Here is a 230,686-nt window from a genome sequence, read left to right on the forward strand (position 1 = left end):
TTGTCAAAAATATCGTCAAATAATAAAAGAGGTAATTCGCCACTTTGCTCCTTGATAAACTCAAATTGAGCAAGCTTTAAAGCAATTAAAAAGGATTTTTGCTGTCCTTGGGAGCCAAACTTTTTAATTGGATAACCTTCAATTTCAAATGATAAATCATCTTTATGAATTCCAGTACTGGTATATTGTAGTGCCCTGTCTTTACTAATGTTTTGATTGAATAATGTTCTTAAATCTGCTCTAAAAAGTTGACTTTGATAAATCAATTGAACGCTTTCTGCTTCTGTAGAAATAATAGCGTAATATTTCTGAAAAATAGGAATAAATTGATCTAAGAAGTGTTTTCTTTTTTCAAAAATAACTTTCCCTAAAGGCTCTAGTTGATCATCGTAAACAGCTAAATTGTCTTTGTCAAAAGTTTGATTTAAAGCGAAATATTTAAGTAATGCATTGCGTTGAGCGATTAATTTTTGATATTGGATAAGCTCATTTAAGTACTTGTTGTCTAAAGTTGAGATTACGCTATCAATAAATTTTCTTCTAGTTTCGCTACCTTCAATAATTAAATCGGTGTCGGAAGGAGAAATAATTACCAGAGGAATAAAACCGATATGCTCAGAAAGCTTCTCGTAGATTTTATTATTTCTTTTTATTATTTTCTTTTGCCCACGTTTTAAACTACAGGAAATTTTTTCTTCATGATCTTTTTTGTTGAAAATTGCATCAATTAAAAAGAAATCTTCATCATGTTTGATATTTTGTGATGCTAATGGGTTGAAATAGCTCTTTCCATAGGCTAAATGATAAATAGCATCTAGAATATTTGTTTTACCAATTCCGTTTTTACCTACGAAACAATTGATTTTGTTGTCAAAATCGAAAGTTTGAGAGGTTATGTTTTTATAATTAAGTAAGGTTAAATGCTGTAGAAACACTATATATAAAGGCTTTTGGTTAAAAATCTATGCAAAAATACTATGAAAAAACAGAAAATAATTATAATTTGTTTTTTATTTATTTTCAGGGTGATAATGTAGATAAAATAAGAATATAGTAATATTTTAAAATATTTCTTGTGTCTGTTTCAATAAAAATTATATTTTTGCAACTTTAATAAACTTATTATAAATGGCAACATATAACAAAAGAGGTTATAAAGCACCCAAACCTAAAGACGTTTTAGATAACGAGAATGAATTTGAAGAAGTATTAGAATCTGGAGAAAGTACTACGGAAGAAGTATTTAATACACTAGATGCAACCGCTTCAAAAACTGAAGAATGGGTAGCTAAAAATCAAAAGTTAATTTTAGGAGTTGTTGGTGCTATCGCTTTGACGACTATTGGGTATTTACTTTACAATAAATTTGCTGTAGAGCCTAAAGAAGAGAAAGCATTAAATGATATCTATCAAGCTCAAGTTTATTTTAATGATGCTTTAGCAAATACAGAAAACCCAGATTCATTATTTAACTTAGCGCTTAAAGGTGGTGAAGGTAAATTAGGATTAATTGGTGTAATAGAAGAATATTCTGGTACAAAATCTGGAAATGTAGCAAATTATTATGCTGGTATGGCATATTTACATATTAAAGATTTTAAAAATGCTGAAAAATATTTATCAAGCTACAAAGCTGATGATGCAATTACAAAAGCAGAAGCATTAGGAGCGTTAGGAGATGCCTATTCAGAATTGAATAAAGTGGATGAAGCTATCAATAATTATAAGAAAGCAGCTGAAGCTGATGAAAATGATTATACTACTCCAAGATTTTTAATGAAAGCAGCTCAATTGTGTTATTTAAATAACAAGAAAGCTGATGCAAATGCATTATTTGTAAAAATTAAAGAAAAATACGAAACGTCTAGAGAAGCTCAAAATATTGATGCTTTAATTACTATGACAGAATAAGCTACTATGGCTACAGAAAATAAAAATTTATCACAGTACGATAAAAACACAATCCCAAATGCGAAAGATTTTCGATTTGGGATTGTTGTTTCAGAGTGGAATGATACAGTAACAAACGGTTTGTTTGAAGGGGCAAAAGCAGCTTTATTAGACTGCGGAACACTTCCTGAAAATATTATTCGTTGGGATGTTCCTGGAAGTTTTGAACTTGTTTTTGGTTCAAAAAGAATGATAGAAACACAAAAAGTTGATTGTGTAATAGCAATTGGTTGTGTAGTGAAAGGCGAAACAATGCATTTTGAATTTGTATGCGATGGAACAACACAGGGAATTAAGGATTTGAATGTAAAATATGATGTTCCTACAATCTTTTGTTTGTTAACCGATAATACGATGCAACAATCTATTGATAGAAGTGGAGGAAAGCATGGAAATAAAGGAACAGAAGCTGCTATAGCTGCTATAAAAATGGTAGCGCTAAATAAAAAGAGTTAAAGATTAACTGTTTTATAGAATGAGAAACACATTTAACAAAGTTTTGTTAAATGTGTTTCTCATTCTATGTATTTTTAAGTATTTTTGGTGTTATAAAAAGTTAAAACTTGTTGTATAAACCAAAAAATAGAACCTTTAATTATAATCCTCGATTTTCAAATGAAAATCATGCTGATACCAATGATGATTCTTCATCAAAAAAAGATTTTATTCCAAAGCGGAAAGGTATACATAAACAAAATAGAAAAGTAAAAACTACTCAATCAATTAGTACATTAATACTATTGTTGGTATTATTATTGATAGGTATGTTTGTATTGAATTCCTATATTGAATAATTAAAACAGATGTATTATGGGGCTTATCGGAAAGAGAAAAAATAAGAAATATAATTATCAACCACGTTATTTTGATAATAACGGAGAAGGGAGTCCTTTTGAAATTAAGCATAAGTTTGATGAATATAGAGTAACTGTAGGTTCTGATAAAGGATTAAAAGTTAAATTTGTAAAAGCTTTAAACGATTTTAAGTATAATCAAAATAGAGAAGCGAATAGACGAATTTTGATTATTATAGGTGTTTTGTTACTTGTTTTTTTATTCATAATAGACTTTGACTTATCTATTTTCAAAAAGAAATAAATGTCCAGTATAATACAGTTATTACCTGACCATGTTGCGAACCAAATTGCGGCTGGTGAGGTTGTTCAAAGACCTGCTTCAGTTGTAAAAGAATTGCTTGAAAATGCTATCGATGCGAGAGCAAATGATATTAAATTGATTGTTAAAGATGCAGGTAAAACATTAATTCAAGTAATCGATAATGGTGTTGGAATGAGTGTGACCGATGCACGTATGTGTTTCGAACGTCATGCTACTTCAAAGATTCGTTTAGCGGAAGATTTATTCGAATTAAGTACAAAAGGCTTTCGTGGAGAAGCTTTGGCTTCTATAGCAGCTATTGCGCATGTAGAATTAAAAACGAAACAAGATCAAGAAGAATTAGGACATCACATTATTATTGAGGGAAGTAAATTCGTTTCGCAAGAAGTTGCGGTTTTGCCAAAAGGAACCTCTTTCTTAGTAAAAAATTTATTTTTTAATATTCCAGCCCGAAGAAACTTCTTGAAATCGGAAACTGTTGAAATGCGTCATATTTTTGATGAATTTCAACGTGTAGCATTAGCACATCCAAATATTTATTTTACGTTGATTCATAATGGAAGTGAAACGTATAATTTGCCTTCATCAAACTATAGACAAAGAATTGTAAATCTACTTGGTGGGAAAACGAATGAAAAGTTAGTACCGGTAACAGAGGATACAGAAATTGTTAAAATTAGTGGCTTTGTTGGGAAACCAGAATATGCTAAGAAAAGTAGAAGTGAACAATTTTTCTTTGTGAATGATCGCTTCATTAAAAGTGGTTATTTGCATCATGCAATTATGAATGCTTTTGATGGTTTGTTAAAAGAAGGTAATCAACCTAGCTATTTTCTGTATTTAGAAGTACCTCCACACACTATAGATATTAATATTCATCCAACTAAAACAGAAATTAAGTTTGATGATGAACAAGCATTGTATGCTATTTTACGTTCTGCTGTTAAACATAGTTTAGGGCAGTTCAATGTGGCTCCTGTTCTTGATTTTGAACGGGATCCTAATTTAGATACGCCCTACGAATATAAAAACAAAGATTCCCATTCACCAACCATACAGGTTAATGCGAATTATAATCCTTTTGCTGATGAAAAGCCAGTTAAAAGTGGAGGAAATTCCTATGCGTCAAGTGGAAATTATACTAAAAAAGAAACAGCAAACTCTTGGGAAAGTTTATATGTAGATTTACGAAAAGATACTGCTGAGGTTGAAAGTATTTCATTCGAAAGTGAAGAAGTTACGGGATCTTTTTTTGAAAGTAAAGAGGTAGAAACGACAACGTCAAGAACCTATCAAATACATAAAAAATATATTGTTAGTTCTATTAAATCGGGAATGCTAGTAATCGATCAAAACAAAGCACATCAGCGTATTTTATATGAACAATATTTAATTAATATAACAGTAAAACATGCTTCAAGTCAGCAGTTATTGTTTCCGTTAGAGTTATATTTTTCAAGAGAAGAAATTCTCTTCATAAAAGAATTACAACCTTCTTTAGAAAATACAGGATTTGTTTTTGATGAAATAAAGGAGGATAGTATTCAAATTGGAGGTATTCCAGTTTCTATTCAGGAAAGTGAAGTGAGTATTTTATTGGAAGAGTTGATAAACGGATTGCAAAACGATATTCCGGAAACGACTTTTTCATTAAATGACGGAATAGCAAAAACGATGGCGAAAAGTTTAGCTGTTAAAACAGGAAGTTATTTAACAGAAATGGAACAAGAGAATTTAGTAAACGGATTATTTGCCTGTAAAGATCCAAATGTTTCACCATTTAATAAACCTACCTTTATCACTATTAGTGTTGAAGATTTAGATAAAAAATTTGCATTATGATTAAAATGACAGACATGGTAAAGCACTTGCTTATCATTAATATTATATTTTTTGTTGTAAGTATTGTGTTACCTAACTCAAATGACTTATTGGTTATGCATTATATTGAAAGTGATAAATTTCAACTTTGGCAACCTTTAACAAGTATGTTTATGCATGCTGGTCCAATGCATATTTTCTTTAATATGTTTGCTTTGGTTTCTTTTGGTAGTGCATTAGAGCAAATGTGGGGAAGTAATAAGTTTTTGTTTTTTTATATTTCATGTGGTTTTGGAGCAACTTTATTACATGTTGGAATTGATTATTTTGAAGTTCATAATATACTAGGTTCTATTTCTCATTTAAATTTAACTTCGAGTGAGATTCATACATTATTAAATTTAGATTATTCATCTTTGTTTGATGCTGATGGTGTGATGAAAAATGGAGAGGTTAAGACAATACTCGATAGAGTTAATGCTAATCAAGAAGACTTTAATTATATTTTAGAGGCTTTTTCAAAAACTAGATCTGTGCTATTAGGAGCTTCAGGAGCTATTTATGGTTTGTTAGTAGCTTTTGCTTTTTTGTATCCAAACGCTGCACTTGGTATTATGTTTATTCCAATTCCTATTAAAGCAAAATATTTTGTACCAGGTGTGTTAGCGATAGATTTGTTTTTAGGATTGAAAGGGAATGCTCTTTTTGGTAATGGAGGTACAGGAATAGCTCACTTTGCACATTTAGGTGGTGCTTTAGTCGGTTTTTTAATGATGTGGTTTTGGAAAAAAAATCAATTTGATAAGAACCGTTGGGACAGAAAATAATATTTATTATTAACGCTGTAATTTGTAACAAGTTTCGATAATGTAGACCAATAGAAGGATAGAAATGCCACATTGATACTAAAAAAAAATATTATGAATATTATTGAAGACATAAAACAGCAATATAAAACTGGAGGTATTGTTCAAAAAATAATTTTTTTGAACATAGCTGTGTTCTTGCTTTCAATTATTTTTTTCTATTCTTTTCAAGGAAAATCTTTTGAGTATCCTTTATGGTTAGGCTTATTTTCAGATACAAAACAGTTAATTTTCAGGCCTTGGACATTAGTTTCCTATATGTTTCTTCATGGTGGTTTTTTTCATTTGCTTTTTAATTTGATGGTACTTCATTTCTCAGGAAAGCTATTCTTAAGTTATTTTACAGGAAAACAATTTTTAGGAGTATATCTTTTAGGTGGTGTTTTCTCTGGGTTGATTTATTTGTTTGCTTTTTATTTGTTAGGAGATTATTCAGTACTAGTTGGGGCAAGTGCAGCCATTATGTCAATTCTTATTGCAGTGTCTGTTTATGCACCTTATATGTTGCTTCGTATGCCGTTAATTGGAACGGTGAAGTTATGGCAAGTAGCTGGAGTAATTGTTCTATTAGATTTAATTCAAGTTCCTTTGAATAATACTGGAGGACATATATCGCATTTAAGTGGCGCTTTGTTTGGTTTCATATTTGTAAAATCATTGCAAAGAGGAATTGATTTATCGAAAGGAATTTCTAAAATTCAAGATTTTTTTGAAGGTTTATTAAAACCTAAAGTGAAGACACCATTTAAAAAAGTGCATAAAAACACTACAAATTCAAATACAACAACTACTTTTACAAGCCAAACAAGTGAGATTAATCAGAAAAGAATAGACGATATTCTAGATAAGATTAGCAAAACAGGCTACGATAGTTTGTCTAAAGAAGAGAAAGAATTTTTATTTAAAGTAGGAAACAGTTGAGAGAAGAATCATTATTTAGTAGGTTATTGTTTTTTGTTAATAAGGTTTTGGCCTTGTTAACTTTCCTTGCTTATATACTGCCATTTCTTGCTCCTAAACTTTTTCCTTTTTTAAGTGTCTTGACTTTATTGTTGCCAATGTTTCTGATATTTAATTTTATATTTTTTATCATTTGGTTATTACAATTAAAACGAAAAGCATTATTATCTGGATTTGTATTGTTAATAGGTATAACCTTTATTAGTAAATTATATCGCTTTTCAGATACTAATTTGGAAGTAGAATCGGAAGACTTTACCTTGATGAGTTATAATGTGCGTTTGTTTAATAAATACGAATGGTTGCCAAATAAGAAAGTGCCTAGTGATATATCTGATGTAATTCAAAACTATAATCCCGATATATTATGCCTTCAAGAGTATACTCCAAATGAAGAGGTTCGGTTAAGGAATTTTAGATTTAAAAATGTTGAAGTTGAAGGCGATAAAAATAAATACGGGCAAGCTATTTTTTCTAAATATGAAATCATTAATAGAGGAAAAATAGATTTTCCAGATTCTAATAATAATGTAATTTTTGCAGATATCGTAAAGTTTAAAGATACCATTAGAGTGTATAGTATGCATTTACAATCGGTTAAGATTAGTACAGATATTCATGAGAAGCTAAATGAAAGCAAATCAAAATTTATCTTTAAAAGAATAAGCGAAGCATTCAAACAACAACAAATGCAATCGGAATTAATCAAAGAGCATTATTTGGGATGTGCTTATCCTAAAATTATTTGTGGAGACATGAATAATAGTGCTTTTTCCTATGTGTATAGAAATATAAAAGGAGAAATGAGTGATGCTTTTGAAGAATCTGGATTAGGCTTTGGAAAGTCTTATAATTTTAAATATTACCCTGCACGAATTGATTATGTTTTTGCTGAAAAAACTTTTGAAATAAAAGAGTTTATTACAAATAATCAGGTGAAATTAAGCGATCATTTTCCAGTAATAACCAGGCTAAAGATTAAAGAAAAGAAAGAAGACAAAAAATAAATATATTTATAATTTTTGCTTCAATAGATAATCTTTTGCATATCTACCTTCGTTAAAAAGTAAATCTAAAATGCTCAAATTTGGAATAAAACCAAATTTGTCATCAAAAACCTGAGTATAACTTTCATTTATAAAAGTGTCCTTTTTACCATTTACTAAAGGTCTAAAGTCAGCATAGTCGTTAGATTCCTGAAAGTATTCTTCGGTCTTAGAAAAAGGCAATTCAATCCCTAAACATTCATTGATAATTTCAAATATCTCAAAATTCAAATCCATCATATAAGTATGTTTCTTTTCGAAAACAGGTTGAAGGTCATGTTCAAAGAATTCAAAAAAAGGAGATGTTCTGTATGCTGTTTCAAGAGACTTAAAGTGATTTTTTTGCCAATCAAAAGTTGTGTCTAGTTTAACGTCTTTATATTTTTGATGTTTTGCATTGCTTCTGTTTACAGGAATGTTTAATAACTGCGCACCATTTGGCCCGTAAATATACATTCGATTACGATTTGTTTGCTTCTGAAAATTATCTTCCACTTCAAAAGTTATTGTTTCTGCTTGAAGCATAGCAGCATATTGACTTATTGAAGGAAAATAGGTAGGGTGTAATATGATATTCATCTTATAGTGTTAAACTGTAAAATTGTTTAGTTGTTTTTTGTAAGAATGTATTTTCTTAAAGCATTTAATTTGTTAGATATACTTTCAATTTTCTTTCTGCATATTATATAATCTTCTTCTGAAAGATAATTTAATTCAAAAGATAAAATGAGCTGATTTAACACTTCCATTGTTGAACTAAATGATATAGAAATAAAGTGCGCTTTGTCTTTATCAGATATCCTTGAAGTGCCTTCTGCAATATTTGAACAAATAGAAACCGTTGCTCTTCTTAATTGACTTATTAATCCAAACTTTTCTTCTTCAGGAAATTTTTGAGTTAAAGTATAAATTAAAACAGTTAAACTTTTAGATTCAATCCAAATATCTAGTTTTTCAAATGAAAATATATATATATGAAGCTGTTAATTTAAGAATATAAACAAATCAACAATTAAACATTTTCTTTTGCTTTTTTCTTTTTCTTCCAAAAGTGTTCTCCTACAAAATATAATGCCAAAAGGACTAAGAAATATTTAAAAAAGGATTGTGGCTGACCTGTTCCGCTTACAGTTGTAAATAGTCTATCCCAACGAATTCTCCAGTTTTTAATACCATCATTAATTCCGTCAATACTCATCCAAATGAAAATAGGCTTACCTACAATATGGTCTTCTGGTGTAAATCCAAAATAACGCGCATCTAATGAATTATGACGATTGTCTCCCATCATCCAATAGTAGTTTTGTTTAAAAGTATAAGAAGTAGCTACTTGACCGTTAATTCTTATTTCGTCTCCAGTAACCATCAATTCGTTACCTTCATATTCACCAATAATTTTTTTGTAGAATGGTAAATTAGTACGATCTAATTTTACTGTTTTTCCAGCTTCAGGAATATAAATTGGCCCCATGTTGTCACTATTCCAATTGCGATTTGGAGAAGGAGTACCGTCTTTAAAATCTGGGAAAATTCCGTCTTCGTTTGTATGTTTTACATAACGTTCAATCGATTGAACTCTTGAATCCGATTTCATTTTCGCTGCTTTATCGAAAGTTAAATTTCCGAAAAAGTGATTTTTAGTTATTTTTAAATTTAACTGATTATACATGTCCTGTGTTATACTTCCAGTAATAACAGATACGATAGAATCTCTTTCAAATTCTTCTATACCAGCACTTTTTATTAGAAGTTCTTTCACTTCTGGTCTGTCCCACACTTTGTTTTCTATTTCAAACAAATTAGTGCTTTCTGTAATTTGATAGTCTTTAATAAAACTATCAGAAACTTCTTCTTTGGTTTTAATAATATAAAAATACTGTGGCTTTGCTCTTTCTGGTAAAATTGATTCTTTACCATTAATATGCACTATTCCATCAATAATTTGTAAAGTATCTCCAGCAATAGCAGTACACCTTTTTACATAGTTTGTTTTCTTGTCAATAGGTTTGTCATAACGTTTGTCTGCTGCTTTATACATGTGATATAGTGTATCTGCTGGCCAGTTAAAAACGACAATATCATTTCTTTCAATATCTTGAATTGCAGGAAGTCTGAAATAAGGTAATTGTGGAAAAGTAGTATACGATTTTACATGAGCAATAGGAATTGTATCATGAACCATTGGAGCAGCAACCGTTGTCATTGGAGTTCTTGCACCATAATGAAACTTACTCACAAAAAGGAAATCACCAATTAAAAGTGACTTTTCTAATGATGAAGTAGGAATGGTGTAAGGTTGAATGAAATAAGTGTGAACAAACGTTGCAACCACAATTGCAAACGCTAACGAACCAACAGTATCCATTGCTTTGGTTGGAGCCTTAAGGTCACGCTTTTCAAAATAAGTAACATCTTGAGTATAGTTTACATATAGGATATAAAACCCTAAGGTAAAAACACCTAAAAACATATCAGAAGTAGACTTTTTTCCAAAAGTTCGTAATGTTTCAATCCAAATAATTGGAAATAGAAATAAATTGATAATCGGAATAAAAAGCAATAGCGTCCACCAGGTCGGACGGTTAATGATTTTCATTAAAACAATTGCATTATATATAGGTATAAATGCTTCATGTGCTTTTCTTCCAGCTTTAACGTATAATTTCCAAGTTCCCAAACCATGAATAACTTGTACTAATAAGATAAATAATAACCAACCTGTTACTGACATATTTGTTTTTTTTAGAATAAAGAAAATAGAGTAAAGAAAATAGACTCAATTTAGTCCATTTTGAAATGACATCGTCATTCTCTGAAATTCTTCAATTTTGTTGTCTATTTTATTAAATGTTTCTTCTGTTATATGTTTTCTGTGCTTTGCGACAAGCAATTGTGTTGTTAATTCAAATGAAGATCCTAAAGAATAATCTATAAAATTACTAAAAGATTTATTAGTTCTAGCAGACCCTTCTGCAATATTGCTAGGAATAGATACAGAGCAACGACTAATTTGAGAACTTAAATCATATCTTTCGTGTTTTGGAAAATCAGATAAGATATCAGAAATGTCATTAGCTATCTCAATTCCTAACTGCCAAATTTTAAGATTCTTGTAATTATGTCTTTTATTAGCACTCATTATTAACTACATCTATATCCTCTTCTCTCTATTCTTTGTTCTCTATTCTTTGTTCTTTGTATTCTAAATCCCTAAAACATCTTTCATTGTGTAAACCCCTTTTTTTCCATGCAACCATTCGGTAGCCACAACAGCACCTAATGCAAAACCTTCTCTAGTATGCGCAGTGTGTTTAATTTCAATTTGATCTACTTCGCTATCATAGAAAACACTATGAGTTCCGGGTATATTTTCAATACGCTTTGCATCAATGAGTATATTGTCGGAGTCCTTTTTTTCTAATGACCAATTTTTGTAATCCGTATGTTTAATAATTCCGTTTGCTAAAGAAATGGCAGTTCCACTTGGAGCATCAAGCTTTTGAGTGTGATGAATTTCTTCCATAGAAACGTTATACTGTTTCAAGTTATGCATCATTTTGGCTAAATATTCATTCAGTTCAAAAAACACATTTACCCCTAAACTAAAATTAGAACCATAAATAAAACTTCCATTTTTTTCATTACACAGCGCTATAATAGTATCGTAGTCTTCTAGCCAGCCAGTAGTTCCAGAAATAACAGGAACCCCTTTTTCAAAACATGTAGAAATATTTAAAACAGCACTAGACGGAACGCTAAAATCTATAGCTACGTCTGCGTGTTCCAATCCTTCAAAACTATCGTTACTTCCTTTTTTTAATACGATTTCATGACCTCTTTCTAAAGCTATTCTTTCAATAACTTTACCCATTTTTCCGTATCCTAAGAGTGCGATTTTCATTTAGTATTAGTATGAATTATATAATTATGTTAGCTAAAAATATGTTAAAAAATATAGGTAAGTCTAATTCCAGTTTTGAATTTAAAATCCGTTTCATTTTGATACAGTTCTGGGCGAATAGATAAGTTTTCGTTCACATTAAACTGCATTAAATGGGCATCAACATTAGCATCGATAATATTTAAAATATAAATTGCTCCAGTAATTAACGCAGACAAATCACGGTTACGTTGGTGAAACTTTTGTCCACGAATTAAACCGTCATTAGTTAGATTACCATAAATTGGATGGTCTCCCATTTTAGAAGTACCATCCAATCTCTTTTTATATTCGTCTCTAAAGGCGTGATATTTTTTATTATTCCATGAGTAGTAATACAAACCAGCTCCTAAACCAGCATATACAACAGGTATTTTCCAATACTTTTTGTTGTAGGCCTGACCTAAACCAGGTAGAATTGCAGAATAAAAAGCCGCTTTAGCAGGAGCCAAAGGGTTTATAGTATTTTTCACAGTGTCTTTTACAACTATAGAAATTTCTTCCTGAGCAGTAGCATTATAACTTATAAATAAGCTAAAAAAGAATAGTGTTACAAACTTTTTCACTAGTTATTAATCAATTTCAAAATACGATTAAAGTCTTCTTCAGAATGAAAAGGAATAGTAATTTTCCCTTTACCATTTGTTGCTACTTTTACATCTACTTTAGTACCAAAGAAATTAGTGAATACCTTTTTCTCAACTTCATCAATATCGAAATTACTATCTTTCGTTTTCACAGTTGATGGTTTCAAGCTATCTTGATACTTCTTAACCAAAGCTTCTGTTTCTCTAACAGAAAGGCTAAGCGTTACCACTTTATGGTAAATGTCTGACTGAACATCTTGATCTTCAATAGAAATTAAAGCCCTACCATGTCCCATAGATATAAAACCATCACGCATACCTGTTTGGATAATCGGATCTAGTTTTAAAAGACGTAAGTAATTCGTAATCGTAGAACGTTTTTTACCAACACGATCACTCAATTCCTCTTGTGTTAGGCTAATTTCGTCAATTAACCTTTGGTAAGACATTGCAACCTCAATTGGATCTAAATCATGACGTTGAATATTTTCAACCAAAGCCATCACTAAAGATTCGTTGTCGTTTGCAATTCTAATATAAGCAGGGATAGTTTCTAAACCAGCCAACTTAGAAGCACGAAGTCTACGTTCTCCAGAAATTAATTGGAACTTATTAAACTCTAACTTTCTAACTGTAATAGGTTGAATTACACCTAATTCTTTAATAGAAGTGGCTAATTCTCGTAACGTTTCCTCATTGAAATTACTTCTCGGTTGAAACGGGTTTATATCAATTGCATCTAATTCAAGCTCAATAATACTACCAACAACTTTTTCAGCCCCTTTGTCTTCAACCGATTTGATATCGTTCGTCGGGTCTTTTAATAAAGCGGATAATCCTCTTCCTAATGCTTGTTTTTTCACTGCTTTCGCCATTTTCTACTTATTTTTCTTTATAATTTCTTCCGCTAAGTTAATATAGTTCATTGCTCCCTTACTAGTAGCGTCATAATTAATAATACTTTCACCAAAACTAGGAGCTTCACTCAACTTAATATTTCTCTGAATCACAGTTTCAAAAACCATGTCGTTAAAGTGTTTTTGCACTTCTTCCACCACTTGGTTCGATAAACGTAAACGAGAATCATACATAGTTAATAGTAAACCTTCAATATCTAATTCTGAATTATGAATTTTCTGAACACTTTTAATAGTATTCAATAGTTTTCCAAGTCCCTCTAGCGCAAAATACTCACATTGAATAGGAATTACCACACTGTCAGCAGCCGTTAAAGCGTTTAACGTTAGTAAACCTAAAGAAGGAGCACAGTCTATAAGGATATAATCATATTTGTCTTTAACAGATTCTAATGCTTGCTTCAGCATGTATTCGCGATTTTCCTTATCAACTAGTTCAATTTCAATTGCAACTAAGTCAATATGTGCAGGAATAACCCATACATTTGGAGCAGTACATGTCATGGTAGCCTCTTCTGGAGTGTTACTATGTTCTAGAATTTGATACGTACCTATTTCCACAGTTTCAATGTCGATACCTAAGCCCGAACTAGCATTCGCTTGCGGATCGGCATCTATTAAAAGTACCTTTTTTTCTAAAACACCTAACGCAGCTGCAAGATTAACTGAAGTCGTTGTTTTTCCTACACCACCTTTTTGGTTGGCAATTGCTATGATTTTACCCATTTGACTATAAAAAATTTTTGAGTGGTAAAAATACAATTATTTATCGTTTTTTCAACTCTATTTTGTTAACAATACATTAAAGTCTTCCATTCCCTTATTTTACACAACGAGCTATACCTTTTTCTTTTTTTAGAAGCAAGAAAAATCTGCTAAAAACAAAAAAAGTCCTGCTTTCGCCTTTATCTTTTCTCTAAAAAAAGGAGAAAAGGATATCGGCTCTATCAGGGCTATTCATTGAAAATAATTCTTTAGGAAGAAATACTATGTTATTCTTTTTTGTAGAACTAATCTCTTTTAGGAGAATTCTTTTTATCTCTTTTTTCAGCTTTTTTCTCTTTAGCTGTCTTTAAAGGTTCTTTCTTCTCTGTCTTTTTTGCGTCTTGACTTTTTGCCATAATTTCTAAGTTTTAAGTAAAGGTAATTTAAAATAATTCAGAATTTAGTAAAAACTAAGATATTCTTCTACATTTGTATCTTAAATCTTTATATATGAATACTTCAAGACTTGCATTTTTTTTTCTATTAAGCTCACTGTTTGCATTTGCTCAAAAGAAAAAAAAGGCAGATTTAATAGTAACCAATGCTAAAGTTTACACCGTAAACAATACATTCGAAATTGCAGAAGCTCTTGTTGTAGATGAAGGTAAAATTGTAGCTGTTGGTACTACAAAAGAAATAGAGCAACAATTCTATTCCAACACTAAAATTAGTGCAGAAAACCAATTTGTTTACCCTGGGTTTTATGATGCTCACGCACATTTCTACGGTTACGGAATGATGCTTCAAAAAGTAAATCTAAAAGCAACAAAAAGTTTCGACGAAGTGCTAGAAAAAGTAGTTGCTTTTCAAGAACAAAAACAATTAAATTTTATAGAAGGAAGAGGTTGGGATCAAAACGATTGGGAAAACACAGACTTCCCTTCAAGAGAAAAACTAGACGAACTGTTTCCTGATATACCCGTAGTATTAACCAGAATCGATGGTCATGCTATGTTAGTGAATGGAAAAGCACTCGAGTTAGCGGGCATAACAACAATAAGTACCATTGAAGGAGGACAAATAGAAGTTAAAAACGGAAAAGTGACAGGGATTTTGGTCGATAATGCAATGGAATTGGTAAAAGCAACCATACCCAATCCAAGTCAGTCCATAAAAATACAAGCACTAAAAGAGGCACAAGCAGAAATGTTCAAACATGGCATCACTACAATTAATGAAGCTGGTTTAGAACGCGAAACGATCGAGCTAATAGACAATCTGCAACAAAAAGGAGAACTCGACATTAATATTTATGCCATGGTTATGGCTTCCAAAGTAAATATAGATTATTACACGCAATTAGGCATCTATAAAACCGATAAACTAAATGTTCGTTCTTTTAAATTTATGGGCGATGGAGCCTTAGGTTCTCGTGGCGGATGTTTGCACCAACCCTATTCCGATAAACCAAAACAATTTGGAGCGCTACTTTCACCCATTAGAGAAATAACACGCATGGCAGAACAAATTGCCGCTTCAGAATATCAAATGAATACCCATGCTATTGGCGATTCTACCAATACTGTTTTGTTGAAAATATACAAAGACGTTTTAGAGGGCAAGCCGAATAGAAGATGGAAAATTGAACACGCACAAATTATGCGCGAGCAAGACTTCGATTATTTTACTTTAGGAATTATACCTTCCATTCAGCCAACACACGCTACTTCCGATATGTATTGGGCAACAGATAGAGTAGGAGAAGAACGTATTAAAAATGCCTATGCCTACAAAAAAATGTTAGACAAAGCAGGTTTGATAGCCTTAGGAACCGATTTTCCTATAGAAGAAGTAAATCCAATGTATACGTTCTATGCAGCGGTAGCTCGAAAAGACTTACACAATTATCCAGAAAACGGATTCCAAATGGAGAATGCTTTAACAAGAGAAGAAACCCTAAAGGGAATGACTATTTGGGCAGCCTATTCCGACTTTGAAGAAAATGAAAAAGGAAGCCTTGAAGTAGGAAAATGGGCCGATTTTACCATTTTCTCAGAAGACCTAATGACAATAGATATTGAGAAAGTACCTTATGTTTTGCCAACAGAAGTTTATATAAAAGGAAAGAAAGTAAAATAACCTGTTGGGTGTAATTAGTTTTTAATGCGTTTTTTGTTAGTCTGAGTAATTTTCGAGAAGTATTTCTTTTCAGTACACGAGTTCTCGATACATTTTTAACTCCGTTACGCTACGTTAAAAAACATTCGAACAGACGTAACCTAGAACTAAATCTTTCTTAACTTTTCCGCTGCGGCTATCAACGTTTCATCAGTTTTAGCAAAACAAAAACGAAGCATTTGTTTGTCGATTGCATCTTTGTAAAACACCGAAATAGGAATGGAAGCTACACCATGCGTTGTGATTAATTCTTTCGCAAAATCCATATCGTTTTTCGTACTAATTTGTTTGTAATTTACTACTTGAAAATATGTTCCCTCACAAGGTAATAATTCAAAACGACTGTCTTTTAGTAGGTTTTGAAACAAATCACGTTTGCGTACATACATGTTGGCAACTGCTGCAAAATCAACTACATCTAAGTATTCCGAAATGACGTGTTGCGAAAAACTATTCACACTAAAGACTAAAAATTGATGCACTTTTTTAATCTCGTTCATGATTTTTTCTGGAGCAATTAAATAGCCAACTTTCCAACCCGTAACATGTAGCGACTTTCCAAAAGAAGAGGCAATAATCGTCTTGTCTATCAATTTCGGACGTGAATTAGCCGAAATATGAGCATGTGCAAACGAAATGTATTCATATACTTCATCACTCAACAATACAACCTGAGGATGTTTGTCTAGCAAACTTTCCAAAGCATCAAATTCGCTTTCCGTCCAAATTCTACCTGTTGGATTGTGCGGATTGTTTAGTATGATTAGTTTTGTTTTGGCTGTAATTCCAGCTTCAATCCTATTAAAATTAGGAGAATAATCATCATTTAAAGAAATGCGAACGGGTTTTCCACCCGCTACTAAAACCGAAGGTTCATAACTATCATAACTAGGGTCTAAAATAATCACTTCATCACCCTGATTCACCAAAGTGTTAATCACCGTATAGATACCTTGTGTGGCACCAGCAGTAATTAAAAGTTCGCTAGCCGTATTCACTTTTCGTTGGTAGTTTTTCGCAGTCAGAGCCGCAATTTTCTCCAACAACGAAGGCAAACCAGCCATAGGTGTATATTGGTGTACATTTTCACGAAGCAAACGTTCCGAAATTTGTAATAAACGTTCGTCTACAGGAAAATTAGGAAATCCTTGCGATAAATTAATCGCTCCATGTGCATTCGCTAATTGCGACATTACAGAGAATATACTTGTGGGTATGTTAGGTAGTTTTGACATAGCACGAAAATAATAAAAAAAGAGTAAAAAGAAGTAATGCTTTTAAATGTTTTGCTATTCTTTTAAATAGTATAATACCATTTATCACTTGAATTTACTGGAATAAAACGCCCTTTTTTCCTCGCTATTTCAATATAAAATAAAAACGTAGCGATGCTATGCTTTGATTTTCTATTTTATATGTAGATAATTATTTGTTTTTAATTGGTCATATGGAATCGCATATCTTCATTGGTGTTTGCAAGTAAACGCTTTGCTAATGGCGATTTCATATCAAGAAAAAAAATCATCATTTTCTTTTACAGTAAATTCAAATCACAAATGGTATAATTGTGGCATTTTTTTTGTAGTGATACAGTAACCTTCCATTTTATACTCCTGTGACAAAACGCATTTTATTTTTTAATTTGTCACAAAAAGTGTGACATTTCTCATTTAGAATTAAAAATGTCACACTTTTTGTGACATCTTTTTTTGAGCGATAAAATTGTCACAAGGTTTTAACGATGCTTTACCATTCAAAACAGACAAGAAAAGATAGGGGAATTAATAGCTGTACATGCATTCTATAATTGCGTCATCACAGAGAAAATGCTTGTGGGTGATATGCGTAGTTTTTACATAGCACTAAAATTATGAAAAAAGATAGAAAAGAATAATGCTTTAAATGGATATGTCTTTTTGTAATATTTGTTTTTTCACAGTAATCATTTTTTCTAATGTTAAGTGTGGAATATTTTTATAAATTTAGAAAAAAATAAAAAATGGTTAATGTTACTTGTGCAGTTATATTAATAAATGGAAAAATTTTAGTTACCCAAAGAAGTGAAAAAATGAAATTGCCATTAAAGTGGGAGTTTCCTGGAGGTAAGTTAGAAGAAGATGAAAGTGAAATTGATTGTATTAAAAGAGAAATAATAGAAGAAATTAATATTGAAATTGAAATTTCAGAAAAGCTATCAAATAGTGTACATGATTATGGAGATTTTAAAATTAATTTAATTCCATTTATAGCAAATTATGTTTCTGGTGAAATAAAATTAGCTGAACATAAAGATTACAAGTTGTTGGATAAGTCCGAATTATTAAATTTAGAGTGGGCAGAAGCAGATTTACCTATTGTATATGAATTTTTAAAATCAGATTATGTATCAAGGAATATATGAAGAATTAGTTACTAAACTAATAAATATAAAATTAAGTGAATTAAATAAAAACACTTTTCAAATAAAAACATCTTCAATTGATAAGTCTGAAGCAGCTGAATTGTTATCTAGACATATAGGTAAAGTAATAAAATTTGCTTTAGAGAATTTGCCAAAGAATAAAGACATAGATTTTGTCGAAAACCAAATAAATATTTCAAATAAAATAATTCACTTGTTAAAGGAAGAGTTGAAAAATGAAGATTTTGAAAATGATTTAATTGAAACAGAAGGAAAGATTTTAAAAGCTGTATTTACAAAAGTTGATACTCATTTCAAGGATTTAGATCTTCATCTTAGAGAAATTACTCCTTACACAAGGCTGGTTCATAGTGAACTTTTTACTGGAGGAAATACTGGAACAACATTAGAAAGTGAATTAAGGAAAGAAATTTTATCTTCTAATAAAATCGACCTGTTAGTTTCTTTTATAAAATGGAAAGGAATTAGAATTTTAGAAAAAGAGTTGAGAGATTTTACAAGTAGAGGAGGAAAACTAAGAGTCATAACAACTACTTATGTTGGAGCGACTGATGCCAAAGCGATAGATTTATTGTCTTCTTTAGAGAATACAGAAATTAAGATTTCTTATAATACGAGTAATGAAAGATTACATGCAAAAGCATATCTGTTTCAGAGAAATACTGGATTTCATACTGGTTATATTGGCTCTTCAAATTTTTCTCGTTCAGCTTTAACTGATGGGTTGGAGTGGAATTTAAAAATCACTACCAAAGAGGTAGGGCATATAATTGATAAATTCAAAAAAACATTTGAAGCTTATTGGCAAAATCCAGAATTTGAATTATATGAAATAAATAAGCACCAAAAAAAATTAATAAAATCATTAAAAGAAGGTAAGTTCTCAAAAGAATATGTTCCAAATACTTTTCACTTTGATATAAAACCTTATCATTATCAAGAAGAAGTAATTGAAAAGTTGGAAGTTGAAAGAAATATTCATAATAGATATAAAAATCTATTGGTTGCTGCAACAGGAACTGGTAAAACAGTAATTTCTGCTTTTGACTTTAAGAAGTTTAAAACTATTAACAAATCATCAAAATTACTTTTCGTTGCGCATAGGAAAGAAATTTTACAACAAGCCTTATCTACATTTCAAGGTGTTTTGAAGGATAATAATTTTGGAGAATTATGGGTAGACGGTATAGAACCTAACACTAACGAATATCTATTTGCTTCTGTCCAAACTTTAAATAAAAGATTAAAAAACATTAATTTATCGCCAGATTATTTTGATTTCATTATAATTGATGAAGTTCATCATATCGAAGCAAATACATATCGCCCAATATTAGAATATTTTACACCAAAAATATTACTTGGATTAACTGCAACACCAGAAAGAATGGACGGAGCGGATATCTTAAAAGATTTTAGTAATCGTATTGCTGCTGAAATTAGACTTCCAGAAGCTTTAAATAAAAAATTATTATGTCCTTTTCAATATTTTGGAATTACTGATAGTATTGACTTAACAAATATAAAGTGGGAAAGAGGAAAATATGTTTCAAGTGAATTAACAAATTTGTATACTAAAAATGATAGACGTGTAAGTGAGATAATTTCAAATCTCGAAAAATATGTAAATGATACTAAAGATGTAAGAACGATAGGGTTTTGTGTTACTGTTGAACATGCAAAATTTATGGCAGAAAAGTTTATTTTGGCAGGTTTTAAAGCTGCTTTTTTAACAAGTGAAAATTCAAAGGATAGAGCACTACTAAGAAAGCAATTAAAAGACAAAGAAATCAATTATTTATTTGTTGTAGATATTTTTAATGAAGGAGTTGATATTCCTGAAATTGACACTGTTTTGTTTTTACGGCCAACAGAAAGTTTGACAGTTTTTCTTCAACAATTAGGACGTGGATTGCGATTAGCTGAAGGCAAAGATTGTTTAACCGTATTAGATTTTGTTGGTAATGCTCGTCCAGAATATGATTTTGAGAACAAGTTTAGAGCTTTAATTGGTAAAACAACTACTTCTGTTTACAAAGAAGTGGAAGATGGTTTTCCGCATTTGCCCTTAGGTTGTTCAATTATTTTAGAAAAAAAGGCAAAGGAAACAATTTTGTTAAATATTAAAAACGCAACTTCACTAAATGTTAATCAACTGATAAATAAAATTATAAATTTTAAACATCAAACGAGTTTACAATTAACCTTAAAGAATTTTATTGAGATAAATAATATTTCATTAGAAACTATTTATAAAAAGGATTGTTGGTCAAGATTATGCCAAAGAGCTCAAATAACAGATGATTTTGATTCCGTAAATGAAAAACGGATTTATTCTGCAATAAGTAAAAAATGGCTATCAACTAATTCTTTAACGTATTTTGAATTCATTTTAAATCTTGCAAAAAAAGAGTTCAATATTAAGATAACTGATTTTTCAGAAAATGAAAAATTAATGTTGTTAATGCTACATTATGATATTTGGCAAAATGCTCTAGGTTTTGAATCCTTAGAAGAGAGTATTAATCAAATAGGTAAAAATAAAACACTAGTTAAGGAGATAATTGAGGTTTTAGAAATTTTAATTGATAGAATAGATTTTAAAGAAATTGATATTGACCTTCCTTATCAACAACCTTTAAAGCTTCATTCAAGATACACACGTGACCAGATATTAGTAGCTTTTAGATTTAGTACATTTAAAAAGAAGTCATCTAGTAGAGAAGGAGTTGCTGAAAATGTAGATTTAAATACTGAAATTTTATTTATAAACTTAATAAAATCTGAAGAAGATTTTTCTCCAACAACGATGTATGATGATTATGCTATTAGCGAAACATTATTTCATTGGCAAAGTCAAAATTCTTCAAGACCAGAAGTAGGAAGAGGGTTGTCATATATTAAACATCAAGAAAAAGGTAAAAAAATATTACTATTTGTCAGAGAAAGAGCAAAAGATGAAAAAGGCAATACGATGGGATATGTTTTTATTGGTGAATCTAAATTCATAGAATACGAAGGAGCTAAACCAATGAGTATAAAATGGGAACTTAATGAACCATTACCACATTATTTATGGAAAGAATCTGCAAAAATGTCGATAGGGTAAATTTTAACCAAAAAAAAAACAAACCCGTCCCAACCTTTTCATTAAAAATATACTCTATATCTTTATAACCTCTGTTTAAAAAGACGATACGATGAAAAAAGTGATCCTGTTTCTCCTGTTTATAAGCCAATTTGTTGTGGGGCAAAATCCGCAACTCACAGTAAAAGACAAAGACTCCTCCTTAGTGCGATTGAGCCAACTGAAAGTAAATGTAAAAGTAGTAGGCAATATTGCTTATACCACAACCGAGATGCATTTCTTTAATGCAGCTACTCGCGATATGGAAGCCGAATTGCTGTTTCCATTGCCAGAAGGCGTTTCGGTGTCTCGTTATGCAATTGATATTAACGGAAAAATGAGAGAAGCTGTTCCGGTGAATAAAAACAAAGGAAAACAAGTTTTTGAAGCCATCGAACATAGAAGAGTAGATCCAGGGCTTTTAGAAAGAGTAGAAGGAAACAACTTTAAAACCCGTATTTATCCTATTTTACCCAATAAAGAACGCATTGTAATTATTGGGTACGAACAAGAATTGACGCGTTATGATGCTTCCTTTTTAGGCTATCAAATGGTGAGTGCCTATACTAAGAAAATAGACCATTTCGAATTGGAAGTTTCAGTCGTTGGGTCAAATGAAAAACCAATTATTACCAATGATGGTAAAGAAATTACAATAGAGAAATTCAATACCATTTATCAAGCAAAAATTCAACAAAAGAATTATTTGCCCAATGATAAATTGTTGGTAAAAATTCCAATTACTTCGGCTATTCCAACAGTAATTGCGCAAGCCAATGACAATCAGTATTATTTCTATGCCAATATGAATTTGGAAACTGAGAAGAAAGCAAAAGCGCTACCAAAATCAATCGGTTTGCTTTGGGATGTGTCGTTGAGTAGTGCTAAGCGCGATACAAAAAAAGAATTGGAACTATTGGATGCCTATTTTAAAAAATTAGGCAACGTTGCCGTGAGTTTGTATTTCGTAGGTTTTACTTTCGATAAAAAAGCCGATTTTATGATTACCAATGGAGATTGGTCGGCTTTACGAAGTGTTTTAGAAAAAGTGATGTATGATGGTGGGACTCGTTTTTCGGAAATTAGTTTTCCTAAAAATGACGAAATACTATTTTTTACCGATGGTTTGTCTACGTTGAGTGACGCTACTTTACCCGAAACCAAACAAGCGGTGTACACGATTACTTCTTCCGTTACGGCTGATTATGCTTTTCTGAATTACAATGCGATGAAAACGGGTGGAACTTTTGTAAACTTGAACCAAATAAAGAAAGAGGAAGCTTTAGACCGATTATTATATAAGAATTTGTTGTTTTTTGGCGTGAAAAACAATCCTACATTGGTAGAAACCTATCCAATGATCGGTACATCTGTAACCGATAATTTTAGTGTTTCGGGTATCTCGTTATTACCTTCTAATGAAATTACACTTTTATTGGGTTACGATGCCAACAACCTTACAGAAAAGAAAATCCAGTTAGACGTCAAAAATCAAGCTATAGCAGAAATTAGTGTGGAGAAACTTTGGGCACAGAAAAAGATAGCCAATTTGGAGATTCAATATGAAAAAAATGCAGAAGCAATTGAAACCATGGGTAAGAAATATGGCATCATTACTCCAAATACGTCTTTAATTGTATTAGAAGATATTAACGATTATATTTTATATGATATTATTCCACCAGCAGAATTAAGAGAAGCGTTCGACAAAATAAAAAAGAACCAATTAGCAGAAAGAGAAGCCACAAAAAAGAGCAATTGGAACAATATAGACAGTTATTTTAATGGCTTGTCTACTTGGTGGAAAAAAGATATTAAATATGTGAAGCCGAAATATGAGAAACCTATAAGTGTAAAAAGAGAAACAAACGCAGCGATCATGAATGAAATTGAAGAAGAAGATTCAGGTTTACAGGAAGTGGTAGTTACTGGGTATAGAACTCAAAGAAGAGAAAGTGTAACACAATCTTCAACTACTGTTGTTCCTCCTTCAGTAATTAGTGTAGATAATGATAATTTAGAAATTTCCGAAGAGAATGATAAATCGTATAAAGAAAATAACATTGAAAACGCTTTATCAGGACAAGTTGCTGGAGTAGCTGTAAATCAAGAACAAGCTACTGATGGAGTTTCTAACAATTCACAAAGCCAAAGAACAGTAAAAACAAGCAGTTGGAATCCAGATCGAGTTTATTTAAAAGCCTTAGATAAAGTCGCTAAAGAAGAAAAATATCCATTGTATTTGCAATTGCGAGAAGTAAACAAAAACAATCCAAGTTTTTATTTCGATGTTGCCAATCATTTCTACGAAGCAGGAGACAGAGCCAATGCATTGCTAGTGTTGAGTACCATTGCCGAATTGGATTTAGAAAATCATCAATTATACAAATCCTTATTGTATTTATTGCGTCAGTGGGAAGCGAACGAAATGGCATTGCATGTTGCGAAAAAAATTGTGACGTGGAGAGCACACGAACCCCAATCGCATAGAGATTTAGCACTGACTTTAGAAGATAACAAACAGTATCAAGAAGCTTTTGATGCTTTAGTAACCGCATTGGAAACCAATTATTACGGCGAAATGAGTGGTGTTTATCAAGGTATTGAAGATATTATTTTAATGGACATCAACCGAATGATTGCTACGCATAAAAAAATAAATACAGGAAAGTTAGAAAAAAAATACACAGAACATATACCTGTTGATGTGCGTATCATTTTGAATTGGAATCAAATGGACACCGATATCGATTTGCATATTATAGAGCCAACAGGAGAAGAGTGTTATTATTCACATACCAGTACAGAAATTGGCGCTCGATTTTCTAAAGATTTCACAAGAGGTTACGGACCAGAGCAGTATTTATTACGCAATGCGATAAAAGGGAAATACATTATAAAAACCAATTTTTTTGGAGAAACAAAATTAACCGAAAGCGGACCAGCAACGGTAATGGTTGAGATCTACATCAAAAGAAAGAACGGTAAAATAGAACGCACTTTGCAAACTATTCAATTAGGAAAAGTAAAAGAAAATCAGAATTTGGCAGAGATTGAAATAGAGTAATATTTTTTAGGAGCACAAAAAGAGTGCTTCGGTAGAAAAGTAGTCCTGCTATCCGTTCTATCTTTAATTGCGAGGCACGAAGCAATCTGTAACGGATTACTTCGTGCCTCGCCATTAAAGGATGCCACTACTATCAGGGCTAAAATAGGATTTTTTAAATTTTAGACACCATTATTTTAATTGTCAAGTTCGTCAGTTCGATTTTTTTAATGAAATAAAAAAGTATCGAGAACTCGTGTACTGAAAATAAATACTCCTATATAGCACTCCGTCAGTTCCCCTCCTTTGGAGGGGTGTCCGAAGGACGGGGTGGTAAATATTCCTCCCATCAATTATTAGTTATCGTACCGCGTTTTTTAACGTAGAGCAACGGAGTTAAAAAGTATCGAGAACTCCTGTACTGAAAAGAAATACTTCTATTATAGTACTCCGTCAGTTCCCCTCCTTTGGAGGGGTGTCCGAAGGACGGGGTGGTAAATATTTCTCCCATCAATTCTTAGTTATCGCACCGCGTTTTTTAACGTAGAGCAACTGAGTTAAAAGTATCGAGAACTTTTCTAGTAAAAATATAAAGTTGTAGCAAAAACACATTTTTAAAAAAATGCTACAAAAACCGTAGCAAAAATGAAATTTCACAAAATTGCTACATAAAAAGAAGTGATAAATTTATCCATTAATTAACAGTTGCTCAATTGCGAGAATCCTTATAATAACTACTTTTGTGCTTCAAATTTTAAAAATACCATTTTGAAAAAGATATTCGTTTTTGTAGTTGCACTTTGCAGTGTTTTTTCAGTAACAGCACAAGACAAGTTACATACATTACATTTTGAAAAAAATGCCGATTTTAAGTCCTTTTTTAGAGCATCAAGTAATTTTTACCCAATTGTAAGCGCACATCGTGGTGGGCCAACAGTGGGGTTTCCTGAAAACTGTACCGCTACTTTTGAAAACACCATCAAATACAATCCAGCAGTGATTGAAACCGATATCGCTTTAACCAAAGATTCGGTTTTAGTAATGATGCACGATAATACACTAGACAGAACCACAACAGGTACCGGAAATATTAATGAATATACCTATAAAGAATTGCAAGCGTTGTTTTTAGAAGACAGTGAAGGCAATCGTACTGCTTATAAAATTGAAACCTTAGATGAGGTGTTGCAATGGGGAAAAGGGAAAGTGGTGTATACTTTAGATGTGAAACGCGGTGTGCCTTTCAAAATGATTGTAGATGCCGTAAGACGCAATAAAGCAGAAAACTATTCCATTATTATTACCTATAATGCAAACCAAGCAGCTGAGGTAGCTACTTTAGCACCCGATATGCTACTTTCGGTTTCAGCAAGAGGTAAAGAAGATGTGGAACGTATGGAAAATTTGGGTGTAAAAGCCGAGAATATGGTCGCTTTCGTTGGAACTTCTTTCCCAAAACCAGAAGTCATGGACTACATGAAATCGAAAGGAATTACTTGTATTTCGGGAACAATGGGTAACTTAGATAAAAGTGCTATTGCCAATGGAGATAAAGTATATCTAGACCTTGTAAAAGCAGGGGTTATGATTATTTCAAGCGATAGACCCGCTGAAGTAGCAAAACAAATGGAAATTTATATCAAAGAGAATAAGTTAAAAAGTGAGTTTGTTAAGTAATAATATACCTGACAGGTTTTTGGAACCTGTCAAGTCTGTTTTATAAAAAAGTTTCATTTTCAAAAGAATGAGATTCGGATGTATTTCTTTGATGTATAAATTTAAAATTAGCTACATCATTAAAAATAGAGACAACTTCATTACGTTTTAATTTTGTAGGTTTTTCAGATAAGCAAGAGGTATACGAACTCCAAGGATATTCTATAGGATCATGGCAAACAGAATGATGAACAGAATTATTGTATACAATTACATTTTGAAAATAAGTTTCAAAGCATATCTGTTTTCTTTGAAATGGTCTTTCAAACAAAGCACCATGACGATTGTATTTTTTATTCAATGCTTTAGTATAAGCATTGAATAAATTAGAGAAAGATTGTGAGGGTAAAATAATTTTGTCTGAATTGATTTCAGCGATTTCTTTAATTCGTGCTAAGAAATGGAAGTGATTTTTCATTAAACACCAAGCAAAAGTTTCTGCAATTGGTTCTATATGAGTCTCGAAAAGTTTAAGAAAATGTTCGTAATTGTCTTTTTCTTTAAAGAGCGTACTACTGTTTATTCCACGATTGTAAATAGGGTAATAATTACCACGTTCTAAGGCTTGTATCATTTTAATTTTGGCTTATATATAATAACAGATATAAGAAAATTAATGATATTGCTTAAACAATTAAACCTGACAGGTTTCAAAACCTGTCAGGTTTAATTGTTTTAATCCTCCAACAACACCTCTAAAATCGTAATCGCGGCTTCACTAATTTTAGTTCCAGGGCCAAAAACGGCAACAGCACCACAATCAAATAAATATTGATAATCTTGTGCAGGAATTACACCACCCACAATAACCATAATATCTTCTCGACCGTATTTTTTCAATTCAGCAATTACTTGAGGAACTAAGGTTTTATGTCCGGCTGCTAATGAAGAAACACCAAGAATGTGAACGTCATTTTCAACGGCTTGTTTGGCTGCTTCTACTGGCGTTTGAAATAACGGACCAATATCTACATCAAACCCTACATCGGCATAACCCGTTGCTACTACTTTGGCACCACGATCGTGACCGTCTTGTCCCATTTTGGCAATCATTATACGAGGACGACGTCCGTCTTTCTTTGCGAAAGCATCGGCTAATTGTTTTGCTTTTTCAAAACTTGCGTCATTTTTTATTTCTTTACTATACACACCACTAAAACTTCTAATTTGTGCTTTATATCTTCCGAATACTTCTTCCAAAGCATCGCTAATTTCTCCTAAAGTTGCTCTTTCTCTAGCCGCTTCAACAGCTAAAGATAATAAATTTCCTTCTCCTGTTTTAGCACATTCGGTTAATTTGGCTAAAGCAGTTTTGACTTTCTCCGTATTTCTTTCTGCTTTAATCTTTGCTAATAATTCTAATTGTTGCTTACGCACCATTTCATTATCCACATCTAAAATATGTAACGGATCTTCTTTTTCTAGTCTGTATTTGTTAACTCCAACAATAATATCTTGTCCGCTATCAATACGTGCTTGTTTTCTGGCAGCTGCTTCTTCAATACGTAGTTTAGGAATTCCAGCTTCAATTGCTTTGGTCATTCCTCCTAAAGATTCTACTTCTTCCATTAATGCCCAAGCTTTTTCAGCAATTTCGGCAGTTAAGCTTTCCACATAATAACTTCCTGCCCAAGGATCAACCGTTTTACAAATCTTAGTTTCCTCTTGTAAGAAAATCTGCGTGTTACGAGCAATTCGAGCAGAGAAATCGGTTGGTAAAGCGATAGCTTCATCCAAAGCATTAGTATGTAATGATTGTGTGCCTCCGAAAGCTGCTGCAGAAGCTTCAATGGCTGTTCTGGCAACATTGTTAAAAGGATCTTGCTCGGTTAAACTCCAACCAGAAGTTTGACAATGCGTTCGTAAGGCTAACGATTTGTCGCTTTTAGGATTGAATTGTTTTACTAATTTTGCCCACAACATTCTTCCAGCTCTCATTTTGGCAATTTCCATGAAATGGTTCATTCCAATGGCCCAAAAGAAAGACAATCGAGGAGCAAAAGTGTCAATATCCATACCCGCAGCTAAGCCAGTACGAATGTATTCTAATCCGTCAGCTAAAGTATATGCTAATTCAATATCGGCTGTAGCACCCGCTTCTTGCATGTGGTAACCAGAAATAGAAATAGAATTGAATTTCGGCATATTATTACTGGTATATTCAAAAATATCAGCAATAATTTTCATAGAAGGAGTAGGAGGATAGATGTAAGTATTTCTAACCATGAACTCTTTCAAAATATCGTTTTGAATGGTTCCAGAAAGTAGTTTTGCATCAACACCTTGTTCTTCGGCAGCTACGATATAAAAAGCCATAATGGGTAAAACCGCTCCGTTCATGGTCATAGAAACCGACATTTCTCCTAAAGGAATTTGGTCGAACAATACTTTCATGTCTTCCACCGAATCGATCGCTACACCAGCTTTTCCAACATCGCCAACCACACGCTCATGATCGGAATCGTAACCTCTATGTGTTGCCAAATCGAAAGCAACAGATAGTCCTTTTTGTCCAGCGGCTAAATTTCTTCTGTAAAAAGCGTTACTTTCTTCTGCGGTAGAAAAACCAGCATATTGACGCACTGTCCATGGACGACGCACATACATGGTGCCATATGGACCACGAAGATTTGGTGCGAAGCCAGCTCCAAAATCGAGATGTTCTAGGTTTTCTATGTCTTTCTTGGTATACGTTTGCTTTAGTTCAATATTTTCAGCGGTTAGGAAAGTTTCTGTTTCAGAAACAGCTAACGTTGGATTATCTAACTGTATGTGTTGTATGTTTTTTCTCAAAATTATTTCTTTTAGAATAAATTTAATTTACTATCTCTTGAGGAATGGTATATTGCTTTTATTATTATTGTATTTCCTTCTATGGAAAAATGTATTAGATGTGGGAAAGTTTTTAAAACTATAATTCGATTTTCATCATAACGTAACTGAAAATTTAATGGGTTATTTTTTAACAGGTTTAAACTTTCTTTAAATGAGATGTAAAAACGTTTTGATAATTTTGGATTTATGTTTTTATACCAATTAAAAGTTTCTCTAAAATCAGACTTTGCTTCTTCAAGTATGATTACCTTATATCTCATTTTCTATTTCATTTAAAAAACCATCTATATCTGTAGCGCTTGATGGGTTTTTTAAGTATTTTTCTGTTCGCTCTCTAACTTCATTTATTTGCCATTGAGGAATAGTATAGTCCTTTCTACTTGAAGATAAAATAATTACTTCTACTTCTTCAGCATTAAAATCATCTGGCAAAACAATGTTTACTTGATGGTTTTTTACCTTAACAAATTGTCTTATTGCTTCCATGTTTTTCTTTTTGCGAAAGTTACAAAATTTATACTATAATTTAAATCCTTATTTTTTCTATATAAGGATCACAATCTATTTGAACAGGTGTTTCTAAATTGAATAAAACGCTTTTCTTATTGTAACTAATAAAATAGACGTGTTTGTAAATTTTCATCTCTATTTTTGGAGATTTTACTTCATAAATAGCCTTGAAAATTTTTAGATTTTTATTTCCTTTAAATTGAGATTCTAATAATTCATATTGTATATATGGTCGACTATTACTCTTGATGGTCTTATCTATAATAGCTAATAGGTACTTAGCATCTGTATTACTGAATTTGATATATTTTTCAGGCATTATATTTGCGATGCTGCCCGATTCGAAATGTTCGAAAAAGTATATTTTTCTTCCAGTATTTTTAATAAAATCGACTCTTTGTTTTTCTGTATTTATTAGAAAGGTGTCTTTTAATTTTTCAATATACTCTAGGTAGTCTTTCGTTGAAATATAGTTGAATTCTTCGGGTAGAAAAACTTTAATTTTTTCCGATTTTAAGGTATGGTATTTACCAATTAGCTCTTTTTTTTCTGCTACTAAATTTTCTGCTGTTTTTTCAATAACTTGTTGGCAAGCAGAAAAAAAGAATAGAATTAGTAGCAGATAGGAGTGTTTTTTTATCATTTATTCTTGCGCTAATCGTTCTTGTTCTATTTTTTCGGCTAATCGTCTTTGGATAATAGGTGTGATTAACGTTTTTCTTGAATTTGTTTTAACGAAAGGAAACAATTCTAAATCGTTTTTCATTTTGTCATTTTTGTTAGGGTATTTGTTTGTTCCTAATAAAATTTCTTTTCCAGAATCGAATAGTTCTTGTTCTTTTTCAGCACTTTCTTTAATTTTTCGTTGAATAGTGCCTTCAATTAATTGTGTAACCAAGCCTCCGTTTAATTCAATGTCTTTGAAAAGGGCTAATGCTTTTTCGGCTAATTGTTCGGTTAATGATTCAATATAGTAAGCTCCATCTGCTGGATTGTTTACTTTGTCAAAATAACTTTCGTTTTTTAGAACTAATAGTTGATTTCTTGAAATTCGATCTCCAAATTCATTGTCTTTATGATACAAGGCGTCATAAGGTAAGTTCGCAATTGTATTTGCTCCACCTAAGATAGCACTCATACATTCGGTTGTGGTACGAAGCATGTTTACGTTATAATCGTATAGTGTTTTGTTTCGTTTTGTAGGAGTTGCTATAATATGGCAATCGAAAGTATGGTTGTATTCTTTTGCTAACGTATTAAAAAGTAGACGTAGTGCTCTTAGTTTTGCAATTTCGAAGAAATAGTTGGTTCCAACAGCAACTTCAATCGTGATTGGTTTATTAATGGATGAAAACCTATTGAAATATTCATTAACATGGGCAAGTGTATACGCTAATTGTTGAATACTATTTGCACCTGCATTTTGATAGATGTTGGATTTTATATTTAAAACGGGAACTGTACTATTTGAAATTGCTTGATCTAATTTTTTAAAATCTTTTTCTTGATTTTCAAACCAATTTCCGTCTTTTATTAAGCGTCCTATTGGATCGATTTGAACAATAATATTGGCTTTTTTTGAAGCAGCAAATTCGTTTGTTCTTTTTATGAAATCAACAGAAAGGAAGCTTAAATTGAAGTAATATATTATATTTTCTAGTGGAAGATTCTTCATTAAATCTTCGATGTTAACTTCTTCAGATTCTATTGTGAATCGAATGCATTCTGCACCTCTGTTGATAGTGTCTAACGCTTTGTGGTTAGATTTTGTAACATCATAGGTGAATATGTTTTGAGCAATTTTAAATTGGCTGACTTCTGTTTTTACTGTTGTGTTTTTTTTAAACTCATCTTTATGATAAAATGGTTTTACTTTTATTCCTTCAAGACTTTCCCAAATTAAGGTGTCATTATAATCGGCTCCTTTGAGTTCTACTTGTATTTTTTGTTTCCATTCTTTAGAGGAAACGGTATCGAATTCTTGAAATAAATTTTTATTTGCCATTATCTGTTTTTATTAATGGTTTAAAAAGGCTCTAGTAGTTTGTTTTTTAGCTCTGATGGAAGCGCAAGCTACCATGTAGTGCGAACAGCAGGAAAAAGGTTTAAAGAGAGAAATATAGTTTAGTTTCTATTAATTTTAGAAATCGGTTTGCTCTTCTTTAGGTTTGTCTATCTCTTTTTCAAATTCTATTATATAAACATCTTCTTTTTCTCTTTTCATATAATATTTTTCGCGAGCATATTTTTCTATTTGATTGCTGTTTTTTAATTTTTTAATTTTAATACTATCGTTTCTTTTTTCCCTTTTGTAATAATCTCTATTGTCTTCTAACTCTTTAATTTTTTTGTTTAAAACACGTTGTTCAATATAGGAATAATTATCTAGGAATAACATCCATACTATAAAGAATATTAATACCAAAAGGTATTTGTTTCCTATTGATTTTAGGAATTTGAAACGGGATAATATGTTTTTAAATGTATTCAAATTATCGGATGCGTTGTTTAATTACAGCTCTAACCACATCTATGGCTACAGTATTATAGCGATCATTTGGAATAATAATGTCGGCATAGGTTTTTGTAGGTTCGATAAATTGTTGGTGCATTGGTTTTAACGTATTTTGGTATCTGTGTAATACTTCTTCCATATCGCGACCACGTTCTGCAATATCTCTTTTTAATCGTCGGATTAATCTCTCGTCAGAATCGGCATGAACAAAAACTTTAATATCGAACATTTCTCTTAGTTCAGGATTGGTTAAGATTAAAATTCCCTCAACAATCATCACTTTTCTAGGGTGTGTTATAATTGTATCGTCGGTTCTGTCGTGTGTAACAAAAGAGTAAACAGGTTGTTCTATTGTTTTTCCTTCTTTTAAATCTTTTAAATGAGCAACTAATAAGTCGAAATCGATAGCTCTTGGATGATCGAAATTTATTTTCGTACGTTCATCATAACTAAGATGATGCGTTTCTTTGTAATATGAATCTTGTGATATAATTCCAACCTCGGTAGCAGGTAATTCATTCATGATTTGATGTACTACGGTTGTTTTTCCACTCCCAGTTCCTCCAGCAATTCCAATAACTAACATTTTCAATCTAATTTTTATTTGGCAAATTTAAGTATTTGATTTTAATTTTGAGTCTTTAATTTTAATGCTGTTTTTTTTATTTTTTATTTGCAGGAGTCAATTTTAATATTATCTTTGCACTCTCGTTACGGGGTGTAGCGTAGCCCGGTCATCGCGCCTGCTTTGGGAGCAGGAGGTCGCAGGTTCGAATCCTGCCACCCCGACAAAAATCTTCTTGGAAACAAGGAGATTTTTTTTATGCCTATAAAGTTTTAAATAGTACAAGTATTTCGTTTCAATAGCCTATATTCTCCTTGTTTTTTAAAATCCCGAATGGAAGTGCCAACATAACGCTTAAAGGTTTTAGATAAATGACTTACATCTGTAAACCCTAAATCATCTGCAATTTCTGTTAAAGTAAAATCAGAGTTTAGTAGTCTAATTTCGACTAATTTTAATTTAGCTTTAATTATATATTCTCGTAATGGTAGGTTAATTTGTTTTCTAAAAAACTCACTAACATAGGTTGGTGACATTGAAAAGGTGTTGGCTAGGTTGTCAATTTTTAAAAGCTCTGGTCTGTGGATGTTTTCATTAATATAAGTTAGCATCTTAGTTATGCGTTCGTCGGTGTTATTTTGAGCTAATTCAAAGAAGTTTCCTTTTTTAATGTTCCTAATGAGTATTTCTAAAATACTAGCCATTAAACTTACAATTAATGTAATAGATTCGTTATTGTTCTTTTGAGATTCTTGTAATATAATGCTTGTAAGCTTGTCTAAATGTTGTCGATCAACATCATTTTTAATGATGTCTCCTGGTAATTGATTGTAATTGGATAATATGTAGGCCGATTCTTTGAACCATTCATTACGATCTATAGCCATTCTGTTTGTAGTTTTAAAAATTGCATCTGTAAATTTTAAAAAGACAAATTGTGTAGGCTTTTTTATGTTGAAAGAGTGGCATTTTAAAGGTGGTAATAAAAAAACGCTTCCTTTATTATAAAAATTTTGATTATAATTGATGCACTGTGTTCCTTCTCCTTCTTTGATTAAAACCAATTCAAAGAAATTGTTTTTTACTGGTCGTTGTTTCCATTCCGATAATTCTATTTCTTGTATTTCAAAAGGTTTGTAGGCTTCTAATACTTGCATTTTTTACTTATTTGGAACAAAAATAGTGTTTTTTAAGCCTTTTTTGTACATGTTATTGTAGTAAAACCTTTTAAAATACAATAATGTCCTTTTTTTATACTTTAAATGATTTAGCTTAAGAATTACTTTTGTTTAAGAATAAAATTATGAAAGTAAAATTTTAAAAAAAATAAAAAATGACTAACTCAACTATTTTAAAACAAGACATTATCAAAGCATTCCAATCAAGACATGCTACAAAAGAATTTGATGCAACAAAAAAAGTTTCTGCTGAGAACATGAATTTCATCTTGGAAACAGCTCATTTATCACCAAGTTCATTTGGTTTTGAACCTTGGCATTTTGTAGTAGTTCAAGATGCTGCCTTAAGAGAACTGTTAAAACCTGTGGCTTGGGGAGCACCTTTAAAATTAGATACGGCAAGTCATTTTGTTTTAGGCTTAGCAATGAAAGCACCTATGGTAAAACATGATGCAGAATATATTATGCATATGATGAAAGAGGTAAAGCAATTGCCTGAAGACGTAATTGAAATGTATTCTAAACTTTACAGAGAGTTTCAAGAACGTGATTTTGATTTGGATACAGATAAAAAATTATTCGATTGGGCTTCAAAACAAACCTATATTGCTTTAGGAAACATGATGACTTCAGCAGCTTTAATCGGAATTGATTCTTGTCCGATAGAAGGATTTCATCAAGAAAAGGCAGAAGCTTTATTGCAAGAAAAATTCGGAATCGATACTAATAAATATGGCTTAGCTTATATGGTTGCTTTTGGTTATAGAAAAGAGGAGCCAGTTCGCACAAAATCTAGAAGAAATATTGAGGATGTAGTTTCTTGGAAATAATAATGAATTATAGGATGCAAAAAATAGTTTCAACAATTATATTAGGAGTAATTTTAGTCGCTTGTAAAAAAGAAGAAGTAAAGATTAATCCAATGGAATCAGACAAAGAAATTGTTATTAAAAATGATATAGATTCCAATTCTGAAGTGCAACATTTCAATTTTGATCGTTTAAAAATAGATACTATTTCTGAAGGAATAACAAGGAAATGGTTTCATGGTGAAAAAGGACAAATGACTATTTTTAATCTTAAAAAAGGAGCTCATATTCCGTGGCATAAACATCCAAATGAACAGATAACTTATATCATGTCAGGTAAAGTTAGAATCAAAACGATTATTGACGGTAAAGAAACTTTTGCAGAAGTTGTAGCAGGAGAAGTGATCGTTTTTCCAGAAAATGTACCTCATGAATTTTGGGCATTAGAAGAAACAGTCGATTTAGATGTGCATGTTCCTGTACGACAAGATTGGTTATCAGATGAATTACCTGATTATTTAAAGAAAAGTAAATAAAATGAAAAAATATATTTTTAAAGTTTTTATAATTTTAGGTGTATTACAAGTTAATGCTCAAGAAACAAAAGCAGAAGTTTTTGCAACGGTAGATCAAGCAGTTGGTAATATTACATTTACAGATGCTGGAGATTTAGTATATAGTCATCACCCTTTTTTTAGTCCAATAAAAAGGGTAATGTTTATGGATGTTAAAACTAAAGAAGTAAAACCATTTCCGAATGAAGCTTGGAACACACCAAGAACTACCGATGATAATTATTTAAGCAATGTTTTAGGAATTCGCAATGATGAAAACGGTATTGTTTGGATGTTAGATATGGGGCAAAGAAACCCAATAACTCCTAAAATTGTAGGTTGGAATACTAAAGCCAATCAATTAGAACGTATTTATTATTTGCCTAATGCAGTTGTTCCAAAGACAGCACAGCCTAATGATATGGTTGTCGATACAAAACACGGTTATTTTATTATTGCGGATGAAGGAATTGGAAACGGTGGAGATGGAAGTAAAGCAGCTTTTATTTTAGTGGATATGAAAACTGGAAAAGCGAGACGTATTCTTGAGGGAACTCGAACAACTTTACCAGAAAATAAACCAACAATAATTAAAGGGAAACATTTAGCAGTAAATGGAGAAGATTTGTTAGTAGGAAATGATGGTATTACGGCTGATGTTAATTTCGAGTGGATCTATTATGGTCCATTAAACGGAGCAAAAATGTATCGTATTAAAACGGAAGATTTACTGAATGAGAGTTTAAATGAAGAAATACTAGATACTAAAATAGAAACGTATTCGGAAAAACCTAATAATGGTGGTTTGAGTATTGATAAAGCAGGGAATTTGTATTTAACAGTTTTAGAAACAAATAGTGTTGCTGTTGTTTTGGCAAAAGATAAAAGTGTACATGTTATTGTTGAAAATGAAAATATGATTTGGCCAGATGGAGTGAGTTATAATCATGTAGATGGATATATGTATGTTTCTGCTGCGCAAGTAAATAAAGGTGCTGTTTTTAATGACGGTAAAGATCAATCTATAAAACCATTTTATATTTTTAGGTTTAAACCAATAGTAGAAGGAGTTTCTTTTAGATAAATTTAAGTCGTATAAGTTTTAATTATAATGAATGATAAGTTATTTGTTTTTTTGTCTAAAAGAGCAACTGTTATCAAATTCTGTTTTTTGTAATTCGTTTAAAATTAATTTGTAATTTGCTACAAAATCACTAATAATTTATTATACTGATAATCAGTTTTTTATATTGTTTTTTTGTGATTCACTTCAGAAAATAAATTAATTTTAGATGAACTCCTTCAAAAAAAATAGTCTTTTCTTTTTTCTTTTTTTCTTTTTTTCTGGAAGTATGCAATCTCAAGAAAGTAAGATTGATAGCTTAAAAAGGGAATTGCAAATTCATAAAGTAAAAGATACTACGCGTGTGCGTGTTTTAACTAAATTAGCTTTTTCATACCAAAGAACTGATCCCGAAAAGGCTTTAGAGTATATAGAAGAAATATATAGAATTTCAGAGACTATAAATTTTGAAAAAGGAAAAGCACAAGCATTTTATCTTAGAGGAATTGTTCAAGTTTCTTTATCAAATTATGAAGAAGCGCTATTGTATTTTAATAAATCAAAAAAAATATACAAGGCTCTTGGGATGAAAGAAGGAGAGTTGAGGTGCTATGATGCTATAGGTGTAGTTTTTTATTATCAAGGTAATTATAGAGAATCCATTAAAAGTTATGAAAAAGAAATAAAAATTAATGAAGAAATTGGTAAAACGAAAGTTAATTATTCTTTACTATCTAAAATAGGATCTTCTTATTCAGAATTGGGTGATTATGAGAGAGCAATTGTATTTTATGAAAAAGCTTTAGGAGATGCGACTAGTCCAGAGGCTAGATCTATCTGTTTTAATCATATAGGAACTTTATATTGCGATTTAGGAAACTACCCTGTTGCTTTAGAAAACTATACTCAGTCTTTAATGATTTGTGAAAAAATAAAAGATACTTTACAAATTTCAAAATCATTAAATAATATTGCTATTATCTATAATAAATATGAGAATTATGATAAGGCAATTGAATATTATGAAAGGTCATTAAAAATAGAAGAGAAGATTAATAATAAGTATGGAATTTCTAGAGTACTTAATAATATAGGTGTAGTTTGTAAAAGTAGAGGAGACAATAAAAAAGCAATTGAGTATTATGAAAAATCACTTAAAATAGGAAGAGAGGTTAATGATAAAAATCAAATTTCTAACTGTTTACTTAATCTTGGAGATATGTCTTTAATACTTAGTAATAATACGAGAGCACTTCAATATTATGAGGAGGCTAAGAAAATCAATATAGAGATGGAAAGCCAACGAGGTTTATGTTCTTCTATTTTTGGAATTGCAAACACATATGTTAATCAAAAAAAATATGACTTAGCATTAATTAATGCTTTAAAGAGTAAAGAGTTATCAGATAAATTAGGAATTATAAATTTCAAAAGAGATACTTATGAATTGCTTTCTGAAATTTATGAAAATACTGGTAGCTATAAAAAAGCATTTGTGAGTCATAAGCAATTCAAGATATTAGATGACAGTCTTTTTAATAAAGAAAATATAAACAAAATCGCACAATTAGAATACGAATACAAATACAAAGGACAGTTAGAATCGGCAAATAATAGAGAGTTGAAATTAACTCAAACAGTGAAGTCTACTTCTAAAGATTTAGTAAAATCGCAACGTGTTTTATTCTTAGGAGTAATTATTTCTCTGTTAATTACTATAATTTTAGGAGCAATTATCTTTTTTTTAAAATTAAGAAATATAAAGTCAAAAACACAAAACAGTATAATAGAACAGAAGTTGTTGCGTTCGCAAATGACACCTCATTTTATATTTAATTCACTTTCTGTATTACAAGGTATGATTTTAAATAAAGAAGAGGGAAAATCAATTAACTATCTTTCTAAGTTTTCAAAATTACTTCGCATTACTTTAGAAAACTCTAGAGATAAAATGGTCTCACTTTCTCAGGAGTTAATGGCGATAGAGAACTATCTTGCATTGCAAAATTTAGAAAATGAACTTTATAAGTATACTGTTTTAGTAGATGGTACTATGAATACAGAATTATTTAAAATACCACCAATGCTTATTCAACCATTTATAGAAAATGCTATAGAACATGGTTTTGAGAATCAAAAGGAGGATAGAGAAATAGATGTTCACCTTAACTACATCAATAAAAAATTAATTTGTACTATTTCAGATAATGGTATTGGTGTTGATGCTAAAAAAGAAAACAAAAACCCGTATAAAAAATCATTAGCAACAACGATTACTTCCGAGCGATTAGGTGTTTTGTCTAAGGATTTAAAAATGGAGGGTTCTGTAGTAATTGAAGATCGACAGAAATACAACAAACAAGGAACTATAGTAACTTTGGTAATTCCTTATAAAATACAAGAACAAGAATGAAAACATTATTAATTGAAGATAAACCATATATTAGAAAAGGCTTGCTTAATTTATTACAGTTAATAGATGCCGAAGTTGAGGTAATAGGAGAATGTGAATCGGTGAAAGATGCAGTAATTGTAGCCAATGCTTGTAAGCCCGATTTAGTTTTTTTAGATATTAATCTTTTAGATGGTACTGCTTTCGATTTTTTAGAGCAAACAGAAAACTTATCTTTCAAAATTATTTTTATTACAGCCTATGAAGAGTATGCTTTAAAAGCATTAAAAATTGGAGCAGTTGATTATCTTTTAAAACCAGTAGATATAGAGGAGCTTAAAATTGCATTACAAAAAGTTTCTAAATTGTCAATTATAGAACAGAGGCAACAAATAAGTGCTGTTAAAAAAGTATGGAAAAATGATGGAGATCAATTAATATTATCGTTCCATGATAGTTTTCAGGTGATCGATTTGAATGAATTAATGTTTTGTGAATCTGATAAAGGGTATACTACATTTTATTGCTGTAATGATAAAAAATATGTTGCTTCTAAAACCTTAAAAGAATTTGAAGAGCGACTTTTAAATACTAATTTTATACGTCCTCATCAATCGTTTATTGTCAACATGAAATTTATAGATAAATATGATAAGTCTGGAATTATTCATTTGAAAAATAAAAAAGAAATACCTGTATCATCTCGAAAAAAAGAGTCTTTTTTAGCCTCGTTTTTAAGTTGGAATAATAATTAAGTAAACTTTACGCTTTATATATTATGTCTAGTCCTAAAATAATAATCATCTATTATTTAGGACTAGACATTGTGAAAAAGTTTTAGACCTTTTCTTTCTCTGGTCTTTATTACAGTAAATTCAAGTGATAAATGGTATTAGCTATTTTTCTTATTAAATAAGGATGCTATTCCAACATTTTTAGTTTCCTCTACACCTTTAATGTTTACTTTTATTACATTATCTACCTCTTCATAGAACTCGTCTGCATTTCCATATATTAAGCGGATAACAAGTTTTCCTAACAGACCTGCTTGACCATGTAAGATGGATAACCAACCCGTTAATTTAGCTTCAGAGTAAGAGATTGCTGTGTAAGCTCCTGTTTCTGAAGAAGGGTCATCAATAGTTGCAACGTTGACTTTTGTTCTATGGTATGCATTTTTTATAACCGTTACAGAATCATTAGCAGCATCTGTGAATAGTTTACCGGCCATGCTGGTTGCTTTCTTAGATAATTTTATTTCGTATTTATTTCCAAGCTTATCCTTTAATAGTTTTTCTACTTGTTCAGCTGTAGTGTTATCAAATGTTTTATATGTTGTTACTTTCATATTTAATAAGTTTAAATTCTGCTTGGTTTTATTCTTTGTCTGCGTTTAATGGTAATATCTTGTAAATAGAGCGGTCGTATTTAGTAATTGTATTGACTAAGTTTTCAAAAGATTTACTGTCTTTATCTTCTGGATTCCAATCAATTCTACCTTTATTGAAGTCTGCAAAATAGTCATCCCAGTTTTTAAATTTCTCTCTAGCTAATGGAAGTATTTCTAATGTTGTTTTTATAACCTCTTCTTTTGTTAGAAAACCACAAGCATACCCCATATTTGCATTGTTAACGATTCGTGCATAATCCCAAGCTTTGTAAGGGTGTTCTCTAGTTTTTAGATCGTTGATGCTTTCTACAAGTTGTTCTTTATTGTTGATGCTCCACATCGATTTAAATACGCTTTTAATACCAGAAGCCTGAGAAGAATCAAAAGGGAATTCAAGAATTTCTTTATAACCACCTACTAATTCTTGATCGGTTGTATAGCCGGCACCAATCATCATGTTAGCTACATCATTTGTATCTCCATAACCATTAAAAAAATAAATACCACCTAACATAAAACTGCTTAATTGTTCGTCTTCTATTCTTTCAGAAGTACTAGAGCCGCATGATTGTAACATAAAGAAGGGTAGTAAAGTGATGAGTGCAATTTTCATTGTGTTTAAAATTTTCATAATTATTTATTTTTTGGCAAAATTAGACACATAGTGTGAAGAAAAAATAGGGAACTTATTTTATGTGCTTTATAAAATAAATTCGTGGTATTTGAATGTATATTCGTTTATAAATACGGTGCTTTTTGAGTTTCTGTTCTTTTGATGAATTTTACACAAAACGACTATACAAATACTGGTGAAGGTTTTTGAGACTGTTATAAAAACAAAGAAAGTTATCTGTAAATAGATAGCTTTCTTTGTTTTTTAATTGAAAAAATAGTTGTTTGAACTAAAGCTTTTGTTTATAGTATTAATATAGTAGGCTATTATCTATTGTTTCTTAGATGATATCAATGACTTTTTCACATATATAATGTGTGATTCCTACAATAAAAGTGATGACTGTAATAATAAATAAACGAATGATTGTTCTTTTTGAATTGTTTTTGAGTTTCTTTTTAAGGTAAAAAACATCAATAAGAATATATAATAATGCAATTATACTTCCAATTATTGCCCCAACATGTAGTATAGCAACACCGTAAACCCAGTCAAACATTATCATTAAACCAGTTGAAGGTTTAGGTTTTGGACCTAGGATAATTCGCATATATCCAAAAGCCATAAATAATGATAATACTATCCAGATTAAATAGGTTCCAATTTGTTTTAAAATGCACATAATTTAGCTTTTGAGTAATCAGGTAAATATATCATTGGTTCGTAAATTATGGAATTTAGAATCTTTTTTTAAATTGAATTAACATTCTCAATAATTTTCTATAAAATCATTTTTCTGATTCTTAAATCCAACTTGTTTTTTTTGTTTTCCAATACCTATTTAACTGTTTGTTTTCTTTTTGTATAAAGTAATATTTCATCATCTTCATTAGGCAATTTTGTTGTACCTATCTTTTCTAAACCTAATTTTTCTAAAAGACGTTGAGATGAAATATTTTCTTTTGATGTAATTGCTTTAATTTCCTCAATTTCAAATTCTTCAAACGCGACTTTTATTAACCGCTGTGAAGATTCATAAGCATAACCTAATCCTTCGTATTGCGGTAAAAGACCAAATCCAATATCAATCCCATCAACTCCTTCTCTGTTGTATAATCCACATGTACCAATTTTTTCTCCATTTGCTTTTATAATTAAGGAATAACTTGAATATCCAAGAGAATGTAATTGTGGAAGCATTTTTGCCTGAATATACTTTTCTGCATCTTCGATTGAATTAATTTTTCGATCTCCTACATATTTAATGAACTTAGGAGTATTCATTAATAGATGAATTAATTCAGCATCTTGTTCTAAAGTAGGTCTTATTAATAACCTCTCAGTTTCAAACTCTCTATGCATAAGCTTTATAATTTAATTGACTACATCGTGTTTATATGTTTAGTAAAACTATCGCGATTTATCTATTGCAAGATAAATGTGTTTGATAAGCGTCACGTTTTATGTTGTTAGCCAAAAATAATAAATTATAATAACAAACCATTAAGAGCGTTTTTTATTTGTTATGACAGTTTTATCTGTGTTGCTTAATGGTTGATTATAATTTTTAGTTAAGAGAAGCATTCGAAAGATTTTTTTATGAATACCATTGTAGAATAAACAGCAATATGTTTCGGTTTTATTCTTATTTTCCACTTTCAGGGTTTCTAAATGAAAAATAAACATACCATCTTTTTAGAAAGATCGTCGTTTGCAGTGTAGATTCTAGGTGTAGAAAATTGTTTCAAAAGGATTAAATCGTATGCGTTTGTTAAAATTTGGTTAGAAATAGTCATAAAAAAACGGTTTTAGATCGCTCCAAAACCGCTTGATGTACTTATTTTGTTGACTTTTCAACTTTGTAGCGAAACCGAGATTTGAACTCGGGACCTCTGGGTTTATGGATTAACTCAGGGTTAGCAGACAATTCAAATGCCTTTCCTGATGATTCCGATACCATAGAAGCACTTGAAAAAGAAATTGCAACAGGAAAGTATAAGTTCGTTTTTATAGACATGATCTCCGATTACATACGATTAGAGAAAATTAAGCCAGAAGACTTCAAAAAACGATTCATTAAAAAATATCCCAACGTATCCTTCATTTTAATTTTTGAAGTTACCAAAAGCGGTGACTTCAAAGGAGATCAAGGCTGGACACATTTAGTCGATGCAATAATGACAGTAGAAGATTTCTTAATTGAAAACAGAGGTCGTTACGGAATGGGGGAGTGTGTTGTTTGGGAAGAAGGCTTTAAAAAGTTCAACCCTAAGAAATATCAAGAATATTTAGACAACAAAACAACCGGCACAACGGAAGTAATAGAAGAAGAACAAACTGAAAATATACCTGGTCCCGTTACTAACGTTCCAGAGTTTTCATTTCAAATACAATAAATCAATCATCAATCAAAAAACGTAATCAATTATGAGTACAAAGAGAGTAAGTAAAAAAGAAGCATTAACCTCTTGCGGAACAAAACTAAAGAAAGGCTACAAATATGTAAAAGGTGGAGCTGTGGTTAAAGTAACCGCCAAGAAGAAAGCCAAATCGAAGAAAAAGTAAACTTTCTTAATGCTAAAAAAACCGTTGCAATTTTTGTTGCAACGGTTTTTTTGTGGTTTTATGTTTAAAGATAACTGATGTTTATATCCAACTTAACCCATTTTTTTGCGAACCGCCGAGTACGTGAACCGTACGCTTGATGGTGTATGAAATGAAGTGTTTATTTTTCATTGGTATTTCATGATACCGCTTCGCTAAATTGAGAAGCGTACTCTGTCAGTTACTGATAGAGCCGTCTACTCATATCTTTGTGAGTAGTATTTAATCGGAAAACCCATTTATTTTCAAATCGTTTCCAGAAATTTCTACGCTCACTATAACTACTTCATCTTTTAAATCTCCCTCCAATGAAGTTATCTTAATTATTAAAACATTAATTGGAATACATTTTTCTATAATTTCATATTTGGAATAAAATACTTCTGAAGAAATTTTAGGCATAATGCGTTTACCTTTTTTTCAATTACTTTATTATAAAATGCCTTCAGTTCATCTTCTGAATTCAGAATTTTTTTTCTATCAAGTGCAAAGGGGATTTTTGATATGGTAATCAATGAATCTATATTTTCTCCTTCGATCAAAAGCGTAAACCATTTTTCAGCTATATTTTTAGCTTTTTTTTGTTGTTCAATTGTCTGAGGAATCAAATCATTCTGAGCATTTAAATTACAAATAATAGTAATTAATAGAATAACAGTTAATATTGTTTTATTCATTGTATTTTTATTACGTGTTTGTGTATGATTAGTGGCGTGTTCAAGCAACTAATTTAGCAAATAATAACCGAATAGAAAATCCGCGAGGATTTTCGTAAGTAGGCTAGAACTAGCAATAAATTATACACTGTGTTGTTAGTAGTATTTATTCGCCAAATATTAATTTTCCTTTTATTAAATGCGTCTTTCCTCTTAAGGAATCAATACTTTCTTGTATTATTTCACAATCTAATAAATTTGATGCTGTTGAATGTCTTCCAGAAAACACATTAATTAATACCTCAAAGTTTGGGTCAGCTAATTCGTTAAATGCTTCTTTTGATATTTTGATGTTTTTGAAGGAAGCAATTTTAGAATTCCACAATTCTATATTATGTCCGCCAATATGTATTTTACCCCACTTTTCATAATCTTCATTTAATGTGTCTTTTGGTATTCCAGAGAAATATGCTTGGACAATAACCGATTCTTTGTCTTTCGTGAGTTTATTTTCAGCTTTCTCACTTAATTCAAGCTTAATAACAAATTCAGGTATTATTATAGAATCATTTTCAATTTTAACGGAATCAGTTAAAATCTCATTTTTGTCTGCACTTTCAGAATGATTAATTATTTTTTCAATTCCAATACTTTCTTCCGTTCCATTATCTTTTTTCTCTTTACAAGAATTCATTAAAAATGGAAGAATTAATATTATTAATAGTGATTTTCTCATATTACTGGCAACGTCAGTTTGTCTAAAAACCTTCGTTTATTTTACTTTGTGTTATAAATTGAAGTAAAAATAGCGGATTTAAGCTACACAAAAAAACTTTTTTGGATGTAATATTTCATGATTACAAAAATTAAAATTAGCTAATAAAGCCTTAAAAAAGCTTTTTATAGTTGAAAAAAGTAAGTACAGTACTTTTAGATACTGTTTTAACATATTTGTGTCAATCAAGTTGAATATTCTTCGCAAATTATAGGCTGTAAAAATGAGACCTACATCAGCTGATGCGTGTTTAATGGTTTTCTTAGTCATAATATAATAAAAATCCCATTGTCGCTTTATAACTCCATAAGGATGTTCCACAATGGCTTGACGTTTTTGATATACTTCATAGTTATTTTCTATTCGTACTTTGTTTTGGTATATTAAGTCGGCATGTTGGGAACGCTCAAGGAGTCTTCCTTTTTTATTTTTGGTGCATTTATGGAAAAGTGTACAAGTCAAGCAAGCATTGGTCTTATAATGCTTCATTTGAGTGGTTGATTTGCCATTTTTTTTGCTGTACCAATTTCCGTTTGTACTTAAGATTTCATTGGCAGGACAAGTATAGGTATCATCTTCTTTATTGTATTTAAAATGTTCGACATCAAAAGCAATATTTGGAGCATGAGAGGCTACTCCTGGAATGGCAACTAGTACATCAACACCCAGTCTATTGGCATAATCAAACTCACTACCTGTGTGATATCCTTTATCATAAATGGCCATGAAGTTGTTGTGTCCTAAAATTGTTTTAGCCCGTCGTAGCATGCCTCCCATAGCTTTAGAGTCGTTTTCATTAGTTACCTTAAAATCGATTGGAATATTATGCAATGCATCTACTACGGTTTGCACGTTATAGGCTACTTCAGAGATGTTGTTACGAGTCATTATTTGTCGACTATCAGGATCAGAAGTAGAGATTTGGGTTACTCCTGTAGTATTGATTGTGTTTTGATATTCAATATACTTTTGTTTTTGAATAGTGTGTTTTTTTATTTTCTTTACTATCAGGTCTTTCTCAATAGCATCTCCATCTTCTTTGGCTAGAGCAGAATTGTATTCTTCAAGTCGTGCATCAATGTAGGCAATATGACGTTCAATTTTCGCAGGATTAAAGTTGTTTTTCTTGGAATTTTGAGCTCTTAGTTTTGTGCTATCACCAGCCACAAGGCTTCCTCCTATTAGCTCAAAATGAGCTGCCATTTTTACGGTGGCACGAAATACGCGAGCAATAGCTTTTGGGTTGTTTTTTCTAAAGTTAGCTATAGTATTGTGGTCTGGAACAAGCCTTTTTAAGAGCCACATCAATTCAATATTGCGAGTGCATTCTTTCTCTAAAGTTCTAGAAGAACGTATGCGATTTAGGTAGCCGTAAATGAATAGTTTTAATAAATCAGAAGGGTGATAAGCAGGCCTTCCATTTTCGATGAAATCAACTTTAAATCCAAATTCAGCAAGAGAAAGGCTATCTACAAAAAGATCGATAAACCTGATTTGATTGTCTTGTTCAATAGCTTCATCTATCGATAATGCAAAAAGTGGAAGTTGATTTCTGTTGGTTCCAGTGATGAATTTCATACTTAAATTTACATAAAATCAACTAAACATCCAAGTAATTTAAAAGACTTTAATGCAAAAAATAAGGATGCATAAAAAAGAAGTTTTTAGACAGTTTGACGTGTTGCCGCTTGTGGCAGTTGCGTAAATTTAAGATAAAAGATTACAAGTACAAAACTCCTCGTGGAATTTTCGGAGACCCGAACGAAGTGAATAGGCGAAGCAAAATTCCGAACACACACCGAGCCTAGCAATTGCAACAAGCATCTATGTAAAAGCATAACTTTGAGAGTACTAAAAACGAAGATATGCAATTACAAGACACTTTATCTATTCCAAAGATATTCATTGGTTTAGATATTCACAAAAAAAGCTGGACAGTTTCTATCCAAACAGATTTATTTTTTCACAAGACGTATTCGATGCCTTCTAATGCTGAGGATTTGTACCAATATGTGGAGCGAACATTTCCAAATCACGCTGTAGACTTAGTTTACGAAGCGGGATGTTGTGGATTCTCAGCAGCACGCTATTTTTTAAACTTGGGTTGGAATGTTTTAGTTGTTAATCCTGCAGATGTAAAGACAGGAGATAAAGAGCGATACCAAAAAACGGATGCATTAGATTCTAAAAACTTGTCCAATCAATTAAGATCAGGTGTTCTAAAGGGAATTTATATTCCTACTGAAGAGCACGAACAATTTATGACTTTGGCTCGCCATAGAACTCAAGTAACTAAGAAACTTAGACAGACAAAATCACATATAAAAAGTATGTTACTTTTTCATGGAATTAAAGTGCCTGAGAAGTTTGATAATCCAAATTGGAGTAAAGCTTTTATCGAGTGGTTAGAGCAATTGAGATTTAGTACTTCATGTGGTGATTTTGCCTTGCAAGGCAAAATACGAATGTTCAAGTTTATCAAATCAGAATATTTAGAAATTGCCAATCAAATGCGTGCTTATTGCCGAAAAACCAATAAGAAAGATTACAATCTTTTGAGAAGTATTCCCGGAATAGGAGGTTATTTAGCAAGTGTAATTTTGGCAGAATGTGGCGATTTACGTCGTTTTAATAATGAATGACAATTTAGTTCTTACATTGGATTAGTTCCTGGGATTTATAATAGTGGAGCTAGTGAAAAATGTTTAGGGATTACGCCGAGAAGTCGTTCTCAATTGCGAAGTTATTTAGTAGAAGCAGCTTGGATAGCTATTCGAAAAGATGTAGAGATGCAAAACTATTACCGAAAACATCAAGGGAAAAACGTAAAGAGTGTGATTATAAAAGTAGCCCATAAAATGGCGAGAAGAATTTTATCGGTAATCAAAACCGAAACACCTTATCAAATAAATCATAATTTAGTAGTAGAATAATAAAATAAACAAAGTATAACTTTCTTAACAAGCTCAACTATACAAGAGAAATAGACTACAAAACAGCCGTGGTGGTTCTATAATAGGAAGCCACATCGCCAAGCAGGTAGCTATTTTATTTATTGCTTCGCCAGTTCGAGCGGAGCTCTTGGGTCTTACAATCATATCGATGCTGGTGGCTGCCCAAAGCAGACCACATATAGGAGCGTGAGCTTTAAGATTATAAAAAGATATATTATGAAGTAAAAGATATATGAATTATTGGCATTATTGAAAAAGTTAGAATAACTTTTTCTGTCAAAAGCCTACGGCTGACAAAAAGTTGTTTCCAACTTTTCCAACAAGCCGTTGAAACAGAATTCTATACTCGAAAAACACCTTACATATAACCCTCTCAAAAGTTGTTAATAACTTAATGATGCTTTACATAGGAACGGCTGTTAACAGTAGTTTTTATTCTATCTCAAACTCAAAAACAAAATAGTTCAAATCTTCGTCAAAAGTATGGTTTATTTTTTTGAATTTATCGGATGTTATACAGCTATTTATTAAATCGAAATCATTAGAATTTCGACCAGCATAATATCCAATTATTATTCTAAAAAACATTTGTGATTTTTCAGATGTATTTTTATTGTCTTCAAAACCAATATCAATTTCACTTGGTTCATTTTCATATTTTTGAAAACTTAAATTTTCTAATTTAGATTTAGCATTTTCATAATTGGTAAAGAACTGAACTTTAATTTTATTTAAGTCTAAAGTTTTTACAAATAATTTAATGTTTAAAATAGAATCATTTTTGATTCCTTTATTCAAGTTTTTAATTGTTGAAACATAACTAATTTCACCTTTAGTAACTTCTAGATTATTAAAATATTGATAATAATATATTTTTGTTTTTTTCTTTTTTGGAGCAATATTTTTGAGAATATAATTCTTAAACTTTATATCTTCGAAATCTAAAATGTTTTCGATAATTTCAGGATTTAAAGTGTCTTTTTCTGTCAGTTGAATTTTATTCTGCGAATAATTTAGTTGACTAATTGTTAATGTAATTATTATAAATAAAATTTTCTTCAATTTTCGATTTTTTAAAATTACTGTTAACGTCAGTTTGTCTAAAAACCTTCGTTTATTTTACTTTGTGTTATAAATTGAAGTAAAAATAGCGGATTTAAGCTACACAAAAAAACTTTTTTGGATGTAATATTTCATGATTACAAAATTTAAAATTAGCTAATAAAGCCTTAAAAAAGCTTTTTATAGTTGAAAAAAGTAAGTACAGTACTTTTAGATACTGTTTTAACATATTTGTGTCAATCAAGTTGAATATTCTTCGCAAATTATAGGCTGTAAAAATGAGACCTACATCAGCTGATGCGTGTTTAATGGTTTTCTTAGTCATAATATAATAAAAATCCCATTGTCGCTTTATAACTCCATAAGGATGTTCTACGACGGCTTGTCTTCTTCGATATACTTCATAGTTATTTTCTATTCGTACTTTGTTTTGGTATATTAAGTCGGCATGTTGGGAACGTTCAAGGAGTCTTCCTTTTTTATTTTTGGTGCATTTATGGAAAAGTGTACAAGTCAAGCAAGCATTGGTCTTATAATGCTTCATTTGAGTGATTGATTTGCCATTTTTTTTGCTGTACCAATTTCCGTTTGTACTTAAGATTTCATTGGCAGGACAAGTATAGGTATCATCTTCTTTATTGTATTTAAAATGTTCGACATCAAAAGCAATATTTGGAGCATGAGAGGCTACTCCTGGAATGGCAACTAGTACATCAACACCCAGTCTATTGGCATAATCAAACTCACTACCTGTGTGATATCCTTTATCATAAATGGCCATGAAGTTGTTGTGTTCTAAAATTGTTTTAGCCCGTCGTAGCATGCCTCCCATAGCTTTAGAGTCGTTTTCATTAGTTACCTTAAAATCGATTGGAATATTATGCAATGCATCTACTACGGTTTGCACGTTATAGGCTACTTCAGAGATGTTGTTACGAGTCATTATTTGTCGACTATCAGGATCAGAAGTAGAGATTTGGGTTACTCCTGTAGTATTGATTGTGTTTTGATATTCAATATACTTTTGTTTTTGAATAGTGTGTTTTTTTATTTTCTTTACTATCAGGTCTTTCTCAATAGCATCTCCATCTTCTTTGGCTAGAGCAGAATTGTATTCTTCAAGTCGTGCATCAATGTAGGCAATATGACGTTCAATTTTCGCAGGATTAAAGTTGTTTTTCTTGGAATTTTGAGCTCTTAGTTTTGTGCTATCACCAGCCACAAGGCTTCCTCCTATTAGCTCAAAATGAGCTGCCATTTTTACGGTGGCACGAAATACGCGAGCAATAGCTTTTGGGTTGTTTTTTCTAAAGTTAGCTATAGTATTGTGGTCTGGAACAAGCCTTTTTAAGAGCCACATCAATTCAATATTGCGAGTGCATTCTTTCTCTAAAGTTCTAGAAGAACGTATGCGATTTAGGTAGCCGTAAATGAATAGTTTTAATAAATCAGAAGGGTGATAAGCAGGCCTTCCATTTTCGATGAAATCAACTTTAAATCCAAATTCAGCAAGAGAAAGGCTATCTACAAAAAGATCGATAAACCTGATTTGATTGTCTTGTTCAATAGCTTCATCTATCGATAATGCAAAAAGTGGAAGTTGATTTCTGTTGGTTCCAGTGATGAATTTCATACTTAAATTTACATAAAATCAACTAAACATCCAAGTAATTTAAAAGACTTTAATGCAAAAAATAAGGATGCATAAAAAAGAAGTTTTTAGACAGTTTGACGTTTCGAAGCTACCCGAAGGTGGCGATTTTGAAGCACTTCACTGTCAACCAAGCACAAACGTTTATAGAAGTACAATGCTTGATTGAACCACTGAACCGCCACTTTTGGGTAGGTGCTGTTATAGGGCGTTTTTCTATTTAGTTGCATATCTGTCAAACGTGTCTTCGAACATTAGTTTTACTCCAGGGTCATCAGAAACTCCAAGTCCTGAACTTTCAAAGATTGTCAATTTAAGGTCGTTACAGTTGAATGATATAAAATCAAAAACATCCTTTTGTCCTTTAATTTTTGTCCCGTTGATTTCGAATTCATCTTTGTCAATACCATACTCGATAAATTCAATTTTTTGCCCTAAAAGTCTACCAAGTGTCTCTTGTTTTTCCGTGTCGTAAACACGCCACATATTCGGTTCGTCAGGCAGATTGTTTTCTTTTATTTTTTTGTCAAGCTCTGAGTTGTCGCAAAGGTTAATTCTTATATGGTCACCGTCAAAATCACCTTCGATTTCTAAAAATTTGTCATAGTCAAAAAATGTAATCAAAAACAACCAAGGTAAATATATGTCACCGTGTCTGTCGTTATTGAAGTCCACTTGAAATACTTTGTCAACTGTCTTTCCATTTAGTTGTGTCAGCCAATTTCCCAAATTTCCATTTAGTTGAAAGTTCATTGTTGTCGTCTTTTAAAATGCCCTATAACTCGTTTATATGCTCAGTTTTTTGCAAATTAATTGAGCATAGCTACCCATTTTTGCATAGATTGGCTCAATTATCGTTGCTTTTTATTTTTTACAAATCATCAAAAGGACTTTTAATCTGCTGTCATTTTTTTTTATTATGGGCAACTCGTTTATATGTATGATAAGCGGCATTCTTTATTTTTCAAATTTAAACTTTCCTTTTCAATCTTGCAATGCGTATAAATACGTATTTTTAGCTATTTTCTGTACGTATTTATACGTAGAGAAGGTTTATTTCTGTAAAAAAGTATTGTTTACTTTCTTTGTGTTTGTAAAATTAAGGAGAAAGTAAATAGTAATTTTACGGTTTTTAGTAATGGAGTTAAAAAAGTTTTATTTTTTTGTACCTATGTACTATAGTTAATAACTATTTGAGCTATTGAACTGATTTTTGTTTCAACTTATTTAATTTTGCTCTATTATGAAATTAAGAAGTTTACACAACACAACATCATTAGATTTTTATACACCTGACTATGCAACAGAAATGGAAATTCCTTTTGTAGATACAGGTATAAGTGCTGGGTTTCTTTCTCCTGCCGATGACTTTATCGAATTAACTATTGACTTAAATAAGTTTTTAATTAAGCATAGAGATACTACTTTCTTTGCAAAGGTTAAAGGGCATTCAATGAAAAATGCAGGAATCTTTGATGGTGACTTGCTAGTAATTGATAAGAGTTTAGAACCTCAGGACGGTAAGATTGCTATTTGTCAAATTGATGGGGAGTTTACCGTTAAAAGAATAAAAAAAGACAAAGATTGTTATTGGCTTATAGCAGAGAATGAAGATTATAAACCAATAAAAGTGACTCCTGATAATGAGTTAATGATTTGGGGAATTGTTATTCATTGTATTAAATCATTTTAAATATGTTTGCATTAGTTGATTGTAATAACTTTTATGCTTCTTGTCAAAGGGTTTTTGAACCTCATTTGATAGGAAAGCCAATTGTTGTACTTTCAAATAATGACGGTTGTGTTATTGCACGTTCAAACGAAGCAAAGGCATTGTCTATTCCGATGGGTGCACCTGCATTTGAATTTAAGAAAATATTTGAGCAAAATAAAGTATTTGTTTACTCTTCAAATTATGCTTTGTATGCAGACATGAGTAGTAGAGTAATGAATTTGCTTTCTAATTTCTCTCCAGATATAGGAGTTTATAGTATTGATGAAGCTTTTTTAAAGTTTACAGGTTTTGAATTGTACAATTTGCAGGAATACGGGGTTTCTATTCAAAAGAAAGTAACTAAAGGAACTGGAATTCCAATAAGTGTTGGTTTTGCAGCAACAAAAGCATTAGCTAAAGTAGCGAACAAGATTGCAAAGAAGTTTCCTGAAAAGACTAAAAGTGTCTATGTTATAGATGATGAAGAAAAAAGAATTAAAGCATTAAAATGGACAAAAATAGAAGATGTTTGGGGGATTGGTAGAAAGCATGCAAAAAGATTACAAGCAAAGAATATTTTTAATGCTTATCAATTCACATTATTGTCCGATGATTGGGTAAGAAAGGAAATGGCTGTTGTAGGTTTAAGATTGAAACATGAGTTGGAAGGTAAGCCAACGTTAGACTTAGAAACACCAAAGAATAAAAAAACAATTGCAACAACTCGTTCATTTGAAAAGTCTTTAACTAAAATTGAAGACATAGAAGAACGTATTGCAACATTTACAGCTTCCTGTTCTGAGAAGTTAAGGAAACAAAATAGTCATTGTAATATGCTTACACTGTTTTTGCAAACGAATTACTTTAGAAAGGATCAACCACAATATTCTAGAACTTTAACCATAAATACAGATTTTCCAACGAACTCAACTATTGAACTGAATAGATATGCTCAAATTGCTCTAAAAGCTATTTTTAGAGAAGGCTATAGTTATAAGAAAGCAGGAATCATTGTAATGGGATTAACACCAAATGACAAAACACAATTGTCATTATTTAATGAATCTAACCCTAAGCACCAACCTTTAATGTCTGTTATTGATAAATTAAATCACAGTTACGGAAGTAATAAGATTAAATTTGGAAATCAATCTTTAGGCAGGCAATGGAAAATGAAACAAGAAAAACTCTCGAATTCTTTTACAACAAAAATTGCTGAAATTATTACGATAAAAGTTTAACTAAGCATACTACTATAATCTTCAGGTAAAACAGCATCAATATCTCTAAGGTATTTATCAAGGGCTGTCATTGTAGAATGACCAGTAATAAGCATCAATTTACTTTTTGCTTCAAAAGGAGTTGAATTTATAGCTAATTCTTTATAGAGTTTAGTTATAAATGTGTGTCTGAAGGAATATAAACCATAATCCTTACCAAGTTTTAAAGGTTTCTTGATAACTTCATTGAAACGTTTTGAAAAATAATCCCTTCTATTTGTTTCTTTTGTTTCCCATTCTCCACCAATACCGTTAGGAGTAAATAAAAAACATTCTTGATCCAGGTGTTTTATTTCAGGGAGTTCTTTAAGTAGAATATCGGGTATTATTTTTATTTTGTCGGTTTTGTTTTTAGCTTTCACGAAAAGCTTTTGTTCTTCAATGTTAATGTCTTTTATTTTCAACCGCACAACCTCTACAGGTCTTAGGAAGTTATAAGAAATGAATTGAACAAAAAGCTTTAAAGTAGGGTCGTCGTTAAGTTTTTCAAATATTTTACCCTCTAATTCTTTTGAATACGTTTTGTTTCTCTCGGGAGTAGATTTTAAAATCGGTATATTTTTTATAAAATTATCTTTAATAATATCTTCGTCTTCGAGAGTTTTAAAGAACGTTGAAATAACCGCTCTTGTATTGTTTCTGTTAATAGGAGAGGTTTTCTGAAGAACCTCATTCAAATAAGTTGAAACAATTTTTTTCGTTAAATGCTCAATTTTTAAAAGTTCGTCAAGTCCATTCGTTATTAACCATTTTTGAAATTTAGCAATTCTAATTCTATAATCGGAATAACTATTTTCGGAAAGTGTTTTTTTCTTGATTTCTAAACCAAACTCAAAAGCTTCTTTAATGTTATAATGCTTTTCAATCTCATCTAATTTCGAATTTTCATAGGGATTAAAACCGTTTTTAAGAAATTTATATAATGCCCATTTAATATTTTGAGCTGCTTCCGTTCTTTCTTTGAGTGTCTTGTGTTTGTTAATTCCTGCGTAAATAGGTGTCTGTCTTTCCATTTTTCCACTTTCAGGATTTCTAAATGAAAAATAAACATACCATCTTTTAGAAAGATCGTCGTTTGCAGTGTAGATTCTAGGTGTAGAAAATTGTTTCAAAAGGATTAAATCGTATGCGTTTTCGTATGCGTTAGCGTATGCGTTAGCGTATGCGTTTGTTAAAATTTGGTTAGAAATAGTCATAAAAAAAACGGTTTTAGATCGCTCCAAAACCGCTTGATGTACTTATTTTGTTGACTTTTCAACTTTGTAGCGAAACCGAGATTTGAACTCGGGACCTCAGGGTTATGAATCCTGCGCTCTAACCAACTGAGCTATCTCGCCATTAAAACATCAAGTATCTCTCTCAATGCGGGTGCAAATATATAACTATTTATTTTTATTGCAAATATTTTCTTCAAAAAAAATGTTTTTTTTCTTTTTTGGATATTAAAATTATTCTCTATATATTTCCAAAATAAATTTTTAAAAATGGAAGTAAAAGTAAAATACGAATTAGAATTCCCTTTTCATGCCTCACCATCATTGTTATATCAATATATTTCTACTCCTTCAGGTTTGTCTGAATGGTTTGCTGATAATGTAAATTCTAGAGGAGAACTTTTTACATTTATATGGGATGATTCAGAAGAAAAGGCTAAATTAATGGCTAAAAGAGCTGGAGAGAGAGTTAAATTTCGTTGGTTAGATGAAGACGGAAATGATACGGAATATTTTTTCGAGATTAAAATAATGGAAGACGAGATTACAAAAGATGTTTCTATTGTAATTGTAGATTTTGCAGAAGAAGATGAAATCGATGAATCAAAGTTATTGTGGGAAAATCAAATTTCTGATTTAAAACATGTCTTAGGCTCTGTCTAAAATAAATTATAAAGATTATATTTGTCCCGATTTTTAATCGGGATTTTTTTTGCTATGATAAATTTTAATGGAAATATACAAGAGAGTAGTGCTGTAAATATTGAAAACAATAGAGCTTTTTTATATGGAGATGCTGTTTTCGAAACGTTGAGGGTGTTAAATAATAAAGTTTTGTTCCTAGAGGATCATTATTTCAGATTTATGGCTTCTATGCGTATTTTTAGAATGGAAATACCTATGAACTTTACTATGGAGTATTTTGAAGAACAAATTTTATCGTTAATACAATCAGGTAATAATAAATCAAATGCCTATAGAGTGCGTTTTTCTGTTTGCAGAAAAGAGGGTGGTTTTTATTTACCTAAAACAAACGATGTTGATTTTGTAATTACTTTTCTTGCTTTAGATAATGATTTATACAGTATAGAGAATACTCCTTATGAAGTAGAGCTTTTTAAGGATGCATATGTAACCAAACAGTTGTTTTCAACCTTAAAATCGAACAATAAGATGGTGCAGATTACGGGAAGTATTTTTGCACATGAAAACGGTTATGAAAATTGTTTGCTTTTAAATGACGAGAAAAATGTAATTGAGGCACTTCAAGGAAATTTGTTCATGAAAATGAATAACACACTAATAACACCTCCTGTTAGCGATGGTTGTTTGAATGGGATAATGCGAAAGCAGATTCTGGCAATTGCAAAAAAAATTGAAGGATTAGAAGTTGTTGAGAAATCTATTTCTCCATTTGATTTGCAAAAAGCAGATGAATTATTTATAACAAATGTTGTTAAAGGAATACAGCCAATAACGAAATATAGAAAAAAAGAGTTTGTTGTTAAAACTGCAAACGATTTATTGTTACGGTTAAATGCTCAAGTTCGACTTAGTTGAGCATTGGGTCTGATGGGGAATTTGAAAAAAGCACATATTCTCCACCTTGTTCAATTATTTTTTCTTTCCAGAAATGCTGAGACGATTTAGAAAGTATTTTGCTTTTTAATTTGTTTTCAGCAACAATCCATGAATTTTCTTTTAATTCATTTTCTAGTTGAGCTGTTTCCCAGCCACTGTATCCAAGGAAGAAGCGAATATTGTTCTTAGAAATCTGACCATTATTGATGAGGTTTTTTGTTGTTTCAAAATCACCTCCCCAATATATGCCATTAGCGATCTCTACGCTATTTGGAATAATGTTTGGAACATTGTGTATAAAATAGAGGTTATCTTGTTCAACAGGTCCTCCGTTATAAACTTTGAAACCAGCCTCAATCTCTGGAACTAAATCACAAATTGAGTAGTTGAATGGTTTATTTAAGATAAAACCAACCGATCCTTCATTATTATGCTCAGCAAGCAAAACAACAGAACGATTGAAAGAATTGTCACCAATTGTAGAAGGTTCCGCTATCAGCAAATGGCCTTTTTTGGGTAAAACTGATATCATAAGCAAATTAATTTATCTTAAAATTATCAAAAAAACTTTATAAAATCAAATTTCAATAAAAAAAATCCCGCATTTGCGGGATTTTAATTTTATGTAAAAAATATATTATTTATTTACTGCTGCGTCTAACTCTGCTCCAGCTTTAAATTTTACTACATTTTTAGCTGCGATTTTAATTGTTGCCCCAGTTTGTGGGTTTCTTCCGTCTCTAGCTTCTCTTTTAGAAACAGACCAAGAACCAAAACCTACTAATGAAACTCTACCACCTTTATTTAAAGTACCCTCAACGTTGCTTAAAAATGACTCTAAAGACAATTTAGCAGCTGCTTTTGTAATTCCAGCAGAAGCTGCCATCGCATCGATTAATTCTGATTTGTTCATAATAAAATGTTTATTAATTTGGTTAAACTTAATTATTTTACACAAAATTAGTTGTATAACTGAATTGTGCAAGTGTTTACTGGTATTTTAAGTAGAATTGTTAATAAAATAGATATTTTGTTAATAACCTTGTTTTGATTTTTAATTTTTTTGCTTAATATCAATGTTTATAAGGCTTTATAGTGCTATAGAATTATCGCTTAGTTGTATTCCGTTTAAAAGTTCTTGAGTTGTCATTTTTCTTTTTCCAGGAAATTGTAGGCTATTAATTGATAAAAAACCATCATGTGTTGCTATTTTTAATTCTTTTTTAGAAGAAAAAATTTTCCCCACAGGGTAATTGTGACTTTCGTTTTCAAAAATGACATCATATAATTTAACATTCCATTCGTTGTCGTTGTCTTTTATGAATGTCCAAGCTGCAGGATAGGGATTTAGTCCTCTAATGTGGTTGTGGATTTCTTTTCCTTTTTTTGACCAATCTATCTTACAATTGTCTTTGTTTAATTTATAAGCGGTTTTAATTTCTTTATTTTCTACCTGAATAGTTGTGTTTACTTCTCCGCTAGAAATTAGTTCTAGAGTTTCAATTACAGCATCACAACCTAAAAGCATCAATCGATCATGTAGCTCTCCAACTGTTTCGTTGTTTTCAATTGGAGTTTCTTTATGAAGTATCATTGCTCCAGTATCTATCTTATCATCAATAAAAAATGTAGTTACACCAGTTTTTGTTTCTCCATTAATAATAGCCCAATTTATAGGGGCAGCGCCTCTATATTGTGGTAAAAGGGATGCGTGAAGATTAAAAGTTCCTAATTTTGGCATTTTCCAAACTACTTCGGGTAGCATTCTAAAAGCAACAATTACTTGAAGATTAGCTTCTAGTTTTTTTAAATCTGCTAGGAAGTTTTCATCTTTAAGATTAGTTGGTTGAAGTAAGTGTAGTTTTTTTTCAAGCGCATATTGCTTAACGGCACTCATGCTTACTTTTTGTCCTCTTCCTGCTGGTTTGTCTGGTGCGGTGATAACTCCAACTATATCATAATTATTATTGTAGATAGTATCAAGAATTCCAACTGCAAAGTCAGGAGTTCCCATGAATACGATTTTTAATTTTTCCATTATTTTAGGTAATATTGATTGTATGAATTAATTGCTATTTTGTCGTTTTCAAGTAAAGTCTGAATAGCAAAGATAGTGTCTTCTGAAGTTGTAGATAATTGATTTTCTATTTCTCTGGAAGTTAAATTAGTGTTTTTTAGAAGCTGCAGAATTTTTTCTATTAATTCGATATAGGTTTTCTTGTCTTTATTTTTGGTAATACAAAAAGAACAAATACCGCAGTTTTTAATGTTTTTCTCATCGAAATATTCAAGTAGTAATTTGCTTTTGCATTTATCGGTTGAAGCATAATTGACAACTTGTCTTAATTGGTCTGTTTTTAATTCGTTTTGATTTTCTAAAAATTTAGCGACACGATTAATAGTTAAAGCATCTTCTCTAGCTTCGTTAAATGTAATACTACTATCGTTATTTTGAATGTGTAGATTTATATAGTTGTTTTCGTGTAGATGAGTAATCACTTTTAAAACGTTTTCTTCTGTAGATTTAGCTTTTTTCGCAACTAAAGTTGTATTTATTTGTGTTTCTAATTCAAAAATTCCAGAATAGGTTCTAAGGATGGTTGTCACGATTTCTTCATTATGAGGGTTTAGACTCATGTATCGGAGGATTTCTTTACTAGGCGTTATAAATTGAAGGTTTACTTTTTCGGAAAATTCATTCTGTAGCGTAATTATTCCTTGTCTGTCAAGAAATTGTAATGCATTGTATGTTTTTAAAACAGGGAATTTGTATTGGGTGCAAAAATGATTTAAATTAAAAGAAAACTGTTCGCCAAATCCTTCACCATAGGCTATTTGAAAGTAATTGTTTAGCTTAATATAGGTTTCTTTCAGGAAATTTTTGTCTGGAAGTACAGATAAGAATTGTTGTTTTGCAGTCTTAATGTCTCCAGGGCTAATTAATAGAATTCCAAATGCTTTTTGGTTATTTCTTCCAGCTCTTCCAGCTTCTTGGTAGTAATTTTCTAAATTTTCAGGTAATTGAATGTGAATAACTGTTTTAACATCAGGTTTGTCAATTCCCATTCCGAAAGCATTAGTTGCTACAATAACTTGTACTTTGTTTTGCATCCAAAGCGACATGTTGGTTTCTTTTTCTTTACTACTAAGTCCGCCATGAAAATAAGTACTAGATATTCCTAAAGCAGTAAGTCTATTTGTGTTTTCTACACAGGCTTTTCTGTTTCTAACATAAATAATACTTGGTTGTGTATTTTTTTTGAGTATTTGATTGATTTTGTAGAATTTATCTTCCGTTTTTATAACATGAAAAGCCAGGTTATCTCTAGCAAATGATTTTCTGAAAATTTTCGGATTTTCGAGTTTTAAATTATTGATAATATCTTTTTCAACACGATTTGTAGCTGATGCTGTTAATGCTAAAAATGGGACCTTTGGAAAATGGGTCTTCAATTGACCAATCTTTAAATAGGAAGGTCTGAAATCGTGTCCCCATTGACTAATACAATGTGCTTCATCAACTGCAATTAGGTTTACAGGAAGTTGTTTTAAACGATCAATAATCCAGTCTTGCTGAAGACGTTCTGGAGAAAGATATAGAAACTTGTAATCACCAAACTGACAGTTGTCGAGTAGTTCTATAATCTCATTTTGAGAAATACCACCAAGTAGCGCAATGGCTTTAATGTTCTTTTTTTGTAAATTTTGAACTTGATCTTTTATTAAAGCAATTAAAGGAGAAACAACAATACAAATTCCTTCAAGAACCATAGCTGGAACTTGAAAGCATACAGATTTACCACCGCTAGTAGGCAACAAGGCAAAAGTATCGTTACCAGCTAAAACGGTATTTATAATTTCTTCTTGCGGTGCTCTAAATGTATCGTGTTTCCAGTATTTTTGAAGAATTTGTAGTGATGCTGTCATTTGAAAAAATTAGCTTAGTATTCTTTAAAACTACGAAAAACTATTTAGATAGGTTTTGTAGTACAAAATTGACTCTGTTTTCTACAGTATCTTTAGGGATTTCGATTAACTCATAACCAAAACTAGAATAGGTTTCTTTAAGGTGATCCTGAATTAAAATTGCTTGTTCGTAGCTTTCATAACGTTCCTTATCACTCACGTAAATATCTTTCCAAGGAGGAAGAATAAAAATCTTAGAATATTTATATTCAGAACAAGCTTTGTGGAAACTATCAGGATAGCTATCGCCAATATAATGCATATAGGCTAAAACATCAGGGATACCTCGATCAATAAAAACAATAGGCTCTTTTTCTTCAGTCGCTTGTTTAAATTGCTTAATTCTACCTTCTAATAAAAGTTCACTAAAAAGTAATGGTTTTTCTAAAAATAATTGTTCAATTCCTTGCTTTTGAGCTTCTTTAATAACGTCTCTTGATATTTCAGGATAGCAAATATGTCCTTTTTTAATTAAAGCATTTATTAAAGTTGTCTTTCCTGAACTTGGTCCTCCTATTAAAACTATTATTTCTTTATCCATTATATTAATAAAATATGAAATGCAAAAGTAGTTTTTTTTGAAAATGTATTCAACTTTTAAATTTTATGCTTTTTAAAATATTAATTCTTAACTTAAAAAAGTATATTTGCTATTCAAAAATAGGAATGAAGATGGATAAGAAAACGGAAGACTTTTATATACGTTTAAAAGAAGAATTGGCTAATAATACATTGTGGCCATCAGAATATTTATATAAATTTATTGTACCGGCAGATGTTGAAAAAGTAAACAAAGTTGAAAATGCATTTGACAAAATGGGAGCGGTAATAACAACAAAGCACTCAAAAACGGGAAAATATACAAGTATATCTGTGAGTGTTCAAATGAAAGACCCTCAGAGTGTAATTAATAAATATCAAGAACTTTCAGGAATTGAGGGTATAATATCATTATAATTATGGAAGTGAAAATTGAAGCAGTATCACAATTAGAATATAATTCTTTTAGAGAACAATTAATAATTCCAGAGTATGGAAGGCATTTACAGAAGGTAATTGATCAAGTTGCTGAAATAGAAGATAAAGAAGAGCGTAACAAAGCCGCAAAATATGTCATTTCTGTAATGGGGACATTAAATCCGCATTTAAGAGATGTACCAGATTTTCAACATAAACTTTGGGACCAATTGTTTATAATGTCTGATTTTAGATTAGATGTAGATTCACCCTATCCAATTCCTTCTAGAGAAGTTTTAAATCAAAGACCAGAAACTTTAAAATATCCTCAAAATTTTCCAAAATATCGTTTTTATGGTAACAATATCAAGTATATGATAGATGTAGCTGTTAAATGGGAAGACGGCGATATGAAAAGTGCCTTAATTCTTGTAATAGCAAATCATATGAAAAAATGCTATTTAAGTTGGAATAAAGAAACTGTTGAAGATGAAGTTATTTTTAATCATTTATATGAACTTTCGAAAGGAGAAATAAATCTTTTAAAATCAAATGAAGAGCTTTTAAACTCACACAATTTGATGAAGGTGAATAAAAAGATGTCGAATAAATCTCAGTTTGGTTCAAATAAAAATACTGTTTCTAAAAGCATTCATAAAAAGAAAAGTATAAATCCTAAAAATATAAAACGCAAATAAGTTCATGGGAACATTTCAAATAGAAGGAGGAAAAACATTAAAAGGAGAAATAACACCTCAAGGAGCAAAAAATGAAGCATTACAGGTGCTATGTACTGTTTTATTAACACCAGAAAAGGTTACAATTACTAATATTCCAGACATTATAGATGTAAGTAAATTAATTACATTATTAGGAAATTTAGGTGTTAAGATTAAAAAAAACGGACACGGATCATATACTTTTCAAGCAGATGAAGTTAACATAGGTTATCTTGAAACTGAAGCGTTCAAAAAAGAAGGTGGTTCATTGCGTGGTTCTATCATGATTGTAGGGCCATTATTAGCTCGTTTTGGAAAAGGATATATTCCTAAACCAGGAGGAGATAAAATTGGAAGAAGAAGATTAGATACTCATTTTGAAGGTTTTATAAACTTAGGTGCGAAATTTAGATACAACAGAGAAGATCACTTTTATGGTGTTGAAAGAACAGAAAGGTTAAAAGGAACTTATATGTTGCTCGATGAAGCTTCAGTAACTGGGACAGCAAATATTGTAATGGCTGCTGTTTTAGCAGAAGGAACAACAACAATTTATAATGCAGCTTGCGAACCATATTTACAACAATTATGTACCATGTTAAATTCAATGGGTGCAAAAATTGCAGGAGTAGGGTCGAATAAATTAATAATTGAAGGAGTAGAGGAACTTGGTGGTTGCGAACATAGAATTTTACCAGATATGATTGAAATTGGTTCTTGGATTGGTCTTGCGGCTATGACAAGAAGTGAGATTACAATTAAAGATGTAAGCTGGGATAATTTAGGACAAATTCCAAGTGTATTTAGAAAATTAGGTATTACTCTTGAAAGAAAAGGAGACGATATATTTATTCCAGCTCATAAAGATGGTTATCAAATAAAAACGGATATTGACGGTTCTATACTAACGATTGCAGATGCTCCTTGGCCTGGTTTTACACCCGATTTATTGAGTATTGTTTTAGTTGTTGCTACTCAAGCAAAAGGAGAAGTTTTAATACATCAAAAAATGTTTGAAAGCCGTTTGTTTTTTGTAGACAAACTAATTGATATGGGAGCAAAAATTATACTTTGCGATCCGCACAGAGCAATTGTTATAGGACATAATTTTCAATCGCAATTAAAGGCAACAACAATGACATCTCCAGATATTAGAGCAGGAGTTTCATTATTAATAGCTGCTCTTTCTGCGAAAGGAACAAGTACGATTCAAAATATTGAGCAAATTGATAGAGGATACGAAAGAATAGGAGAACGATTAACAGCAATTGGAGCTAGTATTGTTCGTATTTAATAATAGGTAATTATTGAATTTTAAATTATATAGCTAAACTCAATATTTTGGGTTTAGCTTTTTTAATGCCATGGAAATAGAGTTTTATTGTTTGTTGATGCTTTGTTTAGCCGCATTTGTTGCAGGTTTTATAGATGCAATTGTCGGAGGTGGTGGATTAATTCAAACACCTGCTGCGTTAATAATGTTACCCAATTTGAGCGTTGCTCATGTTATAGGGACTTTGAAAATCCCTGCCTTAAGCGGAACAAGTATCGCTACTTATCAATATTTGAAAAAAGTAAAAGTCAATTGGAAGTTGTTTGTAATAATGGCTTTCGTTTCATTTGTTTTTGCCTATTTAGGTTCTAGCTTGTTAAATATAATGAAAAGCGATTTCATGAAACCTGTACTTTTTGTAATACTCGTTTTATTGATGATTTATACTTACAAGAAAAAAGATTTTGGTCAGTTTCAGATTAGCACTTTAAGTAAAAAAAAGCAATATTTTTTCGCAATACTAATTTGTGTAGTAATTGGTTTCTATGATGGTTTTATAGGGCCAGGAACGGGAAGCTTACTCATTATGGCTTTTATTGCTATCTTAGGTTTTGATTTTTTAAAAGCATCTGCATATGCTAAGTTGGCCAATCTAGCAACAAATATCGGTTCTATATCATTATTCGTAATTAAGGGAAAAATAATATGGTCAATTGCAATTCCTATGGCAATATGTAATGCATTAGGTGCTTGGATTGGAGCGAGATTGGCGATTTCGAAAGGTAATTCATTTATTAGAGTTATTTTTTTAGTAATAGTTGGTATTGCACTATTACGTTTTGGCTATGATGTTTTTCTTGGATAGTAAAAAGTAAAGAAACTCCTGTTTTTCTATGAAAAACAGGAGTTTCTTTTAAATGGTAATCTGTTAAAATGAATTTAAGAAATCCAATTTCTTTTTTCTGCAAATTTAGAATACCAATATAAAAACAATGCCACTACAAGTATCATTATGGTCATAATAATCGCTCCTGGGCCATAAATTGAAGCAGACTTTATTATGAATAAATTATAAAACATTTGTACAACGACACCAACTACGGATAAAAGTAAAAATACTTGCGACCATTTTTTGCGTAGTAATAGCAAAGCACAACCTAAAGCACCACAGAAAACTGCAATTGCAAAAGCTGCTACAGCCCAAGTTGGAGTGTTAGAAATTGTAACAAGTTGCGCTTCGGTATACATTGCTTTAAAACTATCGGTTCTGTATGCTTGTTGTATATATTGATTAACACCCATTAGGTTCCAAATAAGTGAAAGCACACTAATAATCCAAAAAGAAAGGTTAGGTTTAGACATAATTTAAAAGTTAATTGGTTAATAATCACTAATTTAATAAAAAATCATCAATTAACCTTAAAATCTTAGACCAAATAATATCCCATCTCCTTGAAAACCATTTTGATACGCTCTCACATAGTCAATTCGTAAAAAGCGAAATTTACCAAAACCAATATTGTCAAAACCAACACTAAACTCTTGATAAGGTTTAGTATTAGGAACATTAATTTGATGAAAACCACCAACTAAGTTCCATTGCAATTTGTTAATTAAAGGGATTTTATTCATAATATAACCTTTAAAATTATGCTGCAAATGTGTTTCAACATAAGCATCATTCGTAGAATGAGTATAGTATGATAAAAGGTTAAAAGCATTAGTATAATTTCCTCTAAAATTTACATGTGTTTCGTTTCCGTTAAAATGTTTATAATCTATAAACGAAATGTTATCGGCATTAAAAAACTTTCCACCTCTAATATTCGCAGAAAAATCTCCTTTGTTTCCAAGTGTTTTGTTATAATCTACTCTTGCTGCAACAAAATCATGATTATAATTTGAATTAGAACCACCAAAGCCTTTTTCATAAGCAAAGCTTAAAATAGGATAGTCATCGTTCTGGATGTTTATTTTTCCATTGGGTCTCGAAATATATTTCTGACCAAAACGTATTCTTGTAGAAATGCTTGCTTTGTAAATACTGTGTTTTTCAAATCCAGAAGAGTAATTATGAGGTTGTAAAGGATCGTTAGAAGTGTATAAATCATCGTTTTTAATCACAGTATAGTCTGTAGTGTTAAATAAAGAATGTCTATTCTCGTAAGAAACTTTCCCGTTAGCATAAATTCCATTAACAATTTCTCGTCCGTAATTAATTTCTGCGAATTCCTTATTATATAATTTCATAAAATTGTTTTTGAAAAACAAAGTGCTTATTGAATTTATAAAATTTGAAATAGGTTCGTTTTCATTGAATTGACTGACTTTGCTTCCTCCAGTAATTGATAAATTGGCATTGTTTATAGTATTAAATCGATGATAAAAGGTTCCAGTAACTCGTAGTCTATCTTCTGCAATACCATAATTGAAAGTAGAATTTATTGAAGTAAATTTTCCGTTTTCATCATTCCATTTTCTAAATGAAAAACCGCTATCTAAATTCCATCCTTGAACAGTATTAAAACTTAAAGAAGAAAAATCTAATAGTCCTTTATAGCTTAAATTCCATTTTTCATGCGTATTTTTATAGGAATAACCACTTATAATGTCAAAAACTTTAAATTTATTCGACTTAGTATCTAAAGAGTCTAAGTACGTTTTTGACTCTCTAATAGTTTGTATACTATCTTTCTTTATGTAATTGTAGCTTTCTTCATCTGTTAATGGAACAGGTCTATTGGTTTGCCAAAAAGAATCCTCTTTTTTATTAGCATTGTCAGCAAAAGAAACAATTTCTCTTCCGAATGTTTTCTTTTCAAAATTGTCTTTGAAAATATAATTACTAAATACATGGGTGTATTTCCCAGTAAATTTCATTCCGAAAATTCCAGCATCAAAGTCTAAAGATTGAACGTTCTTTACCCAAATTTTAGAGTCTTTATTGTAGCTGAAATTTTGAGTTAATTTCATTGTCTCTAAAATAGGTTGTTGCATTCGGTATCCTTTAATATCCAAATCTATTCCAAAAATAGCCCAAGTATCTTCAACAATATAGATAAAACCTTCAAAAACAGGTTCTTTGTCTCTTTTAGCAGTTACACTTATTTTGTTTATAAGTTGATTTTTGTCGTCATAAAAACTCCCTTCTAATTTATATTTATAGTAATTGAAAGCATTGTCTGCTATGGGCGAAACCATATTAATGCCAAATTCGACATAGTTTTCATAGAAATCATAATTAGTACTTAATGCAGTATTATAACTGAATCCATTATTGTTTCCAGCAACTTTAGAAGCAATAATCTCTTCTTTGAGGTTGTCTGGTTTTTCAAATTTTATTTTAGAAACAGTTTCCGATAAATAAATAACACCACTACGAGTAGAATCTAAACTTCCATCAATGTCTCCAATTTCCATACCCATAAATTTTTCAGGAATATCTTTTACCTTGAAAATTCCTCTTGAATAGAAATCAGCTTCAAATTTATCTGTTTTTGCAGCATTAATTTTTTTATTAGCAATTGCTTTTTTTATAATTTCATTAGCTGGGTTAATTCCGTTTAGTAAAACAACTTCTTTGAGTTGTAGATTTTCTTCTTCAAGAACAACATTGAACTCGTGCGGAAATGAAGCGATATTTAAACTTTGTTTTTGTGTTTTATATCCTAAATATTGAAATAATAACGAAACATTATTTGTAGTGTTATAATTTAACTCATATTTTCCTTTTTCATTTGTAGTGGTACCTATATAAGTATTCTCAACATATATATTTACAAAAGGAAGAGGTTCTCCATTAACATCAGTAACAGTTCCTCTAATTTGAGAGAATAGAATACTATTAAATAATAAAAATAATAAAGCGAATAATTTTTTCATAAAGGAGTTTTATTTAATAGACGAGTTTAAAGTATCAAGGGTTGTACGAGTTTTATAGAAACGATTGAACAGCTAATTTGTAACTTTCCATTCCGAAACCAATAATGATTCCTTTTACATTAGGAGAAATATAAGATTGATGTCTAAATGATTCTCTCGAAAAAGTGTTTGATATGTGTACTTCTATTACTGGAGTTGTAATTCCTTTTATAGCATCTCCAATTCCGATTGATGTATGAGTATAAGCACCTGCATTTAAAATAATCCCATCATAACTAAAACCAACTTCATGTAGTTTATTGATAATTTCTCCTTCAATATTACTTTGATAATAATCAAAATTAATAGTATTGAAACTGGTTTTTAATTGCTCAAGATAATCTTCAAAGGTTAGACTACCATAAATTTCAGGTTCACGTTTTCCTAATAAATTAAGATTAGGACCATTTAGAATTAATAATTTCATAGGACTTTAAGAATTTGAGTAAAAATAAAAAAACCATTCATTAGTTGAATGGTTTTATATAAAGTTTATGATTAATTTAAAAAAGTATTCCTGCAGATAGTTGAAAAACACTGTTTTTAGCATCAGCATTTTTTGATATCTCACTTAATCCAAGATTATATCTTGCTTGAATAAATAAAGATTTTGTCAACTTAAGTCCTAGTCCACCATTCACGCTAAAATCAAATGAATTGTAATCATTTAGATTGAATTCGTCTTTTTTGCTTAATAAAAATGATGCTTGTGGACCCATTTCTAAACTAATACTTTTATTAAGGTTAATTTTTGCTAAAAGAGGAATTGAAATGTAACCTAACTCATTTTTGAATTCACCAATTGCGTTCTTATAGGAAGCACCTTGAGTAGAATATAGTAATTCAGGTTGCAAGGCAAACGAATCTGAAAGAGAAATTTCTCCGATTAAACCAGCATGATAACTAGTTATTGCATCAGTTTTAATAGAAGTGTCTGTTAAATTGGCATAATTTAGACCACCTTTAATACCAATTTTTAATGTTTGTGCGTAAAAACTATTCATAGTTATTACACTCAGAAGTAAGATAAAAACTACTTTTTTCATATAAACTTAATTTAATAGGTTAAAAACAACAGTTTGTATTAATTAAAACGTTGAATAGTTCCTTAAAATTATATTTAGAAGTAAAATATTTAATAAAGGTGATCGATTAAAAGCTATTTTTCACCGATTAAAAGGTTGTTGATATGTTAATGATAAAATTTGGAATTATTTTTTTATATAGATATTGGTTTTATTTAGTTGTTTTATTATATAAATTAGGATTTATTGTTTTAATTATTCAATTTAAGTCATAAAAATAATTGAAAAAATAATTTTTAATCTATTATTTTTATTTATTCTGTGTTTTTATCGTTTTAGTAGGCTGTAATTTTTTCTTAAAAATGGTTCTATTTGTTTGTTGTACAGTTTTTTAAGTTTTTTTTACATTGCTTCATTTGGTTTTTTTATATTTTTTTAAATGAGAAAAGTGTTAAAGTAGTAACTTTCTTATGCTTTTTTTTAAAGTTTTATATAGTTTTGTAGTCTCAAAATTTAAATTAAAATAAAATGAAAAAATTAGTATTATCTGCAGTAGCAGTTTTTGCATTTACTTTTGCAAATGCACAAGAAGGAGAAGGAGCTGGGTTTTCTAAAGGTGATGTTTTTATTTCTGGATCTGTTGGTTTTGATTCAACTAAGCAAGGTGACGCTAAATCTAACGAGTTCACTTTTTCACCAGCTGCTGGTTATTTTTTAACTGAAAACATTGCTGCTGGAGTAAGATTGAATATTGTTAGCGGTGAAGAAACTACTGAAACTACTTATTCTGAATTTGGAGCAGATGTTTTTGGACGTTATTATTTTACTCCTGCATCTAAATTTTCTGTTTTTGGAGAATTAGCTGTTGGTTTTGGTAATGAAAAAAGAGAAACTGTTACTAACATAGAAACTAAATATACTAGTTTTGGTGTTAATGCTGGAGTTGGTGTTAATTATTTCTTATCTGATAATTTTGCTATTGAAGCAGGATGGGCTGGATTAGGATATAACTCTAGAAAATTAGATGCTGACGGAGCAGATGCTCAAAATTCATTTGGTTTAGCAGTTGACATGAGTTCAATTAATTTAGGATTAGTTTATAAATTCTAATTATAAAGGATTAATAGATAGAAATCCCGCTTTTGCGGGATTTTTTATTTCATAAAGTGGCGTATTTCATTCTTTTTTTTCTGTTTTACATTTATTTTTTTTATAGTTTTGCATCATTAAAAATGAATTATAAAAATAAACAAAAATGAAAAAATTATTACTATCTGTAATTGCATTATATACGTTTAGTGTAGCTAATGCTCAAGATGAAATTTTAGTTAATCCAATCCTTTCTAGTAAAGGTGAAAATTATTTGCCAGAAATGGATGACTGGGCGATTAGCTTTAATGCTGACGGTATTTTTGAATATATTGGTAACTCTTTTAATGGGACTGCTGATAATAGAGGTCCTGAAGTTGATTATGTGAGAAATAATACATTTGTTGGGAAAATGTTTAAATCTGATAAAAAAGCATATAGAGTTGTTGCTAATTTAGGATTTGGTTCTGATTCCGATACTAATCCAGCTGGTGCTGGTGCTACTGAAGAAATTAAGAGTAGTGCTTTTGATGTTGCTTTAGGTTTAGGTCAAGAATGGAGAAAAGGAAATACGCGTTTGCAAGGTTTTTATGGTGCTGATGCATTAATAACTGCAAGTTCAAATAAAACAAAGACTGAAAACTTTGATGTTGATGGTAATTTTGTTGATAGTAATGAATTTAAGTCAGGATTATCTTTAGGTTTGGGAGTTCAAGGTTTTATTGGTGCTGAATATTTTATTTTTCCAAAATTTGCGATTGGAGCTCAATATACTTACAGAGTAGGTTTTGATCTTAAAGGGAAAGCTAAGACTACGACTCAAACTGGTACAGCAGATCCTGTAACTGTTGATGGAAGTAAAGGCTCTTCTTTTGGTTTAGGAAATGTTGGTATTGCTTCAATTAATTTAACATTACATTTCTAATCAGAAAGAAAATATAATAATTATTAAAATCCCGATAGATTCGGGATTTTTTTATGTCTTTTTTTGATACTTTTGGCTTATGAGCAATTGGCAATCTTATATTAAAGAATATAGAAACTATCTAAAATTAGAAAGAGGTCTTTCTGAGAATACAATTGAAAATTATTCTTTTGATATAGAGAAACTATTGATGTTTCTATCGGAAAATAAAATAACTGAATCTCCTATTCTCATTTCAGAAGAAATAATCCAACAATTTATTTATGATGTTTCTTCTAAAGTGAATGCGAAAAGTCAAGCAAGGATAATTTCTGGATTGAAAAGTTTCTTTAATTACTTAGTTTTTGAGGATTATAGAGATACGACTCCAATGGAATTGATAGAAGTACCTAAGACAGGAAGAAAGTTGCCAGATACGCTTTCTATAGAGGAAATTGACAATCTAATTGGAGCTATTGATTTGTCAAGTTTTGAAGGGGAAAGGAATAGAGCAATATTGGAAACTCTTTATAGTTGCGGTCTTCGTGTTTCTGAGTTAGTAGCATTGAAAATTTCTGATTTGTTTTTTGAAGAAGGTTTTTTAAAAGTTACAGGTAAAGGAGATAAACAACGTTTTGTGCCTTTAAGTAAATCAACAGAAAAGTATATAACAATATATAAAGAACAAATTCGTGTTCAGGTAAATGTTCAAAAAGGCTTTGAAGACACTTTGTTTTTAAATAGAAGAGGAAAGCAGTTAACGCGAGCAATGATATTTACTATCATAAAAGATTTGGCTAAGAAAATTAATTTAGCAAAAGTAATTAGTCCGCATACTTTTAGGCATTCTTTTGCTACGCATTTACTTGAAAATGGAGCAGATTTGCGTTCTATTCAATTAATGCTAGGACATGAGTCGATAACTACAACAGAAATTTATATGCATTTAGATACTAAGTTTCTAGCCGATGTCTTGAATAATTTTCATCCTAGGAAATAAACGTATTGATAAGTATGATATAGTTATAAATAAACAAAAATCGCATTAATTTTCATTAATGCGATTTTTGTTTATTATCGTATCTACTATTTCTTAAATTGAATACTATTTTGCGATATTAACAGCTCTAGTCTCTCTAATTACTGTAATTTTTACTTGACCAGGATAAGTCATTTCTGTTTGAATTTTTTGTGAAATTTCAAAAGATAAACTTGAAGCCATTTCGTCACTTACTTTTTCGCTTTCTACAATTACACGTAGTTCTCTACCAGCTTGAATAGCGTATGCATTTTTAACACCAGTAAAACCAAATGCGATTTCTTCTAAATCTTTTAACCTTTGGATGTAGGAATCTAAAACTTGTCTTCTTGCTCCAGGTCTTGCACCAGAAATAGCATCACAAACTTGGATAATTGGAGATATTAAAGATTTCATTTCAATTTCATCATGGTGAGCACCAATAGCATTACAAACTTCTTCTTTTTCACCATATTTTTCAGCCCATTGCATACCTAAAATAGCATGAGGTAATTCGCTTTCAGTATCTGGAACTTTTCCAATATCGTGTAATAAACCAGCTCTTTTAGCTAATTTAACGTTTAGTCCTAGTTCAGCAGCCATTATACCACAAAGGTTAGCAACTTCTCTAGAGTGTTGTAGTAAGTTTTGTCCGTATGAAGAACGGTACTTCATTCTTCCTACTATTTTGATCAATTCAGGGTGCAATCCATGAATTCCTAAGTCAATAACTGTACGTTTACCAACTTCTATAATTTCCTCTTCAATTTGTTTTTGTGTTTTAGAAACGATTTCTTCAATTCTTGCAGGGTGAATTCTTCCGTCAGTAACTAATTTATGTAATGCTAAACGAGCAATTTCTCTTCTTACTGGATCGAAACATGAAAGTATAATTGCTTCTGGTGTGTCATCAACAATAATTTCAACACCTGTTGCTGCTTCTAAAGCTCTAATGTTTCTTCCTTCTCTACCAATAATTCTTCCTTTAACATCATCAGATTCGATATTGAATACAGATACACAGTTTTCTACTGCTTCTTCTGTACCAACTCTTTGAATTGTGTTAATGATTATTTTTTTAGCTTCTTGCTGAGCAGTCATTTTTGATTCTTCAATTGTAGTTTGAATAAATGACATTGCAGCTGTTTTAGCTTCTGCTTTTAAGCTTTCTACTATTTGGTTTTTAGCTTCGTCAGCAGAAAGTCCAGATATAACTTCTAATTGCTCAACTTGACTTTTGTGTAATTTGTCAATTTCTTGTTGTTTCTTTTCTAAGAATTCAATTCTGTTATTGTAATCAGTAATCTTAGATTCAGCCTCGTCGTTTAGTCTTTTTGTTTTTGCTAATTCATTAGAAACTTGAGATTCTTTGTCTCTAGTTCTTTTTTCAGCATCTGCCATTTTTTTATCGCGAGACAAAATAACTTGTTCGTGTTCTGTTTTTAATTCTAAGAATTTCTCTTTCGCTTGAAGGATCTTGTCCTTTTTTATAGATTCGGCTTCAGCCTTACCATCTTTTAAAATAGATGAGGCTTCTTTTTTTGCATTTTTTATTAAAGTAGATACATTGCTTTTTTCTAAAAATTTTGCAATTCCAAATCCTACTCCAATACCTACAAAAACCCCTATTATTATACTTACTATATCCATGTTGTTTGTAAAAATTATATATAAAAAAAGCCTACATTAGGTGTTTGTATAAACTCGTAAAGACAAGTTTTGAGCTAACTCGTATTTCATGCTTCCCACTGAAGGGCTTGCAATAGTTACGAAGATTCACTCATTTTAATTTGTTAGTGTTGAGTTTATCAAATATATACTAATGTAGGCAGTATCTTATTTTATTATGTATGAACGTTTTTATTTTGAGAGTAATTCACTCAGTTTTTTATCTAAATTCTTCAATCGATCAAAGGATGAATCATGATTTTGTGAAACATCCAATTGTTTTTGTTCAACTTGAGATGCAAATTGTAATGCGCACATTGCTAAAACATCTTGCTTGTCTCTAACGGCATAGCTTTGTTCAAATTGTTTAATCATCACATCAATTTTTTTAGAAGCACTTCTTAAGGCTTCTTCCTGAGTCTCTTCTATCGTTAAAGGATAGACTCTGTCTGCAATTGATATTTTTATCTTTAATTTTTCACTCATGCTTTCTAATCAGAAAGTTGTGCTATGCAATAATCGATTTCTCGAATTAATGAATTTATTTTGAGCTTCGTTTCTCTTTTGTTTTCTTCACTGCCTAATAGAGAATTTACCATTTTTAAATCATCCAACTGACTCCTAAGAGTTGCAATTTCATTTGATTGTCGCGTCTGAATATATTCAGACTCTTTAATTTTTTCTAACAATTCCGTGTTTCTTCTCTCTAGTTTTATTAACTTTTGGTTAAGCTTAAAAAACTTAATTTCAAGAGAATCAATTAATTCAGACAATCCATTCATGAATGATAAAATTCATTTCTATTTCTACAAAATTAGTATTACTATTGGATAATAACAATACTTTTTAAAAAAAATTGCATAAAATTTTATTTTATTTTTAATAATTTGGTTATTAAGTAGTTATGAAATGGGTTTTTTCTTACGTATATTTGTGACTAATTTTTTTCATAACTTTAGCAATATATACAATAATCACAAACATGAACAAGCTATTTTTAATCCTATTTCTTTCATCAATTACATTTGCACAAAAAGATTATCCTACAGATTTTATTTCTCCATTATCAATTCCACTAGATGTTTCTGGTTCTTTTGGGGAGTTGCGAAGTAATCATTTTCATGCAGGTTTGGATTTAAAAACGAATAAAAGAGAAGGTTTAGATGTTTTTGCTGTTGGTGATGGTTATGTTTCTAGAATTAAAATATCAACATTTGGTTATGGAAAAGCTATATATATAACTCACCCAAATGGGTATACAACTGTGTATGGTCATTTGCAAAGAGCGAATGGAGCTATAGAGGAGTATATTAGAAAAATACAGTATAAACAAAACTCGTTTGAGGTGGAAATGTTTCCTAGTGCTTCCGAATTGCCTGTTAAACAAGGTGACGTTATTGCTTTTTCTGGGAATTCTGGTGGTAGTGGTGGACCTCATTTGCATTTTGAATTTAGAGATAGTAGTACAGAGCATGTCGTAAATCCTTTATATTTTGGATTCAATAAATTTGCCAAGGATACAAAAGACCCTTTTTTGCAAGGTATTGTTGCTTATCCTATCGATAATTCAATTGTCAATGCGTCTAATAAGCCTGTAGCAATATCATACAATAAGCAAGCAGATGGTACTTATTTAGCTTCTAAAGTTGTTGTGAAAGGCAAAGTTGGTTTTGGGATAAATGCTTATGATTATTGTACTAATCCATACAATAAGAATGGTGTTTTTAAAGTCAATGCTTATTTGAATGGAGTTTTATATTATCAATATGATTTTGAAACTTTTTCTTTTGATGAAAGCAGGTATATTAATAATTTAATAGACTATGAACGATATAAGCAGATGAAACAAAGAGTTCAGAAGTTGTTTCATTATTCAGATTATCCTTTGTCGGTAATAAAATCGAGTAAAAATAATGGTGTTATAAATCCGCAACCCAATACAAGTTATAATTATAAAGTAGAAATTTTAGATTACCATAATAATAAAGCTACTTTAATTATTCCTGTTGAATTTCAGGAACAAAATAGTGTAGTTTTAAAGGAAGAGCCTGTTTTGCCTTATTTATTAAAATCGAAAGTTGAAAATAATTATACAAAAGAAAATGTTTCTGTTTATGTGCCAGAAAATGCATTTTACGACGATTTTAGTTTTGATTTTGATGTTAAAGATGGTATTTTGTCTTTTTCAAATGAAAATATTCCTGTGCATAAAAACATTACAGTCACATTTAATAATGTGGAAGGTTTGACTGAAGAGGAATTAAGTAAAACATTCATTGCGTCTTTAGACGGTCATAGGTTGAGTTATAATAATACCTATAGAAAAGGAAATACATTTTCAGCAAGAGTTCGTTATTTAGATAAATATAAATTGTCACAAGATGCAACGCCTCCGAGAATATATAATGTAAATTTTGTAGAAGGTAAAAATTTAAAAAATCAGAAAACATTAAGTGTTTCAATATCTGATAATATATCAGGTATAGATTCTTATAATGGGTATTTAAATGGAAAGTGGATATTAATGGAGTATGATTATAAGACTAAAAAGCTAATTCATGCGTTAAGTGATAATATGTATAGTGAAGGAAGAAATGATTTTAAAGTTGTTGTAACAGATGATATGCAAAATTCAACTACCTTTGAGTCACATTTTTTTATGAATAATTAAAGATTTAAATAATTGAAAAAGCTATTTTTTTTATTGATTTTTTGTTTTTTGGCACAATTAAATGTTGCGCAAACTGCTAGGATAAAAGGAGTTATATTAGACGAGTTTAATAGTCCTATAGAAAACGTAAGTGTTAAAATTGGAGAAACAGGTACAGTTACAAATGCTAATGGATTCTATTCGCTGGAAATACCAGCAAATAAAGATATTACAATCGTTTTTTCTCATGTAACCTTCAAAGATGCTACATTAACAGTTAATTTGAAAACTAATGAAGATTTTGAATTTCATCCAGTTTTGAATTCGAAAGTTACTCAAATTAGCGAAGTGATTGTTACTGGCGATAACAAGAAAAGAATAGAAGGAATAATAGCAATTGATCCTGTTTTAATTCGTAAAATTCCAGGTGCAAACGCAGGAATTGAGAATATTGTAAAGACATTACCAGGTGTGTATTCCAACAATGAGTTAAGTACATCCTATGCGGTTCGTGGTGGAAATTATGATGAGAATTTAGTTTATGTAAATGAAATTGAAGTATATCGACCTTTTTTAATTCGTTCAGGACAACAAGAAGGACTTAGTTTTACAAACACAGATATGGTGGAAAGTGTCGATTTTTCGGCAGGAGGTTTTCAAGCAAAATATGGAGATAAAATGTCTTCTGTGCTAGATATAACATATCGCAATCCAAAACGCTTTAAAGTAGGTGTTGAAGCTAGTTTATTAGGCGGAGGAATTACTGCTGAAGGGATTTCTAAGAACCAAAAGTGGAGTAATATTACAGGAGTTCGATACAGGGATAATAGCTTATTAGTGAATAGTCAGGAAACGGAAACTAATTTTAGACCGAAATTTATTGATATTCAGACATTATTAAATTTTAATGCTTCAACAAAATGGAATTGGAGTTTTTTAGGGAATATTTCACAAAACACATACAATTATAAGCCTTTAACAAGACAGACAAATTTTGGAACAATTAGTGATCCAATTGCATTGTTGGTTTTTTATGAAGGTCAAGAAAATGATGAATATCTGACAGTATTTGGTGCTATTAAATCGACCTATCAATACAATACTAAAAATAAATTAAAATTTATAGCATCAACCTATCATACTCAGGAACAAGAATATTATGATATTTTAGCACAATATCGTTTGGGAGAAGTCGATTCGAATATTGGTTCTGAAACTTTCGGAGATGTTACTTTTTCTAGAGGAATTGGCTCACAATTAAATCACGCACGAAATGATTTAGATGCGTTAATTTTTAATGCAGAAACAAAAGGTTTTCATGAAATCAATGAGAAAACACAAATAGAATGGGGATTTAAATATACACGAGAAGATATTAAAGATCGAATTGTAGAATGGGAAGTTGTCGATTCTGCTGGTTTTTCATTGCCGGCACCAATTTTAGAGTATCAAAATGATCAACCGTATAATCCTTATACAGGACCACTTGCTCCATATAAAAATGTTAGAGCTACAAATTACACAACGATTAATAGATTTTCTGGTTATGCTCAATGGAATCACAGAGGTTTTTTAGGAGAACATAAATATTGGTTAAATGCTGGTATTCGTGCACACCAATGGCAAGTTTCAGGAAGGAATATATACGGAGATAGTCAAATAACATTTTCACCAAGAGTTCAGCTTTCTTTAAAACCAGATTGGGAAAATGATGTATTGTTTAGAATTTCCGGAGGTATGTATAATCAGCCACCGTTCTATAGAGAGTTAAGAGATTATGATGGAGTAGTGCAACCAAATGTGAAAGCACAAAAATCAATTCATTTGGTGTTGAGTAGTGACTATAGTTTTAAAATTTGGAACAGACCATTTAAGTTGTTAACAGAAGGTTATTATAAGAATATAACAGATGTTAATGCTTATACTATCGATAATGTTCGAATTCGTTATAGAGCAGATAATAATGCTAAAGCTTATGTTTATGGCTTTGATGCTCGATTGAATGGTGAGTTTGTTCCAGGAACAGAATCATGGTTTAGTTTTGGTTTCTTGAAAACAGAAGAGAATTATAATGATAGAGGCTATATTGCAAGACCAACAGATCAACGATTAAAATTCGGATTGCTTTTTCAAGATTATATGCCAAATATTCCAAACGTAAAAGTATATTTAAATTTGGTGTATAATACAGGATTACCTGGCGGATCTCCTTCATATGCAGATCCATACGATTTTCAACTACGTTTAAAAGATTATAGAAGAGCCGATACTGGATTTTCTTATGTGTTTAAAGATGAAAAGATTAAATCAGAGAAAAAATGGTTAGAACCTTTTAGTGAATTATCTTTAGGATTAGAGATTTTTAACCTATTCAATAATCAAAATGCAATTACGAATACTTGGGTTAGAGACGTCTATACGAAATCACAATATGGAATACCTAACTTTATGACAACCCGAGTTTTTAATGTAAAGTTAATTGCACGTTTGTAGTTTAAATGAAATTAAAAAATTAGTATATTTGGCTATAATTTTCAAACAATAATTGACTTTTTGAAAAAATCATTGCAGATAAAAGAGAAGTTGAGTTTGAGAGTTTAAAATAAATTTTAGATTTATGAGAATCATTTCATGTTATATTCCTTTTTTAGCGATTGCACTTTTAGTAAGTTGTAAAGAGCAAGAAAAACCAACTCCAAAAGTAATTTATGAAGAGGCAAAAGACAATGTAGAACCAAAAAAGGTTGACTCTACATCTATAAAAATTGCTGATTTACCTATTTTAATGGAAGGAACAAAATTTTTAATTCACCCTGTAGGAGATATTCGTGTATACGATGATTATAGTAAAGTATACGGTTCAAGTAAGACTAATCAAGTAAGTTATGCTATTTCTAATTATAACCGATTCGAATTGACAGGATATTTTGAAAATTTGAAATTCCAACACATAGATTCTACTAATGTAAAGCCATTAACGGAAGATAAAATTCAAATTCAGACAGTTACATTCCTAAATACAATTGCCGAAAAAGCAAGAAAACAAATTTTAGTATATACATTAGTAGATGATGATACCAATAAAGATGGTAAAATAGATCAAAACGACATTAAATCTTTATACTTAAGTAGTGTTGACGGTTCTCGATTTACTAAAATAACAGAACCATTGCAAGAACTAATCGATTGGAATATTATTGAAGCTCAAAACCGTTTGTATTTACGTTGTATTGAAGATATAAATAAGAACGGAGCTTTTGATAAAAATGATAAAGTGCATTATCATTTTGTAAACCTTTTAACCGACGAATGGAAAGTTGAAGAGTATATGCCTATCTAGGCTAGAAGTTTTATTATTTCGTAAAACAAGTAAATATTTAAAATTTGAAAAGTATACTGTTTTTGTTATTTATTCCGTTAGTAGTCTTTTCTCAAGAAAGTTTGTGTGAAAAAACGGTAGCATTATCCGAGCTTTATTATAAAGAAAACTACGAGACATTCTTAGCTGAAATAAGGCAGTTAAAAGAGGGAGATGAAAATGAGCTTTATTACATTAAAGCAATTGATTTTAATATTGCTTATGCGCTTTTTCAGTTAAATAAACATGAAGAGTCTAAAGCTGTTTTGCTGCAAGTTTTGAAAAGTGAGAGTGAAGGACCTAAAACCAATTTTAAATGCGATAAAAGTGTTTTTGTAAAAGATTATGAAGTAGAAAACCTTTTTTTACAAAGTAATGCGACAATTATGCAAAAATCATTGCTTCTGTTGTCAGATATTTATTTTGAGTTGGAAGAATATCAATTAGCTTTAGAGTGTCTTGAAGAAACAGTTAATAAAACGGATAAGAAAAAATTTTATTGGTGTGGAAATGCTCTTATACGAGATATTCTTCAATACGAGTATAGAAACTTTAGAATACTAACTGCACTTGATAATATTGAAAAAGCAAATCAATCTGGTATATCAATTTTATTTTTAACTATGAATGAAGATTTAATTAATAAAGTTAAAAGTAATTTGTTGAAAAAATATTCAATTAGAGAAGTAAAGGATGAGTTCAGGTTTAGAATCCAAAAAATTAAAAAAGGTTTTGTTTTTGTAGCTGGAAATGAAATTGAAATCAATTACATAGATTTTTTTCAGTATAAAATTCTAATTTGGAATACTATTGAACTTGATAGAAAAGATGTCTTATATAATAGTTTAGCTTATAGGATATTGACTAAATAACTTTCAATCTTCTTTTAAATCAAAATATCACTTTCTAAATCCGATTTTTCTATTGAAATAGTATAGCCTAATTTTTTTACCATTTCAGTAACTAGATTTTTATACCAATTTTCGCTTTTCGGATGAATATAGACTTTTTCAATTAATTGATTAATGTCAACATCAATTTTTAAGCCATCATTCAATGATATTTTAGAAGTACTAACATCGGAAATGATTCTAATTTCCCTTTCATATTGAAAACTTTTACGCTTGAATAAAAATGGAAAAAAAGTATCTTCGAAAGGAATATATTCTTTTTTGTAATCGATATAGTTAACGTTGCCAATATGTTGTTCAAAATGCTTTTCTGCCTTTAAAGCTGTTTTTAATCGCCCAATGGTAGATTGAATTGCTAAGCCTTCATTGTTTTTTGTAAAAATTTGCCACATAGCAAAAGACTCATATTCGTTCGCATGCCAACTACTAATAACAACTTTTTCTCTGTGGGATTTATAGTAATCTAAAAACTTAGGATTGCTTGCTGCAATTTTCTTAATCTCTTCAAAGGTAGGCTCGGAAAAAGTGCCTTCGTATTGATCTTCAAATTTATCAGAGCGAGACATGAATAATTTTTCAGAAAGAAGCATGTCTAAAAACTTAGATAAATCTAAATATTTCCAAACAATAAGGTTGTCATTGTCTGATAGACTAATATCTGAGCTATTTATATACATGATTTGAAAATGATGATTCTCAAATATAGTGAATTTTCAGACAAATGGTATAATTAATTGGTTTTTGTCCAAATTTCTGTTCTACCCAGTAATGAAAAACCGATATAACCTCTAACTTTTAATTTGTCTCCTTCTTTCTTGATATTGCAACTATATGTTTTTCCAGATTCGGGATCATAAATTTTTCCGTTTTCCCAAATACCATCATCTGAATTGTATTCAAAACCCGAAATAATTTGTAAACCTATAATCGGGTTTTTATGTTTGCTTTTGTCTGGATTTTTATCATCTAGAGCCTTTTCTCCATTTCTAATAGGATTTTGTAGCCAAATAATTTTACCATAATATTTTGAACCCGATTTAAATATTTCAACTTTAGCGTTGTCATCTCCAGCTGTAAGCCATTTTCCAATAATAGCATCAGCTTTGTTATTGAAAGCGGTAAACGAACCAAGTGATACGCTTAAAATAAGTAGTGAAACAATAGTTAAAAAAGGTTTTTTATTCATAGTACTATTTATTCAAACGATTGTAGATTCACTAAATTAGCATAGGTGCCATTTTTAGCTAACAGTTCAATGTGAGACCCTTGTTCTACAATTTGTCCCTTTTGCATTACTATTATTATGTCTGCTTTTTGAATCGTAGAAAGTCGATGAGCAATAACAATTGAAGTTCTGTTTTGCATCATGTTTTCAAGAGCTACTTGTACTAACTTCTCACTTTCTGTATCTAATGCAGAAGTAGCTTCGTCTAAAATCATAATTGGAGGATTTTTTAGCACTGCACGAGCAATAGATAAACGTTGTTTTTGTCCACCAGATAATTTCCCGCCAGCATCACCAATATTAGTTTCTATTCCATCTGCTAAATCTTTTACAAACTCGTATGCATTGGCAATTTTTAATGCCTCAATAATTTCTTCATCTGTAGCATTTGGTTTACCAATAAGTATATTGTTTTTTATAGAATCATTAAATAAAATAGAGTCTTGAGTTACTAATCCCATTAAACCACGAAGCGCATGCATGTCCCAATCTTTAATTGAAACACCATCAATTTTTATAGTACCATCTTGTATGTCATAAAAACGAGTTAGTAAATTTGCAATTGTACTTTTTCCACTACCAGATTGACCAACTAATGCTACCATTTTTCCTTTAGGGATATCGAGTGAAAAGTTCTTTAAAACTTTTTCTTCTTGATAAGCAAAATTGATTTTTGAAATTGATATTTTATCTTCAAAAGATTTTTTTATAAATGCATTTTCTTTTGATGTAATTGTGTTTTCTTGTTCTAGAATTTCTAAAACTCTATCTGCAGCAGCCATCGAAGACTTAAGTGTATAATTCGCTTTGGAGATTGCTTTTGCAGGAGTTAAAATACCATAAGCTAATAGCATATAACCTATGAAATCAGTTCCTTTTAAGGATTGGTCAATTAAGACCATTTTTCCACCATACCATAATAACGTTGCAATAACTACAATCCCTAAAAACTCACTTAGAGGGGAGGCAATGTTGTTTCTATTTAATAAACTATTAGAAAAACGATATAATTTATTGGCAGAATCTGTAAATTTATTTTTGAAGTTGTCTTCAGAATTATAACTTTTAATTACTTTTAAACCGGATAAAGTTTCATCAAGAATTGAAAGAAAAATTCCAGACTCTTGTTGCACTTTACCCGATTTACGTTTTAAGCTTTTTCCTAATTTAGAAATTATTATCCCAGACAGAGGAATGAAAACCATCACAAAAATGGTTAACTCAACACTCATGGTAAACATTATTATTAACGTAATAATAATTGTTAATGGTTCTTTAAATATGATTTCAAGAATGGATAAAAATGAAAATTGTACTTCTCCTACATCATTGGTTAAGCGTACCATTACATCGCCACGACGCTTTTCGGAATAAAAACCAAGAGGTAAGTGAATTACTTTTTTATATAATGCAATTCGTAAATCTCGAAGCGTTCCATTTCTTAAAAAAGTAACATTGTAAACAGCTAAATAGTTGAAAATGTTTTTTAATAAAAAAGTAGAAATAACTAATGCTATCATGATAAGCAATGCGTTTTCTGGACTAGATGCTTTTGCTGTAGTAATACTGTAATCTAGATAGTTTTTTAAAAAGTTTTTAAGTTCAAATATAGAGGTGTAAACAGGTTTTTCAAAGACTTTATTCGTAGTGCCAAACATTACGTCTAACATCGGTATTAGCATTACAAATGACAAAGCATTAAATAATGCATACAAGATATTGAAAAAGATGTTAAGAAATGCAAATCGTTTATAGGGAAGTGCAAACTTTAGAATTTTGTAAAATGTGCTTTTTTTCATTTAGTTCAATTGCATCTCAGCAATAATATTTTTAATTTTAATATCGAGCTCTTGCTCAATGATATTGTACGCTTCAATTGAAGGTAATTCTGCATTTACACTGAAATAGAATTTAATTTTAGGTTCAGTACCACTTGGTCTTGCACAAATTTTACTACCATCTTCTAAATAATAAATCAACACATTCGATTTTGGAATGGTAATGTCATACGATTCATTACTCATTAAATCTAATGCTTTCGAACTTTGGTAATCTTCAATACACACTACACGTTGTCCGTTTATTTCTTTTAAAGGGTTTTCTCGTAAATCTACCATCATTTGTTTGATTTCATTAGCTCCTTCAATGCCTCTTTTTGTTATTGAAATTAAGTGTTCTTTATAAAATCCAAAATCCAATGATAAATTAACTAATTCTCTAAAAATTGAACTTCCTGCAGCTTTTGCTTGTGCAGCAATTTCGCAAACTAATAAAATAGCACCAACAGCATCTTTGTCCCTAACGGCATCACCAATCATAAAACCAAAACTTTCTTCACCACCTCCGATGAATTGTTGACTAGGGAAATCTTTAATGAATTTTGCAATCCATTTGAATCCAGTTAATCCAACTTTACATTCAATACCATAAGCAGATGCTAGTTCAAGCATTAAAGGAGTTGATACAATAGTCGAGCCAATGAATTCATTTTCTGTTAATTTGTCAGCTCTCTTCCATTGTTCTAATAGAAAAGCTGTCATAATTACCATAGATTGATTCCCATTAAGTAATTTCATCTTCCCATCTAAATCTCGTACAGCAACACCAAGTCTATCGCTGTCTGGATCTGTTCCAACAACAATATCTGCATTGATTTTTTCGGCTAATTCTAAAGCCATAGTTAGCGCTTCAGGTTCTTCAGGGTTTGGAGATTTAACCGTTGGGAAATTTCCGTCGGGTTGCTCTTGTTCTGGAACAATGTTAACATCTTTGTAGCCTGCTTTTTCTAAAACATTTGGAATAGATTTTATAGATGTTCCGTGAAGAGGAGTATAGACAATTTTTAAACTGTCTTTTGCAGTTTGTGGTGTGTTAAAGCTTGCATTGTCTACAGTAGATTGCCAAAAGGCTTCATCTACTTCTCTGTCTATATATTTAATAAGGTTTTCGTTTCCTTCGAAATTAATGTCGCTATATTGTAGGCTTTCAATGATTTGTATGATTTCTCCATCTTGAGGAGGAACTAATTGACCACCATCTTGCCAGTACACTTTGTATCCGTTGTATTCTGGTGGGTTATGTGAAGCTGTTAAAACAATACCTGCATGGCAATTTAAATGACGAACAGCAAAAGATAACTCTGGAGTTGGTCTTAATTCTGAAAAAAGATAAACTTTAATACCATTTGCAGAAAAAACATTGGCAACAACTTTAGCAAGTGTATCGCTGTTATGACGGCAATCATAGGCAATTGCTACTTTTAGTTCTTCACCAGCAAAGACTTTTTTTAAATAATTAGACAATCCTTGTGTGTTTTTACCAAGTGTGTATTGATTGATTCGGTTGGTACCGACACCCATTATACCTCTCATTCCACCTGTTCCAAATTCAAGATTTTTATAAAAAGAATCTTCTAGCTCTTTTGGAGCGCTGGTCATCATTTTAGTAATAACATCTTGTGTTTTTGAATCGAACACAGGAGTTAACCATACGTTAACTTTGTCTAATATTTGTTTGTCTATGTGCATAATATTTTTTTTTGGTATATTAATTTATCTTGGTTAATAGCAAGATTTATTTACCATTTTAGCTTCATTTTTTTAACCTATACTGAAAAAACGGTTTGTTTTATTCAATTGTTTTGGAAATTTTATATCGTTCTTCGTTGTTTTTTGTTCTTAAAATAATTTCACCTAAAAAGCCAGCTAAGAATAACTGAGTTCCTAGAATCATACTTGCAAGAGCAATGTAGAATTGTGGTCTGCTCGTAATTAGCCTAGACTTTGTGTGTATGAAAAGTTTATCTACTCCTAAATAGAGAGCAAGGCAAAAACCAATTATAAACATTATGGAGCCTAATAGACCGAACAGATGCATTGGTCGTTTACCAAATTTAGACAAAAACCAGATAGTAATCAAGTCTAAAAAGCCATTTATAAAACGATTTATTCCGAATTTAGAATTTCCGTATTTTCTAGCTTGATGGATTACAACTTTTTCACCAATTTTACTGAAACCTGCATTTTTTGCTAAAACAGGAATGTAGCGATGCATTTCTCCAGAAACTTCAATGTTTTTAACTACTTCATTTCTATAGGCTTTAAGCCCGCAATTAAAATCGTTTAGCTTAACGCCAGAAGTTTTTCTTGCAGCCCAATTGAAAAGTTTCGAAGGAATATTTTTAAAAACTACAGAATCAAAACGTTTCTTTTTCCAACCAGAAATTAAATCAAAGTTATCAGTAATGATTAAATTGTATAATTCTGGGATTTCATCAGGACTATCTTGTAAATCGGCATCCATGGTGATAACAACATCACCTTTTGCTTTTGCAAAACCTGCATGAAGAGCTTGACTCTTGCCGTAATTTTTAAGAAAGCGAATACCCTTAACATTAGTATTGTCTTGCGAAAGTTGTTCAATAGTATGCCAAGAAGCGTCTGTGCTTCCGTCGTCTATGAACAGTATTTCATAAGAAAAGTTATGACTAGTCATAACTTTCACAATCCAATTGTGTAATTCGGGCAACGATTCTTCTTCGTTTAATAAGGGAATAACTATGGATAAATTCATTTAGAATTGTTCTTGTGTTTTGCTTTTGAAAATAGCTGCTAAAATTAAACCAAAAATAGCACTAAAAAGTATGCTAAATACTGAGCCTTTTATTTGTGGAATAATATCAAATTGTTTTTGTTCTTCCATTTTAGCAACAGCTTCTTTAATTGCAGATGTAGGAGTATTGAATTTTTTAAGCATATCTACTTGAAATTCAATTAAGTTTTCTTGAATTACATCTTTTGCCTCAATATCAATAAAGTTAAATAATATAATATTAAAAATGACAGATATTGCAATTCCTATAACTGCAGATAAAAAATAAGTAGTGAAAGCTTCTTTGAAAGGAAAAATTCCATTAAGCTCTTTCTTTGTTTTTGAAAGTAAATAAACACCAATACCAATATAAAGTACAATGCTTAAAACACCGATCCACCAAGCAGTGAAAAGCTTTAAATCAATTAAATACATAGTTGATGTAATTAATATTGATATGACTCCTGTTAGTATTCCAAAAGTTATTGAATTTTTTTTAGTAATTTCGTTCATGGTTAGTTTGTTTTAATAGTTTACAAATATAGAAATAATAAAGTTTGTCTTTAATTAGTATCAAAAAATAAAAAAAGTTACAGGAATGTTTGTAAATTAAAAATTTAGTGTAAATTTGCACTCTGAAAATAAAAGATTATAAACGAAAAGGTTATAGAGTGTTTACACCTTTTTTAATAAAATAAAAAAGCCGCGGAGCAATTTATAATCACAAATAAAAAAAGATTTACAAGATGCAAAAAGGAATTCACCCAGAAAATTACAGATTAGTAGCTTTCAAAGACATGTCTAACGAAGATGTATTTATTACAAAATCGACAGTAGAAACTAAAGAAACAATTGAGCACGAAGGTGTAGAATATCCAGTTTTCAAAATGGAGATTTCTCGTACTTCTCACCCTTTTTACACAGGTAAATCGAAACTTATCGATACTGCAGGACGTATTGATAAATTCAAAACTAAATATGCTAAATTCGATAAAAAATAATCGAATCTTATCAAAATATAAAAAACCTTCCAAATTGGAAGGTTTTTTTATGCCTTTACTTTTCTATATTTACTTTCAAACTTTGTAACTTTGAGGCTTTCAAATTAAAATAATTATGAATTATATCCTTTTTGATGGAACAGTACGCAATGCATTGCTTCCATTTACATTTACTCGTCCTGTAGCCGATATTAGAGTTGGAATTTTAACTATCCGTGAAAAATGGGAAAAATATTTAGGTTATACTACTACGACTCTAACGGAAGAATACTTGATGGAGAAATTTCCAATGGTAGAAATGGAGGAAAATGTAATGATTAACGCTTCTTTTTTTCCAAATGAAATTTTGGTAGAAATGGTTAAGAATTTAGAAAAAAATCAAGCTATTATTATAGACGAAGAAATTGTAGCTTTTTATTCTACAGATTCTCAGGAGGAAGTTGATTTTGATGACTATGATTTGATAGATTATGAAGAAGAAGTATTGCGAATTGAAAACACTTGGGATATTTTTTGTAAGAATGATGCAGCAATTCGTGAAGATTTTCAGTTAATTACAGAAGATAGATATTCAGAGCCAATTCCGAAGAGCGTAAATGTTATTGCTCCAGAGAATGTATTTATAGAAGAAGGTGCGAAATTAGAATTTGTTACATTAAACGCATCTACTGGACCAATATATATTGGTAAGGATGCTGAAATAATGGAAGGTTCTGTAATTCGTGGGCCATTTGCTTTGTGTGAAGGAGCTCAGGTAAAATTGGCAACAAAAATCTATGGTGCAACTACTATTGGTCCTTATTGTAAAGTTGGAGGAGAAGTAAATAACTCAGTTATGTTTGGGTATTCTAGTAAAGGACATGATGGGTTTTTAGGTAACTCTGTGTTAGGTGAGTGGTGTAATATTGGTGCAGATTCTAATAGTTCTAACCTTAAGAATAATTATGAAGAAGTGCGTTTGTGGAGTTATGAAACAGAAAATTTCGCAAAAACAGGTCTTCAGTTTTGTGGCTTAATGATGGGAGATCATAGTAAATGTGGTATAAATACAATGTTTAATACAGGAACTGTAATCGGAGTTTCTGCTAATATATTTGGTTCTGGGTTTCCACGTAATTTTGTGCCTAGTTTTTCTTGGGGTGGAGCAAGCGGATTTACAACCTATTTGACTAAAAAGGCATTTGAAGTGGCAAAAGTTGTAATGAGTCGTCGTCATGTTGAGTTTACAGAAGATGATGCAAAAATATTAGAACATGTTTTTGAAGAATCAAAAAAATGGAGAAAAGAATAGTAATACCAGTAAATTCAAGTGACAAATGGTATAAAATACTGATTTAGAAAGAATAGTGATAAAAAGAAGTGAGATGAGATATTTTGCTTCTTTTTTTGTTAATAACCATAGTATGTGTGTTGTTTTCGTTTTGAGTAGCTTGAGTTGTTGTTTTGTTGATTATAAAACTATTTTTATTTTTTTAATTAGATTATAAAACTATATTTTGTTTTAATGTTAGTTTTTTTAATTGTATAATTATAATTTTGCTTTAAATTTAAAACACTAATAGAAAAATGGGTTTATTAACTGCAAATGATAATCAGCGATTAAAAGAATTAAATGATTATATAGAGAATGCAAGAAATAATTTTTTAGGATATCCTGTTTCTAAAGATTTTGATTATTCTGAAATTTTACATTTTCTTCAATATCCTATTAATAATTTAGGAGATCCTTTTGAAGATGGTACGTATAAGGTGCAAACTCATGAATTAGAAAGAGAAGTGGTTACTTTTTTTGCGAAATTATTTAGAGCAAATCCACATGATTATTGGGGATATGTTACAAATGGTGGTTCAGAAAGTAATTTGTACGGGTTGTATTTGGCAAGAGAATTATTTCCAAAAGCAATGGTGTATTATTCAGAATCTACTCATTATAGTGTTAGAAAAAACATTCATTTATTAAATATTCCAAGTATTGTGATTCGTTCGCAAGTAAATGGAGAAATAGATTATGAAGATTTTGAAAATACTTTAAGAATGAATCGTCATAAACCAGCAATTGTTTTGACTACTTTTGGAACAACGATGAAAGAGGCAAAAGATGATGTTTCAAGAATTAGAGGAATTTTAAGAAATTTAGCAATTCAAGATAGTTATATTCATTGCGATGCAGCTTTATCTGGAACTTATGGTGCTTTTATGGAACCTCGTTTACCTTTCGATTTTCAAGATGGAGCAGATAGTATCTCAATTAGTGGTCATAAATTTATAGGCTCACCAATTCCAACAGGAGTAATTATTACCAAGCGTTCTAATAGGGATAGAATTTCAAAAGGAATTTCCTATATAGGTTCGCTAGATACAACCATTACAGGGTCTAGAAATGGTCATTGTCCGTTGTTCTTATGGTATGCTTTGAAGAAACTAAATGTACAAGGGTTAAAAGAACGCTATTTAAAAAGTTTAGAAGTTGCAGAATATTGTGAAGAACGTTTAAAAGAAATTGGAGTAGCAGCTTGGAGAAATCCTAATGCAATTACTGTTGTCTTTCCAAAAACTTCAAATGAGATTAAACTGAAATGGCAATTGGCAACAGAAGGCGATATTGCACACGTAATTTGTATGCCAAATGTTACCAAAGAACAAATTGATGCTCTTGTTGAAGATATGAAAAATTGTAAAGAAGTAAACGAAGAAATTTTTGAATTAAGTTTCTAAATAAAAATTATATATTTGACAAAAAAGTAAGTATTCGGTTGAAAAACGGAATACTTTTTTTATGATATTTTAAAATTAAGAACTATGTTAGGTATTTTAGTGATTTTCTTTATCGGAAAATATTTTTATCAATTAGCAGAAAAATACAATCAGAATAAATTATTATTTGCAATTTTAGGTGTTGTAGCGTATTATGTTGGTGGAGCGATTGCAGGAGTCGTTTTGGCTATTTTTAGTATGATTATAGAATTTGAGGTTGACTGGGATAATACACTTTTAATGGGGATTTTAGGATTGCCAGCCGGATTACTTAGTTGTTGGTTGTTCTATTATTTGTTAGAGAAAAATTGGAAAAAGAAAGAAGTGAAACCACTTGAAAATATTGATGATATTGGAAGAGATTTGGAAGAATAATAAAAAATACGATAATGCAATTTGAACATGCCCCAAAAAGTTAGACACTATTTGGGGCATTTTTTATGGAAAGAAAAGTCAAGTATTCTTATGCATTTAAGTTAGAATGTGTTGAATTAGTATTAAAGAAACATTATTCAAATTTATATGTTTCAAAGTTAAAAGGTCCAGACGAATCTAATATTCGTAAGTGGATTAGATTTTATAAAAGCTATGGGAAAGAGGGTTTATTGCCCAGGAGAAATCAAAGTTATTCAGCTGATTTTAAGCTAAAAGTATTAAAAACTATAGAAAAGGAATCACTTTCATTAATAGATACTTGTTTAAAGTTTAATATTCCTGATTTAGCTATTATTGTAAAATGGAAAAAAGATTTTGTTAACTTTGGTTTTGAAGGACTACAACCAAAAATTAAAGGAAGACCAAGATCTATGAATTTTAAAAGCAAAAAAAGCAAATCAGCTAAGCCACTAACCAGAGAAGAAGAACTTCTTAAGGAAAATGAAGCATTACGTTGTGAGAATGATTATTTAAAAAAGTTACAAGCCTTAATTCAGGCGGAAGAAAGAGCCAACAAGCGCTAGTCATAATGGAATTAAGGCATAAATATGATTTAAAAGTACTTTTAAATTATACAAATATGGCAAGAAGTAGTTTTTATTATCATCAAAAACAAAGTAAATTAAGTGATAAATATAGAGTAGTTAAAGAACTAATTAAATCGATTTATCACAAACATAAAGGTCGTTATGGTTATCGAAGAGTAACTGATGAACTTCAAAATAAAGGAATAATTATTAATCATAAAACAGTTTTCAGGTTAATGAAATTATTAGGATTAAAAAGCGTCATTAGAGTTAAAAAGTATAGATCATATAAAGGAGAGCATGGTAAAATAGCTCCTAATATTTTAGAAAGAAATTTTAAAGCAACAGCACCAAATCAAAAATGGGCAACTGATGTTACCGAGTTTAATGTCTCTGGAAAGAAGCTATATTTATCACCGATAATTGACTTATTTAATCAAGAAATTATTAGTTATGAGTTAACAGAACGACCTGTATTTAATCAGGTAGTTATGATGCTTAAAAAAGCATTTAAGAAAATACCAAATAAGACTAATTTAATTTTACACTCTGACCAAGGTTGGCAATATCAAATGAAGCACTATCAATATTTATTGAAACAAAAAGGGATTACACAAAGTATGTCTAGAAAAGCAAATTGTTTAGACAATGCCATTATTGAAAACTTCTTTGGAATATTAAAATCAGAGCTGTTTTATCTAAAAAAATACAAGTCTATTGAAGAATTAAAAAAGGAGATAATAGAATATATAAGTTATTATAATAATGAAAGAATTAAATCAAATTTAAACAAAATGAGCCCGATAAAATATCGAGCTCATTATTATCAAAATTAATTATAAATTTGTCTAACCTTTTGGGTGCAGTCTAATTAGTGTTATCATATTTTTTATAAAACGTATATTACAATGTAATTTAGGAATGATACTATTGTCAGTCTTACTTGCTATAATGTCAATAGGACTTGTCAAAAATCAAGAGAATAATTATTTCAATGAGTTTTTAAATGTGTTCATTCAAGGAACAACATATTTTAACATGTATGTAGTTGTTCCTGCTATTATAGCACTGTTGCTTATTCAAATTTTTAGAAAGAAAACAAAAAACAAACAGGTAAATTTAAAAATTCATTTTCTATTATTATGGATTACAATAGTTTTGGTTCTGTTTTTATCATTGGTAACTTTTATTATTATTAGTCGCTTACATTAATCCCAAGAGATAACCGCATTAATTTTTTGCCAAAGTATATTATCAAAAGTAGATAAGGCAAAATTAGATCCATCTGCAGCATTTCCCATTCTGACTATAACAAGTTTTTGACTAGGAACGACATAAATTTTTTGGTCGTCTTTTCCTAAAGCGCAAAACATATCAGCAGGAGCATTTGGAATTAAATTGCCTTGAAACTCAAATTGAGATTGTGGTAAATGATACGAAGATTTCCCGTTTAGCCACCATAAATAACCATAAGATAAATTAATGGACTGAGAAGTTGTTGTGGCATTATTGAAAAAGTTGGTATTGAGTATTTGCGTACCATTCCAGTTTCCTTTGTTTAAAGCCAATAAACCAAATCGTGCCATGCTTCTTGTTGTACTCCAATACACACTAAAATCACCATTTTGTATCCAACTTCCCGACATTCCAATTGGATTTTTTAATTTCGAATTAAAATAACTTTCCCAACTTTGATTTGTAGCGACAGCAACAACATCTTGAAGTTTTACATAAACATTATGATAGGCCCAACGTGTTCCTGCATCGGATTGATATTGCAAGTTTGTAGGCGAAACATCATCTCCTAAATCATCATTTAAACCAGAAGTCATGGTTAAAAGATTTTTACAGCTTATTAAATTTTCTTTTGCTAAAGAAGCACTTGTCCAATTATTTCCAATATAATCTGAAACCTTGTTGTTTGTATTAATGAAGCCTTCTTGTTCCGCAATTCCCGTCAAAGTTGAAGTTAACGTTTTTCCTGCACTTGCCCAATACCATGGAGTCGTAATTGTATGTCCATTGAAATAATTTTCCATCACAATTTTTCCATTATGAAGAATAATAAAACCTTTAGTGTTTTTTAGTTCTAAATAGTCTAATAATTCTTGAGTATTGCTTTGATTTCCACCAATACTGACTATCGTTTTTGTTTCCCAAGTTGTACTGTTATTAGGAGGGAAATACATAGCGTCTTCGTAAGTGTCATTTTCATTAGAATTACAACTTAAAAATAAAGTGGCTATTAATAAGCAAGTTATACGTTTCATGGAAATTTTGTTTATAACATTAGACAATAAAAGTATTAAATAGTTTAATTAATATATCTGAAATATGTAATTTTATTTCAAAATAATAAAAATGCAAAGAAGTATAACTTTAGGTTTAATTTTAGCTCTATTTTTTTCATGTTCAACACCTGTTAAGGAAACGGATTTGGCAAAAATTAATGGTTTTTGGGAAATTGAAAAAGTAGAATTGTCCAATGGAGAAATGAAAGAATATAAGATTAATGAAGAGGTTGAGCAAATTGAATTTAATGACGGTAAAGGAATAAAAAGAAAAGTGATAATGCTTTATAGTGGTAATTTTTTTACAAACAATATTAAACAAGAATTTACAATAGAAGCAAAAGAAAACAACTATTATATTCTTAATAAAACAGACTATTCAACATGGAAAGAAGAAATTGAAAAGTTGACAGACTCTGTTTTTTTAATAAAAAATGAAGAAGGAATTAAGTATCATTATAGAAAAAGAAACGATATAAAACTTGAAAAAAATGGCGAAACGAACTAATGAAGAACTTTCTATAAAAGATGTTTTACAGAATTTTATTTCTCAGAATAAATTAGAATCGGGTATAGATAAGGTAGATGTTAAAGGAGCGTGGTTAAAGATGATGGGGAATGGAGTAGGGACTTATACTGAGGCTGTAGAACTAAAAAATAATACATTATATGTGAAATTAACATCATCTGTATTACGAGAAGAATTGTCTCATGGGAAAGAAAAAATTATAGCCATGATAAATGACGAAATGGGTAAAGATTTAATACGATATCTAGTGCTAAGATAATAACATAAAAAAAGCGGAAATGATTGAAATCAATTTCCGCTTTTTTACAACCAAATACTAAACTTTTTAATTCGTTTTAATAAATTGTTCAGATAATGTGCCACCATCTTCTGTTTTAATTGTTAAAATATATAAACCTTCTGCTAAATCTGAAATTTTTATAGAAGAATAGAAATCGCTAATTGTTTTCACCTGTTTTCCAGTAGTATCATAAATGTTCATTTCTTTCACATTTAGAGTTTCAATATTAATAATAGACAAGAAATTACTACTTGGATTAGGGTAGATTTTAACTTGATTCGCATTGAAGCTTGTGCTACTTAAAGGGGAAGATCCTTCTATGACATGTGTGGTTTGATTAGGACTAGGATTGTTAATAACATCAACAATTCCAGAAGGCCATTTAATTACAATCTGGTTTACGGCTGTTGCTGTTCCTATTCCGAAATGAGCATTAAGTGAACTCATATATCTAAAACCTTCTCCACTTCTAATATCTCTAATTTGTTTTCCCCAAGAACCATGAATTTCTACTCTAGCTCCAATTCCGTTAATGTTACTTTGTACACCTTCTAAAGTTACTTTTACCCAATTATTACCATTTGGAACAGCATAACTTATAACATTCCCGTTTAAAATATCTAAAAAACCATCATTATTTAGATCACCAATGGCACCAACACTAATTCCGTTTGAATATTTTACTTCTGAAAAAACACTATTTCCTTGATTAAACATTATTTTGTTTCCCCCTCCTAAAACATCAACATAGCCATCGTTGTCAAAGTCATAAGCTACATTGTCTATATTTGTTGTAGGATTGGTGTCCCATCCAGAGCCTGCTGTAATGTTTGTATAAGCTTCTTCTACATTATTTGTAGTATCTAAATTGTTTTGAAAGTACTTATGTGTTCCAGAACTAGCAGTAATGATAATATCCATATCGCCATCATTGTCAAAATCGGCAATAGCTGAAGACCAAGTTTGAATAGGTGTAATATCAATTTGAGCCAAAGCAGAAATATTTGTATAAACGCCATCACCATCGTTTCTGTGCAATTCGCAAGGAGGTCCAGAACATTTAGAAATAAATACATCAGTATCACCATCATTATCGAAATCCGTAAATAATGTAGAATAATTTCCACCAGTGCTACCTAAATTCATAGCACCAGGAGTAACACTACTTTGGTAATAGGTTAAATTTCCATTTCCATCATTAAGATAGTAGACATTCGGTGCTATATCATGACAAGAAAAAACATCCAAATGACCATCATTATTTAAATCAGCAAAATTGGTTCTTTGACAAAATATATACTCACTAGGAGTAAAATTAGAGTAAGCTGTACCTGTGCTGTTTGATGTCCAGACACTTAAGCCTTGTCCGTTACCTAGAATAATATCATTATATCCATCTCTGTTATAATCACCAGCTGCTAAACTCCATGAAGGCATTTTACTTGTTCCTGTAATAGGAAAATCGGTAATTGAAAATGCCCCTGCAGTTGTTCCTTGATAATGGACTTTCAAACTATTTGCGTTAACACCTGCTATGTCATCTTTGTAGTCACCATTCATATCTACAATACACAGTTTATACTGACTAGTTATTGTACTTACAGTCTCTTTAATATAAGAAATTGGAGGAGGAATAATGGTAGTTTCTGTTAATTCAAAATTGAAGCCATCAGTGCTCCATCTGTTATCCCAAGCAATGTAGTAAGTAACGCCACCAGTTACTACAAAAGTCTTAGTAGATAAATAAGAATTTGTGTTTCCAGAATTACATTGAATTGTTCCAGAATTGTCATCGCCAACAAAACAGTTTAGCGCAGTACATGTTCCTGTGTAGACGTTGAAATTTGTGTTTTTACAAATGTTTTCAATCAAATCGGACGAAATGGTTACTTCATAATCCTGAGAAGGCGTATAAGAATACCATTCAGCCTTTGAGCTTGTAGAACAAGAAGTGCTTAAATTGGTAGTATTGATAGCATTAACTGTTGTGATTCCTGCCGTTATAGGTGTTGCAGTAAGACAAGGGTTTGGTGGAATAGGAGCTTCGCTTAGTTCAAAGTCGAACCCATTAGTATTCCATTGATTATTCCACATAATATAGTAAACTGTTCCAGCTACTACGTTAAAAGTTTTTGTAGATAAATAAGAATTTGTATTTCCAGTATTACATTGAATAACTCCAGAATCATCGTCTCCAGTAAAACAAGTTAAGCTGCCACAAGTTCCAGTATAAACTTCAAAATTAGTGTCTTTACAAATGTTTTGAGATAAATCGGAAGTAACAGTAACGCTATAATCATTAGTGGGGGTGTAGATATACCATTCTGCCAAGGCAGAAGTAGAACAACCTGTTGTTATATTTGCTCCGTCTATAACATCTACAGTGACAACACCTGCTGTAAGTGGTAAAGCTGTATCACATGAATCTTGGGAGTAATTCATTTGATAGCTTAATAGTGCAATGAGGAAGCATAATTTTAAAATTATGTCTTTTCTATTTTTACTATATTGGGTAGTTTTAGATTTCATATTGTTTGTTTTTTTGTTTTAGTTGCAATCATGTAAAGAATTTATCCAATCTTTCATAAGCAAAACGCCTTCAGTATGTATAATTGTTCTACCATGTAAAGGCATTCTATACGCTTCATTGGTTGTGTTTATTCTATAAAATAGCATTGATTGACTCACGTTTTGAGGTTGTACAATCCTATTTAGTTCATTAGGAAAATCTTGCATGTCTTGGGTATCTACACAGACACCCATGTTAGGTTCGTTATTTAAGGTTTCATTAAAACCGAATCGCATAGGTCTATAATCGCAATGTCTTTCTTCTTGATGACAATGTGCGCAATTAATATCTACATAAGACCGAGCTCTTTTATCGATAGGTTTAGAAGAATCATTATAATCCACTGTTGTGTTTTCTTCTGAAGGGAAATTGATAGCGCTTTCCAAGTATCCTTTTTCAACCCATTTTGTTAGCTGATTTTTGGTTTCGTTACCATAATTATAATCGAAATTTAAATTTTGAGGCTTAATTCCGATGGGGATATAGCTGATAACTTCAGATCCACCAACAAGTACTTCTTTTTTATGACAAACAATACATTGTGCCTCATTTGGAATTCTATAATTGGTACTTTTAATAGTGTTGTTTTCATCTAACCAAGTAACAAGTGTGTTACTTCCAACTAAATCTAAATTCGCCTCGGTTTGATCTTCATTCCAAACATAATTTGCAAATATCCAACCCGAACTTTTTCGAATCATGATTCTAGTTTCAATAATTCTAGATGCACCAACTGGAGATACATTTTGAACATTATCATAGTAGAAAGTTTTTATTAATGCCGAACCAACAGGAAGTTCTAGAACATTCATGTCTCCGTTTTGTGTTGCCTTTTTGTTTTCAGGAATCCAAACAAATCGTTTTTTGTGCGCGTAATCTGTAAATAAACTACTTGCTGGTGCATAGGGAAGCACGCCTAAAGAAGGACTTTGATTTTTTATATCACCTTCAAAGAAACCATAATCTGATAATTTCGGATATGGAACTTGAGTTAAGTCTACTTTAATAGGTGAAAGGGGGATTTCAGTGTAATTATCGTCTTTATTACAAGAAGAAAAAAACACTGAAATAATGAATAATATTAAATATTTTGAGGAGTTTTTAGTCATATTTGTTGATTTTTGTTCTTCAAATATAACTAATTATCAATTATTTAACATTTGTTTTTGTAGAAAAATTAAATAAAATATTTTTTTTATAGCTTTACTACTACATTATGGTTTTTTAAGGAAGCTAATGACTCTTCAGAAAGGTGTTCGAACTTTTCTTCGAGTTGTATTAAGTTTTTCTTTTGATTGATACGTCTTAATGAATCAAAAAAACGACGTACTTCTTCCGAGTTAGATAAAACCAAATGAGGTACTTTTGTTGTGTTTCCAGCTTCATCTTTTGCAACCATAGTAAAGTAACTAGAATTGCAATGTTTTACTTTTCCAGTTTGAATATTTTCTGAAACAACTCTAATACCAACAACCATAGAGCTAGTACCTACGTAGTTTACAGAAGCTTTTAAAGTAACTAATTCTCCAATTTCTATTGGATTTAAGAAGTTTACAATATCTACAGAAGCAGTAACACAATAGCAACCCGAATATTTTGAAGCACTTGCGAAAGCAATTTGATCCATTAATTGAAGTAAATAGCCACCATGAATCTTACCACTAAAATTGGAGTGAGAAGGAAGCATTAATTCAGTTAGTGTTACTTTTGAAGCGCTTACGGTATTACTTTTTTTATTATTCATTAGATTATTTATTGTAAATAGCAATCGTTAATTTTTCGTCTTTGTCTATGGAAGCACGATACATTCCAGCAGTATTAAATTCCATAACAATATTTCCTTTAGCATCTAGAGCAATAATACCACCTGTTCCGCCAAGTTTTGTTAGTTTATTTTGAATCACTTCCTTACTTGCTTCTTCTAAAGAGATATTTTTATATTCCATCATGGCAGAAATATCATAGGCAACAACATTTCGAATGAAAAATTCGCCCCAACCTGTTGCAGAAATACCACATGTTTTATTGTTAGCATAGGTTCCTGCTCCAATTACAGGAGAATCTCCAATGCGTCCCCATTTTTTATTTGTCATTCCACCTGTTGAAGTACCTGCGGTTATATTTCCATCTTTGTCTAAGGCAACGCAACCAACAGTTCCAAACTTAGCATCTTTAATATCTGGATCATAGAATGAAGCTTTACTATCATGATCGAGTTCTATAGCTTCTTTTTCTTTTGCTTTTAAAAGCGAATTGTATCGTTTTTCAACATAAAAATAGGAAGGATCAACAATCTCGATACCATTTTTTGAAGCAAAATATTCAGCACCTTCTCTAGCAAGCATCACGTGTTCCGATTTTTCCATAACGGCACGAGCCAAATCAATAGGGTTTTTTACGGTTGTTACACCTGCAACAGCACCTGCTTTTAAAGTTTTACCATCCATAATAGAAGCGTCTAATTCATTTTTTCCTTCATTAGTAAAAACTGCTCCTTTTCCAGCATTAAACAGAGGAGAATCCTCTAGGATATTAATTGTTTTTTCAACGGCATCTATACTTGTGCCTCCATTTTTAAGAATGGTGTAACCTTCTCGAACCGCTTTTTCTAGTACTAATTTGTATTCTTCTTCTAGCTCTGGAGACATATTCTTTTTTAAAATAGTTCCAGCACCACCATGAATAACAATAGCGATTTCTTGTTGGGTATTTTTTGTTTCTAAATTTTGCGCTGTTTTACATTGAATTAGAAAAAAGGATACAATGATTAGAATGTATTTTCTCATTATTTTCCATTATTAAAATAAGGAGAATCCTCTTTTTCTGCTTTGGTTATAAAATAGCGAGAATCGCCCCACCAGAAAAATGTGCGAAGTCTTTCTACATATTCTACTTTTACAAAATTTCCTTGTAACGATTGTAAACTATCAATAACTTCTTGATCATTATCTAAAACCGAGAATTTGAAAATTTGAGCTCCAGAAATACCTTGACTAATTTCTCCTTCCCAAGTTTTCACAACATAGCCTTTGTTGCTAATTTTAATAAGTTCTCCAGATCGAGTACCTTTACTATAAGGAACATAATAAACATAAGTCATGTAGCCCGTAATAGAAAGCGTTGTTGCAATAACAACATAGATGATTATTTTTTTGAATGTAGACATAGTATTTTAATTTATTTGATCAAATTCTTCTTCTGTAGCTCTTTTAATAATACTTTCTGGAAGTGCTTTCTTTGCTTTTGCACCCATTTTTCTTAATTTTTCGGCACTTCTAACCAAGTTTCCTTTTCCTTCTACTAACTTATTCATGGCATTACCATATTCTGATTTTGCTTCGTCCATTTTCTTACCAATCTTAATTAAATCGGTAACAAAACCTTCAAATTTATCATATAAAGCACCCGCTTGTCGTGCAATTTCCATAGCGTTCTCTTGTTGCTTTTGATTCGACCACATGCTGTCAATTGTTCGAAGTGTTGCCAAAAGAGTAGAAGGAGTAACGATAACAATATTCTTCTCAAAAGCTTTGTTGTATAATGTATTATCTTCATTTAAAGCCAATGCAAAAGCTGGTTCGATAGGAATGAAAAGTAAAACAAAATCGGGACTTTCCATTTGGTAAATGTCTTGATAATTTTTATCACTCAATTGATCCACATGACGTTTTACAGAAGTAACATGTTCTTTTAAAATTCCTGCTTTCAAATCGTCATCTTCTTCATTCACAAAACGTTCGTAGGCTGTTAAAGACACTTTCGAATCGACTACCATTTTCTTTCCATCAGGAAGATTGATAATAACATCGGGCATAACTCTGTTTCCTTCCTCGGTAGTAAAACTTTGTTGCACTTCATATTCGCGACCTTTTTCTAGTCCCGATTTTTCTAATACACGTTCCAATACTAATTCGCCCCAATTTCCTTGCATTTTACTATCTCCTTTTAGTGCCTTAGTAAGGTTCACTGTTTCTTTACTCATTTTGTCGTTCATTTCGCGAAGTCCCAAAATTTGTTGACGTAAAGCTGCGTGATAATCGATGCTCTCCTTGTGTGTGTCTTCTACTTTCTTTTCAAACAACTGAATTTTTTCTTGAAGCGGATTCAAGATAATCTTCATGTTCTCTTTGTTTTGTTCTGTGAATTTATTCGTTTTTTCTTCTAAGATTTTGTTCGCTAAATTCTCAAATTCTTTAGTAAACTTCTCTTGCAATTGCTCTACTTCTTGTTTTTGCTCTTTATTGCGTTCTAATAAATTATCAAAATCATTTTCCTTTTTAGCCAAATGAATAGCATACGATTCTTTTTCTCTTTGAACCGTTTCTTTATCGGTAACTACTTGAGCTATGTTTTTTTCGTATTGATTCTTCTCAGACTGGAATTGAATTTTTAATTGTTCTATTTGGCTTGTTAAACCATTTACACGTTCTTCTAATCCCGATTTTTCAGCTTGCGATTGTGTTTTAGAAAGTAATTTTCCAATATAAAAACCTATAGATAAGGCTATAATAAATGTTACTATAATAAGTATAGATGTATTCATGAATTGATTAATTTGTGTAAAGTTAAGAATTACTTTTTAAGATTTGAAAATTGATGCTTTTTTAATGTTCTTTGAAGAATTTTCCAATGATTTCTTATTTGTTTTTTTATTTCAGGAGCATTCATTTCTTCTGAAGCTTTATAGATGTATTTTATATAATTACCTCTGTATTTTCTGTTAAATGAAGTTACTATAAGTTTACCATTTTTCAACTCAGATCTTTTAGAGCTTAACAATCTTGATTTTGTTCCTCTAAAACTATATAAGCGATAAATCTTTCGTTTATAAATAGGAGATTCGTCTAAAAGATACTTTTCATTTATTTTCTCTACTCTTTTAGCTCTTCTATTAACAGCATCTTTCATATTTCTATAAAACCCAGCTAAATTTTTTGATTTAACTAATGTTTTATAACCATAAAACTCAAAACCTAAATAGTTTAAAGGGATATCTTTTGTTTGATTTCCTTCTTTATCTAATTTGTAACATTGTAGTTTATTGTTATCTACTTTAAATAAGGTTTTTTCTGTTTTCTCTAATGAAATTACTAATTCAATTTTTCTAATTTCTTCACTAACGAAATTTTCAACTAAGTCTACTTCATTTTCTTTACAAATTACAATAATATCATCTGAATAACGTCTGTAAAAAATATTTTTTGGAACCGTTAGATTTTCAATAATAGCTTCATCAAAAGGCAACATATAAATATTGGCAAGCAATGCGCTAATTGGTAAACCTTGAGGAATTCCAATTAATTTTCCGTTTTTCTTTTTTTGATTTTTATGAATAATAATGTCAGAATTGATTAAGTCTTTTATGGAATTAAAAAAAGTATGTTTTCCCTCTTTTTTTAATCGCATAAGCTCTTTTTCGTCAAAATGATTATTCTTTGTTCTTAAATCATTTAATTTAACATATGAAAAACGCGTAGCTGCTTTAAAAATACTGTAATGATCTTTTGGTAATGTTTTACAACCTAAAATTTTTGCCCAAATTAATTTTAGTTGTTTATGATTTAAAGTAGGAAAGAAGTTCTCAATATCAAAAGCTAAAACAACACAATGCTCCCTTTTCTTTATTTCATCAAAAATATCTTTTGCAAAATGAACATTGTTTTTAAATTTTATTTTATCATCTGTTAGTATTTGTCGATAGGCTGAAATCGAATTAGATAAAACGCTGTTTTTGGCTAAGTAATCTTCATATTTTGGAGTAATTACTTTTTGAGTGTAATAGGAATAAATATGAGCATCAATATGACTAGCGTATAAAATCTCTCTAATTTTTGTATTGGAAACAACAGTTCCTTTTTTATCTAGTTTTTTATGTGAACGTCTAACTTTTCCATTAAAATCAGAAAGTTTATAGCGTCTTTGCTTGATTTCTTTAAAAATCAATGGATAAAAAGAATGTTTAGCTACTTTTTCTGCATTGGATATGTACCTCTCAATCTCTTTTTTAATTGATAAAGGAGTTTTATTAGAAAAGTGAGGATAGCCTCTGTCTTTAAACCAATCTTTTTCTGTAGTCATAATTTAAATAAAAGCAATAGAAGTTCTCGCACGGTCTTTTAACAAAATAAAACGTAACATCTCTTAAGAGATTGAGCCATTAGCCGAGTTCTCGACTCCCGCTGGTCTTGTACTTAAATTGCACTCTAAATTTATCACTTATGATTGAAATAATAAACACAGCTTTAACTATGATTGAAATTATCTATTACCTGTTCAGTATTCCTACTGTAGGCAAACATTATGTAATATTAGTTGCGTTTATCTGGTTCTCCAAATTTATTTCGAAATCTGTTTGGAGAAGCCAGATAAAGTTCTGTTTTCTTAATCTACATATTTATTAACCCTCAAAATAAATTAAGGTTTGATTAAGTGACTTCATTTTTCAATGAAATACAGTAGCTCAACAAATGTTGTATTTCTATAACTAAAGAACTTCCTTGCTTTGTGTAAATGTACTATTTTTTTGTATTTTTATGAAAATAATTATTCATGGCAAATTTATACATAGTTGGAGATTTAGTTACTTTTAAAACACATCCATTACTTTCAGAGTTTTATATTAAAGGAGATGGGAAATATGTTCCTCCAATAATGATTGTTAAAGAAGTCTTATTTGAAAACAAAGAAAAGAAAGTGTTTGATGAAGTTTCGGGAAATAAAATAGGTGAAAAAATAAAATACATTTGCGTTCATTTTGACGATAATAAAAGTGAATTTATAGAATCACATTTGTATGAATCACATTTAGTAACTTTTAAAAATTTAAAGATTGCAAAAGTTGTAGAGGAAAATGATCATAATAATTATGTTGATATTATAACAGAAATTGATTCTTACCCAATAACATTTAACTATGAGTTTGGTAAAGTAGTATATTTTAAAACCAAGAAATTAGAAGCTTTTAAGAAAAGAGAATCTTCAAAAATTGAATTAGTTAAAGGGAAAGAAGAAAAGAAAACAACTAGACAATATGTCGTAAATTATATAACACCTGATTTTTTAATTTCTGGCTATAAAAAAGAATCATATTCAGATTTGTTTTACAATACTGGTAAACCTAAAAGAATTGCTTCTATTGATTTAATTAAATTAAAATGGTTTAATCCTACACAACAAAAGTTTACCGAACAATTTCTACCAATTGAATTTTTTATTGATTTTAACCCTTTCATTAGGCCTGAAAAGATATAATTTGAAAAATGTATTTTTGCAACAAATTAAAATACATGAACCACCGACATTTTATGCTTCATAAACCACATGGCTATTTGAGTCAGTTTATATATGAGTTGAAACGCAAGAAAAAGTTACTAGGAGAGCTATATCCTTTTCCAGAAGGAACAATGGCAATAGGTCGCTTAGATGAAGATTCGGAAGGATTACTTTTACTAACAACCGATGGGAAAGTGAGTGAGCAAATTAGACGAAAAAGCGTTGAAAAAGAATATTATGCACAAGTGGATGGTATTATTACACAAGAAGCAGTAGATATAATGCAAAAAGGTGTCGAAATTGGTGTTAATGGAACCAAATACCTAACACGAAATTGCAAATCGAAGTTACTTCCTGTTTTACCCGATTATATAGGTCCAGGGAGAAGAATTAGAGACGAACGTCACGGACCCACTTCTTGGGTTTCGATAACTGTTACCGAAGGAAAATTTCGTCAGGTAAGAAAAATGACGGCAGCAGTTGGTTTTCCTACGTTACGTTTGATTAGAGTTAGGGTAGGAGATAGCCATTTAGAAGGCTTGCAAGCGGGTGCAGTAAAAGAGGTTAATGCGTTTTAATTTTTTTTTATTACCTTTGCACTGTTTTTTAAATAAAAAAATAAAGCTATTAACCGTGGCTATTAACTATTTACAATGAGAAAAATTATTTTTATTGCAATATTGATTTCACAATCAATTATTGCACAAGTTGGTATTGGAACAACTTCACCAGATTCAAAATCTATTTTAGATGTACATGGAACTGATAAAGGAATTTTAATACCAAGGCTAACTAGTGGGCAAATGAATGCCATTGCTTCACCACCACAATCTTTAATGATTTTTAATACAGATGTTAATTTGTATTATTATTACAGTACTTCAAGTAATTCATGGATGCCCGTTAATGTAGGTTCAATAGTAAATGAAGCTGGTACGTCTTATACATTGTCTACAAATGATAATGGAAGAATTTTAGATTTCACTTCAAACAGTACCATTACTCTAAATGTTCCAAATAATTTGCCAGTAGGTTTTCAGGTAAGTATTACACAAGCAGGAACAGGGCAAATAAACTTTGTAGGAACAGGAGGTATGGTTGTTAATAATAGATGGGGAGCAAAATCAACTTCAGGACAATGGGCGAAAGCTGGTATTGAAGTAAGAGCAACGAATGTTTCGGTATTAAGTGGTGATTTAAAATAGTTGAAAAATAATTTTAAACACATGAAAAAGTATATTTATAGTTTAGTTTTAACTTTAATTTCCTTAACATCATTTTCTCAATCATTACCTGCAAATAGGTATCACGCACCCTATATTTTAGATCAAGTAGCAGGAACACCTTCCTTTGCTTATAGTTTAAGAAAACTATCTAGAGGATATACAGGCTATGCGATTAAGATAAGAAGAAGTTCAGACAATGCGGAAGCAGAAGTTAGATTCAATAATAAAGATATTGTTGGAAGCGACAGTAATGTTGAGGTATCAGCAACTGGTGGAAGCGGAATAACGATAGGACAAGTAATGACATTTGCTGCTTTTGTAGGTACAAGCCATATTTATGTAAGTAAATGGTATGATCAAGGAGCAAATGCATATCATGCAGTGCAAACAAATACAAGTTTGCAACCCCAATTAGTATTAAATTCTGCGGGTGCTTCAAATAGTTTACCCTCTATTGTGTATAATGGAGATGCTTATGCAGATCATTTAGTAGTAAATCAACCCATACAGAATCTAATAAATAACGGAGTAAATGGCTCTTTTTTAATGGTGGGTAAGGCGACTCAAAACACCAACCAACATTCTTTTGGTATGCGAAATGAAGCTACGAATTGGAGATGGTCTATGCATATAAATTGGAGTGATGGATATTGTTATTTTGATGCTTCAGAAGTATGTTGTGCAACCAATAGAAGATTTTACAATGCATCTAGTATTAATATATACAAGCAATATTCTTTTGTGAGAGGAAGTAATTATAAAACAGTTCGTTTAAATAATACAGCAACAGCATTAAATAACTCTTCAGGTGCTTCCTATACCCAAACAGGAGGTGCTTTCTATTTAGGCTCTTGGGGAACTTCAAATGCCAAAGGATTTTATGGAAATACTACAGAAATTATTTTATTTCCTAAGGATTTAGCGGTAACAATATTGAACACTTTAGAAGTTGATCAAATGAATTTTTGGTTGTAATAAAAGTATAATGAATTTAAAAATGAGTCTTTTTAGGCTCATTTTTGTTTTGTAGTAATTAATTTTTAGAAACACTTATACCAGTTGTTATTTGAATTTACTGTAAAAGAAAATGATGATTTTTTTCTTGATATAAGATAGAAAATCAAAGCATAGCATCGCTACGTTTTTATTTTATATTGAAATAGCGAGTAAAAAAGAGCGTTTTATTCCAGTAAATTCAAATAATAAATGGTATTGCCATTTAATAGTAAGGAAGTAATTATATTTGATTAAAAATAAACAGTGATGAAACTAAAAATAATTGCTTTTTTGATGTTGCTTTCACAAATCGGTTTTGCACAAGACACGGTTATTTCTCAAGAATTATACGAAGGGAAATTGAGCACGATGGATATTTCTTTGTATTTGAAAATTCAAGAAGACGGTTGTCCTCATATTTATGCAACAGGAATGTATAAATACAAACAAAACAAAACAGATAATTGGCTACTTCTTAAAATAGTATATGCAGAAGAAAGAAATCAATTTACAATGGTGGAACATTTTAATACAGGAGTTTTAATTCTCACTAGAAAAGATGGAAAACTACAAGGCCTTTGGATTTCACCCGATGGTAAAAAACAATTCGAAGTAGATCTCACGAAAGTGAAAACATCTAAAGAAACCATTGAAAAACTAGAAGAAAAGCTCGACTTAGAATATTATTATGCGAATGATTGCTAATAAAAAAACGAATTGTAACTTGAAAATTACAATTCGTTTTTTTATGATATTAGAAGTGATTATACCAGTAAATTCAAGTGATAAATGGTATTATTTAAAAAGCTCAATAAAGAAAGCTTTCATCGCTTCCCAACTTCTTTTGTCTGCCTTTTCATTGTAAGCTGCACCTTTACTATTGTCAGTGTCTAAATCTTTATGTGTAAACGCATGTACAGCATTTGCGTAATAATTCATTTGCCAATCGGCTTTTGAAATTCTCATTTCATCTTGAAAAGCTTGTATTTCTTTTTGTGGAACATAAGGGTCATCAGCACCATGAAGAACTAATACCTTAGCAGTAATAGGTTGCGAAATACGCATTGGATCTTTTCCTAAACCACCATGAAAAGAAACCACTCCTTTCACTTTTAGACCGTCTCTTGCTGCTTCAATAGCACCTGTTCCTCCAAAACAATAACCAATTACGGCAATTTCATCCGCATTTGCACCTTGTTTTACCAATTGGTCAATAGCTAACTGAATGCGCTTTTGGTAATCTTTATAACTACTTTTAAAATAACCTGCCAATTTACCCGCTTCTGTTGTATTGGTTGGTTTGTTACCCATTCCATAAATATCCGCAACAAAAGCATGATACCCTAAATCTGCCAAAGCTTCAGCCGATTCTTTTGCATGATTATCAATACCCATCCAAGCAGGAAGCACAATTATTCCAATATTTTTAGGGTTGTCTTTTTTCGCTTTAGCAAAGAAACCTTCTAGTTTTTGAGTACCATCGGTATAATTAATTGTTTGAAGTTGTCCCATCATAGTAAAGCTTATGGATAATAAAAAAAGTGAGATGTATTTTTTCATTGGTTTGTATTGTTTTTATAATCTTTTATAGGGTTGTTTAATTTGAAAATTTCTATAAAAATAATCAAAACTGTGCGTTATTTGGCAAAATAGAATAGTTTAAATTCATTTGAATATTAAACCACTTTAAATTTTCCAATCGTTTTATCAAAAACTACAGATTCATTCTGGAACAATTCATTGAAAACATTTTGTTCAATCAAATTACAAGGTTGGTCTTTAACCAATTTATTAGGAGTTAAAACAATCATTTCATCACACAATTGAATTGCTAAATCAATATCATGTGTAGAGTATAAAATCGTTTTTCCTGTTTCGTGGGTTAATTTTTGAAGCAATTTTATTAAAGATACTTTGTGTACCAAATCCAAATGCGTGGTCGGTTCGTCCAAAATTATAATTGAAGTATCTTGAGCCAACGCTCTTGTGATTAAAGTTTTTTGCAATTGCCCATCACTAATTTCAAAATGCCTTTTATCTTTAAAATCACCAATACCTGTAAGCGCAATAGCGTTGTTTATTTTTTCCTTATCCTCAGGAGTTAGAGTACCTAACCAATTAGTATAGGGTTGCCTGCCTAAAGCCACAATTTCATAGACCGTTAAATTACTAGGAGGCAGACTTTCCGTTAAAACGATACTCAATTCTTGCGCAAGTTCTTTCGGTGGATAATCGCCTATTTTTTTTCCATTAATGAAAATATTTCCTTTAATAGGAGGAATAATACCAGTGAGTGTTTTTAGTAAGGTCGATTTTCCAATACCATTCGCACCTATTAGCGCAATCAATTTACCCGATACTAAACTAATATCGCAGTCCTCAATAATAGTAGTTGTTTTGCTTTTATTGGTATAGCCAATAGAAAGGTTTTCACTATGGATTACTTTTTTTGTCATTGTACTATTAGATTTTACTACTTTTTTTAAAGTTTTTATTGAACCACATAGGCACATAGTTTTATTTAAATGTTGCGTCAAAGTTTTCTTTTTTCTTAGGTGTTTATGTGGTGAAATTAATTAGTTTTTATTGAACCACATAGGCACATAGTTTTATTTAAATGTTGCGTCAAAGTTTTCTTTTTTCTTAGGTGTCTATGTGGTGAAATTAATTAGTTTTTATTGAACCACATAGGCACATGGTTTTATTTAAATGTTGCGTCAAAGTTTTCTTTTTTTCTTAGGTGTTTATGCGGTGAAATTAATTTTTATTGAACCACATAGGCACATAGTTTTATTTAAATGTTGCGTCAAAGTTTTCTTTTTTTCTTAGGTGTTTATGCGGTGAAATTAATTTTTATTGAACCACATAGGCACATAGTTTTATTTAAATGTTGCGTCAAAGTTTTCTTTTTTTCTTAGGTGTTTATGCGGTGAAATTAATTAGTTTTTATTGAACCACATAGGCACATAGTTTTATTTAAATGTTGCGTCAAAGTTTTCTTTTTTTCTTAGGTGTTTATGTGGTGAAATTAATTAGTTTTTATTGAACCACATAGGCACATAGTTTTATTTAAATGTTGCGTCAAAGTTTTCTTTTTTCTTAGGTGTTTATGTGGTGAAATTAATTAGTTTTTATTGAACCACATAGGCACATAGTTTTATTTAAATGTTGCGTCAAAGTTTTCTTTTTTCTTAGGTGTCTATGTGGTGAAATTAATTAGTTTTTTTTAACCACATAGGTAGGTAGTTATATCTTCTTTAAGTTTTTATAAAATTCATTTACAAATGTTTTTTGTCCATCTTTAAATATGTTTGTACAATTAAAATTTATTAAAATTCCTTTTGGAGCTTTTAGTAGTTTCATATAGGTTAATAATTGTGCTTCATGTATTGGATGCACTTCATTAACTGATTTTAATTCAACAACTAAAATATTTTCAATATACAAATCACATCTAAAATCGATATCTAACTCTTTACCTTTATAAATAACAGGCATTTTTAACTCTGATACAAAATTTATCTTTTTTATTTTTAATTCTTCAATTAAACAACTTTGATATACACTTTCAAGTAAACCAGCTCCCATGTATTTATGAACTTCTATAGCACAGCCAATTACCTCATAAGTTATTTCATTTATTTGTTTTTGAGTAGTCATGTTTTTCTACATTTTATAGATATACAATTTTGTTTTCTTATGTGTCTATGTGGTGAAAACTAAAATAGTTCTCAGCAAAACTAAAATATTTAGGAATAAGAATAGGGTTAAAGGAGAAAATTTAATTCAAATGATTATAGTTAATTTAAAGTTTTACCAAATCTTATCTTTGTATTTTTTGTACATGTTAAAATCATAAGTAGTATAAACTCTTATTCTTATTTGGTAGGGTGCTCTGCTGTAATCTAAATATATTCTTGGAAGCTGTAATTTTTCATCATACCTATAGATGCATTCTTCACCATACTCTGGGTTTGGATGTTTTTTTATTTCACTTTTCTTTTCAGCATTCTTTCGAGCTAATCGTTTAAGCTTTTCTAATGTTTCTTTACAGGACTTATAATTTTTAAAACGCAATGTCATATCGAGTTGATAAATGCCATATTTTTCGAATAAATCGGCAGTTATATTAAAATAGTTTACATTATATTGCCCGTCAACGTTACCCTTTACTAGTGGATGAGAAGTGAATTTTATTATGTTTTTTTCATCATAACTATCTCCATAATCAAACGGTCTATAGGATCTGCTTTCAATTTTACTCGGTTTTATAGTGCAATCATACCCTAAGAATACTTCAGAAACAAAATTTTTAATAAGGTTGTTTTGTCCAAAACTAGTTAGGCACATAAAGAGAGAAAGTAGGCTGTAAAATAATTTCATAGTAAGCTCATTATTTGTTTTTACATATTTTTTTTGAAAAACTAATTTTCAAAATCGTATTCAAACCATTTCTTAAATATGTATATTATTTTCTCTTTAACTTTTGGATTTAAATTGAAATAATTTGTGGTTTCTTCATAAACTAGCTCTTTTACGTCTTTTTTTAATTTTGGCATCCCTAATTCTCTTCGTATACTTCCTTTAAAAATAAAATCAGCACCAGTAACAGCTGCAATAATTAAGAATTGTTCTTTTACTAATTTTCGATTTATTTCGATGACAATATTTTTTTCTTCTGCCGCTTTTTTTATCGCTAAAATTAATCCATCTAAGATGCCATCATTATAAGAACCTCCTTGATAACTTTCAAGATTACCCACATAAGTTTTAATTAGGGATTTATTCGGATAAAGATTTGAAAATGAAATACCAATTTTATAGAAATAGTTATTAATTTCTGCTTCAATATCTACTCGCATGAATGATTCTCCATAAGTCTGTTGGGAGATGTAATAGTCTAGTTGTTGAAAAACACCTTTTGGATAATAGAAAATATTTCTTTGTAATTCCTCGGTGGTTTTATCGGTACTAATTATTTTTAAACTAGGGTTTAGATAAGCAAACTGTCGTAAAAAAGGATTTATTTGGTCATATACTAATTCCAAGTCTGTAAATATTTCTTGGTCTAATTTGGCTGTAAGGATAATACTTTTTTCTGTTTCTTGTGAAGTAGAAGCCGCAAAACCAAAAGAATTATCCTGTTTATGAAAAATGACAATAGAGGGAAGGTCATGAACTGTAATGGTAGCATTTGCATTTAATACTATAAATAAAGCTAAACCTAAATTAGAGAGTTGGTCATCTGTTTTTTGTAGTTTTTTCAAACGAATGAGCATTTTTTTTGTATCCGTATTGGTAATTTGAATAGTAAAACTATTTTCAGGCAAAAAAGTAATTTCAAAAACTGGATTTTCTAAAGCATCCTCCAAAATTTCTTCAAATAAATACTCTACTATTTGTTTATAACCATAAAAATTTAATTGACCAATGTACATTGCTGGTCTACTTCTAATATGATCTCTCCATTTGTAAGGACGTATAGTTTGTTCTTCCATAAATTATGTTTGTCAAAGTGTTTGTGATGCAAAATACAGATAGGAACAAAACTAAAATATTTAGGAACAGTAACCGATTTAATCAGTATTTTTTTTAATCTGAAATATAAAAAAAAACACCGTTGTAGAACGGTGTTTTTAGCATTAATTTATTTAATAAAAGTATATGAGATAATTTATTTTTTTTAAATATTACTTATAACTAATTGGAACATAAATATTGTTTTCATCCATGATGTAAGTTTTCGGATCAGTACCTTCTTTTACTTGCTTGCCTTGTAATTGAATCTTTTTACCTTTTACAATAAATTCTCCTTCAGCAAAAGGTTTTCCGTTAACTAAATATTCAATTTTATATTTTCCATCTTGAAAAGACGCTATACGATCCCAACTAGAAGGTTTAGCCGCGTTGTTAATAATATGAAACTGTGTGTTCGTATAATCTTTAAATTTATAGTATCGTAATAAATCTAAAGTGTTTCCTCTACGTTCTAATGCTTGTGCTAAATTTGCACTACCGTCTGGATGCTCTTCAGAATCAGTAAGACCAAATAGCTTTCCATTTTTATATAAACGTCCCTGAATATGTGCTTGGTTTTTAGAATTACCAAGAGATAATAAACGATGTAAAGGAAAGTTCACAGAAAAAGATGTTGGGTTGCCTTGATCGTCTGGTCTTAAATCGATATGCATTGTTTCGTCCCAAGGTCCTTTCATATTGTAAAGTAAACCAACTTCATGGTTTATATCAGGATTTTGATGTGTGTAGATTTCAAAATCCGAAACGAAAAACGGATCATTATCATAGATTGAATACGTCATTTGGTATTTTCCAGGAGACAATCTTTCAAAACTACCATACATATCGAAAGTATTTTTCACTTTGTCCAGCCAACGACCATTTCTATGTCCATTTTGTCCGTTAACAGCATTTATAAGTTTTCCATCTTTAAATATTTTAAGTTTAAAAGCAGACCAATTGTATTGAATGTTTCTACCTTCTATTGTTTTACTTGGAAGATAATATAAAGTAATCTGCGATAGATTAATGGTTCCGTTTTCAAGATCTAAATTAAAATTATCGCCCGTATAAGAGTTAAAACTTACCGCAGGGTCTTTTAATCTTCCAGTACTATAATCTGGCGTATAATATTTTTTAAGCTCTTCCTCCGCATTAAGACTAGCTGCTTTTGCTTTCACAGCTTCTTTGTCTGCTCCCATAATATAAACACTTGCATTTGAACGGTTTTCATCTTTAAAGAATTTATTTCCAGCAGCAGGAACATCCTTAGTAAAAACAACTTCTTTATATAAACCATTACCAATAGGGTATACAAAACCATATACGGCTTCATCATATTTATAACCTTCTGTATAAATACCATCGTCTGTATTGTCTGCAACTAGTTTATAATGAAACTCACCTTCTAATGGCGAATTAGAACCAGTTTTGTTATTTGAAGCAGGCTGATCTTCCAGTGCATTTTTTATGTTTTTTAAAAAACCTCCTTTTTTCTTCTTTTCCTTTTTCTCAGCTCCAGCATCAGCGTTGGAAGCAATTAGTTTTCGTTGCACCTTTATATAGGTTTCTTCTTGTTCAACTACGCTAATTTCGATAACTTTTGAAGGGTCGCTCACACCATATGAATACCATACTGATCCTTTAGGAAGTGTTTTTTGTGCCTGCATTTGCATTCCGTATAAGCACAAAACGATTGCAATTAATTTTTTCATTATTTTATATTTTCGGCAAATGTAGATTTTAATGATGGGTGGGTTTTCACCCATAAAGGGTGATATTTATAAAAAAAAACTCCAAGAGTTATCTAAAACTCCAAGTAACTTAGATTGAGAACAAGAGAGGGATAAAAAAAACATATAGGATTAAAGAAAAAAAACTATTTTTAGGTAGATTTTTTTTAAAGAATTTTAAAAACAACAATATGTCTCAACAATTTCTAAAAATACTCTTTGTAGCTTGTGTTTTATTTTTTAGTATCGCAAGTAAAAATAATAAGTTGCAATTAAAAAATGGAATAGACCCTTGTGAAAATGGTAAAGACACTATTATACACTTACAGTTCGAAAAAGATACTAGAACTACAGATTTTTATAAACTAATTCAATTTATAGAAAGTAAAGGAGAGTTTAACCGATTAGATAAGAAAAACCGATTAGATAGTGTTACCAATAACAATATTGTTCTTCAAAAGTTACTCTGCGAAAAGAAATATTTTAAATCACCCATTGAAAGATGGGTACTTGATGATGTTTTTTCTATTCGTTTTTTAATGACATCTAAAAAAGCAATTAAAGGGCATCCAGGCTTTTTTCCAAAGTTCAGTATAACACAATTTAATTTTAAAACTGAAAAAGAGAAAAATATCGCTTTCGATAAAATTAAAGAAATTGGTTGGGGCGATCCATTAAAAAAATGGAACGATTATTATATAATCGAGAATACAACTAGAATAATAATACTCGAATCTTATGTAACCATGTTTGGAGAAACTAAAAACAGGTATGGGAAAATGATTCAAAAAGAGTGGGTTAGTGAAAACAAGAATTAATAGTAGACAAATAGTCTTTAAATGTGTTGTAGGTATTTTTAAGCATTTTGAAAATATTACTTTAAAAAAAAGAGGCATTCTTTTTTGGAAGCCTCTTCTTAAGTATTAATAGTTAAGCATCAATTACCAAACAGCATAGTTTAACCATGAATGATAACCTCCATGCAATTGGTGATCAATTGTTCCGCTCGTTTGTACAGACCAAAATGGATCTCCTCCTTCTCGTCCATAGCCATCGGAAGTTTTCAAAAGAATTGTTTTATCTCCTGAACAAGTATAATTTACATTTACATTATCCGATCCTGTAGCGTTAATGATTGCACCATTAGCAAATTTTAATTGAGTTCCAGTTAAGTTTAAGTTGATGTTTATATCTCTCGGTTCTGAAGCTGAACGCCATTTTCTTCTACCAGCGTACCATTCAAGTTTAACTCTTAAATATAATCTTGAATAAGCACCAGATAAATGATAAGTTGATTGCACAGTCATTAATTCATGAACGTATTTATAGATTCCATTAATTGTTCTATAGTTGTTTGAACAATCTTTAAATTGAGTACCTCTAAACTCAAGTTGATGTCTTGCTTCAACTTGTCCTTGACCAATATTAGTTCTTGCTTGTGCGTTGTTGTTAGAAAGTTTTTGAATAGTTACATTAATCTCTCCAACAGCATTTAAATTTTCAGGATGTTGTTTTAATTTATTAATGTTATCATTTTCTTTAAACTCATAAAGTTTACCTAAATGGTACCATACAACTTTATTTCCTAGAATAAACTCACTATTTGAATTTAAAATTGCTTTATAAGAGTTAGGTAAACTATTTAAGGATTCATTTTCTGAAGCAATAAAATATAAAGAATTTGGATTGTTTTCATAAACCCATCGGTCTAATTCACCATCTTCTAAATTGCTTAGTTCATCTATTTTTTTATTAAACTCTTCAAATGTTTTAAAATGTAATATTGTTGTCTCTTTTTTTGGTTGAGATAAACTTTCTGAAGTACTAATTTCCTCTTGATTATCTGAACAAGAAAATAAAAGTAAGGAAGCAAATAATAAGCAAAGCTTTGATTGTAACGATTTTTTTAGTTTCATAAAAAGGCACTTTAATTGTTAATTTTTTTAAAATTGCTGTAGCAAAATTAAAAGAAATTATGCAAAAATTATTACAGAAAAAATGTATCATTTGTTAAAACTTGTAGTATGATAACTACTTTGCAAAACGTATTAATCGTTTAAAAAAGCTAATTATTATTAAAATAGAAAATGTAAGCCTCTTTGTTTGGAGAAACTAAAAACAGGTATGGGAAAATGATTGAAAAAGAGTGGAGTAATAAAAATAAGAATTATTGGTACTAAAAAGAACTATAAAGTAATTTAAAATTATAGAATAGTTATATTTGATTTTCATTGAAAAAAATAACTAAAATGAGAAAATGTCTTTTCCTATTACTACTTATTTCTATTGCTTCTTGCGGAAGTAAAAAAGTACAGGTGTCTAAAAGTGAAAGAAAATTAATTAGTATTAAAAAGAATCAGAACTCTATTTTTGAAAATGAAAAAGGAATAATCGACACTGTTTTTATTAATAAAGGAACACAACTTTCAGTTATTGAAGAAAGACTTGCTAGAAAATTTTCAAAAAAGATTTTTAATGATATTGTTATTGATGCTTCAATTCCTTTTGAAAAAAGTTTTACATCTTCATATAATTTTGAAAGAGGTAAATCTAATAAAGAAGGAATTAATTTATCCATTAAGATTATCTTTTCAAAAAATGATACAAACGATCCTATCACTTTAAAGATTTATCCTTTTCAAGAAGAGTATATACTAAGTGAGGTTTCTAATGTAGAATATACATTTACTAAAAACGATGATTTTAATTCTGATTTATGTGAATCATCTGTACTGCATTGTTTGAAGAAAATAATTTATTCTAGTGATGAAGGAATTATATATGTCGAGAAAGCAGATACTGGGATATGGAAACTAGTAAAAAGAATTTAAAAATTATATCAGGTATATTATATGTGTGAACTATCAAAAAATATAAGATTTTGTACTTGCGAAGCTAACGAACCATATTAAACATCATTAAAAGTAGAATAGTAGACGCTTTTTTTATAAAAAAGACTATACTTATAGTTTAATGCTTTTCATTCTTTAAACAAAAAAAGCAGTTAAGCGCTTTTTAAATAGCAACTTAACTGCAATTCTATCTTTATAAATAGTTAGCTCTTTTGTTTTTTTACAAATTGAATTGTATTTCCACTTTTAAGAAATAGACACTGCTGACTAAATTCTCTACATTAATTTCTTTATTCTCGAAAATCGTTCCACGAGCTACTACTGCTCCTAAAAGCTTATGGATGCTATAATTCTCTGTTGCTGTTACTCCAGAAACTTGAATGAATTAAACCCGACCTATTTAGTGTCATTAATTGCATAAACGGAAGTAGTTTTCTGGTTCGGAGTATTGGGTTCGGTAATAACAATACTAACGTTTCCTTTAGTCCCATCGGTACCCAATGACAGTACTAGTTTTGGTGCATCAGCAGGCGCAGCAACAATATACATGAGTGGCACATAAATAAGACTGTTATAGGTTGTTGTTTTCTGGTCGGTTTCAGTTTCAGAACCAGACACTACTGTGGTACTACTCGCATATGTCACGCTATTGTCATTATTAATAGTTAATGCATCTCCATTGTCGTTGGTCATAGTAACACCACCAAAGGCAGAAAGCGGTACAGGATTAAACAAAGTGCTACCCGAAATGCTTGTGCCATCAATATCTCCCGTAACACTTACTAAAGCTCCCGTACGCTCATTATAGTCACGATTAAACGTTAGTACTAATGGTTTTTGACCAGAAGAAGCAGGAATCATCAATGTATTTAGCGTAGTGTCGAATGTCATTCCCTTTGAAGCATCAAACAAAAAACCTGTAGAGGAAACACCGTCTAAGGAATAACTAATCATCACACTATAAAGGTCTAATGTTAATTTACTCGCTAAGCTAACATATTGTGCCTGAACAGAAACAAAAGCCAACGGATTTACTTCGGTAGGAATTTGATAATAACCACTAAAATTCGCTAATGCATCATGACCAGTACCAGCAAGAGTAAAGTCGGAAAGTTGCGGTTGCGGTGCAATACCATTAGGAATTGTTGTTAGTGATCTCGAATTTAAATTATTGTCAATGAAACTCATATCGTTACAAGCAAAACCTTGTGCGGCAGCCGTTCCCATAATTAATTTCACATTAGTAATGCCATGCATAAGAGAAAAATAATACATATTTAAATTATAAACATAGGCAGTCACTTCTTGCAAATTGCCATCATTAGTCCCATAATCATACATCAATTTGTTGTTGTTTCCAATGTGCATTACCCTTACAGAAGGACCACCAACCACAGGAGTATAATAAAAATCGCCTTTATATAATGAAGCAGGAATAGGGTTGTTATAGGTACTTCCAGCAACCGAAACAGCCGATGCACCAGGTAGCGAAATACTACCTTTACAATTAACAGTAGTGCCATAAGAACTATTCGTGCGTGTAAAAGTGAGACTAATGTCTAAACCATCCATAGTCCATTTTTGAATTAAATTACTGCCGTCAAATGTACCAGTAAAAGAAAAACGAGTAGCAGTTGTTCCGTCTAATGAAATTAAAAGCGACATATCATATTCTGGGCTTGCAGCCGTTGGTCTAATAATCATATTGGCATCGATAGCAAAAAAAGCTCCTTTTGCTGTATCTAGCGTATAGTAGCCATTATAAGGCATCAATTTAGGAGTATCAGGATTATTAGGCACAAGCACCTTTGGATCACTGTATTGATTTAGTAACTGTTGATGATAATTTGCAGTTTCCTCTATTGAAGCTACAGCATTGGGAAGTGTGTTATTGTTCATGGTTTCGTTTTTTTAAGGTTAAGCAAATAAGTTTTTAAAAATTAGCTTTATGCTGTTTTAAAATGCTTAGGTAAAGTTCCATTTTTATGCTTGTACGAATTAAAAAAGAACCACGAACCCTGTTTTTTTATCCATAAGAGCGGGAATTTATGGAATGGAATTTCTATTCTCTACACCTGTCAGGTTTTAGAAACCTGACAGGTGTAGAGCCAAAAACCTATTTCTTCAACACCTGCAACAGCACCTCTTTTTCTGCTTTAAGAATTTTAATTTCCTCTTGCAATTGCGCTATAGTTATATCTTTAGTTTCCGTTTCAGGATGAGCAGCCGAGTAGGTACTAGGCAACAAATCGGCAAGATCTTGAAAAAAGTTGTGCTTTAAGGCAATAGAAAGGTTTAAAATAATGTCTGTTTTTAAGGAGGCTTGCCTTTGATAATATAAAATGGTAGCATCCGTTTTTTTAATTTTTCTTGCTAATGCACTTTTAGCTATTTTTCTGCTGTCGATTTGTTTTTTTATTAAATCTCCTATGTGTAAGGTCTCCATGTTTTTATTGTTTTATTAAAGAGCACTACTATTAAATATAACGGTTGCTAAATTTAAAAGAGTAATGAATCATTTATTAAATAGCTACATAAAAGTAAGTGTTTTTTTAAACTAAATTTAATAAATGCGCTATTTAATTTAGTAAATGCGCTATTTAGTTTAATAAATGCGCTATTTAATTTAGTAAATGTGCTATTTAGTTTAGTAAATGCGCTATTTAATTTAGTAAATGCGCTATTTAATTTAGTAAATGCGCTATTTAGTTTAATAAATGCGCTATTTAATTTAGTAAATGCGCTATTTAATTTAATAAATGCGCTTTTTAATTTAGTAAATGCGCTATTTAGTTTAATAACTGTGCTATTTAATTTAGTAACTGCGCTATTTAATTTAATAACTGTCCTATTTATTTTAATAAATGTGCTATTTAATTTAATAAATGCGCTATTTAATTTAGTAACTGCGCTATTTAGTTTAATAACTGTGCTATTTAGTTTAATAAATGCATTCATTTTGTTCAAAAAAAAACTGCTAATCTTTATAGTTAGCAGTTCTATCGTTTTTCTTTTTATTGTAAATCAGGAGAAAGTCCTCGACCACCACTTTTTCCTTGCGATTCGAAACGAACCTTCAATTTGTCATAGCCCGATTTTGCGTTTGCCACACCCGCATCCGAAGCATCGCGGTAACTTTTGTATGCTTTGTTTGCCATTCCATAAGCTTCATGTCCTGCAATGCGTTTTGCATCTTTCACACGTTGTAAAAGATTCGTTAACCCCGATTCAATAGCGTCCAATTGGTTAAAAATAGTTAAGTCATTTTGCAACGCATCCAAGTCAATATAAGGAGGCAAAACACCCGTTCCAGTAGCCCTAGCCTCGGTAAGCACATCTTCCGAAAACACTTTGTTACTCACATCAATAGCCGTGTAGCTATTGCGTTGCGTGTCTGTAAGCGTAGTGTTTTCTGGTATCTTGCTCAATATTGCGTTGATACTCTCGTTAATCGTGGTTACGTCTGCCGCAGCAAGAACCACATTGATTCTGTTTTCAGATAAATTTGACATATTTGTTGTGTTTATAAATTTGTGTCAATTTTACTACTTTTCTAGTATTCGAAAATATATTTTAATTTTTATTTAACACATTGGTAGTGAGAGTAGTGGTTGGCTATATAGTTGCGTTTGTTTTTAGAATCACAAAAATTGCCCTTCGGTAGCAAACCAGTCCCGCTATCCACTTTATCTGTTCTTGCAAGGAACGAAGCAATCTTTAATGGATTACTACGTTCCTTGCAAGAACAGGATGCCGTTTCTCGGGGCTATGCTTCACGTTTAGTAGTGCTAGACACTGTTTTGGGAAGTACAAAAGAGCCTTACAAAAACAAATAAACCAAGCTAATGCGACCCCTTAACAGCGTGACAAGTTTGGTGGGTAAGTTTTTCAAATTGCTTAGAACAGCTGACGTTTGTCGCCATTTTTCTGTGTTGTGCCTGCGGCAGAAAAATGGAGCTAAGCGTATGTGGCTGTTGCACAGCTAATAATTTTAAATTAAATACTAATTTTATGATTTCTGTAAATTCATAAATGTCTGAATATTAATATTTTTTGTTTCTTTGAAATGATTAAAAACTGAAAATTATAGATTTTAATTAGTTATGCAACAACCACGTATGTTGGGCATAGTTTTAAATTATTTTCTTTTTTAAAAATGTTAATCGTTCCAAATCACAATGATTAGCCAGAAATAACTTAAATGATTGTTTCGGAAACATTGACTTACCTTTTCCAATTGTATAATTTATGCGATGCTGAAATAAATGAATTAAATAATCTTTTCCAGAAATAATTTTCAAGAATGTTTCTTTATCTTTTTTCCATTTACTTTCTAACTTTCTTAACTCATTTTGATAAGTCAATTCTGGATCAATGTCATTTCTAGTTTGCAATAAGGAGATTATCTGATTTTTGATGTCATCTGAATAAGTATTTACAGCTGTATTGTCCAAGACCGTCTGTTTTTTTTCTTGTTTTAAAAATTGAGATGCAGATTTAAGTATTGGTCCTCCACCATACATTTTTAATATTGAAAAATTTAGGAACAAGTGAATTAATGTTTCATTATTGTAGTTCAACCATTTGTCAAAATTCAATTTTTTTGATAAAGTAATCTTATCTGTTGTTCCTATAGAATAGTAAAGTATTTCAAGTGCGGACTTTTCGTCAACAATATAATTTTCAATACAATATGAATCTAAAACTACAAGGTTATTCTCAGATTTTCTATTTGTACCAATTATTAAATCTAAGTCACCATCAACTATAAACAGTTTTTTTCTAACAGACGATTTATCTTGTTCATCATAAGCTTTTAAAACATTAGCCTTACATCCAAGTTGTGTAATGTCATTTATAGTTATTTTATTGTCACACAATCTACTAAATAATGCTTTATAAAATTCTTTATCATTTTTTTTGTCTTCTGTAAATATGTCAATTTCATTTCGGTATGCGAAAAATCTAGGAATAGCTTTTAAGCTTCTATAATTAAATCCAATCATCGGCTAGTTTAAAATTGCTAAATCTTGATATATTTCTTCAGGAGCGTCTCCAGTAATTGCGGGAGAATGGGTAGCCAGAATAAACTGAGTGTTTGGACTTGCTTTTAAAATCGAATTCACGAAAATTTCTTGCCAAGCTAAATGTAAAGAAACTTCCGGTTCATCTATGATAAAAATACCAGGTTTTTTATTGAATTTTTCTTCAAAGAAAATTAAGTGTCCAAGCATGGTAATAATCTGTTTTTCACCAGATGAAAGCTCATACAGTTTAGCTAATTTACCATTTTTAAACTCAATTTTAACTTCTCCTTGTGCATCAATTAATATATTCTTTTTACTTTCACTAAAGAATTGATTTATTATGTTTTTTAGTTTTTCTAAAGGCTCATATAATTTTTCAATTTCAAACTGATATGCCTGATTGTATTCTATGAGTTTATCAATTCTTTTCAATTGTGGTTGATTATTAAACCATTTTTGGTAAAATTCAATACTTTCACTATCAACTGTATCTTCCTTGTTCCTTTTTCTAAGGTCTTTCAGAACTTGCTCCAATTGGTCGAAAAAAGAATTTACTTGTTCAGTAAATCCGCTAATGTTTAAATTGTTAAATGCGTTAAGCGCATCTTCTTTCTTCTTTCGTAAATCTTTAAAGTCTTTGACAATATTTATTTGTTGACTTTCTAAAAACTCAAATGATTGTAATAGAATTTTGTTTTTAAAATCTTGGTTAATTTGAGGCTGTTCTGAAGCTATAATTCTAACATAATCAAAAATGATTTCTTGAATATCCATTAGACTAATATTTAGCGGGTCGTCCTGAGGGAACTCTCTATACCGTCTTCTAAATAAAAAATTTCTTCTCATTTTGTCTATATCTTGACCTTCATAAACTCTTCTATCCAATCCTAGAAATAACGGTGTAGTTAATTCCTTAATTTTCTTCACAACGACTTCTTCATCAAATAATTCAATTAATTTCTGAATCTTATCTTCACGTTCATCGTTTCTAGAATTAAACTGACTGGTATGAATTTTTTCAAAATATCCAACAATTGGTTCATCGTCATTAATTTGTATTTGAAGTGAAATTTTGTTATTCGCATCAGGTTTAGAACAAATGTTGAATGTGTTTTTATTTTCATCAAAACACAATAATTCTATAGTTTCAAATTCTATATTATTAAGATAATTGAATGATGGTGAAATTAGTCCCAAAACTAATTTTAGTACACTCGTTTTTCCTGTACCATTGATACCAATGAGATAGGTTAACCTATCATCAAAATCAATATTATAATTTAAATATCCGTGAACATTCTTTGCGATAAATTTTTTTATTTTCATTTCATGTTTATTTTAATTATGTCCAACGTTCTCTCGCTTGTAGCAGTGGCTTGTGATTAAAGACTGCCGATTACAAATATAGAAATTAGATTTGAGTGTTCAGAGAACTTTTATTTATAAATCCCAATCCCAATCCATTGCAACAGCCACGTGTGTTGGCAGCTGTGATTTAAATTTTACTTAATGCTCTTCGATTTAAACTACTTTCAATTTTCCCAAAAGATGTTGTTGAGTAAAAGCTTTTTTCTCCTTGAATAAATTCTATTTGTGATATTCCATCAGGAGTTCCCATTCCAAATACCATTTTTTGTTTTGCTGGATTATAAATTATTTCTTCGAGTTCTAATGAAGTTGGCTCAGTCAAATGAAATGTATTAACTAGTTTATTACAAAATCCACTTTTATAAATATTCTTTACAGGGAACACATAATTATAAGCTTCGATTTCTGTCAATTTAGAGTAATCAATTTTTGTAGAAGGAAATTTGATTCCGTCAATTTCTTCTTTTTTACTCACATATTGTAGCAATAATTGTGGAATTATATATTCAGGTTTGAAATTTCCATTTGTATGTTTGACTTTGATTGAACAAGCTATTGTCAATGGAAAGGTTACTAAATAACTTAAAATTTTCACTATTTGAACTTCTGGAATATCATCTTCTAAATCAGATAATAGATTCTCTATTTTTTGAATTTGAATAATTTTTAGTTCTCTTGTATTTGAAAATCGTGAAAACCATAAATCACGAAGTTTATGTCTATCAAATTCTTCCCAACAACTATATGTAGAGTCACCTAAATATAAAGCAGGAAAGCCAGGGATACTATATCGGTTCGTTGATACAATATGTCTTAATTCAAATTTAATATGAAAAAGATCAGATTTTGTTAAACTTTTATTTTCATTTTTTCGACCTCTGTAAAAATTTTTACCGATTTCAATTGTATTTAGAACATCAGGTAGTTCATGAAAAAAGATGTCATCTAAAGCTTGATTAAAAATTTGAGTCGCTTCTAAAACCCTTCCTTTGTAAAATTCTTCAAGAGTTTTTAATATCTCAGTAGAAAATTTTTCAACTTTATTTATTATTACATTTTCAGCGTTATCTGCAAAAGGAACTTTTTTGTCAACATACTCATATAAGTTGGCTTTATAGTAAGCAAGATAATCAGCTAATTTTTTAGATAGAAAATCTGGAAAATATTCATCTTCGTATTGAAATATTGGAATTTTAAAATCATTTAGAGAAATTTTACTTTTTATATCTGTATGTGTAGTCATTTTTTCTACGATTGTTTTATAATTACGCACAACTTATTTATATGTGTCATAAAGGTGCACATATTTCACTTATAACTGTTGTATATGTAGACCTTTTTATTTTGTAATACACAAATCTAAATTATTACCTACAAATCCATACAGGTATTTCTACCTGTTTTTGTTTCTATTTTGTAAATGTAAAGCGAAGTTTTTGTTGTTTTTTGCGGGAAAACGTAAATAGGGAAAGTTTTTTTATTTTTTTTTAGAAAAGGTGCTCGGTACACATGTTCTCGATACATTTTTGTTTCGTTGCTCTCCACAAAACCACTCGAACAGACGGAGTTTAACCACCCCGTCCTTCGGACACCCCTCCAAAGTAGGGGAATTACCAGAATGCTAGATAGTTGTTTTGTTTCTTTACAGCATCTATTTACTACATAAAAACAAGTTACTAATGAGATGCTTACAGCATGACAAGTTTGTGGTAATGGTAGTTCATTAAAGCTATAGTAGATAAAAAATTCTGCGTGAATCAGCAAAATCAGCGTGAGGAAAAGAGAATTTTTTTTACAGCATCTACGTCACTTCGAGTTTTTGCAATGTAATGCAATGGAATTGAAAAAGTATGGAGAAGTTTTGATTTTAATAGAATGTTTTTCATTAACCATCAAAAATCAATCATTAATGCACGAGTTCTCGACACACTGTTTATTCTTTTTTTAAATCTTCCTCATTCAAAAACCGTTGAAACTTCCAATCGGCAACTTTTCTAATTCTCATTATTCTGTCAGCTACATCAGAGTTGTAGGAGCATCTTGAAGCATCAAACCCAATCCAGTTAGGGAAATATTTTTTAGCCATTTCAAAAATTTGTTTGTCAAATTTTTTGGAACGCATAGCCCCAACATCGTTTTTTGACCCCACGACTAATGTCATTCTATGATGAATTACATGCTTAAAAGCATCGGCTAAATGGTGATTAATCTCCCATAATCCTTCATCTTCCCAAATAAAGGCTCCTGACATCACTTCATATTCCATTTTTGGAGTACTCATTTCCGATTTTGTAGGTAATTTACCTTTATGCATTATAAAGGCTCTCCAAAACAATAGCTTAAGGATTAAATTTTTTAGCATTAACTATTTTTTATACACGACTTATTTACAAATCTAAGCTAATACTTACTAAACGGCAATAGGTATTGTTACTGTTTATCTTGTAAAAAAGATTCTCGATACCTTTTCTATGAAATTGCTATTCATATTTCTTAAAAAGCACTCGAACCTTAACCACCCCGTCTCCAAAGGAGGGGAATAGCTCCATAAAAAAAGCAACTTGTTTGAAAAGTTGCTTTTTAGAGTATAGTATTGGGTTGGTTATTTAGAAGTGTTTTCTTTTCAATCTTCACAAACGGAGGTTTCTCTGCTCGTGAATGTGCTGTTTTTTGAGGTGGGTTTCACGAAAGAATCGTGATGTGTACCAGTCAAAACCCTTTTTAATTTTAAGCAACAGCAACATCTATTGTGAGTGCACTATAGATGTTGCTGTGTTGTTGCTAAAGAAATTACACTTTATTTTGGTATTATTTTTTAGACGCTTTCATGTTCTTGATGAACAGTTTTATTTCGTCTAAATGTTTCTGTTTTGTTTGTGCAACGCTAAGTTTACTTTCATAGTCAACTGCTCCATTGAATATATGACTAATGTTTAGCGATGAACCTCTACTTGCTGAGTGACAAGAGAAGCAGTTGCCCATTCCTGCTACATTTTGACCGTGAATACTTGTTGGAGCAAAGCCAAGCTGCTCATAGGTTTCCATAGTAATATTGTAGGCAGCCACAGAACCTCTTGGTAATTTACCAGGAGCAGGGTCGCTTAAAGTACCACCCAATGAAACTAATAATTCTGCTTGTTCGGTTGGGTAATTGTACCCTTCGGTATTAATCCAAATGGAACCATTGTAAAAATAATTTGCCCAAACATCATTTAGTTGCTCCTTTACAGAGGCATTAATAGCAGCGATGTTGTCATAATTTATAGGTTCTTTTTGACTCGTTGAAAGGAAAGTATCACCAGCCTGACGTGGCACTCCAAATTGGTTCACTGCAAAGACATTGGTGCTATCTGAAGCTAGGGTAATATTTGCAAGTGTAGCTGTTGCATTTACATCGAATAAAAGTTTGTTGGTTTTTGAAGTAACAGGAACATCGGAAGTTGTGGTTGTTTTCCAATCATAATAAGGAGCAAGGTCATGATGTTCGAAAGTAGCCCAAACAAATTCTGGATGGTTATATACTATGCCCACAACGTGCATTCCTAGTAGTGCAATTTTTGTGTTTTTTCCTTCTACAACTGCATCTGTTACAAAGTAACCAGTAGTGTCTGGAATGGCATCAACATTTACCCATGCTATTTTTAACTCTAAAGAGCCCACTGGAAATGTAGCATTGGTATAATCGCTTTCTTTCATTTTAGCATATTTCCAAATGCTGTTGTATAAACTATCGTTCACATGGATGGAATAGTACACTGGATAACTAGTAACATTAGAACTAAACGTTTTGTTTGTATTTAGTATGTTCCCAGTTGCTTGTTTTTTGTTTGATGCGGTCAAAACAATTTTTTTGTTTACTGTTGGAATACGTACTGTTTGAGAGGTAACTTGAAATAGTTCCTCTAGAAATAGTGGTTGCCCCGAAACATCATTGGTTAACCAAAGGAACTTTTGCCAAGACCATTGATGAAAATCACAGTTGCTAACGGTAGTATTGTCTCCAAAAACACTCGTGTAGTCTTCTCTTGGTGCTGTTGTTTTTCTTTTTCCAGTAGCAGGATCAACAACAAACCAATTAGAAGGTGCTAAGCAGCCTTTATTTTCTTCTTTAACGTAGGTTACTGCAGTTTCTTCTTTTTCTTCTTCTTTTTGATTTTTGGGGTCTTTACAGGATTGGGTGGAAAGTAAAACGAAAAGTAAAAGCCCCGTTAGATTTTTAAATTTTTTCATGTTTTTTGTTTTAAATTAATTAAATGTTTAGGAATTTGTTTGTATGTAATGTATAAGGATTTTAATGGGTATGAAGTTGAAACTTGTTTTTATAGTTGTGTTTTTTTGCAAATTAGTTTGTTTTATTACATCTTGTTCTTGTTTTTTTTTGATAACCAATACAACTGCTTGATAAAAATAGATTTTTATATAAAATGAAAACGTAGCGATGCTATACTTTTCTATTTCATATCAAGAAAAAAATCATCATTTTCTTTTACAATAAATTCAAATTACAACTGGTATAATTATCAATAATTCAGCGGTATAGGTGTTTTGTTATTATCGTTTCTACACAAATCTAAACATTATTTTGTAAATATGTGCAAGTAGTTTTACTTGTTTTAGAAAAAAAAACATTTTAATTTTAGGTTAGAATGTTTTGAAATAGAGGGGTTTAGGGCTTGTGTGGCGAAGTTTTGTTTTAGTACACGAGTTCTCGATACACTGTTTGTAAAATTGCTATTCACATTTCCTAAAAAACACTCGAACAGACGCAGTGGTGGTTTGGAGCACTATTTTCAGTACAATAATTCAATACCATCTACGTCAGCTATTATAGGGGCTCGCATTATAAAAAGGAGAGTGATTTTTAAAAAAAATAAAGAAAGTTTTATTTTTTTGGGTAATGAATTCCTATAAGCTTCCCTTATAAATAGATAGATTTATCAAAGCGTAACTCGAAAAGCTTATTAATAGAGTAGAGTAATTAAATAAAAGAAAGAACAAATTATCATGAGAGAACAATTTTAAAAGTATTGTTCCTAATCCTACTTTAAAATTAGGAGTAATACAAGTGGGAGATTAGACTGAAAAAGCTATAACTTTATTAGGAAACTATATACTGATAGCAGTATTGATTAATAAACAGTAGCAACCCTTTTTTTACAGAAAGCTTTAAAAATACTTTCATATTAAAATTTTATAAAGGGACTTTTAATGATTTGAAGAGGAAGTATAAGGGTTCGCTAATTTTCAAATCAAATCAAAAAAATAAACATTTAGAACCCTTCAATAAATTAACAAATTAACAAATATTAAAATGAAAAAATTAAAATCAAAGTATTCTCTTGGTGCAATAACAAGTCTGATTTTTGCAATGGTCGCTATGTACAGCTGTACAAGTGATAACACTAATGATAACAGTGAAAAAGAATCTCTAGCGTTTGAAAAACAGTTGATTGTAACTGATGAATCGGGTGATAATTCAATTACATTAAAAGTAAGCAGTGATAATGAAACGTCACTTATTAATTATACCATAGACAATTATGAATTGGTTATTAATCCAGAAATTCCAGAAGAGACAAACAGCGAGGAATTCCAATTGGATTTTGAAGATTCAGAACTTATCGAATATCAGTACGATACCAACCAAATACATCCAGCTGTTAAGATAGCTGTTGTTAGTGTTGATTTTAAAGATCCTGTACATAGTTACTCTTTGGTTTCAAATGTTTCTCCTGAAGTAAACGAAGAAGAGAACCTTAAAGGAATAAATCTTTGTCTTTGGCATCCAAGAGATTACCAATATGTACAAATTGATAATTATGGTGCTACTCGTATTAAAACAACGTTTGGAAGAACTAAAAATACCTGTAATAATATTGAATATCATATTTTTACGTACGGTTCGGTTTCTTCTCCATTCAAATCATATCAACTAAAACACCCAGGTGATGAGGTAACGACCTATGCAGTAGGGCAAGGAATGACTGTTTTATATAAGTATAAGAAAAATGCAGTAGTAACGTATACATGGTATTACTAAATTGATAGTAAGTACAACAAGGCTCCGTACATTAGACTTATGAATTCTTTAGTGTATTGGAGTTTAGTTGTAAAGTTTGAAAAAAGTACACTTTCTCATAGTATTTTTGAAAAAGTGTACTTTTTTATAAATAATCGTAACATTTTTCATGAAATTGCTGTTCACATTTCTTAAAAACACTTGGAGATAAGGAGTGTTGGTTAAGAGAAGAGAAGAACGGGAAAGTGTCGTTTTGTATCTTATTTTGAGAAGCTTTTATCCGATTTATGATTTTCTAATTTCTCCCATTCATAGATTTCATTAGAAGGAATTTCGTTCTTTTTTTTAATGCGACCATCACAATGTTGATAATAAGTATCGTTTTCATTTTCGTTAAGACTTTGTATCTCAATGTCACAAATAGGTACTTTTAATTCATGCAAAATTAAACGTCTATCGTTAAGAGTTTGATATTTACTTTCTCCATATTCTAAATAAACGTCAATTTTTGAATCGGAATTAACAGTGTATTCGTTGGTGAAAGACTTACATTTCATACCATATGCATTAATCGTAATTTTATCATCGATTATTTTTTTAGAACAAACATTTACTACGCATAAGCCATTAAAATCACCATGAATAATTCCTATTCTTTCTCCATTAGACAGAACTTCTATCACGGAGCCAATAAGAATGTCGTTCGATTTTTTTTCGAGAGTTTGAAATTCAATACGAATCATTTTGTTAGCAACTACTGTTTGCGCACTTAATCTAAAAGTAGTTAGTATTAAAATGAATACAGCTATAAATTTGATGTTTCTCATAGTTAGGGAATACTTCCTGTGTGATTTAGTGTTATTTTTTTAATAAATCTAAACTTTTGCTAGTGAATGAGCAACTGTTTTTTTTGTTTTTATAGGGGCGGTTTTCAATCTACGTTATTTCTATTGCTCAGCGTATTGAGAAGTTTTGTTTTTAGTATACGAGTTCACTTCTGTGGTATTCTAATTAAAGTATAGTAGATAAATGAATCTGCGTTAATCTGTAAAATCTGCGTGAGGAATAATTAATAAAAAAGTTAGCCTTAGCCATCAATCATCAACCATTAATAATTTACAATCAACTATCACGCAATTCTTCTCTTTCGTACCAACAACCATACTACAATAGGAGCACCAATAATAGAGGTAATGGCGTTAATAGGCAACGTAATGTCGTTACCAGGAAATTGCGCTACAATATCACAAAACAATAAAATAATAGCACCAAGTAAAGACGTACTCCAAAACAATACAAAATGATTACTCGTTTGGAAAACTAACTTAGCTATGTGAGGCACAGCCAAACCAATAAAAGCAATAGGACCTACAAAAGCAGTGATGCTTCCTGCTAAAATACTGGTAGCAAAAAGAATAATATAGCGTGTTCTTTTAAAGTTAACACCTAAACTATTGGCATATTTTTCACCCAATAATAAGGCATCTAAAGGTTTAATGACTAAAAAACTAAGGGCAATGCCTATAAAAGTAATGATGGAAAGCAAAGTAACATCGCTCCAACTCAAATTGCCCAAACTCCCTAATGTCCAGAACGTATATTTCTGTAATTGTTCGGCAGTGGTAAAATAGGATAAAATAGAAACTACAGCATTGGTAATACTTCCAAACATTAAACCCACAATCAAGATCGACATGGTGTCTTTTAAACGTTGGGAAACAAACAATACGGCAATTAAAACCATCGCACTTCCCAAACCAGAAGCTACCACTAGTCCGTAAGAAGATAAAAATAAAGAGGCTAAGGCTGTTGGCAACACACTAGAACCTAATAGTACAACAGCAACACCCAAGCTTGCTCCCGAACTCAACCCTAATACATAAGGACCAGCCAACGGATTTCGAAATAAGGTTTGCATCAATAAACCACTAATAGACAATGCTATTCCAACTAAAATAGCTGTGATTGCTTTGGGTAACCTAAAATTAAGAATGATATATTCCCATGAACTTTTAGACACTTCATTGCCTATTAAACAATTAACTACTTCTTTGAAAGGAATACTAATAGAGCCCAAGCTTATGTTTACAATAGTCAGAAGGGCTAGTATAAGCAATAGTAGTATAAGTAATATGGAAAACTTCTTCGTCACGCTAGTCTAACTTTTTGGCAAAGGTAAAGGTATAATTGGGTAAAACATCGGGATGAAATATTTTTATAAAATCTTTCAAAACCAAATCGGGTCTACTTGGAGCCAATTCGTAATAAATAGTACCACCCGTTGCTCCTTTTTGACTTTCAAAAGTATAGATTTGTTTGGATTGGTAGGCATCAAATTTCTTATAATGATGATTCTCTTTTGTGAGTTGCGCAAGCGATTCAATAGCTCCATTGGTAATCCAAATATCAGCATGTTGCGCTTTGTCAAAAACACTTTCAAAAGACAACGGCTGACTTCCTGTTCCTGGAATGTCGCTCCACAAATAATTGGTTTTAGCATCGTTTAAAAATTGGGCTATCCAACTGTTGCCACGTGCTACAAACCATTGGTCTTTGTAAAGGGAACCATACATAACCGTTTGTTTTGGAGCTACATCGTGCATTAAAGTTAAAGCGTCTGTATAATCTTTTTCAATTTTAGTATAAATAGTATTTGCTTCTTTTTCTTTACCTAATAACGCTCCATAAAATTTAATCCATTCTGCTTTTCCTAAAGGAGATTGCTCCATCCAATCGGCTTGAAATAGTACTTTCAATCCGTTTGCAACTAATTTGTCGACCATTTTATTCGTGTTGTCAACACCAAAAGTAACAATCGCTTCGGGTTGCATATCAAACAATAATTCGATGTTCAAGTTTTCATTTTGTCCTACATCTCTAATTCGTCCTTTTTCAATTAAAGTCCTAGTTTTTGGAGACGAAATATAATCGGTATGCGGAAAACCCATCAGTTTGGTTTCACTATCGAGCATTTCTAAAAAAGGAATAATGGTAGTTGAGGTAACCACCAAGTTTATTAGCGGTACAGTAATAGCAGTATATTTTTGTAAACTATCGGGTAGTTTTGCATTCGCCTTTTTCAACACATAGGTATATCCAGCCGTTGCTTCTGGCCAAGGTGTTTTTACTTTTACAATGGAGTAATCTTCATATTTAAAAATATCCAAACCAGTAGCATGTTTAATGCTGTTTTCTGCGGTACTAATTTTTGTAGGAGTAACTTCGGTGTTTTTCTTACAGCTAATAAAAAGGAAACTAGCCAAGAATACTATTTTGAAAGTAGATTGCATCTCTTAAAATTCTGTTTTGGCAAATGTAAGAAAAAATATAAGTACGTGTTTTTATAAATATGATTTTGATGCTCAGCGTCGGTTCGAGTGTTTTTTAGAAAATGCGAACAGTAATTTTATAAAAAATGTATTGAGAACTCGTGTACTGAAATCAAAAGCTTCTCGATATGCTTCGCACTTGAAGTGAAGTAGTTTGTGCATAAGAAGTTTTATGAATATAGAATCAGCGCTTATCTGCTAAATCAGCGTGCTTTATTTTTTTAATTTCGCGCAGATTTCACAGATTAAAGCAGATTAGTATCAAATCTTAACTTTGTCAAATAAGAATTAAAATACCACAAACTAAATTTTCCCTAAAAGCTTAAAATACTATCTTTACGCGATGAATTCGGTTAGAGAAAAAACATGTAGCGTGTGCCAAAACACCTTTGGCTGCGGTAATCCATCAGAAACGGTTCGTTGTTGGTGTAATGAACTGCCACCTATTTTTAATTTGGATAACATAACAGACTGTTTGTGCCCCAAATGTTTGAAACAAGCAACGATTAAAAAAATAGACGATTATGTGAGTACTATTTCACCTGAAAATAGTCGTAACAATATAGCTAAGGATTTGCCTAAAACGACACAGCTCGTGGAAGATATCGATTACTATTTAGAAAACGGGAATTATGTGTTTTCTAAATGGTTTCATTTAAAAAGAGGAAGCTGTTGCGGGAATAAGTGTAGACATTGTCCGTATAATTAGTGATTAATTATTGATGGTTAATTATTAATTATAGTATGTGTTGATGATTATTCGTGTTTAATTATAAATAATGATGATAAAGAAAAACCAAAACAGCAACTTGTTTGTAATAGTAATCCTAAACTAATTATAAGTAGCATCTAAACAACAAAATTACAAACCAGAGCAAAGAAGTAAAAAGAATAAAAATTTCACACAATCTAAATCAATTATTAATAATTAACCACTAACAATTAACTTTATGCGTGATAACATTGTAAAGACTAAGAGTTTCGATTTTGCGGTTCGTATTGTTCGGTTATACCAATATTTAACCAATGATAAAAGAGAGTATGTGCTTTCAAAGCAGGTATTAAGAAGTGGAACAAGTATTGGAGCAATGGTTCGTGAAGCGGAACATGCGGAAAGTAAATTAGATTTTATACATAAATTTGCTATAGCACAAAAAGAGACAAATGAAACGATATATTGGTTAGAACTACTAAAAGTAACTGATTATTTAAATGAAAAAGAGTATGAGAATATGGTTAATGACGCAACATCAATATTAAAACTAATAACGAGCATCATCAAAACAACAAAATCACAAATCAATACAAACTAATAAAGACAATAAAAGGTTTCACACAATCCAAATCAATCATTAATAATCAATCATTAACAATTAATTCAATGTTTTATTTAATAACAGGAGGAGAACGTTCAGGGAAAAGCGGTTACGGACAAGATTTAGCGCTTTCTTTATCAAAAAATCCGATGTATGTAGCTACCGCACGCAATTGGGATGGTGATTTTCAAAAAAGAATTGACCGACACCAAAGCGACAGAGACGAAAACTGGGTCAATATCGAAAAAGAAAAACACCTTAGCGAAATTGATTTCTCTGGTAAAGTAGCTATGATAGATTGCGTAACACTTTGGTTAACCAACTTTTTCGTAGATACTAAAAACGATGTAGAATTGTGTTTAGAACAAGCCAAAAAAGAAATCGAATTGGTTCTCCAACAAGAAGATATTACAATCATAATAATCACCAATGAAATCGGAATGGGTGTTCATGCAGCGACACATGTAGGTAGAAAATTCACCGAGTTACAAGGTTGGATGAACCAATATTTAGCTAAAAAAGCAGATAAAGTAGTACTAATGGTTTCGGGAATTCCTGTGCCAGTTAAATAAAAAAAATGAAAGTTTTAAGTTCGTGGAGTGGAGGCAAAGACAGTTGTTTTGCTTTAATGAAAAGTGTAGCAGAAGGATTACAGCCAACAGTATTATTAAACATGATGAATGAAAACGGAAAAGTATCGCGTTCGCACGGTATTCCGTTGTCTATTTTAGAACAACAAGCGGCTCAAATGGGAGTTGCTTTAGTTGCTGTTCCAGCTTCGTGGTCACAATACGAAGAAAATTACATTGCTACTTTACACAAAATTAAAGAGGAGTACAAAATTGAAGGGGTAGTTTTTGGAGATATTGATTTAGAACCACACCGAGAGTGGGAAGAAAAAGTATGCAAAGCAGCTGATTTAAAAGCTTTTTTACCTTTGTGGCAACAAAACAGAATCGATTTAGTTAACCAAATGCAAGACCAAGGTATTGAAACAATGATTGTTTCCTGTAATTTGGAAATGGGAGAAAGTTATTTGGGAAAACTATTAACAAAAGAATTAGCTTTAGAATTAGAAGCAAAAGGAATTGATCCTTGTGGAGAAAATGGAGAATTTCACACCTTAGTTATTAATTGTCCCTTATTTAAAAACCGAATACAATTGCCTAAATTTGAAGTCAAAACCTATGAGAATTACTGTTTTGTAGTTTGGGAGGTTTAGTTTTGAAGTATGTAGATTATATATAATAAGTTTTATGAATATAGAATCAGCGTGCTTTTTTTATTTCACGCAGATTTAACTGATTTTAGCGGATTATTGGAATGTTCTATAAACTTTTATATTTGAAGTTATTTCATTGTAAGCAGTCTTATAAATTATTAAATCAGCGTTTATCTGCTAAATTAGCGTGCTTTTTTATTTTCACGTTGAGCTAGCTTCTCGACTCGAAGTGACATGTTTTGTGTTAATTAGATTTTGTTGTAACAATTATTGCGTCAGTTTGAGTGTTTTTTATGGAATGAAATGGAATAAAAGATGTATCGAGAACATTTAAAACCAACAAATGTTCAGAATAAGATTTTAAAAGTAAAAATGAAAGATTTATACGAAATAATAGCCTCAAGAAGAGATACCCGACATTTTACTACTGATAAAGTGCCAAACGAAGTACTCGAAAAAGCCATAGCAGCTGGACACGATGCTCCTTCTGTGGGCTTAACCGATGCTACTTGTTATTATATTATAGAATCGGATACGATTAAAAAGAAAATAAAGGAATTGTTTTTGGCTTATCATGAAAAAGCAGCGAATGCAACCGATGATGAAGCGCAAAAAGAATCCTATTTGAAATTAAAATTAGAAGCCATTGAAGAAGCACCTATCGGAATGGTGATTGCTTATGATCGATCTGTTTTAGATTCGTTTACCATTGGAACTGTTGGTAGTAACGAAGCTATAAAATTCAGTGCGGTTTGCTCAGCACAAAATATTTGGTTGTCTTTAACCGAACAAGGCTATTCTATGGGCTGGGTTTCTATTTTAAATTATTACGATTTTAAAACCATCCTAAATATTCCAGAACACATTGAACCTTTGGGCTATTTTTGTATTGGAAAACCAGCAACCGATTATGGCAACCAACCCATGTTGCAACAATTGCAATGGAAAGAGAAGATGGCTGAGGCCAATGTGATTAAGGTGGAAGAAATGAGCGAAGTTGATACTAAAAAGACACCTTTAGCAACTAGTAAAAGTACTACTACTGAAGATTTAGCGGAACAATTACGCTATAAAATAGACCAAAAAACCAAACCCGAAGGAGCTTTAGGACTTTTAGAAAAATTGGCCTTACAAATTGGATTGGTTTTTAAAACGGAAACACCACACATTCAAAATCCACATATTGTTGTCTTTGCTGCCGATCACGGTATTGCAAATCATGGTGTGAGTGCCTATCCACAAGAAGTAACCCGTCAAATGATAACTAATTTCTTGGAAGGTGGTGCAGCCATCAATGTTTTCTGCAAACAAAACAACATTGCCTTAGAAATTGTGGATGCTGGAGTGAATTATGATTTTCCAACGAATACAAACCTTATTAACAAAAAAGTAGCCAAAGGCACACAATCCTTTTTACAGACGGCAGCCATGAGTCACACCGAAATGGAGTTGTGTTTTAAAAACGGAGCGGCTATTGTAAATGAAATTTATCAAAAAGGTTCGAATTGTATTGGTTTTGGGGAAATGGGTATTGGGAATACATCAACAGCTTCGGTATTACTATCGGTTTTAACTCCTTTTACTATTGAAGAATGTGTAGGAAAAGGAACAGGTGTTGCTAATGAAAAATTGGAAAACAAAATAAAAATCCTTTCAAAAGCGATTCTAAATTACACAGGTTCAAATGATTTTGAAGAACTTGTTGCTTATTTCGGAGGATTTGAAATTTTGCAAATGGCAGGAGGAATGTTGCAAGCTTATGAAAATAACATGCTCATTTTAGTAGACGGATTTATTTCGAGTGTTGCCTTTTTAATTGCTTACAAAAAGAGTCCAGCAATAAAAGCAAATGCTATATTTTGTCATTGTTCTGAAGAAAAAGCACATAAGGCCTTACTAAATTATTTAGAAGTCGAACCCATTTTGCATTTAAACATGCGATTAGGAGAGGGCAGTGGTTGTGCGGTTGCATTTCCAGTTATACAATCGGCAATAATCTTTTTAAATGAAATGGCTAGTTTTGAAAGCGCAGGTGTAAGTAATAAATAAATTAAAAATGAAAAAAGAAATCGATATATTTTTTACGGCAATGATGTTCTATACTAGAATTCCTTGCCCTAAAAATATCACACATGATCCCGATTATTTAAACAAAGCCACACGTTATTTTCCTTTAATAGGCTGGATTGTTGGATTAATTTCTGGGATAGTTTTTATTGCTTTTTCCCAAATTTTGCCTGTAACAATTGCTGTTTTGTTAAGTATGATTGCTAGTGTTTTAACCACAGGAGCTTTTCACGAAGACGGTTTTGCCGATGTTTGCGATGGTTTTGGTGGTGGTTGGACCAAAGAGAAGATCTTAAAAATAATGAAAGACAGTGCTATTGGTGCTTATGGTGCAATTGGAATCTTACTTTTATTAGTACTGAAATTTACGGTTTTAGTTGAGGTTTTAGCAATGCAATCCAATCCTGTTGCAATCATTTTGATTTTTATAACCGCACATGCTATAAGTCGCTGGGCAGCAGCAACGATTATTTTTACGCACAATTATGTTCGTGAAGACGAATTGAGTAAAAGTAAACCTATTGCTAAAAGTTATTCTTGGAAAGAGGTTTTCGGAACTGCTTTTTTCGGACTATTCCCTTTATTGTATTTCATTTATTATAATTATAAAATTGCTTTAGTGCTTTTGCCTGTTTTTGTATTTCGATGGTATTTAGCACGTTATTTTAAAAAATGGATTGGTGGTTATACAGGAGATTGCTTGGGAGCTACCCAACAAGTGTGTGAAGTAGTATTTTATATTTCAATTTTAGCCTTATGGAAGTTTATTTAATTCGACATACAGAAACCGTTTGTGAAAAAGGCATTTGTTACGGTCAAGCCGATGTGGCACTTTTAACATCTTTTGAGGAACAATTTCAAAGTATAAAAAAAGAGCTAGGAAATGAAAAAATGGTTTTCTATTCTAGTCCTTTACAACGATGTTTGCAATTAGCAGCATATCTTACAAAAGATACAATAGAAGTAGATAAACGCCTAATGGAAATGCATTTTGGGAATTGGGAATTACAACTTTGGGATGACATTCCAAAAGAAGAACTGAATCCATGGATGGAAGATTTTGTTTCGGTTCAAGTTCCTAATGGAGAATCTTTTGAGGTATTGTATGAAAGAGTCCTTTCTTTTATTGATGACTTAAAAAAACAAGAACATGAAAAAGCAGTTATTGTAACACACGCAGGAGTTATAAGAAGCTTTTTATGCTACCAACAAGACTTAGCTTTAAAAGAAGCTTTCCAAAATAAAGTTACCTTTGGACAAATTATTAAAATAACACTTTAAACTATGAATACCAGCTCTACAGAATTTATGTATGCTTTATATACCGTAATTGCTTTCCATGTAATTATAGGTGTTATTATTTTGGTGCGTAAAATGAGAAAAAGGAAAAAGAAATAATTATAAGTAATAAAAAAGTCCCTTTCGGGACTTTCATTGTATTATTTTTTTGATAATTCGTCAACTTTCGTTTTCAACTTTTCAATTTCTTTATTTTGTTCAATTAGGTAAAGTGTAAGCTCTTCTACTTTTTGAAGTAAAATAGCATTCATTTCACCCAATTTTAAACCATTCTCTTTAATTTCTTGTGCAGAAGGTACTTCTGGTAAATGTTTGTTTTCTTTAGTATAAGCTTCTACTTCTTGTAGTGTAGGCATTTTATAATCACTTTTTAAAGTAGAGTAACCATCATAATATTTCTCAAAAACATAATCAGGAGCAATATTTAAATCTATTCTTACTTCTTTTGCATGGATATCTCCGTTTACAGTAAGCTTAGCGTCTGGATTATTTGTTCCAATACCTACTTTTCCCCAGTCATAATAACTCATAGTAACGTTGTTGTTTTTCCAAATTTCTATTGCAGGAGTTGGATTACTAACCAAGTCTTGAGATATCCCAATTGATAAAGATCCTGAGTTCTTTTTTAAACGAATCTCCGCAGAATATGCATTAGTATTAAGATCTGTAGAATTAGAAGGAGTAAAACCAAATCCAATTATGTCATGGCCTCCAGAAGAAAATGTGAAATTATTTCCTATTTGTAATTTTTCAGTTGGCTCAACTGTTCCAATACCAACATTACCAGATTCAGTTTTAATTACCATAGCATCTGTATAGGCGTGTGCGTTATGTCTTGTTCCAAACCTTAGACTAGTAGTTCCATTACCGTTATCAGTTCCATAAATTTTGGCTCCAAAACCGTTACCCCAGGGAGAGTTTAAGAACTCAACGCCATGTGGAAGACTTAATGTCGAGCCTAAAAGAGTAAGTTTAGGTTCGTTATTTGTATATACTTGTGGAGCTAATAAAGCAAATCTTGATGTGTAATTACTAGTTTCTCCGAATCGATTAAAATCAATATATGGTGTTGCTGTTGCTGTATTCGCATTTAATACAAATGCTCCTCCCTGATCAGGAGTTAGTTCTGAATTCCCAAAAAGAAATTTTTGATTTGTTTTTATATCTCCATTTACATGTAATGAGGCATTAGGATTATCTAATCCAATACCTACATTTCCATCTCTATTTATTCTTAATCTAGCTTGACTATTTGTAAAGAAATCTATTCCAAAAAAACCAGACAAATAAGTATTCGTTCCATTGTTATATGCATTTCCATTTGATTTGTTATAAAACCCAAACCCATAACCATTAATGAATTTTGAACTATATAAAAAGCCATCGGTATCCCCAGAGCCCCAGAATTTAACACCAGGTGAAGGAGTTGCAGCAGTGGCATCCATAATTCTTAACCCAGTTTGAGAAGGATATTGTCCGAAAATTAAATTAGACAAAATAAGGGTAATTGTTAAAAAAAAATATTTATTATTCATTGATAAGAAGTTAAATTTAATACTTAGTGCGGCAAAAGTACTATATTTTATTTTTTTGTAATAATAATAATCTTAATAAAATCTAAAAGAATAGATTATTTGACTTATTCACAGTGCTTAATTTAGTTTTTTTATAAAAAGTTATCGTTAAAATATAAAAACACCTACATTTGCACTCGAATTTTGGTTGTTGTTTCGGAGTCAATCCAAACCGCATTAAAAGGGAATTAGGTGCAATACCTAAGCTGTTCCCGCAACTGTAAGCTAAAAAGCTTGTTATTATCTACATACCACTGTTGGATAATTTAGAATTTAGAATTTAGAATTTAGAAAGTATATTACTTCTAGTTTCTTACCTCTAACTTCTAACTTTAAAAATGGGAAGGTGAATAACAAGACGCAAGCCAGGAGACCTGCCACTTTCATTAAGTAACAAACTTTCGGGAAAAAAAGTTTGAGTATGGGTAAATTCTATGCTTTTCTCCCTATTTATTAAAACTATTATTAACTAAAATGAACATTAAGTTTATTAGATGGAGTGTGTGTGCAGCATTCTTAACGAGTATTTCTTATGCACAAGAAATTGATACTTTAAAAGTAAATCAATTGAATGAAGTTGTTGTATCTGATACAAAATTCGAGCAAAAAAGAGAAAAATCAGGAAAAATTATTGATGTAATTTCTACAAAAGATCTAGAAGCTAGAAAAGGACAATCTGTAGCTCAAGTGCTAAATCAAGTAGCAGGTTTAGAGGTTAACGGAAGTAATAGTTCGGCAGGTAAAAATTTAGAATACTACATTAGAGGAGGAAGAAGCCGTCAAGTGTTGATTATTATTGATGGTAATCCTGTAAATGATGCAACAAGTATCGCTTCTACTTATGATTTACGTTTGTTGCCTGTAGAGCAAATTGAGAAAATTGAAATTTTAAAAGGATCGTCAAGTGTATTATATGGTTCTGGGGCTGCTACGGGTGTAATTAGTATTACTACAAAAAAAGCAAAGAAAGATAAATTATCGGGGAATGCTTACTTCAATATTGGTACACAAAATACAGTTGAAAAAACAAACCTAAATGGTCAAGAATTTAATCAAGGATTTGGTGTAAACGGAAACATTGGTAAGTTGAGTTTTAATACAACTCTAAATAGTACTGAGGTGGATGGTTTTAGTCAGGCAACAGGAGACAACTTTGAAAGAGATTATTTTTCAAGGATTAATTTAAATCAACAATTAGGATATAAATATTCAGAAAAATTAAAATTAGACGCGTTTATTAATTACGATAAGTTAATTTCTGAGAACGATTTGGGAGCTTTTCAAGATTCTGATGTAGATAAATATGATGCAGAACAGGTAAGAGTTGGTTTTAGACCTAATTATAAATATAATAAAGGAGAAGCCTATTTAAATGTTGCTTTTGCTAATCTAGAGCGTAATTATGATTCCTATAGTTCATGGGCAATGACAACCGATGAAACATATTATAAGTCTAGAACCATTAATGCAGATTTAGTGAATAAATTAGATTTGTTTAAAGGGTTTCACTTAATTACAGGAGTTCAATCTCAATTCATGGATATGTTTCAAACAGGTGCTTTGGGAGAAGTAGATAATAAAATAACAAAGTTTAATGTAGTAGACCCTTATTTTACAGCAGTTTATAATAGCGATTTTGGATTGAACGTAAATGCTGGTGCGCGTTTAAATATTCATAGTAAATATGGAAGTAATTTGGTTTATAATGTGAACCCTTCATTCTACCTAGAAAAATATAAACTAAGAGTATTGTCATCATTTAGTACTGCATATATTACGCCAACCTTGTATCAGTTATATTCTCAATATGGGAATTTAGAATTAAAACCAGAAGAAAATGCAACAGCAGAAGTAGGGTTTGAAAAAAGTTTCTTAAATAATAAAATAGTTTTAAATGCAGTTGGATTTTATAGAGTAGAAGAAAACAAAATGAATTTTATTTCTTTATCTGCAGCTCCATGGGGACAATACCAAAATGTTGAAAATAAAATTAATGCAAAAGGTATTGAAACAAATGTAACTTATTCTCCAATTGAGAAAATTAAAGTAACAGCGAATTATACTTTTACAGAAGTAGAAAATGAAGATAAATTACTACAGTTAATTCCTAAACATAAATTCAATGCAGGAGTAGATGTTGCGATTACGAATAAATTGAAATGGTCTGCACAGTATCAGTATACCAATCAAAAAATCGATTTATTTTATAATTCAGCTATTTCTGCTACTCAAAAAATCGATTTAGATTCATATCAAATTGTAAATTCAAATATTTCTTATAAATTAAATAATTATACTTCTTTTTTTGCAGGTGTAACCAATTTGTTAGATGTTGAATTTGTTGAAAAGATAGGATATTCTACTCGAGGTAGAAATTTTAAATTGGGAGTGAATCTTCAGTTCTAATGGAATTATAGAAAACGCTTCTTTCATTTAAAAAGAAGCGTTTTTTTAAGAAAAATAAATTATCATAATATGAAGAAAATATTCCTTTTGGTAGCTTTTTTTTATGCTTCTATCGTTTTTTGTCAAAATGATTCTATAGTCAAATTAAAGGAAGTAGTTTTAATAGATACAAAACTTAAAGCTTTTTCTTTAACTCATTCTATTGTAAAACTTTCAGATAGCGTTATACAAAGAAATCCTACTTCATTAACTGAATTGTTAAGGAATAATACAACGATATATTTCAAAGAATATGGAAAAGGAATGACGTCTTCCGCCTCTTTTAGAGGAACAACTTCACAACAAACTGCTGTACTTTGGAATGGTATAAATATTAACTCTCAATTTAATGGACAAACCGATTTTAATACTATAAATAGTTTCGATTTCAATTCGATTGCTGTTAGAGCAGGTGGAGGAAGTGTGGCTTATGGAAGTGGAGCTATTGGAGGTACCATTCATTTAAATTCCTATTTAGATTTTGAAGATAAGTTTTCAAATACAGTCCGCCTAAATTATGGAAGTTATGCCACTAAAGGGATTCATTATAAGTTAAATTTAGGTTCTGATAAAATTTCGGCTAACATAAATTTTTCGAGAAATCAATCGGAAAATGATTATGAATATCTAGGTTATAATAAAAAAAATGAGAACGGAAGCTATGAAAATACTAGTTTCAATACCTTGTTTGGTTATAAAATAAACAATAAGAATACCATAAAGTTTGCTACACATTTATTCGATGGGGAGAAGTTTTTTTCTGGAACAATTGCTTCGCCATCAAGAAGTAAGTATGAAGATTATAATGCTAGAAACTTATTAGAATGGAAATATGAAGGTAAGTCTTTTATATCAAGTAGTCAAGTTGCTTATTTAACAGAGAAATATAAGTATTTTGAAAATAAAGAAAGTGATTTGTTTTCTTATGGTGAAGTGAAAAGTCTTATTTTGAAATATGATTTCTTTTATAAAATTTCAGATAAAATAAAAATAAATCCAATAATTAGTCACACTCAAAATACAGGAATTGGTACAAATGTTTCAAAAACAAAAAGAAATATTTCCTCATTAAGTCTTTTGTTCAAACATTCGTTATTAAAGAAAGTAAATTATGAAATTGGTTTTAGAAAGGAGATTACTTCTAATTATGAAAGCCCTTTGTTGTATTCTATAGGAGTAAAATATAGTCCGTTTAAATTTTATAATGTAAAGGCTAATTTTTCTAAAAACTTTAGAATTCCAACTTTTAATGATTTGTATTGGGAAGGATCTGGAAATACTGATTTGAATCCCGAACATTCTTTACAATATGAAATAAACAATATATTTAATTATAAGGACTTTGAAGTAAGACTAACTGGATTTAAAACAGATTTAAAAGATATGTTACGATGGGTTCCAAATGAATTCGGAATCTGGCGACCAGAAAATACTGATTTAGTAAATATTTATGGTTTTGAAGCAAATTTGAATTGGAAAAGAAAAATACAAAATATTAGGATTGATCTTAATGGTAATTATGCATACACTAAGTCTACTAATGAAATTACTGAAAAGCAGCTCATTTATGTGCCGTATCATAAATTCACTTCTTCATTAGCAGTTAATGTTGCTTCTTTTAGTTTGAATTATCAATATGTGTTTAATGGTGAAGTATTTACTTCTTCTGATAATTTTTATAAACTGAAAGAATATGGAATATCTAATCTGTCTATAGATTATACATTAAAGACTAAAATAAAAACGGCACTTACTTTTCAGGTATTTAATGTAGAAAATAAGCCGTATCAAAATTTATTATCCAGACCTATGCCAGGTCGAAATTACACTATGAATTTAACCCTTAATTTTTAAAAAAATGAAATTAAAAAAACTGTATTTATTAGCTGTTGTATCTTCTACATTATTTTTTTCTTGTAGTAGTGATGATGTTGCTAGAGAAGAAGAGTTAGGAGCTTACGATAATGGTGTTATTGTTTTGAATGAAGGAAACTTTGGAACAGATAACAGTGAAATATCCTATATATCAAATGATTTTTCAATTTTGAAGAACAATGTTTTTAACACGGTTAATACAACATTAACATTAGGAGATACTGGTCAAGATATTGGTTTCTATAATAATTTAGCTTTTATTGTTTTGAATAATTCTCAGAAAATAGAAGTTGTAAATCGTTATACGATGATTCATGTAGCAAGTATTACAAGTGGATTAAGTAATCCTAGATATATTACTTTCGCGAACGGTAAAGGATATGTTACAAACTGGGGTGATGGTGGTTCATCAACAGACGATTATGTTGCAGTAATAGATTTGAATACTTATGCAGTTACTTCTACCATTCCTGTTGTTGAAGGGCCAGAGAGAATTTTACATAGTAATAATAAGTTATATGTAGCGCATAAAGGAGGTTACGGACAAGGAAATAGCGTGTCAGTAATTAATCTTTCTGATAATAGTGTTGCTTCGGTAACAGTAGGTGATGTTCCAAATTCATTAGAATTGGTAGGTAATTCTTTATACGTTTTATGTGGTGGGGCTCCAAGCTGGTCTGCAACAGAAACAACGGGTGAATTAGTGAAAATTAATGTTTTAGATAACACTACAGAATCAAAAGTTTTTGCGGGTATTGCACATCCCTCTAATTTAGACTTTGAATCAAATAATTTCTATTATACTGTAGACTCTAAAATTTATAAAATGGGATTAAACGATACTGAATTACCAACAACTGAGTTGTTTTCTACAGCAAATCAAGGAGCTTATGGAATATATAGTTTTGCAGTAAACAATAGTAGAATTTATATTGGAGATGCAAAGGATTATATTTCGAATGGAGAAGTGTATGCATATTCTTTAACAGGAACTTTATTGAATAGTTTTACGGTTGGAATTTCTCCTTCTGGGATATATTTTAACAATTAATTAAACAAATAAACCTATAAGAAACGCTCCCAAAAGGAGCGTTTCTCATAGGTTTAAAAAAATAAAATATTATTTTGGAGCGTTTTCAAGATACATTTCATTACCAAAAGGATTTAATGATTTTACATCTTCAAAATGCCTGAAGTTATGTTGCGGCTGTTTAACTGAAAAACGTCCATTAATGTCGACATGATTTAAAGCTGTATTCAATAAAGGGTCACTAGTTTCACCAAGAACACCTAAGTCGTTTAAATCTTCTAATTGAGTAATGTTTGGTTGTAATCCGTTAGTGTAATCACTAAAATTATTTTTATTAGCTATTTTTAAGACAATAGGTTGCATTGCATAATTATGATTCGGATTTACATTTTCTTTTCTGAAATTAGGAGAATCATAAAGAGTAATTGAACCAACGTTTTTACCAGTCGTTGCATCACCAATTTGAGTAACATTTATGTAAGGAGTAAGCCCGTTTATAATTAATTCACTTGCAGAGGCTGTTCTTTTAGATGTTAAAACATATAGTTTATCTAAGTTTAAACTATTAATATTAGAACCGTTACTTAAGGTTGTTGTATAAAGATTCAATAATTGTTCAGGATCACTGTTAAATAGGTTTTGAATTTTATAATTCCATTGTTGTTTTCCGAAAATTTGATTATTAAACTGTCCAGTAATCATACTTGCAAGTCGAGTTGCTGTGTCTACAGAACCACCCGAATTATAACGTAAATCCAAAATTAAATGGGTGATGCCTTCAGAAGCAAAATAACTAAAAGCATTATTTAGTTCAGATTCATATTGAGAATAAAATCCATTATACATTAAGTAACCTATTTTCTTACTTCCAATTGTAAAAGTCTTTTTCAAATGAACTGGGTTTTCAGAAAAAACTGTTTTTGTTAAAGCAACAGAATTTCCGTTTGGAGTAATGTTTCCGCCATCATAATTAGCTAAGTTTAAAGTATAAGTGTCATTCCCCAAAAGGCTTCTCCAATTAGAGGTGTTTAAAGAAGTACCATTAACAGCATAGAAAAAATCACCTCTAGTAATATTTTTTGAAGCAGCATCAGATCCTGGTAAAATATATCTAACCCATCCAAATAGCTCGGTTGTACTTCCATTTTTATAACGTAATTCATAATCAACTCCATTATTTTTTTGAGTGCCAGATAATGCTTGTTCTAATGCATTGTAATCAGAATAGATAACACTAAAACGATCAATTTGTCGGTCTACTACTAAATGTTCGAATAATGATTCTGGAGGAGAATATGAATTTAAAAAACTTTGATAGTTGTTATTGTTGTTGAATCGATCATCTGCTAAATCGGGAGAATCTTGAAGCCAATAATAATATTGATTTAGCCCTTTCCAAATGAAGTCATTTACGCTGGTTCGTTGTGGATTGTCGTCAAAATCATCACTACAGCTAAAGGTTAAAAAGAGCATTAAAAATAAGCTAGATAATAAATAAATTTTCTTTTTCATAGTTGTATTTTTTTAAATCTTACATTTCTTAAAACTTTTAATATATTAAGTTTCTTGCTTAAAAATACGTTGAAGAAGTAGTTGTTTCGCAGTTTGAAATATAATAAATAAAAATAGAGTTATTTTTCTAATGTAACAAAATTAATTTACATTCGTCTAGATAATAAACCAACTAATTAAAATGAAACAACATGAGTTTATAAATATCATTACTCCTTTTAAAGACAAAATCTTTAGAGTCGCAAAGAGATTATTAACGAGTGTTGAAGAAGCAGAAGATGCTACTCAAGAAGTTTTAGTCCGATTGTGGAATAAAAATGATGGACTTTTAAAGTATAATAGTGTAGAAGCTTTAGCGATGACAATTACTAAGAATTATTGTTTGGATCAATTGAAATCGAAAAGGGCATCAAATTTGCAATTAGTACATAGTAATTATGGAGATAGAGCAGCAGGAGTAGATAAGCAAGTAGAAGATAAAGATAGTTGGAACTGGGTGGAAAGAATAATAGATAATTTACCTGAGCAACAAAAAATTATTGTTCAAATGCGAGAAGTGGAAGAATATGAATTTAGTGAAATTGCTGAAATGTTAGACATGAATGAAACAGCAGTAAGAGTAGCATTGTCAAGAGCGAGAAAAGTTATTAGAGAGAAATTGTTAGAAAAACACAGTTATGGAATTGAAGTCAATTGAAATATTAATAGATAAATATCTAGAAGGAAATTCTAGTATTGCTGAAGAAAAAGAATTGAAGGCCTATTTTTCTTCAAATGAAGTAGCAGAACATTTGGTTATGTACAAACCAATGTTTGGTTATTTTGAAAAACAAAAGGAACAACGATTTACAAAAGCCCTGCCATTACAACCTAGAAAACAAGTAAATGTTAAATGGATAGGTGTTGCTGCTGCAGTTGTAGTTCTTTTTGGAACAATGTATTTTTATGTTAACAATCCTCAAGATTTAGGAACTTATTCCGATCCTGAAGAAGCTTATGTAGAAACACAAAAAGCACTCGAAATGTTATCCCAAGAAGTAAATCAAGGAGTAGAGAGTGTTGCGATTTTAAAAGAGTATGAAAAAACAAAAAAAACAATTTTTAAATAATTAAGAAAATGAAAAAGTTAATAGTAAGTATAGTATTTGTAATGTTTGTCTCTATAGGTTTTTCCCAATCAGTATTTGATAAATATGAAGATAGTGAAGTTGTAAAATCAATCATCGTTAATAAAAAGATGTTTGAATTAATGGGGAAAATAGATGTAGATACAAAAGGAAGTGAAAAACAATTTATTGAATTAGTAAAAAAATTAGATAATTTAAAAGTTTTTATGACTGGAAATGTGAAGGTAGCTAATGATATGAAAAATACGGTAAATAGCTATTTGAAATCAAATCCTTTGGAAGAGTTAATGCGAATTAATGATGGAGGAAAAAAAGTAACTATTTATGTTAAATCGGGTGCTTCGGCAAATGTTGTAAAAGAGTTGTTAATGTATATTGAATCACCAACAGATAAAGAAAATCAAGCGATAGTAATGTCGTTAACAGGTAATTTTAATCTTGATGAAATTTCTGCATTAACAGAAAAAATGAACTTACCAGGTGGGAATGAGTTGAAAAAAGCATCTAAAAAATAAGCAAAATGAAGAAATTAATTTTTATAATTTTAACAGCTATAATGGTTAGCTGTAATAATGAACCAAGTTTACAAAAGTATTTTGTAGAGAATTCGGAATCTTCAAATTTTATAGCATTAGATATTACACCTTCAATAATTAATACAGGGAAACTTAGTTTGACAAAATCAGACAAAGAAGCTTTAAATGCTTTTGAAAAAATGAATATTTTAGCTTTTAAGAAAGATTCATTAAACGATGTGGCATATGTTTCTGAAAAGAAAAAGGTGAAAGAACTTTTAAAAGGAAAGTCATATCAAGAGTTAATGAGAATGGGGTCTGGTAATGATGGAGGAGCTTTGTATTTTGTTGGAGAAGATGATGATATAGATGAATTTGTTTTGTTTGCAAATAAGAAAGAAAACGGATTTGCTTTAGTGCGAATATTAGGAGATAATATGAATCCTACTCAAATAATGAAGCTGATTAACCTTATTAGTAAATCAGATTTAAATATGAAAGAGTTTGAGTCGTTGAAGCAAATGATAAAGTAACTTTAAATATAGTAAACTAAAAAAGTCCCGCAAGGGACTTTTTTTTGTTTATTGTGACCTGGCTGGGGTTCGAACCCAGGACCCCATCATTAAAAGTGATGTGCTCTACCAGCTGAGCTACCAAGTCTTGTGTAATCTAATCAAAATGTAATAATTGTGACCTGGCTGGGGTTCGAACCCAGGACCCCATCATTAAAAGTGATGTGCTCTACCAGCTGAGCTACCAAGTCTTGTGTAATCTAATCAAAATGTAATAATTGTGACCTGGCTGGGGTTCGAACCCAGGACCCCATCATTAAAAGTGATGTGCTCTACCAGCTGAGCTACCAAGTCTTGTGTAATCTAATCAAAATGTTATTGTGACCTGGCTGGGGTTCGAACCCAGGACCCCATCATTAAAAGTGATGTGCTCTACCAGCTGAGCTACCAAGTCTATTTTTCTTATGTGAATTATTTAGTGACCAAAATGGGATTCGAACCCATACGTCTTGCGACACCACCCCCTCAAGATGGCGAGTCTACCAATTCCTCCACATGGCCTTAAATAAAAAAAGTTAAGCTATAGCTTAACTTTCATTGTGACCTGGCTGGGGTTCGAACCCAGGACCCCATCATTAAAAGTGATGTGCTCTACCAGCTGAGCTACCAAGTCAAAGCTTGAAGGGAAAAAATATTGAAATTTGTGACCTGGCTGGGGTTCGAACCCAGGACCCCATCATTAAAAGTGATGTGCTCTACCAGCTGAGCTACCAAGTCATTTATTTCCTTCAATGCGGGTGCAAATATACGGGCTAAAATTTATAATCCAAGGAATTTTTTATATAAATTTACACTTTTTTTAAAAATAAGTTTTAACTGCTTAGTTTTTAAGTAATTATTTAAAGTATGAAAATAGTTCTAGTTGGATACATGGGTTCGGGTAAATCGACAATAGGAAAACAGGTTTCTGAAATTGTAGGAATTCCCTTTTATGATTTGGATAAAATAATTGAGGAAAGTGAAAAAGATACCATAAAAAATATTTTTTCTACTAAAGGAGAAATATATTTTCGAAAGATAGAAAGTCGAATATTTAGAGATTTTATAACAAAGAATGAAAACTTTATATTAGCACTTGGAGGTGGAACTCCATGTTATGCTAATAATGAAGAGATTTTAAAACTTGAAGATGTTGCGTCGTTTTATTTAAAAGGATCTATTAAAACGCTTTCAAATAGGTTAGAAAGCGAAAAAAATAATAGACCCTTAATAGCAAATCTATCTAATGAAGAATTAGACGATTATATTAGAAAACATTTATTTGACAGGAGTTACTATTATCTACAATCAAAAAATATTATTTCTATCGATGATAAATCGGTTGAAGAAATTTGCAATGACATTGTTTTGAAGTTAACTTAAGTAAACGTAACTGTTGTTTTCTTCAAAAATTACTTGAATATGCTCTTGTAGTGATGTAGAAAGTGAAAGGCCTTTAAAATCTGCTTTTACAGGATATTTTTTATGATTTCTGTCAACTAAAACTGCTGTTTTGAATTTGCTTAACGGTACTTCTAAAAAATGTTTTACTCCATAAATTAGGGTAGTTCCTGAATTTAAAACATCATCAACAAGTATTAATCCTTTGTTTGAGTATTGGTCACTTGGAATTGAAGTCGTGATTTGTTCTTGTGGATTTTGTTTGTTGATGTTTACTTCGCAAAGGGTAATGTTAAGGTCGGAAATTTTTTTTAATTCATCACAAATTTTTTCAGCTAAGATGTATCCGCTTTTAGAAACACCAGCAATGATGATTTCTTTTTCATCTACGAAAGTTTCATAAATTTGATAGCTTATGCGTTTAATTTTGTGTTGAATCTCTTGATGATTTAAAATGATATTTTGCATAGTGTTGTGTTATTTTTTTTCAAATATAAAAAACAGTTCTTTTTCAGAACGTGGTTTTATTGAATTATATGATTTTTCTAAAGTTCTTATTTTGAATAAAGAAGAAAATAATGAAATATATTCTTTAATTTCTCCACCAAACGGTGGGCCTTCTTCTGTTAAAGGGAAATTGAATAGTAAGCCAGCAACTTTTCCTTTTGGGTTTAATAATTCGTGAATTTTTTTTGAATAATTTTCTCTTAATGAAATGTCAAGTGCGCAAAAAAAAGTTTGTTCAATGATTAAATCAAATTTCATGTCTAACTCAAAAAAATCACCTTCAATAATTTGTTCTTTCAATTCTGGATTTCTTGATTTAATATTTTCTATAGGAGGTTTGGCAATATCAATAACAAAAGTATTTTTGAAACCAGATTTTATTACGTAATCAAACTCATGACTGTTTCCTGCTCCAGGAATTAAAATTTTTAACTCCTTGTTTTTAATTTGATCAATATATTGTTTTAAAGGAGTTGTAATTGAGCCAACATCCCAAGCGGTCTCATTATCAATATATCTTTTTTCCCAATACTCCTTATTCATTATCATTAGTATCGTCTATGTCTGTTGTGTATTCATCAATGTCTCTTCTGTCTTTTTTGGTAGGCCTACCTTCTCCCTTTGCTCTATAATATTCTTTGTTAAGTTTAAGTAATTCTAAATGTGCAAATGCTTCATCAGGAGTTGTGTCTTTTCGGTACATGTCAACTAATTTTGCTCCAACTCGACTAGAAGGTACATCTAAGATTGTCATTTGGTAGTTGATTTGGTCTTTTCGTAAAACAATTTTATCTGTGGCAAATACTTCTCTTGAAGGTTTTGCAACTTGACCATTTACAGTCACATGTCCCTTTTTTATAGATTCAGAAGCTAAGTTGCGCGTTTTGAAGTACCGTGTACACCATAAAAATTTATCTACTCTCATTTTTAATCAAAAATCAATGTTAATTTCTATACAAAAATAAAGGAAAATTGTATCTTGCAGCACAAAATTTATGAAAATGAAGAATATTTTTAAGGTTAGTTTTTTTTTAACACTAACTGTTTTGATTGTGTCATGTAATAAAAGTGATGATACTCCAACTGTTGTAGAATTAAGAGATAGACAAGAGGTCTATGATGAAAACATTTCAGAGATAGAAACGTATTTACAGTCAAGCTTCCTTACAGTTGATGCTAATTTAAATGCAACTATAGCGACTATAGGAGCAGGAGAAACTTCAGTTTGGGATCAAACAGCATATCCTTTACAGTCTGTAATTGTTAAAAATGACGGAAGAACAACTAATTTTGTAAATGGACGATTTGCAGATGATGTAGAATATAAATTATATTACATTGTTTTGAATGAAGGTGGTGGTAATTATCCAAAAAGTGTTGACTCTACGCTAGTGGGGTATAAAGGTTGGAATCTTCAAAATGAAAGTTTTGATCAAAACAATCAAGGTACTTGGTTTACGTTTCCACAATTGGGTCAATTTGATCCAGTGTCAATTTCTGGTTTTAGGCAAATTTTATCTAAAGTTAAAACAAGTTCGTCAACAACTCCTACTGTGAATTCTGATGGTACGCTATCTTGGCCAGATCATGGGAATGTTTTGGTTTTTATACCTGCAGGCTTGGCTTATTTTAATATTCCTAGAACAAACATTGAAGCTTATAAGCCAATTGTTTTTCAATCAAGATTATTTGCTTTAAAAAAGAATGATCACGATAGAGATAGAGTGTTAAGTCAATATGAAGATTTGAATGATGATAATGATTATTTTAATGATGATACGGATGGTGATAATATTCCTGATTTCTTAGATATTGATGACGATGGTGATGGCTTTGTAACAAAAACAGAAATAATTGAAACTAATGATGGGAATGGTAATATAACGTATTATTCTTATCCTAGTATCCCGTTTTGTTCGTCAGGTTCAATAAAAAAATACTTAGATGCTAATTGTAATTAGTTGAATTTATAAATATAAAAAAAAGCCCAACTTTTTTAAAAGTTGGGCTTTTTTTTATGATAAGAAATAATTACTTTCTCTTGATGACCTTTTCAACAGCATTAATTATAGCGTCTGCATTTAGTCCGTATTTTTTCATTAATTGAGCAGGAGTACCACTTTCTCCAAAACTATCATTAACGGCTACGAATTCTTGAGGAACAGGATTGTTTGAAACTAAAGTTCTAGAAACGCTTTCTCCTAAACCTCCAAGGATATTATGTTCTTCTGCAGTTACAATACATCCTGTCTTAGCAGCTGATTTTAAGATAGCTTCTTCGTCAAGAGGTTTAATGGTGTGGATATTGATTACTTCAGCAGAGATTCCTTTTTCTTCTAATTTTTCAGCAGCAATTAACGCTTCCCAAACTAAATGACCAGTTGCTACAATTGTTACATCAGTACCTTCGCTTAGCATTACCGCTTTACCGATAACAAATTCTCCGTTTTCTGGAGTAAAATTAGCAACACTCGGACGTCCAAAACGTAAATATACAGGACCATGATAATCTGCAATTGCCATTGTGGCTGCCTTTGTTTGGTTATAATCACAAGGATTTATAACAACCATTCCAGGTAGCATTTTCATTAGCCCAATATCCTCTAATATTTGGTGAGTCGCTCCATCTTCTCCTAGTGTTAATCCAGCGTGAGAAGCACAAATTTTTACATTTTTATCAGAATAAGCAATAGATTGACGAATTTGGTCATAAACTCTACCTGTTGAAAAGTTTGCGAAAGTACCAGTAAATGGTATTTTCCCGCCAATTGTCATTCCAGCAGCAATTCCAATCATGTTTGCTTCTGCAATTCCAATTTGGAAAAAACGCTCTGGATGATTTTTCTTAAAATCGTCCATTTTTAAAGACCCAATTAAATCAGCACAAAGTGCAACAACATTTTCGTTTTTTTGACCAAGTTCTGTTAGTCCAGCTCCAAAACCTGAACGTGTATCTTTATTTCCTGTATTTGTGTATTTTTTCATTTTAATTTCAATTGAAGAATTAATAATCCCCTAAAGTCTCAGGGTTTTGTGCTAAAGCATTTGCTAATTGTTCATCATTAGGAGCTTTACCATGCCAAGCATGAGTGTGCATCATGAAATCTACACCATTACCCATTTCTGTATAAAGTAAAACACAAACTGGATTTCCTTTTCCTGTCTTTGCTTTTGCTTCTGTCATTCCAGAAATAATAGCATCAATTGAATTTCCTTCTTTAATTTCTAAAACATCCCATCCAAAAGCTTCAAATTTAGCTCTTAAGCTTCCCATTGCTAAAACTTCATCAGTTGTTCCGTCAATTTGTTTTCCATTAACATCAATTGTAGCAATTAAATTGTCTACTTTTTTTGCAGAAGCATACATAATTGCCTCCCAGTTTTGACCTTCTTGAAGTTCACCGTCACCATGAAGAGTGTAGACGATGCTATTATCGTTGTTAAGTTTTTTTACTTGAGCAGTACCTAAGGCAACACTTAATCCTTGTCCTAATGATCCTGACGCCATTCTTATTCCAGGTAAACCTTCATGTGTAGTTGGGTGACCTTGTAATCTAGAGTTTAATAATCTAAAAGTGGCTAATTCGCTAACAGGGAAATAACCGCTTCTAGCAAGAACGCTATAGAAAACAGGAGAAATATGGCCGTTAGATAAGAAGAATACATCTTCGTTAATTCCATCCATATCAAAACCTTCTTTTCTAGTCATTAAGTTTTGATATAGAGTTACTAAAAATTCAGTACAGCCAAGAGAACCTCCTGGGTGTCCTGAGCTTACAGCGTGCACCATTCGTAAAATGTCTCTTCTTACTTGAACAGTTAAGTCTTGTAATTGTTGTGTGTTTGGTTTCATTTTATGTAAAAAAATTTATACTGGTGCAAAGATAATCAGTTGATTGGATTTTTAAAGAATATGTTTGAAAAAACAAAAGAGACTTCCTGCATTTTAAGGTTTTTTTGGAATTTTTGGTTGGTTTTTTAGTTTTCAGCTTAAAAAATCATAAAACAATTTTAAAATTTGATTAGTTGTTGTAGTCAGGTTGTCTAATTCATTTATATTTGCCAAGTAAATTTGTAATATGAAGTTCGATTTAATTAAAAAAGACCCAAAAAGCCAAGCAAGAGCTGGAAAGGTAACTACAGATCATGGTGTTATTGAAACACCAATTTTTATGCCTGTTGGAACAGTAGCGTCTGTGAAAGGTGTGCATCAAAGAGAATTAAGAAATGATATTAATCCAGATATTATTTTAGGAAATACCTATCATTTATATTTAAGACCGCAAACTGCAATTTTAGAAAAAGCGGGTGGTTTACATAAATTTATGAATTGGGATAGAAATATTTTAACCGATTCTGGAGGTTATCAAGTGTATTCTTTGTCTTCAAATAGAAAAATAAAAGAAGAAGGAGTAAAGTTTAAAAGTCATATTGATGGTTCTTATCATTTCTTTTCTCCAGAAAGCGTAATGGAGATTCAAAGAACTATTGGAGCAGATATTATTATGGCATTTGACGAATGTACTCCTTATCCATGTGATTATCGTTATGCAAAACGTTCAATGCATATGACGCATCGTTGGTTAGATAGATGTATAACTCATTTAGATAAGTTACCTTTTAAATATGGATATGAACAAACTTTTTTTCCAATAGTTCAAGGTAGTACGTATAAAGATTTACGTCAGCAATCTGCTGAGTATATTGCTAATGCAGGAGCACAAGGTAATGCAATTGGTGGTTTATCAGTTGGAGAACCTGCTGAAGAAATGTATGCAATGACAGAAGTTGTTACTGCAATTCTACCTGAGGATAAGCCAAGGTATTTAATGGGAGTAGGTACACCTATAAATATATTAGAAAATATTGCTTTAGGAATAGATATGTTTGATTGTGTTATGCCAACGCGTAATGCAAGAAATGGTATGTTATTTACGGCTTACGGTTCTATAAATATTAAGAACAAGAAATGGGAAGACGATTTTTCTCCAGTTGATGAAATGGGGCATACTTGGGTTGATTTGGAATATTCTAAAGCCTATTTACGTCATCTGTTTGCGGCAAATGAGTTTTTAGGAAAACAAATTGCAACAATTCATAATTTAGGATTCTATATGTGGTTGGTGAGAGAAGCGAGAAGACAAATCATAGCAGGTACATTTAGAGAGTGGAAAGACAAAATGGTTGTTCAAATGGCACAACGCTTGTAATTATTTTAATGAAATCGCTATTAACAATATGTTTGCGCAAGCAAACGCCTATCATAAAAAAGCGATACCATATGTTACCGCTAAAAAAAAATAATTTAAACATATGAAATTAATTGATAAATATATTTTAAAACGATATTTAGCTACGTTCAGTGTAATGTTACTTTTGTTTATTCCAATTGGGATAGTAATTGACGTTTCTGAAAAAGTAAATAGAATGATTGAAAGGAAAGCTCCATTCAATGAAATTATTATTTATTATGGCGATTTTGTTATCTATTTTGCTAATTTATTATTTCCAATATTTTTGTTTCTTTCTGTAATTTGGTTTACATCTAAGTTAGCAAATAATACAGAGATTATAGCTATTTTAAGTTCAGGGATTTCTTTTAAACGTTTTTTAAGACCATTTTTACTTGGAGCAACCATAATTTGTGTTTTTGCTTTGTTAATGGGATTTTTTCTTGTGCCTAAAGCGAGTAAAGGTTTCTTAGATTTTAGAAATGCTTATTTAAGGAGTAGTAGCTATAAAACAATGGAAACTACCGATATTTTTAGACAAATAGGAGATGGAGAATATATTTATATTAGTAATTATAATTTAATGTCTAAAACAGGTTTTAATTTTACTTATGAAAAGTTTAAAGAAAATGTTTTAATAGAGAAAGTTACTTCTAATAGAATAAAATATAATGAAGAAACAAAAAAGTATTCTTTATATAATTATATAAAAAGAGGAGTTGGAAAGAATAACGATGTTCTAGAAATGGTCGATAAGAAAATGGTCGATTTTAATTTTGAACCCGAAGAATTAACACCTGTTTTTTATATTGCAGAAACAATGACTATTGGTGAACTTTTTAAATTCATTAATAAAGAGAAGAAAAAAGGAAATACACGAATAAATGCTTACTTAGTAGTGCTTTATAAAAAATTTAGTTTGCCAATTTCTGCATTCATTTTAACAATTATTGCAGTAGCTGTTTCCTCAATGAAAAGAAGAGGAGGGATGGGGGTAAATCTAGCAATTGGAATAGTAATTGCATTTACATTTATATTTTTTGACAAAGTATTTGGAACCATTGCAGAAAACTCAGATTTCTCACCATTATTAGCGGTATGGATTCCAAATATATTTTTTGGAATATTAGCTTTTTATTTACTTAGAAATGCAAAACGATAATATTTATATTAAGAATTATTTACACCTTCATTTAATTGTTTTTATTTGGGGATTTACAGCAGTTCTAGGAAAGTTAATTTCATTAGATGCTTTAGATTTAGTATGGTATAGGATGTCGTTTGCTTCACTTTTTATTTTAGGTTTTCTTATTGTTAAGAAAGTGAAATTGAAAATTGATAGAAAAGGGATCATACGATTCTCTGTTGCAGGTTTAATAATTGCTGCGCATTGGTATACTTTCTACGAAGCTATTAAGGTATCAAATATATCGGTAACATTAACTTGTTTGTCAACAGGTGCTTTTTTTACTTCAATATTAGAACCAATTTTGCATAGAAGAAAAATAATTTGGTATGAAATGTTTTTTGGAATTATAACGATTTTCGGACTGGGGATTATTTTTGAAGTAGAGACTCAATATCAGACGGGTATTTATTTAGCAATAACATCTGCTTTTTTATCGGCTTTATTTTCTGTATTGAATGGGAAGTTTGTAAAAGAGTATGATTCTAATGTAATTTCATTTTATGAACTATTAATAGGAGTGATAGGAATTAGTGTGTTTATGTTTTTTACTGAAGGGTTTACACCAGCTTTTTTTAAAATTTCTTTAGAAGATTTGTTTTGGATTTTTATCCTTTCTTCAATTTGTACAGCTTATGCTTTTTCAGCTTCTGTAAAAATCATGAAATTTTTAAGTCCATTTACAATTATGTTAACAATAAATCTAGAACCCATTTATGGAATAATTCTAGCACTGATGATTTTTGGAGATTCAGAACACATGAATTCACTCTTCTATTTAGGAGCAGCAATAATATTAGCTACCGTTTTAGCGAATGGAATTGTGAAAAATTATAAAAAAAGAAAACTAAAGTTGACTTAATTTCGCAATTAATTAACCGAAAATTTTATCTTTGTCACAACAAAAACAAACCAAAATTTAGTCCCATGGAATATTTAGATTTTGAATTACCTATAAAAGAGCTTGAAGATCAGCTTGATAAGTGCGTAGTTATAGGTCAGGAATCTGATGTAGATGTAACCAATACATGTAAACAGATTGAAAAAAAATTAGCAGAAACTAAGAAAAATATATATAAGAATTTAACTGCTTGGCAAAGAGTACAACTATCTCGTCATCCAAGTAGACCATACACAATGGATTATATTAAAGCTTTGTGTGGTGATACTTTCTTAGAATTATTTGGAGATAGAGGGTTTAAAGATGATAAGGCCATGGTTGGTGGTTTAGGAAAAATCGATGGACAATCCTTTATGATTATTGGTCAACAAAAAGGTTATAATACCAAAACGCGTCAGTACAGAAATTTTGGTATGGCAAACCCAGAGGGCTATAGAAAAGCACTTCGATTAATGAAAATGGCTGAGAAATTCGGTGTCCCTGTAATTACTTTAATAGATACTCCGGGTGCTTATCCTGGATTGGAAGCAGAAGAGAGAGGTCAAGGAGAAGCTATTGCACGAAATATATTCGAAATGTTTCGCTTAAAAGTGCCAATTATTACCATAATTGTTGGTGAAGGTGCCTCTGGAGGAGCATTAGGTATTGGAGTTGGAGATAGAGTATTCATGTTGGAAAACACGTGGTATTCTGTAATTTCTCCAGAATCATGTTCTTCTATTCTATGGAGAAGTTGGGAATACAAAGAGCAAGCCGCAGAAGCGTTGAAATTGACTCCTAACGACATGAAAAAACAAAAACTGATTGACGATATTATTCCAGAACCATTAGGTGGAGCTCATTATGATAGAGAAACAACATTTAAAAATGTTCAAAAGGTTATTTCTGAGACTTTCAATGAATTGAAAAAATTATCAACAGAAGATTTGATAATGCAGAGAATGGATAAGTATAGTAAAATGGGCGAATTCAAAGAATAATTCATTTTAAGATTGATATTAAGTCCGAAACCTAATAGTTTCGGATTTTTTTTGTGTTGTTAACAAAATGATTTATGTTTTCAACAACTTTTTAACACTGTTCAGATAATAAAATTAAATAGAATTCATTAAAAAATGGTTACCTTCGCACTATGGAAAATGTCAAAAATAATAGCTATCAAAAAGAGAATAAAAGTGCTATTATTAATTTAGAAAAAGGAAAACTTCCTCCTCAAGCTGTCGATCTAGAAGAAGCTGTTTTAGGAGCAATGATGATTGATAAAAAAGGAGTAGATGAAGTTATTGATATTCTTCAAGCTGATGCATTTTATAAAGATGCTCATAAAAATATTTTTGAAGCAATTGTAGAATTGTTTAATGATACTCAGCCTATAGATTTATTAACGGTTTCTGCACAACTTAAAAAGAACGGTAAATTAGATTCGGCTGGAGGAGATTATTATTTAATTCAGCTTACTCAAAAAATTTCATCTTCTGCTCATATTGAATTTCATTCGAGGATTATTTTGCAAAAATTTATTCAGCGAAGTTTAATTAAGATTTCGAATGAAATAATTGAAGAATCATATGATGAATCAACAGATGTGTTTGATTTATTAGATAAAGCAGAATCTAAGTTGTATGAAGTTACTCAAGGAAATATTAAGAGAAGTTCCGAGTCAGCTCAAAGTTTAGTAATTCAAGCTAAAAAAAGAATTGAAGAAATTGCAGGAAAAGAAGGCTTGAGTGGAATTCCTACTGGTTTTCATGATCTTGATAAATTAACATCAGGTTGGCAACCTTCCGATTTAATTATTGTTGCAGCTCGTCCAGGTATGGGTAAAACAGCATTTACTTTATCTATGGCTAGAAATATGGCAATAGATTATGGTGCACCAGTTGCTTTTTTCTCATTAGAGATGTCGTCTGTTCAGTTAATTACCCGTCTAATTTCTTCTGAAACAGGTTTGGCTTCAGAAAAATTAAGGACAGGTAAGTTAGAAAAACATGAATGGGAGCAGTTGTCAATTAAGGTGAAAGATTTAGAAAAAGCACCTTTGTTTATTGATGATACACCTTCGTTATCAATTTTCGATTTACGTGCTAAAGCTAGGCGTTTAGCGTCTCAGTATGGTATAAAGTTAATTGTTATTGATTATTTGCAATTAATGACAGCTGGAGGTAATGGAAAAGGAGGAGGAAATCGTGAGCAAGAGATTTCTACAATTTCCCGAAACTTAAAAGCATTAGCAAAAGAACTATCTATTCCAGTTATTGCTCTTTCACAGCTTTCACGTGCTGTAGAAACGCGTGGATCGAGTAAAAGACCTTTACTTTCCGATTTAAGGGAATCTGGAGCGATTGAGCAAGATGCAGATATTGTATCGTTTATTTATAGACCTGAATATTATAAAATTGATGAATGGGATGATGAAGAACGTTCTCCAACTCAAGGTCAGGCTGAATTTATTGTAGCAAAACACCGTAATGGTGGATTAGAAAATATACGTTTAAAATTTTTGGGTCATTTAGGTAAGTTTGATAATTTGGATGATTTTAGTTCTCCGTTTGATGAATTACCTTCAAAAATGAATACGGATGATAAAAATCCTTTTATCACACAAAATTTACCTTCAGCTAATGAAGCATTTGGAAGTAATTTTAATGATGATAATGAAGAAGATGATTCAGATGTTCCGTTTTAAATTTTAAAGCATAAAAAAAGGTCTCAAATATTTGAGACCTTTTTTTTGTAGCATTAATTTTTTTAATTTCTTACCAAATGAAAATTAAATGTAGATAATGTTTTGTTGTCTACATTTATATTTTTTGGACAAAATTCTGTTTTGAAATTAGGATTATAATTCCATTCTTCACTGTGAATATCGCATCCTTTCGCGGTTAAATAGATAGTGCTATTATAAGTTTTATATCCATCTGCTATTATTTCAATATTCACTTTTTCATTCAATTTGTTTTTATTTAATGAAAAACCAGATTGTATCTGATACGTACTGTCATTTGAAGTTACACTTTCATTTAAAGGGAAAAATCTATTGCGCTTTACTTTTGCAATCATTTTTACATTCTTAATTGGTGCTAATGTTGATGCATCAATAAAGTTACCTTTTAAAATAATTGTATCTGTAGGTGATAAAGGAGATAAGTCAATTATTGTATTTGCTGTCTCCTTTTTAATTTCAGAAGCATATAAATTCGAACCAGACAATGCAATTGTTCCTGTTGTAAAGACACTTAGTCTTTTTACAAAATTTCTTCTTTCCATATTCTTGTGGTTAATAGTTGAGTAAAAAATATTTTGAATAAACATATTTCTAAGAGAAAAAGGTTGTTATAAAATATTTTATAACAACCTTTTATTGTTAATTAAGGTTTTAGAATTTATTTCTTAATTATTAATCTTTTAGAGCTAGTTTTTAATCCATTAGTACCTTTAATGAAATAGATACCATCTGCTAAATTATCAACATTTACAATGTTTGTTATGTTAGAACTAACTGTGAAAGTTTTTACAGTTTGACCTAATTGATTAGCAATAATGAATTGTCCGTCAAAATCTGCGTTAATATTTAATAAACCATTTGTAGGGTTTGGATAAATTGAGAAATTAGATATACTTTCAAAATTTTCAGAACCTAATACAGTAACAGTTTCGCAAGCAGATTCAATTGTGCAAACACCTAATGTAATTTCAACTTTATAGTCACCCATTGCAGTTGGTGTAAAACTTTGATTCGTTTCTCCTGTTAATAAAGTATTTGGACATTCGTACCATTGGTATGTTGCACCAGTTTGATCTGCAGTTAATACACCTGCGTTTTGTGTAATATTATTGTCAATAGCGACTGGTTCTGTAATTGTTACAGTAGTAGTATTCAAACAACCATTATTATCAGTTACCCATACAGTATAAGTTCCAGAAACAACATCAGTTATAGAGGCGGTTGTAGCACCATCACTCCATACGTAAGTATAAGGTGCAGTACCACCAGATCCAGAAGCTGTAGCTCCTCCATTAGAACCACCATTACAAGAAACATTGTTATCCGCAATTGCAGAAGCAACTACAGCAGTTGGTTCAGTAATAGTAATAGAAGCTATATCAGTACAACCATTAGCGTCTGTAATAGTACATGTATAAGTTCCAGCAACAATACCAGTTATAGAAGCTGTTGTAGCAGCATTACTCCAAGCATAAGTATAAGGAGCAGTTCCTCCTGTAGCAGAAGCTGTAGCTCCACCATTAGAACCACCATTACAAGAAACATTGTTATCCACAATTGCAGAAGCAACTAAAGCAGTTGGTTCAGTAATAGTAATAGAAGCTATATCAGTACAACCATTAGCGTCTGTAATAGTACATGTATAAGTTCCAGCAACAATACCAGTTATAGAAGCAGTTGTAGCTCCGTTACTCCATGCGTAAGTATAAGGAGCAGTTCCTCCTGTAGCAGAAGCTGTAGCTTCACCATTAGAACCACCATTACAAGAAGCATTGTTATCCGTAATTGCAGAAGCAACTACAGCAGTTGGTTCAGTAATAGTAATAGAAGCCATATCAGTACATCCATTAGCATCTGTAATAGTACATGTATAAGTTCCAGCAACAATACCAGTTATAGAAGCAGTTGTAGCTCCGTTACTCCAAGCATAAGTATAAGGAGCAGTTCCTCCTGTAGCAGAAGCTGTAGCTCCGCCATTAGAACCACCATTACAAGAAACATTGTTATCCGCAATTGCAGAAGCAACTAAAGCAGTTGGTTCAGTAATAGTAATAGAAGCCGTATCAGTACAACCATTAGCGTCTGTAATAGTACATGTATAGGTTCCAGCAATAATACCAGTTATAGAAGCAGTTGTAGCTCCGTTACTCCATGCGTAAGTATAAGGAGCGGTTCCTCCAGTAGCAGAAGCTGTAGCTCCACCATTAGAACCACCATTACAAGAAGCATTGTTATCCACAATTGCAGAAGCAACTAAAGCAGTTGGTTCTGTAATAGTAATAGAAGCCATATCAGTACAACCATTATCATCCGTGATTGTTACATTATAAGTTCCCGCAATAACGCCAGTTATAGAAGCAGTTGTAGCTCCGTTACCCCATGCGTAAGTATAAGGAGCGGTTCCTCCAGTAGCAGAAGCTGTAGCTCCACCATTAGAACCACCATTACAAGAAGCATTGTTATCCGTAATTGCAGAAGCAACTAAAGCAGTTGGTTGAGTTATTGTTGCAGATTGAATTTTTGTACAACCATTAGCGTCTGTAATAGTACATGTATAAGTTCCAGCAACAATACCAGTTATAGAAGCTGTTGTAGCAGCATTACTCCAGGCATAAGTATAAGGAGCAGTTCCACCTGAAGCAGAAACTGTTGCAGCTCCAGTTGCGCCCCCATTACATGCTACATTTGTTTGAGAAATTATTGTTGATGTAATGTTAGTAACGTTTACAGTCAATGTACCACAACTACCAGGTGTTACACAACCTCCTTCACCACGCACATAATAAGTTGTGCTAGGTCCAGTTGGAGTAACTACAAAAGAAGAAGTAGTAGTAGTGCCAACTAATGTTCCTCCACAAGAACCAGTATAAATAGCCCATTGTGTTGCATCATTTAAAGTACCCGTAATATTTAAAGTAGTTGTGTTTCCACTACAAACAGGATTAGCAATAGCAGTTACTGATGGTACGGTTGGGTCTGTACAAGGAGCATCAACACCTTTTAATATAATATTATCAAAAGCAAACTCTTCCTGAGCGTCTGGCATACTAAAACGTACTCTAATTTCTATTGAAGCACCACTTACAGTGCTACCTGTTATAGCATCTAAATTTAAATTGAAGCTAGTCATAGCAGTATTAACACTAGTTGTTTCTCCACCATCTAAAACACCATTAAGGTTATTATCTCTAATTAAACCTGGAGTAGAGCTAGTTGCTCCTCCATAAAATGCTAATAAATTAGTGTATGAGCCTCCATCTATTTTATAATCTACTATTAAAAAATCAGAATCTTCATAACGTGCAGCATTCGTGTTCGGGAAAGCAACATCTATATCGATTGAAAGATTTGTTTTTCCAATAATACTAATTGGATCTAATTCTATGTAAGAATGATTATTATAACCATCGACAAAGTTAATATCCTCTCCACCGATCACATTTGTAGAATTACCAGTAATAACGCCATCAAATGTGAAAGTACCTACAAGTCCCCTCCCTATTCTATCATTACCATCTAAAGATGTACGAAATGTTTGAGTAGGGTCATCTATTCCTGTATCGGCATTTCCAATTGCGTATCCAATAAAATCAGATCCTTCAAAATCTTCAGTATGAATTATAGTCTGAGAAAAAGATATTGGAATAAAAAAGGTAAACAGAAATAAAAATAAAAATAATTGAGTAATTTTTTTCATAAAATGTGTGCTATATATTAAAAGAGATAAAAATACAAATTCAAACGATTAAAAAAGATTAACCACCTGAATTTGTTTCAATATAAACCAAAAATTAGTTTCTTGTAGGAAAAAGACCTTGCAATGCAATAATGTAGTTAATTGTTAAATACGGTTGCATATTATTATGAGCTTGATTTCCTCCTTGATTTAAAGTAGTTGTTGTCGTTGTAACTGAATTAGTATTCATTTCAGTATTTGGAACACTACTACTGAAAATTTCAGAGCCACTATTTGAGCCACTAGCAAGAGTTGCACCAGGGCTTATAGTGTCATCATCTCCTGCAGCACTTTGTGCATGAAATTTAGAAGCGGAATTTGCTATGTGGTTATGAGATGGCATTTCAAGAGTATTTAAAGTATGAGTTTCTTGACCTCCTCTTGAACCTAATTGGCGTGTAGATAATCCTGGACCTGTACCAGATTGAATAGGAGCTCTACCACGTAAGTCTGGTAATGCAAATGTAGTTCTTCCGTCTCCTCCATAGGTTGTTCCTATTATAGAGAATAAAGCAGTGTTTTGTGAAATGGCTAATAATTGTCCTTCACAAAGTGCCCATCCTCTCGGGGCGAAGTTTCCTGCGAACAGTGTAATTTGTCCTAATAATGGATCCATAAGTTTAGTTTTTTTTTTTATTTTATTATTAAATTAATAATAAAATGGTTAATAATTGTTTTTTTTTAATTCAATGTTTGTTAAAAAAATATAAAATATGTATAAAGGTAGTTTAAAATATTTTATTTAACTACATTATTGTTTTATTTTGCTAAGATAAAATTTATGAACTTAATAGTACCCCGTAAAAATACCTGTTTTTTAGTTCTGATGTTATACGAAAGAATTTTAATACTAAATTTGCGATATAGTATTTTAACAATTTAAACTAATAATTATGAAAAATGACAACGCAATTCCATTAGAAACAGCACAAGAATGGGCAACTAAGTGGGTAGAATCTCAACCTGCTGGTACGGTAAAAGCACATTTAATTCCAATGAAAGATTTTATAGCTTTAAGTGAAGAGCAAGGAGTAGTGAATATTCGAGCATATATTGGAGTTGATGGTGATGGTATAAATAAATTAATGCTTGTAGGTGTTGACGAGAATGAGAAAGATATGATAAGTAGTACAGATTTGATTTATGATTTTACTAAACCTTGTCCAACTACATGTGATACAAATAGTCCATTATTTATTAAAAAAGGTTAATGAATGATATATTTGCAGATATAGGTTATTTACTGCTACTCATTAATATGGTATTTTATCTTAAAGGTTTTTCCAATAATGGAAGAGCCTTTAAGAGCTTTGTTTACTATTTAATTGTAATTTTTATAATTCAAATTGTATCAAGTGTTTATCAATATTTTGAAGTTAATAATTTATTTATATCCCATTTTTATTTTTTATCTCAATTTTTTATTTTGAGAATCTTTTATTATTTTTTAGTAAAAGATAAGTTGCAAAAGAAAATAATAAGAATCACATTTTCCTTATGTCTACTTTCTTTGCTAATTCAGTATTTTATTTCTCCAACTATTTTTTTTGGATTTAATCTGTATGAAGTTTTCATTACATCTTTTTTATTAATTATTTATTCTACTTTTCATTTATATAATCAATTAGATAGTAAAAAAGAGTTTTATTACATCAATTTAGGAATTTTGATTTACCTTTTTGGAAGCACAATTCTTTTTTTAGTAGGTAACCTGATGCTAAAGTTCGATTCTAAATATAATAAAATTCCTTGGATTTTAAATTCGCTACTATATATAGTTTATCAATTGTTTATTTTGTACGAATGGAAAGTCAGTTTTTTAAATAATAAAAAGAAATCATTATGAATTCAGATTTAATACATCAAGATGAAATAATAAGTGTAATTATCTACACTTTTACAGCATTCCTTTTAATGGCATTGGTACTTATTTTGTTTTTCTATTTCTCAAGGAAGAAAATTGTACAAAAAGAGGTAGAAAAGAAAAACTTAGAATTAAGTCATCAAAAAAAATTATTGCACGCAATACTTGTAACGCAAGAAGATGAAAGGAAAAGAATTGCTCAAGACCTTCATGATGATATAAGTTCTAAATTGAATATTGTCTCAATAAATAGTCATTTATTAAAAACACCTGGGCTAACATTTGAAGAGTCTTGCGAGATTTCTACAAATATTTTTAACCTTACCAAAAAAGCATTAGATAATTCTCGAAGAATAGCACATGACTTATTGCCTCCAGTTTTAGAAAAATTTGGACTTCATGCTGGAATAGAAGAAATGTGTGTTGAGTTTAATAGTAATAAACAGGTAAGAGCTAATTTTAAAAGTACTGCGGAACTGGATAAATTAAGTTCAGATGTTCAGTTAAGTGTGTTTAGAATTTTGCAAGAACTAATGAATAATTCACTAAAACATAGTAAAGCATCAAGTATAAATATTATCTTTGAAAGAGAGTTAGAAAAAATTACTTGTAAGTATAGCGACGATGGTATTGGTTTTGATATTCAAAGTGACGACAATCAAAAAGGACTAGGAATGAAAAGTATTGAAAGTCGAATTAGTTTTTTAAACGGACAAATAAGTGTAAATTCGAGTTTAGGTAATGGAATTAATGTACTATTTAGTTTTTGATATATGGAAAAAATAAAAATGATATTGGCCGATGACGAAGTTTTGTTTCGAAAGGGAATAGCGTTTTTGTTGCAAAGAGAATCGAATATAGAAATTTTATTTGAAGCTTCTGATGGTTTAGAATTAACCACCTATCTAGAAGAAAATAAAGAGCAACATCCCGATATTATTTTAATGGATTTAAAGATGCCATTATTAAATGGAGTTGAAGCTACAAAAATTATTCATGATGCTTATCCTGAAATAAAAATAATTGCATTAACAAGTTATAATACAAGATCATTTGTAGCGAATATGATTCATGTTGGTGCTTCTTCTTACCTAGTTAAAAATGCGACTCCAGCTGAAATGTTATTAACAATAAATGAAGTTTTTGAAAAAGGATTTTACTATAATGACTGTGTTCTAGACGTTATTAATGAAGGAATTGCAATTAAAGATTATAGAATCAAAAGTCATTTTGATGAAGACTATCTAACCACAAGAGAAAAAGAAGTTTTAGAATTTATCTGCCAGCAATTTAGTACTAATGAAATTGCTGAAAAATTATTTATAAGTCCAAGAACTGTAGACGGACATAGAAATAATTTACTACTAAAAACGGAATCTAAAAATATTGCAGGTCTAGTTGTATATGCTATTCAAAATAAAGTAATTCCAATAGAAGATATTTTAAAGAGAATCTAATCCTATTAAATTGTTGAAGTTAAAGAATATAATATTTCAAGACTAATTCCTTATCTTTGAAAAAACAGTTATCGCTTTGAAAAAATATTTATATCTACTTTTTTTATTGACTACAATCACAAGTCAAGCATCTTTTATTTTGCTACCAATGGACGCAGAAGGACAACAAAATCATTTGAAAGCATACGGAATTACCTATTGGGCATTAGAGAAAAACTACAAAGTGAGTTGGTTACTTAATTATAGAGGTGGTTCATTTTTGTTTCCAGATGATGAGCCAATTAGAAGAGAATGTAAAATTAGAGGTGTAACTTTTGAAGTTTTGTCTGATGCAGCAACCAATTCTATTTTAGAAGAAATTAGTAGTCCATCTCAGAATATGGAAACGGTTGTTTTAGAAAAAGCACCTAAAATTGCAGTTTATACGCCAAAAGGTAAACAACCATGGGACGATGCTGTAACAATGGTATTAACTTATGCAGAAATTCCATATGAAGAAATATATGATGAAGATGTACTAACCGATCAACTGCTATTATATGATTGGTTACATCTACATCATGAAGATTTTACAGGGCAATTTGGTAAGTTTTTCGGCAATTATAGAACAGCACCATGGTATATTGAACAGAAAAAAGAAGCAGAAAATCTTGCTCTAAAATTAGGTTATAGTAAAGTTTCTGAAGAAAAACTAGCTGTTGCTTTAAAAGTTAGAGATTATGTTATTGGTGGAGGTTTTATGTTTGCAATGTGTTCTGCTACAGATAGTTTTGAAATAGCATTAGCAGCTGAAGGAGTAGATATTTGTGAGCCTATGTTCGATGGAGATAGTAGCGATCCTAATTATCAGTCACAAATAAACTATAATAACTCATTTGCTTTTAAAGATTTTATATTAGAAAGAAGACCTGAAACTTATGAATTTTCAGATATCGATACTACAGATGATAGAGCTAAAAAAAGAGTTCCTTTTCAACAAGATTATTTTACACTAATGGATTTTTCTGCAAAATGGGATCCAATTCCCACAATGCTATGCCAAAATCATACTCAATTAGTAAAAGGTTTTATGGGGCAAACCACTGCATTCTCTGGAGATAAAATTAAAAGCAATGTATTAAGGTTAGGAGAAAACAAGTTAAATGGAGAAGCAAGATATATTCATGGAACAAGAGGTAAAGGAATGTTTACATTCTATGGAGGTCATGATCCAGAAGATTATCAACATTTTGTTGGAGATGCACCTACTGTATTGGACCTACATCCAAATTCTCCAGGTTATCGTTTAATTTTAAATAATGTTTTATTTCCAGCAGCAAGAAAGAAAAAGCTGAAAACATAATATGAAGTATTTTCTTTTTGTATTATTCAGCTTACATTTTTCTTTTTCTCAAAATAGGAGCTTAGTAGATGATGGAGAAAAATTGATTTATGAAAATAAATTGGATAAGGCAATAATTTATTATACTAAGCAATTAAAAAACACTACTAAAGAAGAGCAACAAATACAGCTACTTCTTGGTTTAGGAGATGCTTATAGACTTCAATTAAATTTCGATAAATCCAATCAATATTATTCTGAAGCATATAAAATTATCAAAAACACCAATAATATACAATTTGAGTTTTTGTATTATGTGAAAATGGCAGAGTTCTACAGAAAAAGAACAATGTTTATCAAATCTGTAACTCAACTTGATAAAGCAGCTGTTATTTTAAAAAAAAATAAGATTAAAGACTTTTATTTAGCTAAGTATTATAATAGGAAAGCAGCACTTTTTACGGAATATTTTCATATTCAAGATTCAACTCTTTTATATGCAAATAAGTCCCTAAACTTGGCAAAAAAACTTAATGATAAGGATAATGTTTTTTATTCCCTACTTGAGATTGCAGGTGTTCACGAACGCAAAAAAGAGTATAAAATTTCAATACGTTATTTAGAAGAAATAATTCAATTTGCAAAAAGCAACAATATGCAACAGCAAGAAGCTGATGCTTATATAAGTTATATTATGGCTTTAGCAAGAAGTAATCAATTAGAAAAAGCGTTGAATACAGCTTTATATGCAGCTAATTTTTCTAAAAAACACAAATTATTTTATAATGAAATTATTTTTAATGAAAATATTCAAAACTTGTATTTTAGATTGCACAATACAGAAAAAGCATATGAATATTTAAAACACAGATTAGAACTTACAACTAAGTATAACGAGATAAAAAAAGAAGAATTAGTTTTAAACTTAGAAGCAAAATACAAGCTTAAAGAAAAGGAACATGAAATAAAAATTAATAATTTAAAAATTGTCAATAGTAATAAAGAACTAGAAAATAACAAAGTGCGATTTTATATTATCATGGGGCTTTTCTTAGTTACCATTTTAGTCACATTATTAGTTGCCTATTTTTTGAAACAATCCAACCAATCCAATAAAAAACTTCAAATTTTATCGGAACAAAATGAATTTTTACTAAGTGAAGCCAATCATCGTATTAATAATAATCTTCAATTAGTTATTATTCTAATTTCAGATCAACTGAATAAACTTCCTGATAATGAAGCGCAAGAAATTAAAAAAATTCTTAAAAAGGTAAATTCAATAGCAACATTGCACAGACATCTTTATCAGTCTAATGATAAAACAAAAGTAGACAGTTATAAATACCTAAACGATATAAAATCTAGTTTTTCTGACCTATTTACTGAAAATAATATTGCAACATATTTTACAATCAAAGAGATAGCATTACCAACAGATATGGCTATGTATTTGGGGTTATTACTAACAGAACTTATTATAAATTCTATCAAACACGCTTTTGGAAATCTAGAATATAAAGAAATTAATTTCGATTTAAAAGTAGAAAATGAAGTCGTTTATTTTAACTATTCTGATAATGGAACTAAGCTAAAAGGAGAAGATATTAAACTTAAATTAATCAATAAATTGTGTAGACAACTAAAACTAGTATACATTATAAATACGAATAACGGCTTTTCTTTTTCGTTTCAAAAACAATTAAATTAATAATGTTAAATACCAAAATACTAATAGTGGAAGACGAGGTTTTAATCGCTGATTATATTGCAGAGCTATTAGAAGAAGAAAAGTTTACCACTATAAAATTGGCTCATGATGAAGATGAGGCTAAATTCCTAATGGATTCTTTTTTGCCAGAGATAATTTTAATGGACATTAATTTAAACGGATTAAATGCTGGGATTGAATTAGCAAAAAACAAAAATGGAAAAGCCAAAGTAATCTTCTTAACGGGTCAGTATGATTATAAATTAATGAACGATGCCTTACAAACAAATCCAGATTCGTATTTAACAAAACCCATTAAAAAACAAGATGTAATAGCAGCCATTAATTTAGTCATTATAAAACAAAAAGCCAATTTTATTACTATAAAAGACGGTTATGATGAAGTTAAAATAAGTTTAGACGATATATTATTTATTAAAAGTGATGCAAATTATATTGATATTCAATTACTAAATAAAAAGTACACCACTCGACAATCATTAGATGCTTTTCTAGAAGAAATTCAATCGGATAATTTCAAGAAAGTACATCGATCTTATATTGTGAATCGTTCAAAAATAACAAAGAAAAATAGCACTTCTGTTTTTGTAAACGAAATTGAAATTCCCCTCTCAAGAAAACTTGATTTTGAATTATAATCTACGTTCATATACAAAGTTCTGCATTTCGTACCAATTTTTTTAGTTGTATTGTACTAAAAAATAATTTTGTTTCATTAACCAAATAATACTTGTTTCATGAAACAAATTTATCTTTCTTTTTTACTGACAATTTTCGGTACTTTTTTATCTTTTTCTCAAATAGGAACTCATTTAAATTTTGATGGAGTAGATGATTATGTAGTTATTCCTGTAACTACTATAAATGACTTAACGCAAGGAACAATTTCTTCATGGGTTTATTTAAATAGTTTATCTAATCAAACTATTTGTGCTAAGCAAGATGACAATGTTGGCTCATATGCAATATTATCTGTAGGTGGTGGTGGTACATCTGGTGAGGTCTTTTTTCAATCAAAAAATAATGTTACTTTAACAAGTAATGCAACTTTAGTAACGGGTCAATGGTATAATATAGTAGTAACATTCAATACTGCTGAAGCAAAATTATATATCGACGGTGTATTAGATATTACCGTTGCAGCAGATTTTTCAATTCCTAATAATACTTCCTCAACTACAGTTACATCGTTAGGTGCGTGGTTAGGTGATGGTGGAGGACAATATTTAGATGGTACATTAGATGAATTTAGAGTTTGGAATACAGTATTAACAGCAACTGACATCACTAATACTAAAGATTGTGAAGCACAAGCTCAATCACAACTAGTTGCTTATTACAAATTTAATCAAGGCTTTAATGGTGTAGATAATACTAGTATAACTGCACTTGTAGATGCATCAGGTAATGCTAATGGTACGTTAAATAATTTTGCTAGAACAGGTACAACTTCAAACTTTTTATCGGGTTCTCCAATTACAACAGGAAACACATGTACAAATACAACTTTAAGTGCTTCTAATTTTGAAGTAGCGAATAACATTAAAATATATCCAAACCCTACAAATAATTTTGTAACAGTTGAAGTGAATAACTTAACAAGCGCAAAATTACAAGTTGTAGATATTGCAGGAAAAGTTTTAATGAATCAATCGTTAAATACAAGTTCTAATACTATTAATGTATCTCAATTACCAACTGGTTTGTATTTGTTTAAAGTATCTTCTAATGAAGGAACTACAATAAGTAAAATAGTGAAACAATAAAAATGAAAAAAATATTCCAAAAATATAGATTAGCAATCCTACTTTTTTTGTTATATGCTTCTCTACTTTTAATAGGAATATGTGTCTATAAATTATAGTAAAATGGCTACCTGTGCGTGGTAGCCATTTTTTTATTTTTAAAGGAAGGAGTGAATAGCTTTTAAATGTTAGGATATAATTTGCAATAAAAGTATAAGTGTTTTACCATTCCTATACAAAGTACTGCATTTCGTATCAGCAGAAAAATACTATTCTTAAATACTATATTTATGATTTTTATAAATCAAAAAGCAATCCAATTTATTTATAATTAAGAAGAAATGAACCTATCTAAATGGTTACAGTTCGCAAAGCCAAATTTAAATTTTTTTAATGATGGCTTTTTTGAATTTCCTTATTTGGCAAATTCCCCCGAATTATTTATTAAATCTACCATAAAATCTCTTGGAAGTAAACATGTACCAGAAGATCAAACTGTTTATCGAAACAATCCTTTTATAAAAGGAGAAATGCGCTATCGAAAAATAGACGAAGGTTTGTGGCTTACGATTACTAATATTGAATTTAAACACAATGCAGTAATAAAATCAGTGTACGATAAGAGTATCCCAAGTGAGCATTATTCTGTTACATTTACAATTTTTGAAAGCGAAATTAAACTTCAAAACTCCTTTATAGATAAAATGCCCTTTTTTAATAAATTTTGGGGTTTTAAAAAACCTGGGACAGATGTGGGTGCTAGTTTTTACAAGGGCTCTAAATGCCAATTTTTTATTTTTTATATAAGCCCAAGTTGGTTAGAAAAACACGTACCACTTCACAAGTTAGATTCAAAAATTCCATTTAAAATGTTTTTAGATTCTGATAAAGGGTTTATTTCCTATCAAGACATTGTGCCTAATGCAGAAGAATTAACTCATGAAATTTTACATACTTTTAAAACCTTTAAGGACGATATTTTTAGTGAAACTATATTAAAAGCGCAAACTTTAAGCTTAATTTCTACTTTTTTTAAGAATGCTTTTGAAGATTTAAGAACCGAAGGTTATCAAAAAAAGGGTGCAATAGATTATAAATTAGTTGCTAAATGCGAAAGTATGATTGCAATTAACTTGCATTCACGGTTCATAGGTATTGATGCTCTTGCTCAAAAGCTAAATATATCTTCTACTAAGCTAAAATCCGACTTCAAATCGGTTTATGGTACATCAATTTTGCAATATGTTATCGATAAAAAAATGCAATTGGCTATGCAACTGATTCTCACAACTGAAATGCAAATTAAGCATATTGGGAATCAAGTGGGTTATGACAATCCTAGTAAGTTTAGTGCTACATTTAAGAAAAAATATGGCAGACTTCCTTCTGATTTTAGTACCGACAGTGCTGTAAATTAATTTTGTCTTTTCTTATTTAAATAAGTAGAAAGTCTATAAAGTCGAAAACCCTAACATTCAAAGTCTAAAATTAAAACATGATAGCTCTTTATTTTAGCATATAAAATAAGTTGCGCGACTATTTTTTTTTGACTTTAAACTTTAAGGCTTTCCAACTTTCAACAAATTTTAAAATCTGTCCGAATGGGCTATCGATTAGTCTTATTGGGCTACTCGATTGTTTTTTTTTGATATAATTTTGCCGTTTACTTTTTTAGTTACTTTATTTTAAAAAAAAATTATGAAACAGAAACTCTACTTTTTATTGTTAGTCATATTGTATCAGTTTAATACTTTTGGGCAAACAGGAACTCACCTAAACTTTGTGAATAGAACTACGACTACTACACAAGGGCCAGATTTAATTGAAATACCATATTTTGCAAGACCAGGAGCTTTTACTATTGAAGCTTGGGTAAGAACAACTGGGACGGATAATATTCCAAAAACCATTTTTTCTTGGAGCGACAATTTAAATGGAGGTGCTAGATATTCATCATTTACAATAAATGACCAATATATTCAATTTACGGCAAGCAATGACAATACTTACGAAGGTGCAACTAGTTCAGGATTAACTAACACTTCGTTTAATGTAAATAATGGACAATGGCATCATATCGCAGTTGTAAAAACCAATGCAACATCTGCTAATATAAAATTTTATATTGATGGCTTATTGATTCCAACATTTGTTGGTTCAGGTTTTACTGATTATATCTCAATAAATTCTAATGCTAATACAACGATGATAGGAGCTGTTGAATTTGGAACAAATAATGGAGCCAATACTGACATACAACAGGGTTTTACTGGTGACATGGATGAATTACGTATTTGGAATATAGCAAGAACTGACGAAGAAATTGCTCGTACAAAAAATTGTGAATTACAAGGTAATGAATCGGGTTTAGTATCCTATTATAAATTTAATCAAGGAACAGCAGCTGGCAATAATACTAGTATTACTTCAGCTACTGCAACTACTGGAAGTAACGGAACCATTTATAATTTTATTGCAACTGGCGCAACTTCTAACTTTGTATCAGGTTCGCCAGTTGTTTCTGGTGTTATTATGCCTAGTCCTCTAACAGGAGTTGCTACAACACAAGCTTATTGTGCTAATAGTACTGTGGCAAATTTACTTCCTGCTTCTAGCTCAACTACAAAATGGTTCACTTCAATGAGTGGTGGTTCAGCATTAGCAACCACTGCAACTTTATCAAATGGCACTTATTATGTAGCCAATGTTAACGCAAATGGTTGTGAAAGTGCTAGAGTTGCAGTAGTAGTAACTATAGACCCTATACCAACTGCACCATCAGCTGCTACACAAATTTTATGTGGTAGTGCAACAATTGCCAGTTTAATTCCAGCAGCTAGCTCGGCCATCAAATGGTATGATGCAGCATCAGGAGGATCTGCTTTAGCAACAACAACAACAATAACATCAGGAACTTATTATGTTTCTGAAACGAATGCCAATGGTTGCGAAAGTTTACGAACAGCGGTAACAGTAACAATTAATACTATTCCAACTGCACCAACGGCTCCGGCTCAGACTTTCTGTAGTGGAAAAACAGTTGCCGATTTAGTTACAACATCTGGCACAAATATTAAATGGTACTCAGCTGCAACAGGTGGAACAGCTTTGGCTAACACCACAACATTAACAGCAGGAAACTATTTTGCTTCACAAACTGTAAACTCTTGCGAAAGCACAACTCGTACATCAGTTGCGGTAACGATAAATCCATCACCAGCAGCTCCATCGGCCAATGCACAAATTTTTCTTACATTAGCAACTGTAGCTGATTTGGTTACCACATCTGGCACAAACATTAAATGGTATTCAGCCGCAACAGGTGGAACTCCATTGGCAAACAGTACCTCATTAATAACAGGTAACTATTTTGCCTCACAAACTGTTGGAACATGTGAAAGTGCAAGAACACAAGTAGCGGTTACTGCAAATGTTTCTATAGCCGTAGATGCTGGTCCAGCAACAGCCACATTTTGCGCCAATGCTATTAGTGCCATCACGGCAGTGGCATCAACAACAACAACAAATAATTTTCAAGGTAATTTTGCACCAAGTAATTGGACATTTTCCAACAATAATAACAATGGTAACGTAAATACTACAAGTGCGCCGGGTAGTATTACACTTAGTTGTATTAAAAATAACTCCGGTAATACTGGTAATAGTAATTATTCGATTACAAAGGCTGTTCCTTTAACTGTTTCTTTTAATTGGTCATGTGCTGGGTTTCCATCTAGTGAATACCCTCGTATTATAATCGGCAATGCCGGTGGTTTTTTGCAAGGGTTTTCAACCGTTGGTGGTTTTAATCAATCAGGAACAATGACTGTGAATGTACCTGCAGGACAGAGCCTTGCTTTTGATATGTATTCGCGAGCTAATTATGGTGATGGAAGTGTTACAATAAGTAATTTAGTAGTAACTAGTGGTGCAACCTATTCGTGGGTAGCAACTAATGGTGGGTCTATAACTGGTGCTTCTAACACAGCAAGTGTTACGCCAGCAACTTCGGGTACTTATACAGTAACTGCCACAAACATTAATGGTGTAACTGCTACAGATAATGTTGTGGTAACAATAAACCCTGTACCAACAGCACCAACAGCTTCGGCACAAACTTTATGTGGTAGTGCAACAATTGCGAATTTAATTCCAGCAGCTAGCTCGGCTATCAAATGGTATGCTACATCATCAGGAGGGTCTGCTTTAGCAACAACAACAGCAATAACAACAGGAACTTATTATGTTTCTGAAACTATAAATGGTTGTGAAAGTTTACGAACTGCGGTAACAGTAACAATAAATACTATTCCAACAGCACCAACGGCTTCAGCTCAAACCTTTTGTAATGCTGCAACCGTGGCTAATTTAGTAGCAACAGGTTCAGGATTACAATGGTATGCTGCATCAACAGGAGGAACGGCTTTAGCATCAACAACAGCTTTAGCAACCGGAACATACTATGTTTCTCAGACTTTAAATTCATGTGAAAGTGCTACAAGAACTTCAGTAAGTGTTACATTAAATGTTACACCAGCACCAACAGCATCTGCACAAACATTTTGTAATTTTGGTACAGTTGCAGATTTAGTTGCGACAGGTTCAGGATTAAAATGGTATGCTGCATCAACAGGAGGAACGGCATTAGTATCTACAACAAATTTAGCAACCGGAACATACTATGTTTCTCAAACTTTAAACTCTTGTGAAAGTGCAACAAGAACTTCGGTAAGTGTGATATTAAATGTTACTCCTGCACCAACAGCTTCAGCACAGACCTTTTGTAATGTTGGTACAGTTGCAGATTTAGTTGCCACAGGAACAGGAACTAAGAATTGGTATGTTGCTTCAACAGGAGGAACAGCATTAGTATCTACAACAAATTTAGCAACCGGAACATACTATGTTTCTCAAACTTTAAACTCTTGTGAAAGTGCAACAAGAACTTCGGTAAGTGTGATATTAAATGTTACTCCTGCACCAACAGCTTCAGCACAGACCTTTTGTAATGTTGGTACAGTTGCAGATTTAGTTGCCACAGGAACAGGAACTAAGAATTGGTATACTGCTTCAACAGGAGGAACAGCATTAGTATCTACAACAAATTTAGCAACCGGAACATACTATGTTTCTCAAACTTTAAACTCTTGTGAAAGTGCAACAAGAACTTCGGTAAGTGTGATATTAAATGTTACTCCTGCACCAACAGCTTCAGCACAGACCTTTTGTAATGTTGGTACAGTTGCAGATTTAGTTGCCACAGGAACAGGAACTAAGAATTGGTATACTGCTTCAACAGGAGGAACAGCATTAGTTTCTACAACAAATTTAACAACGGGAACCTATTATGTTTCTCAAACTTTAAACTCTTGTGAAAGTGCAACAAGAACTGCTGTAAGTGTGACATTAAATGTTACTCCTGCACCAACAGCTTCCGCACAGACCTTTTGTAATTTTGGTACAGTTACAGATTTAGTTGCCACAGGTTCAGGATTAAAATGGTATGTTGCTTCAACAGGAGGAATAGCATTAGCATCAACAACAAATTTAGCAACCGGAACCTATTATGTTTCTCAAACTTTAAACTCTTGTGAAAGTGCAACAAGAACTTCGGTAAGTGTGATATTAAATGTTACTCCTGCACCAACAGCTTCAGCACAGACCTTTTGTAATGTTGGTACAGTTGCAGATTTAGTTGCCACAGGAACAGGAACTAAGAATTGGTATACTGCTTCAACAGGAGGAACAGCTTTAGCATCAACAACAGTATTAGCAACTGGAACATACTATGTTTCACAAACAATAAGTGGATGTGAAAGCGCAACAAGAACAGCTGTAAGTGTGACATTTAATGTTACACCTGCACCAACAGCTTCAGCACAAAACTTTTGTAATTTTGGTACAGTGGCAGATTTAGTTGCAACAGGTTCAGGATTAAAATGGTATGCTGTTTCAACAGGAGGAACAGCATTAGTATCTACAACAAATTTAGCAACCGGAACATACTATGTTTCTCAAACTTTAAACTCTTGTGAAAGTGCAACAAGAACTTCGGTAAGTGTGACATTAAATGTTACTCCTGCACCAACAGCTTCAGCACAAACCTTTTGTAATTTTGGTACAGTTGCAGATTTAGTTGCCACAGGAACAGGAACTATGAATTGGTATACTGCTTCAACAGGAGGAATAGCATTAGTATCAACAACAAATTTAACAACGGGAACCTATTATGTTTCTCAAACTTTAAACTCTTGTGAAAGTGCAACAAGAACTTCGGTAAGTGTGACATTAAATGTTACTCCTGCACCAACAGCTTCAGCACAGACCTTTTGTAATTTTGGTACAGTTGCAGATTTAGTTGCAACGGGAACAGCTTTACAATGGTATTCTGCTGCAACAGGAGGAACAGCATTAGTTTCTACAACAAATTTAGCAACCGGAACCTATTATGTTTCTCAAACAATAAGTGGATGTGAAAGTGCAACAAGAACTTCGGTAAGTGTGACATTAAATGTTACACCTGTACCAACAGCTTTAGCACAGACCTTTTGTAATTTTGGTACAGTTGCAGATTTAGTTGCAACGGGAACAGCTTTACAATGGTATTCTGCTGCAACAGGAGGAACAGCATTAGTTTCTACAACAAATTTAGCAACGGGAACCTATTATGTTTCACAAACAATAAGTGGATGTGAAAGTGCAACAAGAACTGCTGTAAGTGTGACATTAAATGTTACTCCTGCACCAACAGCTTCATCACAGACCTTTTGTAATTTTGGTACAGTTGCAGATTTAGTTGCCACAGGAACAGGAACTAATAATTGGTATACTGCTTCAACAGGAGGAACAGCATTAGTTTCTTCAACAAATTTAATAACGGGAACCTATTATGTTTCACAAACAATAAGTGGATGTGAAAGTGTAACAAGAACACCAGTTAATGTAACAATTGCTATTATTGGATTAATTCGTCAACATTGGAGAGATGTTATCTTTTTTGATAATGCTTCAAATGAATATGTGTCTTATACTTGGTATAAAAATGGAGTATTGATTTCAGGAGAAACTAAACAGTTTTTAAAAGAAAATGGAGATTTAGATGGTGCTTATTTTGCAAAAGCTATGACTGTTTCTGGTATTGAAGTAACTAGTTGTACTTTAGATATTGTTCCAAGTACTGAAATTAGATCTATAAAAGTTATTCCTAATCCTAATACTACAGGACAAATGACTTTAATTAAAATGACTTTATCAGCAGCACAATTAGTAGGTGCTAAATTATATTTATTCAATATAACGGGTGAGTTATTAAATATAATTGACGTTACAAGTAATGAAATGCAAATTCAAGTTCCTTTTACACAAGGTGTTTTTCCATTGAAATTACAATTACAAAATGGAGATATTTTATCAGTTAATATTGCAGTAAAATAAAAATATGAACAAAACAATTAAGAATATAGGATTTGCAACATTTTTGATTTTTTCAAATATGATTTTTGCACAAAAAGGAAGTTTTTTTGTAAGCGTTCAAGCTGGTACAAATAAAATTGAAGATAATACGTCATTTATAACAGATTCTGGTGCTTTTTCAGGGAGTTTAAAAGCAGGATATATTTATAAATTGAATAACGTTTTTGGTGTAGGTACAGGAGTAGAATTCATGCAGTATAAACAAAATGTAACTATAGAAAATGATAGATACACTTCGGTTTTAGTAGATGATACAGGTTCTGCTTTTGAATTTAATCAAGAAACAGCTGAATATTCGGAAAGTCAAACATTAAATTCATTTCAAATACCTTTATTTATTCAATATAAAAAAGAATTAACTGAAACGAATAGTTTTTATTTCAGATTAGGAGGGAAGTTGCTTATACCTTCTAAATTTAAAATAAATACCGTAGCAAAATCATTAACAACAACGGGATATTATCCAGATTTTAACCTAGAAGTTACCGATGTACCTTCACGTGGTTTTGGTACACAAAGTAATTTTCAAGCAACCAACACTTATAAAACTAAATTAGCTTATATGGCTAGTATAGAATTAGGTTTCGACTTTAAGTTAAATGCCGTAAATTCGATATATTTTGGTATGTTTTTAGATTATGGTTTGTCTAACATTGTAGATAATAAAGAATCGAATTCTATTGTTACCTATAACCCTTCTGGTTTACCAAATAATGCAAATGGTGTATATTCATTTAAAAATGATATTGAAACAAAATCGTTAAATTTTGGTGTAACCCTTGGTTATAGTTTTGGAAAATAGATGTTTATTTTTTATTTTAAAATGTTGGGAACAACAATTATATTTTATTTTGTTGTATTCTTAGAACAATATCCTTTTGTAATTTTTCATTGTTCTCAATTATTTTAGCGCAAGCTTTTAAAGAAGGAACATCGATTTCTGTACCTATAAATTGCCAACCATATTCACTGTTTCCAATGATTTGATAAATACAATTGGCACCAACGCCAATATCTAATCCTTTTATGTTTCTTCCAGTAGGGATTTTGTTTTTGTTTTCCAAAGCTAATAAGTCAGCTATATAATGAACATAATCTGCTCTTCCAGAAATTGATGGACATAGATTTGTTTTTGGAATATCCCCAAAAATAATGTTATAATTCGCTAATAATAAACTTTTATTTAATGTTTTAACAGCATCTGAATTATATGAAAATCTAAACTGTGAATTACAAGGGACAGAAACAGGGTTAGTTGCTTATTACAAATGCAATCAAGTTAGTTGGTAATGTAAATAATTCGACTGTAATTTTTTTATTGCATGCAACAGCTAATGCATACGATGGGTATTAAATAATTTTGCTTTAACAGGTGCTGCATCAAATGCTTTAACCATTTCAGGGAATAATAATATGGCAATACTTAATAGAGCTCAGTTTAGAGTGGTGTTAAATGGAGCTTCAGCATGTGTTATAACATCTGATGAAGTGAAAATTACTGTAACTTTAGGAACAAAATCTTTTGAAAGTAGTAATATTAAGGTTTATCATAATCTATCAACTGGTATTTTTGTATTGATGTACAAAAAGATGTTGAATTTACAGTTTATGATATAGTTGGTGAAACAATTATTAGTAAAAATAGTTCAATAGTAAATAATACTTTAGATTTAACAAAATTTGAAAAAGGTATTTATATGCTTGTGGTTACAAATTGGAATGGAGAAACAGAAACCTATAAATTAATAAAGGAATAAAATAACTAAAAAAGTATATTTACTTTAATATAAAAGACCAGCATTGCTGGTCTTTTATTATTCATAAGTTATATTTAATTGAACTCATGTTTATATTTAATATAGTTATTAATCCCAATTAATAATAGCCCAATTTTCTCTTTGCTGTTCATTTAGAAATGTCCAAGCTATGAAACGACTTATTTTATTACCTTGTTCCATGTCGATGGTTTTAATATCTACAGCGCCAATTTTTTTCAAATGATTGTAAAATGGCTTTAAGTTCTCTTTTTTAGAAACTAAACAAGTGAACCACATAGATTGTTTCTTGAAATGAGCACTTTCATAAATCAGATTTGTAATGAAAGCTAATTCACCACCTTCACACCATAACTCATTATTTTGTCCACTAAAATTAAGTACTGGTTTATCTTCTTTAGCTTTACCAATGTTTTTAAGTTTGCGTTGCGTACTTTTTGTAGCTTCTTCTTTAGAAGAATGGAAAGGAGGATTACAAATAATAAAATCAAACTTATCGTTTTCAAGAATACAATTCTTAAGAACATTACGTTTGTTTTGCTGAATACGTAATGTCGTTGAGTTTTTTATATTTTCATTGTTCTCAACAATTCTTGCACATGCTTTTAAAGATGGTACATCTGTTTCAGTACCCACAAATTTCCAATTATATTCACTGCTTCCAATAATAGGGTATATGCAATTTGCACCAACACCAACATCTAAACCTCTAATATGACTCCCTCTAGGAACTTTTCCATTGTTTGATTCTGCTAATAAATCTGCAATATAATGGACATAGTCTGCTCTTCCAGGGATAGGAGGGCATAGGTTAGTCTTTGGTATGTCCCAAAATGTAACCCCATAGAAATGAAGTAATAGTGTTTTGTTTAAAGCCTTTACAGCTTCAGGTATAGAAAAATCGATTGTTTTTGTATCATATTTATTTATAAATACAAAATCGTTAAGCTTTGGATTGGTAACAATTAGCTCATCAAAATTATAGCCATTAATATGCTTGTTTCTCGGATGAAGATTTTTCTTAGGGGTATTGATTTGTTCTTTTTTCAAAATGATATTTTAAGATTGTAAAATTACAATTTTTAATCACAATTACTGTAAATAAAAATTCCCAATCTTTCGACTGGGAATTTCTATATAAGTAAGATATAAATTGGTTTGACGTTTTATTTAATTTTGTTAACGATAGCTGAAAAAGCTTCTGGGTGATTCATTGCTAAATCAGCAAGTACCTTACGGTTTAACTCGATACTGTTTGCTTTGATTTTACCCATAAATTGAGAATAACTCATTCCATGTAATCTTGCACCAGCGTTAATACGCATGATCCATAAAGCACGGAAGTTTCTCTTTTTTTGCTTTCTATCGCGGTATGCATAAGTCATTGCTTTTTCTACCGCGTTTTTCGCTACTGTCCAAACGTTTTTACGTCTACCAAAGAAACCTTTGGCTTGTTTTAATATTCTTTTTCTTCTAGCTCTACTAGCTACTCTATTTTTTGCTCTTGGCATAATTTTAAATGTTTTTTGTAGTAAGGCGGTTTTTCAACACTTCCGAATTTTAATTCGCCCACTCCAGGGTTATTGATTATATGTAACCAAACAACGAATTAAATTAAATTCAATTGTTGTTTTATGCTTTTCTCATCAGTTTTGTGAACTAATCCAGCATGAGTTAAAGCTAATTTACGCTTTTTAGATTTTTTAGTCAAAATATGACTCTTAAAAGCGTGCTTTCTTTTAATTTTTCCAGAACCAGTAACTTTGAATCGTTTCTTAGCACTAGACTTAGTTTTCATTTTAGGCATTTTCTTCCTGTATTTAATTTAATCTTACTTAATATTGTATTCGAGAGTTTACAAAAGCAAACACTTTTTATTTTATTTTTTTCTTAGAAGCAAGGTACATAATCATACGCTTACCTTCTAAAATAGGTAATTGTTCAACTTTTCCATACTCTTCTAATTCTTGAGCTAACCTCAATAAAAGAATCTGTCCTTGTTCTTTGTAAATAATAGACCTTCCTTTAAAGAAAACAAATGCTTTCAATTTAGCTCCATCTTGTAGAAACTTAATAGCATTTTTCTTCTTAAATTCATAATCATGCTCATCAGTTTGAGGTCCAAAACGGATCTCTTTAATTACTACTTGAGATGATTTCGCTTTCAGCATTTTCTCACGTTTCTTTTGTTCATAAAGAAACTTACCATAATCCATTAATTTACAAACAGGTGGTTCTGCATTTGGAGAAATTTCTACCAAGTCTACTTCTTGCTCTTCTGCAAAACGTAATGCTTCTCCAATTTTGTAAATACCTGGTTCAATGTTTTCACCTACTAAACGTACTTCAGGCACACGAATTAAGTTGTTAATTCTGTGAGCTGCTTTTTTTTCTTCGCGAGGCTTGTAACCTCTGTTGTTTCTAATTGCTATGGCTTTAAAAATTTAAGTTAAACTTAGAATTGTTTTAATGTTTTGTTTATTTCATCTTGTACTAAATCTGCAAAAGCGTCAATAGTCATTGTTTGGTTAGATTTTCCATCGTCACCATGTTTCCTAACAGAAATTGTTCCGTTTTTCTCCTCATCCTCACCTATGATTAACATAAATGGATATTTCTGAGTCTCAGCTTCACGAATTTTTTTACCAATAGTTTCGTTTCTATTATCTATTTGGGCGCGAATTTCGTGATTTTCTAGCAAAGAAAAAACTTTTTGAGCATAATTTTCATATTTCTCACTCAAAGACAAGATTATAGCTTGCTCAGGCATCAACCAAATCGGAAAATTTCCTGCAGTATGTTCAAGTAGAATTGCAATGAAGCGTTCCATACTTCCAAAAGGAGCTCTATGAATCATAACAGGTCGGTGTAGCTCATTGTCACTACCTTTATATGTTAATTCAAATCGTTCGGGTAAGTTGTAATCAACCTGAATTGTTCCAAGTTGCCAGCTTCTACCTAATGCGTCCTTAACCATGAAATCTAATTTAGGACCATAAAAAGCAGCTTCACCACTTTCTATAACATAATTTAAACCTTTGTCTTTAGCAGCATTAATAATAGCTTGTTCCGCTTTTTCCCAGTTTTCAATATTACCAATATACTTTTCAGGAGTTTCTAGGTCTCTAACAGAAACTTGTGCAGTAAAGTTCTCAAAGCCTAAAGACCCAAATACATAAAGAACTAAATCAATAACATTTTTAAACTCTTCGTCTAATTGATCTGGTGTACAGAAAATATGTGCATCATCTTGAGTGAATCCCCTAACACGAGTTAAGCCGTGTAACTCACCACTTTGTTCATACCTATATACTGTACCAAACTCAGCATAACGCTTAGGTAAGTCTTTATAAGACCAAGGTCTTGCATTGTAAATTTCACAATGATGAGGGCAGTTCATAGGTTTTAATAAAAACTCTTCACCATCGGCAGGAGTGTTTATTGGTTGAAAGCTATCGGCTCCATATTTAGCATAGTGTCCAGAAGTAACATAAAGTTCTTTTTGTCCAATATGTGGAGTAATTACTTGTTCATATCCAGCCTTCTTTTGTGCTTTCTTTAAAAATTGCTCTAATCTATCACGTAAAGCAGCTCCTTTAGGTAGCCATAAAGGTAAGCCTTGACCAACTCTTTGAGAGAAATGAAATAAATCAAGTTCCTTTCCTAGTTTTCTATGGTCACGCTTTTTTGCTTCTTCTAATAAATGTAAATGTTCCGTTAGCTCTTTTTGTTTAGGGAAAGATATTCCGTAAACACGAGTCAATTGTTTGTTTTTTTCGTTACCTCTCCAATACGCACCAGCAACTGATAAAATTTTCATGGCTTTAATTATTCCAGTATTTGGAATATGCCCACCACGACATAAATCTGTAAATGTAGAATGGTCGCAAAATGTAATAGTACCGTCTTCTAAATTTTGTATTAGTTCGGTTTTAAACTCATTGTCTTTGTATAATTCTAATGCCTCTGTTTTAGTTGCGGCACGCATTTTGAATTCATGCTTCTCTCTTGATATTTCTAAAACACGATCTTCAATTCTTTTAAAGTCCGCTTCAGTAATTTTTTGTTCACCAAAATCCACATCATAATAAAACCCATTGTTAATTGCAGGTCCGATAGTAAGTTTGGCATTAGGATAGATTTCTTCTATTACCTGTGCCATAACATGAGAAGTCGAATGCCAAAAAGCTTTTTTTCCTTCTTCATTGTTCCAGGTGTATAATATAAGAGAGCCGTCACAGGTTAGTGGGGTAGTGGTTTCAATTGTTGTACCATTAAAGGAAGCTGAAATTACATTTCTAGCTAAACCTTCACTAATGCTTAAAGCCACATCCATAGGAGAAATGCCTTTTGCAAATTCCTTAACTGAACCGTCGGGTAAAGTAATATTTATCATCTCTTAAAATTTATTGAATTGCAAATATAGTACAATAGCTAAATACACGCAATATATATAAGGTATCATATTTAATAATTTTAAAAAACATTTGAAAAAATGCGCGAACTCCAAGATTCTACAAAAAAGTAATATATAAAGGAGCAAAAAATATATAGTATATATATAAGTAGCAGAAGTAAAAGATTAGAAACACTTTTCGTCCCGCTATTCGCGCTACGTGGTAGTTAGCTTCTATCGTTGCTATAAAAGAAGTTTAGTATTTGATAAGAAGAAAAAAAATTACGTGTAAGTAATTGATTTTCAGAATAGCTAAAAATATATTAAAAAATAGTTAAGAAAAGATTAGGAAACTCGCAAAAAGTGGCTACTTTTGCACCCGCATAACCGCAGAATTTCTTAGATATATATTGATGATTACAACGTAAAGTTGAGGCTTAAAAAAAAGAGTGATTTTTTTTCAAAAAAGCTTGTCAGAAATAAAAAACTAATTATCTTTGCACCCCGCGAAACAAGCGAAGTTCATTTATATATTGAGTAAGATTTATTAAGAAAAAAAAATAATTTTTTTTATCAAATAAAGCTTGCGAGATTAAAAAGAAGGTTGTAGTTTTGCACTCGCTAACTGAGATACTGAAAAGCTTTTGAGATATAGAGTTTTAGGGGGTTAAAGAAAGTGAAGGTTATAAAACAAGAATGACACGTTCATAGACATATTGAATTGACAGCATAATTTAAAGTGATTTAAATTATAAAATAAGAGAGTAAAGGCGAATTAAATACAAAAGCTAGAATCGTACAATATAAAAAATATACGATGAAGAGTTTGATCCTGGCTCAGGATGAACGCTAGCGGCAGGCCTAACACATGCAAGTCGAGGGGTATAGTTCTTCGGAACTAGAGACCGGCGCACGGGTGCGTAACGCGTATGCAATCTGCCTTGTACAGAGGGATAGCCCAGAGAAATTTGGATTAATACCTCATAGTGTTATTGAATGGCATCATTTGATAACTAAAGTTCCAACGGTACAAGATGAGCATGCGTCCCATTAGTTAGTTGGTAAGGTAACGGCTTACCAAGACAATGATGGGTAGGGGTCCTGAGAGGGAGATCCCCCACACTGGTACTGAGACACGGACCAGACTCCTACGGGAGGCAGCAGTGAGGAATATTGGACAATGGGCGCAAGCCTGATCCAGCCATGCCGCGTGCAGGATGACTGCCCTATGGGTTGTAAACTGCTTTTATACAGGAAGAAACACTGCTACGTGTAGCAGCTTGACGGTACTGTAGGAATAAGGATCGGCTAACTCCGTGCCAGCAGCCGCGGTAATACGGAGGATCCAAGCGTTATCCGGAATCATTGGGTTTAAAGGGTCCGTAGGCGGCCTTATAAGTCAGTGGTGAAATCTCCTAGCTCAACTAGGAAACTGCCATTGATACTGTAGGGCTTGAATTTTTAGGAAGTAACTAGAATATGTAGTGTAGCGGTGAAATGCTTAGATATTACATGGAATACCAATTGCGAAGGCAGGTTACTACTAATGGATTGACGCTGATGGACGAAAGCGTGGGTAGCGAACAGGATTAGATACCCTGGTAGTCCACGCCGTAAACGATGGATACTAGCTGTTCGGTTTTCGGACTGAGTGGCTAAGCGAAAGTGATAAGTATCCCACCTGGGGAGTACGCACGCAAGTGTGAAACTCAAAGGAATTGACGGGGGCCCGCACAAGCGGTGGAGCATGTGGTTTAATTCGATGATACGCGAGGAACCTTACCAGGGCTTAAATGGGAGACGACAGGACTGGAAACAGTTTTTTCTTCGGACGTCTTTCAAGGTGCTGCATGGTTGTCGTCAGCTCGTGCCGTGAGGTGTCAGGTTAAGTCCTATAACGAGCGCAACCCCTGTCGTTAGTTGCCAGCGAGTGATGTCGGGAACTCTAACGAGACTGCCGGTGCAAACCGCGAGGAAGGTGGGGATGACGTCAAATCATCACGGCCCTTACGTCCTGGGCCACACACGTGCTACAATGGCCGGTACAGAGAGCAGCTACTAGGCGACTAGATGCGAATCTTCAAAACCGGTCTCAGTTCGGATCGGAGTCTGCAACTCGACTCCGTGAAGCTGGAATCGCTAGTAATCGGATATCAGCCATGATCCGGTGAATACGTTCCCGGGCCTTGTACACACCGCCCGTCAAGCCATGGAAGCTGGGGGTACCTGAAGTCGGTGACCGCAAGGAGCTGCCTAGGGTAAAACTGGTAACTAGGGCTAAGTCGTAACAAGGTAGCCGTACCGGAAGGTGCGGCTGGAACACCTCCTTTCTAGAGAAAGATTTTAGAATTTGTAGATTTGTTTTTATTCTCGCTGTTAGTTCAAATAATATAATAAAACTTAAAGAAACAGAGTCTCGTAGCTCAGCTGGTTAGAGTACTACACTGATAATGTAGGGGTCGGCAGTTCGAGTCTGCCCGGGACTACTATTTTGGGAAAGTTTTATTAAAAGGAAATTTTAGAGGTTGAGTGAAGCCGTTTTAAGTACTGTTAACTGAAGAACTGTTAACTTAGCGCTAAAAATGGGGGATTAGCTCAGCTGGCTAGAGCGCCTGCCTTGCACGCAGGAGGTCATCGGTTCGACTCCGATATTCTCCACCACGGCTTAAAAAGCCACAAGTTCATTGACATATTGAGAAAAGAAAAATATAAAAATATAATAGAAAGCACAAATTTTGGGTGTTATATTCGTATAACATTTAAATAAAAGTACAATAAGCAAAATAAGGGCGTATGGGGAATGCCTAGGCTCTCAGAGGCGATGAAGGACGTGATAAGCTGCGAAAAGCTACGGGGATTGGCACACACGAATTGATCCGTAGATATCCGAATGGGGCAACCCACTATGTTGAAGACATAGTACTCCTACGGGAGAGTAAACCCGCTGAACTGAAACATCTAAGTAGGCGGAGGAGAAGAAAACAAAAGTGATTCCGTAAGTAGTGGCGAGCGAACGCGGATTAGCCCAAACCAGTGTTGTTACGGCAATACTGGGGTTGTAGGACTGCGATATTCTATGCGGATTGAATTAGAATAACCTGGAAAGGTTAACCAAAGAAGGTGATAGTCCTGTATAGGTAAGAGAAGATATAGATAGCAGTATCCTGAGTAGCGCGGGGCACGTGAAACCCTGTGTGAATCTGCCGGGACCATCCGGTAAGGCTAAATACTCCTGAGAGACCGATAGTGAACCAGTACCGTGAGGGAAAGGTGAAAAGAACCGTGAATAACGGAGTGAAATAGATCCTGAAACCATACGCTTACAAGCGGTCGGAGCCCTTTCGTGGGGTGACGGCGTGCCTTTTGCATAATGAGCCTACGAGTTACCGTTGCTGGCAAGGATAAGTGGTTAAGCCACGGATCCGTAGCGAAAGCGAGTCTGAATAGGGCGCTTTAGTCAGTAATGGTAGACGCGAAACCGTGTGATCTACCCATGGGCAGGATGAAGCTTTGTTAACCCAAAGTGGAGGTCCGAACCCGTTGACGTTGAAAAGTCTTGGGATGACCTGTGGGTAGGGGTGAAAGGCCAATCAAACTCGGAAATAGCTCGTACTCCCCGAAATGCATTTAGGTGCAGCGCTGAAATAGTTATATAGAGGTAGAGCTACTGATTGGATGCGGGGGTTTCACCACCTACCAATTCCTGACAAACTCCGAATGCTATATAATGATTTTCATCAGTGAGGGCATGGGTGCTAAGGTCCATGTCCGAGAGGGAAAGAACCCAGACCATCAGCTAAGGTCCCCAAATGTATGCTAAGTTGAAATAACGCGGTTTGTCTGCATAGACAGCTAGGATGTTGGCTTGGAAGCAGCCATTCATTTAAAGAGTGCGTAACAGCTCACTAGTCGAGCGGACGAGCATGGATAATAATCGGGCATAAGTATACTACCGAAGCTATGGATTTGTAAAATATTACAAGTGGTAGGGGAGCATTCTAAACTGGGTCGAAGGTGATATGTGAGTATTGCTGGACTGTTTAGAAAAGAAAATGTAGGCATAAGTAACGATAATGCGGGCGAGAAACCCGCACACCGAAAAACTAAGGTTTCCACAGCTATGCTAATCAGCTGTGGGTTAGTCGGGTCCTAAGGCGAATCCGAAAGGAACAGTCGATGGATAACGGGTTAATATTCCCGTACTACTTATAATTGTGATGGAATGACGGAGTGATGAAAGCACCACGAACTGACGGAATAGTTCGTTGAAGTACCTAGCTATATTCTCTATAGGCAAATCCGTAGAGAATGGCGAAATACGATAGTACTCGGAGTCTTCGGACAAAGGGATAGTGTGCCTAAGGGCTTCCAAGAAAAGTTTCTAAACTTAGATTATAAGTACCCGTACCGTAAACCGACACAGGTAGTTGAGGAGAGAATCCTAAGGTGCTCGAGAGATTCATGGCTAAGGAATTAGGCAAAATAGACCTGTAACTTCGGGAGAAAGGTCGCCAGCAGCAATGCTGGCCGCAGTGAAAAGGTCCAGGCGACTGTTTATCAAAAACACAGGGCTCTGCAAAATCGTAAGATGAAGTATAGGGCCTGACACCTGCCCGGTGCTGGAAGGTTAAGAGGAGATGTTATCTTCGGAGAAGCATTGAATTGAAGCCCCAGTAAACGGCGGCCGTAACTATAACGGTCCTAAGGTAGCGAAATTCCTTGTCGGGTAAGTTCCGACCTGCACGAATGGTGTAACGATCTGGACACTGTCTCAGCCATGAGCTCGGTGAAATTGTAGTAGCGGTGAAGATGCCGCTTACCCGCAGTGGGACGAAAAGACCCTGTGCACCTTTACTATAGCTTAATATTGACCTTGGACACGTGATGTGTAGGATAGGTGGGAGACTTTGAAGTGGCGTCGCTAGGCGTTGTGGAGTCATTGTTGAAATACCACCCTTTGCTTGTCTGAGGCCTAACCCCGCTTAAGTGGGGGACATTGTTTGGTGGGTAGTTTGACTGGGGTGGTCGCCTCCAAAAGAGTAACGGAGGCTTCTAAAGGTTCCCTCAGCACGCTTGGTAACCGTGCGTAGAGTGCAATGGTATAAGGGAGCTTGACTGAGAGACATACAGGTCGATCAGGTACGAAAGTAGAGCATAGTGATCCGGTGGTTCCGCATGGAAGGGCCATCGCTCAAAGGATAAAAGGTACGCCGGGGATAACAGGCTGATCTCCCCCAAGAGCTCATATCGACGGGGGGGTTTGGCACCTCGATGTCGGCTCGTCACATCCTGGGGCTGGAGAAGGTCCCAAGGGTTGGGCTGTTCGCCCATTAAAGTGGCACGCGAGCTGGGTTCAGAACGTCGTGAGACAGTTCGGTCTCTATCTACTGTGGGCGTTAGAAATTTGAATGGATCTGATTCTAGTACGAGAGGACCGAATTGGACAAACCTCTGGTGTATCTGTTGTTCCGCCAGGAGCACTGCAGAGTAGCTACGTTTGGAAGGGATAAGCGCTGAAAGCATATAAGCGCGAAACCCACCATAAGATGAGATTTCTTTTAAGGGTCGTGGAAGATGACCACGTTGATAGGCTATAGATGTAAAGGCAGTAATGTCATAGTCAAGTAGTACTAATAACCCGTAAGCTTATGTACGAATTTCCTGCTCCGCAAGGAGCAGGGATGCACTTTCTATAGAATAATAAATATATTTTCTTGTCTCAATATGTTAAGATATTATTGCACATATTCATTTTGAAAAACAAATGTTTATTGCAATTAATTGCCCAAAGCAATTAGATCATTTAAGGTGGTTATTGCGGTGGGGCTCACCTCTTCCCATTCCGAACAGAGAAGTTAAGCCCACCTGCGCAGATGGTACTGCAATCCTGTGGGAGAGTATGTCGCCGCCTTTCTTTTAAAAACCCTAATCATACTGATTAGGGTTTTTTGTTATATGATATTGTTCTCACTTTTGTTTGTAATGTATTAAATTTAAGGAACGAATTTTTTTTGAGTTTAATTATGAGTTATAATTAAACTTTTTTAACACTATTATGTGTTTAAAAGGTTAAACTTTTAGTAGCAAATTTCTATATTCAATAAAAAAGATTACTTTTGCACGAAATTAAAATATATAATAACGTTATGGCAACGAATAGAACTTTTACAATGATTAAACCTGATGCAGTTCAGAACGGACACATCGGTGGGATTTTAAATATGATTACTGAAGGAGGTTTCAGAATTGTTTCAATGAAATTGACTCAATTGACAGTAGCAGATGCTCAAAAATTTTATGAAGTACATTCAGAAAGACCATTTTATGGTGAGTTAGTTGAATTTATGTCAAGAGGTCCTATTGTGGCTGCGATCTTGGAAAAAGATAATGCTGTTGAAGATTTTAGAGCTTTAATTGGTGCTACTAATCCTGCAGATGCTTCTGAAGGAACTATTCGTAAAAAATATGCTACTTCTATTGGAGAAAATGCTGTACATGGTTCTGATTCAGATGAAAATGCAGCTATTGAAGGAGCTTTTCACTTTGCAGGAAGAGAGCAATTCTAATATTTTTTTAAATAATCCTAATTAACTGTACAGTTAATTAGATAAAAATATAAATCCCGTTTTGATAATTTCAAAACGGGATTTTTGTTTTATAAATTATCAGGAAGGATTTTTCCGGGATTTAAAATTAAATTAGGATCAAATAGTTGTTTAATTCCTTTCATTAAATTTAATTCTATTTGATTGAAAGCGATAGGCATATAGTTTTTTTGAACGTAACCAATACCGTGTTCGCCAGATAATGTTCCTTTTAGAGCTACTGTTAATTTGAAAATTTCAGTTATGCCTTTTGGAACTTCAGTTATCCAGTTTGTATCAGTCATATTACCTTTAACTATATTAATGTGTAAGTTTCCGTCACCAGCATGGCCGTAACAAATAGTTGTAAAACCATATTTTCTTCCGATTTCTTTAACTCCTTTTAGTAGATTAGGTAGTTCGTATCTTGGTACAACTGTGTCTTCTTCTTTGTAAATTGAATTTGATTTAACAGCTTCTCCAACAGCTCTACGTAGTTTCCATAATGCATTTTTTTGTTCTTCAGTGTCAGCAAATAATACTTCATCTATTTCAAATTGTTCTACTACACTCATTATTTTTTCTGCTTCTTGAAATAAAATATCTGGATAATTACCATCTACTTCAATTAATAGATGTGCTTGAATTTCGTCCTTTATTATGACATTTACTTCAGGAACATATTTCATTGTCCAGTCTATAGCATCTCGCTCAATAAATTCTAAAGCGCTAGGAATAATTCCTGCTCTAAAAATTGCGGAAACAGCTTCACATGCTTCGTCAGATTTATAAAAAGGGACTAGCATTAATATATTGTGATTGCTTAAAGGAAGTAACTTTAATACAATTTTTGTAATTATACCCAGTGTTCCTTCACTTCCAACCATTAATTGTGTAAGATTGTATCCTGTAGAATTTTTTAATGTATTTGCACCTGTCCAAATTATTTCTCCTGTAGGAAGTACTACTTCTAAATTTAAAACATAATCTTTGGTTACTCCGTATTTAACGGCTCTTGCTCCTCCAGAATTTTCAGCAATATTGCCTCCAATGAAGCAACTTCCCATGCTACTTGGGTCTACAGGGTAAAAAAGTCCTTTTTCAGCAACATTATCTTTTAAAACTTGGGTTATTACACCAGGCTCTGTTACTACTTGAAGATTTTTTTCATCTATATTAATTATTTTGTTGAAACGCTCCATTGATAGTCCAATTCCTCCATAAAGGCTTAATGCTCCGCCACTAAGACCTGTTCTTGCACCTATTGGTGTTACTGGTATTTTGTTTTTGTTGGCTATTTTCATTATAGCTGCTATTTCTTCAACTGTAGCTGGTTTGACTAAGATATTAGGTGGAAAGTTATAGTCTTCTGTTTCATCATGTCCATAATTATGTCTTGTTTCAAGATCTGTGTAAACATATTTTTCTCCTACAATAGTGTATAGTTCGGTAAGTAATTCGGTGTTAATTTGCATTTTTATGAGAAATTATAGTGTAAAAATAGGGAAAAATGCTGGTTTTTATAAGTCAATTTGAAATTTATGTAGTTTTTTTACAGAAAATAGAAACTTGTTTTAACTGTTTCGTATTGATTTGTATTTCATTGAAAATCAAATATTTGTAAGTATCAAAGTAAATAATTATAATTTGACAAAATGACAGTTCAAAGAAATAAACATGTCAATATTTATTTTTTTTTCAACATTTGCTTGTTTATATGTTTTTTTTATTAAATTTGAATAACCCAATATAATCTATTATGTCAAACACAATGATCAATCGTACAAAGTTAACTTTAGAGAAAGTTAGTTTTGATCCTGCTTTGTTTAGCAGTGAATTATTAAAAGCAATAAAGTTTTTATTAATTAATGAACTAGAGGAATTAGCAATTTGGTTTGTGAATTTTATTCAAGGTAAGCCTCAATTGCAAAATGTTAAATTTTCTGCTAGTGAACAATAAAACTACTTTTATTACTTTTAAGAAATTAAAATAAAAAATAACAATTTAAATTTTCAGAAACACAATAGGATTATTTTCTTATTGTGTTTTTTTGATTTATCCAATAAACCAATACCAAAATGCTAGTGTTAAGAATGATACAGGAATTCCTATTCCAACCATCATACTACTTAATTTTGGTTTTAGTCCATAAGTAGAAGCTAGTATTGTGCCAGTAATCATTGGTGCCATTGCGGCTTCCATAATAGAAACATCGATCATTAAGCCATTGGTGTTAAATATTTTTTTATAAAGTATAAAAAAGAAAAGTGGAGTTATCATAAGTTTGAAAAATAATCCTAAGGTTAGAAAATTCCAATGTTTACTTTTTCGTTCAATTTTTAACTGTAAGCCAACTGCTATTAATGCAACAGGTGTAACTGTGTTTCCAATTCTAAGAAATACATTTTGCAATAATAGATGAAAATCTGATTGCAATAGATTTAGTAAAAGCGCAATAAAAAAGGCAATGAATGGAGGAAAAAAAAGAATTTTGGAAACAATTCCTTTTGCATCTAGTGTTTCTCTAGAAAATAGAGTAGCTGTTATAATTCCTAATGTGGCCATGACTACAAACGAGCCAGGTTGATCTACAATTATTGCTGTCTCTAGTCCTTTGCTGCCATATAGAGCTTCAATTACTGGAAAACCGACAAAAGATGTATTGCCTAATCCGGCAGTTAAGATTAGGCATCCTGTAAGTTTTTTAGACCAACCTAAGTATTTTCCTAAGGTGTAGAAAAAAATAAATGACAGCCCAAAGCCTAACCAGGCAATTCCAAGCGGAAATAACAAGGCAGTTGAAATTTCTATTTTTGGTATATAAAATAAGGCTAAAGCAGGTAAGGATACATAAATTACAAATTGATTTAATGAAACATGCATGTTTTTTGGAAGAGTTTTAATGAATTGAAGTAAAACACCAACCAATAAACAGAGAAATAATAAAATAATATTGTCCATAATAATTAATGAGATACAAATTTAAAAAGCATTATTTGATTATTCCTTTATAAGGCGTTTTTTTTCAAAAAAATCGTACTTTTACGGTAAAGACTTTGTGCATTTGGAAACTCAAGAAAATAAATCTGCTTTATCTGAAATCAATGGAATTAACCAACCTGATTCGGTTAGTCGTGTTGTTGCAAACAATATTCTACAATTTAGAAGAAAACAGCCTTCTGCTAAAGAATTAGTTTTAGCTATTGCTAATGGTGATAAAATTGCATTAAGCAGAGCTATTACATTAATAGAAAGTACAAATATTTCTCACTTAGAAAAAGCTAATGAAGTTATTCAAGGTTGTTTGCCTTATGCTAATAAATCAGTTAGAATGGGAATTACAGGAGTTCCTGGTGTTGGAAAAAGTACTTTTATAGAAGCTTTTGGTAAGCATTTAACTTCATTAGGGAAAAAAGTAGCTGTTTTAGCTGTTGATCCTAGTTCATCTATAAGTCATGGTAGTATTTTAGGTGATAAAACTAGAATGGAGGAATTAGTTAAAGATGAAAATGCTTTTATTCGTCCTAGTGCTTCTGGCGATAGTTTAGGTGGAGTTGCAAGGAAAACGAGAGAAGCTATCATTCTTTGTGAAGCTTGTGGTTTTGATACTATTATTATAGAAACTGTTGGTGTAGGGCAAAGTGAAACTGCTGTTCATAGTATGGTTGATTTTTTCTTATTACTTAAAATTGCTGGTGCAGGTGATGAATTGCAAGGTATAAAAAGAGGTATTATGGAAATGGCTGATACAATAGTAATCAATAAAGCTGATGGTGATAATATTGCTAAAGCTAAGTTAGCCAAATCCGAATTTAATAGAGCCCTACATTTATTTCCAGCGAAAAAAAGTGGTTGGATACCTAAGGTAACTACATGTAGTGCTGTTTATGGTGATGGTATTGATACTGTTTGGAAGATTATTTCAGACTATTTCGAAATGGTGAAGACGAATAGTTATTTTCAAGCGAAACGACAAGATCAAAATCAATTTTGGATGATGGAAACGATTAATGAACAGTTGAAGTCTAATTTCTACAATCATCCTGAAATTGTATTACTTTTAGAATCTAATAAAAAAGCGGTACAAAACAACGAAGTTTCTCCTTTTGCAGCCGCTCAAATATTATTGGAAACGTTTTTTAAAAAATAATTTTATTTAGTTGTTTGAAAATCCTCAATGTTAATTTCTTCAGCTATAAGCAATCGAATATCATTTATTGGTAAATTTGTTTTCAATTTAATTCCACCAGCTTTTAATTGGTCGTTAGTAAAAATGAATTGCCATATTGTATTTACTAATGATTCGAACGGCTGATTATCGTCATGAAAAATGACCTTCATTTCGCTAATAATCAATAGTAATTGTCTAATTAGTTCTCTCGATTCTTCTGTTTTTATTTCATAAGGCTTCAAAACATTTAAAGTAGTTTTTTGTAAATCATATAAAATTTCAGAAGCAACTTTTAAGGTCATTTTCTTTTTAGAGACTCCGTTATTTTCATTAAAACGTTCTGCAATTATCTTACTACGTAAACCAGCTATTTCAGCCGTCTCACTAATACTATAGGTAGACATTATATCTTCTATTGTTTTCATCCATAGGAACAGTTTAGAAAGAAATGAAGCCTCTTTTCTTTCTAAACTGTTTACCAATTCAGGAAACTCGATTAATTTAGCTTGAAGTATATTAATTAGATGTAATATTGATTTTTTCATGGTTTTGAATGATTTATTCTGGTAATAATTTAGTTACTATTTCACCTTTACTATTTTCCGCATGATTCCATTCCATTCCATCTTCCGAAATTTTCATTTTAATATATATTAAGCTTTCAGGAGCTAATTCTCTTAACTTATTGGCTTCTACAATTACATTTAAATTCTCCAAAGCGTTTGTTTCATTATTAATGATCACTTTGGAAATAATGTTTCTTTCTATATTTTGAGTAAGAAGTGTTGGTGTAACTTGAATTTTTACACTTTTCTTAATGAGATTATGTTCTTTTGCTATACTAAAACATATTTCTCCTAATGCATTACTATATTTTAGTGTTAATTCTTTATAATTTTGTGGCGTCATATTTTTGATTAAAGCACTGCATTTTTCATTTATTTCAGTTTGAAAAAGACTTGCTACATTTCCCGCTACTCTTGAAATCCCTAATGTTCCTATAACTACTTTATAAATTGCAGGAACTAATTCATTATTGTTAATTGGTTCTATGGTTGGCGTTCCTTCATTATCAATAACATTCATTCCTACAGGAATTGTCATTTCAATATCTTCAATACGCATTCTAGGTATCGAAAAATGTTTCAATAGATTATGATTAGCATATTGTTCTGCAATTTTTACAGTTTGTAAATCTGACAATACCCTAGCATTGGTTATACTTGACACAATGCTTCCTAAATATTCGTTTAAATTTGGCATGTTTACGTTTTTTAAATTAGATAGGTTGAATTAACAACCTATCTATAATTAATTAAATAGTTTATCCGTTTACACTTGCAATACTATCTTCAAGCATTGTTAATACTCTATCAAGTCCTGCTGGAATTTCATCATTTACCGCTTTTACATGAACACCCATATTGTATGTTTTTTCAACAGTAGATCCACTGTTTGATGTTCTTTTGTAAGATGCAGATGCTTTAAAATTCACTACTTTGTAATTAATTCCTAATTCAGCAGATGCCGCAAATTCATCTGAAACATTAGAAGTTTCTGTAGATGTTAATTTGGCATTGAAATCGATAATAACTTCTTCAATTCGAAGTGCTGGAAGTGTTAATGTCGTTAAAAAAGGTACTTTAATAATCACATTGTTTTCTAGAAATTTATTATTTATATCTAAAACAATTGTAGTTGCCTGCGCATCTGTAAAACCTTCATCTAATAAGGTTTGTTTGTCTTTTCCAAAATGTGGATTAGGTACAGATTTATTGTATTCAAAATCTACATATCTCAATTTTTTTGGTAAAGGAGCGTTTGGTGTTGATGCAGGATCGTCTTCAAAACCTACAGATTGAATGAAATTAACTTGTGCCATAGAGGCTGCGTTTTGTGCTTGAACAGCTGCTTGTAGTGGTCCGCCAATATAGACACTAAAGTCTAAACTGTTTAATTCTGCTACTAAATTTGCCATAATATTGTTTTTTTTATAGTTTACCTACTCTTTGTTACAGTTTTCGGTTTCCCTGTTTTGATGTTTACAAAATTGAGAAACAACTGATAATGAATTGATGAGCGTTTAACTTAAAGTAGAAGAGGGAAATAGGATGAAGTTTATTAGGTTTATCAACCTTATATGTTTTCTGAAAAAACTATTTTAATTATACAAGGGGAAAAATACCCTTTAAAAAAGAATGAAAATACCCTTACAGAGTAACATTCATTTTTGTTTATTTGATTAAACAATTTTAAATATTATGAAAAACATTGTAGTACTATTAGCAAGCTTGTTCTTGTTTTCATGTTCAAATTCAGAAAGTGTTGAAATAGAACAAAAAGCACTAAAAACAGCAAGACCTAACACCTTAAAACAAGGTTTAGTTAATGAAATGATTCAGAATTACCGAAACAACCAATTGGCAACAATCAACAAAACAAAAATTGGAAATGATGCACATTCAATTTGGTTTGAATTAGAAACTTTGAAAAAATTTATAGCGGATGTAGAAAATGAAGCTAAAAAAAATGGAAATACATCGAGTAATGATTTAGGTATACGTTTCTATTATGCAGCCTATCCAGAAAAAGAAAAATGGGAAAAAACAGGTTATGAAGAGCTATCTTTTTTGTTAAATAGTCCAATTACAGAACTTTACGAAAATAAACATACATTAATAATGATTCCAACTATTGATATTGAAGGAAAAAATGTAGATTTTAACCCAATAGATAAAAATACCTATAATGGTTTGCAAAATGTAGATAAGAATGGTGAATATACTATAATGTCTAAAACAGCTACAAATAGTGATATAGCAGCTCAGAATCATGGTAGTTTGATTCCTCCAGCTGATCCTGATGTTGTAGAAGGTTTTTAAAACTTTATGTACATAAATACAAACGCATTCTTAAAATAAAGGATGCGTTTTTTATTAGTAATAAGTTGATATAAAATTAATAGGGTTATTTAACCCTGTTCGAAAACGTTTTTCAACTTTTAATAAAAAAAGTAAAGAGTTGTTTCTTTGTAAAGAATAAAAAAAGTAATTTCATAAACTAAAAAACAAATAATATGATAACTGGACTTTTAATTGCCGTAGTAATTGCCTTTGGAGCTTATATCTATAAGTTTCCACCTAAAAAATCAACTTCTACACCAACAGCTAATCCTGATAAAATATGCATGGATTATAGTGCTAATCCTATGAATGATTTAGCTGTAGATTTAGTTCATACGATGGTAAAAGGATATCAAGAAAAACAATTAAGATGTATAAATACACATCCTAGCACACTAACTAATAATGATGCTCATTCAATTTGGTTTGATTTAGAGACTGTAAAGAGATTTGTTTATCACATTGAAAGAACGTCGAAAAAAACAGCAGCGCCATATGGAAAAATAATTGATAGTAAAGATTTAGGCATACGAATTTATTACGCTACCTATCCTGAAGCAAAAACTTGGGAGAGTCAGTTTAAAGATTTAGTTCTTTTTCTGAAAGATCCATTGCAAAAACAGTATGGGAATTTGCATACATTAGTAATGATTCCTACTATAAAAGTTGAAAACAGAATGGTTGATTTTAACCCTTTAGATTATACAACTTATGCACATGGGCTTTTTGATATGCCAGGATATGTTGTTACAAATACTATTTCTACAACACAGCGAACTGCTGCATTAACTGGAAAGTCTGCAGATAATGATCCAAATAATCCTAGTAATTTAATTGGTGCACAAAATCATGGAAACTTGATACCGCCAGCTACTTCAAATGGAGATGAGGGTTTTTTTATTCCATAATAAATGTTAAAAAATTATCCACTTATAGTTAATTTGCAATTATGGTTAGAATTAATTACTGCTATAATTGCAATTATCTACTATCCAAAAAACAGGGATTGCTTTTGGAAATTATTTGTCTTTTACGTTGTTATAATCGCTGTTTTTGACAATTTTAGTAATCAAATTTCAAATTTATTACATTTAAAAAAGGCAATATTATATGCATTTTGTATTATTCCATTACAGTATTTGTTCTTTTTCTGGCTCTATTCAATTAAGTCTTTGAAAAATAAAAAACTATTTTTCATTTTTACTACCTTATATTTATTGTCATTTATTCCAATTGAACTCTATTTTAAGTCATTTGATATAGTATACTCATTTAATATGACAGTTGGGACACTTTTACTTATGATATTAGTTTTTTTAGAATTTCGGAAACAAATTCAAAATGATGACATATTACAGTTTTGGAAAAATAAAATGTTCTATATAAATATTGGGATAATGCTTTTCTATGTAGGTACTTTGCCTTTCTTTGGATTATATAATTTAATTGTAAAAGAACCTTCTATTTGGAATGCTTATTATCTTTATTTTTTAATTTCTAATTGTTTAATGTATTTACTTTTTACTGCTTCGTTTATATGGGGAAAACCGAAATTATAGTTACTATTATTCTTTTTAACTTATTTTTTATTTTATTCATTGTTGGTATCATCGCTTTTATCAAACAATATAAAGTAAAAAAGAACGAACATGAAGTGAATCTATTAAATAAGGAGAGGGAACATCAAAGAGAATTGTTAGCTACGCAATTAGAGATTCAAACCCAAACAATGCAATATATTGGTAGAGAAATTCACGATAATATTGGTCAGAAGTTAACTTTAGCGAGTTTATATACGCAACAATTAGCCTATGAAAACAAAGCTCCTCAAGTGAATGAAAGTATTGAAAATATTAGTACAATTATTAATGATTCGCTATCTGAATTAAGGCAACTGTCTAAGTCTTTAACAGATGATAGTATTGAAAAAAGTACCATTCGAGAGTTATTAGAGAAAGAATGTCAGAAAGTACACGAATTAAGAAAATGTAATGTTCTTTTTGTATGTAACACTACAATAAATAGTGCTTCCTATCAGACAAAAAGTATTGTATTACGAATTACACAAGAGTTTATACAAAATAGTATTAAGCACGCTAAATGCGATACTATTACGGTTACATTGGAAAGAAATGAGAGCAAATATGTATTGGTTTTATTAGATGATGGTAAAGGATTTAATATACATGAAACAAAATCAAATGGTATTGGCTTACTTAATATGAAAAAAAGAGCAGAAATGATTGGTGGAAAATACTACTTGGAAAGTAACCCAACAATAGGAACAAAATTAACGATAGAAATACCTTTATAAAATGAAAAACTCAATTGTGATTGTAGACGATCATGTTTTAATAGCCAATGCACTAAGTAGTATTATATCTAATTTTGAACAATTTGAAGTTTTGTATGTATGTGAAAATGGTTTAGAATTGCAAAATAAATTCAAACAAGATGAAGCGATACCAGGTATTGTTTTACTTGATATTAGTATGCCTGTAATGGATGGATTTGAAACTGCAAAATGGCTAAAAAGTGATTATCCGAATGTGTTGGTTATGGCTTTAAGTATGCAAGATGACGAGCAAAGTTTAATCAAAATGATAAAAAACGGAGCAAAGGGTTATATGTTGAAGAATGTGCATCCGAAAGAACTAGAAAATGCCTTGCTTAAAATTCTAAAGAATGGACAGTTTTTTCCAGAATGGGCAACAAGTAAAGTACTTTCTACATTGAATGATGATTATACTGGGTTTTCCAATGGAATTAAAATTTCTGACAGAGAAAAAGAGTTTTTAAAATATACGGTTACCGAAATGAACTATAAAGAAATTAGTGAGAAAATGTTTTGTAGTCCAAGAACGGTAGAAAATTACAGAGATAGTTTGTTTGAAAAACTGGAATTAAAAACAAGAGTAGGACTTGCAGTTTATGCTATTAAAAACGGATATGATGTATAAAAAATGAAGTAATAATACCATTTATCACTTGAATTTACTGTAACAAAACGCCCTTTTTTCCTCGATATTTCAATATAAAATAAAAACGTAACGATGCTATGCTTTGATTTTCTATTTTATATCAAGAAAAAAATCATCATTTTCTTTCACAGTAAATTCAAATCATAACTGGTATAATATAAAAAAACACCGTTTGGAATATTTTTCTAAACGGTGTTTTGTTTTATGATAGTTTTAAAATTTCCATGATTTTATTAACCATTTGTATATTAATTCGTTTACTATAAAATAAATTATGATTGGAATAATAAGCATTAATGTAAATAAAAGCGGTGTTAAAAAAGGTGATAATAGTCCGTTTGCAATGTCTGATTGGCTCAAATAATATTGTCCAATTGACAAGAATAATAGAGAAATTGAAATTAAAATTGCTACTATAATTCCGAACTTAATACTTACTTTTTTAACCATTTCTCTTGGAGAATAACCTAAGCAATATTTGATAGATATTGCTTCTTGTTGCTCTAAAAATTGCATTTTTATATAATTGATTATCATGAAAACGCAAAGTAAGAAAATAAACAAACCAATAATTCCAATAACGCGTAGGACTAAGAAAAGTTTTCCTTTAATCTTTGCAGAACGTAATGATTCCTGATTAGATTCATATCCTTTTTTGCTCATTTTTGCAATTAAATCCTGATCTGTAGCGTCGTTTACATTCACTAAAACTCTTGTAAATATAGTATCTTTGCTTTTTGATAAGCCTTGACTAGCATTTATTGAGTCTAAAAATTTTTTGGGCACTAAAACCGAATGAATTCTATCTGACAAACCAACTAATCGTCCTCTATATTTTAGATTCTTGTCCTTTAGCGTGATATTGATGTTAACTTCAATTCTTTTGGCAAAGTCTTCTGTAATTTGTGGTAAACCCTGATTTAAAGCAAATCCATAGTTGTATAAATTGAGATATTCTCTAGAGATAATAATAGGAATTGTATTGTCTTCTACTTTAAAATCGGAAAGGTCTTTAATATCAATTGCTTCGTCATCAACAGCTTCAAGATACATGTCGGTATAAAATGGAATAAAATCACCACCATCAGCAGAAACTCTAAAATCATTTGAAACAATTGGATGAATAGCTTTAACTTCTTTCCAGGTTTTGAGCTCTTTAATGTCTTTTGAGTTGAAACCAATAAGTTCTTTTCGTCCAATATTATCTGGAGTAATCGTTTTCGAAATAGTAATCCAATAATTGGAATCGCTACTTTTTGATCCTAGTAATGAATTTGCATTAACATAGAGTTGTAGACAACTTAATACTAAAATGAAAGAAAGGAATAACCCTACATACAAAAACAATGATTTAAATAGTTGTTTCATTATAGGTTAAGTATTTTTAATTCGTGTTCGAAGGCAAAATCATTCAATTCAAAAAATAATAAAGCACTCTTGTTTTCTTGTGCTACTTTTTGAATTAATTGGAAAGCAATTTCTTTATTTTCTTGATCTAAATGACTGAAACACTCATCATAAATTAGAAAATCTGTTGGATTAATTAAACTTCTAAGAATCGCAGCTCTTTGTCTTTCTCCATAAGAACAGTTTTTTGCTTTTTTATCTAATAATTTAGTAATTCCTAATGTTTCAGCATAACTGTTTATATTCTCTTCAATTTGATTATTCAATTTTGAAAATGTGCGTAACAATATGTTTTTCCTAATAGTCAAATCATTAATAAGACGAACATCTTGAAAAAGTAATTGAATATTTGACTTTCGATAATTTACAATTTGTTCTATAGAAAGTGATGCTACTTTTGTAGTGTCATAATAAATTGCGCCTTCATATTGAAAATGATTTCCTAAAATAGAAGTTGCTAAAGTCGATTTTCCACTTCCTGAAGGGGCAATTATTAAATAACAATTGCCCTTTTCAAAAACTGTTTTTTTATTCCAAATTGTATTTGGATTGTCTACTGTTTTTGGAATAAAATATTGTGGTAAAACTTTATCTAAAGTGATACTATTCATATCCCATTAAATAATGTATTATGTTGTCGGAATCTTTATCGATAGTAATTGTAAATTCTGTAGCGAAATTACCATTATCCATCTTTGAAGTAGAAATTATGTTTTCTACTTTAAATTTCATTTCACTCTTATCTAAGTCCTTATTAAATTCTTCACCGCTTGTCCAAGAATAAGAATTCACATTAGATACTTTTTCTAAATTATCATTATCTGCCTTTTCATTACTTTTTAATAGTTTTAGATTTTCTTCTTCAGTAGAAAATACAAGGAGATTATCATTCGTAAAAATATGACCACCATTTGATGCAGAAAGCTCTTTTTTGATAATATCAATTACTTTGTTCGATTTTTTACCATTGATACCTAAAACAAAAACAGAGTTTTGTTGACTTTTCATTAAAGAATATAAATTTTGATTCGTTGCATTTTTATCTTCAGTTGCTTTATTATTAATAAAAGCATAATCACCTGTAAAGGTTGATGCAAGTTCATCAAAAGTTAAATCTTTAAACTCTAAATAATTGTTTACAGTAGATTCAAAACCAGCTTCTTTTACAAAATGTTTAATAAAATCAAGACTAAAATAGCCTAATGCATAAGTAGTTGCATTGTCTACACTTACGTTTTCTAAAATGTCATAGTTTATTTTCTTTCCGTCGTAGTGTTTTTCAACTAGTTTGCGTAAATCTTCATTCAAATAGGTATTTGTGTTTAGAACTACTTTCCCTTTTTCAAAATTTAAGTTCATAGAAAGACCAGCATCAATAAGTAATCTATTTATAGCTAAAGTTTCAATGTAGCCATTTGTAGCAGAAGAAATAGCCCCTTCAATATTTAACCAAGTAGAAACATCTGCACTATGTACTAATGATTTGTTTATCTGATCAATTTTAATAGTGTTTTCAATTGCTTTTCTATTCCAAAAATCAGTATAGAATTGAGTGTCAATTTCTTTCTTTTTTTCAACTGAAAAACTATTCATTAATGACTTATGATTTGAAAATTGAGAAAGGACAATCATGTCTCCTTTTATTGCACCAATAACATTATTGTCTGCATAGACTAGATTTTTCTTTGTGTTAATAACAATTTTAGAATCGGTTATTTTAGAAAAATTTTCTTGAAATTTTTTTTCGTTATCTAACCAAAAAATGGCAGAAATAACGTAATCTCTTTTCACTTCGTCAATCATTATATACAATGATTTTCCTATATTAATACCATTATCTTTTGCGTTGATTAATAGTTTAATTTGTTCTTTCTCTTTTTTAGAAAATTTGTCTAAGTTATTTTCTTTTTCTAACTCATCTTTTGGTAGTTTATCGTTTAAACTTTCTAGGTTTAATTTTGTAAGCGATAAAGTGCTGTCAGATGTTATTTTTAAGATCTCTTGGTTATTATTGTTATTACAAGAAATAGTAATGATCATTAGTAGTAGAACCACTAAAGCAGAATAGATTTTTTTCATTTTTATAGTTGCTAGATTTTTGTTTTACTCTTCGTAACGTTCCATTTCTCTGTCATAGAATTCGCCTGCAAGCGTAATTAAATGCTCCATTTCAGATTCTAATTCTTTCTCGTCTTCTTCTTCAATGTCTTCTAAAAATTCAACTTCATCATCTTTTAAATTGATGATAAATTGAGGGAACTCTAAATGAATGATAAAAATATCATCTGGAAAGTCAGAATTGTCAGCAATAACAAATTTAGGTAAAGTCATTTTTTCTTTTTTTAATTTATTTATTTTGAACGATGTAAAAATAATATTTTTTTGAATGGTTTATTGGTTATTATCTGCAATTAACTTTTTTGTTAAATAGTTAAAACGGAAAAACAATAAAATTGCAGCGGCAGACAAACCAGCTAATAATCCTATCCAGATTCCTGCTGCAGCATAGGATGTATATAGTCCTAGATAAATAGAAATTGGGAAACCAATTACCCAATAAGAAACAAATGTCATATACATTGGAATTTTAACATCTTGCAAACCGCGCAATGCCCCTAAAACAACGACTTGAATACCATCGGAAATTTGAAAGACCGCAGCCACTAATAATAATTGTGCGGCAATTTTAACCACTTCAATATTTTCTAAAATTGGATTTCCTAAGTCATCAACAGTTTTAATAAATTGTAATGGAAAATATTCATGGAAAACCACAAAAATTAAGGCAAAAATTATTTCTAAAATGATAGCCAATAAGAAAATTGAAAAGGCAACCAAACGTAATTTTTTGAAATCTTCTAATCCTTTTTGATTTCCAACACGAATCATAGCCGCAACACTTAATCCCATGGCAAACATGAAGGTAAAAGAAGCTAAACTTAAAGCAATTTGATTAGCTGCTTGACTCGTTGTCCCTAATCGTCCTGATAGCCAAATAGCACCAGTAAACAAGGCAACTTCAAAAAACATTTGCATGGCAGAAGGAGTTCCTAGTTTGATAATTTTTATATTGACTTCGCGTTTTATCTCTTTTAGCGAAAAGTCTTTGAAATAAGGATGGAATTTCTTTTTTAAATTCATCATATAGTGCATATAGCCTAACATTACAAAACGTGAAACTATGGTTCCAATGGCTGCACCAACAATACCCAACTCTGGAAATATCCAAATACCATAAATCAGTAAGTAATTTAATAATACATTCACTAAGTTTCCTAAAATAGTTGCCCACATAGAATATTTAGTTTCACTCATTCCGTCTGCAAACTGTTTATAGGCTTGAAAAATGATTAAAGGAATTAATGAAAAAGCAACAATATCTAAATAGGGTTTTGCTAATTCTACTACATTTTCAGGTTGTCCCATAAAAGTTATTAATGGTTTAGAAAAATAAATAATCCCAAACAAAATAACTCCTAGAATACTACATAAATATAGTCCATGATGAAAGGCACTTCTTCCTTTAGCAATATCACTTTTTCCATCTGCTTCTGCAACTAAAGGTGTAATTGCTGTTGAAAAACCAATACCTAAAGACATGGCAATGAAGACAAAACTATTTCCTAGAGAAACAGCTGCTAATTCGGTTGAACCAAGTCTTCCTACCATAATGTTGTCAACAATACCTACGATGGTATGACCTAACATACCCAAAATGATTGGATAGGCTAGTTTTAAGTTATATGAAAACTCTTTAAAATAGACAGATAAAGTCATTGCAGTAAATTTGGGTGCAAAGGTAAGATTTACAATTTACAAATTGGAGGTTAGAAAATACAAAAAATAGTTAATTTAATGTAAGGAATTGCCCTGATGGTAACGACATCCTTTTATTGCGAAGAATAAAGTTGTGTAAACTAGATTGATTTGTTCTTCGCGATAAAAGATAAAGTGGACAGCAGGAAAATAGATAGCAAAAAAAACAGAACCATTCGCTACTAATTAAATTATTCTTCAGACGCTAATTTGTCGTGATACATTTTGATGTTGTCCTTCACTTCTTGTTCTAATTCAGGTTCTTTAATATCTGTATGTTTCTGTAATTCTTCTAAGATAGTTTTTGCAACGAGATAGCGACACGTTTCTTTGTTATCAGCAGGAACAATATACCAAGGAGCGTGTTCTTTAGATGTTTTGTTAATAGCTTCTTCATAGCATTTTTGATAGTCATCCCACAATTCACGCTCTTTCAAGTCGCCTGGAGAAAATTTCCAATTGTGTTTTTCAGTTTCTAATCTTCGCAATAAACGTTGTCTTTGTTCTTCTTTGCTTAAGTGCAAATAGAATTTTAATACAATTATCCCATTTGAAGTAATGTGCTTTTCAAAGGCATTGATACTTTCAAATCGATTTTCCCAAAATGCTGGAGTTATATCTTCTACCGAATTGATACTTGGAATGTTTTCATTCAGAATATAATTTGGATGAACACGTGTAACCAATACGTTTTCGTAGTGTGTTCTATTAAAAACAGAAAATTTCCCTTTTTCGGGTAACGCTAAATAGTGTCTCCAAAGATAATCATGTTCCAATTCGGTTGAATTTGGAGTTTTAAAACTATGCACTACAACACCACGAGCATTGAACTCTTTAAATACTTCTCTAATTAAACTGTCCTTTCCAGCGGTATCCATTCCTTGTAGGCAAATTAATACACCATATTTATTATGTGCATACATTTTGTCTTGCAATTTGCTTAGTTTTTCTCTCGTTTTTTGAAGCACTTTTTCCTTCTTTTTTTCAGAAGTAGAAACATCAATAAGCGTTGGGATATTTTTTAATTGAATTGATTTTGTAACTTTAAGAGTGGAAGTATCTATATTTTTCATTTTTTAAATTTTATTCATAAAGATAAATGTATTTTTATAACCAAAAAAATTATCAAGCAAAATGGAAAAATTACAACTTCAATTGTTCCTTAATATTATTGGTATTGGTTCTGCATCGGGTTTATTATTTAAAGAGAATTCTCTTTTTTTAATTTCAGATAATAGTACCTATTTGTATGAATATCAAATTGAAAAAGCAAGTTTAGAAAAACATGCTTTGGTTGAAAACCCTGCTGAAAATATCCTAAAAAAAGACAAACTTGACTTTGAATCGATAGCTTTAAAAGGCAATAACGTAATTATTTTGGGTTCTGGTTCTACAAAAAAGAGAAATCAAAGAATTAGTTATGATTTGAAAACAAAGAAGATTGAAAATAAAGATTTCAGTGTAGTCTATGAAAGGTTTAAGAAAGAAGCTTCTCTTTCTGATGATGAGTTGAATATTGAAGGCTTGATTATTACAGCTGATAAAAGTTATTTTTTCCAAAGAGGAAATGCAGGAAATAGTGCTAATGGCATTTTTATATTGAACGCAGACGATTCTTTGGTGTTTAAGAAAATAATATTACCAAAGATTAATGATGTTGAAGCTACTTTTACCGATGCTATTCTTGTTGATACAACCATTTATTTTTTAGCAGCTGTTGAAAATACTGCTTCAACCTATCTTGATGGTGAAATTTTAGGTTCTTTCTTGGGACGAATTAAAGTTGAAAATTTTGAACTAGAAAATACGATCTTAATTTCTAAAATAAATAAATTTGAAGGGATTACGTTATTCAAAGAATCCGATAAAGAAATCGAATTTCTACTTTGCGAAGATAATGACACAGAAGAATTAAAGTCTGAAATATATAAATTAACAATCAATCAATAAATGAATTCTATTTTATCTAGAAACGTTTTCTTAGTGAAAGAAAAAGTAGGCATGTTTAAAGCAGCTAATAGTTATGATATTTTTAATCCAGAAAACGGCTCATTAATGATGTCTTGCACAGAACCTAATTTAGGATTTTTTACCAAACTTTTCCGTTTTACAGATTATAAACGAATGACTCCTTTCCATGTTGTCGTTAGCGATACGCAAGGAAAACCAATTGTAAGTGTAAAAAGGGGAGTTGCTCTTTTTAAATCGGATGTTGAAGTTTTTGATACAAACGAACGTTTAATTGGCGTTTTTAAACAAAAAGTTTTCTCTTTTGGTGGAAAATTTGAAATTCACGATGCAAACGACCGTCATTTATGTACTTTACAAGGTAAATGGACAGGTTGGGATTTTAAATTCCTACAGCATAATAAAGAAATCGCAACCGTTTCTAAGAAATGGGCTGGAATTGGTAAAGAGTTTTTTACTAGCGCAGATAATTATGTTTTAAATATAGATAATTCGGTTGGAGCAGAAGATCCAATACGACAATTAATCCTAGCAGCAATCATGTGTATTGATATGGTTTTTAAAGAATAATAATAGAATAATAAAAATAGAAAGGCATAAGTGATCAAAAACGTATGCCTTTTTTTATTTTTAACCTAGATTATACATTGAAGACGTAAAGCTGCGTACTGAAGCAAATATAAAATAGTTTTTCGTAATAGAATTTTAATGCATAATTTGGGTTTAAAGAAATATTTTTAATGCATTCCCAACCTTTTTCTAAATTTTATACTCTATATAAGTAGCAAACCAATTGTGATGGATGAAAAAATAATAAAAGCCTGTAAGAAACAAAACCGTGATGGGCAACGGCAGCTATATGAATATATGGCTCCTAAGCTTTATAGTTTATGCAAGCGCTACCTGAAAAAAGAGGAAGAAATAGAAGAAGTTTTAGCAGATGGATTTTTTATCATCTTCACAAAGCTGAATCAGTTAAAGGAGAATTATGCTTTTGAGGCTTGGGCTCGAAAAATTGTGGTAAACCAATGCTTACTACAGTTAAAGAAAAACATAAACTTCAATTTGTATTTAGAAGATGTAAGTTATAAATCACAACCTTTAGCTGATGATGTTACCGATTTGGAAGAAGCTGATTTACTGAATCTACTTAATTACATTCCAGAAGGTTGTAGTACCATTTTCAATTTGTTTGTTATTGAAGGGTTTTCGCATAAAGAAATTGCGGCTCAATTAGGTATTTCCGAAGGCACTTCAAAATCACAATTAAATGCTTCAAAAACAAAGTTAAAAGAGCTAGTGAATACATATTACTATCAAAAAGCGAGATAAGGCAATGGAAATCGAAAATAAATTACAAAAAAAAATACAACAAGCTGCTAAAAATGCAGAATCGAATGCTTTTCCAGGTATGGAAAAAGTATGGTCGAGAGTTGAAGATAAGTTAGATACCAATGTTTTAAAGCAAGAGAAAAACAGTTGGAAAAAAATTAGTGTTGCTGCTTCCGTAATTATTATGGCAACTATTATATATCATTTTTACACGAATACTACTCCTGTTCAAACAGAAGAAAACAGCATTGTAGTTTCTGATACTATTAAAAAGAAAATGATACTTGTAGCACCTTTAGTAGAACTAAAGAAAGACACAACTCTTTCGCTTAAAAAAAACGAGAACGTATTACTGAATAATCAACCTGAGATTGTTTTCGAAGCGAGCTCAATGGCTCTTAATGATGAAATGCAATTAGAAGAACTTGATGAGATGATATTGCCAAGAGAGGAAAGTGCATTAGGATTTTTGTCAAAAGCAGATTCTGTTTTAATTAAACCTGTAACTATTGCTCCTATGAACAATTCAATTCAATCGATTATAACATTAAAAACTGAAATACCTCGAAACAGTTTCTTGCCTAATAAAAGTGATGCAATGCAAAATCAAAAGAGCAATGTGAAACCAAATCCTTTAGTGGTTATTGATGGAGAAGTAGAAAGTATGAGTAAAATAGAAACCATGATAGATAATGAAGAAATAGACACTATGATTGTTTTGAAAAAACCATTGTATATTATAAATGGAGTAGAATATTCTGAAGAGTCTTTGTTTGGAAAAAATCCAACAAGTCCTTATTATCCTTTAGATAAACAAAAAATTACTGCAACAACGATTTATCAAAAAGAAGAAGCACAACAACGATATGGTGAAAAAGGAAAAGATGGCGTAGTTATTATTAGTACGAAAAATGGAAAACCACTAAAAAAGAAATAATTTAAAAAATATGAAATCGCCACTAACAACAAGTTTGTTGCAAACATACACCAATAAAGATGGCGATACCATATGACCTATAAAAAACAAATAAATATCTACATATGAAAAGTAAATTAATCCTATTATTTGTTGTTTTTTCAATCTCTGTTGTGTTTGCTCAAGATTCAATACCTAAGCAAAAAGGATGGAGAATAAATAGAAAACCAACAGTAAATGTTGCTAATGAAATTTTATACGTTGTCAATTCTAATTATGTATCAGAAGATATTTTAAAGAACATAAACCCTAATAATATTGAAAGAGTAGATGTGTTAAAAAGTCAAGCTGCAACAGCAATTTATGGTGAAAAAGCTCAAAATGGAGCTCTAGTTATCACAACTAAAAACATTTCTAAAAAAGAATTAGAAAAAATGTATAAACTATATGCCTATGAATATAGTGAAAACAAAGGAAAAGAATTTCTTCTGACAGGATTGATATTAGATTGTGAAGAGAATCCTCTTTTTGGAGCTACCATTAAAAACTTGAATACTAAAGAGCAGTTTTTTACCGATTTTGAAGGTGTATTTAAAATTAAAGTTAGAAAAAATGATGTTTTGCAATTTGAAAAACCTAATTATGTATCACAAAAAATAATAATCGAAAAACAAAAAGCGATTACTATTTCTTTAAAAGCTATTCTTCTTTCAAATGACAAACCAATTCTTCTTAAAAAACCAGTAATTTACCTCTATCCAACACAAGAAACAGAGATTACACTGCAATTCGAATTTAAAGGGGAACTACTAACTACTTTTCCTAAATATGAAGGGAATTGGAAAGTAATTGCTGCTCCAAACGGACAACTTTTTGACACCAAAACCAAACGTAATTATAGTTCTTTGTTTTGGGATGGAGCAATTGATTTGCCAAACGAACATTATCAATATACAGATGGTTTTGTTGTTGAAAAAGAAAACTTAACCGATTTTTTTATTGAAAAATTGGAACATATTGGATTAAATAATCAAGAGACTAATGAATTTATACAGTTTTGGCTGCCTATTTTAGAACGAAATGAGTTCAACTTCATTCATTTTTTAAAAAATGATGCTTGTAATGAAATTTCTGTGAATAAGGTAAAACCAAAACCAGAAACAGTAATTAGAGTATATATGGAATTTTACGGTTTAGATCACTTTGAAACCATTAAAGAACAACAATTACCAAAAACAAATCGTAAAGGTTTTACGCTAGTAGAATGGGGTGGAGCAGATGTAACTAATAAAATACAAAAAGATGAATTATAAAATTTTGACAGTATTGTTATTCTTTTGTATTCAAACACTAGCACAAGAAAAACAATCAAGCGCAACAACTACAAAAATTAAAGTAAAAGGTCAGGAAACTAAAATTGAAGTAAATTCAAAAACGCAAACTATTTACATCATTGGAGGAATTGCGTCAACCATTACCAAAGAAGATCTCGATTTTGCTAAAAAATACAACATTCAATATTATGATTTTGGTTGTTTACCTCCAGTGAATTTTCAAGAATACGAAGCTAAAAATACAATAGTCTTTGAAATATTGAATAAAGAATATGGTATACAATGGCAAAAAGAAATGAAAAGTTCCGCTTTAGGTTTTGATAAATGGATGAAGAAATAGTATTTAGTAAATGATTATGTCATAATTATTGTCGTTATTTTCTTAAAATAAAACTATGAAAAAAGTAGTATTACTGTTGCTAATTTCGTTAATCTCTTGTAAAAAGAAAGAGAGAGTTACTTCAAATCAAATTTTATCTGAAACGAAGAAAGAAAAATCAGTAGCCGAAATTTTATCAGAATTAAGTACAAAAGATACTATTAATCATTTAGATTTATCAAATAAGAAATTAAATACTTTACCAGATTTGTCAATTTATAAAATTGAAAGCATGAATTTGTCTTTTAATAATTTAGATACAATTCCGTTAAGCAAATTGCCTTTAAGTTTGAAGAAGTTAAAGTGTACTAACAATAACTTAAAGAAGTTTATTTGCACGAATTATAAAATGAGTCCTATTAAAGTTCTGATTCCTTATCATAATTCAGACCTAAATTTAGAAGAGATTGACTTGTCCTTTAATCAACTAAATGCAGTTACAATAAAGACTATTGCAGATAAAGCGAATAGCAAAAACATAAAATTACGAAGAGTAATTTTATCTAATAATACTATTGAATATTTAGGATTAAATGATAATTTAGAATATTTAGATGTTTCAAATAACCCAAATTTACCAAGCGAAGTTAATTTTACAATCAAAACTATTGACACATTGTTACAAAAAAACAATACAAATAAATTGAAAACAAAAGTAATTCCTAAACCTGGTCCAATTATTTGTTCACTTGAAACCATATATTCAACATTCCCAATAGTAAAACATGAAGAAAAATAAATTTTTATTCCTATTAATCATAACTCTATCAAGTTGTAAGTCAATTCCTGATTTTGATTATAGTAAATTAACAAAAACAGACACAATTTACAAGCTAGATTTATCGAATAGATCTTTAAGAAAACAACCCAATTTATCTGAGTTTACAATTATAGATTTAAACTTATCGAACAATAAAATTTCAGATTTTAAGGAATCTTTTTTACCTAAAGGAATTCAAAAATTAAATCTTTCCAATAATAAAATAAAGAAATTTAATTGTCGAAAAAGAATAATCCAAAATATTAACTTATCCAGCAATAAGCTTACGACAGTTCAGATGTCTTTATATGAAGAGATTAAAGCGGATACACTGAATGTAGCGAATAATAAAAATTTAGAAACTCAATATTGGGCTTTTCCAAAATTTTATAAAACTTTAATTAATTATACAGTTACTACAAAAAACTAAAAGCTCCATTTGGAGCTTTTTAATATCTATAAAAATTGAAAATCAATGTTTATTATTTCTCAATTTCTTTTAACGAATCCATTTTCTTAATTTCTAGGAAACCTTTCAAGTCTTCAAAATGTTCTTTCACTCTTTGATTACCAAATTCGAATACTTTCGTAGCCAAACCATCTAAGAAATCTCTATCGTGTGACACCAAGATTAAAGTACCATCAAAGTCGCGCAGAGCATCTTTAATAATATCTTTTGTCTTCATGTCTAAGTGATTTGAAGGCTCATCTAAGATTAAAACATTAACAGGTTCTAGTAGTAATTTCATCATGGCCAAACGTGTTTTTTCTCCACCAGAAAGTACTTTTACTTTCTTGTGAATATCGTCTCCTTGAAACATGAAAGCGCCTAAAAGGTTTTTAATTTGGGTACGAATGTCTCCAACAGCAATTCTATCAATAGTTTCAAAAATTGTAGCATCACCATCTAATAATGCAGCCTGATTTTGAGCGAAATAACCAATTTGAGCATTATGACCCACTTCTACACTTCCAGAATTGATATCTAATTCTTTCATGATTGCTTTAATCATAGTCGATTTTCCTTCACCATTTTTTCCTACGAAAGCGACTTTTTCACCTCTTTCAATAACGATATTAGCATCTTTAAAAATCACTTTCTCACCATAGCTTTTGTGTAAATCTTTCACTATAACAGGATACTGTCCTGAACGAGCAGATGGTGGGAATTTTAGTTTTAATGCTGAAGTATCTATTTCGTCAATTTCTATTGGAACAATTTTTTCCAACATTTTTACACGCGATTGTACCGATTCTGTCTTTGAAAAAGTTCCTCTAAAGCGATCAATAAAAGCTTGATTTTCAGCAATAAATTTTTGTTGTTCGTCGTAAGCCTTTTGTTGATGTATTCTTCTGTCTTTTCGCAATTCTAAATAATGAGAATATTTCGCTTTGTAGTCATAAATTCTTCCCATTGTAACCTCAATGGTACGATTCGTAATATTATCAACAAATGCTCTATCGTGAGAAATTACCATTACAGCTTTTGCTTGATTTACTAAGAAATCTTCTAACCATTGAATACTATCCATATCCAAGTGATTTGTAGGTTCATCTAATAAAATCAAATCAGGTTTTTTCAATAAGATTTTTGCTAATTCAATTCGCATTCTCCATCCACCAGAAAATTCAGTAGTAGGGCGATTGAAATCTTTTCTTTCAAAACCTAAACCTTTTAATACTTTTTCCACTTCAGCTTCATAATTCACTTCTTCAATAGCATAGAATTTCTCAGAAAGTTCCGAAACTTTTTCAATAAGTTTCATATATGCGTCACTTTCATAATCGGTACGAATTGTCAACTGTTCGTTGATTTCATCAATCTCTGCTTTCATTTTAAAAACTTCAGCAAAAGCTTTCGAAGTTTCTTCAACAACAGTACAGTCGTCATTTGCTAATAGATGTTGAGGTAAATAGGCAATTACGGCTTCCTTTGGAGCAGAAATCACACCTCTTGTAGGCTTGTTTTCACCAGCGACAATTTTTAATAAAGTAGATTTCCCTGCTCCATTTTTACCCATAAGAGCAATTTTATCGGTTTCATTAATAGCAAAAGTAACATCACTAAAAAGAGTTGTTCCGCCAAATTCTACTGCAATATCGTTTACTGTAATCATTATAAAAAAGTTAGAAGTTAGAAGTTGTAAGTCGTATGACTTCAACTTCTAAAATTTTGAAGGTGCAAATATAAATGAAATATGCTGTTTGAAATACCTTAATTGTTATTTATTCATCAAGTAAATTATTATTTTCGTGTAAATGTTATTGGCTAAATGAATAACAACTATAATTTTACAAACAAAATTTTGAAATTAATCAAACTACTTATAATTGTATTATTCCATATATCGATTTCTTACAGTCAAGAAAAAGATTGTTTTACTATTACATCTAAGCAAGCTAAAATAAATTGTATCATAAATTTATTAAGTAATGATGACATTGAGCTTGAAAACATTTCAGCTAAAATTAAACTCATAAATTCATTTGCATTTCAGTTACTTTCAAATAGTAATTCTTTAAATAAAAATGAAGAAAAGTTAATAATCCTAATTACAGAAACAAATTTCAATTTAGGAAATTATGATAATGCAATTCAATTGTCTAAAAGAGTATTGCATAAAAAGGTTGATAAAAAAGCCTACTTCAACGGCATTTTAGGACAAGTTTATCTTAATAAAAGAGCATTAGATTCTTCCGAATATTTTTTTAATCAAGCAATTGTAATTGCCAAACAAAATAACGAGCAAGATTATCTAGCATCTGTATATGACAACTTAGGGTATCTTTATTTTGAGAAAGATGATAAAAAGACAATGTTTGATTACTTTTTTAAAGCTTTAAAAATTAAGGAGAAGTTGCATTCTGATGATTTATGGTATAGTTACATTAGTATAAGTAATAATTTTAGAATAATTAAAGATTATGAAAAATCAGAATTATATTGTGAAAAAGCTATCAATAGTTTAAAAAATACATCTAATAATCAGGGTTTGTTATATTCATATATTTACAAATCACATTTATTATTAGCTACAGAAAAGTATTCAAATGCCGAAATGTATTGCGAAAAATCTATTGAAATTGCAAAAAAAGAAACAGATTATAATTCACTAGCTAATAGTATTCTAATATTAGGGCTTATAAAACAAAAACAAGGAAAAATTGAAGAAGCTATAGAAAAACATTTAGAATCGTTAACTTTTTTTTCAAAAATCAATAGACCTATTGGGCAAATGCAATGTTTTAATGCTTTAAGTCAAGATTATTTCTCTAAAGATTCAATTGTAAAAAATAAATTTGATTTAGACAAGAGTTTAGACTATGCTTTAAAAGCGAAGGAATTATCCAAAGTTTACGGAATACCAGACGATATAAGATATAATTCAAAATTATTAAAAAAAATATACCTTGCTAAAAATGATTTTAAAAACGCTTATAATCTTCTTAGTATTGAAAAAACTATGAATGATAGCATTTTAAAATCTAAAAATGATGGATTAGAAAAAGAATTAGAATTTTTGTATAGCAAAAAGAAAGAAGTTGATGATTTAAAAAATAAGCAAAAAATAGAGCAACAAAAAGCTTCAAAGAAATTGTTATATTATATTATATCAATGCTTATTCTTATAGCAATTATTATGTATTTCAGTTTTATAAACATGAAAAACAAGAAAGAAGTAATAATAGCCGAACAAAAAGCAACGGTAGAAAACAAACAAAAAGTAATTATAGAAACCGAATTAAATTATTTAAAAGCACAAATAAATCCACATTTTCTATTTAATGTTTTAAATGCAATTTATTTTAAAATAGACAAGAAAAATTCAAATGCAAGAGAAGCTTTACTTGGGTTTTCTGAAATTTTAAGATATCAGTTATATGAGTGTAATTTACCTAAAGTTCCAATAGAGAAAGAAATAAAATATATAAAAGACTATATTCATTTGCAATTACTTAGGAAAAATGATAATGATAAATGCAGATTGACTGTAGAAGATACTGTTAAATCGTTTCAAATAGCTCCACTAATTCTGATTACTTTTTTAGAAAATGCTTTTAAGTATTTAAGAAGTGATAAAGAAAAAATAAATGAAATTGAAATTAAGTTAAATTATATAAATGATTGTTTTGTTTTTGAAATTTCAAACCCTAAAAATAATTCGAATGTTTTAAAAATATTAGATAATAAAGGAATTGGAATTGCAAATGTGAGAAGACGATTAGATCTTATATATGAAGAAAATTATTCATTAGTTATTGAAGACGAAAATGAACTATTTAAAGTTGTATTAAAAATTGAATTAAAATGATGGCAAAAAAAATAAAATGTCTTGTTGTAGACGACGAACAGTTTGCAAGAAAAGGAATAAAAGAATATATTGATGATATTGATTTTCTTGAGTTTATTGGAGAAGCAGAAAATCCAGTTGAAGCACTATCTATATTAAAAGACGAGGAAATTGATTTACTATTGTTAGATATTAATATGCCTAAAATTTCTGGTATTGAATTCTTGAAGAACTTCACCAATTTGCCAGCAACAATTATAACTACAGCTTATCAAGAATACGCAATAGAAAGCTATGAATTGAATGTTTTGGATTACCTTTTAAAGCCTATTTCTTTTGAAAGATTTCTCAAATCTGTAAGTAAGGCACAAGATTTTATACTAACAAAAAATAACTTGACTAATAATGATTATTTCTTTGTAAAGAGTAACGGGATTTATGAGCAAGTTATTATTAAAGATATTATTGCAATAGAATCCTTGCAAAATTATGTAGTTATTCATACTAATAAGAACAAATTAGTTGCATACTTGACTTTAAAACTTGTAGAAGAAAAATTATCTAAAAAAGATTTTATAAAAATCCATAAATCTTATATTGTATCTAAAAATGCGATACAAAGTATTTCTACAGATACCATAACAATTGGAGATTTACATTTTCCAATTGGAAATACTTTTAAAACTCCTGTTTTTGAAGAATTTCTACATTCTAAACTATTAAAGAGATAGTTTCGTCAAGAAAATCATTAAGGTCGTAAATTTATCCGATTCAACTTTAGCTAGTTTTTTACTTTTGAATAAAAAAAAATGAAAAAACTACTTAATACCAGTATTTTAATAATTACTAATATCCTTTTTGCTCAACATTATAACAAGTCATATGTTTCTAATAACGATGTCTATGATTTTCAAATGACAAATTGCAATGTAAATAACAATTTAGTTAATGCAATGACAGTTTTAAAGTCGAGCACCACTTTTAGAACAAACATTGTGCTAAACTTCTTAGATGATACAGGAGATGTAATTGGTTCAAAAGAATTAGAAACGAATGACCTTAATTATTCATTATCAGTAATGAAATTGTTAAGTGTATCAGAAAGCGAATTTATTATTTTGGGTGATTATTTAGAGAACGGCAATTTTGATAGTACTAAAAATATTGTTATAAAAATGAATATTTCTGGTCAAATACTTTGGGTAAAAAAAAATGAAAACTCTACATATTCTAATTCAAGTACGCTTTTAAAATTAAACGATGAATCGATAATTATTTTTACTACAGAAAAAGAAAATGGCAATAGTTATTATTCAATGATTAAGTTAACTGCTGATGGAGATTTTATAAATGCAAAAAGAACAAATCTTCCATATTATATGTTCAATTTTAATGCAATAGCAAATGATGATGGCACTTTTGATATTGCCACCTCTGAAACCGATATTATAAACATAGACAACGATTTAAGCAATATAAACCGAAATAAAAAATATTATCACAATTTTGGATATTCTTTTACCAAAAACCAAAATAACGAATATATAATTGCTACTTCAACTGAATTTTTTGCTCCTGCACACATAACTTTATTTAAAACAAATGAAAATGGTGATATATTATGGTCAAAACATATACAAACTTGGGATAATGGAGTTCAAAACATTGGAAATACTTTCACAGTTACAGGTTTTGAATATTTAAATGAAAAGTCAAATGGAAATATTGAATGCATAGCACATTCAGAAAATTTTATTAAAGGATCTTTATATTTTGAATATAATCCTACTACAGAAACAATAGTAAAAAGTAAAAGAATACCATTCTTTTTAAACCGTTTTTCTTTAAATACTACATCAGCTGTTTTTTACACTAGTTTTAATGGTCTCACAAATGGAAGTCAAAATATTAAGTTTGCTAATGTAGATATCAATCAGGATTATCTATGTGATGTAAATACTTTACAGCATAGTATAACCAATCAAAATCCAATAGAAAATTCACCATATAATTTTATAGTATCCAATTCTGTTTTGAATATATCAGATATAAGTTCGCAAGTACAAAGTAATAATATAGCAAACTTATCTTTTCAAAGTGATTGCCTACCTATTGTATTATCTAATGGAGAGTTTTATAAAGAAGATGACTTCACAATTTACCCAAATCCAAATAATGGGTCATTTGAAATAAAAACAAATAGGAATTTAGTAGAAAGTGAAATAACTATAACAAATTATATTGGTCAAAAAATCAACTTTTCATTTGATGAAAGTTATTTGAATCAATACAAAATTAATCTTGAAAAGTTTACTTCAGGAATTTATAATTTAAGAGTTAAAACGAATACTCAAGTTATTAATAAAAAAATGATTATTAATTAATTGTTTCAGTATTATTTCATCAAGTAATTAGTGAGGTTTGTCTAAAAGATTAATAATGAGTTATTCCTTTGATTATTTTTACTTAAAATTATTTAAAAAAATATTATTATGAAAAAAACAATTTTAACGCTATTCCTAACAGGATTAATTTTTTCTTGTTCAAATGATTCATTAGAAACTGTAGAAAACAATCAAACTCCAGAAAAACTCTATGCTGTTGGTAGTAAGTATGCATTAAATGCAAATAATGTACAAACTAAACTTGCAACAGTTTGGGTAAACGGAGAGGCAACAATACTGTCCAATAATGGAACTTCAAGTGCAGTAGGCATTTCAATAATTGAAGACAACGTATATGTAGTAGGTAACGAGAGTTTAGATGGAGCAAATCAAAAAATTAAAGTTTGGAAAAACAATAATGAGCAAGAAATTACAAACGGATTAAGTTACGCAGAAGCAAAAGATATTTTTGTTAATCAAAATAATGTTTATGTTGTAGGAAATGAGAATGTAGGTCAGTTAAATAGGTCTATTGCAACTATTTGGAAAAACGGAATTGCAACTAGATTAACCAATAATGAAACGACTTCAAAAGCTAATGCCATTTATGTTTTTGGCAACGATATTTATGTGGCTGGAGAAAAGATGGACAGTTTTGGGAAATATCAAGGAGTAGTTTGGAAAAATGAAGTAGAAATAACATTAGAAAATAATCACACAGAATTTAATACATTTATTAAAGATATAGTTGTAGATAATAATATAGTTTATGTATGTGGTTATTCTACAAATGGATCAAAATCGATTGCGAAAATATGGAAAAATGGTATCCCTATTAACCTTTCAAATGAAAACGATTTTATAATTGCAAATGCAATTTCTATACATAATTCAGATGTCTATGTGGCTGGTTCTGAATTTGATATTTCAATATATGCAAATAAGGAAAGTAGAGTTTGGAAGAATGGAAATGTAATTGAAAGTTCAAAAATAGAACATTCAGGATTCAATTCAATTCATGTTACAAGTGATGGAATCTACATATCAGGATTTGCATCTAATATAAATGTTAATTATGCAATATGGAAAGGTATTGGGAATAGTAATCCATTCACTCAAGAATATACTTATAACAATGACGAAATAAATGCCATAACAGTTAAGTAGATATTATCCTAAAATGTCTTATTTGTTAGTTTGAGAGAAAGACAGTGAAATATTTTACTGTCTTTCTTGTGTTAAACACGATGCTTTTCTTGATTTTTTAAATAAAATAATTTTAAAACAATTAATAAAATTTACTAATCTTTAACGTTTGTATTTGGTTAGAGGTTTAAAATCTTAGTATCTTTGATTGAACATAAATAAAAACAAAATGAAGAAAATAGCACTTTTTGCTTTTGCTGTATCTATTTTAGCTACAAGCTGTAAAAAAGAAGAAAAACAAGAAACTCCAGTTGAAGAAGTGAAAACAGAAGAACTTAGTGGTTTGAAAATAATTACAGATTCTACTAAAGTAAATTGGACGGCATATAAAACTACTGATAAAGTTGCAGTAGGTGGAAGTTTTAAACAAATTGAATTGAAAAACACGCAAACAGGAGAAACTCCAGAAGCAGTTTTAGAAGGAGCTACTTTTTCAATTCCTGTAAGTAGTTTGTTTACGAACAACGAAGACCGTGATGCGAAATTAAAAACCATCTTTTTTGGAGCATTAAAAAATACCGAATTAATTGGTGGAGCATTTAATTTTAGAGAAGGGAAATGTTTTCTTACTTTAACATTGAATGATGTTACAAAACAATTAGAAGTACCTTTTACTTTTGAAAATAAAAAATTTAGTGTAGATAGTACAATTAATTTAGAAGAGTTCGGTGCTCAAGCAGCAATTGAAGCGATACACAAAGCTTGTTATGATCTTCATAAAGGACCTGACGGTGTTAGTAAAACTTGGAGTGAAGTTGCAATTAATGGTTCAGTTCAATTTGAATAATGTTACTAAAAGACAAAAAAAAACGTCTCGTTAGAGACGTTTTTTTTATATCTTAATACCAGGAGGAAGCATTTCTTGGTATTTCCTATTCTTCCTAAAAAACTTAATAAGTTTAATATGAGTTGGAACAACCTTTAATTTTCTTTCTTCTGCTAGAGCTAAAACATTTCTAATAAAATTGTCTTGTAATTCTTCATCTTCATTTTCATTCTCACAAAATTTTGTTAGAAATAATTTTCTTTCTTGTAAAGAATATTCAATTGATACTAGTCCAGAATCTGTAGTAATTTCAAATTGTCGAAGCAATTCATTATCTTTAATTTCCATTGGTTAATGCTTTGAATTAAATTGTAATGTGAAGTTTTTTAAAAACACAAACATCAACAAATATAATATATTAGATTGCAGTTTCAAAGAACTTTAACTTTTTGTTAATTTGTTTAAAAAAATGTAAAAGAAAAACGCAAAATAAAAGAATTACAGTATTTTTATGCAAAATTATTATCTTCAATTTTAAAATAAAATGTCCAAAATACCAGTATATTTCATGCCGGGCTTAGCAGCAAGTCCAGTGATTTTTGAAAATATAAAATTACCCGAAGAATTTGAAGTCCATTTTTTAGAATGGTTTATTCCAGAAGACAAAGAGTCGTTGAGCGAATATGCATTACGAATGACCAAAAACATTAAGCACGAGAATCCGGTTTTGGTTGGAGTTTCCTTTGGTGGAATATTAGTACAAGAAATAGCAGAACTAATTTCAACACGGAAAACCATTATTATATCAAGTGTAAAAACGAATCTTGAAATGCCAACAAGAATGAAAATTGCAAAGAAAACGTTGGCATATAAATTGATACCAACTAGTTTGTTGGCAAACGTTGAAACACTTGTAAAATATGCTTTTGGTGAGAACATCATTTCGAGCAGATTAAAACTCTATGAAAAATATTTAAGCGTTAGAGATAAAAAATATTTGGATTGGGCGATAGAAAACGTAGTTTTATGGTCTAGAACGAGTCCTTCTGATAAAGTAGTGCATATTCATGGTGATGCAGATGAGGTTTTCCCGATACAAAACATCAAAAATGCAATTCAAATTAAAGGAGGAACACATATAATGATCATTAATAAGTACAAATGGATTAATGAGAATTTGCCTAAAATTATTTTAAATAACTAAAAGAACTAATAGTATGAAGAACGGAATTTTAAAAAGAGTTGTTTTGATAGCCTTAGTGGTTGTAACGAGTGCATTTTTTATTCATGCAACTACAAAAACTACTACAGAAACAGCAACAGAAAAGAAGAATGAGACAGTGCATGTAGATTATCCTCAAGAAATGAATTTTGCAAACGAGGAAGTTCCTACCTATATGGCAGATGTAGAAGAACGATTAGATAGAGAAATGGTAACAAACATGAACTATCATACCAATACTACTTTGGTTATAAAGAGAGCAAACAAAGTTTTTCCAATAATTGAACCAATTTTAGCAAAAAACGGAATTCCAGATGATTTTAAATACTTAGCAGTAATTGAAAGCAGTCTTGTGAATGCTGTTTCACCAGCAGGGGCAAGAGGTGTTTGGCAATTTATGCCAGCTACTGCAAAAGAAAAAGGATTAGAAGTTAATGATTATGTAGACGAACGTTATCATTTAGAAAAATCAACAGAAGCCGCTTGCGATTATTTAAAAGATGCTTATGCGAAGTTTGGTAATTGGACTTTGGCTGCAGCTTCCTATAATGGAGGAATGGCGGGTGTTTCTCGTCAATTAGATTCTCAAAAAGTGAATAGCTATTATGATGTTTTGTTAACAGAGGAAACTGCTCGTTATGTTTATAGAATTTTAGCATTGAAGGAGATTATGAAAAATCCTAAAAAATATAATTTTGATATTCCAAAACATGCTTTGTATAGTGAAGTCCCTGTTAAGAAAATCGAAGTAGATACAACGATTAATGATTTAGCTGATTTTGCAATTACGCAAGGAATTAATTATAAAATATTAAAAATTCATAACCAATGGTTAAGAGATAAAAGATTACCAAATAAATCAGGTAAGAAATATGAAATTGAAATCCCAACAGCTGGATATTCAAAATAATGAAAAAGATGACAATACAGACAATTTTATCCCTCGTACTAATTGGTATATTAGCTGGTTTGTTGAGTGGATTAGTAGGAGTAGGTGGTGGTGTTATAATGGTACCTTTGTTGATTCTTTTTTTAGGATTAAATCAACATCAAGCACAGGGAACAAGTTTAGCAGTTTTAGCAGTTCCAGTAACATTACTTGCTGCTTATACGTATCATAAAGAAGGACATCTAGATTGGAGATATGCAGCAGTTATTGCCGTTTTTTTTGTGGTTGGAGGTGTAATAGGGAGTAAGATTGCTATTTCATTAGATCAAAAAATGCTAAAGAAAGTTTTTGGTGTTATACTTTTAATAATAGCTGGTAAAATGTTGTTGACAAAATAAGATAAGATAAATTGAAAAATAAAAAGCCCGAATTTTGAGTAAATTCGGGCTTTTTTGACCTTTGTTTTAAGAATTTGCCTACTTACTAACAAAGGTATTCTTGTTTGTGCTATCAATTAATAATAAATCATTTAAATCAGAATTATATTCATTATAATTGTTTGTAAACGATTCGTTAATGTTATGCTCAAAATTGGGCTTTGCAATGTGTTTTTTAATAGCTACAATTTCTTTGTTAGAATCTAAGTGATATTGCATTGGGTAACCCATGCCTTTTTTTAGTAATAAAATGGCTTTGGAATCTTCTGTATACTCTTCACTGGCATAACAGACAGTGACGTTTCTATCAAACTTATGTTTAATCTTTTTTAGATTCTTCTTAGTGTCCCAAAAAACAATAACAATTTGTGCTTTGTTTTTGTAATCTTGAGCTAATTTGTTTATTGCAGGAATCTCTCCTTTTTCAAAAACACACCAAGAGGCATACGTTAATAAAATTACGGGAAGCTTTATGTTTGCAAATTTAAACTTGCCTCTGTTTATTTTTTTAAATATAAAATCATCAAATTGAGTACCAATCAATTTCTGTTCAACCAACTCACTAAAGAGTTTTTCACCTTTAGCATACTCTTTTTCTTGATATGCAATATTGCTCTTTCTTATGTATTCTTTTAAATTGACTTTGGCAGCCTCAGAAAAAAGTACAATAGAATCGTTTGCAATTGTTAATTGGCAAACTAAAAGAACAAAACCTAAGTAGAAGTAATTTTTTCTCATAAAATATGTTTTTTAGTTCTATTTAAATTTAAAAACAAAATAATAGAAAAAAAAATATACTCGACGAGAGGTGAATCTTAATCGTTGAAATTAAGTAAAAACTATATTTTAAGTATTGATTTTAAGTGAATTAGATCTTTTTCATTTGATCTTTCATCATTTTTATCTGATCTTTAAGCATTCCGTGCTTGTCTAGTTTCTTAGCTTCGGTTAATAATTTGTTTGCTTCAATCTTTCTTCTTCTAGTCATAGCAATTCCAGCTAACTGCAATTTTGCTAAGGCTAAATCTTGATCCATCGACAAACCTAATTCAATTGCTTTTTTGAAATATTTTTCAGCAGATTTTAAATCTGTTTGAGAAACCATTATACCATTTAAGTAATTATAGTAACCTTGTTGTTTTCTAATTAAAGCTGTTTCTGGATTAGCAATTTTGTCTAACCATTTTTTAGCTCCATCCATATCTTGTTTTCTTAACTTTAAAAAAGCTAACAAAATCATTTCGTTTTTAAAGTATAAGAAAATGAAAATAGTAGAAAATAATAATAAAAAGATACCATTACCAATATTATTCTCTGTAAATTGATATATTGCAAAAGCAACAATTAAACCGACTAAACCTAACTTAATATTTTTGTTGAACATAATTATTTTTTTAAGTGTTGCAAAGGTAATAAAATCAATTAAAAATATTTTTAAAAAAGTACTTGTAATTGAAAAAAGACTTTGTATATTTGCACTCGGTTTTCAGGAGACGATAACCAAGAGATAAAAAAAGCGATTTAAATTATAGATTTTTAAAAATACAAGTAATGAGCAAAAGAACGTTTCAACCATCGAAAAGAAAAAGAAGAAATAAGCACGGATTTATGGACAGAATGTCTTCTCCGAATGGAAGAAAAGTCCTTGCACGTAGAAGAGCTAAAGGAAGACACAAATTGACTGTTTCTTGCGAACCAAGACATAAAAAATAATGATTAGTTTTTAATCATAATTAAGCCGTTACTTTTATTAGTAGCGGCTTTTTTTTAAACTTTTTTACAGAATTCAGTAAGTTTTAGCTCTTTAAGTTTTAAAATTGAAACAAAGAGACTATTTTTGAAGATATAACTACAACAATCACAACTACTTATATAAAATGCCAAAAGACAATTCAATTAAATCGGTTTTAATTATAGGTTCAGGTCCAATCGTTATTGGTCAAGCCTGTGAATTTGATTATGCAGGTTCTCAATCTGCTCGTTCACTAAGAGAAGAAGGTATAGAAGTTATACTTATCAACTCTAATCCTGCAACTATCATGACAGATCCAACAATGGCCGATCATGTATATTTAAAACCGCTTACTACAAAATCACTGATAGAAATATTAAAAGAACATCCTCAAATAGATGCTGTTCTTCCTACAATGGGTGGACAAACTGCCCTAAATCTTTGTTTGGAAGCAGATGAGAAAGGAATTTGGAGTGATTTTAATGTGAAAATGATTGGTGTTGATGTTAATGCTATTAATATTACAGAAGATAGAGAGCAATTCAAACAGCTTTTAGAAAAATTAGGAGTAGGTGCTGCACCTGCAAAAACGGCTAATTCATTCTTAAAAGGAAAAGAAATTGCGCAAGAATTTGGTTTTCCATTAGTAATTCGCCCTTCGTTTACTTTAGGAGGAACTGGAGCTGCTTTTGTACATACAGCAGAAGAATTTGACGAAAAACTATCGTACGGTTTAGAGATGTCACCAATTCACGAAGTACTTATTGATAAAGCACTTTTAGGTTGGAAAGAATATGAATTAGAATTATTAAGAGATAAAAACGACAACGTAGTTATTATATGTACTATTGAGAATATGGATCCTATGGGAATTCATACAGGAGATAGTATTACTGTTGCACCTGCAATGACATTATCGGATGTTACCTACCAGAAAATGCGTGATCTTGCAATATTGATGATGCGTGCCATAGGAAATTTCGCAGGAGGTTGTAACGTTCAGTTTGCAGTTTCTCCAGATGATCAAGAAGATATTGTTGCGATTGAAATTAATCCACGTGTGTCTCGTTCGTCTGCCTTAGCTTCAAAAGCAACGGGGTATCCAATTGCAAAAATTGCAACTAAATTAGCTTTAGGATATAACCTTGATGAATTACAAAATCAAATTACAAAATCAACTTCGGCTCTTTTCGAACCAACTTTAGATTATGTAATTGTGAAAATACCACGTTGGAACTTCGATAAATTTGAAGGTGCAGATAGAACATTAGGGCTTCAAATGAAATCGGTTGGGGAAGTAATGGGAATTGGACGTTCGTTCCAAGAGGCACTACATAAAGCAACACAGTCATTAGAAATTAAACGTAATGGTTTAGGTGCAGATGGAAAAGGATATAAAAATTACGATCAAATTATCGAAAAATTAACCAATGCAAGTTGGGATAGGGTTTTTGTAATTTATGATGCTATTGCAATGGGAATTCCATTGAGTAGAATTCATGAAATTACTAAAATAGACATGTGGTTCTTGAAACAATATGAAGAATTATATGCCTTAGAAAGAGAAATTTCTAACTTTAAAGTAGATACACTTCCAAGAGAATTATTGCTTGAAGCAAAACAAAAAGGTTATGGAGACAGACAAATTGCACACATGATGGGCTGTTTGGAAAGTCAAGTTTATAACTTAAGAGAAACGCAAAAAATAAACAGAGTTTATAAGTTAGTAGATACTTGTGCGGCAGAATTTAAAGCACAAACACCTTATTATTACTCCACTTTTGAAGCAGAAATTGAAAAAGCTGACGGAACAAGATACGTGCATAACGAAAGTATTGTAACCGATAAAAAGAAAGTAATTGTTCTTGGTTCTGGACCTAATAGAATTGGACAAGGAATTGAATTTGATTATTCTTGTGTGCATGGTGTTTTAGCAGCAAAAGAATGTGGCTATGAAACCATTATGATTAACTGTAATCCAGAAACGGTTTCTACCGATTTTGATACAGCGGATAAATTATATTTTGAGCCTGTTTTCTGGGAACATATTTATGACATTATTCGTCATGAAAAACCAGAAGGAGTAATTGTACAGTTAGGTGGACAAACCGCTTTGAAATTAGCTGAGAAATTATCGAAATATGGAATCAAAATTTTAGGAACTTCTTTTGATGCTTTAGATTTAGCAGAAGATAGAGGACGTTTCTCTGATTTGTTAACCGATTTAGGAATTCCATTTCCACAATTTGGAATTGCAGAAAGTGCAGAAGAAGCTTCAATTTTAGCAGATACTTTAGATTTTCCTTTACTCGTTCGTCCTTCTTATGTATTAGGTGGACAAGGAATGAAAATTGTAATTAACAAGAAAGAACTAGAAGAACATGTAATTGATTTATTAAAATCGATTCCTGGAAATAAATTATTATTAGATCATTATTTAGATGGTGCTATCGAAGCTGAAGCAGATGCAATTTGCGATGCGGATGGAAATGTATACATAATAGGTATCATGGAGCACATTGAGCCTTGTGGTGTACACTCAGGAGATAGTAATGCAACATTGCCACCCTTTAATTTAGGTGAGTTTGTAATGCACCAAATCAAAGAGCATACACATAAAATTGCACGCGCTCTTAAAACAGTTGGATTAATCAATATCCAGTTTGCAATTAAAGACGATACAGTATATATCATTGAAGCCAACCCGAGAGCTTCTCGTACGGTTCCATTTATTGCTAAAGCGTATGGCGAACCTTATGTAAATTATGCTACGAAAGTAATGTTAGGCCACAACAAAGTAACCGACTTTACTTTTAACCCACAATTAAAAGGATATGCAATCAAGCAACCAGTTTTCTCTTTTAGTAAGTTCAAAAACGTAAACAAAGCCTTAGGGCCAGAAATGAAATCGACTGGAGAAAGCATCTTGTTTATTGACGATTTAAAAGACGATCAGTTTTATGAATTATATTCAAGACGTAAAATGTACTTGAGTAAATAGAAATAGAAATCCCAATCGAAAGATTGGGATTTTTTTTGGTTGAAAATATACTCTTTAAAGATGTATTAATATTTTCTAGTTTTAATTTTGTGTTTGTTTTTTTTTCAATTTTGTTAATATCCTTTATTAAATTTGGTTCAATATGCTCTTTAAAACTTCCAAAGTATGATTTTAATCTATTAGATTGTTTATCTTCACATTCTTCAATATATTCCATAAATAACTTTACAAATTCAACGCGTCCGATTAAGTTTCTTTTCCCTTCTTCATTTGATAAAGGGAATTTTGAGTATATTTTGGAAAATATCTTTTTATCAAAAATAGGAGTGTCTTGAAAAATTAAATCATAGTAGTGGAAACGAGTGCATAATTCTGTAATATAATAATGTCCTTTTAATGTTATAGTTATGTTTAATTCGTCTGGTATATCTTTTTTGTCAATATCTGTTAAGATTTCATCTGTATCAATTAATGATATATTGATTAATTCAAGAATTGCAGATCTCAAAGTTTTAATTGAATAACCAAATGTAGAGAATAAATCATAAAAAGTATTTATTGAAATAAAACGATTTGTGTTTCCTTCATTTTCATAAAGCTTTACTAATTCTTTAAGGATATAAAAATTTAAAAAATGATCACTTGAGTTTTCATTAAATGATAAAATATTATGAATAGTACTATTTTTTGAATTATAATAATGTTTATTTATTAAACCAATTGATTTTATAAATTCGTGAAAAGGTATTGGACTGTGAGTTTCCCCTCCCTTTCTAAACCTTTCTCTTATAATGTAATCTTCTACTTTTGTATGACCTGAAGTTAGAAATAATTTAAAAATCCTTAATCCTTCTCTGATATTAGGATATGTAGTTTTATTTAAAAAATCAATTATCTCATTGTTGTCA

At 30.9% G+C, this 230,686-nt stretch carries 216 protein-coding genes, 11 tRNA genes, 3 rRNA genes, 2 pseudogenes and 1 riboswitch (2 of these 233 running past the window's edge); of the genes and pseudogenes, 117 read left to right on the plus strand and 115 right to left on the minus strand.

Annotated features, from left to right (window positions below; genetic code table 11):
* Positions 1–935: the 5' portion of a DNA replication/repair protein RecF gene (recF, locus tag L2Z92_RS11765; RefSeq protein WP_236453307.1), read on the minus strand. The gene continues 145 nt to the left of window position 1, outside the view; only the first 935 of its 1,080 coding nucleotides appear in the window; its start codon is at positions 933–935; its stop codon lies off the left edge, out of view.
* Between the two features lie 193 nt (positions 936–1,128).
* On the opposite strand from recF, the gene L2Z92_RS11770 reads away from it, so the two are divergent.
* From L2Z92_RS11770 to L2Z92_RS11805, 8 genes are all read left to right on the plus strand, one after another.
* Complete coding sequence (locus tag L2Z92_RS11770; protein WP_236453310.1) at positions 1,129–1,911, plus strand: tetratricopeptide repeat protein; 783 nt, start codon at positions 1,129–1,131, stop codon at positions 1,909–1,911.
* A gap of 6 nt (positions 1,912–1,917) precedes the next feature.
* Positions 1,918–2,406 (plus strand): 6,7-dimethyl-8-ribityllumazine synthase, encoded by a 489-nt coding sequence (ribH, locus tag L2Z92_RS11775; RefSeq protein ID WP_236453313.1) that lies wholly within the window; start codon positions 1,918–1,920, stop codon positions 2,404–2,406.
* Between the two features lie 110 nt (positions 2,407–2,516).
* A complete protein-coding gene (locus L2Z92_RS11780; RefSeq protein WP_236453316.1) occupies positions 2,517–2,744 on the plus strand; it encodes a hypothetical protein in 228 nt (75 codons plus the stop codon).
* A 16-nt stretch (positions 2,745–2,760) separates the two neighbouring features.
* Positions 2,761–3,048: a riboflavin synthase subunit beta gene (locus tag L2Z92_RS11785; protein ID WP_236453319.1), complete on the plus strand. Its 288-nt coding sequence runs from the start codon at positions 2,761–2,763 to the stop codon at positions 3,046–3,048.
* On the plus strand, positions 3,049–4,911 hold the full coding sequence (gene mutL, locus L2Z92_RS11790; RefSeq protein ID WP_236453322.1) for a DNA mismatch repair endonuclease MutL: 1,863 nt from the start codon (positions 3,049–3,051) through the stop codon (positions 4,909–4,911).
* Positions 4,908–5,717, plus strand: coding sequence for a rhomboid family intramembrane serine protease (locus tag L2Z92_RS11795; RefSeq protein ID WP_236453325.1), 810 nt, complete (start codon positions 4,908–4,910; stop codon positions 5,715–5,717). Before mutL ends, L2Z92_RS11795 begins: the two co-directional genes overlap by 4 nt.
* Positions 5,718–5,810: 93 nt before the next feature.
* On the plus strand, positions 5,811–6,677 hold the full coding sequence (locus L2Z92_RS11800; protein WP_236453328.1) for a rhomboid family intramembrane serine protease: 867 nt from the start codon (positions 5,811–5,813) through the stop codon (positions 6,675–6,677).
* Positions 6,674–7,723 (plus strand): endonuclease/exonuclease/phosphatase family protein, encoded by a 1,050-nt coding sequence (locus L2Z92_RS11805; RefSeq protein WP_236453331.1) that lies wholly within the window; start codon positions 6,674–6,676, stop codon positions 7,721–7,723. The genes L2Z92_RS11800 and L2Z92_RS11805 overlap by 4 nt, the downstream gene beginning before the upstream one ends.
* Before the next feature lie 6 nt (positions 7,724–7,729).
* On the opposite strand, the gene L2Z92_RS11810 is transcribed toward L2Z92_RS11805, so the two are convergent.
* The 8 genes from L2Z92_RS11810 to L2Z92_RS11845 all read right to left on the minus strand — a co-directional run bounded on the left by L2Z92_RS11810 (position 7,730) and on the right by L2Z92_RS11845 (position 13,932).
* The gene (locus L2Z92_RS11810; protein WP_236453334.1) at positions 7,730–8,341 is read right to left on the minus strand and encodes a WbqC family protein; all 612 of its coding nucleotides are present in this window, start codon (positions 8,339–8,341) and stop codon (positions 7,730–7,732) included.
* 26 nt (positions 8,342–8,367) lie between these two features.
* Positions 8,368–8,736: a four helix bundle protein gene (locus tag L2Z92_RS11815; protein ID WP_236458852.1), complete on the minus strand. Its 369-nt coding sequence runs from the start codon at positions 8,734–8,736 to the stop codon at positions 8,368–8,370.
* Positions 8,737–8,774: 38 nt separating this feature from the next.
* Positions 8,775–10,493, minus strand: a complete 1,719-nt coding sequence (gene lepB / locus L2Z92_RS11820; RefSeq protein ID WP_236453349.1) for a signal peptidase I — start codon at positions 10,491–10,493, stop codon at positions 8,775–8,777.
* A gap of 45 nt (positions 10,494–10,538) precedes the next feature.
* Positions 10,539–10,901, minus strand: coding sequence for a four helix bundle protein (locus L2Z92_RS11825; protein ID WP_236453361.1), 363 nt, complete (start codon positions 10,899–10,901; stop codon positions 10,539–10,541).
* A 63-nt stretch (positions 10,902–10,964) separates the two neighbouring features.
* Positions 10,965–11,663, minus strand: a complete 699-nt coding sequence (gene dapB, locus L2Z92_RS11830; RefSeq protein WP_236453363.1) for a 4-hydroxy-tetrahydrodipicolinate reductase — start codon at positions 11,661–11,663, stop codon at positions 10,965–10,967.
* 44 nt (positions 11,664–11,707) lie between these two features.
* A complete protein-coding gene (locus L2Z92_RS11835; protein WP_236453365.1) occupies positions 11,708–12,268 on the minus strand; it encodes a DUF5683 domain-containing protein in 561 nt (186 codons plus the stop codon).
* Positions 12,268–13,164 (minus strand): ParB/RepB/Spo0J family partition protein, encoded by an 897-nt coding sequence (locus tag L2Z92_RS11840; RefSeq protein ID WP_236453368.1) that lies wholly within the window; start codon positions 13,162–13,164, stop codon positions 12,268–12,270. Before L2Z92_RS11840 ends, L2Z92_RS11835 begins: the two co-directional genes overlap by 1 nt.
* Positions 13,165–13,167: 3 nt before the next feature.
* A complete protein-coding gene (locus L2Z92_RS11845; protein WP_236453371.1) occupies positions 13,168–13,932 on the minus strand; it encodes a ParA family protein in 765 nt (254 codons plus the stop codon).
* A gap of 489 nt (positions 13,933–14,421) precedes the next feature.
* Here L2Z92_RS11845 and L2Z92_RS11850 point away from each other — a divergent pair, with 489 nt between their 5' ends.
* Positions 14,422–16,050, plus strand: coding sequence for an amidohydrolase (locus tag L2Z92_RS11850; protein WP_236453374.1), 1,629 nt, complete (start codon positions 14,422–14,424; stop codon positions 16,048–16,050).
* A gap of 146 nt (positions 16,051–16,196) precedes the next feature.
* Here L2Z92_RS11850 and L2Z92_RS11855 read toward each other — a convergent pair whose 3' ends face one another.
* Positions 16,197–17,324, minus strand: a complete 1,128-nt coding sequence (locus tag L2Z92_RS11855) for a methionine aminotransferase (protein ID WP_236453376.1) — start codon at positions 17,322–17,324, stop codon at positions 16,197–16,199.
* A gap of 764 nt (positions 17,325–18,088) precedes the next feature.
* On the opposite strand from L2Z92_RS11855, the gene L2Z92_RS11860 reads away from it, so the two are divergent.
* From L2Z92_RS11860 to L2Z92_RS11875, 4 genes are all read left to right on the plus strand, one after another.
* On the plus strand, positions 18,089–18,490 hold the full coding sequence (locus tag L2Z92_RS11860; protein WP_236453381.1) for a (deoxy)nucleoside triphosphate pyrophosphohydrolase: 402 nt from the start codon (positions 18,089–18,091) through the stop codon (positions 18,488–18,490).
* Positions 18,471–21,620: a DUF3427 domain-containing protein gene (locus L2Z92_RS11865; RefSeq protein ID WP_236453384.1), complete on the plus strand. Its 3,150-nt coding sequence runs from the start codon at positions 18,471–18,473 to the stop codon at positions 21,618–21,620. The genes L2Z92_RS11860 and L2Z92_RS11865 overlap by 20 nt, the downstream gene beginning before the upstream one ends.
* Positions 21,621–21,711: 91 nt before the next feature.
* The gene (locus tag L2Z92_RS11870) at positions 21,712–24,705 is read left to right on the plus strand and encodes a VIT domain-containing protein (RefSeq protein ID WP_236453387.1); all 2,994 of its coding nucleotides are present in this window, start codon (positions 21,712–21,714) and stop codon (positions 24,703–24,705) included.
* A gap of 747 nt (positions 24,706–25,452) precedes the next feature.
* Positions 25,453–26,361 (plus strand): glycerophosphodiester phosphodiesterase family protein, encoded by a 909-nt coding sequence (locus L2Z92_RS11875; protein ID WP_236453389.1) that lies wholly within the window; start codon positions 25,453–25,455, stop codon positions 26,359–26,361.
* Between the two features lie 40 nt (positions 26,362–26,401).
* Here L2Z92_RS11875 and L2Z92_RS11880 read toward each other — a convergent pair whose 3' ends face one another.
* The 8 genes from L2Z92_RS11880 to udk all read right to left on the minus strand — a co-directional run bounded on the left by L2Z92_RS11880 (position 26,402) and on the right by udk (position 32,846).
* Complete coding sequence (locus L2Z92_RS11880; RefSeq protein WP_236453390.1) at positions 26,402–26,974, minus strand: hypothetical protein; 573 nt, start codon at positions 26,972–26,974, stop codon at positions 26,402–26,404.
* A 101-nt stretch (positions 26,975–27,075) separates the two neighbouring features.
* Positions 27,076–29,196 (minus strand): methylmalonyl-CoA mutase, encoded by a 2,121-nt coding sequence (scpA, locus tag L2Z92_RS11885; protein WP_236458853.1) that lies wholly within the window; start codon positions 29,194–29,196, stop codon positions 27,076–27,078.
* A gap of 8 nt (positions 29,197–29,204) precedes the next feature.
* Positions 29,205–29,495, minus strand: a complete 291-nt coding sequence (locus tag L2Z92_RS11890; RefSeq protein ID WP_236453410.1) for a type II toxin-antitoxin system RelE/ParE family toxin — start codon at positions 29,493–29,495, stop codon at positions 29,205–29,207.
* Positions 29,485–29,721, minus strand: coding sequence for a hypothetical protein (locus L2Z92_RS11895; protein ID WP_236453412.1), 237 nt, complete (start codon positions 29,719–29,721; stop codon positions 29,485–29,487). Before L2Z92_RS11895 ends, L2Z92_RS11890 begins: the two co-directional genes overlap by 11 nt.
* Positions 29,722–29,761: 40 nt before the next feature.
* The gene (locus L2Z92_RS11900; RefSeq protein WP_236453416.1) at positions 29,762–30,388 is read right to left on the minus strand and encodes a hypothetical protein; all 627 of its coding nucleotides are present in this window, start codon (positions 30,386–30,388) and stop codon (positions 29,762–29,764) included.
* Entirely contained in the window at positions 30,389–31,750 is a 1,362-nt protein-coding gene (locus tag L2Z92_RS11905; RefSeq protein ID WP_236453419.1) for a methylmalonyl-CoA mutase subunit beta, read from the minus strand.
* A 135-nt stretch (positions 31,751–31,885) separates the two neighbouring features.
* On the minus strand, positions 31,886–32,170 hold the full coding sequence (locus L2Z92_RS11910) for an FtsB family cell division protein (RefSeq protein WP_319800372.1): 285 nt from the start codon (positions 32,168–32,170) through the stop codon (positions 31,886–31,888).
* A 67-nt stretch (positions 32,171–32,237) separates the two neighbouring features.
* Positions 32,238–32,846, minus strand: coding sequence for a uridine kinase (gene udk, locus L2Z92_RS11915; protein ID WP_236453423.1), 609 nt, complete (start codon positions 32,844–32,846; stop codon positions 32,238–32,240).
* A gap of 128 nt (positions 32,847–32,974) precedes the next feature.
* Between udk and L2Z92_RS11920 the strand changes: the two genes are divergently transcribed.
* Positions 32,975–33,049 (plus strand) — tRNA-Pro (locus tag L2Z92_RS11920).
* A 48-nt stretch (positions 33,050–33,097) separates the two neighbouring features.
* Here the strand turns inward: L2Z92_RS11920 and L2Z92_RS11925 are convergent.
* Positions 33,098–33,982: an AraC family transcriptional regulator gene (locus L2Z92_RS11925; RefSeq protein WP_236453426.1), complete on the minus strand. Its 885-nt coding sequence runs from the start codon at positions 33,980–33,982 to the stop codon at positions 33,098–33,100.
* A 176-nt stretch (positions 33,983–34,158) separates the two neighbouring features.
* Here L2Z92_RS11925 and L2Z92_RS11930 point away from each other — a divergent pair, with 176 nt between their 5' ends.
* The 5 genes from L2Z92_RS11930 (at position 34,159) to L2Z92_RS11950 (ending at position 39,576) form a co-directional block, all read left to right on the plus strand.
* Complete coding sequence (locus L2Z92_RS11930; protein ID WP_236453428.1) at positions 34,159–34,833, plus strand: NAD(P)H-dependent oxidoreductase; 675 nt, start codon at positions 34,159–34,161, stop codon at positions 34,831–34,833.
* Between the two features lie 14 nt (positions 34,834–34,847).
* Positions 34,848–35,348, plus strand: a complete 501-nt coding sequence (locus L2Z92_RS11935) for a cupin domain-containing protein (RefSeq protein WP_236453430.1) — start codon at positions 34,848–34,850, stop codon at positions 35,346–35,348.
* A gap of 1 nt (position 35,349) precedes the next feature.
* A complete protein-coding gene (locus L2Z92_RS11940) occupies positions 35,350–36,450 on the plus strand; it encodes a major royal jelly family protein (RefSeq protein WP_236453432.1) in 1,101 nt (366 codons plus the stop codon).
* A 208-nt stretch (positions 36,451–36,658) separates the two neighbouring features.
* Positions 36,659–38,842 carry a tetratricopeptide repeat protein gene (locus L2Z92_RS11945; RefSeq protein ID WP_236453434.1) on the plus strand — a complete coding sequence of 728 codons (2,184 nt, stop codon included), beginning with the start codon at positions 36,659–36,661 and terminating at the stop codon, positions 38,840–38,842.
* A complete protein-coding gene (locus tag L2Z92_RS11950; RefSeq protein WP_236453437.1) occupies positions 38,839–39,576 on the plus strand; it encodes a LytR/AlgR family response regulator transcription factor in 738 nt (245 codons plus the stop codon). The genes L2Z92_RS11945 and L2Z92_RS11950 overlap by 4 nt, the downstream gene beginning before the upstream one ends.
* A 137-nt stretch (positions 39,577–39,713) precedes the next feature.
* On the opposite strand, the gene L2Z92_RS11955 is transcribed toward L2Z92_RS11950, so the two are convergent.
* From L2Z92_RS11955 to L2Z92_RS11970, 4 genes are all read right to left on the minus strand, one after another.
* Positions 39,714–40,169 carry a hypothetical protein gene (locus L2Z92_RS11955; protein WP_236453440.1) on the minus strand — a complete coding sequence of 152 codons (456 nt, stop codon included), beginning with the start codon at positions 40,167–40,169 and terminating at the stop codon, positions 39,714–39,716.
* A gap of 28 nt (positions 40,170–40,197) precedes the next feature.
* Entirely contained in the window at positions 40,198–40,842 is a 645-nt protein-coding gene (locus tag L2Z92_RS11960; RefSeq protein ID WP_236453442.1) for a DUF1266 domain-containing protein, read from the minus strand.
* A 322-nt stretch (positions 40,843–41,164) separates the two neighbouring features.
* Entirely contained in the window at positions 41,165–41,506 is a 342-nt protein-coding gene (locus tag L2Z92_RS11965; RefSeq protein ID WP_236453445.1) for a hypothetical protein, read from the minus strand.
* 155 nt (positions 41,507–41,661) lie between these two features.
* A complete protein-coding gene (locus L2Z92_RS11970) occupies positions 41,662–42,186 on the minus strand; it encodes a GNAT family N-acetyltransferase (RefSeq protein ID WP_236453447.1) in 525 nt (174 codons plus the stop codon).
* Between the two features lie 515 nt (positions 42,187–42,701).
* Here L2Z92_RS11970 and L2Z92_RS11975 point away from each other — a divergent pair.
* Both L2Z92_RS11975 and L2Z92_RS11980 read left to right on the plus strand, forming a co-directional pair.
* A complete protein-coding gene (locus L2Z92_RS11975; RefSeq protein ID WP_236453449.1) occupies positions 42,702–43,220 on the plus strand; it encodes a hypothetical protein in 519 nt (172 codons plus the stop codon).
* 31 nt (positions 43,221–43,251) lie between these two features.
* Complete coding sequence (locus tag L2Z92_RS11980; protein WP_236452898.1) at positions 43,252–43,389, plus strand: hypothetical protein; 138 nt, start codon at positions 43,252–43,254, stop codon at positions 43,387–43,389.
* Positions 43,390–43,781: 392 nt separating this feature from the next.
* On the opposite strand, the gene L2Z92_RS11985 is transcribed toward L2Z92_RS11980, so the two are convergent.
* The 3 genes from L2Z92_RS11985 to L2Z92_RS11995 form a co-directional block, all read right to left on the minus strand.
* A complete protein-coding gene (locus tag L2Z92_RS11985) occupies positions 43,782–44,105 on the minus strand; it encodes a hypothetical protein (protein ID WP_236453451.1) in 324 nt (107 codons plus the stop codon).
* 145 nt (positions 44,106–44,250) lie between these two features.
* Positions 44,251–44,820 (minus strand): hypothetical protein, encoded by a 570-nt coding sequence (locus L2Z92_RS11990; RefSeq protein ID WP_236453453.1) that lies wholly within the window; start codon positions 44,818–44,820, stop codon positions 44,251–44,253.
* 78 nt (positions 44,821–44,898) lie between these two features.
* On the minus strand, positions 44,899–46,437 hold the full coding sequence (locus L2Z92_RS11995) for an IS1182 family transposase (protein WP_236453454.1): 1,539 nt from the start codon (positions 46,435–46,437) through the stop codon (positions 44,899–44,901).
* Positions 46,438–46,724: 287 nt separating this feature from the next.
* Between L2Z92_RS11995 and L2Z92_RS12000 the strand changes: the two are divergent.
* Positions 46,725–47,792: pseudogene (locus tag L2Z92_RS12000) on the plus strand (IS110 family RNA-guided transposase).
* A 453-nt stretch (positions 47,793–48,245) separates the two neighbouring features.
* On the opposite strand, the gene L2Z92_RS12005 reads toward L2Z92_RS12000, so the two are convergent.
* Together L2Z92_RS12005 and L2Z92_RS12010 are read right to left on the minus strand one after the other, a co-directional pair.
* Complete coding sequence (locus L2Z92_RS12005) at positions 48,246–48,875, minus strand: hypothetical protein (RefSeq protein ID WP_236453457.1); 630 nt, start codon at positions 48,873–48,875, stop codon at positions 48,246–48,248.
* A 94-nt stretch (positions 48,876–48,969) separates the two neighbouring features.
* Positions 48,970–50,508: an IS1182 family transposase gene (locus L2Z92_RS12010; protein WP_236453460.1), complete on the minus strand. Its 1,539-nt coding sequence runs from the start codon at positions 50,506–50,508 to the stop codon at positions 48,970–48,972.
* A gap of 52 nt (positions 50,509–50,560) precedes the next feature.
* On the opposite strand from L2Z92_RS12010, the gene L2Z92_RS12015 reads away from it, so the two are divergent.
* Complete coding sequence (locus L2Z92_RS12015) at positions 50,561–50,695, plus strand: hypothetical protein (RefSeq protein WP_262912974.1); 135 nt, start codon at positions 50,561–50,563, stop codon at positions 50,693–50,695.
* Between the two features lie 47 nt (positions 50,696–50,742).
* Here the strand turns inward: L2Z92_RS12015 and L2Z92_RS12020 are convergent, their stop codons facing one another.
* The gene (locus L2Z92_RS12020) at positions 50,743–51,279 is read right to left on the minus strand and encodes a hypothetical protein (RefSeq protein WP_236453463.1); all 537 of its coding nucleotides are present in this window, start codon (positions 51,277–51,279) and stop codon (positions 50,743–50,745) included.
* Positions 51,280–51,769: 490 nt separating this feature from the next.
* On the opposite strand from L2Z92_RS12020, the gene L2Z92_RS12025 reads away from it, so the two are divergent.
* Both L2Z92_RS12025 and L2Z92_RS12030 read left to right on the plus strand, forming a co-directional pair.
* On the plus strand, positions 51,770–52,219 hold the full coding sequence (locus tag L2Z92_RS12025; protein ID WP_236453466.1) for a LexA family protein: 450 nt from the start codon (positions 51,770–51,772) through the stop codon (positions 52,217–52,219).
* A 2-nt stretch (positions 52,220–52,221) separates the two neighbouring features.
* Positions 52,222–53,481 (plus strand): Y-family DNA polymerase, encoded by a 1,260-nt coding sequence (locus tag L2Z92_RS12030; protein ID WP_236453468.1) that lies wholly within the window; start codon positions 52,222–52,224, stop codon positions 53,479–53,481.
* Here L2Z92_RS12030 and L2Z92_RS12035 read toward each other — a convergent pair.
* On the minus strand, positions 53,478–54,716 hold the full coding sequence (locus tag L2Z92_RS12035) for a tyrosine-type recombinase/integrase (protein WP_236453469.1): 1,239 nt from the start codon (positions 54,714–54,716) through the stop codon (positions 53,478–53,480). The two genes, L2Z92_RS12030 and L2Z92_RS12035, sit on opposite strands and share 4 nt — an antisense overlap.
* A 67-nt stretch (positions 54,717–54,783) precedes the next feature.
* Positions 54,784–54,857, minus strand: a tRNA-Met gene (locus L2Z92_RS12040).
* 147 nt (positions 54,858–55,004) lie between these two features.
* Between L2Z92_RS12040 and L2Z92_RS12045 the strand changes: the two genes are divergently transcribed.
* The gene (locus L2Z92_RS12045) at positions 55,005–55,397 is read left to right on the plus strand and encodes an START-like domain-containing protein (protein ID WP_236453472.1); all 393 of its coding nucleotides are present in this window, start codon (positions 55,005–55,007) and stop codon (positions 55,395–55,397) included.
* A 54-nt stretch (positions 55,398–55,451) separates the two neighbouring features.
* Positions 55,452–56,294 carry an aminotransferase class IV gene (locus L2Z92_RS12050; protein WP_236453474.1) on the plus strand — a complete coding sequence of 281 codons (843 nt, stop codon included), beginning with the start codon at positions 55,452–55,454 and terminating at the stop codon, positions 56,292–56,294.
* On the opposite strand, the gene L2Z92_RS12055 is transcribed toward L2Z92_RS12050, so the two are convergent.
* The 5 genes from L2Z92_RS12055 to L2Z92_RS12075 all read right to left on the minus strand — a co-directional run bounded on the left by L2Z92_RS12055 (position 56,287) and on the right by L2Z92_RS12075 (position 60,822).
* On the minus strand, positions 56,287–56,847 hold the full coding sequence (locus L2Z92_RS12055; protein WP_236453477.1) for a YqgE/AlgH family protein: 561 nt from the start codon (positions 56,845–56,847) through the stop codon (positions 56,287–56,289). The genes L2Z92_RS12050 and L2Z92_RS12055 overlap by 8 nt on opposite strands.
* Positions 56,848–56,952: 105 nt before the next feature.
* Positions 56,953–57,228, minus strand: coding sequence for an HU family DNA-binding protein (locus tag L2Z92_RS12060; protein WP_236453480.1), 276 nt, complete (start codon positions 57,226–57,228; stop codon positions 56,953–56,955).
* 177 nt (positions 57,229–57,405) lie between these two features.
* Complete coding sequence (gene fmt / locus L2Z92_RS12065; RefSeq protein WP_236453482.1) at positions 57,406–58,353, minus strand: methionyl-tRNA formyltransferase; 948 nt, start codon at positions 58,351–58,353, stop codon at positions 57,406–57,408.
* Entirely contained in the window at positions 58,353–60,242 is a 1,890-nt protein-coding gene (locus L2Z92_RS12070) for a RecQ family ATP-dependent DNA helicase (protein WP_236453486.1), read from the minus strand. Before L2Z92_RS12070 ends, fmt begins: the two co-directional genes overlap by 1 nt.
* 40 nt (positions 60,243–60,282) lie before the next feature.
* Complete coding sequence (locus L2Z92_RS12075) at positions 60,283–60,822, minus strand: AAA family ATPase (RefSeq protein WP_236453489.1); 540 nt, start codon at positions 60,820–60,822, stop codon at positions 60,283–60,285.
* A 131-nt stretch (positions 60,823–60,953) separates the two neighbouring features.
* On the opposite strand from L2Z92_RS12075, the gene L2Z92_RS12080 reads away from it, so the two are divergent.
* The 4 genes from L2Z92_RS12080 (at position 60,954) to L2Z92_RS12095 (ending at position 64,095) form a co-directional block, all read left to right on the plus strand.
* On the plus strand, positions 60,954–61,238 hold the full coding sequence (locus tag L2Z92_RS12080) for a DUF493 family protein (RefSeq protein ID WP_379677220.1): 285 nt from the start codon (positions 60,954–60,956) through the stop codon (positions 61,236–61,238).
* A 2-nt stretch (positions 61,239–61,240) separates the two neighbouring features.
* A complete protein-coding gene (locus L2Z92_RS12085) occupies positions 61,241–61,936 on the plus strand; it encodes a DUF4290 domain-containing protein (RefSeq protein WP_236453492.1) in 696 nt (231 codons plus the stop codon).
* 4 nt (positions 61,937–61,940) lie between these two features.
* Complete coding sequence (murA, locus tag L2Z92_RS12090) at positions 61,941–63,251, plus strand: UDP-N-acetylglucosamine 1-carboxyvinyltransferase (RefSeq protein WP_236453512.1); 1,311 nt, start codon at positions 61,941–61,943, stop codon at positions 63,249–63,251.
* Positions 63,252–63,327: 76 nt separating this feature from the next.
* On the plus strand, positions 63,328–64,095 hold the full coding sequence (locus L2Z92_RS12095) for a sulfite exporter TauE/SafE family protein (RefSeq protein WP_236458855.1): 768 nt from the start codon (positions 63,328–63,330) through the stop codon (positions 64,093–64,095).
* 74 nt (positions 64,096–64,169) lie between these two features.
* On the opposite strand, the gene L2Z92_RS12100 is transcribed toward L2Z92_RS12095, so the two are convergent.
* The 4 genes from L2Z92_RS12100 to L2Z92_RS12115 form a co-directional block, all read right to left on the minus strand.
* Positions 64,170–64,592, minus strand: coding sequence for a hypothetical protein (locus tag L2Z92_RS12100; protein ID WP_236453515.1), 423 nt, complete (start codon positions 64,590–64,592; stop codon positions 64,170–64,172).
* 57 nt (positions 64,593–64,649) lie between these two features.
* On the minus strand, positions 64,650–67,112 hold the full coding sequence (locus L2Z92_RS12105) for a DUF5686 and carboxypeptidase regulatory-like domain-containing protein (RefSeq protein WP_236453518.1): 2,463 nt from the start codon (positions 67,110–67,112) through the stop codon (positions 64,650–64,652).
* 52 nt (positions 67,113–67,164) lie between these two features.
* The gene (gene aroQ, locus L2Z92_RS12110) at positions 67,165–67,578 is read right to left on the minus strand and encodes a type II 3-dehydroquinate dehydratase (RefSeq protein WP_236453520.1); all 414 of its coding nucleotides are present in this window, start codon (positions 67,576–67,578) and stop codon (positions 67,165–67,167) included.
* Positions 67,579–67,654: 76 nt separating this feature from the next.
* Positions 67,655–68,197, minus strand: a complete 543-nt coding sequence (locus tag L2Z92_RS12115; protein WP_236453523.1) for a porin family protein — start codon at positions 68,195–68,197, stop codon at positions 67,655–67,657.
* Between the two features lie 507 nt (positions 68,198–68,704).
* Between L2Z92_RS12115 and L2Z92_RS12120 the strand changes: the two genes are divergently transcribed.
* The 3 genes from L2Z92_RS12120 to xerA all read left to right on the plus strand — a co-directional run bounded on the left by L2Z92_RS12120 (position 68,705) and on the right by xerA (position 71,169).
* Positions 68,705–69,286 carry an outer membrane beta-barrel protein gene (locus tag L2Z92_RS12120; RefSeq protein ID WP_236453526.1) on the plus strand — a complete coding sequence of 194 codons (582 nt, stop codon included), beginning with the start codon at positions 68,705–68,707 and terminating at the stop codon, positions 69,284–69,286.
* 145 nt (positions 69,287–69,431) lie between these two features.
* The gene (locus L2Z92_RS12125; RefSeq protein ID WP_236453529.1) at positions 69,432–70,190 is read left to right on the plus strand and encodes a hypothetical protein; all 759 of its coding nucleotides are present in this window, start codon (positions 69,432–69,434) and stop codon (positions 70,188–70,190) included.
* 79 nt (positions 70,191–70,269) lie between these two features.
* Positions 70,270–71,169, plus strand: a complete 900-nt coding sequence (gene xerA / locus L2Z92_RS12130) for a site-specific tyrosine recombinase/integron integrase (RefSeq protein ID WP_236453532.1) — start codon at positions 70,270–70,272, stop codon at positions 71,167–71,169.
* Between the two features lie 105 nt (positions 71,170–71,274).
* Here xerA and rny read toward each other — a convergent pair whose 3' ends face one another.
* The 3 genes from rny to L2Z92_RS12145 all read right to left on the minus strand — a co-directional run bounded on the left by rny (position 71,275) and on the right by L2Z92_RS12145 (position 73,637).
* Positions 71,275–72,837, minus strand: coding sequence for a ribonuclease Y (gene rny, locus L2Z92_RS12135; protein WP_236453535.1), 1,563 nt, complete (start codon positions 72,835–72,837; stop codon positions 71,275–71,277).
* A gap of 210 nt (positions 72,838–73,047) precedes the next feature.
* A complete protein-coding gene (locus L2Z92_RS12140; RefSeq protein WP_236453537.1) occupies positions 73,048–73,341 on the minus strand; it encodes a cell division protein ZapA in 294 nt (97 codons plus the stop codon).
* Between the two features lie 5 nt (positions 73,342–73,346).
* Positions 73,347–73,637 (minus strand): hypothetical protein, encoded by a 291-nt coding sequence (locus tag L2Z92_RS12145; protein WP_236453540.1) that lies wholly within the window; start codon positions 73,635–73,637, stop codon positions 73,347–73,349.
* A gap of 200 nt (positions 73,638–73,837) precedes the next feature.
* On the opposite strand from L2Z92_RS12145, the gene L2Z92_RS12150 reads away from it, so the two are divergent.
* The 4 genes from L2Z92_RS12150 (at position 73,838) to L2Z92_RS12165 (ending at position 79,735) form a co-directional block, all read left to right on the plus strand.
* Positions 73,838–75,526: a M23 family metallopeptidase gene (locus L2Z92_RS12150; protein ID WP_236453543.1), complete on the plus strand. Its 1,689-nt coding sequence runs from the start codon at positions 73,838–73,840 to the stop codon at positions 75,524–75,526.
* A 48-nt stretch (positions 75,527–75,574) separates the two neighbouring features.
* Complete coding sequence (locus L2Z92_RS12155) at positions 75,575–77,998, plus strand: TonB-dependent receptor (RefSeq protein ID WP_236453545.1); 2,424 nt, start codon at positions 75,575–75,577, stop codon at positions 77,996–77,998.
* 124 nt (positions 77,999–78,122) lie between these two features.
* On the plus strand, positions 78,123–78,845 hold the full coding sequence (locus L2Z92_RS12160) for a hypothetical protein (protein WP_236453548.1): 723 nt from the start codon (positions 78,123–78,125) through the stop codon (positions 78,843–78,845).
* Between the two features lie 44 nt (positions 78,846–78,889).
* Entirely contained in the window at positions 78,890–79,735 is an 846-nt protein-coding gene (locus L2Z92_RS12165; protein WP_236453550.1) for a hypothetical protein, read from the plus strand.
* A gap of 14 nt (positions 79,736–79,749) precedes the next feature.
* Here L2Z92_RS12165 and L2Z92_RS12170 read toward each other — a convergent pair whose 3' ends face one another.
* From L2Z92_RS12170 to L2Z92_RS12195, 6 genes are all read right to left on the minus strand, one after another.
* On the minus strand, positions 79,750–80,451 hold the full coding sequence (locus tag L2Z92_RS12170; RefSeq protein WP_236453553.1) for a hypothetical protein: 702 nt from the start codon (positions 80,449–80,451) through the stop codon (positions 79,750–79,752).
* A 53-nt stretch (positions 80,452–80,504) separates the two neighbouring features.
* Positions 80,505–80,960: a DUF2147 domain-containing protein gene (locus L2Z92_RS12175; RefSeq protein ID WP_236453569.1), complete on the minus strand. Its 456-nt coding sequence runs from the start codon at positions 80,958–80,960 to the stop codon at positions 80,505–80,507.
* Positions 80,961–80,968: 8 nt separating this feature from the next.
* Positions 80,969–82,798, minus strand: a complete 1,830-nt coding sequence (locus L2Z92_RS12180; RefSeq protein WP_236453571.1) for an ABC transporter ATP-binding protein — start codon at positions 82,796–82,798, stop codon at positions 80,969–80,971.
* Positions 82,799–84,526 (minus strand): phospho-sugar mutase, encoded by a 1,728-nt coding sequence (locus tag L2Z92_RS12185; RefSeq protein WP_236453573.1) that lies wholly within the window; start codon positions 84,524–84,526, stop codon positions 82,799–82,801.
* 100 nt (positions 84,527–84,626) lie between these two features.
* The gene (locus L2Z92_RS12190) at positions 84,627–85,571 is read right to left on the minus strand and encodes a glycosyltransferase family 2 protein (RefSeq protein ID WP_236453591.1); all 945 of its coding nucleotides are present in this window, start codon (positions 85,569–85,571) and stop codon (positions 84,627–84,629) included.
* Positions 85,572–86,102, minus strand: coding sequence for a DUF4199 domain-containing protein (locus L2Z92_RS12195; protein WP_236453594.1), 531 nt, complete (start codon positions 86,100–86,102; stop codon positions 85,572–85,574). It lies immediately after the preceding gene.
* A 233-nt stretch (positions 86,103–86,335) separates the two neighbouring features.
* Here L2Z92_RS12195 and L2Z92_RS12200 point away from each other — a divergent pair, with 233 nt between their 5' ends.
* The 5 genes from L2Z92_RS12200 to L2Z92_RS21510 all read left to right on the plus strand — a co-directional run bounded on the left by L2Z92_RS12200 (position 86,336) and on the right by L2Z92_RS21510 (position 91,142).
* Complete coding sequence (locus L2Z92_RS12200) at positions 86,336–86,590, plus strand: type B 50S ribosomal protein L31 (protein ID WP_236453597.1); 255 nt, start codon at positions 86,336–86,338, stop codon at positions 86,588–86,590.
* 115 nt (positions 86,591–86,705) lie between these two features.
* On the plus strand, positions 86,706–87,881 hold the full coding sequence (locus L2Z92_RS12205; protein ID WP_236453601.1) for a GlmU family protein: 1,176 nt from the start codon (positions 86,706–86,708) through the stop codon (positions 87,879–87,881).
* A gap of 275 nt (positions 87,882–88,156) precedes the next feature.
* On the plus strand, positions 88,157–89,305 hold the full coding sequence (locus L2Z92_RS12210) for a histidine decarboxylase (RefSeq protein WP_236453604.1): 1,149 nt from the start codon (positions 88,157–88,159) through the stop codon (positions 89,303–89,305).
* Positions 89,306–89,389: 84 nt separating this feature from the next.
* Positions 89,390–89,719: a DUF350 domain-containing protein gene (locus L2Z92_RS12215; RefSeq protein WP_236453606.1), complete on the plus strand. Its 330-nt coding sequence runs from the start codon at positions 89,390–89,392 to the stop codon at positions 89,717–89,719.
* A gap of 65 nt (positions 89,720–89,784) precedes the next feature.
* Positions 89,785–91,142, plus strand: a protein-coding gene (locus L2Z92_RS21510) for an IS3 family transposase (protein WP_407647538.1) whose coding sequence is annotated in 2 segments (ribosomal slippage) — positions 89,785–90,265 and positions 90,265–91,142 — 1,359 coding nt in all. Because the reading frame shifts where the segments join, the coding sequence is not laid out codon by codon here.
* Between the two features lie 372 nt (positions 91,143–91,514).
* Here L2Z92_RS21510 and L2Z92_RS12230 read toward each other — a convergent pair.
* Complete coding sequence (locus L2Z92_RS12230; RefSeq protein ID WP_236453612.1) at positions 91,515–92,576, minus strand: serine hydrolase domain-containing protein; 1,062 nt, start codon at positions 92,574–92,576, stop codon at positions 91,515–91,517.
* Positions 92,577–92,667: 91 nt separating this feature from the next.
* On the opposite strand from L2Z92_RS12230, the gene L2Z92_RS12235 reads away from it, so the two are divergent.
* Complete coding sequence (locus L2Z92_RS12235; protein ID WP_236453615.1) at positions 92,668–93,105, plus strand: hypothetical protein; 438 nt, start codon at positions 92,668–92,670, stop codon at positions 93,103–93,105.
* Positions 93,089–93,385, plus strand: coding sequence for a DUF721 domain-containing protein (locus L2Z92_RS12240; protein ID WP_236453618.1), 297 nt, complete (start codon positions 93,089–93,091; stop codon positions 93,383–93,385). The genes L2Z92_RS12235 and L2Z92_RS12240 overlap by 17 nt, the downstream gene beginning before the upstream one ends.
* Before the next feature lie 66 nt (positions 93,386–93,451).
* Here the strand turns inward: L2Z92_RS12240 and L2Z92_RS12245 are convergent, their stop codons facing one another.
* The 7 genes from L2Z92_RS12245 to L2Z92_RS12275 all read right to left on the minus strand — a co-directional run bounded on the left by L2Z92_RS12245 (position 93,452) and on the right by L2Z92_RS12275 (position 102,053).
* Positions 93,452–95,935, minus strand: coding sequence for an FG-GAP-like repeat-containing protein (locus L2Z92_RS12245; RefSeq protein ID WP_236453620.1), 2,484 nt, complete (start codon positions 95,933–95,935; stop codon positions 93,452–93,454).
* A gap of 18 nt (positions 95,936–95,953) precedes the next feature.
* Positions 95,954–97,084, minus strand: coding sequence for a hypothetical protein (locus L2Z92_RS12250; protein ID WP_236453623.1), 1,131 nt, complete (start codon positions 97,082–97,084; stop codon positions 95,954–95,956).
* Positions 97,085–97,170: 86 nt separating this feature from the next.
* On the minus strand, positions 97,171–97,719 hold the full coding sequence (locus L2Z92_RS12255) for an acyl-CoA thioesterase (protein ID WP_236453627.1): 549 nt from the start codon (positions 97,717–97,719) through the stop codon (positions 97,171–97,173).
* A gap of 4 nt (positions 97,720–97,723) precedes the next feature.
* Complete coding sequence (locus L2Z92_RS12260) at positions 97,724–98,761, minus strand: isoaspartyl peptidase/L-asparaginase family protein (protein WP_236453629.1); 1,038 nt, start codon at positions 98,759–98,761, stop codon at positions 97,724–97,726.
* Positions 98,761–99,141 (minus strand): 6-phosphogluconate dehydrogenase, encoded by a 381-nt coding sequence (locus L2Z92_RS12265; protein WP_379677904.1) that lies wholly within the window; start codon positions 99,139–99,141, stop codon positions 98,761–98,763. The genes L2Z92_RS12260 and L2Z92_RS12265 overlap by 1 nt, the downstream gene beginning before the upstream one ends.
* 6 nt (positions 99,142–99,147) lie before the next feature.
* Positions 99,148–100,518 carry a DNA recombination protein RmuC gene (gene rmuC, locus L2Z92_RS12270; RefSeq protein WP_236453631.1) on the minus strand — a complete coding sequence of 457 codons (1,371 nt, stop codon included), beginning with the start codon at positions 100,516–100,518 and terminating at the stop codon, positions 99,148–99,150.
* Positions 100,519–100,547: 29 nt separating this feature from the next.
* Complete coding sequence (locus L2Z92_RS12275) at positions 100,548–102,053, minus strand: reverse transcriptase domain-containing protein (RefSeq protein ID WP_236453634.1); 1,506 nt, start codon at positions 102,051–102,053, stop codon at positions 100,548–100,550.
* A gap of 471 nt (positions 102,054–102,524) precedes the next feature.
* Between L2Z92_RS12275 and L2Z92_RS12280 the strand changes: the two genes are divergently transcribed.
* From L2Z92_RS12280 to L2Z92_RS12300, 5 genes are all read left to right on the plus strand, one after another.
* Positions 102,525–103,226, plus strand: coding sequence for a hypothetical protein (locus tag L2Z92_RS12280; RefSeq protein WP_236453636.1), 702 nt, complete (start codon positions 102,525–102,527; stop codon positions 103,224–103,226).
* Between the two features lie 35 nt (positions 103,227–103,261).
* Positions 103,262–103,825 carry a pseudouridine synthase gene (locus L2Z92_RS12285; protein ID WP_236453639.1) on the plus strand — a complete coding sequence of 188 codons (564 nt, stop codon included), beginning with the start codon at positions 103,262–103,264 and terminating at the stop codon, positions 103,823–103,825.
* Positions 103,826–103,900: 75 nt separating this feature from the next.
* Positions 103,901–104,452, plus strand: coding sequence for a hypothetical protein (locus L2Z92_RS12290; RefSeq protein WP_236453642.1), 552 nt, complete (start codon positions 103,901–103,903; stop codon positions 104,450–104,452).
* Between the two features lie 21 nt (positions 104,453–104,473).
* Positions 104,474–105,448: a hypothetical protein gene (locus tag L2Z92_RS12295; protein ID WP_236453645.1), complete on the plus strand. Its 975-nt coding sequence runs from the start codon at positions 104,474–104,476 to the stop codon at positions 105,446–105,448.
* A 288-nt stretch (positions 105,449–105,736) separates the two neighbouring features.
* Positions 105,737–106,174, plus strand: a complete 438-nt coding sequence (locus L2Z92_RS12300; protein WP_236453648.1) for a hypothetical protein — start codon at positions 105,737–105,739, stop codon at positions 106,172–106,174.
* Positions 106,175–106,264: 90 nt separating this feature from the next.
* Here the strand turns inward: L2Z92_RS12300 and L2Z92_RS12305 are convergent, their stop codons facing one another.
* The 6 genes from L2Z92_RS12305 to L2Z92_RS12330 form a co-directional block, all read right to left on the minus strand.
* Entirely contained in the window at positions 106,265–107,029 is a 765-nt protein-coding gene (locus L2Z92_RS12305; protein ID WP_236453651.1) for a dienelactone hydrolase family protein, read from the minus strand.
* Between the two features lie 116 nt (positions 107,030–107,145).
* A complete protein-coding gene (locus L2Z92_RS12310; protein WP_236453654.1) occupies positions 107,146–107,925 on the minus strand; it encodes an ABC transporter ATP-binding protein in 780 nt (259 codons plus the stop codon).
* Positions 107,926–108,715: 790 nt separating this feature from the next.
* Positions 108,716–109,129 (minus strand): GxxExxY protein, encoded by a 414-nt coding sequence (locus L2Z92_RS12315; protein WP_236453655.1) that lies wholly within the window; start codon positions 109,127–109,129, stop codon positions 108,716–108,718.
* A 153-nt stretch (positions 109,130–109,282) separates the two neighbouring features.
* Entirely contained in the window at positions 109,283–109,852 is a 570-nt protein-coding gene (locus L2Z92_RS12320; protein WP_236453658.1) for a hypothetical protein, read from the minus strand.
* A gap of 41 nt (positions 109,853–109,893) precedes the next feature.
* On the minus strand, positions 109,894–110,967 hold the full coding sequence (locus L2Z92_RS12325; protein WP_236453662.1) for a DNA topoisomerase subunit B: 1,074 nt from the start codon (positions 110,965–110,967) through the stop codon (positions 109,894–109,896).
* A 192-nt stretch (positions 110,968–111,159) separates the two neighbouring features.
* A complete protein-coding gene (locus tag L2Z92_RS12330) occupies positions 111,160–112,701 on the minus strand; it encodes a hypothetical protein (RefSeq protein ID WP_236453665.1) in 1,542 nt (513 codons plus the stop codon).
* Between the two features lie 209 nt (positions 112,702–112,910).
* Here L2Z92_RS12330 and L2Z92_RS12335 point away from each other — a divergent pair, with 209 nt between their 5' ends.
* Positions 112,911–113,537 carry a hypothetical protein gene (locus L2Z92_RS12335; RefSeq protein WP_236453669.1) on the plus strand — a complete coding sequence of 209 codons (627 nt, stop codon included), beginning with the start codon at positions 112,911–112,913 and terminating at the stop codon, positions 113,535–113,537.
* 123 nt (positions 113,538–113,660) lie between these two features.
* Here the strand turns inward: L2Z92_RS12335 and L2Z92_RS12340 are convergent, their stop codons facing one another.
* A complete protein-coding gene (locus L2Z92_RS12340; protein ID WP_236453672.1) occupies positions 113,661–114,635 on the minus strand; it encodes a hypothetical protein in 975 nt (324 codons plus the stop codon).
* A gap of 333 nt (positions 114,636–114,968) precedes the next feature.
* On the opposite strand from L2Z92_RS12340, the gene L2Z92_RS12345 reads away from it, so the two are divergent.
* Positions 114,969–115,550: a hypothetical protein gene (locus L2Z92_RS12345; RefSeq protein ID WP_236453675.1), complete on the plus strand. Its 582-nt coding sequence runs from the start codon at positions 114,969–114,971 to the stop codon at positions 115,548–115,550.
* Positions 115,551–115,967: 417 nt separating this feature from the next.
* Here L2Z92_RS12345 and L2Z92_RS12350 read toward each other — a convergent pair whose 3' ends face one another.
* The 9 genes from L2Z92_RS12350 to L2Z92_RS12390 form a co-directional block, all read right to left on the minus strand.
* Positions 115,968–117,470, minus strand: coding sequence for a hypothetical protein (locus L2Z92_RS12350; RefSeq protein ID WP_236453677.1), 1,503 nt, complete (start codon positions 117,468–117,470; stop codon positions 115,968–115,970).
* Between the two features lie 217 nt (positions 117,471–117,687).
* Positions 117,688–118,017: a hypothetical protein gene (locus L2Z92_RS12355; protein WP_236453678.1), complete on the minus strand. Its 330-nt coding sequence runs from the start codon at positions 118,015–118,017 to the stop codon at positions 117,688–117,690.
* Positions 118,018–118,070: 53 nt separating this feature from the next.
* On the minus strand, positions 118,071–118,529 hold the full coding sequence (locus L2Z92_RS12360; protein ID WP_236453680.1) for a hypothetical protein: 459 nt from the start codon (positions 118,527–118,529) through the stop codon (positions 118,071–118,073).
* A gap of 56 nt (positions 118,530–118,585) precedes the next feature.
* The gene (locus L2Z92_RS12365; protein WP_236453682.1) at positions 118,586–119,083 is read right to left on the minus strand and encodes a hypothetical protein; all 498 of its coding nucleotides are present in this window, start codon (positions 119,081–119,083) and stop codon (positions 118,586–118,588) included.
* Positions 119,084–119,704: 621 nt separating this feature from the next.
* Positions 119,705–120,577, minus strand: a complete 873-nt coding sequence (locus L2Z92_RS12370) for a DUF4435 domain-containing protein (RefSeq protein ID WP_236453684.1) — start codon at positions 120,575–120,577, stop codon at positions 119,705–119,707.
* A 3-nt stretch (positions 120,578–120,580) separates the two neighbouring features.
* A complete protein-coding gene (locus L2Z92_RS12375; protein ID WP_236453686.1) occupies positions 120,581–121,924 on the minus strand; it encodes an AAA family ATPase in 1,344 nt (447 codons plus the stop codon).
* Between the two features lie 169 nt (positions 121,925–122,093).
* A complete protein-coding gene (locus tag L2Z92_RS12380; RefSeq protein WP_236453688.1) occupies positions 122,094–123,209 on the minus strand; it encodes a hypothetical protein in 1,116 nt (371 codons plus the stop codon).
* Positions 123,210–123,899: 690 nt separating this feature from the next.
* Positions 123,900–124,328 carry a hypothetical protein gene (locus L2Z92_RS12385; RefSeq protein ID WP_236453692.1) on the minus strand — a complete coding sequence of 143 codons (429 nt, stop codon included), beginning with the start codon at positions 124,326–124,328 and terminating at the stop codon, positions 123,900–123,902.
* 446 nt (positions 124,329–124,774) lie between these two features.
* Positions 124,775–126,196 carry a hypothetical protein gene (locus tag L2Z92_RS12390; protein ID WP_236453696.1) on the minus strand — a complete coding sequence of 474 codons (1,422 nt, stop codon included), beginning with the start codon at positions 126,194–126,196 and terminating at the stop codon, positions 124,775–124,777.
* A gap of 1,081 nt (positions 126,197–127,277) precedes the next feature.
* Between L2Z92_RS12390 and L2Z92_RS12395 the strand changes: the two genes are divergently transcribed.
* Positions 127,278–128,006 carry a hypothetical protein gene (locus tag L2Z92_RS12395; RefSeq protein ID WP_236453699.1) on the plus strand — a complete coding sequence of 243 codons (729 nt, stop codon included), beginning with the start codon at positions 127,278–127,280 and terminating at the stop codon, positions 128,004–128,006.
* Positions 128,007–128,245: 239 nt separating this feature from the next.
* Here the strand turns inward: L2Z92_RS12395 and L2Z92_RS12400 are convergent, their stop codons facing one another.
* The 3 genes from L2Z92_RS12400 to L2Z92_RS12410 all read right to left on the minus strand — a co-directional run bounded on the left by L2Z92_RS12400 (position 128,246) and on the right by L2Z92_RS12410 (position 131,275).
* Positions 128,246–128,812: a hypothetical protein gene (locus L2Z92_RS12400; protein WP_236453702.1), complete on the minus strand. Its 567-nt coding sequence runs from the start codon at positions 128,810–128,812 to the stop codon at positions 128,246–128,248.
* 302 nt (positions 128,813–129,114) lie between these two features.
* Complete coding sequence (locus L2Z92_RS12405; RefSeq protein ID WP_236458857.1) at positions 129,115–130,083, minus strand: iron ABC transporter permease; 969 nt, start codon at positions 130,081–130,083, stop codon at positions 129,115–129,117.
* A 55-nt stretch (positions 130,084–130,138) separates the two neighbouring features.
* The gene (locus tag L2Z92_RS12410; protein WP_236453705.1) at positions 130,139–131,275 is read right to left on the minus strand and encodes an ABC transporter substrate-binding protein; all 1,137 of its coding nucleotides are present in this window, start codon (positions 131,273–131,275) and stop codon (positions 130,139–130,141) included.
* 382 nt (positions 131,276–131,657) lie between these two features.
* Between L2Z92_RS12410 and L2Z92_RS12415 the strand changes: the two genes are divergently transcribed.
* The 7 genes from L2Z92_RS12415 to cobC all read left to right on the plus strand — a co-directional run bounded on the left by L2Z92_RS12415 (position 131,658) and on the right by cobC (position 137,200).
* Positions 131,658–132,023, plus strand: coding sequence for a DUF5522 domain-containing protein (locus L2Z92_RS12415; protein WP_265210516.1), 366 nt, complete (start codon positions 131,658–131,660; stop codon positions 132,021–132,023).
* Between the two features lie 241 nt (positions 132,024–132,264).
* Positions 132,265–132,627 (plus strand): four helix bundle protein, encoded by a 363-nt coding sequence (locus L2Z92_RS12420; RefSeq protein ID WP_236453727.1) that lies wholly within the window; start codon positions 132,265–132,267, stop codon positions 132,625–132,627.
* Between the two features lie 68 nt (positions 132,628–132,695).
* A complete protein-coding gene (locus L2Z92_RS12425) occupies positions 132,696–133,202 on the plus strand; it encodes a bifunctional adenosylcobinamide kinase/adenosylcobinamide-phosphate guanylyltransferase (protein WP_236453730.1) in 507 nt (168 codons plus the stop codon).
* 5 nt (positions 133,203–133,207) lie between these two features.
* Complete coding sequence (locus tag L2Z92_RS12430; RefSeq protein WP_236453733.1) at positions 133,208–133,852, plus strand: Dph6-related ATP pyrophosphatase; 645 nt, start codon at positions 133,208–133,210, stop codon at positions 133,850–133,852.
* 372 nt (positions 133,853–134,224) lie between these two features.
* A complete protein-coding gene (gene cobT / locus L2Z92_RS12435; protein WP_236453736.1) occupies positions 134,225–135,901 on the plus strand; it encodes a nicotinate-nucleotide--dimethylbenzimidazole phosphoribosyltransferase in 1,677 nt (558 codons plus the stop codon).
* Positions 135,902–135,908: 7 nt separating this feature from the next.
* Complete coding sequence (locus tag L2Z92_RS12440; protein WP_236453739.1) at positions 135,909–136,691, plus strand: adenosylcobinamide-GDP ribazoletransferase; 783 nt, start codon at positions 135,909–135,911, stop codon at positions 136,689–136,691.
* Complete coding sequence (gene cobC, locus L2Z92_RS12445) at positions 136,676–137,200, plus strand: alpha-ribazole phosphatase (protein ID WP_236453740.1); 525 nt, start codon at positions 136,676–136,678, stop codon at positions 137,198–137,200. Before L2Z92_RS12440 ends, cobC begins: the two co-directional genes overlap by 16 nt.
* Before the next feature lie 158 nt (positions 137,201–137,358).
* Here the strand turns inward: cobC and L2Z92_RS12450 are convergent, their stop codons facing one another.
* Positions 137,359–138,753 carry a hypothetical protein gene (locus tag L2Z92_RS12450; RefSeq protein WP_236453743.1) on the minus strand — a complete coding sequence of 465 codons (1,395 nt, stop codon included), beginning with the start codon at positions 138,751–138,753 and terminating at the stop codon, positions 137,359–137,361.
* 167 nt (positions 138,754–138,920) lie between these two features.
* Positions 138,921–139,188: riboswitch (cobalamin riboswitch) on the plus strand.
* A gap of 78 nt (positions 139,189–139,266) precedes the next feature.
* On the opposite strand from L2Z92_RS12450, the gene L2Z92_RS12455 reads away from it, so the two are divergent.
* From L2Z92_RS12455 to L2Z92_RS12465, 3 genes are all read left to right on the plus strand, one after another.
* Positions 139,267–141,198 carry a TonB-dependent receptor plug domain-containing protein gene (locus L2Z92_RS12455; RefSeq protein ID WP_236453746.1) on the plus strand — a complete coding sequence of 644 codons (1,932 nt, stop codon included), beginning with the start codon at positions 139,267–139,269 and terminating at the stop codon, positions 141,196–141,198.
* Positions 141,199–141,267: 69 nt separating this feature from the next.
* Positions 141,268–143,091: a TonB-dependent receptor plug domain-containing protein gene (locus L2Z92_RS12460; protein WP_236453748.1), complete on the plus strand. Its 1,824-nt coding sequence runs from the start codon at positions 141,268–141,270 to the stop codon at positions 143,089–143,091.
* A gap of 4 nt (positions 143,092–143,095) precedes the next feature.
* The gene (locus L2Z92_RS12465; RefSeq protein ID WP_236453751.1) at positions 143,096–144,163 is read left to right on the plus strand and encodes a YncE family protein; all 1,068 of its coding nucleotides are present in this window, start codon (positions 143,096–143,098) and stop codon (positions 144,161–144,163) included.
* A gap of 69 nt (positions 144,164–144,232) precedes the next feature.
* Here L2Z92_RS12465 and L2Z92_RS12470 read toward each other — a convergent pair whose 3' ends face one another.
* Positions 144,233–145,654, minus strand: coding sequence for a S41 family peptidase (locus L2Z92_RS12470; protein WP_236453754.1), 1,422 nt, complete (start codon positions 145,652–145,654; stop codon positions 144,233–144,235).
* Between the two features lie 181 nt (positions 145,655–145,835).
* On the opposite strand from L2Z92_RS12470, the gene L2Z92_RS12475 reads away from it, so the two are divergent.
* The 4 genes from L2Z92_RS12475 to L2Z92_RS12490 are packed head-to-tail and all read left to right on the plus strand — an operon-like array spanning position 145,836 to position 147,829.
* Complete coding sequence (locus L2Z92_RS12475) at positions 145,836–146,351, plus strand: RNA polymerase sigma factor (protein WP_236453756.1); 516 nt, start codon at positions 145,836–145,838, stop codon at positions 146,349–146,351.
* A complete protein-coding gene (locus L2Z92_RS12480) occupies positions 146,332–146,763 on the plus strand; it encodes an anti-sigma factor (protein WP_236453759.1) in 432 nt (143 codons plus the stop codon). Before L2Z92_RS12475 ends, L2Z92_RS12480 begins: the two co-directional genes overlap by 20 nt.
* An 8-nt stretch (positions 146,764–146,771) precedes the next feature.
* A complete protein-coding gene (locus L2Z92_RS12485) occupies positions 146,772–147,296 on the plus strand; it encodes a DUF4252 domain-containing protein (protein ID WP_236453763.1) in 525 nt (174 codons plus the stop codon).
* Positions 147,297–147,301: 5 nt separating this feature from the next.
* Positions 147,302–147,829, plus strand: coding sequence for a DUF4252 domain-containing protein (locus L2Z92_RS12490; protein WP_236453766.1), 528 nt, complete (start codon positions 147,302–147,304; stop codon positions 147,827–147,829).
* A 54-nt stretch (positions 147,830–147,883) separates the two neighbouring features.
* Here the strand turns inward: L2Z92_RS12490 and L2Z92_RS12495 are convergent.
* The 7 genes from L2Z92_RS12495 to L2Z92_RS12525 form a co-directional block, all read right to left on the minus strand.
* Positions 147,884–147,956: transfer RNA gene (locus tag L2Z92_RS12495), tRNA-Lys, on the minus strand.
* Between the two features lie 30 nt (positions 147,957–147,986).
* Positions 147,987–148,059, minus strand: a tRNA-Lys gene (locus L2Z92_RS12500).
* Between the two features lie 30 nt (positions 148,060–148,089).
* Positions 148,090–148,162: transfer RNA gene (locus L2Z92_RS12505), tRNA-Lys, on the minus strand.
* 27 nt (positions 148,163–148,189) lie between these two features.
* Positions 148,190–148,262 (minus strand) — tRNA-Lys (locus L2Z92_RS12510).
* Positions 148,263–148,287: 25 nt separating this feature from the next.
* Positions 148,288–148,369 (minus strand) — tRNA-Leu (locus tag L2Z92_RS12515).
* 39 nt (positions 148,370–148,408) lie between these two features.
* Positions 148,409–148,481: transfer RNA gene (locus tag L2Z92_RS12520), tRNA-Lys, on the minus strand.
* A 31-nt stretch (positions 148,482–148,512) separates the two neighbouring features.
* Positions 148,513–148,585: transfer RNA gene (locus L2Z92_RS12525), tRNA-Lys, on the minus strand.
* A gap of 129 nt (positions 148,586–148,714) precedes the next feature.
* On the opposite strand from L2Z92_RS12525, the gene L2Z92_RS12530 reads away from it, so the two are divergent.
* Positions 148,715–149,230, plus strand: a complete 516-nt coding sequence (locus tag L2Z92_RS12530; RefSeq protein WP_236453769.1) for a shikimate kinase — start codon at positions 148,715–148,717, stop codon at positions 149,228–149,230.
* Here L2Z92_RS12530 and L2Z92_RS12535 read toward each other — a convergent pair.
* Genes L2Z92_RS12535 through L2Z92_RS12545 form a run of 3 tightly spaced genes read right to left on the minus strand, consistent with a single transcriptional unit; the run spans position 149,222 to position 150,680 of the window.
* A complete protein-coding gene (locus L2Z92_RS12535; protein ID WP_236453771.1) occupies positions 149,222–149,716 on the minus strand; it encodes a phosphoribosyltransferase family protein in 495 nt (164 codons plus the stop codon). The two genes, L2Z92_RS12530 and L2Z92_RS12535, sit on opposite strands and share 9 nt — an antisense overlap.
* A gap of 9 nt (positions 149,717–149,725) precedes the next feature.
* Positions 149,726–150,298 (minus strand): class I SAM-dependent methyltransferase, encoded by a 573-nt coding sequence (locus L2Z92_RS12540; protein WP_319800373.1) that lies wholly within the window; start codon positions 150,296–150,298, stop codon positions 149,726–149,728.
* Positions 150,291–150,680, minus strand: a complete 390-nt coding sequence (locus L2Z92_RS12545; RefSeq protein WP_236453777.1) for an RNA-binding S4 domain-containing protein — start codon at positions 150,678–150,680, stop codon at positions 150,291–150,293. Before L2Z92_RS12545 ends, L2Z92_RS12540 begins: the two co-directional genes overlap by 8 nt.
* A gap of 76 nt (positions 150,681–150,756) precedes the next feature.
* Here L2Z92_RS12545 and L2Z92_RS12550 point away from each other — a divergent pair, with 76 nt between their 5' ends.
* Positions 150,757–151,716, plus strand: coding sequence for an FKBP-type peptidyl-prolyl cis-trans isomerase (locus tag L2Z92_RS12550; RefSeq protein WP_236453780.1), 960 nt, complete (start codon positions 150,757–150,759; stop codon positions 151,714–151,716).
* Between the two features lie 70 nt (positions 151,717–151,786).
* Here the strand turns inward: L2Z92_RS12550 and L2Z92_RS12555 are convergent, their stop codons facing one another.
* Positions 151,787–152,740, minus strand: a complete 954-nt coding sequence (locus L2Z92_RS12555) for a transketolase family protein (RefSeq protein WP_236453783.1) — start codon at positions 152,738–152,740, stop codon at positions 151,787–151,789.
* Positions 152,741–152,759: 19 nt separating this feature from the next.
* Entirely contained in the window at positions 152,760–153,608 is an 849-nt protein-coding gene (locus tag L2Z92_RS12560; protein ID WP_236453785.1) for a transketolase, read from the minus strand.
* A 226-nt stretch (positions 153,609–153,834) separates the two neighbouring features.
* Between L2Z92_RS12560 and tgt the strand changes: the two genes are divergently transcribed.
* From tgt to dnaB, 5 genes are all read left to right on the plus strand, one after another.
* Positions 153,835–154,965 carry a tRNA guanosine(34) transglycosylase Tgt gene (gene tgt / locus L2Z92_RS12565; RefSeq protein WP_236453788.1) on the plus strand — a complete coding sequence of 377 codons (1,131 nt, stop codon included), beginning with the start codon at positions 153,835–153,837 and terminating at the stop codon, positions 154,963–154,965.
* Positions 154,966–155,068: 103 nt separating this feature from the next.
* Positions 155,069–156,148 carry an LptF/LptG family permease gene (locus L2Z92_RS12570; RefSeq protein WP_236453791.1) on the plus strand — a complete coding sequence of 360 codons (1,080 nt, stop codon included), beginning with the start codon at positions 155,069–155,071 and terminating at the stop codon, positions 156,146–156,148.
* Entirely contained in the window at positions 156,135–157,034 is a 900-nt protein-coding gene (locus tag L2Z92_RS12575) for a DMT family transporter (RefSeq protein WP_236453794.1), read from the plus strand. The genes L2Z92_RS12570 and L2Z92_RS12575 overlap by 14 nt, the downstream gene beginning before the upstream one ends.
* Positions 157,035–157,099: 65 nt before the next feature.
* A complete protein-coding gene (locus tag L2Z92_RS12580) occupies positions 157,100–158,053 on the plus strand; it encodes an acetyl-CoA carboxylase carboxyltransferase subunit alpha (protein WP_236453797.1) in 954 nt (317 codons plus the stop codon).
* Between the two features lie 152 nt (positions 158,054–158,205).
* Positions 158,206–159,759 (plus strand): replicative DNA helicase, encoded by a 1,554-nt coding sequence (gene dnaB, locus L2Z92_RS12585; protein WP_236453799.1) that lies wholly within the window; start codon positions 158,206–158,208, stop codon positions 159,757–159,759.
* 62 nt (positions 159,760–159,821) lie between these two features.
* Here dnaB and L2Z92_RS12590 read toward each other — a convergent pair whose 3' ends face one another.
* The 3 genes from L2Z92_RS12590 to L2Z92_RS12600 form a co-directional block, all read right to left on the minus strand.
* Positions 159,822–160,340, minus strand: coding sequence for a hypothetical protein (locus L2Z92_RS12590; protein WP_236453802.1), 519 nt, complete (start codon positions 160,338–160,340; stop codon positions 159,822–159,824).
* Between the two features lie 116 nt (positions 160,341–160,456).
* Entirely contained in the window at positions 160,457–163,495 is a 3,039-nt protein-coding gene (locus tag L2Z92_RS12595; RefSeq protein WP_236453805.1) for a T9SS type A sorting domain-containing protein, read from the minus strand.
* Between the two features lie 94 nt (positions 163,496–163,589).
* Positions 163,590–164,150, minus strand: a complete 561-nt coding sequence (locus L2Z92_RS12600; RefSeq protein WP_236453808.1) for a phage tail protein — start codon at positions 164,148–164,150, stop codon at positions 163,590–163,592.
* A gap of 277 nt (positions 164,151–164,427) precedes the next feature.
* Between L2Z92_RS12600 and L2Z92_RS12605 the strand changes: the two genes are divergently transcribed.
* The 10 genes from L2Z92_RS12605 (at position 164,428) to L2Z92_RS12650 (ending at position 179,928) form a co-directional block, all read left to right on the plus strand.
* Positions 164,428–164,745, plus strand: coding sequence for a hypothetical protein (locus L2Z92_RS12605; RefSeq protein WP_236453810.1), 318 nt, complete (start codon positions 164,428–164,430; stop codon positions 164,743–164,745).
* 631 nt (positions 164,746–165,376) lie between these two features.
* Positions 165,377–166,168 carry a sensor histidine kinase gene (locus L2Z92_RS12610; RefSeq protein ID WP_236453813.1) on the plus strand — a complete coding sequence of 264 codons (792 nt, stop codon included), beginning with the start codon at positions 165,377–165,379 and terminating at the stop codon, positions 166,166–166,168.
* Positions 166,169–166,171: 3 nt separating this feature from the next.
* Positions 166,172–166,855, plus strand: a complete 684-nt coding sequence (locus L2Z92_RS12615; RefSeq protein WP_236453816.1) for a response regulator transcription factor — start codon at positions 166,172–166,174, stop codon at positions 166,853–166,855.
* A gap of 148 nt (positions 166,856–167,003) precedes the next feature.
* A complete protein-coding gene (locus tag L2Z92_RS12620) occupies positions 167,004–168,197 on the plus strand; it encodes an asparagine synthetase B (RefSeq protein ID WP_379678357.1) in 1,194 nt (397 codons plus the stop codon).
* Position 168,198: 1 nt separating this feature from the next.
* Complete coding sequence (locus L2Z92_RS12625) at positions 168,199–169,887, plus strand: tetratricopeptide repeat-containing sensor histidine kinase (protein WP_236453822.1); 1,689 nt, start codon at positions 168,199–168,201, stop codon at positions 169,885–169,887.
* Positions 169,888–169,889: 2 nt separating this feature from the next.
* Positions 169,890–170,546: a LytR/AlgR family response regulator transcription factor gene (locus L2Z92_RS12630; RefSeq protein ID WP_236453825.1), complete on the plus strand. Its 657-nt coding sequence runs from the start codon at positions 169,890–169,892 to the stop codon at positions 170,544–170,546.
* Positions 170,547–170,645: 99 nt separating this feature from the next.
* The gene (locus L2Z92_RS12635; RefSeq protein ID WP_236453828.1) at positions 170,646–171,674 is read left to right on the plus strand and encodes a LamG-like jellyroll fold domain-containing protein; all 1,029 of its coding nucleotides are present in this window, start codon (positions 170,646–170,648) and stop codon (positions 171,672–171,674) included.
* 320 nt (positions 171,675–171,994) lie between these two features.
* A complete protein-coding gene (locus tag L2Z92_RS12640) occupies positions 171,995–173,071 on the plus strand; it encodes a helix-turn-helix transcriptional regulator (protein ID WP_236453831.1) in 1,077 nt (358 codons plus the stop codon).
* A gap of 280 nt (positions 173,072–173,351) precedes the next feature.
* Positions 173,352–179,087: a beta strand repeat-containing protein gene (locus L2Z92_RS12645; protein ID WP_236453834.1), complete on the plus strand. Its 5,736-nt coding sequence runs from the start codon at positions 173,352–173,354 to the stop codon at positions 179,085–179,087.
* A gap of 4 nt (positions 179,088–179,091) precedes the next feature.
* Positions 179,092–179,928: a hypothetical protein gene (locus L2Z92_RS12650; RefSeq protein WP_236453836.1), complete on the plus strand. Its 837-nt coding sequence runs from the start codon at positions 179,092–179,094 to the stop codon at positions 179,926–179,928.
* A gap of 37 nt (positions 179,929–179,965) precedes the next feature.
* Here the strand turns inward: L2Z92_RS12650 and L2Z92_RS12655 are convergent.
* Positions 179,966–180,322 (minus strand): annotated as a pseudogene (locus tag L2Z92_RS12655) (RlmF-related methyltransferase); the annotation flags it as partial.
* A 217-nt stretch (positions 180,323–180,539) separates the two neighbouring features.
* Between L2Z92_RS12655 and L2Z92_RS12660 the strand changes: the two are divergent.
* Entirely contained in the window at positions 180,540–180,743 is a 204-nt protein-coding gene (locus L2Z92_RS12660; protein ID WP_236453839.1) for a hypothetical protein, read from the plus strand.
* Positions 180,744–180,757: 14 nt separating this feature from the next.
* A complete protein-coding gene (locus L2Z92_RS21515) occupies positions 180,758–180,883 on the plus strand; it encodes a T9SS type A sorting domain-containing protein (RefSeq protein ID WP_407647584.1) in 126 nt (41 codons plus the stop codon).
* A 108-nt stretch (positions 180,884–180,991) separates the two neighbouring features.
* Here L2Z92_RS21515 and rlmF read toward each other — a convergent pair whose 3' ends face one another.
* From rlmF to thrS, 5 genes are all read right to left on the minus strand, one after another.
* Entirely contained in the window at positions 180,992–181,951 is a 960-nt protein-coding gene (rlmF, locus tag L2Z92_RS12665) for a 23S rRNA (adenine(1618)-N(6))-methyltransferase RlmF (protein ID WP_236453842.1), read from the minus strand.
* 116 nt (positions 181,952–182,067) lie between these two features.
* Entirely contained in the window at positions 182,068–182,412 is a 345-nt protein-coding gene (rplT, locus tag L2Z92_RS12670) for a 50S ribosomal protein L20 (RefSeq protein WP_236453845.1), read from the minus strand.
* A 98-nt stretch (positions 182,413–182,510) separates the two neighbouring features.
* Entirely contained in the window at positions 182,511–182,708 is a 198-nt protein-coding gene (rpmI, locus tag L2Z92_RS12675) for a 50S ribosomal protein L35 (RefSeq protein WP_236453848.1), read from the minus strand.
* Between the two features lie 67 nt (positions 182,709–182,775).
* Positions 182,776–183,327, minus strand: a complete 552-nt coding sequence (gene infC / locus L2Z92_RS12680; RefSeq protein WP_262913014.1) for a translation initiation factor IF-3 — start codon at positions 183,325–183,327, stop codon at positions 182,776–182,778.
* 29 nt (positions 183,328–183,356) lie between these two features.
* On the minus strand, positions 183,357–185,297 hold the full coding sequence (gene thrS / locus L2Z92_RS12685; RefSeq protein ID WP_236453851.1) for a threonine--tRNA ligase: 1,941 nt from the start codon (positions 185,295–185,297) through the stop codon (positions 183,357–183,359).
* A gap of 814 nt (positions 185,298–186,111) precedes the next feature.
* On the opposite strand from thrS, the gene L2Z92_RS12690 reads away from it, so the two are divergent.
* The 6 genes from L2Z92_RS12690 (at position 186,112) to L2Z92_RS12715 (ending at position 191,863) form a co-directional block, all read left to right on the plus strand.
* Positions 186,112–187,627, plus strand: a 16S ribosomal RNA gene (locus L2Z92_RS12690).
* 82 nt (positions 187,628–187,709) lie between these two features.
* Positions 187,710–187,783: transfer RNA gene (locus L2Z92_RS12695), tRNA-Ile, on the plus strand.
* A 98-nt stretch (positions 187,784–187,881) separates the two neighbouring features.
* Positions 187,882–187,958, plus strand: a tRNA-Ala gene (locus L2Z92_RS12700).
* A 111-nt stretch (positions 187,959–188,069) separates the two neighbouring features.
* Positions 188,070–190,951, plus strand: a 23S ribosomal RNA gene (locus L2Z92_RS12705).
* Between the two features lie 150 nt (positions 190,952–191,101).
* Positions 191,102–191,211: ribosomal RNA gene (rrf, locus tag L2Z92_RS12710) — 5S ribosomal RNA — on the plus strand.
* Together the 16S, 23S and 5S rRNA genes with 2 tRNA genes alongside form the textbook arrangement of a ribosomal RNA operon.
* Before the next feature lie 232 nt (positions 191,212–191,443).
* Entirely contained in the window at positions 191,444–191,863 is a 420-nt protein-coding gene (locus L2Z92_RS12715) for a nucleoside-diphosphate kinase (RefSeq protein WP_236453853.1), read from the plus strand.
* Between the two features lie 89 nt (positions 191,864–191,952).
* On the opposite strand, the gene L2Z92_RS12720 is transcribed toward L2Z92_RS12715, so the two are convergent.
* Positions 191,953–193,356, minus strand: coding sequence for an FAD-binding oxidoreductase (locus L2Z92_RS12720; protein WP_236453856.1), 1,404 nt, complete (start codon positions 193,354–193,356; stop codon positions 191,953–191,955).
* Between the two features lie 284 nt (positions 193,357–193,640).
* On the opposite strand from L2Z92_RS12720, the gene L2Z92_RS12725 reads away from it, so the two are divergent.
* Positions 193,641–193,841, plus strand: coding sequence for a hypothetical protein (locus L2Z92_RS12725; RefSeq protein ID WP_236453859.1), 201 nt, complete (start codon positions 193,641–193,643; stop codon positions 193,839–193,841).
* A gap of 96 nt (positions 193,842–193,937) precedes the next feature.
* On the opposite strand, the gene L2Z92_RS12730 is transcribed toward L2Z92_RS12725, so the two are convergent.
* Positions 193,938–194,843 carry an AEC family transporter gene (locus tag L2Z92_RS12730; protein WP_236453862.1) on the minus strand — a complete coding sequence of 302 codons (906 nt, stop codon included), beginning with the start codon at positions 194,841–194,843 and terminating at the stop codon, positions 193,938–193,940.
* Positions 194,844–194,946: 103 nt separating this feature from the next.
* Between L2Z92_RS12730 and meaB the strand changes: the two genes are divergently transcribed.
* Positions 194,947–196,032: a methylmalonyl Co-A mutase-associated GTPase MeaB gene (gene meaB, locus L2Z92_RS12735; protein WP_236453865.1), complete on the plus strand. Its 1,086-nt coding sequence runs from the start codon at positions 194,947–194,949 to the stop codon at positions 196,030–196,032.
* Positions 196,033–196,034: 2 nt separating this feature from the next.
* Here the strand turns inward: meaB and L2Z92_RS12740 are convergent, their stop codons facing one another.
* The 3 genes from L2Z92_RS12740 to L2Z92_RS12750 form a co-directional block, all read right to left on the minus strand.
* Positions 196,035–196,598: a hypothetical protein gene (locus L2Z92_RS12740; RefSeq protein ID WP_236453868.1), complete on the minus strand. Its 564-nt coding sequence runs from the start codon at positions 196,596–196,598 to the stop codon at positions 196,035–196,037.
* A 13-nt stretch (positions 196,599–196,611) separates the two neighbouring features.
* Positions 196,612–197,316, minus strand: coding sequence for a hypothetical protein (locus tag L2Z92_RS12745; RefSeq protein ID WP_236453870.1), 705 nt, complete (start codon positions 197,314–197,316; stop codon positions 196,612–196,614).
* 61 nt (positions 197,317–197,377) lie between these two features.
* Positions 197,378–198,031 carry a DUF2589 domain-containing protein gene (locus L2Z92_RS12750; protein ID WP_236453872.1) on the minus strand — a complete coding sequence of 218 codons (654 nt, stop codon included), beginning with the start codon at positions 198,029–198,031 and terminating at the stop codon, positions 197,378–197,380.
* Positions 198,032–198,314: 283 nt separating this feature from the next.
* Between L2Z92_RS12750 and L2Z92_RS12755 the strand changes: the two genes are divergently transcribed.
* The 5 genes from L2Z92_RS12755 to L2Z92_RS12775 all read left to right on the plus strand — a co-directional run bounded on the left by L2Z92_RS12755 (position 198,315) and on the right by L2Z92_RS12775 (position 201,916).
* The gene (locus L2Z92_RS12755; protein ID WP_236453876.1) at positions 198,315–198,935 is read left to right on the plus strand and encodes a hypothetical protein; all 621 of its coding nucleotides are present in this window, start codon (positions 198,315–198,317) and stop codon (positions 198,933–198,935) included.
* 194 nt (positions 198,936–199,129) lie between these two features.
* Positions 199,130–199,864 carry a hypothetical protein gene (locus L2Z92_RS12760; RefSeq protein ID WP_236453879.1) on the plus strand — a complete coding sequence of 245 codons (735 nt, stop codon included), beginning with the start codon at positions 199,130–199,132 and terminating at the stop codon, positions 199,862–199,864.
* Positions 199,865–199,867: 3 nt separating this feature from the next.
* A complete protein-coding gene (locus tag L2Z92_RS12765) occupies positions 199,868–200,515 on the plus strand; it encodes a hypothetical protein (RefSeq protein ID WP_236453882.1) in 648 nt (215 codons plus the stop codon).
* Entirely contained in the window at positions 200,494–201,270 is a 777-nt protein-coding gene (locus L2Z92_RS12770) for a sensor histidine kinase (protein WP_236453884.1), read from the plus strand. Before L2Z92_RS12765 ends, L2Z92_RS12770 begins: the two co-directional genes overlap by 22 nt.
* A gap of 1 nt (position 201,271) precedes the next feature.
* Positions 201,272–201,916, plus strand: a complete 645-nt coding sequence (locus tag L2Z92_RS12775; RefSeq protein WP_236453887.1) for a response regulator transcription factor — start codon at positions 201,272–201,274, stop codon at positions 201,914–201,916.
* Between the two features lie 234 nt (positions 201,917–202,150).
* On the opposite strand, the gene L2Z92_RS12780 is transcribed toward L2Z92_RS12775, so the two are convergent.
* The 6 genes from L2Z92_RS12780 to L2Z92_RS12805 form a co-directional block, all read right to left on the minus strand.
* Positions 202,151–203,305, minus strand: coding sequence for an FtsX-like permease family protein (locus L2Z92_RS12780; RefSeq protein ID WP_236453890.1), 1,155 nt, complete (start codon positions 203,303–203,305; stop codon positions 202,151–202,153).
* Positions 203,305–203,955: an ATP-binding cassette domain-containing protein gene (locus L2Z92_RS12785; RefSeq protein ID WP_236453893.1), complete on the minus strand. Its 651-nt coding sequence runs from the start codon at positions 203,953–203,955 to the stop codon at positions 203,305–203,307. Before L2Z92_RS12785 ends, L2Z92_RS12780 begins: the two co-directional genes overlap by 1 nt.
* Positions 203,948–205,423 carry a DUF4836 family protein gene (locus tag L2Z92_RS12790; RefSeq protein ID WP_236453896.1) on the minus strand — a complete coding sequence of 492 codons (1,476 nt, stop codon included), beginning with the start codon at positions 205,421–205,423 and terminating at the stop codon, positions 203,948–203,950. The genes L2Z92_RS12785 and L2Z92_RS12790 overlap by 8 nt, the downstream gene beginning before the upstream one ends.
* A gap of 24 nt (positions 205,424–205,447) precedes the next feature.
* The gene (locus L2Z92_RS12795) at positions 205,448–205,675 is read right to left on the minus strand and encodes a hypothetical protein (RefSeq protein WP_236453900.1); all 228 of its coding nucleotides are present in this window, start codon (positions 205,673–205,675) and stop codon (positions 205,448–205,450) included.
* 60 nt (positions 205,676–205,735) lie between these two features.
* On the minus strand, positions 205,736–207,121 hold the full coding sequence (locus tag L2Z92_RS12800) for an MATE family efflux transporter (protein WP_236453903.1): 1,386 nt from the start codon (positions 207,119–207,121) through the stop codon (positions 205,736–205,738).
* Between the two features lie 230 nt (positions 207,122–207,351).
* Positions 207,352–208,233: a PPK2 family polyphosphate kinase gene (locus tag L2Z92_RS12805; protein WP_236453906.1), complete on the minus strand. Its 882-nt coding sequence runs from the start codon at positions 208,231–208,233 to the stop codon at positions 207,352–207,354.
* A gap of 61 nt (positions 208,234–208,294) precedes the next feature.
* On the opposite strand from L2Z92_RS12805, the gene L2Z92_RS12810 reads away from it, so the two are divergent.
* From L2Z92_RS12810 to L2Z92_RS12845, 8 genes are all read left to right on the plus strand, one after another.
* On the plus strand, positions 208,295–209,110 hold the full coding sequence (locus L2Z92_RS12810; protein WP_236453909.1) for a DUF6929 family protein: 816 nt from the start codon (positions 208,295–208,297) through the stop codon (positions 209,108–209,110).
* Positions 209,111–209,698: an LURP-one-related/scramblase family protein gene (locus L2Z92_RS12815; protein WP_236453912.1), complete on the plus strand. Its 588-nt coding sequence runs from the start codon at positions 209,111–209,113 to the stop codon at positions 209,696–209,698.
* A gap of 228 nt (positions 209,699–209,926) precedes the next feature.
* The gene (locus tag L2Z92_RS12820) at positions 209,927–210,460 is read left to right on the plus strand and encodes an RNA polymerase sigma factor (RefSeq protein ID WP_236453914.1); all 534 of its coding nucleotides are present in this window, start codon (positions 209,927–209,929) and stop codon (positions 210,458–210,460) included.
* A 4-nt stretch (positions 210,461–210,464) separates the two neighbouring features.
* Positions 210,465–211,397, plus strand: a complete 933-nt coding sequence (locus L2Z92_RS12825) for a hypothetical protein (RefSeq protein ID WP_236453917.1) — start codon at positions 210,465–210,467, stop codon at positions 211,395–211,397.
* 104 nt (positions 211,398–211,501) lie between these two features.
* The gene (locus L2Z92_RS12830) at positions 211,502–212,689 is read left to right on the plus strand and encodes a TonB-dependent receptor plug domain-containing protein (protein ID WP_236453919.1); all 1,188 of its coding nucleotides are present in this window, start codon (positions 211,502–211,504) and stop codon (positions 212,687–212,689) included.
* The gene (locus L2Z92_RS12835; protein WP_236453921.1) at positions 212,679–213,050 is read left to right on the plus strand and encodes an FEKKY domain-containing protein; all 372 of its coding nucleotides are present in this window, start codon (positions 212,679–212,681) and stop codon (positions 213,048–213,050) included. Before L2Z92_RS12830 ends, L2Z92_RS12835 begins: the two co-directional genes overlap by 11 nt.
* 55 nt (positions 213,051–213,105) lie before the next feature.
* The gene (locus L2Z92_RS12840) at positions 213,106–213,828 is read left to right on the plus strand and encodes a hypothetical protein (protein ID WP_236453924.1); all 723 of its coding nucleotides are present in this window, start codon (positions 213,106–213,108) and stop codon (positions 213,826–213,828) included.
* Positions 213,815–214,279 carry a hypothetical protein gene (locus tag L2Z92_RS12845; RefSeq protein ID WP_236453927.1) on the plus strand — a complete coding sequence of 155 codons (465 nt, stop codon included), beginning with the start codon at positions 213,815–213,817 and terminating at the stop codon, positions 214,277–214,279. Before L2Z92_RS12840 ends, L2Z92_RS12845 begins: the two co-directional genes overlap by 14 nt.
* 52 nt (positions 214,280–214,331) lie before the next feature.
* Here L2Z92_RS12845 and L2Z92_RS12850 read toward each other — a convergent pair whose 3' ends face one another.
* Positions 214,332–215,966 (minus strand): ABC-F family ATP-binding cassette domain-containing protein, encoded by a 1,635-nt coding sequence (locus L2Z92_RS12850; protein ID WP_236458860.1) that lies wholly within the window; start codon positions 215,964–215,966, stop codon positions 214,332–214,334.
* A 189-nt stretch (positions 215,967–216,155) separates the two neighbouring features.
* On the opposite strand from L2Z92_RS12850, the gene L2Z92_RS12855 reads away from it, so the two are divergent.
* From L2Z92_RS12855 to L2Z92_RS12875, 5 genes are all read left to right on the plus strand, one after another.
* Positions 216,156–218,162, plus strand: a complete 2,007-nt coding sequence (locus L2Z92_RS12855; RefSeq protein WP_236453930.1) for a tetratricopeptide repeat-containing sensor histidine kinase — start codon at positions 216,156–216,158, stop codon at positions 218,160–218,162.
* On the plus strand, positions 218,159–218,872 hold the full coding sequence (locus L2Z92_RS12860; RefSeq protein ID WP_236453933.1) for a LytR/AlgR family response regulator transcription factor: 714 nt from the start codon (positions 218,159–218,161) through the stop codon (positions 218,870–218,872). The genes L2Z92_RS12855 and L2Z92_RS12860 overlap by 4 nt, the downstream gene beginning before the upstream one ends.
* A 78-nt stretch (positions 218,873–218,950) precedes the next feature.
* A complete protein-coding gene (locus tag L2Z92_RS12865) occupies positions 218,951–220,525 on the plus strand; it encodes a T9SS type A sorting domain-containing protein (RefSeq protein WP_236453937.1) in 1,575 nt (524 codons plus the stop codon).
* Between the two features lie 108 nt (positions 220,526–220,633).
* Positions 220,634–221,692 carry a hypothetical protein gene (locus tag L2Z92_RS12870; protein ID WP_236453939.1) on the plus strand — a complete coding sequence of 353 codons (1,059 nt, stop codon included), beginning with the start codon at positions 220,634–220,636 and terminating at the stop codon, positions 221,690–221,692.
* A gap of 208 nt (positions 221,693–221,900) precedes the next feature.
* On the plus strand, positions 221,901–222,518 hold the full coding sequence (locus tag L2Z92_RS12875; protein ID WP_236453944.1) for a YceI family protein: 618 nt from the start codon (positions 221,901–221,903) through the stop codon (positions 222,516–222,518).
* Positions 222,519–222,563: 45 nt separating this feature from the next.
* Here L2Z92_RS12875 and L2Z92_RS12880 read toward each other — a convergent pair whose 3' ends face one another.
* Complete coding sequence (locus L2Z92_RS12880) at positions 222,564–222,845, minus strand: GNAT family N-acetyltransferase (RefSeq protein ID WP_236453959.1); 282 nt, start codon at positions 222,843–222,845, stop codon at positions 222,564–222,566.
* Between the two features lie 196 nt (positions 222,846–223,041).
* Here L2Z92_RS12880 and L2Z92_RS12885 point away from each other — a divergent pair, with 196 nt between their 5' ends.
* Genes L2Z92_RS12885 through L2Z92_RS12895 form a run of 3 tightly spaced genes read left to right on the plus strand, consistent with a single transcriptional unit; the run spans position 223,042 to position 225,006 of the window.
* Entirely contained in the window at positions 223,042–223,701 is a 660-nt protein-coding gene (locus L2Z92_RS12885) for an alpha/beta hydrolase (RefSeq protein WP_236453963.1), read from the plus strand.
* Between the two features lie 13 nt (positions 223,702–223,714).
* On the plus strand, positions 223,715–224,629 hold the full coding sequence (locus L2Z92_RS12890) for a lytic transglycosylase domain-containing protein (protein ID WP_236453966.1): 915 nt from the start codon (positions 223,715–223,717) through the stop codon (positions 224,627–224,629).
* Positions 224,630–224,637: 8 nt separating this feature from the next.
* Positions 224,638–225,006: a sulfite exporter TauE/SafE family protein gene (locus tag L2Z92_RS12895; protein WP_236453969.1), complete on the plus strand. Its 369-nt coding sequence runs from the start codon at positions 224,638–224,640 to the stop codon at positions 225,004–225,006.
* A gap of 78 nt (positions 225,007–225,084) precedes the next feature.
* Here the strand turns inward: L2Z92_RS12895 and L2Z92_RS12900 are convergent, their stop codons facing one another.
* Positions 225,085–225,783: a TlpA family protein disulfide reductase gene (locus tag L2Z92_RS12900; protein WP_236453972.1), complete on the minus strand. Its 699-nt coding sequence runs from the start codon at positions 225,781–225,783 to the stop codon at positions 225,085–225,087.
* Between the two features lie 130 nt (positions 225,784–225,913).
* The gene (locus L2Z92_RS12905) at positions 225,914–226,429 is read right to left on the minus strand and encodes a DUF2892 domain-containing protein (RefSeq protein ID WP_236453975.1); all 516 of its coding nucleotides are present in this window, start codon (positions 226,427–226,429) and stop codon (positions 225,914–225,916) included.
* A gap of 167 nt (positions 226,430–226,596) precedes the next feature.
* Between L2Z92_RS12905 and rpmH the strand changes: the two genes are divergently transcribed.
* Both rpmH and carB read left to right on the plus strand, forming a co-directional pair.
* The gene (gene rpmH / locus L2Z92_RS12910) at positions 226,597–226,758 is read left to right on the plus strand and encodes a 50S ribosomal protein L34 (RefSeq protein WP_091315350.1); all 162 of its coding nucleotides are present in this window, start codon (positions 226,597–226,599) and stop codon (positions 226,756–226,758) included.
* A 164-nt stretch (positions 226,759–226,922) separates the two neighbouring features.
* On the plus strand, positions 226,923–229,778 hold the full coding sequence (carB, locus tag L2Z92_RS12915) for a carbamoyl-phosphate synthase large subunit (protein WP_236453991.1): 2,856 nt from the start codon (positions 226,923–226,925) through the stop codon (positions 229,776–229,778).
* On the opposite strand, the gene L2Z92_RS12920 is transcribed toward carB, so the two are convergent.
* Positions 229,708–230,686: the end of a hypothetical protein gene (locus L2Z92_RS12920; protein ID WP_236453994.1), read on the minus strand. 1,670 nt of this gene lie beyond the right edge of the window; 979 of the gene's 2,649 nt are visible here — the last part of the coding sequence; its start codon lies beyond the right edge, outside the window — the gene reads right to left on this strand; its stop codon occupies positions 229,708–229,710. The genes carB and L2Z92_RS12920 overlap by 71 nt on opposite strands.

It is taken from the genome of Flavobacterium jumunjinense (genome assembly GCF_021650975.2).
Taxonomy (GTDB): domain Bacteria; phylum Bacteroidota; class Bacteroidia; order Flavobacteriales; family Flavobacteriaceae; genus Flavobacterium; species Flavobacterium jumunjinense.

Bases quoted from the DNA above. Each gene is read 5' to 3' on its own strand.
- L2Z92_RS11770 (WP_236453310.1), top strand. From the start codon at position 1,129: ATGGCAACATATAACAAAAGAGGTTATAAAGCACCCAAACCTAAAGAC.
- ribH (WP_236453313.1), top strand. From the start codon at position 1,918: ATGGCTACAGAAAATAAAAATTTATCACAGTACGATAAAAACACAATC.
- L2Z92_RS11785 (WP_236453319.1), top strand. From the start codon at position 2,761: ATGGGGCTTATCGGAAAGAGAAAAAATAAGAAATATAATTATCAACCA.
- mutL (WP_236453322.1), top strand. From the start codon at position 3,049: ATGTCCAGTATAATACAGTTATTACCTGACCATGTTGCGAACCAAATT.
- L2Z92_RS11795 (WP_236453325.1), top strand. From the start codon at position 4,908: ATGATTAAAATGACAGACATGGTAAAGCACTTGCTTATCATTAATATT.
- L2Z92_RS11800 (WP_236453328.1), top strand. From the start codon at position 5,811: ATGAATATTATTGAAGACATAAAACAGCAATATAAAACTGGAGGTATT.
- L2Z92_RS11810 (WP_236453334.1), bottom strand. From the start codon at position 8,341: ATGAATATCATATTACACCCTACCTATTTTCCTTCAATAAGTCAATAT.
- lepB (WP_236453349.1), bottom strand. From the start codon at position 10,493: ATGTCAGTAACAGGTTGGTTATTATTTATCTTATTAGTACAAGTTATT.
- L2Z92_RS11825 (WP_236453361.1), bottom strand. From the start codon at position 10,901: ATGAGTGCTAATAAAAGACATAATTACAAGAATCTTAAAATTTGGCAG.
- dapB (WP_236453363.1), bottom strand. From the start codon at position 11,663: ATGAAAATCGCACTCTTAGGATACGGAAAAATGGGTAAAGTTATTGAA.
- L2Z92_RS11840 (WP_236453368.1), bottom strand. From the start codon at position 13,164: ATGGCGAAAGCAGTGAAAAAACAAGCATTAGGAAGAGGATTATCCGCT.
- L2Z92_RS11845 (WP_236453371.1), bottom strand. From the start codon at position 13,932: ATGGGTAAAATCATAGCAATTGCCAACCAAAAAGGTGGTGTAGGAAAA.
- L2Z92_RS11850 (WP_236453374.1), top strand. From the start codon at position 14,422: ATGAATACTTCAAGACTTGCATTTTTTTTTCTATTAAGCTCACTGTTT.
- L2Z92_RS11855 (WP_236453376.1), bottom strand. From the start codon at position 17,324: ATGTCAAAACTACCTAACATACCCACAAGTATATTCTCTGTAATGTCG.
- L2Z92_RS11860 (WP_236453381.1), top strand. From the start codon at position 18,089: ATGGTTAATGTTACTTGTGCAGTTATATTAATAAATGGAAAAATTTTA.
- L2Z92_RS11865 (WP_236453384.1), top strand. From the start codon at position 18,471: ATGTATCAAGGAATATATGAAGAATTAGTTACTAAACTAATAAATATA.
- L2Z92_RS11870 (WP_236453387.1), top strand. From the start codon at position 21,712: ATGAAAAAAGTGATCCTGTTTCTCCTGTTTATAAGCCAATTTGTTGTG.
- L2Z92_RS11880 (WP_236453390.1), bottom strand. From the start codon at position 26,974: ATGATACAAGCCTTAGAACGTGGTAATTATTACCCTATTTACAATCGT.
- L2Z92_RS11890 (WP_236453410.1), bottom strand. From the start codon at position 29,495: ATGAGATATAAGGTAATCATACTTGAAGAAGCAAAGTCTGATTTTAGA.
- L2Z92_RS11895 (WP_236453412.1), bottom strand. From the start codon at position 29,721: ATGGAAGCAATAAGACAATTTGTTAAGGTAAAAAACCATCAAGTAAAC.
- L2Z92_RS11900 (WP_236453416.1), bottom strand. From the start codon at position 30,388: ATGATAAAAAAACACTCCTATCTGCTACTAATTCTATTCTTTTTTTCT.
- L2Z92_RS11905 (WP_236453419.1), bottom strand. From the start codon at position 31,750: ATGGCAAATAAAAATTTATTTCAAGAATTCGATACCGTTTCCTCTAAA.
- udk (WP_236453423.1), bottom strand. From the start codon at position 32,846: ATGTTAGTTATTGGAATTGCTGGAGGAACTGGGAGTGGAAAAACAACC.
- L2Z92_RS11925 (WP_236453426.1), bottom strand. From the start codon at position 33,982: ATGCAAGTATTAGAAGCCTACAAACCTTTTGAAATACAAGAAATAGAA.
- L2Z92_RS11930 (WP_236453428.1), top strand. From the start codon at position 34,159: ATGACTAACTCAACTATTTTAAAACAAGACATTATCAAAGCATTCCAA.
- L2Z92_RS11935 (WP_236453430.1), top strand. From the start codon at position 34,848: ATGCAAAAAATAGTTTCAACAATTATATTAGGAGTAATTTTAGTCGCT.
- L2Z92_RS11940 (WP_236453432.1), top strand. From the start codon at position 35,350: ATGAAAAAATATATTTTTAAAGTTTTTATAATTTTAGGTGTATTACAA.
- L2Z92_RS11945 (WP_236453434.1), top strand. From the start codon at position 36,659: ATGAACTCCTTCAAAAAAAATAGTCTTTTCTTTTTTCTTTTTTTCTTT.
- L2Z92_RS11950 (WP_236453437.1), top strand. From the start codon at position 38,839: ATGAAAACATTATTAATTGAAGATAAACCATATATTAGAAAAGGCTTG.
- L2Z92_RS11955 (WP_236453440.1), bottom strand. From the start codon at position 40,169: ATGAAAGTAACAACATATAAAACATTTGATAACACTACAGCTGAACAA.
- L2Z92_RS11960 (WP_236453442.1), bottom strand. From the start codon at position 40,842: ATGAAAATTTTAAACACAATGAAAATTGCACTCATCACTTTACTACCC.
- L2Z92_RS11965 (WP_236453445.1), bottom strand. From the start codon at position 41,506: ATGTGCATTTTAAAACAAATTGGAACCTATTTAATCTGGATAGTATTA.
- L2Z92_RS11970 (WP_236453447.1), bottom strand. From the start codon at position 42,186: ATGCATAGAGAGTTTGAAACTGAGAGGTTATTAATAAGACCTACTTTA.
- L2Z92_RS11980 (WP_236452898.1), top strand. From the start codon at position 43,252: ATGAGTACAAAGAGAGTAAGTAAAAAAGAAGCATTAACCTCTTGCGGA.
- L2Z92_RS11985 (WP_236453451.1), bottom strand. From the start codon at position 44,105: ATGAATAAAACAATATTAACTGTTATTCTATTAATTACTATTATTTGT.
- L2Z92_RS11990 (WP_236453453.1), bottom strand. From the start codon at position 44,820: ATGAGAAAATCACTATTAATAATATTAATTCTTCCATTTTTAATGAAT.
- L2Z92_RS11995 (WP_236453454.1), bottom strand. From the start codon at position 46,437: ATGAAATTCATCACTGGAACCAACAGAAATCAACTTCCACTTTTTGCA.
- L2Z92_RS12010 (WP_236453460.1), bottom strand. From the start codon at position 50,508: ATGAAATTCATCACTGGAACCAACAGAAATCAACTTCCACTTTTTGCA.
- L2Z92_RS12015 (WP_262912974.1), top strand. From the start codon at position 50,561: ATGCAAAAAATAAGGATGCATAAAAAAGAAGTTTTTAGACAGTTTGAC.
- L2Z92_RS12020 (WP_236453463.1), bottom strand. From the start codon at position 51,279: ATGAACTTTCAACTAAATGGAAATTTGGGAAATTGGCTGACACAACTA.
- L2Z92_RS12025 (WP_236453466.1), top strand. From the start codon at position 51,770: ATGAAATTAAGAAGTTTACACAACACAACATCATTAGATTTTTATACA.
- L2Z92_RS12030 (WP_236453468.1), top strand. From the start codon at position 52,222: ATGTTTGCATTAGTTGATTGTAATAACTTTTATGCTTCTTGTCAAAGG.
- L2Z92_RS12035 (WP_236453469.1), bottom strand. From the start codon at position 54,716: ATGACTATTTCTAACCAAATTTTAACAAACGCATACGCTAACGCATAC.
- L2Z92_RS12045 (WP_236453472.1), top strand. From the start codon at position 55,005: ATGGAAGTAAAAGTAAAATACGAATTAGAATTCCCTTTTCATGCCTCA.
- L2Z92_RS12050 (WP_236453474.1), top strand. From the start codon at position 55,452: ATGATAAATTTTAATGGAAATATACAAGAGAGTAGTGCTGTAAATATT.
- L2Z92_RS12055 (WP_236453477.1), bottom strand. From the start codon at position 56,847: ATGATATCAGTTTTACCCAAAAAAGGCCATTTGCTGATAGCGGAACCT.
- L2Z92_RS12060 (WP_236453480.1), bottom strand. From the start codon at position 57,228: ATGAACAAATCAGAATTAATCGATGCGATGGCAGCTTCTGCTGGAATT.
- fmt (WP_236453482.1), bottom strand. From the start codon at position 58,353: ATGGAAAAATTAAAAATCGTATTCATGGGAACTCCTGACTTTGCAGTT.
- L2Z92_RS12070 (WP_236453486.1), bottom strand. From the start codon at position 60,242: ATGACAGCATCACTACAAATTCTTCAAAAATACTGGAAACACGATACA.
- L2Z92_RS12075 (WP_236453489.1), bottom strand. From the start codon at position 60,822: ATGGATAAAGAAATAATAGTTTTAATAGGAGGACCAAGTTCAGGAAAG.
- L2Z92_RS12080 (WP_379677220.1), top strand. From the start codon at position 60,954: ATGGATAAGAAAACGGAAGACTTTTATATACGTTTAAAAGAAGAATTG.
- L2Z92_RS12085 (WP_236453492.1), top strand. From the start codon at position 61,241: ATGGAAGTGAAAATTGAAGCAGTATCACAATTAGAATATAATTCTTTT.
- murA (WP_236453512.1), top strand. From the start codon at position 61,941: ATGGGAACATTTCAAATAGAAGGAGGAAAAACATTAAAAGGAGAAATA.
- L2Z92_RS12100 (WP_236453515.1), bottom strand. From the start codon at position 64,592: ATGTCTAAACCTAACCTTTCTTTTTGGATTATTAGTGTGCTTTCACTT.
- L2Z92_RS12105 (WP_236453518.1), bottom strand. From the start codon at position 67,112: ATGAAAAAATTATTCGCTTTATTATTTTTATTATTTAATAGTATTCTA.
- aroQ (WP_236453520.1), bottom strand. From the start codon at position 67,578: ATGAAATTATTAATTCTAAATGGTCCTAATCTTAATTTATTAGGAAAA.
- L2Z92_RS12115 (WP_236453523.1), bottom strand. From the start codon at position 68,197: ATGAAAAAAGTAGTTTTTATCTTACTTCTGAGTGTAATAACTATGAAT.
- L2Z92_RS12120 (WP_236453526.1), top strand. From the start codon at position 68,705: ATGAAAAAATTAGTATTATCTGCAGTAGCAGTTTTTGCATTTACTTTT.
- L2Z92_RS12125 (WP_236453529.1), top strand. From the start codon at position 69,432: ATGAAAAAATTATTACTATCTGTAATTGCATTATATACGTTTAGTGTA.
- xerA (WP_236453532.1), top strand. From the start codon at position 70,270: ATGAGCAATTGGCAATCTTATATTAAAGAATATAGAAACTATCTAAAA.
- rny (WP_236453535.1), bottom strand. From the start codon at position 72,837: ATGGATATAGTAAGTATAATAATAGGGGTTTTTGTAGGTATTGGAGTA.
- L2Z92_RS12140 (WP_236453537.1), bottom strand. From the start codon at position 73,341: ATGAGTGAAAAATTAAAGATAAAAATATCAATTGCAGACAGAGTCTAT.
- L2Z92_RS12145 (WP_236453540.1), bottom strand. From the start codon at position 73,637: ATGAATGGATTGTCTGAATTAATTGATTCTCTTGAAATTAAGTTTTTT.
- L2Z92_RS12150 (WP_236453543.1), top strand. From the start codon at position 73,838: ATGAACAAGCTATTTTTAATCCTATTTCTTTCATCAATTACATTTGCA.
- L2Z92_RS12160 (WP_236453548.1), top strand. From the start codon at position 78,123: ATGAGAATCATTTCATGTTATATTCCTTTTTTAGCGATTGCACTTTTA.
- L2Z92_RS12170 (WP_236453553.1), bottom strand. From the start codon at position 80,451: ATGTATATAAATAGCTCAGATATTAGTCTATCAGACAATGACAACCTT.
- L2Z92_RS12175 (WP_236453569.1), bottom strand. From the start codon at position 80,960: ATGAATAAAAAACCTTTTTTAACTATTGTTTCACTACTTATTTTAAGC.
- L2Z92_RS12180 (WP_236453571.1), bottom strand. From the start codon at position 82,798: ATGAAAAAAAGCACATTTTACAAAATTCTAAAGTTTGCACTTCCCTAT.
- L2Z92_RS12185 (WP_236453573.1), bottom strand. From the start codon at position 84,526: ATGCACATAGACAAACAAATATTAGACAAAGTTAACGTATGGTTAACT.
- L2Z92_RS12190 (WP_236453591.1), bottom strand. From the start codon at position 85,571: ATGAATTTATCCATAGTTATTCCCTTATTAAACGAAGAAGAATCGTTG.
- L2Z92_RS12195 (WP_236453594.1), bottom strand. From the start codon at position 86,102: ATGAACGAAATTACTAAAAAAAATTCAATAACTTTTGGAATACTAACA.
- L2Z92_RS12200 (WP_236453597.1), top strand. From the start codon at position 86,336: ATGCAAAAAGGAATTCACCCAGAAAATTACAGATTAGTAGCTTTCAAA.
- L2Z92_RS12205 (WP_236453601.1), top strand. From the start codon at position 86,706: ATGAATTATATCCTTTTTGATGGAACAGTACGCAATGCATTGCTTCCA.
- L2Z92_RS12210 (WP_236453604.1), top strand. From the start codon at position 88,157: ATGGGTTTATTAACTGCAAATGATAATCAGCGATTAAAAGAATTAAAT.
- L2Z92_RS12215 (WP_236453606.1), top strand. From the start codon at position 89,390: ATGTTAGGTATTTTAGTGATTTTCTTTATCGGAAAATATTTTTATCAA.
- L2Z92_RS12230 (WP_236453612.1), bottom strand. From the start codon at position 92,576: ATGAAACGTATAACTTGCTTATTAATAGCCACTTTATTTTTAAGTTGT.
- L2Z92_RS12235 (WP_236453615.1), top strand. From the start codon at position 92,668: ATGCAAAGAAGTATAACTTTAGGTTTAATTTTAGCTCTATTTTTTTCA.
- L2Z92_RS12240 (WP_236453618.1), top strand. From the start codon at position 93,089: ATGGCGAAACGAACTAATGAAGAACTTTCTATAAAAGATGTTTTACAG.
- L2Z92_RS12245 (WP_236453620.1), bottom strand. From the start codon at position 95,935: ATGAAATCTAAAACTACCCAATATAGTAAAAATAGAAAAGACATAATT.
- L2Z92_RS12250 (WP_236453623.1), bottom strand. From the start codon at position 97,084: ATGACTAAAAACTCCTCAAAATATTTAATATTATTCATTATTTCAGTG.
- L2Z92_RS12255 (WP_236453627.1), bottom strand. From the start codon at position 97,719: ATGAATAATAAAAAAAGTAATACCGTAAGCGCTTCAAAAGTAACACTA.
- L2Z92_RS12260 (WP_236453629.1), bottom strand. From the start codon at position 98,761: ATGAGAAAATACATTCTAATCATTGTATCCTTTTTTCTAATTCAATGT.
- L2Z92_RS12265 (WP_379677904.1), bottom strand. From the start codon at position 99,141: ATGTCTACATTCAAAAAAATAATCATCTATGTTGTTATTGCAACAACG.
- rmuC (WP_236453631.1), bottom strand. From the start codon at position 100,518: ATGAATACATCTATACTTATTATAGTAACATTTATTATAGCCTTATCT.
- L2Z92_RS12275 (WP_236453634.1), bottom strand. From the start codon at position 102,053: ATGACTACAGAAAAAGATTGGTTTAAAGACAGAGGCTATCCTCACTTT.
- L2Z92_RS12280 (WP_236453636.1), top strand. From the start codon at position 102,525: ATGGCAAATTTATACATAGTTGGAGATTTAGTTACTTTTAAAACACAT.
- L2Z92_RS12285 (WP_236453639.1), top strand. From the start codon at position 103,262: ATGAACCACCGACATTTTATGCTTCATAAACCACATGGCTATTTGAGT.
- L2Z92_RS12290 (WP_236453642.1), top strand. From the start codon at position 103,901: ATGAGAAAAATTATTTTTATTGCAATATTGATTTCACAATCAATTATT.
- L2Z92_RS12295 (WP_236453645.1), top strand. From the start codon at position 104,474: ATGAAAAAGTATATTTATAGTTTAGTTTTAACTTTAATTTCCTTAACA.
- L2Z92_RS12300 (WP_236453648.1), top strand. From the start codon at position 105,737: ATGAAACTAAAAATAATTGCTTTTTTGATGTTGCTTTCACAAATCGGT.
- L2Z92_RS12305 (WP_236453651.1), bottom strand. From the start codon at position 107,029: ATGAAAAAATACATCTCACTTTTTTTATTATCCATAAGCTTTACTATG.
- L2Z92_RS12310 (WP_236453654.1), bottom strand. From the start codon at position 107,925: ATGACAAAAAAAGTAATCCATAGTGAAAACCTTTCTATTGGCTATACC.
- L2Z92_RS12315 (WP_236453655.1), bottom strand. From the start codon at position 109,129: ATGACTACTCAAAAACAAATAAATGAAATAACTTATGAGGTAATTGGC.
- L2Z92_RS12320 (WP_236453658.1), bottom strand. From the start codon at position 109,852: ATGAAATTATTTTACAGCCTACTTTCTCTCTTTATGTGCCTAACTAGT.
- L2Z92_RS12325 (WP_236453662.1), bottom strand. From the start codon at position 110,967: ATGGAAGAACAAACTATACGTCCTTACAAATGGAGAGATCATATTAGA.
- L2Z92_RS12330 (WP_236453665.1), bottom strand. From the start codon at position 112,701: ATGAAAAAATTAATTGCAATCGTTTTGTGCTTATACGGAATGCAAATG.
- L2Z92_RS12335 (WP_236453669.1), top strand. From the start codon at position 112,911: ATGTCTCAACAATTTCTAAAAATACTCTTTGTAGCTTGTGTTTTATTT.
- L2Z92_RS12340 (WP_236453672.1), bottom strand. From the start codon at position 114,635: ATGAAACTAAAAAAATCGTTACAATCAAAGCTTTGCTTATTATTTGCT.
- L2Z92_RS12345 (WP_236453675.1), top strand. From the start codon at position 114,969: ATGAGAAAATGTCTTTTCCTATTACTACTTATTTCTATTGCTTCTTGC.
- L2Z92_RS12350 (WP_236453677.1), bottom strand. From the start codon at position 117,470: ATGAACAATAACACACTTCCCAATGCTGTAGCTTCAATAGAGGAAACT.
- L2Z92_RS12355 (WP_236453678.1), bottom strand. From the start codon at position 118,017: ATGGAGACCTTACACATAGGAGATTTAATAAAAAAACAAATCGACAGC.
- L2Z92_RS12360 (WP_236453680.1), bottom strand. From the start codon at position 118,529: ATGAATGCATTTATTAAACTAAATAGCACAGTTATTAAACTAAATAGC.
- L2Z92_RS12365 (WP_236453682.1), bottom strand. From the start codon at position 119,083: ATGTCAAATTTATCTGAAAACAGAATCAATGTGGTTCTTGCTGCGGCA.
- L2Z92_RS12370 (WP_236453684.1), bottom strand. From the start codon at position 120,577: ATGATTGGATTTAATTATAGAAGCTTAAAAGCTATTCCTAGATTTTTC.
- L2Z92_RS12375 (WP_236453686.1), bottom strand. From the start codon at position 121,924: ATGAAAATAAAAAAATTTATCGCAAAGAATGTTCACGGATATTTAAAT.
- L2Z92_RS12380 (WP_236453688.1), bottom strand. From the start codon at position 123,209: ATGACTACACATACAGATATAAAAAGTAAAATTTCTCTAAATGATTTT.
- L2Z92_RS12385 (WP_236453692.1), bottom strand. From the start codon at position 124,328: ATGCTAAAAAATTTAATCCTTAAGCTATTGTTTTGGAGAGCCTTTATA.
- L2Z92_RS12390 (WP_236453696.1), bottom strand. From the start codon at position 126,196: ATGAAAAAATTTAAAAATCTAACGGGGCTTTTACTTTTCGTTTTACTT.
- L2Z92_RS12395 (WP_236453699.1), top strand. From the start codon at position 127,278: ATGAAAAAATTAAAATCAAAGTATTCTCTTGGTGCAATAACAAGTCTG.
- L2Z92_RS12400 (WP_236453702.1), bottom strand. From the start codon at position 128,812: ATGAGAAACATCAAATTTATAGCTGTATTCATTTTAATACTAACTACT.
- L2Z92_RS12410 (WP_236453705.1), bottom strand. From the start codon at position 131,275: ATGCAATCTACTTTCAAAATAGTATTCTTGGCTAGTTTCCTTTTTATT.
- L2Z92_RS12415 (WP_265210516.1), top strand. From the start codon at position 131,658: ATGAATTCGGTTAGAGAAAAAACATGTAGCGTGTGCCAAAACACCTTT.
- L2Z92_RS12420 (WP_236453727.1), top strand. From the start codon at position 132,265: ATGCGTGATAACATTGTAAAGACTAAGAGTTTCGATTTTGCGGTTCGT.
- L2Z92_RS12425 (WP_236453730.1), top strand. From the start codon at position 132,696: ATGTTTTATTTAATAACAGGAGGAGAACGTTCAGGGAAAAGCGGTTAC.
- L2Z92_RS12430 (WP_236453733.1), top strand. From the start codon at position 133,208: ATGAAAGTTTTAAGTTCGTGGAGTGGAGGCAAAGACAGTTGTTTTGCT.
- cobT (WP_236453736.1), top strand. From the start codon at position 134,225: ATGAAAGATTTATACGAAATAATAGCCTCAAGAAGAGATACCCGACAT.
- L2Z92_RS12440 (WP_236453739.1), top strand. From the start codon at position 135,909: ATGAAAAAAGAAATCGATATATTTTTTACGGCAATGATGTTCTATACT.
- cobC (WP_236453740.1), top strand. From the start codon at position 136,676: ATGGAAGTTTATTTAATTCGACATACAGAAACCGTTTGTGAAAAAGGC.
- L2Z92_RS12450 (WP_236453743.1), bottom strand. From the start codon at position 138,753: ATGAATAATAAATATTTTTTTTTAACAATTACCCTTATTTTGTCTAAT.
- L2Z92_RS12455 (WP_236453746.1), top strand. From the start codon at position 139,267: ATGAACATTAAGTTTATTAGATGGAGTGTGTGTGCAGCATTCTTAACG.
- L2Z92_RS12460 (WP_236453748.1), top strand. From the start codon at position 141,268: ATGAAGAAAATATTCCTTTTGGTAGCTTTTTTTTATGCTTCTATCGTT.
- L2Z92_RS12465 (WP_236453751.1), top strand. From the start codon at position 143,096: ATGAAATTAAAAAAACTGTATTTATTAGCTGTTGTATCTTCTACATTA.
- L2Z92_RS12470 (WP_236453754.1), bottom strand. From the start codon at position 145,654: ATGAAAAAGAAAATTTATTTATTATCTAGCTTATTTTTAATGCTCTTT.
- L2Z92_RS12475 (WP_236453756.1), top strand. From the start codon at position 145,836: ATGAAACAACATGAGTTTATAAATATCATTACTCCTTTTAAAGACAAA.
- L2Z92_RS12480 (WP_236453759.1), top strand. From the start codon at position 146,332: ATGGAATTGAAGTCAATTGAAATATTAATAGATAAATATCTAGAAGGA.
- L2Z92_RS12485 (WP_236453763.1), top strand. From the start codon at position 146,772: ATGAAAAAGTTAATAGTAAGTATAGTATTTGTAATGTTTGTCTCTATA.
- L2Z92_RS12490 (WP_236453766.1), top strand. From the start codon at position 147,302: ATGAAGAAATTAATTTTTATAATTTTAACAGCTATAATGGTTAGCTGT.
- L2Z92_RS12530 (WP_236453769.1), top strand. From the start codon at position 148,715: ATGAAAATAGTTCTAGTTGGATACATGGGTTCGGGTAAATCGACAATA.
- L2Z92_RS12535 (WP_236453771.1), bottom strand. From the start codon at position 149,716: ATGCAAAATATCATTTTAAATCATCAAGAGATTCAACACAAAATTAAA.
- L2Z92_RS12540 (WP_319800373.1), bottom strand. From the start codon at position 150,298: ATGAATAAGGAGTATTGGGAAAAAAGATATATTGATAATGAGACCGCT.
- L2Z92_RS12545 (WP_236453777.1), bottom strand. From the start codon at position 150,680: ATGAGAGTAGATAAATTTTTATGGTGTACACGGTACTTCAAAACGCGC.
- L2Z92_RS12550 (WP_236453780.1), top strand. From the start codon at position 150,757: ATGAAGAATATTTTTAAGGTTAGTTTTTTTTTAACACTAACTGTTTTG.
- L2Z92_RS12555 (WP_236453783.1), bottom strand. From the start codon at position 152,740: ATGAAAAAATACACAAATACAGGAAATAAAGATACACGTTCAGGTTTT.
- L2Z92_RS12560 (WP_236453785.1), bottom strand. From the start codon at position 153,608: ATGAAACCAAACACACAACAATTACAAGACTTAACTGTTCAAGTAAGA.
- tgt (WP_236453788.1), top strand. From the start codon at position 153,835: ATGAAGTTCGATTTAATTAAAAAAGACCCAAAAAGCCAAGCAAGAGCT.
- L2Z92_RS12570 (WP_236453791.1), top strand. From the start codon at position 155,069: ATGAAATTAATTGATAAATATATTTTAAAACGATATTTAGCTACGTTC.
- L2Z92_RS12575 (WP_236453794.1), top strand. From the start codon at position 156,135: ATGCAAAACGATAATATTTATATTAAGAATTATTTACACCTTCATTTA.
- L2Z92_RS12580 (WP_236453797.1), top strand. From the start codon at position 157,100: ATGGAATATTTAGATTTTGAATTACCTATAAAAGAGCTTGAAGATCAG.
- dnaB (WP_236453799.1), top strand. From the start codon at position 158,206: ATGGAAAATGTCAAAAATAATAGCTATCAAAAAGAGAATAAAAGTGCT.
- L2Z92_RS12590 (WP_236453802.1), bottom strand. From the start codon at position 160,340: ATGGAAAGAAGAAATTTTGTAAAAAGACTAAGTGTCTTTACAACAGGA.
- L2Z92_RS12595 (WP_236453805.1), bottom strand. From the start codon at position 163,495: ATGAAAAAAATTACTCAATTATTTTTATTTTTATTTCTGTTTACCTTT.
- L2Z92_RS12600 (WP_236453808.1), bottom strand. From the start codon at position 164,150: ATGGATCCATTATTAGGACAAATTACACTGTTCGCAGGAAACTTCGCC.
- L2Z92_RS12605 (WP_236453810.1), top strand. From the start codon at position 164,428: ATGAAAAATGACAACGCAATTCCATTAGAAACAGCACAAGAATGGGCA.
- L2Z92_RS12610 (WP_236453813.1), top strand. From the start codon at position 165,377: ATGAATTCAGATTTAATACATCAAGATGAAATAATAAGTGTAATTATC.
- L2Z92_RS12615 (WP_236453816.1), top strand. From the start codon at position 166,172: ATGGAAAAAATAAAAATGATATTGGCCGATGACGAAGTTTTGTTTCGA.
- L2Z92_RS12620 (WP_379678357.1), top strand. From the start codon at position 167,004: ATGGACGCAGAAGGACAACAAAATCATTTGAAAGCATACGGAATTACC.
- L2Z92_RS12625 (WP_236453822.1), top strand. From the start codon at position 168,199: ATGAAGTATTTTCTTTTTGTATTATTCAGCTTACATTTTTCTTTTTCT.
- L2Z92_RS12630 (WP_236453825.1), top strand. From the start codon at position 169,890: ATGTTAAATACCAAAATACTAATAGTGGAAGACGAGGTTTTAATCGCT.
- L2Z92_RS12635 (WP_236453828.1), top strand. From the start codon at position 170,646: ATGAAACAAATTTATCTTTCTTTTTTACTGACAATTTTCGGTACTTTT.
- L2Z92_RS12640 (WP_236453831.1), top strand. From the start codon at position 171,995: ATGAACCTATCTAAATGGTTACAGTTCGCAAAGCCAAATTTAAATTTT.
- L2Z92_RS12645 (WP_236453834.1), top strand. From the start codon at position 173,352: ATGAAACAGAAACTCTACTTTTTATTGTTAGTCATATTGTATCAGTTT.
- L2Z92_RS12650 (WP_236453836.1), top strand. From the start codon at position 179,092: ATGAACAAAACAATTAAGAATATAGGATTTGCAACATTTTTGATTTTT.
- L2Z92_RS12660 (WP_236453839.1), top strand. From the start codon at position 180,540: ATGGCAATACTTAATAGAGCTCAGTTTAGAGTGGTGTTAAATGGAGCT.
- rplT (WP_236453845.1), bottom strand. From the start codon at position 182,412: ATGCCAAGAGCAAAAAATAGAGTAGCTAGTAGAGCTAGAAGAAAAAGA.
- rpmI (WP_236453848.1), bottom strand. From the start codon at position 182,708: ATGCCTAAAATGAAAACTAAGTCTAGTGCTAAGAAACGATTCAAAGTT.
- thrS (WP_236453851.1), bottom strand. From the start codon at position 185,297: ATGATAAATATTACTTTACCCGACGGTTCAGTTAAGGAATTTGCAAAA.
- L2Z92_RS12715 (WP_236453853.1), top strand. From the start codon at position 191,444: ATGGCAACGAATAGAACTTTTACAATGATTAAACCTGATGCAGTTCAG.
- L2Z92_RS12720 (WP_236453856.1), bottom strand. From the start codon at position 193,356: ATGCAAATTAACACCGAATTACTTACCGAACTATACACTATTGTAGGA.
- L2Z92_RS12725 (WP_236453859.1), top strand. From the start codon at position 193,641: ATGTCAAACACAATGATCAATCGTACAAAGTTAACTTTAGAGAAAGTT.
- L2Z92_RS12730 (WP_236453862.1), bottom strand. From the start codon at position 194,843: ATGGACAATATTATTTTATTATTTCTCTGTTTATTGGTTGGTGTTTTA.
- L2Z92_RS12740 (WP_236453868.1), bottom strand. From the start codon at position 196,598: ATGAAAAAATCAATATTACATCTAATTAATATACTTCAAGCTAAATTA.
- L2Z92_RS12745 (WP_236453870.1), bottom strand. From the start codon at position 197,316: ATGCCAAATTTAAACGAATATTTAGGAAGCATTGTGTCAAGTATAACC.
- L2Z92_RS12750 (WP_236453872.1), bottom strand. From the start codon at position 198,031: ATGGCAAATTTAGTAGCAGAATTAAACAGTTTAGACTTTAGTGTCTAT.
- L2Z92_RS12755 (WP_236453876.1), top strand. From the start codon at position 198,315: ATGAAAAACATTGTAGTACTATTAGCAAGCTTGTTCTTGTTTTCATGT.
- L2Z92_RS12760 (WP_236453879.1), top strand. From the start codon at position 199,130: ATGATAACTGGACTTTTAATTGCCGTAGTAATTGCCTTTGGAGCTTAT.
- L2Z92_RS12765 (WP_236453882.1), top strand. From the start codon at position 199,868: ATGTTAAAAAATTATCCACTTATAGTTAATTTGCAATTATGGTTAGAA.
- L2Z92_RS12770 (WP_236453884.1), top strand. From the start codon at position 200,494: ATGGGGAAAACCGAAATTATAGTTACTATTATTCTTTTTAACTTATTT.
- L2Z92_RS12775 (WP_236453887.1), top strand. From the start codon at position 201,272: ATGAAAAACTCAATTGTGATTGTAGACGATCATGTTTTAATAGCCAAT.
- L2Z92_RS12780 (WP_236453890.1), bottom strand. From the start codon at position 203,305: ATGAAACAACTATTTAAATCATTGTTTTTGTATGTAGGGTTATTCCTT.
- L2Z92_RS12785 (WP_236453893.1), bottom strand. From the start codon at position 203,955: ATGAATAGTATCACTTTAGATAAAGTTTTACCACAATATTTTATTCCA.
- L2Z92_RS12790 (WP_236453896.1), bottom strand. From the start codon at position 205,423: ATGAAAAAAATCTATTCTGCTTTAGTGGTTCTACTACTAATGATCATT.
- L2Z92_RS12795 (WP_236453900.1), bottom strand. From the start codon at position 205,675: ATGACTTTACCTAAATTTGTTATTGCTGACAATTCTGACTTTCCAGAT.
- L2Z92_RS12800 (WP_236453903.1), bottom strand. From the start codon at position 207,121: ATGACTTTATCTGTCTATTTTAAAGAGTTTTCATATAACTTAAAACTA.
- L2Z92_RS12805 (WP_236453906.1), bottom strand. From the start codon at position 208,233: ATGAAAAATATAGATACTTCCACTCTTAAAGTTACAAAATCAATTCAA.
- L2Z92_RS12810 (WP_236453909.1), top strand. From the start codon at position 208,295: ATGGAAAAATTACAACTTCAATTGTTCCTTAATATTATTGGTATTGGT.
- L2Z92_RS12815 (WP_236453912.1), top strand. From the start codon at position 209,111: ATGAATTCTATTTTATCTAGAAACGTTTTCTTAGTGAAAGAAAAAGTA.
- L2Z92_RS12820 (WP_236453914.1), top strand. From the start codon at position 209,927: ATGGATGAAAAAATAATAAAAGCCTGTAAGAAACAAAACCGTGATGGG.
- L2Z92_RS12825 (WP_236453917.1), top strand. From the start codon at position 210,465: ATGGAAATCGAAAATAAATTACAAAAAAAAATACAACAAGCTGCTAAA.
- L2Z92_RS12830 (WP_236453919.1), top strand. From the start codon at position 211,502: ATGAAAAGTAAATTAATCCTATTATTTGTTGTTTTTTCAATCTCTGTT.
- L2Z92_RS12835 (WP_236453921.1), top strand. From the start codon at position 212,679: ATGAATTATAAAATTTTGACAGTATTGTTATTCTTTTGTATTCAAACA.
- L2Z92_RS12840 (WP_236453924.1), top strand. From the start codon at position 213,106: ATGAAAAAAGTAGTATTACTGTTGCTAATTTCGTTAATCTCTTGTAAA.
- L2Z92_RS12845 (WP_236453927.1), top strand. From the start codon at position 213,815: ATGAAGAAAAATAAATTTTTATTCCTATTAATCATAACTCTATCAAGT.
- L2Z92_RS12850 (WP_236458860.1), bottom strand. From the start codon at position 215,966: ATGATTACAGTAAACGATATTGCAGTAGAATTTGGCGGAACAACTCTT.
- L2Z92_RS12860 (WP_236453933.1), top strand. From the start codon at position 218,159: ATGATGGCAAAAAAAATAAAATGTCTTGTTGTAGACGACGAACAGTTT.
- L2Z92_RS12865 (WP_236453937.1), top strand. From the start codon at position 218,951: ATGAAAAAACTACTTAATACCAGTATTTTAATAATTACTAATATCCTT.
- L2Z92_RS12870 (WP_236453939.1), top strand. From the start codon at position 220,634: ATGAAAAAAACAATTTTAACGCTATTCCTAACAGGATTAATTTTTTCT.
- L2Z92_RS12875 (WP_236453944.1), top strand. From the start codon at position 221,901: ATGAAGAAAATAGCACTTTTTGCTTTTGCTGTATCTATTTTAGCTACA.
- L2Z92_RS12880 (WP_236453959.1), bottom strand. From the start codon at position 222,845: ATGGAAATTAAAGATAATGAATTGCTTCGACAATTTGAAATTACTACA.
- L2Z92_RS12885 (WP_236453963.1), top strand. From the start codon at position 223,042: ATGTCCAAAATACCAGTATATTTCATGCCGGGCTTAGCAGCAAGTCCA.
- L2Z92_RS12890 (WP_236453966.1), top strand. From the start codon at position 223,715: ATGAAGAACGGAATTTTAAAAAGAGTTGTTTTGATAGCCTTAGTGGTT.
- L2Z92_RS12895 (WP_236453969.1), top strand. From the start codon at position 224,638: ATGACAATACAGACAATTTTATCCCTCGTACTAATTGGTATATTAGCT.
- L2Z92_RS12900 (WP_236453972.1), bottom strand. From the start codon at position 225,783: ATGAGAAAAAATTACTTCTACTTAGGTTTTGTTCTTTTAGTTTGCCAA.
- L2Z92_RS12905 (WP_236453975.1), bottom strand. From the start codon at position 226,429: ATGTTCAACAAAAATATTAAGTTAGGTTTAGTCGGTTTAATTGTTGCT.
- rpmH (WP_091315350.1), top strand. From the start codon at position 226,597: ATGAGCAAAAGAACGTTTCAACCATCGAAAAGAAAAAGAAGAAATAAG.
- carB (WP_236453991.1), top strand. From the start codon at position 226,923: ATGCCAAAAGACAATTCAATTAAATCGGTTTTAATTATAGGTTCAGGT.